The 229,233-nt window shown below is 68.2% G+C and carries 203 protein-coding genes, 2 tRNA genes and 2 pseudogenes (2 of these 207 running past the window's edge); 125 read left to right on the top strand and 82 right to left on the bottom strand.

Annotated features, from left to right (window positions below; translation table 11 throughout):
* The 5 genes and pseudogenes from E2F48_RS17680 to E2F48_RS15770 form a co-directional block, all read left to right on the top strand.
* Positions 1 to 904, top strand: a pseudogene (locus tag E2F48_RS17680) (pseudouridine synthase) (its annotated part extends 257 nt beyond the left edge of the window); the annotation flags it as partial.
* A gap of 3 nt (positions 905 to 907) precedes the next feature.
* Positions 908 to 2,023 (top strand): prephenate dehydrogenase, encoded by a 1,116-nt coding sequence (locus tag E2F48_RS15785; RefSeq protein WP_133404885.1) that lies wholly within the window; start codon positions 908 to 910, stop codon positions 2,021 to 2,023.
* Positions 2,020 to 2,721, top strand: coding sequence for a (d)CMP kinase (gene cmk / locus E2F48_RS15780; RefSeq protein WP_133404884.1), 702 nt, complete (start codon positions 2,020 to 2,022; stop codon positions 2,719 to 2,721). The genes E2F48_RS15785 and cmk overlap by 4 nt, the downstream gene beginning before the upstream one ends.
* A gap of 29 nt (positions 2,722 to 2,750) precedes the next feature.
* Positions 2,751 to 4,298 (top strand): ribosome biogenesis GTPase Der, encoded by a 1,548-nt coding sequence (gene der / locus E2F48_RS15775; RefSeq protein WP_133404883.1) that lies wholly within the window; start codon positions 2,751 to 2,753, stop codon positions 4,296 to 4,298.
* Positions 4,299 to 4,368: 70 nt separating this feature from the next.
* Positions 4,369 to 4,442 (top strand) — tRNA-Pro (locus tag E2F48_RS15770).
* A 141-nt stretch (positions 4,443 to 4,583) separates the two neighbouring features.
* Here E2F48_RS15770 and E2F48_RS15765 read toward each other — a convergent pair.
* Positions 4,584 to 5,183, bottom strand: a complete 600-nt coding sequence (locus E2F48_RS15765) for a hypothetical protein (protein ID WP_133404882.1) — start codon at positions 5,181 to 5,183, stop codon at positions 4,584 to 4,586.
* Between the two features lie 234 nt (positions 5,184 to 5,417).
* Between E2F48_RS15765 and gcvH the strand changes: the two genes are divergently transcribed.
* The 5 genes from gcvH (at position 5,418) to E2F48_RS15740 (ending at position 8,408) form a co-directional block, all read left to right on the top strand.
* Positions 5,418 to 5,804, top strand: a complete 387-nt coding sequence (gcvH, locus tag E2F48_RS15760; RefSeq protein ID WP_120169741.1) for a glycine cleavage system protein GcvH — start codon at positions 5,418 to 5,420, stop codon at positions 5,802 to 5,804.
* A 75-nt stretch (positions 5,805 to 5,879) separates the two neighbouring features.
* Positions 5,880 to 6,374: an FHA domain-containing protein gene (locus tag E2F48_RS15755; protein ID WP_133404881.1), complete on the top strand. Its 495-nt coding sequence runs from the start codon at positions 5,880 to 5,882 to the stop codon at positions 6,372 to 6,374.
* A gap of 8 nt (positions 6,375 to 6,382) precedes the next feature.
* Positions 6,383 to 7,132, top strand: a complete 750-nt coding sequence (gene ftsR, locus E2F48_RS15750) for a transcriptional regulator FtsR (protein WP_133404880.1) — start codon at positions 6,383 to 6,385, stop codon at positions 7,130 to 7,132.
* Between the two features lie 7 nt (positions 7,133 to 7,139).
* Positions 7,140 to 7,640, top strand: coding sequence for a bifunctional nuclease family protein (locus E2F48_RS15745; protein ID WP_133404879.1), 501 nt, complete (start codon positions 7,140 to 7,142; stop codon positions 7,638 to 7,640).
* 174 nt (positions 7,641 to 7,814) lie between these two features.
* On the top strand, positions 7,815 to 8,408 hold the full coding sequence (locus tag E2F48_RS15740) for a MerR family transcriptional regulator (RefSeq protein WP_120169733.1): 594 nt from the start codon (positions 7,815 to 7,817) through the stop codon (positions 8,406 to 8,408).
* A gap of 328 nt (positions 8,409 to 8,736) precedes the next feature.
* On the opposite strand, the gene E2F48_RS15735 is transcribed toward E2F48_RS15740, so the two are convergent.
* Entirely contained in the window at positions 8,737 to 9,570 is an 834-nt protein-coding gene (locus E2F48_RS15735) for a ParA family protein (protein WP_133404878.1), read from the bottom strand.
* Between the two features lie 266 nt (positions 9,571 to 9,836).
* Here E2F48_RS15735 and E2F48_RS15730 point away from each other — a divergent pair, with 266 nt between their 5' ends.
* Both E2F48_RS15730 and E2F48_RS15725 read left to right on the top strand, forming a co-directional pair.
* A complete protein-coding gene (locus E2F48_RS15730; protein ID WP_133404877.1) occupies positions 9,837 to 13,244 on the top strand; it encodes a pyruvate carboxylase in 3,408 nt (1,135 codons plus the stop codon).
* 121 nt (positions 13,245 to 13,365) lie between these two features.
* A complete protein-coding gene (locus E2F48_RS15725; protein ID WP_246019126.1) occupies positions 13,366 to 15,051 on the top strand; it encodes a nucleotide-binding protein in 1,686 nt (561 codons plus the stop codon).
* Positions 15,052 to 15,146: 95 nt separating this feature from the next.
* On the opposite strand, the gene E2F48_RS15720 is transcribed toward E2F48_RS15725, so the two are convergent.
* Entirely contained in the window at positions 15,147 to 17,009 is a 1,863-nt protein-coding gene (locus E2F48_RS15720; protein WP_246019125.1) for an AMP-dependent synthetase/ligase, read from the bottom strand.
* Positions 17,010 to 17,122: 113 nt separating this feature from the next.
* Here E2F48_RS15720 and E2F48_RS15715 point away from each other — a divergent pair, with 113 nt between their 5' ends.
* Positions 17,123 to 18,217 carry an ROK family glucokinase gene (locus E2F48_RS15715; protein ID WP_133404876.1) on the top strand — a complete coding sequence of 365 codons (1,095 nt, stop codon included), beginning with the start codon at positions 17,123 to 17,125 and terminating at the stop codon, positions 18,215 to 18,217.
* 28 nt (positions 18,218 to 18,245) lie between these two features.
* On the opposite strand, the gene E2F48_RS15710 is transcribed toward E2F48_RS15715, so the two are convergent.
* Both E2F48_RS15710 and E2F48_RS15705 read right to left on the bottom strand, forming a co-directional pair.
* A complete protein-coding gene (locus E2F48_RS15710) occupies positions 18,246 to 18,704 on the bottom strand; it encodes a hypothetical protein (protein ID WP_133404875.1) in 459 nt (152 codons plus the stop codon).
* Positions 18,701 to 19,465, bottom strand: a complete 765-nt coding sequence (locus E2F48_RS15705; RefSeq protein WP_133404874.1) for an alpha/beta hydrolase — start codon at positions 19,463 to 19,465, stop codon at positions 18,701 to 18,703. The genes E2F48_RS15710 and E2F48_RS15705 overlap by 4 nt, the downstream gene beginning before the upstream one ends.
* Before the next feature lie 125 nt (positions 19,466 to 19,590).
* Here E2F48_RS15705 and E2F48_RS15700 point away from each other — a divergent pair, with 125 nt between their 5' ends.
* On the top strand, positions 19,591 to 20,430 hold the full coding sequence (locus E2F48_RS15700; RefSeq protein WP_133404873.1) for a lysophospholipid acyltransferase family protein: 840 nt from the start codon (positions 19,591 to 19,593) through the stop codon (positions 20,428 to 20,430).
* 117 nt (positions 20,431 to 20,547) lie between these two features.
* Positions 20,548 to 21,930: a class II 3-deoxy-7-phosphoheptulonate synthase gene (locus E2F48_RS15695; RefSeq protein WP_425455794.1), complete on the top strand. Its 1,383-nt coding sequence runs from the start codon at positions 20,548 to 20,550 to the stop codon at positions 21,928 to 21,930.
* On the opposite strand, the gene E2F48_RS17500 is transcribed toward E2F48_RS15695, so the two are convergent.
* Positions 21,873 to 23,591: a protein kinase domain-containing protein gene (locus E2F48_RS17500; RefSeq protein ID WP_221411698.1), complete on the bottom strand. Its 1,719-nt coding sequence runs from the start codon at positions 23,589 to 23,591 to the stop codon at positions 21,873 to 21,875. The two genes, E2F48_RS15695 and E2F48_RS17500, sit on opposite strands and share 58 nt — an antisense overlap.
* Before the next feature lie 67 nt (positions 23,592 to 23,658).
* The gene (locus E2F48_RS15685; RefSeq protein ID WP_133404872.1) at positions 23,659 to 25,197 is read right to left on the bottom strand and encodes a lytic transglycosylase domain-containing protein; all 1,539 of its coding nucleotides are present in this window, start codon (positions 25,195 to 25,197) and stop codon (positions 23,659 to 23,661) included.
* Between the two features lie 265 nt (positions 25,198 to 25,462).
* Here E2F48_RS15685 and E2F48_RS15680 point away from each other — a divergent pair, with 265 nt between their 5' ends.
* Positions 25,463 to 25,816 (top strand): Rv2175c family DNA-binding protein, encoded by a 354-nt coding sequence (locus E2F48_RS15680; protein WP_133404871.1) that lies wholly within the window; start codon positions 25,463 to 25,465, stop codon positions 25,814 to 25,816.
* A 139-nt stretch (positions 25,817 to 25,955) separates the two neighbouring features.
* On the opposite strand, the gene E2F48_RS15675 is transcribed toward E2F48_RS15680, so the two are convergent.
* Complete coding sequence (locus E2F48_RS15675) at positions 25,956 to 27,080, bottom strand: polyprenyl synthetase family protein (protein WP_133404870.1); 1,125 nt, start codon at positions 27,078 to 27,080, stop codon at positions 25,956 to 25,958.
* A 120-nt stretch (positions 27,081 to 27,200) separates the two neighbouring features.
* On the opposite strand from E2F48_RS15675, the gene dinB reads away from it, so the two are divergent.
* The 23 genes from dinB to dnaE all read left to right on the top strand — a co-directional run bounded on the left by dinB (position 27,201) and on the right by dnaE (position 54,227).
* The gene (gene dinB, locus E2F48_RS15670; RefSeq protein ID WP_281274825.1) at positions 27,201 to 28,448 is read left to right on the top strand and encodes a DNA polymerase IV; all 1,248 of its coding nucleotides are present in this window, start codon (positions 27,201 to 27,203) and stop codon (positions 28,446 to 28,448) included.
* Between the two features lie 182 nt (positions 28,449 to 28,630).
* A complete protein-coding gene (locus tag E2F48_RS15665; RefSeq protein ID WP_133404869.1) occupies positions 28,631 to 29,008 on the top strand; it encodes a DUF3040 domain-containing protein in 378 nt (125 codons plus the stop codon).
* Between the two features lie 336 nt (positions 29,009 to 29,344).
* A complete protein-coding gene (gene mraZ / locus E2F48_RS15660) occupies positions 29,345 to 29,776 on the top strand; it encodes a division/cell wall cluster transcriptional repressor MraZ (protein ID WP_133404868.1) in 432 nt (143 codons plus the stop codon).
* 285 nt (positions 29,777 to 30,061) lie between these two features.
* Positions 30,062 to 31,063 carry a 16S rRNA (cytosine(1402)-N(4))-methyltransferase RsmH gene (gene rsmH, locus E2F48_RS15655; RefSeq protein WP_133404867.1) on the top strand — a complete coding sequence of 334 codons (1,002 nt, stop codon included), beginning with the start codon at positions 30,062 to 30,064 and terminating at the stop codon, positions 31,061 to 31,063.
* Complete coding sequence (gene ftsL, locus E2F48_RS15650) at positions 31,060 to 31,827, top strand: cell division protein FtsL (protein ID WP_133404866.1); 768 nt, start codon at positions 31,060 to 31,062, stop codon at positions 31,825 to 31,827. The genes rsmH and ftsL overlap by 4 nt, the downstream gene beginning before the upstream one ends.
* Before the next feature lie 65 nt (positions 31,828 to 31,892).
* Positions 31,893 to 33,683 carry a peptidoglycan D,D-transpeptidase FtsI family protein gene (locus E2F48_RS15645; protein ID WP_133404865.1) on the top strand — a complete coding sequence of 597 codons (1,791 nt, stop codon included), beginning with the start codon at positions 31,893 to 31,895 and terminating at the stop codon, positions 33,681 to 33,683.
* A gap of 57 nt (positions 33,684 to 33,740) precedes the next feature.
* Positions 33,741 to 35,363, top strand: a complete 1,623-nt coding sequence (locus E2F48_RS15640) for a UDP-N-acetylmuramoyl-L-alanyl-D-glutamate--2,6-diaminopimelate ligase (RefSeq protein WP_133404939.1) — start codon at positions 33,741 to 33,743, stop codon at positions 35,361 to 35,363.
* A 6-nt stretch (positions 35,364 to 35,369) separates the two neighbouring features.
* Positions 35,370 to 36,905, top strand: coding sequence for a UDP-N-acetylmuramoyl-tripeptide--D-alanyl-D-alanine ligase (locus E2F48_RS15635; protein ID WP_133404864.1), 1,536 nt, complete (start codon positions 35,370 to 35,372; stop codon positions 36,903 to 36,905).
* Complete coding sequence (gene mraY, locus E2F48_RS15630) at positions 36,902 to 38,002, top strand: phospho-N-acetylmuramoyl-pentapeptide-transferase (protein WP_120169699.1); 1,101 nt, start codon at positions 36,902 to 36,904, stop codon at positions 38,000 to 38,002. Before E2F48_RS15635 ends, mraY begins: the two co-directional genes overlap by 4 nt.
* Positions 38,003 to 38,007: 5 nt before the next feature.
* Positions 38,008 to 39,555: a UDP-N-acetylmuramoyl-L-alanine--D-glutamate ligase gene (gene murD / locus E2F48_RS15625; protein WP_133404938.1), complete on the top strand. Its 1,548-nt coding sequence runs from the start codon at positions 38,008 to 38,010 to the stop codon at positions 39,553 to 39,555.
* Positions 39,556 to 40,872, top strand: coding sequence for a putative lipid II flippase FtsW (gene ftsW, locus E2F48_RS15620; RefSeq protein ID WP_133404863.1), 1,317 nt, complete (start codon positions 39,556 to 39,558; stop codon positions 40,870 to 40,872). It abuts the gene before it with no gap.
* Positions 40,869 to 41,978, top strand: coding sequence for an undecaprenyldiphospho-muramoylpentapeptide beta-N-acetylglucosaminyltransferase (gene murG, locus E2F48_RS15615; protein WP_133404862.1), 1,110 nt, complete (start codon positions 40,869 to 40,871; stop codon positions 41,976 to 41,978). Before ftsW ends, murG begins: the two co-directional genes overlap by 4 nt.
* Positions 41,975 to 43,426, top strand: a complete 1,452-nt coding sequence (gene murC / locus E2F48_RS15610) for a UDP-N-acetylmuramate--L-alanine ligase (protein WP_133404861.1) — start codon at positions 41,975 to 41,977, stop codon at positions 43,424 to 43,426. Before murG ends, murC begins: the two co-directional genes overlap by 4 nt.
* Complete coding sequence (locus E2F48_RS15605) at positions 43,416 to 44,252, top strand: cell division protein FtsQ/DivIB (RefSeq protein WP_133404860.1); 837 nt, start codon at positions 43,416 to 43,418, stop codon at positions 44,250 to 44,252. The genes murC and E2F48_RS15605 overlap by 11 nt, the downstream gene beginning before the upstream one ends.
* A gap of 206 nt (positions 44,253 to 44,458) precedes the next feature.
* On the top strand, positions 44,459 to 45,649 hold the full coding sequence (gene ftsZ / locus E2F48_RS15600) for a cell division protein FtsZ (protein WP_133404859.1): 1,191 nt from the start codon (positions 44,459 to 44,461) through the stop codon (positions 45,647 to 45,649).
* A 16-nt stretch (positions 45,650 to 45,665) separates the two neighbouring features.
* On the top strand, positions 45,666 to 46,370 hold the full coding sequence (gene pgeF / locus E2F48_RS15595) for a peptidoglycan editing factor PgeF (RefSeq protein WP_133404858.1): 705 nt from the start codon (positions 45,666 to 45,668) through the stop codon (positions 46,368 to 46,370).
* Positions 46,358 to 47,128, top strand: coding sequence for a YggS family pyridoxal phosphate-dependent enzyme (locus E2F48_RS15590; protein ID WP_133404937.1), 771 nt, complete (start codon positions 46,358 to 46,360; stop codon positions 47,126 to 47,128). Before pgeF ends, E2F48_RS15590 begins: the two co-directional genes overlap by 13 nt.
* 92 nt (positions 47,129 to 47,220) lie before the next feature.
* Complete coding sequence (locus tag E2F48_RS15585; RefSeq protein ID WP_120169685.1) at positions 47,221 to 47,736, top strand: cell division protein SepF; 516 nt, start codon at positions 47,221 to 47,223, stop codon at positions 47,734 to 47,736.
* A 60-nt stretch (positions 47,737 to 47,796) separates the two neighbouring features.
* A complete protein-coding gene (locus tag E2F48_RS15580) occupies positions 47,797 to 48,090 on the top strand; it encodes a YggT family protein (protein WP_133404857.1) in 294 nt (97 codons plus the stop codon).
* 140 nt (positions 48,091 to 48,230) lie between these two features.
* The gene (locus tag E2F48_RS15575) at positions 48,231 to 48,866 is read left to right on the top strand and encodes a DivIVA domain-containing protein (RefSeq protein WP_133404856.1); all 636 of its coding nucleotides are present in this window, start codon (positions 48,231 to 48,233) and stop codon (positions 48,864 to 48,866) included.
* 185 nt (positions 48,867 to 49,051) lie between these two features.
* Positions 49,052 to 49,681, top strand: coding sequence for a signal peptidase II (lspA, locus tag E2F48_RS15570; RefSeq protein WP_133404855.1), 630 nt, complete (start codon positions 49,052 to 49,054; stop codon positions 49,679 to 49,681).
* Entirely contained in the window at positions 49,678 to 50,628 is a 951-nt protein-coding gene (locus tag E2F48_RS15565; protein WP_246019108.1) for an RluA family pseudouridine synthase, read from the top strand. The genes lspA and E2F48_RS15565 overlap by 4 nt, the downstream gene beginning before the upstream one ends.
* A 59-nt stretch (positions 50,629 to 50,687) precedes the next feature.
* A complete protein-coding gene (dnaE, locus tag E2F48_RS15560) occupies positions 50,688 to 54,227 on the top strand; it encodes a DNA polymerase III subunit alpha (RefSeq protein ID WP_281274824.1) in 3,540 nt (1,179 codons plus the stop codon).
* Positions 54,228 to 54,298: 71 nt separating this feature from the next.
* Here dnaE and E2F48_RS15555 read toward each other — a convergent pair whose 3' ends face one another.
* A complete protein-coding gene (locus E2F48_RS15555; RefSeq protein WP_133404854.1) occupies positions 54,299 to 54,820 on the bottom strand; it encodes a flavin reductase family protein in 522 nt (173 codons plus the stop codon).
* Between the two features lie 121 nt (positions 54,821 to 54,941).
* Between E2F48_RS15555 and E2F48_RS15550 the strand changes: the two genes are divergently transcribed.
* From E2F48_RS15550 to nrdR, 3 genes are all read left to right on the top strand, one after another.
* Positions 54,942 to 55,466: a hypothetical protein gene (locus E2F48_RS15550; protein WP_133404853.1), complete on the top strand. Its 525-nt coding sequence runs from the start codon at positions 54,942 to 54,944 to the stop codon at positions 55,464 to 55,466.
* Positions 55,467 to 55,504: 38 nt separating this feature from the next.
* Entirely contained in the window at positions 55,505 to 56,866 is a 1,362-nt protein-coding gene (gene hisD / locus E2F48_RS15545; protein WP_133404852.1) for a histidinol dehydrogenase, read from the top strand.
* A gap of 115 nt (positions 56,867 to 56,981) precedes the next feature.
* Positions 56,982 to 57,479: a transcriptional regulator NrdR gene (nrdR, locus tag E2F48_RS15540; protein WP_133404851.1), complete on the top strand. Its 498-nt coding sequence runs from the start codon at positions 56,982 to 56,984 to the stop codon at positions 57,477 to 57,479.
* Positions 57,480 to 57,699: 220 nt separating this feature from the next.
* On the opposite strand, the gene ppgK is transcribed toward nrdR, so the two are convergent.
* Together ppgK and map are read right to left on the bottom strand one after the other, a co-directional pair.
* Positions 57,700 to 58,521, bottom strand: a complete 822-nt coding sequence (gene ppgK, locus E2F48_RS15535; RefSeq protein ID WP_120169670.1) for a polyphosphate--glucose phosphotransferase — start codon at positions 58,519 to 58,521, stop codon at positions 57,700 to 57,702.
* 95 nt (positions 58,522 to 58,616) lie between these two features.
* Positions 58,617 to 59,495, bottom strand: a complete 879-nt coding sequence (gene map / locus E2F48_RS15530) for a type I methionyl aminopeptidase (protein WP_133404850.1) — start codon at positions 59,493 to 59,495, stop codon at positions 58,617 to 58,619.
* A 120-nt stretch (positions 59,496 to 59,615) separates the two neighbouring features.
* On the opposite strand from map, the gene E2F48_RS15525 reads away from it, so the two are divergent.
* Positions 59,616 to 59,780 (top strand): SPOR domain-containing protein, encoded by a 165-nt coding sequence (locus E2F48_RS15525; protein ID WP_133404849.1) that lies wholly within the window; start codon positions 59,616 to 59,618, stop codon positions 59,778 to 59,780.
* A 15-nt stretch (positions 59,781 to 59,795) separates the two neighbouring features.
* Here E2F48_RS15525 and panB read toward each other — a convergent pair whose 3' ends face one another.
* A complete protein-coding gene (gene panB, locus E2F48_RS15520; RefSeq protein WP_133404848.1) occupies positions 59,796 to 60,665 on the bottom strand; it encodes a 3-methyl-2-oxobutanoate hydroxymethyltransferase in 870 nt (289 codons plus the stop codon).
* 221 nt (positions 60,666 to 60,886) lie between these two features.
* Between panB and glnA (E2F48_RS15515) the strand changes: the two genes are divergently transcribed.
* On the top strand, positions 60,887 to 62,227 hold the full coding sequence (gene glnA / locus E2F48_RS15515) for a type I glutamate--ammonia ligase (RefSeq protein ID WP_133404847.1): 1,341 nt from the start codon (positions 60,887 to 60,889) through the stop codon (positions 62,225 to 62,227).
* Between the two features lie 27 nt (positions 62,228 to 62,254).
* Complete coding sequence (locus tag E2F48_RS15510) at positions 62,255 to 65,263, top strand: bifunctional [glutamine synthetase] adenylyltransferase/[glutamine synthetase]-adenylyl-L-tyrosine phosphorylase (RefSeq protein WP_133404846.1); 3,009 nt, start codon at positions 62,255 to 62,257, stop codon at positions 65,261 to 65,263.
* 27 nt (positions 65,264 to 65,290) lie between these two features.
* On the opposite strand, the gene E2F48_RS15505 is transcribed toward E2F48_RS15510, so the two are convergent.
* Positions 65,291 to 67,432 carry an acyltransferase family protein gene (locus tag E2F48_RS15505; protein WP_133404845.1) on the bottom strand — a complete coding sequence of 714 codons (2,142 nt, stop codon included), beginning with the start codon at positions 67,430 to 67,432 and terminating at the stop codon, positions 65,291 to 65,293.
* A 364-nt stretch (positions 67,433 to 67,796) separates the two neighbouring features.
* On the opposite strand from E2F48_RS15505, the gene E2F48_RS17400 reads away from it, so the two are divergent.
* Positions 67,797 to 68,993, top strand: a complete 1,197-nt coding sequence (locus E2F48_RS17400) for a hypothetical protein (RefSeq protein WP_165968797.1) — start codon at positions 67,797 to 67,799, stop codon at positions 68,991 to 68,993.
* 119 nt (positions 68,994 to 69,112) lie between these two features.
* Here E2F48_RS17400 and E2F48_RS15490 read toward each other — a convergent pair whose 3' ends face one another.
* Together E2F48_RS15490 and E2F48_RS15485 are read right to left on the bottom strand one after the other, a co-directional pair.
* Positions 69,113 to 71,242, bottom strand: a complete 2,130-nt coding sequence (locus tag E2F48_RS15490; RefSeq protein WP_133404843.1) for an acyltransferase family protein — start codon at positions 71,240 to 71,242, stop codon at positions 69,113 to 69,115.
* Positions 71,243 to 71,573: 331 nt separating this feature from the next.
* Entirely contained in the window at positions 71,574 to 71,786 is a 213-nt protein-coding gene (locus tag E2F48_RS15485; protein WP_133404842.1) for a hypothetical protein, read from the bottom strand.
* A gap of 1,193 nt (positions 71,787 to 72,979) precedes the next feature.
* Between E2F48_RS15485 and E2F48_RS15480 the strand changes: the two genes are divergently transcribed.
* Positions 72,980 to 73,381 carry a hypothetical protein gene (locus E2F48_RS15480; RefSeq protein ID WP_133404841.1) on the top strand — a complete coding sequence of 134 codons (402 nt, stop codon included), beginning with the start codon at positions 72,980 to 72,982 and terminating at the stop codon, positions 73,379 to 73,381.
* A 642-nt stretch (positions 73,382 to 74,023) separates the two neighbouring features.
* Here E2F48_RS15480 and glnA (E2F48_RS15470) read toward each other — a convergent pair.
* Positions 74,024 to 75,448: a type I glutamate--ammonia ligase gene (glnA, locus tag E2F48_RS15470; protein ID WP_120169652.1), complete on the bottom strand. Its 1,425-nt coding sequence runs from the start codon at positions 75,446 to 75,448 to the stop codon at positions 74,024 to 74,026.
* Positions 75,449 to 75,740: 292 nt separating this feature from the next.
* Here glnA (E2F48_RS15470) and E2F48_RS15465 point away from each other — a divergent pair, with 292 nt between their 5' ends.
* A complete protein-coding gene (locus E2F48_RS15465; RefSeq protein WP_133404840.1) occupies positions 75,741 to 76,178 on the top strand; it encodes an RDD family protein in 438 nt (145 codons plus the stop codon).
* A gap of 175 nt (positions 76,179 to 76,353) precedes the next feature.
* Here the strand turns inward: E2F48_RS15465 and E2F48_RS15460 are convergent, their stop codons facing one another.
* The 3 genes from E2F48_RS15460 to lipB form a co-directional block, all read right to left on the bottom strand.
* Positions 76,354 to 77,106, bottom strand: a complete 753-nt coding sequence (locus E2F48_RS15460; RefSeq protein WP_133404839.1) for a DUF4191 domain-containing protein — start codon at positions 77,104 to 77,106, stop codon at positions 76,354 to 76,356.
* 89 nt (positions 77,107 to 77,195) lie between these two features.
* Complete coding sequence (gene lipA / locus E2F48_RS15455) at positions 77,196 to 78,197, bottom strand: lipoyl synthase (protein WP_133404838.1); 1,002 nt, start codon at positions 78,195 to 78,197, stop codon at positions 77,196 to 77,198.
* Positions 78,194 to 78,916, bottom strand: coding sequence for a lipoyl(octanoyl) transferase LipB (gene lipB / locus E2F48_RS15450; protein WP_133404837.1), 723 nt, complete (start codon positions 78,914 to 78,916; stop codon positions 78,194 to 78,196). The genes lipA and lipB overlap by 4 nt, the downstream gene beginning before the upstream one ends.
* Positions 78,917 to 79,033: 117 nt before the next feature.
* Here lipB and E2F48_RS15445 point away from each other — a divergent pair, with 117 nt between their 5' ends.
* Positions 79,034 to 80,905 (top strand): serine/threonine-protein kinase, encoded by a 1,872-nt coding sequence (locus E2F48_RS15445; protein WP_165968796.1) that lies wholly within the window; start codon positions 79,034 to 79,036, stop codon positions 80,903 to 80,905.
* 1 nt (position 80,906) lies between these two features.
* Here E2F48_RS15445 and E2F48_RS15440 read toward each other — a convergent pair whose 3' ends face one another.
* Positions 80,907 to 81,800 (bottom strand): TIGR01777 family oxidoreductase, encoded by an 894-nt coding sequence (locus E2F48_RS15440; protein ID WP_133404835.1) that lies wholly within the window; start codon positions 81,798 to 81,800, stop codon positions 80,907 to 80,909.
* Between the two features lie 83 nt (positions 81,801 to 81,883).
* On the opposite strand from E2F48_RS15440, the gene E2F48_RS15435 reads away from it, so the two are divergent.
* A complete protein-coding gene (locus tag E2F48_RS15435; RefSeq protein WP_133404834.1) occupies positions 81,884 to 85,324 on the top strand; it encodes a S41 family peptidase in 3,441 nt (1,146 codons plus the stop codon).
* Positions 85,325 to 85,530: 206 nt separating this feature from the next.
* Here E2F48_RS15435 and sucB read toward each other — a convergent pair whose 3' ends face one another.
* The 3 genes from sucB to E2F48_RS15420 form a co-directional block, all read right to left on the bottom strand.
* On the bottom strand, positions 85,531 to 87,360 hold the full coding sequence (sucB, locus tag E2F48_RS15430; RefSeq protein WP_133404833.1) for a 2-oxoglutarate dehydrogenase, E2 component, dihydrolipoamide succinyltransferase: 1,830 nt from the start codon (positions 87,358 to 87,360) through the stop codon (positions 85,531 to 85,533).
* Positions 87,361 to 87,508: 148 nt separating this feature from the next.
* A complete protein-coding gene (lpdA, locus tag E2F48_RS15425) occupies positions 87,509 to 88,891 on the bottom strand; it encodes a dihydrolipoyl dehydrogenase (RefSeq protein WP_133404832.1) in 1,383 nt (460 codons plus the stop codon).
* A gap of 195 nt (positions 88,892 to 89,086) precedes the next feature.
* A complete protein-coding gene (locus tag E2F48_RS15420; protein WP_133404831.1) occupies positions 89,087 to 90,634 on the bottom strand; it encodes a leucyl aminopeptidase in 1,548 nt (515 codons plus the stop codon).
* Positions 90,635 to 90,971: 337 nt separating this feature from the next.
* Between E2F48_RS15420 and E2F48_RS15415 the strand changes: the two genes are divergently transcribed.
* The 5 genes from E2F48_RS15415 to E2F48_RS15395 all read left to right on the top strand — a co-directional run bounded on the left by E2F48_RS15415 (position 90,972) and on the right by E2F48_RS15395 (position 96,142).
* Entirely contained in the window at positions 90,972 to 91,961 is a 990-nt protein-coding gene (locus tag E2F48_RS15415) for a proteasome assembly chaperone family protein (RefSeq protein ID WP_425455796.1), read from the top strand.
* Positions 91,962 to 92,181: 220 nt separating this feature from the next.
* Positions 92,182 to 92,946 (top strand): SDR family oxidoreductase, encoded by a 765-nt coding sequence (locus E2F48_RS15410; RefSeq protein WP_165968795.1) that lies wholly within the window; start codon positions 92,182 to 92,184, stop codon positions 92,944 to 92,946.
* 87 nt (positions 92,947 to 93,033) lie between these two features.
* Positions 93,034 to 93,273, top strand: coding sequence for a hypothetical protein (locus E2F48_RS15405; RefSeq protein WP_120169628.1), 240 nt, complete (start codon positions 93,034 to 93,036; stop codon positions 93,271 to 93,273).
* Complete coding sequence (locus tag E2F48_RS15400; protein WP_133404829.1) at positions 93,270 to 95,024, top strand: ABC transporter ATP-binding protein; 1,755 nt, start codon at positions 93,270 to 93,272, stop codon at positions 95,022 to 95,024. The genes E2F48_RS15405 and E2F48_RS15400 overlap by 4 nt, the downstream gene beginning before the upstream one ends.
* Positions 95,025 to 95,035: 11 nt before the next feature.
* Entirely contained in the window at positions 95,036 to 96,142 is a 1,107-nt protein-coding gene (locus E2F48_RS15395; protein ID WP_133404828.1) for a winged helix DNA-binding domain-containing protein, read from the top strand.
* A 40-nt stretch (positions 96,143 to 96,182) separates the two neighbouring features.
* Here E2F48_RS15395 and E2F48_RS15390 read toward each other — a convergent pair whose 3' ends face one another.
* A complete protein-coding gene (locus E2F48_RS15390; protein WP_425455792.1) occupies positions 96,183 to 97,565 on the bottom strand; it encodes an MFS transporter in 1,383 nt (460 codons plus the stop codon).
* 175 nt (positions 97,566 to 97,740) lie between these two features.
* Between E2F48_RS15390 and E2F48_RS15385 the strand changes: the two genes are divergently transcribed.
* Together E2F48_RS15385 and E2F48_RS15380 are read left to right on the top strand one after the other, a co-directional pair.
* Complete coding sequence (locus E2F48_RS15385; protein WP_133404826.1) at positions 97,741 to 99,084, top strand: DUF4192 domain-containing protein; 1,344 nt, start codon at positions 97,741 to 97,743, stop codon at positions 99,082 to 99,084.
* Positions 99,085 to 99,323: 239 nt separating this feature from the next.
* The gene (locus tag E2F48_RS15380) at positions 99,324 to 100,580 is read left to right on the top strand and encodes an RNA polymerase sigma factor (RefSeq protein WP_425455791.1); all 1,257 of its coding nucleotides are present in this window, start codon (positions 99,324 to 99,326) and stop codon (positions 100,578 to 100,580) included.
* Positions 100,581 to 100,753: 173 nt separating this feature from the next.
* On the opposite strand, the gene E2F48_RS15375 is transcribed toward E2F48_RS15380, so the two are convergent.
* Positions 100,754 to 100,975 carry a DUF7455 domain-containing protein gene (locus tag E2F48_RS15375; protein WP_120169620.1) on the bottom strand — a complete coding sequence of 74 codons (222 nt, stop codon included), beginning with the start codon at positions 100,973 to 100,975 and terminating at the stop codon, positions 100,754 to 100,756.
* Positions 100,976 to 101,241: 266 nt separating this feature from the next.
* On the opposite strand from E2F48_RS15375, the gene E2F48_RS15370 reads away from it, so the two are divergent.
* Positions 101,242 to 103,350 carry a DNA gyrase/topoisomerase IV subunit B gene (locus tag E2F48_RS15370; protein WP_120169618.1) on the top strand — a complete coding sequence of 703 codons (2,109 nt, stop codon included), beginning with the start codon at positions 101,242 to 101,244 and terminating at the stop codon, positions 103,348 to 103,350.
* 129 nt (positions 103,351 to 103,479) lie between these two features.
* On the opposite strand, the gene E2F48_RS15365 is transcribed toward E2F48_RS15370, so the two are convergent.
* Both E2F48_RS15365 and E2F48_RS15360 read right to left on the bottom strand, forming a co-directional pair.
* Positions 103,480 to 104,457: a M56 family metallopeptidase gene (locus E2F48_RS15365; protein ID WP_133404824.1), complete on the bottom strand. Its 978-nt coding sequence runs from the start codon at positions 104,455 to 104,457 to the stop codon at positions 103,480 to 103,482.
* A gap of 6 nt (positions 104,458 to 104,463) precedes the next feature.
* The gene (locus tag E2F48_RS15360) at positions 104,464 to 104,832 is read right to left on the bottom strand and encodes a BlaI/MecI/CopY family transcriptional regulator (RefSeq protein ID WP_133404823.1); all 369 of its coding nucleotides are present in this window, start codon (positions 104,830 to 104,832) and stop codon (positions 104,464 to 104,466) included.
* Between the two features lie 218 nt (positions 104,833 to 105,050).
* On the opposite strand from E2F48_RS15360, the gene E2F48_RS15355 reads away from it, so the two are divergent.
* The 4 genes from E2F48_RS15355 (at position 105,051) to E2F48_RS15340 (ending at position 112,410) form a co-directional block, all read left to right on the top strand.
* Entirely contained in the window at positions 105,051 to 106,631 is a 1,581-nt protein-coding gene (locus E2F48_RS15355) for a cytochrome ubiquinol oxidase subunit I (protein WP_133404822.1), read from the top strand.
* Positions 106,632 to 106,671: 40 nt separating this feature from the next.
* Complete coding sequence (gene cydB, locus E2F48_RS15350) at positions 106,672 to 107,694, top strand: cytochrome d ubiquinol oxidase subunit II (RefSeq protein ID WP_133404821.1); 1,023 nt, start codon at positions 106,672 to 106,674, stop codon at positions 107,692 to 107,694.
* Between the two features lie 80 nt (positions 107,695 to 107,774).
* Positions 107,775 to 111,440, top strand: coding sequence for a thiol reductant ABC exporter subunit CydC (cydC, locus tag E2F48_RS15345; protein ID WP_165968794.1), 3,666 nt, complete (start codon positions 107,775 to 107,777; stop codon positions 111,438 to 111,440).
* Complete coding sequence (locus E2F48_RS15340) at positions 111,427 to 112,410, top strand: GNAT family N-acetyltransferase (protein ID WP_246019106.1); 984 nt, start codon at positions 111,427 to 111,429, stop codon at positions 112,408 to 112,410. The genes cydC and E2F48_RS15340 overlap by 14 nt, the downstream gene beginning before the upstream one ends.
* Before the next feature lie 371 nt (positions 112,411 to 112,781).
* Here the strand turns inward: E2F48_RS15340 and E2F48_RS15335 are convergent, their stop codons facing one another.
* Positions 112,782 to 115,295: a DNA gyrase/topoisomerase IV subunit A gene (locus E2F48_RS15335; protein ID WP_133404819.1), complete on the bottom strand. Its 2,514-nt coding sequence runs from the start codon at positions 115,293 to 115,295 to the stop codon at positions 112,782 to 112,784.
* 97 nt (positions 115,296 to 115,392) lie between these two features.
* On the opposite strand from E2F48_RS15335, the gene E2F48_RS15330 reads away from it, so the two are divergent.
* The 4 genes from E2F48_RS15330 to E2F48_RS15315 all read left to right on the top strand — a co-directional run bounded on the left by E2F48_RS15330 (position 115,393) and on the right by E2F48_RS15315 (position 120,837).
* On the top strand, positions 115,393 to 118,140 hold the full coding sequence (locus tag E2F48_RS15330; RefSeq protein WP_133404818.1) for a bifunctional acetate--CoA ligase family protein/GNAT family N-acetyltransferase: 2,748 nt from the start codon (positions 115,393 to 115,395) through the stop codon (positions 118,138 to 118,140).
* 64 nt (positions 118,141 to 118,204) lie between these two features.
* Complete coding sequence (locus tag E2F48_RS15325; RefSeq protein WP_133404817.1) at positions 118,205 to 118,882, top strand: DUF5998 family protein; 678 nt, start codon at positions 118,205 to 118,207, stop codon at positions 118,880 to 118,882.
* A 7-nt stretch (positions 118,883 to 118,889) separates the two neighbouring features.
* Positions 118,890 to 120,122 (top strand): alkaline phosphatase family protein, encoded by a 1,233-nt coding sequence (locus E2F48_RS15320; protein WP_133404816.1) that lies wholly within the window; start codon positions 118,890 to 118,892, stop codon positions 120,120 to 120,122.
* Positions 120,115 to 120,837 carry a thymidine kinase gene (locus E2F48_RS15315; RefSeq protein ID WP_133404815.1) on the top strand — a complete coding sequence of 241 codons (723 nt, stop codon included), beginning with the start codon at positions 120,115 to 120,117 and terminating at the stop codon, positions 120,835 to 120,837. The genes E2F48_RS15320 and E2F48_RS15315 overlap by 8 nt, the downstream gene beginning before the upstream one ends.
* A 119-nt stretch (positions 120,838 to 120,956) precedes the next feature.
* Here E2F48_RS15315 and sepH read toward each other — a convergent pair whose 3' ends face one another.
* Positions 120,957 to 122,225, bottom strand: a complete 1,269-nt coding sequence (gene sepH / locus E2F48_RS15310) for a septation protein SepH (protein WP_133404814.1) — start codon at positions 122,223 to 122,225, stop codon at positions 120,957 to 120,959.
* Positions 122,226 to 122,521: 296 nt separating this feature from the next.
* Between sepH and E2F48_RS15305 the strand changes: the two genes are divergently transcribed.
* Positions 122,522 to 122,821, top strand: a complete 300-nt coding sequence (locus E2F48_RS15305; protein WP_133404813.1) for a DUF4193 domain-containing protein — start codon at positions 122,522 to 122,524, stop codon at positions 122,819 to 122,821.
* A gap of 6 nt (positions 122,822 to 122,827) precedes the next feature.
* Here E2F48_RS15305 and E2F48_RS15300 read toward each other — a convergent pair whose 3' ends face one another.
* A complete protein-coding gene (locus tag E2F48_RS15300; RefSeq protein ID WP_133404812.1) occupies positions 122,828 to 123,292 on the bottom strand; it encodes a DUF3093 domain-containing protein in 465 nt (154 codons plus the stop codon).
* 307 nt (positions 123,293 to 123,599) lie between these two features.
* Between E2F48_RS15300 and dut the strand changes: the two genes are divergently transcribed.
* The 4 genes from dut to E2F48_RS15280 all read left to right on the top strand — a co-directional run bounded on the left by dut (position 123,600) and on the right by E2F48_RS15280 (position 125,974).
* Positions 123,600 to 124,094, top strand: a complete 495-nt coding sequence (gene dut / locus E2F48_RS15295; RefSeq protein WP_281274823.1) for a dUTP diphosphatase — start codon at positions 123,600 to 123,602, stop codon at positions 124,092 to 124,094.
* A gap of 79 nt (positions 124,095 to 124,173) precedes the next feature.
* Positions 124,174 to 124,932 carry a DUF3710 domain-containing protein gene (locus tag E2F48_RS15290; protein ID WP_133404811.1) on the top strand — a complete coding sequence of 253 codons (759 nt, stop codon included), beginning with the start codon at positions 124,174 to 124,176 and terminating at the stop codon, positions 124,930 to 124,932.
* The gene (locus tag E2F48_RS15285; protein WP_133404810.1) at positions 124,925 to 125,245 is read left to right on the top strand and encodes a single stranded DNA-binding domain-containing protein; all 321 of its coding nucleotides are present in this window, start codon (positions 124,925 to 124,927) and stop codon (positions 125,243 to 125,245) included. The genes E2F48_RS15290 and E2F48_RS15285 overlap by 8 nt, the downstream gene beginning before the upstream one ends.
* On the top strand, positions 125,246 to 125,974 hold the full coding sequence (locus tag E2F48_RS15280; RefSeq protein WP_133404809.1) for a DUF3159 domain-containing protein: 729 nt from the start codon (positions 125,246 to 125,248) through the stop codon (positions 125,972 to 125,974).
* 74 nt (positions 125,975 to 126,048) lie between these two features.
* Here the strand turns inward: E2F48_RS15280 and E2F48_RS15275 are convergent, their stop codons facing one another.
* Together E2F48_RS15275 and E2F48_RS15270 are read right to left on the bottom strand one after the other, a co-directional pair.
* A complete protein-coding gene (locus E2F48_RS15275; RefSeq protein ID WP_133404808.1) occupies positions 126,049 to 126,738 on the bottom strand; it encodes a potassium channel family protein in 690 nt (229 codons plus the stop codon).
* Positions 126,735 to 127,409, bottom strand: coding sequence for a potassium channel family protein (locus tag E2F48_RS15270; RefSeq protein WP_133404807.1), 675 nt, complete (start codon positions 127,407 to 127,409; stop codon positions 126,735 to 126,737). The genes E2F48_RS15275 and E2F48_RS15270 overlap by 4 nt, the downstream gene beginning before the upstream one ends.
* A gap of 205 nt (positions 127,410 to 127,614) precedes the next feature.
* Between E2F48_RS15270 and E2F48_RS15265 the strand changes: the two genes are divergently transcribed.
* From E2F48_RS15265 to dxs, 4 genes are all read left to right on the top strand, one after another.
* On the top strand, positions 127,615 to 129,585 hold the full coding sequence (locus E2F48_RS15265) for an APC family permease (protein ID WP_246019097.1): 1,971 nt from the start codon (positions 127,615 to 127,617) through the stop codon (positions 129,583 to 129,585).
* Positions 129,586 to 129,594: 9 nt separating this feature from the next.
* Positions 129,595 to 130,911 carry a class I SAM-dependent RNA methyltransferase gene (locus tag E2F48_RS15260; RefSeq protein WP_133404805.1) on the top strand — a complete coding sequence of 439 codons (1,317 nt, stop codon included), beginning with the start codon at positions 129,595 to 129,597 and terminating at the stop codon, positions 130,909 to 130,911.
* Between the two features lie 81 nt (positions 130,912 to 130,992).
* Positions 130,993 to 133,797, top strand: a complete 2,805-nt coding sequence (gene acnA / locus E2F48_RS15255; RefSeq protein ID WP_133404804.1) for an aconitate hydratase AcnA — start codon at positions 130,993 to 130,995, stop codon at positions 133,795 to 133,797.
* A 212-nt stretch (positions 133,798 to 134,009) separates the two neighbouring features.
* Positions 134,010 to 136,016 carry a 1-deoxy-D-xylulose-5-phosphate synthase gene (gene dxs / locus E2F48_RS15250; protein ID WP_133404803.1) on the top strand — a complete coding sequence of 669 codons (2,007 nt, stop codon included), beginning with the start codon at positions 134,010 to 134,012 and terminating at the stop codon, positions 136,014 to 136,016.
* 98 nt (positions 136,017 to 136,114) lie between these two features.
* Here the strand turns inward: dxs and E2F48_RS15245 are convergent, their stop codons facing one another.
* Entirely contained in the window at positions 136,115 to 136,699 is a 585-nt protein-coding gene (locus E2F48_RS15245; protein ID WP_246019095.1) for a vitamin K epoxide reductase family protein, read from the bottom strand.
* Between the two features lie 479 nt (positions 136,700 to 137,178).
* Between E2F48_RS15245 and E2F48_RS15240 the strand changes: the two genes are divergently transcribed.
* From E2F48_RS15240 to E2F48_RS15180, 13 genes are all read left to right on the top strand, one after another.
* Complete coding sequence (locus tag E2F48_RS15240) at positions 137,179 to 140,514, top strand: Rne/Rng family ribonuclease (protein WP_133404801.1); 3,336 nt, start codon at positions 137,179 to 137,181, stop codon at positions 140,512 to 140,514.
* A 452-nt stretch (positions 140,515 to 140,966) separates the two neighbouring features.
* A complete protein-coding gene (gene rplU / locus E2F48_RS15235; protein WP_133404930.1) occupies positions 140,967 to 141,275 on the top strand; it encodes a 50S ribosomal protein L21 in 309 nt (102 codons plus the stop codon).
* 57 nt (positions 141,276 to 141,332) lie between these two features.
* Complete coding sequence (rpmA, locus tag E2F48_RS15230; protein ID WP_026545518.1) at positions 141,333 to 141,593, top strand: 50S ribosomal protein L27; 261 nt, start codon at positions 141,333 to 141,335, stop codon at positions 141,591 to 141,593.
* A 121-nt stretch (positions 141,594 to 141,714) separates the two neighbouring features.
* The gene (gene obgE, locus E2F48_RS15225) at positions 141,715 to 143,295 is read left to right on the top strand and encodes a GTPase ObgE (RefSeq protein ID WP_133404800.1); all 1,581 of its coding nucleotides are present in this window, start codon (positions 141,715 to 141,717) and stop codon (positions 143,293 to 143,295) included.
* A gap of 7 nt (positions 143,296 to 143,302) precedes the next feature.
* Positions 143,303 to 144,433 carry a glutamate 5-kinase gene (gene proB / locus E2F48_RS15220; RefSeq protein ID WP_133404799.1) on the top strand — a complete coding sequence of 377 codons (1,131 nt, stop codon included), beginning with the start codon at positions 143,303 to 143,305 and terminating at the stop codon, positions 144,431 to 144,433.
* A gap of 70 nt (positions 144,434 to 144,503) precedes the next feature.
* Positions 144,504 to 145,889, top strand: a complete 1,386-nt coding sequence (locus tag E2F48_RS15215) for a glutamate-5-semialdehyde dehydrogenase (protein ID WP_133404798.1) — start codon at positions 144,504 to 144,506, stop codon at positions 145,887 to 145,889.
* Between the two features lie 103 nt (positions 145,890 to 145,992).
* The gene (locus E2F48_RS15210) at positions 145,993 to 146,229 is read left to right on the top strand and encodes a hypothetical protein (protein WP_133404797.1); all 237 of its coding nucleotides are present in this window, start codon (positions 145,993 to 145,995) and stop codon (positions 146,227 to 146,229) included.
* Between the two features lie 95 nt (positions 146,230 to 146,324).
* Positions 146,325 to 146,975 (top strand): nicotinate-nucleotide adenylyltransferase, encoded by a 651-nt coding sequence (nadD, locus tag E2F48_RS15205; RefSeq protein WP_133404929.1) that lies wholly within the window; start codon positions 146,325 to 146,327, stop codon positions 146,973 to 146,975.
* 7 nt (positions 146,976 to 146,982) lie between these two features.
* Entirely contained in the window at positions 146,983 to 148,290 is a 1,308-nt protein-coding gene (locus E2F48_RS15200; RefSeq protein ID WP_133404796.1) for a hypothetical protein, read from the top strand.
* A gap of 18 nt (positions 148,291 to 148,308) precedes the next feature.
* Entirely contained in the window at positions 148,309 to 148,731 is a 423-nt protein-coding gene (gene rsfS, locus E2F48_RS15195; protein WP_133404795.1) for a ribosome silencing factor, read from the top strand.
* Complete coding sequence (locus E2F48_RS15190; protein WP_246019093.1) at positions 148,728 to 149,408, top strand: histidine phosphatase family protein; 681 nt, start codon at positions 148,728 to 148,730, stop codon at positions 149,406 to 149,408. The genes rsfS and E2F48_RS15190 overlap by 4 nt, the downstream gene beginning before the upstream one ends.
* Before the next feature lie 94 nt (positions 149,409 to 149,502).
* Positions 149,503 to 149,578: transfer RNA gene (locus tag E2F48_RS15185), tRNA-Ala, on the top strand.
* A 177-nt stretch (positions 149,579 to 149,755) separates the two neighbouring features.
* Complete coding sequence (locus E2F48_RS15180) at positions 149,756 to 150,532, top strand: hypothetical protein (RefSeq protein ID WP_133404794.1); 777 nt, start codon at positions 149,756 to 149,758, stop codon at positions 150,530 to 150,532.
* Between the two features lie 45 nt (positions 150,533 to 150,577).
* On the opposite strand, the gene E2F48_RS15175 is transcribed toward E2F48_RS15180, so the two are convergent.
* On the bottom strand, positions 150,578 to 150,838 hold the full coding sequence (locus tag E2F48_RS15175) for a hypothetical protein (RefSeq protein ID WP_133404793.1): 261 nt from the start codon (positions 150,836 to 150,838) through the stop codon (positions 150,578 to 150,580).
* Between the two features lie 130 nt (positions 150,839 to 150,968).
* Here E2F48_RS15175 and E2F48_RS15170 point away from each other — a divergent pair, with 130 nt between their 5' ends.
* Positions 150,969 to 151,151: a PspC domain-containing protein gene (locus E2F48_RS15170; protein ID WP_133404792.1), complete on the top strand. Its 183-nt coding sequence runs from the start codon at positions 150,969 to 150,971 to the stop codon at positions 151,149 to 151,151.
* Between the two features lie 61 nt (positions 151,152 to 151,212).
* Here E2F48_RS15170 and E2F48_RS15165 read toward each other — a convergent pair whose 3' ends face one another.
* The gene (locus tag E2F48_RS15165) at positions 151,213 to 151,662 is read right to left on the bottom strand and encodes a GNAT family N-acetyltransferase (RefSeq protein WP_165968793.1); all 450 of its coding nucleotides are present in this window, start codon (positions 151,660 to 151,662) and stop codon (positions 151,213 to 151,215) included.
* A 65-nt stretch (positions 151,663 to 151,727) separates the two neighbouring features.
* The gene (locus E2F48_RS15160; RefSeq protein ID WP_165968792.1) at positions 151,728 to 152,609 is read right to left on the bottom strand and encodes a DUF2382 domain-containing protein; all 882 of its coding nucleotides are present in this window, start codon (positions 152,607 to 152,609) and stop codon (positions 151,728 to 151,730) included.
* A gap of 179 nt (positions 152,610 to 152,788) precedes the next feature.
* Here E2F48_RS15160 and E2F48_RS15155 point away from each other — a divergent pair, with 179 nt between their 5' ends.
* Positions 152,789 to 153,559, top strand: a complete 771-nt coding sequence (locus tag E2F48_RS15155) for a TM2 domain-containing protein (protein WP_133404789.1) — start codon at positions 152,789 to 152,791, stop codon at positions 153,557 to 153,559.
* Positions 153,560 to 153,567: 8 nt separating this feature from the next.
* On the opposite strand, the gene E2F48_RS15150 is transcribed toward E2F48_RS15155, so the two are convergent.
* Positions 153,568 to 155,121, bottom strand: a complete 1,554-nt coding sequence (locus E2F48_RS15150; protein ID WP_133404788.1) for a CYTH and CHAD domain-containing protein — start codon at positions 155,119 to 155,121, stop codon at positions 153,568 to 153,570.
* A 129-nt stretch (positions 155,122 to 155,250) separates the two neighbouring features.
* On the opposite strand from E2F48_RS15150, the gene E2F48_RS15145 reads away from it, so the two are divergent.
* On the top strand, positions 155,251 to 156,447 hold the full coding sequence (locus E2F48_RS15145; protein WP_185149830.1) for an App1 family protein phosphatidate phosphatase: 1,197 nt from the start codon (positions 155,251 to 155,253) through the stop codon (positions 156,445 to 156,447).
* Here the strand turns inward: E2F48_RS15145 and E2F48_RS15140 are convergent.
* The 4 genes from E2F48_RS15140 to E2F48_RS15125 form a co-directional block, all read right to left on the bottom strand.
* A complete protein-coding gene (locus tag E2F48_RS15140; protein ID WP_246019085.1) occupies positions 156,444 to 157,526 on the bottom strand; it encodes an FUSC family protein in 1,083 nt (360 codons plus the stop codon). The genes E2F48_RS15145 and E2F48_RS15140 overlap by 4 nt on opposite strands.
* A gap of 73 nt (positions 157,527 to 157,599) precedes the next feature.
* Entirely contained in the window at positions 157,600 to 158,334 is a 735-nt protein-coding gene (locus E2F48_RS15135) for a GAF and ANTAR domain-containing protein (protein ID WP_246019083.1), read from the bottom strand.
* Positions 158,335 to 158,368: 34 nt separating this feature from the next.
* The gene (locus E2F48_RS15130; RefSeq protein ID WP_133404787.1) at positions 158,369 to 159,346 is read right to left on the bottom strand and encodes an SDR family oxidoreductase; all 978 of its coding nucleotides are present in this window, start codon (positions 159,344 to 159,346) and stop codon (positions 158,369 to 158,371) included.
* 167 nt (positions 159,347 to 159,513) lie between these two features.
* Positions 159,514 to 160,440, bottom strand: a complete 927-nt coding sequence (locus E2F48_RS15125) for a LysR family transcriptional regulator (RefSeq protein WP_133404786.1) — start codon at positions 160,438 to 160,440, stop codon at positions 159,514 to 159,516.
* Positions 160,441 to 160,678: 238 nt separating this feature from the next.
* Between E2F48_RS15125 and E2F48_RS15120 the strand changes: the two genes are divergently transcribed.
* The 8 genes from E2F48_RS15120 to E2F48_RS15080 all read left to right on the top strand — a co-directional run bounded on the left by E2F48_RS15120 (position 160,679) and on the right by E2F48_RS15080 (position 168,403).
* Positions 160,679 to 161,959: a class I SAM-dependent methyltransferase gene (locus tag E2F48_RS15120; protein ID WP_133404785.1), complete on the top strand. Its 1,281-nt coding sequence runs from the start codon at positions 160,679 to 160,681 to the stop codon at positions 161,957 to 161,959.
* A 397-nt stretch (positions 161,960 to 162,356) separates the two neighbouring features.
* Positions 162,357 to 162,602, top strand: a complete 246-nt coding sequence (gene nrdH, locus E2F48_RS15115) for a glutaredoxin-like protein NrdH (RefSeq protein ID WP_120168950.1) — start codon at positions 162,357 to 162,359, stop codon at positions 162,600 to 162,602.
* A 43-nt stretch (positions 162,603 to 162,645) separates the two neighbouring features.
* On the top strand, positions 162,646 to 163,104 hold the full coding sequence (gene nrdI, locus E2F48_RS15110; RefSeq protein ID WP_133404784.1) for a class Ib ribonucleoside-diphosphate reductase assembly flavoprotein NrdI: 459 nt from the start codon (positions 162,646 to 162,648) through the stop codon (positions 163,102 to 163,104).
* Positions 163,101 to 165,266, top strand: coding sequence for a class 1b ribonucleoside-diphosphate reductase subunit alpha (nrdE, locus tag E2F48_RS15105; RefSeq protein WP_185149829.1), 2,166 nt, complete (start codon positions 163,101 to 163,103; stop codon positions 165,264 to 165,266). Before nrdI ends, nrdE begins: the two co-directional genes overlap by 4 nt.
* Positions 165,267 to 165,409: 143 nt before the next feature.
* Positions 165,410 to 166,384 (top strand): class 1b ribonucleoside-diphosphate reductase subunit beta, encoded by a 975-nt coding sequence (nrdF, locus tag E2F48_RS15095; RefSeq protein ID WP_120168956.1) that lies wholly within the window; start codon positions 165,410 to 165,412, stop codon positions 166,382 to 166,384.
* A 644-nt stretch (positions 166,385 to 167,028) separates the two neighbouring features.
* Complete coding sequence (locus E2F48_RS17675) at positions 167,029 to 167,286, top strand: RNA polymerase sigma factor (protein WP_246019081.1); 258 nt, start codon at positions 167,029 to 167,031, stop codon at positions 167,284 to 167,286.
* Entirely contained in the window at positions 167,232 to 167,624 is a 393-nt protein-coding gene (locus E2F48_RS15085; protein ID WP_246019079.1) for an RNA polymerase sigma factor, read from the top strand. Before E2F48_RS17675 ends, E2F48_RS15085 begins: the two co-directional genes overlap by 55 nt.
* Positions 167,621 to 168,403: a peptidase M56 family protein gene (locus E2F48_RS15080; protein ID WP_133404782.1), complete on the top strand. Its 783-nt coding sequence runs from the start codon at positions 167,621 to 167,623 to the stop codon at positions 168,401 to 168,403. The genes E2F48_RS15085 and E2F48_RS15080 overlap by 4 nt, the downstream gene beginning before the upstream one ends.
* Before the next feature lie 287 nt (positions 168,404 to 168,690).
* Here the strand turns inward: E2F48_RS15080 and E2F48_RS17745 are convergent, their stop codons facing one another.
* Both E2F48_RS17745 and E2F48_RS15075 read right to left on the bottom strand, forming a co-directional pair.
* The gene (locus E2F48_RS17745) at positions 168,691 to 168,816 is read right to left on the bottom strand and encodes a hypothetical protein (protein ID WP_281274822.1); all 126 of its coding nucleotides are present in this window, start codon (positions 168,814 to 168,816) and stop codon (positions 168,691 to 168,693) included.
* Between the two features lie 385 nt (positions 168,817 to 169,201).
* Complete coding sequence (locus E2F48_RS15075) at positions 169,202 to 169,453, bottom strand: hypothetical protein (RefSeq protein WP_133404781.1); 252 nt, start codon at positions 169,451 to 169,453, stop codon at positions 169,202 to 169,204.
* Positions 169,454 to 170,144: 691 nt separating this feature from the next.
* Between E2F48_RS15075 and E2F48_RS15070 the strand changes: the two are divergent.
* A pseudogene (locus E2F48_RS15070) lies at positions 170,145 to 170,743 on the top strand (recombinase family protein).
* A gap of 21 nt (positions 170,744 to 170,764) precedes the next feature.
* On the top strand, positions 170,765 to 171,091 hold the full coding sequence (locus E2F48_RS15065) for a hypothetical protein (protein WP_133404780.1): 327 nt from the start codon (positions 170,765 to 170,767) through the stop codon (positions 171,089 to 171,091).
* A 660-nt stretch (positions 171,092 to 171,751) separates the two neighbouring features.
* On the opposite strand, the gene E2F48_RS17395 is transcribed toward E2F48_RS15065, so the two are convergent.
* The 5 genes from E2F48_RS17395 to E2F48_RS15045 form a co-directional block, all read right to left on the bottom strand.
* A complete protein-coding gene (locus tag E2F48_RS17395; RefSeq protein ID WP_165968791.1) occupies positions 171,752 to 171,907 on the bottom strand; it encodes a hypothetical protein in 156 nt (51 codons plus the stop codon).
* 38 nt (positions 171,908 to 171,945) lie between these two features.
* Positions 171,946 to 172,536, bottom strand: a complete 591-nt coding sequence (locus tag E2F48_RS15060; protein WP_133404779.1) for a hypothetical protein — start codon at positions 172,534 to 172,536, stop codon at positions 171,946 to 171,948.
* Between the two features lie 628 nt (positions 172,537 to 173,164).
* The gene (locus tag E2F48_RS15055) at positions 173,165 to 173,383 is read right to left on the bottom strand and encodes a hypothetical protein (protein WP_165968790.1); all 219 of its coding nucleotides are present in this window, start codon (positions 173,381 to 173,383) and stop codon (positions 173,165 to 173,167) included.
* Between the two features lie 1,242 nt (positions 173,384 to 174,625).
* Positions 174,626 to 174,874, bottom strand: coding sequence for a hypothetical protein (locus tag E2F48_RS15050; protein WP_133404777.1), 249 nt, complete (start codon positions 174,872 to 174,874; stop codon positions 174,626 to 174,628).
* A gap of 166 nt (positions 174,875 to 175,040) precedes the next feature.
* Positions 175,041 to 175,451: a hypothetical protein gene (locus E2F48_RS15045; protein WP_133404776.1), complete on the bottom strand. Its 411-nt coding sequence runs from the start codon at positions 175,449 to 175,451 to the stop codon at positions 175,041 to 175,043.
* Between the two features lie 365 nt (positions 175,452 to 175,816).
* On the opposite strand from E2F48_RS15045, the gene ppk2 reads away from it, so the two are divergent.
* The 3 genes from ppk2 (at position 175,817) to E2F48_RS15030 (ending at position 179,383) form a co-directional block, all read left to right on the top strand.
* Positions 175,817 to 176,677 carry a polyphosphate kinase 2 gene (gene ppk2 / locus E2F48_RS15040; RefSeq protein ID WP_185149833.1) on the top strand — a complete coding sequence of 287 codons (861 nt, stop codon included), beginning with the start codon at positions 175,817 to 175,819 and terminating at the stop codon, positions 176,675 to 176,677.
* 180 nt (positions 176,678 to 176,857) lie between these two features.
* Positions 176,858 to 177,811 (top strand): hypothetical protein, encoded by a 954-nt coding sequence (locus E2F48_RS15035; RefSeq protein ID WP_133404774.1) that lies wholly within the window; start codon positions 176,858 to 176,860, stop codon positions 177,809 to 177,811.
* Positions 177,812 to 177,979: 168 nt separating this feature from the next.
* The gene (locus E2F48_RS15030) at positions 177,980 to 179,383 is read left to right on the top strand and encodes an oligosaccharide flippase family protein (RefSeq protein WP_165968789.1); all 1,404 of its coding nucleotides are present in this window, start codon (positions 177,980 to 177,982) and stop codon (positions 179,381 to 179,383) included.
* On the opposite strand, the gene E2F48_RS15025 is transcribed toward E2F48_RS15030, so the two are convergent.
* The 3 genes from E2F48_RS15025 to E2F48_RS15015 form a co-directional block, all read right to left on the bottom strand.
* Positions 179,321 to 179,806, bottom strand: coding sequence for a hypothetical protein (locus tag E2F48_RS15025; protein WP_133404772.1), 486 nt, complete (start codon positions 179,804 to 179,806; stop codon positions 179,321 to 179,323). The genes E2F48_RS15030 and E2F48_RS15025 overlap by 63 nt on opposite strands.
* A gap of 54 nt (positions 179,807 to 179,860) precedes the next feature.
* Positions 179,861 to 180,088, bottom strand: coding sequence for a hypothetical protein (locus E2F48_RS15020; RefSeq protein ID WP_133404771.1), 228 nt, complete (start codon positions 180,086 to 180,088; stop codon positions 179,861 to 179,863).
* A 770-nt stretch (positions 180,089 to 180,858) separates the two neighbouring features.
* Positions 180,859 to 182,181 (bottom strand): glycosyltransferase family 2 protein, encoded by a 1,323-nt coding sequence (locus E2F48_RS15015; RefSeq protein WP_133404770.1) that lies wholly within the window; start codon positions 182,179 to 182,181, stop codon positions 180,859 to 180,861.
* A gap of 941 nt (positions 182,182 to 183,122) precedes the next feature.
* On the opposite strand from E2F48_RS15015, the gene E2F48_RS15010 reads away from it, so the two are divergent.
* Entirely contained in the window at positions 183,123 to 184,451 is a 1,329-nt protein-coding gene (locus E2F48_RS15010) for a lipopolysaccharide biosynthesis protein (RefSeq protein ID WP_133404769.1), read from the top strand.
* Between the two features lie 35 nt (positions 184,452 to 184,486).
* Here the strand turns inward: E2F48_RS15010 and E2F48_RS15005 are convergent, their stop codons facing one another.
* Positions 184,487 to 185,473, bottom strand: coding sequence for a glycoside hydrolase family 16 protein (locus tag E2F48_RS15005; protein WP_246019077.1), 987 nt, complete (start codon positions 185,471 to 185,473; stop codon positions 184,487 to 184,489).
* Positions 185,474 to 185,822: 349 nt separating this feature from the next.
* Here E2F48_RS15005 and E2F48_RS15000 point away from each other — a divergent pair, with 349 nt between their 5' ends.
* The 4 genes from E2F48_RS15000 (at position 185,823) to E2F48_RS14985 (ending at position 189,547) form a co-directional block, all read left to right on the top strand.
* Positions 185,823 to 186,428: a helix-turn-helix domain-containing protein gene (locus tag E2F48_RS15000; RefSeq protein ID WP_133404768.1), complete on the top strand. Its 606-nt coding sequence runs from the start codon at positions 185,823 to 185,825 to the stop codon at positions 186,426 to 186,428.
* Positions 186,421 to 187,329, top strand: coding sequence for an EamA family transporter (locus E2F48_RS14995; RefSeq protein WP_425455790.1), 909 nt, complete (start codon positions 186,421 to 186,423; stop codon positions 187,327 to 187,329). Before E2F48_RS15000 ends, E2F48_RS14995 begins: the two co-directional genes overlap by 8 nt.
* Positions 187,330 to 187,407: 78 nt before the next feature.
* Positions 187,408 to 188,304 (top strand): dihydrodipicolinate synthase family protein, encoded by an 897-nt coding sequence (locus E2F48_RS14990; RefSeq protein ID WP_133404767.1) that lies wholly within the window; start codon positions 187,408 to 187,410, stop codon positions 188,302 to 188,304.
* A complete protein-coding gene (locus E2F48_RS14985; protein ID WP_246019076.1) occupies positions 188,282 to 189,547 on the top strand; it encodes an MFS transporter in 1,266 nt (421 codons plus the stop codon). The genes E2F48_RS14990 and E2F48_RS14985 overlap by 23 nt, the downstream gene beginning before the upstream one ends.
* A 68-nt stretch (positions 189,548 to 189,615) precedes the next feature.
* On the opposite strand, the gene E2F48_RS14980 is transcribed toward E2F48_RS14985, so the two are convergent.
* Entirely contained in the window at positions 189,616 to 190,659 is a 1,044-nt protein-coding gene (locus E2F48_RS14980) for an NAD(P)-dependent alcohol dehydrogenase (RefSeq protein WP_133404766.1), read from the bottom strand.
* A 173-nt stretch (positions 190,660 to 190,832) separates the two neighbouring features.
* On the opposite strand from E2F48_RS14980, the gene E2F48_RS14975 reads away from it, so the two are divergent.
* Positions 190,833 to 191,726 (top strand): helix-turn-helix domain-containing protein, encoded by an 894-nt coding sequence (locus tag E2F48_RS14975; RefSeq protein WP_133404765.1) that lies wholly within the window; start codon positions 190,833 to 190,835, stop codon positions 191,724 to 191,726.
* On the opposite strand, the gene E2F48_RS14970 is transcribed toward E2F48_RS14975, so the two are convergent.
* The 4 genes from E2F48_RS14970 to E2F48_RS14955 form a co-directional block, all read right to left on the bottom strand.
* The gene (locus E2F48_RS14970) at positions 191,723 to 192,490 is read right to left on the bottom strand and encodes an SCO1664 family protein (protein ID WP_133404764.1); all 768 of its coding nucleotides are present in this window, start codon (positions 192,488 to 192,490) and stop codon (positions 191,723 to 191,725) included. The genes E2F48_RS14975 and E2F48_RS14970 overlap by 4 nt on opposite strands.
* Positions 192,490 to 193,041: a DUF3090 domain-containing protein gene (locus E2F48_RS14965; protein WP_133404763.1), complete on the bottom strand. Its 552-nt coding sequence runs from the start codon at positions 193,039 to 193,041 to the stop codon at positions 192,490 to 192,492. Before E2F48_RS14965 ends, E2F48_RS14970 begins: the two co-directional genes overlap by 1 nt.
* A 15-nt stretch (positions 193,042 to 193,056) precedes the next feature.
* The gene (locus E2F48_RS14960; protein ID WP_133404762.1) at positions 193,057 to 193,770 is read right to left on the bottom strand and encodes an MSMEG_4193 family putative phosphomutase; all 714 of its coding nucleotides are present in this window, start codon (positions 193,768 to 193,770) and stop codon (positions 193,057 to 193,059) included.
* A gap of 157 nt (positions 193,771 to 193,927) precedes the next feature.
* Positions 193,928 to 195,142, bottom strand: coding sequence for a glycoside hydrolase family 26 protein (locus tag E2F48_RS14955; RefSeq protein ID WP_246019074.1), 1,215 nt, complete (start codon positions 195,140 to 195,142; stop codon positions 193,928 to 193,930).
* 306 nt (positions 195,143 to 195,448) lie between these two features.
* Between E2F48_RS14955 and E2F48_RS14950 the strand changes: the two genes are divergently transcribed.
* Positions 195,449 to 195,988 carry a PH domain-containing protein gene (locus tag E2F48_RS14950; protein ID WP_133404760.1) on the top strand — a complete coding sequence of 180 codons (540 nt, stop codon included), beginning with the start codon at positions 195,449 to 195,451 and terminating at the stop codon, positions 195,986 to 195,988.
* A 132-nt stretch (positions 195,989 to 196,120) separates the two neighbouring features.
* Here the strand turns inward: E2F48_RS14950 and E2F48_RS14945 are convergent, their stop codons facing one another.
* Both E2F48_RS14945 and E2F48_RS17765 read right to left on the bottom strand, forming a co-directional pair.
* A complete protein-coding gene (locus tag E2F48_RS14945) occupies positions 196,121 to 196,573 on the bottom strand; it encodes an isochorismatase family protein (protein ID WP_342772603.1) in 453 nt (150 codons plus the stop codon).
* On the bottom strand, positions 196,527 to 196,760 hold the full coding sequence (locus E2F48_RS17765) for a cysteine hydrolase family protein (RefSeq protein WP_342772602.1): 234 nt from the start codon (positions 196,758 to 196,760) through the stop codon (positions 196,527 to 196,529). The genes E2F48_RS14945 and E2F48_RS17765 overlap by 47 nt, the downstream gene beginning before the upstream one ends.
* A 129-nt stretch (positions 196,761 to 196,889) precedes the next feature.
* On the opposite strand from E2F48_RS17765, the gene E2F48_RS17670 reads away from it, so the two are divergent.
* Together E2F48_RS17670 and E2F48_RS17665 are read left to right on the top strand one after the other, a co-directional pair.
* Positions 196,890 to 197,357 (top strand): DJ-1/PfpI family protein, encoded by a 468-nt coding sequence (locus E2F48_RS17670; protein ID WP_246019072.1) that lies wholly within the window; start codon positions 196,890 to 196,892, stop codon positions 197,355 to 197,357.
* A 74-nt stretch (positions 197,358 to 197,431) separates the two neighbouring features.
* Positions 197,432 to 197,689: a helix-turn-helix domain-containing protein gene (locus E2F48_RS17665; RefSeq protein ID WP_246019061.1), complete on the top strand. Its 258-nt coding sequence runs from the start codon at positions 197,432 to 197,434 to the stop codon at positions 197,687 to 197,689.
* Positions 197,690 to 197,697: 8 nt separating this feature from the next.
* Here the strand turns inward: E2F48_RS17665 and E2F48_RS14935 are convergent, their stop codons facing one another.
* The 6 genes from E2F48_RS14935 to E2F48_RS14910 all read right to left on the bottom strand — a co-directional run bounded on the left by E2F48_RS14935 (position 197,698) and on the right by E2F48_RS14910 (position 201,844).
* Positions 197,698 to 198,252: a hypothetical protein gene (locus E2F48_RS14935; RefSeq protein ID WP_133404759.1), complete on the bottom strand. Its 555-nt coding sequence runs from the start codon at positions 198,250 to 198,252 to the stop codon at positions 197,698 to 197,700.
* 145 nt (positions 198,253 to 198,397) lie between these two features.
* Positions 198,398 to 198,595 carry a hypothetical protein gene (locus E2F48_RS14930; protein ID WP_133404758.1) on the bottom strand — a complete coding sequence of 66 codons (198 nt, stop codon included), beginning with the start codon at positions 198,593 to 198,595 and terminating at the stop codon, positions 198,398 to 198,400.
* A 6-nt stretch (positions 198,596 to 198,601) separates the two neighbouring features.
* A complete protein-coding gene (locus E2F48_RS14925) occupies positions 198,602 to 199,111 on the bottom strand; it encodes an MOSC N-terminal beta barrel domain-containing protein (RefSeq protein ID WP_165968788.1) in 510 nt (169 codons plus the stop codon).
* 81 nt (positions 199,112 to 199,192) lie between these two features.
* Positions 199,193 to 200,227, bottom strand: a complete 1,035-nt coding sequence (locus E2F48_RS14920) for a DUF695 domain-containing protein (protein ID WP_133404756.1) — start codon at positions 200,225 to 200,227, stop codon at positions 199,193 to 199,195.
* A gap of 284 nt (positions 200,228 to 200,511) precedes the next feature.
* Entirely contained in the window at positions 200,512 to 200,733 is a 222-nt protein-coding gene (locus E2F48_RS14915) for a cold-shock protein (protein ID WP_133404755.1), read from the bottom strand.
* 328 nt (positions 200,734 to 201,061) lie between these two features.
* On the bottom strand, positions 201,062 to 201,844 hold the full coding sequence (locus E2F48_RS14910; RefSeq protein ID WP_221411697.1) for an isocitrate lyase/PEP mutase family protein: 783 nt from the start codon (positions 201,842 to 201,844) through the stop codon (positions 201,062 to 201,064).
* Between the two features lie 368 nt (positions 201,845 to 202,212).
* Between E2F48_RS14910 and E2F48_RS14905 the strand changes: the two genes are divergently transcribed.
* On the top strand, positions 202,213 to 203,754 hold the full coding sequence (locus tag E2F48_RS14905) for an LTA synthase family protein (protein WP_133404753.1): 1,542 nt from the start codon (positions 202,213 to 202,215) through the stop codon (positions 203,752 to 203,754).
* Between the two features lie 73 nt (positions 203,755 to 203,827).
* On the opposite strand, the gene E2F48_RS14900 is transcribed toward E2F48_RS14905, so the two are convergent.
* Positions 203,828 to 204,427: a hypothetical protein gene (locus tag E2F48_RS14900; protein WP_133404752.1), complete on the bottom strand. Its 600-nt coding sequence runs from the start codon at positions 204,425 to 204,427 to the stop codon at positions 203,828 to 203,830.
* A gap of 214 nt (positions 204,428 to 204,641) precedes the next feature.
* Here E2F48_RS14900 and E2F48_RS14895 point away from each other — a divergent pair, with 214 nt between their 5' ends.
* From E2F48_RS14895 to E2F48_RS17760, 3 genes are all read left to right on the top strand, one after another.
* Positions 204,642 to 205,388 carry an SDR family oxidoreductase gene (locus tag E2F48_RS14895; protein WP_165968787.1) on the top strand — a complete coding sequence of 249 codons (747 nt, stop codon included), beginning with the start codon at positions 204,642 to 204,644 and terminating at the stop codon, positions 205,386 to 205,388.
* A 101-nt stretch (positions 205,389 to 205,489) separates the two neighbouring features.
* A complete protein-coding gene (locus E2F48_RS14890) occupies positions 205,490 to 205,999 on the top strand; it encodes a hypothetical protein (protein ID WP_133404750.1) in 510 nt (169 codons plus the stop codon).
* A gap of 197 nt (positions 206,000 to 206,196) precedes the next feature.
* A complete protein-coding gene (locus E2F48_RS17760; RefSeq protein WP_342772601.1) occupies positions 206,197 to 206,865 on the top strand; it encodes a VOC family protein in 669 nt (222 codons plus the stop codon).
* Between the two features lie 20 nt (positions 206,866 to 206,885).
* On the opposite strand, the gene E2F48_RS14880 is transcribed toward E2F48_RS17760, so the two are convergent.
* The 4 genes from E2F48_RS14880 to E2F48_RS14865 all read right to left on the bottom strand — a co-directional run bounded on the left by E2F48_RS14880 (position 206,886) and on the right by E2F48_RS14865 (position 210,249).
* Positions 206,886 to 207,071: a bleomycin resistance protein gene (locus tag E2F48_RS14880; protein WP_133404749.1), complete on the bottom strand. Its 186-nt coding sequence runs from the start codon at positions 207,069 to 207,071 to the stop codon at positions 206,886 to 206,888.
* Between the two features lie 163 nt (positions 207,072 to 207,234).
* Entirely contained in the window at positions 207,235 to 207,927 is a 693-nt protein-coding gene (locus E2F48_RS14875) for an LmeA family phospholipid-binding protein (RefSeq protein WP_133404748.1), read from the bottom strand.
* Positions 207,928 to 208,032: 105 nt separating this feature from the next.
* Positions 208,033 to 208,773 carry an alpha/beta fold hydrolase gene (locus E2F48_RS14870; RefSeq protein WP_133404747.1) on the bottom strand — a complete coding sequence of 247 codons (741 nt, stop codon included), beginning with the start codon at positions 208,771 to 208,773 and terminating at the stop codon, positions 208,033 to 208,035.
* Between the two features lie 192 nt (positions 208,774 to 208,965).
* Complete coding sequence (locus tag E2F48_RS14865) at positions 208,966 to 210,249, bottom strand: SAM-dependent methyltransferase (protein WP_133404746.1); 1,284 nt, start codon at positions 210,247 to 210,249, stop codon at positions 208,966 to 208,968.
* 112 nt (positions 210,250 to 210,361) lie between these two features.
* On the opposite strand from E2F48_RS14865, the gene E2F48_RS14860 reads away from it, so the two are divergent.
* On the top strand, positions 210,362 to 210,760 hold the full coding sequence (locus E2F48_RS14860) for an MmcQ/YjbR family DNA-binding protein (RefSeq protein WP_133404745.1): 399 nt from the start codon (positions 210,362 to 210,364) through the stop codon (positions 210,758 to 210,760).
* 54 nt (positions 210,761 to 210,814) lie between these two features.
* Here the strand turns inward: E2F48_RS14860 and E2F48_RS14855 are convergent, their stop codons facing one another.
* Together E2F48_RS14855 and E2F48_RS14850 are read right to left on the bottom strand one after the other, a co-directional pair.
* Positions 210,815 to 211,288 (bottom strand): cupin domain-containing protein, encoded by a 474-nt coding sequence (locus tag E2F48_RS14855; RefSeq protein WP_133404744.1) that lies wholly within the window; start codon positions 211,286 to 211,288, stop codon positions 210,815 to 210,817.
* Positions 211,289 to 211,426: 138 nt separating this feature from the next.
* On the bottom strand, positions 211,427 to 212,389 hold the full coding sequence (locus tag E2F48_RS14850; protein WP_133404743.1) for a GlxA family transcriptional regulator: 963 nt from the start codon (positions 212,387 to 212,389) through the stop codon (positions 211,427 to 211,429).
* Positions 212,390 to 212,500: 111 nt separating this feature from the next.
* Here E2F48_RS14850 and E2F48_RS14845 point away from each other — a divergent pair, with 111 nt between their 5' ends.
* Positions 212,501 to 213,820 carry an alpha/beta fold hydrolase gene (locus E2F48_RS14845; RefSeq protein WP_133404742.1) on the top strand — a complete coding sequence of 440 codons (1,320 nt, stop codon included), beginning with the start codon at positions 212,501 to 212,503 and terminating at the stop codon, positions 213,818 to 213,820.
* 78 nt (positions 213,821 to 213,898) lie between these two features.
* Here E2F48_RS14845 and E2F48_RS14840 read toward each other — a convergent pair whose 3' ends face one another.
* From E2F48_RS14840 to E2F48_RS14825, 4 genes are all read right to left on the bottom strand, one after another.
* Positions 213,899 to 214,927, bottom strand: coding sequence for an ion channel (locus E2F48_RS14840; protein WP_133404741.1), 1,029 nt, complete (start codon positions 214,925 to 214,927; stop codon positions 213,899 to 213,901).
* Positions 214,928 to 215,054: 127 nt separating this feature from the next.
* Positions 215,055 to 215,774 (bottom strand): VldE C-terminal domain-containing protein, encoded by a 720-nt coding sequence (locus E2F48_RS14835; protein ID WP_133404740.1) that lies wholly within the window; start codon positions 215,772 to 215,774, stop codon positions 215,055 to 215,057.
* Between the two features lie 72 nt (positions 215,775 to 215,846).
* Complete coding sequence (locus E2F48_RS14830) at positions 215,847 to 217,007, bottom strand: GDSL-type esterase/lipase family protein (protein ID WP_133404739.1); 1,161 nt, start codon at positions 217,005 to 217,007, stop codon at positions 215,847 to 215,849.
* The gene (locus tag E2F48_RS14825; protein WP_133404738.1) at positions 217,004 to 217,600 is read right to left on the bottom strand and encodes a TetR/AcrR family transcriptional regulator; all 597 of its coding nucleotides are present in this window, start codon (positions 217,598 to 217,600) and stop codon (positions 217,004 to 217,006) included. The genes E2F48_RS14830 and E2F48_RS14825 overlap by 4 nt, the downstream gene beginning before the upstream one ends.
* 163 nt (positions 217,601 to 217,763) lie before the next feature.
* Between E2F48_RS14825 and E2F48_RS14820 the strand changes: the two genes are divergently transcribed.
* From E2F48_RS14820 to E2F48_RS14805, 4 genes are all read left to right on the top strand, one after another.
* On the top strand, positions 217,764 to 219,110 hold the full coding sequence (locus tag E2F48_RS14820) for an MFS transporter (protein ID WP_133404737.1): 1,347 nt from the start codon (positions 217,764 to 217,766) through the stop codon (positions 219,108 to 219,110).
* Between the two features lie 102 nt (positions 219,111 to 219,212).
* On the top strand, positions 219,213 to 220,058 hold the full coding sequence (locus E2F48_RS14815; RefSeq protein ID WP_133404736.1) for an aldo/keto reductase: 846 nt from the start codon (positions 219,213 to 219,215) through the stop codon (positions 220,056 to 220,058).
* A gap of 259 nt (positions 220,059 to 220,317) precedes the next feature.
* Complete coding sequence (locus E2F48_RS14810) at positions 220,318 to 220,608, top strand: DUF4287 domain-containing protein (RefSeq protein ID WP_133404735.1); 291 nt, start codon at positions 220,318 to 220,320, stop codon at positions 220,606 to 220,608.
* Positions 220,605 to 220,961: a cupin domain-containing protein gene (locus tag E2F48_RS14805; protein ID WP_133404734.1), complete on the top strand. Its 357-nt coding sequence runs from the start codon at positions 220,605 to 220,607 to the stop codon at positions 220,959 to 220,961. The genes E2F48_RS14810 and E2F48_RS14805 overlap by 4 nt, the downstream gene beginning before the upstream one ends.
* 923 nt (positions 220,962 to 221,884) lie before the next feature.
* Here E2F48_RS14805 and E2F48_RS14800 read toward each other — a convergent pair.
* Together E2F48_RS14800 and E2F48_RS14795 are read right to left on the bottom strand one after the other, a co-directional pair.
* Entirely contained in the window at positions 221,885 to 222,799 is a 915-nt protein-coding gene (locus E2F48_RS14800; protein ID WP_246019059.1) for a glycoside hydrolase family 16 protein, read from the bottom strand.
* A gap of 396 nt (positions 222,800 to 223,195) precedes the next feature.
* On the bottom strand, positions 223,196 to 224,113 hold the full coding sequence (locus E2F48_RS14795) for a ribonuclease Z (protein ID WP_133404733.1): 918 nt from the start codon (positions 224,111 to 224,113) through the stop codon (positions 223,196 to 223,198).
* Positions 224,114 to 224,462: 349 nt separating this feature from the next.
* Here E2F48_RS14795 and E2F48_RS14790 point away from each other — a divergent pair, with 349 nt between their 5' ends.
* Positions 224,463 to 226,064 carry an HNH endonuclease signature motif containing protein gene (locus tag E2F48_RS14790; RefSeq protein WP_133404732.1) on the top strand — a complete coding sequence of 534 codons (1,602 nt, stop codon included), beginning with the start codon at positions 224,463 to 224,465 and terminating at the stop codon, positions 226,062 to 226,064.
* 400 nt (positions 226,065 to 226,464) lie between these two features.
* Positions 226,465 to 227,076, top strand: a complete 612-nt coding sequence (locus E2F48_RS14785) for a DNA alkylation repair protein (RefSeq protein ID WP_133404731.1) — start codon at positions 226,465 to 226,467, stop codon at positions 227,074 to 227,076.
* Between the two features lie 132 nt (positions 227,077 to 227,208).
* Here the strand turns inward: E2F48_RS14785 and E2F48_RS14780 are convergent, their stop codons facing one another.
* From E2F48_RS14780 to E2F48_RS14765, 4 genes are all read right to left on the bottom strand, one after another.
* Positions 227,209 to 228,081, bottom strand: coding sequence for a DUF4097 family beta strand repeat-containing protein (locus E2F48_RS14780; RefSeq protein ID WP_133404730.1), 873 nt, complete (start codon positions 228,079 to 228,081; stop codon positions 227,209 to 227,211).
* Entirely contained in the window at positions 228,078 to 228,575 is a 498-nt protein-coding gene (locus E2F48_RS14775) for a hypothetical protein (RefSeq protein WP_133404729.1), read from the bottom strand. The genes E2F48_RS14780 and E2F48_RS14775 overlap by 4 nt, the downstream gene beginning before the upstream one ends.
* Before the next feature lie 76 nt (positions 228,576 to 228,651).
* Positions 228,652 to 229,002 carry an META domain-containing protein gene (locus tag E2F48_RS14770; protein WP_133404728.1) on the bottom strand — a complete coding sequence of 117 codons (351 nt, stop codon included), beginning with the start codon at positions 229,000 to 229,002 and terminating at the stop codon, positions 228,652 to 228,654.
* A 138-nt stretch (positions 229,003 to 229,140) separates the two neighbouring features.
* Positions 229,141 to 229,233 carry the 3' portion of a S8 family peptidase gene (locus E2F48_RS14765; protein ID WP_133404727.1) on the bottom strand. The gene runs 1,173 nt beyond the window's last position, so the window shows 93 of its 1,266 coding nt (coding positions 1,174-1,266); the start codon falls outside the window, past its right edge; its stop codon occupies positions 229,141 to 229,143.

Genomic DNA, 229,233 nt, shown 5'->3' with positions numbered 1-229,233 from the left:
CCCCGCCGCCGACCGGTACGCGGCCAAGAAGTCAGCGGCCGGAAAGCCTCGGCAGAAGCCATCGGGCCCCCGCGCCTTCGGTGGAGAGCGCTTCGGCAAAGACCTGGGTCCGGTGCGCCGTCCCAAGGCCGCCCGCACCACCCGTCCCGCCGACGAACTCGACATGCACAACCCCGACGGCGTGCGGCTCCAGAAGGTCATGGCCTCGGCCGGGGTGGCCTCGCGCCGCGTCTGCGAGGAAATGATCCTCGACGGCAGGGTCGAGGTGGACGGCACCATCGTGCGCGAACTCGGTGTCCGGGTGGTCCCGTCCGAGGTGTCAATCCATGTCGACGGCATGCGCCTGCAGCTCAACGAGGACCTGAAGTACTACGTCTTCAACAAGCCGCGCGGCGTCATTTCCACGATGGAGGACCCCGAGGGCCGTCCGAGCATCGGGAACTTCCTCAAGAACAAGAACAAGAACGAGCGGTTGTTCCACGTCGGCCGGCTCGATGCCGAAACCGAGGGACTCCTGCTCCTTACCAACGACGGCGAACTCACCAACCGGCTCACCCACCCGTCCTACGAAGTGCCCAAAACGTACTACGTGCAGGTCCGCGGCCCGATGGGCCCGGGCATCGGCGCCCAGATGAAGGAAGGCATCGAGCTCGAGGACGGCATCTCCAAGGTCGACTCCTTCAAGCTCATCGACTCCACGCCCGGACACATCCTCGTCGAGGTGGTGCTGCACTCGGGGAAGAACCGCGTGGTACGCCGCCTGTTCGACGCCGTCGGGCACCCCGTGGAGCGTCTGGTCCGTACCCAGATCGGCCCGATCCGCCTGAACGACCAGCGGCAGGGAAGCATCCGCGTCCTGGGCCGCCAGGAGGTCGGCCACCTCCTCGCATCGGTAGGCCTCTAGCGGATGGAACCTGCAAGGGACAACGGAACGCATCTTGCCGGTCCGGTGCTGGTGATCGGCACGGGGCTGCTCGGGGCGAGCATCGGCCTGGGACTCCGCGCACGCGGAGTCGAGGTCGCACTCTCGGACATCTCGCCATCGACACAGGCGGTCGCCGTTGATATCGGCGCCGGGCGTCCCCTCGGGGATGCCTCCGGGTTCGCGCCCGAACTTGTCGTCGTGGCCGCCCCGCCCGACGTGGCCGCGGTGCTCGCCGCCTCGGCCCTCGCCGACTATCCCGGCGCCGTCGTGGTCGACATTGCGAGCGTCAAGTCGGCCGTCCTGCAGGGGGTCGAGGCAGCGGTGAGCGAACCGGTGTTCCTTGAGCGCTACGTCGGCACCCATCCCATGGCCGGCCGGGAACGGTCCGGCCCCGTGGCTGCCACCGCCGAGCTGTTCACCGGAATGCCCTGGGTCCTGTGCCCGGGTCCAACCAGTTCGCCCGCCGCGGTGCGCTGCGCGGAAGCCCTCGCCGTGGACCTCGGAGCCGTGCCGGCGCGCATGTCCCCGGAGGAGCACGACGAGACGGTCGCACTGATCTCCCACCTTCCGCAGGTGCTCTCCTCCCTCGTCGCCAGCCGGCTCGCTGACACCCCCGCACACTCCCTCGCCCTCGCCGGCAACGGGCTCCGCGACGTGACGCGCATCGCCGCCAGCGACCCCCGCCTGTGGGTGCAGATCCTCTCGGCGAACGCCGAGAAGCTTGTGCGGATCCTGTATGGCGTGCGGGAGGACCTCAACCGGTTGATCGGCACCCTCGAAAATCCGGTCGCCGCCGGCGCGCGCCTCGACATGGCGCAGCTGATGGCCGAGGGCAACGCCGGCCAGGCACGCATCCCGGGCAAGCACGGCACGCCGCCGGGCTCCTTCGCCCGGCTCACGGTGCTCGTCGAGGACGTGCCGGGCCAGATCGCCCGCCTCCTCACCGAAATCGGCGACATCGGCGTCAACGTCGAGGACCTGCGCCTTGAACACTCACCCGGCCGCCAGGTCGGCATGGCAGAGGTCTGGGTTGTCCCCGGCCGTCGAAACGAGCTGGCGGAGTCACTGACCGGCCGCGGCTGGAAGGTCGTCCAATGAGCGAATCCACGATCCACTCCCACTTCCGGCTGGGGAAGTCGCTGGTGGTGGCCATCGACGGACCGTCCGGTTCCGGCAAGTCAAGCGTCAGCCGTGAGGCAGCACGCCGGCTCCACGCCGCCTACCTCGACACCGGAGCCATGTACCGCGCGGTGACGCTCCACTGCCTGTCCACCGGGATCGACCTCAAGGACGCCGCCGCCGTCGAGCACGCCGCACGGGCCATCGAGCTGTACATCAGCACCAGCCCGGACCGCGAGCTGGTCACCCTGGCCGGCGTCGATGTCACCACGGCGATCCGTGAACCCCGGGTCTCCGAGGCCGTCAGCGCCGTGGCGACGACCCTCGGCGCCCGGGCCGAACTGATCCGGCGCCAGCGGGCGCTGATCGCCGGTGCCGGGCACCGGATCGTCGCCGAGGGCAGGGACATCACCACCGTCGTCGCTCCCGACGCCGAGGTCCGGATCCTGCTCACCGCCAGCGAATCGGCGCGCCTGCGGCGGCGCGGTGACCAGCTCGGCGGAACCCAGTCCTCGTCGCAGCTGCAGCAGCAGGTGCTCGAACGGGACGCCAAGGATTCGACGGTCGTCAATTTCCAGCAGGCCGCCGACGGGGTCGTTACCGTCGACTCGTCCGAGCTCGACTTCGAGCAGACGGTCGAAGCCGTCCTGGACGTCGTCCACACCGTCGCCCACTAGCAGTTTCGACTGAATTAAGGAAAACACTCATGAGCGGGAACCTCTCGCCCCAGGACCCCACCGGGCCCGACACCGATTTCGAACCGACCGGCGACGACCAGATCGCCGAACACCTCGAGGCGCTCGATGACGCCGAAGCCGAGGTGCGCGCGGCCTCGCTGCGCGCCGGGCTGGCCGACTATGAGCTCGACGACGAGGACGCCGCGCTGCTCGCCCAGGGGGACGAGGAGTACGACGACGACGCCGAACAGCGCCTCAACCCGGTGCTCGCGATCGTCGGCCGGCCCAACGTCGGCAAGTCCACGCTGGTCAACCGCATCCTCGGCCGCCGGGAGGCGGTCGTTGAGGACACCCCCGGGGTGACCCGCGACCGGGTGTCCTACCCGGCCCAGTGGAACGGGCGGAACTTCACCCTCGTCGACACCGGCGGGTGGGAGGTCGACGCCAAGGGCATCGCGGCGCGCGTCGCCGACCAGGCCGAGATTGCCGTCGACATGGCCGACGCCGTGCTGCTGGTCGTTGACGCCACCGTGGGTGCCACAGCCACCGACGAGGCGGTCGTGAAGATGCTCCGCCGGAAGAAGAAGCCGGTCATCCTCGTCGCCAACAAGGTCGACGACATCCAGAACGAGGCGGACGCCTCCTTCCTGTGGGGGCTCGGCTTCGGCCAGCCGTGGCCGGTCTCGGCCCTGCACGGCAGGGGCACGGCCGACATGCTCGACCAGGTCATCGAGATCCTGCCCGAATTCTCCGAACACGGCGGCATCGAACGCACCGGCGGCCCCCGCAGGGTGGCCCTGATCGGCCGGCCCAATGTCGGCAAGTCATCCCTCCTGAACAAGCTCGCCGGCTCGGACCGCGTCGTCGTCGACCCGCTGGCCGGCACCACCCGCGACCCGGTCGATGAGATGATCGAACTCGGCGGGCGCACCTGGCGCTTCGTCGACACCGCCGGTATCCGGCGCCGCGTGCACATGCAGCAGGGCGCTGACTTTTACGCCTCCCTGCGCACGCAGTCGGCGCTGGAGAAGGCCGAGGTCGCCGTCGTGCTGCTGGCCGTCGACGAGGTCCTCAGCGAGCAGGACGTCCGCGTCCTGAACATGGCGATCGAATCCGGCCGGGCCCTGGTGCTCGCGTTCAACAAGTGGGACCTGCTCGACGACGAGCGCCGCCGGTACCTCGAGCGCGAGATCGAGCAGGACCTCGCGCACGTCGACTGGGCTCCGCGGGTGAACATCTCCGCACTGACCGGCTGGCACAAGGACCGTCTTGTACCGGCACTCGACACCGCCCTGGAGTCCTGGGACCGCCGCATCCCCACAGGACGGCTCAACGCGTTCCTCGGCGAGCTCGTGGCCGCCCACCCGCACCCGGTGCGCGGAGGCAAGCAGCCGCGCATCCTCTTCGGCACGCAGGCCTCGAGCCGTCCGCCCAAGTTCGTGCTCTTCACCACAGGGTTCCTGGACCCGGGGTACCGCCGCTTCATCACCCGCCGCCTGCGGGAAACCTTTGGTTTCGAGGGGACACCCATCGAGGTCAGCATGCGCGTGAGGGAAAAGCGGGGACGCAAACGCTGAGCGTTGTCCGGAGCCACCCGGAAAATGCTGTACAGTAATTGAGGTGGTTTGACCGGCTGGTTGAACCGATCGGGATGTGGCGCAGCTTGGTAGCGCACTTGACTGGGGGTCAAGGGGTCGCAGGTTCAAATCCTGTCATCCCGACAGAGAAAACACAGGCCAGGGGCCGTTTCCGGAACAACCGGAAACGGCCCCTGCTGCGTTAGACGGCGCGTTCAGTGGCGTGCTGACGCCTCGCCGCCCCTTACGAGCGGCACTGACCTCCGCCGGGAATCCGCGCCGCGGCTAACCGCCGCCGGTGCCTTCCTCCTCGCCATCGGGTCCCGCGGTTTCCGGCCCGGTCCCTTCGCCTTCGGTTCCGGTGCCCCCGCCGCCGGTGTTGTCGGTCCCGGTTGCGCCGGCGTCCGTCGCCCCGGCCGTCGGCTCACAGTCGTCGGTACCCCGGCCCGTGCCGGTTCCACCGGCCGCCTCGGTTTCGGTGCCGGTACCGCCGGTGTCCGTGCCCCCGGTTTCGGTGCCATCGGTGCCCGTGGCCGCAGTGCCGGTGGCTCCGGTGCCGGTAGCTCCGGTCTCACCGCCGCCGGCTGCGTCGGTCTCAGTTCCACCGGGGCCGGTGGCTCCGATCGACGGTTGAACGCTCTCGGAATCCGTGGCCCCGGTACCTTCGGTTTCTGTCCCGGTTCCACCGGTCCCTCCTCCTTCGCCGCCGCGCGGCTCGCAGGACGCCTCAGCCGTCGCGGATTCAGCGGCCGGCACAGTGGGGTCCTGCGTCACCTCCTCGACGGGGTTCTCCGGACCGGGACCGCCGGTCCCACCACAACCGACAAGAAGCAGCGCACTCATGCCGAGCGCCGCCGGGAGAGTCTTCAATTTTGTGGAGATCATTTTGATCACCTCCCGCCCTGATCGCGCGATTAACCCTAGGCAGGGAGAAATCGCACGGGCAATAAATCCGGTGATGCACGGATAACTTCCACAGGTCCGCCGGGGGGCGTATAAGGCCTTCATAAGAACCGGCCGGCACGCTACCCGCCGATGATTTATGCCTATACTCGATCAGGATCGGCTCGGGCAGTGCTGTCCCTCGCCTCCCCCTGGAAAGAACGACGAAAGGCAATCATGAGCAACGTCCCCGAAGGGCTCTACTACACCGCCGAGCACGAGTGGGTGACCGAGCCCAATGCCGCCGGAATCGTCCGGGTGGGCATTACCGACTTCGCCCAGGACGCCCTGGGCGACGTGGTGTACGTCCAGATGCCCGAGGTCGGTACTTCGGTGACCGGTGCGGACGTTGTGGGAGAGGTCGAGTCGACGAAGAGTGTCAGCGACATCTACGCTCCCGTCACCGGCGAGGTTGTTTCACGCAATGAGGGGCTCGATGACGATCCCGCGCTGATCAACTCCGATCCCTACGGCGAGGGCTGGCTGATGGAGATCAAGGTCGAGAGCGCATCGGTTGTCGAAGACCTGCTGAGTTCAACGGAATACTCACAGCAGGTAGGCTAGACACACCGGCTCTGGCAGTACTTCACGGCCAACCGGCATTGTCCGGTTGGCCGCCTAATGTGGGAGGAAACACCAATGGTTGGCGACGAAAGCGCAGCCGTAAACGAAGGAGGGCACCACGTGGAGTCTCCGGAAACTACGACGATCGGCCTGCCTCCGCAGGCAGCCTTTGCGGAGGTCGAGCGGCACCTCACCAAGGAGGAACAGGCCTCGGTGGCAGCGCTGCCCGCAGGCTCCGCCCTCCTTGTGGCCCATTCCGGGCCCAATGCCGGAGCGCGGTTCCTCCTGGACGAGGACGTCACCAAGGCCGGACGCCACCCCAACGCCGACATCTTCCTCGACGACGTCACCGTCTCCCGGCAGCACGCGGAGTTCCGCCGCACCCCCAACGGGTTCATGATTGTCGACACCCGGAGCCTCAACGGCACCTACGTAAACAACGACCGCGTCGACAGTGTGGTGCTGCGCAGCGGCAACGAGGTCCAGATCGGCAAGTTCCGGCTCACCTTCTACGCCGCCCGCGCCACCACGGCCGGCCAGACCCCCTCCCAGCCCGCGGCACAGGCCTGATCCGCTTCATGCCGACACCCCAGCCCAGCCGGCGCAGCGTCGGCCTCGCCCCGGCCCATCCCAGCCCCGGAGTCCTCAATATCGGGGAAGTGCTGCGGGAGCTGGCGGCGGAGTTTCCGCAGGTCACGGCGTCGAAGATCCGGTTCCTTGAGGAAAAGGGGCTGATCAGCCCGCAGCGCACCCGCGCGGGGTACCGCAAGTACGCTCCGACCGACGTCGAGCGCCTGCGGTTCGTCCTTGCCCTTCAGCGCGATCAGTACCTGCCGCTGAAGGTGATCAAGGACTACGTTGACGCCATCGACCGCGGCGAGCGGCCCGAGTCGCTGCCCGGCGGGATGAGCCTGTCACCGCGGATGGTCTCCGACCAGCTGGCCCGCGAGCTCAGCTCCCATGCCCGCAGGCTCACCGCGGAGACCCTCGCGGCCGAGGCCAAAGCCCCCCGCCGCCTGGTCGACGACCTGATCAGCTTCGGGCTGATCGCCCCGGTGGAGGGCCGGTTCGACGAGCATGCCCTGAAGGTCACCCAAGCCTGCGTCCAGCTTGAGAGCCACGGCATCGAACCCCGCCACCTGCGCCCCTTCCGCGCCGCCGCCGACCGCGAGCTCGGGCTGGTGGAACGCGTCGTGGCCCCGGTGGCCTCCCGCCGCGACGTGGCCTCGAAGGCCCGGGCAGCAGAGACCGCCCGCGAGATCAGTGAATTGTGCCTTAACCTTCACAGCGCCCTGGTTTACTCTCAGATAGCCAGAATGGACAGTTAGGCCGGCCATGATCGAAGTCGAAGTTGTCGGGGTTCGAATTGAGCTGCCCTCCAACCAGCCCCTTGTGCTGTTGAAGGAACTGGCGGGGGAGCGGCACATTCCCATCTGGATCGGGGCACCGGAGGCCAGTGCCATTGCGTTCGTCCAGCAGGGCATCGTCCCGCCCCGCCCGATGACCCACGACCTGCTCGTCAGCGTTGTCGCCGCAGCGGGGCGCGCCATCACCGAGGTCCGGATTGTCGCGGTGCAGGACACCGTCTTCCACGCGGAACTCGTGCTCGACGACGGTACGCGGGTCAGCTCCCGTGCCTCCGACGCCCTGGCCGTGGCCCTGCGCGTCCCCTGCAGCATCTACTGCGCGGAGCAGGTCCTCGACGCCGCCGGCGTCGAGATCGCCGACCCCGAGGCCGACGACGAGGAAGCCGGCGACCAGGAAACGGCCGAAAAGGAACTCAAGCAGTTCCGCGAATTCCTCGCCGACGTCGAGCCCGAGGATTTCGAGCCCTGACGGCCGACACGCAAATCTTCGAGGCCCGCATCTTTGACCTTGTGTCCGGGGCGATCTAACGTCAAAGCATACGGTTCCCATTGCAACGGAGAGGAACTCGGGGCACACTGTAACAGAGCCCTGAGATCCGGCCTCCAGAGGCTACTTCCCCGGGAACCCAATGAGGAGGCACGCGTGAGTCCGAAGGGTGACGCCGGCAAGCTGAAAAGCCCGGCAGCGGCGGGCACTGGCATACCCTCCAGCGCCCAGGGCCTCCTGTTCACCGAGGACCTCCCCGTGCTCGACGAAGACGCCGGTTACCGCGGCCCCACCGCGTGCAAAGCCGCCGGAATCACCTACCGCCAGCTCGACTACTGGGCCCGCACCGGGCTCGTCGAACCGGCCGTGCGAGGAGCCTCAGGATCGGGCACGCAGCGGCTCTACGGTTTCCGCGACATCCTCGTCCTCAAGGTCGTCAAGCGGCTCCTCGACACCGGCGTTTCGCTCCAGCAGATCCGCACCGCCGTCGAACACCTGCGCGAACGCGGCGTTGAGGACCTCGCCCAGATCACGCTCATGAGCGACGGCGCCAGCGTCTACGAGTGCACCTCCGCGGACGAGGTCATCGACCTGGTCCAGGGCGGGCAGGGCGTCTTCGGCATCGCCGTCGGCCGGGTCTGGCGGGAGGTCGAAGGCAGCCTCGCCGCGCTCCCCAGCGAGCACGCGGCCGACCAGGACTTCCCCGACGACGAGCTCAGCAAGCGTCGAACGGCCCGCCGGATCGGCTAGGTCCACGCTCCGGCCCTCTCGGGGCCTTGCACGAACCTCCCGGCCCTCGCCGGATTGCATCCTCATTAGGCTTTCGGCCCGCGCGTCGGTGGGCCCGCATCGGCGGCGCCCTTTGCCCGTTCCGCCCACATTAGGCGCCAGGCGTCGCCTTGTTCAGCGGAGTTATGTGGGATCGGCCGTTACAAGCAGAGCTGCTCCGCACAATGTCCGGCGCATCGCCAGGCATCGCTATCCGCCGGCGTTAACCCATTGCCGGCCGCACTCGTTGCGGCGGCTAGGACGTGCCCGACCCACCGGCACCGCGGCCCGGGCTGCTCAGCGGGGTTGGTCAGCGGCGGGCGACGCGGCTGCGCAGCCGGCCCGCGCCCACCAGGGAGCGCAGCAGTTCGTCGAAGTATTCGGAGGCCTGCCGGGCCGATTCACCGGGCCAGTGATGGACCGCGTGCGCGGCGCCCTGGATCTGCTGCCAGTTGGCCTGTTCGGCAATGGTGGGGCTCAGCAGCAGTTCGTTGAACATCTGCTTCATCTCCGCCAGGCGGAAGGTGTGCTCGTTCGAGGAGGAACGCACCCGGTTCGCCACGATCCCGGCGGTCTGCAGGCCCGGTGCGTATTCGGCCTTGAACAGTTCGATCGCGCGCATGGTGCGTTCGGTGCCCGCCACCGAGAACAGCCCCGGCTCTGCCACCAGCAGCACCCTGTTGCTCGCCGTCCAGGCCATCCGGGTGAGTCCGTTGAGCGAGGGCGGGCAGTCGATGAGGACCAGGCCGTACCCGGTCACCCGGGAGAGCAGCATGGAGAGGCGGCGCAGGTCGCGGCGCCCAAGATCCGGGCGGTCGTAGATGCCCGAAAAGGCCGAGCCCATGGCGACGTCGAGGACCGGCTTCGCGCCGGAGCCTGCAAGGTTCTGCTCGATCGCCGTCTCGACCCATCCACTGGGCACGGTGTTGGCCGCGAGATCGGCGCGGCGGGCGTTCTTCAGCAGCCGGCCGATGTCCAGCTGTCCGCCGGCCCGGACGCCAAGGCCCGTGGTCGCGTCGGCATGCGGGTCGAGGTCGACCACGAGCGTCGGGATTCCAGCTGCGAGTGCCGCCGATGCCAGCCCCAGGGTCACGGAGGTTTTCCCCACGCCGCCTTTGAGGCTGCTGATACTCACTACTTGCACTGGTTGGACCTCTACCTTAAATCGCGGGAATTCCGGCTGCGGGCACGGCGGCACTGATGCGCTTCCCCATTGTATGGTCCCGCGGGAGGTAATTCCGTCCGGCATGCCGCACGGCGTCCCCCGGCCAGTATTCGGACGTAATTTGAGCAGGCGTGGTCAACCGACTGTAGGCTCGTGCTGAAACCACGCAATCCTTCGCCGCACGGCGTACCACCGAATTATCGGCACATTCCCCAGCATATTCACCGTAAATAAGCAGGAGCGGCATGTTCTCCAAGATTCTTGTAGCAAACCGCGGCGAAATCGCCATCAGGGCCTTCCGTGCAGGGCACGAGGCGGGAGCCAAGACCGTGGCTGTGTTCCCATATGAGGACCGCAACTCCATCCACCGGCAGAAGGCCGATGAGGCCTACCTGATCGGGGAGCAGGGTCATCCGGTGCGCGCCTACCTCGACGTCGCGGAGGTGGTCCGCGTCGCAAAGGAATCCGGATGCGACGCGATCTACCCCGGGTACGGCTTCCTCTCCGAGAACCCGGACCTGGCGCGGGCCGCGGCCGAGGCGGGCATCACGTTCGTCGGGCCGCCCGCCGATGTGCTCGAACTCGCGGGCAACAAGGTCAAGGCCCTTGACGCCGCCCGGCAGGCCGGCATCCCGGTACTGAAGTCCTCGAGGCCGAGCTCGGACCTGGACGAGCTGATCGCGGCGGCGGAGGAGATCGGTTTCCCGGTGTTCGCCAAGGCCGTCGCCGGCGGCGGGGGACGCGGGATGCGCCGGGTCGACACCCGCGAGGCGCTTCCGGGGGCGCTTGAGGCGGCCATGCGCGAGGCTGAATCGGCCTTCGGCGACCCGACAATGTTCCTCGAGCAGGCGGTGCTGCGCCCCCGCCACATCGAGGTGCAGATCCTGGCCGACGCCGAGGGCAATGTGATGCACCTCTTCGAGCGCGACTGTTCGCTGCAGCGCCGCCACCAGAAGGTCATTGAGATCGCACCGGCGCCGAACCTCGACGACTCCATCCGCCAGGCGCTGTACCGCGACGCCGTCGCCTTCGCCAAGGCCCTGAAGTACGTCAACGCCGGCACCGTCGAGTTCCTCGTCGACACCGTGGGCGAGCGCGCCGGCCAGCACGTGTTCATCGAAATGAATCCGCGCATCCAGGTCGAACACACGGTGACCGAGGAGGTCACCGACGTCGACCTTGTCCAGTCCCAGCTGCGGATCGCGGCAGGGGAGACCCTGGCCGACCTCGGCCTGAGCCAGGAGACGGTCCAGCTGCGCGGGGCTGCCCTGCAGAGCCGGATCACCACCGAGGACCCGGCCAACGGGTTCCGCCCCGACGTCGGAAAAATCACCGCCTACCGTTCGGCCGGCGGCGCCGGGGTGCGCCTCGACGGCGGCACCGTGTACGCGGGCGCCGAGATCAGCCCGCACTTCGACTCCATGCTCGTGAAGCTGACCTGCCGGGGCAGGGACTACCCCATGGCTGTCACGCGTGCCCGGCGGGCCCTCGCGGAGTTCCGGGTGCGCGGGGTCTCAACGAACATCTCCTTCCTGCAGGCCGTGCTCGACGACCCCGACTTCATCGCCGGGAACGTTGCCACCTCCTTCATCGACGAGCGCCCCGAGCTGCTCACCGCGAGGGTCCCGGCGGACCGGGGGACCAAGCTGCTGACCTGGCTGGCCGATGTCACCGTCAACAAGCCCAACGGGGACCGCCCGGCCCACCTTGACCCGCGGGAGAAGCTCCCCGCGGCGCCGCAGGGCGGGCAGGACCTGCCGTCCGGGTCCCGTCAGCTGCTGCAGGAGCTCGGGCCTGAGGGCTTCGCCGCCCGGCTGCGCGCCCAGGAGGCCGTCGCCGTCACCGACACCACCTTCCGGGACGCCCACCAGTCCCTGCTCGCCACCCGGGTGCGCACACGCGACCTCGCGGCCGCCGGCGGGTCCGTCTCACGCCTGACCCCGCAGCTGCTGTCGGTCGAGGCCTGGGGCGGAGCCACCTACGACGTCGGCCTGCGCTTCCTCGGCGAAGACCCGTGGGACCGGCTCGATACGCTGCGGCGCGAAATCCCCAATATCTGCCTGCAGATGCTCCTGCGCGGGCGCAACACCGTCGGCTACACCCCGTACCCGGAGGCCGTGACCGAGGCCTTCGTGAAGGAGGCCGCCGCTTCGGGCATCGACATCTTTCGAATCTTCGACGCGCTCAACGACGTGTCCCAGATGGAACCGGCAATCCGTGCCGTCCGCGCCACCGGCACGGCCGTGGCCGAGGTGGCCCTGTGCTACACCGCGGACATGCTCGACCCGAAGGAAACCCTCTACACCCTCGAGTACTATCTGGGGCTGGCCGAGCGGATGGTCGCCGCGGGTGCCCACATCCTTGCCATCAAGGACATGGCAGGGCTGCTCCGTCCCGCCGCGGCGGCCCGGCTCGTCACCGCGCTCCGCGAGCGTTTCGACCTGCCGGTCCACCTCCACACCCACGACACCGCCGGCGGACAGCTCGCGACGCTCCTTGCCGCCGTTGACGCCGGGGTGGACGCCGTCGACACCGCCAGCGCCCCGTTGGCCGGCACCACCAGCCAGCCCTCGGCGTCAGCCCTCGTGGCAGCGCTCGCCCACACCCCGAGGGATACGGGGATCGACCTTGACGCGGTCAGCTCCCTCGAACCCTACTGGGAGGCCGTACGGCGGACGTACTCGCCGTTTGAGTCCGGGCTGCCGGGCCCGACCGGACGGGTGTATCGGCACGAGATCCCGGGCGGACAGCTGTCGAACCTCAAGCAGCAGGCCATTGCCCTGGGCCTCGGCGAGCGCTTCGAGGCGATCGAGGACATGTACACCGCGGCGGACCGGATCCTCGGCCGGCTGGTCAAGGTCACCCCGTCCTCCAAGGTGGTCGGCGACCTGGCGCTCCAGCTCGTCGGCGCAAACGCCGACCCGGCCGACTTCCAGGAGAATCCGCAGAACTACGACATCCCCGACTCCGTGATCGGGTTCCTCAACGGCGAACTCGGCGACCCGCCGGGGGGCTGGCCGGAACCTTTCCGCTCCAAGGCGCTGCAGGGCCGGGCCGTGAAACCGCGCATTGTTGACCTCGAGCCAGCCGACGAGCAGGCCCTGGCCGGGGATTCCGCCCAGCGGCGGACCACCCTGAACCGCCTGCTGTTCCCCGGGCCGGCCACGGACTTCACCCGCACGCGGGAGACCTACGGCGACGTCTCCGTGCTGAACACCTCCGACTACCTGTACGGACTGCAGCAGGGCGGGGAGCACGTCATCGAACTCGAGAAGGGCGTGAGGCTGATCGCGACCCTCGAGGCCGTCTCGGACGCCGATGAGAAGGGACTGCGCACGGTGATGTGCACCCTCAACGGCCAGATGAGGCCTGTGTCGGTGCGCGACCGCAGCATCCAAAGCGACGTCAAGGCCGCGGAAAAAGCCGACCCGTCCAATGCCGGCCACATTGCGGCACCCTTCGCGGGCGCGGTCACGGTGACCGTTGCGGAGGGCGCCACGGTGAGCGCCGGCGACACCGTCGCCACCATCGAGGCGATGAAGATGGAAGCGAACATCACCACCCCGACGGCCGGCACCGTGCAGCGCATCCCTGCGGACGGCGCCCAGCAGGTCCAGGGCGGCGACCTGCTCGTCGTCATCAGCCCCGCCTGAGCCTGCGGCCTCCGGACCGGCAAGCGGCCCGTCCCGGTCCTCCGGAGGCGCTGCGCTAGAGTTCATCGTTGATGCCCCGCGCCGTCCGGCGCCCGGCCCGTACCCAACCCCGTGAGGAACCATGGTCTCGAAATCCCCCTCCAACTCCGCACAACCCGAGCCGGCACAACCGGGCGCGGCCGCAGAACCCGGGCCGGTACCGGCCGGCGGTCCGGCAGGGGAGGGCGCAGGGGAGGCAGCGGAATCCGGGACCGCTGCCCGGGCGGCCACCGGTCCGGCCCCGGCCGGCAAGACTTCGGGCAAGGCGAAGGCCTCGGACGCGGCGAAGGGACCGCACACGGTGTCGACTTCCGGCGCGGTGTCCGCTGCCGGCGGGGACGCCACTTCCGCCACGGTACCCGCAGCGGGCGCGGCACCGGCGCCGGTCGGGATGCCCTCCCATGACAACGCCTCTGCCTCGAGCCAGACCTCGGCCGCCGTCGGAGCGTCCTCCCCGGGCGGCACCGCGGCCGCGCCGCCGCAGTCCTCGGCCCTCCCGGTCGAGTCCGGGCAGGACATCGGCCCCGGCGCCGGGCCCGGAAGTGGAACGGACGCGCCGTCGGCCGTTCCGGAGCCGTCGACCGCAGGCCTGTGGAACGGCGGGGTGCAGGTCGGGCCGGTCCCGGTCATCCAGGCGCCCCTGCCGCCCACGCTCATCCCGGACATCGGCGCCACCCCCGCACCCAACCTCCTCTCCATCCCGGTGGCCGCCGAGCCCACGGGGTGGCGCCCGAGCGGGTCCGCCGTGCCCTCCGCGGGGGAACCGGCCGGCAGTACCGCGCCCGGGGCCGGAGATGCCGCCGTCGAGGAGCCGCCCAGCGCCCGCCGCGTGCGCGAGACCGGACCGGAACCGGCGTCTGCCCTGACCGCCGACCGCCTCCTGACCGGGACCGAGCGGCCGCCCTCCGGCGGCTGGCGGCGCTGGCTCTACGCGGCGACGCTGGGCTACGTGAACCTCGGCGACTCGGATGCAGTGCGGATCCGCAGGGCGACCGAACACCGGATCGCCGTCCGCCTCGGCGGGCACACCCGCTATGTGCCGGTCCTCTCCCGGAAAGGCGGCGTCGGCAAGACCACTGTCACCACGCTCCTCGGCATGGCGCTCGCCGACATGCGCGAGGACCGCATCATCGCCATGGACGCCAACCCCGACCGTGGAACGCTGTCCGACCGGTCCCCGGGGCGCGCCGACTTCACCGCCCGCCAGCTGGTGCAGAACCGGTTCATGGTCGACTCCTTCGCCCAGCTGGCCCACTACGTCACCCGCGACGGCTCCCGGCTGCACGTCCTGGCCTCGGACACCGATCCGGCGGTGGCGCAGGCCTTCGACGATGCCGACTACCGGGCCGTCACCGACATCCTCGGCCGGTACTACTCCATCGTGCTCACCGATTCCGGCACGGGCATGGTGCACTCGGTGATGAAGGGAACCCTTGAGAAGGCGGACACCGTGGTGCTCGTCTCCGGCGGCAGCGTCGACGAGGCGAGGCTTGCCTCGGAGACCCTGTCCTGGCTCGAGGCCCACGGCCGGCATGACCTGGTGGCCAAGGCCATCGTCGTCATCAACCTGTCCTCGGGCAATGGAACCCAAGTCAGGGTCGGGGAGATCGAGGAGCACTTCCTTTCCCGGGTCGGCACCGTGGTGCGCATCCCGTACGACCGGCACCTGGCCGAAGGCTCACGCATCGACCTGGCGAAACTGCAGCCGGCCACCCGCAACGCGGTGATCGAGCTGGCCGCGCTCGTCGTGGACGAACTGCACGACTGAGGCCGCCGCACCGGATAACGACGCACGCACCCGAAAACGACGAACGCACCCGGTAATCCGGGTGCGTTCGTCGTTTTGAGGTGCGCCGGTCGCTTTCAGGCGCGCCCGGCTCCCTCCACGCGGGGGGTGGCGTAAATCCCCTCGACAATGTCGGAGTAGTCGGTGAGGACCTGGGCACGCTTGATCTTCAGGGACGGCGTGAGGTGGCCGCTGGTCTCCGTGAAGTCGGAGGGGACGATGCGGAACACCTTGATGGCTTCGGCCTGGGAGACCGTCTTGTTCGCTTCGTCGACGATGGTCTGGATCTCCGCCAGCACGGCCGGGTGGCTGACGGCCTCCGCCATGGTGGTGCCGGCCGGCAGCTGGTGGCGCTCGAGCCAGCCCGGCAGGGCCTCCTCGTCGAGGGTGATCAGGGCCGAGATGAACGGACGCTGGTCGCCGACCACCACGCACTGCGACACGATGGCGTTGGCGCGGATGGTGTCCTCAAGCATCGCGGGCACCACGTTCTTGCCGCCGGCCGTGACGATGATTTCCTTCTTCCGGCCCGTGATGCGCAGGTACCCGTCGGCGTCGAGCTCGCCGATGTCACCGGTGCGGAACCAGCCGTCGATGAAGTTTTCCGCCGTGAGGTCCGGCCGGTTGAAGTAGCCACGCAGCACCGCGACTCCCTTCGCGAGGATCTCGCCGTCGTCGGCGATCTTGACGGCGTTGCCCGGCAGCGGGGCGCCGACCGTGCCGATCTTGACCTTGCGCGGGGTGTTCACCGTGAGCGGCGCCGTGGTCTCGGTGAGCCCGTAGCCCTCGAGGACCAGCAGGCCGATGCCGTGGAAGAAGTGGCCCAGCCGGTCGCCCAGCGGCGCCCCGCCCGAGACCGCGTACTCGACCTTCCCGCCCATGGCGGCGCGGATCTTGCGGTAGAGCAGCCGGTCGAACAGGGCGTGCTTGGCGCGCAGGGCCAAGGGGACCTTCCCGGCCTGGTCGGCCTTCGACCAGGCGATGGCGACGTCGGCGCCGGCGTGGAAGATCTTGCCCTTGCCGCCGTCCTCGGCCTTGAGCATCGAGTTGTTGTACACCTTCTCGAACACCCGGGGCACGGCCAGGATGAAGCTTGGCGAATAGCTCTGCAGGTCCGGCAGCAGGTTCTTGACGTCCGCCGTGTGGGCGACCGTCGCTCCGGATGCGACGCACAGCACCGAGATGAACCGGGCGAAAACGTGCGCCAGCGGCAGGAACATGATGGTGCGCGCACCCTCGTGGGCGACCTCGGACAGTGCCGCGGCGGCGTTTTCGGAGAGCTCCACAAAGTTCGCGTGGGTGAGCTCGCACCCCTTGGGGCGCCCCGTGGTGCCGGAGGTGTAAATGATGGTCGCGATGTCGTCGAGGTTCGCCAGCGACCGGCGGTCGGCGAGGGTCGAGTCGTCGACGAGGGTCCCCGCGGTCCGGAGGGTTTCGAGTCCGTTGCCGTCGAACTGCCACACGTGGGTCAGGGCGGACGTGCTCTCGGAGGCGGCGGCTTCACGGACGACGTTCTCGTGCCGGGCTGACTCGACGAAGGCGGCCACGGCGCCGGAGTCGGCGAGGATCCACGCGACCTGCGCCGGCGAGGAGGTCTCGTAGACCGGAACCGGAACGGCGCCGGCGAACCAGATGGCGAAATCGGCAAGGGCCCACTCGTAGCGGGTGCGGGCCATGATGGCCACCCGGTCGCCCGGGTTGACGTTCGAGGCGATCAGGCCCTTGGCGACGGCCTCGACCTGCTTGCGGAACTCGGTGGCGCGGATGTCCCGCCACTGGCCTGCTGCGTCCTGGACGGAGAACAGGGCCGGGTTTGACGCCTTTTCCGCCTGCCGTACCACGAGGTCGGTAGTGTTGCTGTTGCGGGGGACGTCCACTAGGACGGGAACGCTGATTTCGCGCACAATAGCTCCTTTGGTATCGCCGACGACTACAGGCATTTTCATAGACTATAGGGTGCCGCGGCCCTCGTTACTGTCCAGTAATGTACGAATTGATAACGGTGAAGGAAAATGCGCACCGGCTCCCGCCGCGGGATCCTGAAGGAGGACGAATGGCAGCTGGAGCGGAGTCGGCTTCGGCGTACCCGCGTCGCCGCGCCGCACCGGTCTGGGCAGCAGGGCAGCCCCGGACGGCCCGGCGGGCCGCGCTGCCCGGCCGTGCCGGACGCGCCGGACTTCCCGCGGCCCGGCGCGGACTGGCCATCGGCATTGACGTCGGCGGAACCAAGGTCGCCGCGGGCGTCGTCGACGGTTCCGGCCGCCTCCTCGCGCAGGCCCGCCGGTCCACCCCGGGCAGCGATGCCCGCGGGGTCGAGGCCGTCATCGTCGACCTCGTCGCTGAACTGGGCCGGGGGCGCCGGATCCGCTCCATCGGCATCGGCGCCGCCGGCTGGATGGACCTCTCGAACGGGACCGTGCTTTTCAGCCCCCACCTGGCATGGCGGAACGAGCCGCTGCGCAGCAACCTCGAGAAGCTGCTCCGGCGGCGCGTGACCGTCGTCAACGACGCCGACGCCGCCGCCTGGGCCGAGTGGCGGTTCGGCGCCGGCCGAGGCGAGCCCCGGCTGGTGTGCGTGACCCTGGGGACCGGCATCGGTGGGGCCATGATCCGGGACGGGCAGGTGGAGCGCGGCCGCCACGGCGTGGCCGGGGAGTTCGGGCACCAGGTTCTTGTGCCGGGCGGCCACCGCTGCGAGTGCGGCAACCGGGGCTGCTGGGAGCAGTACGCCTCGGGCAACGCGCTGGGCCGGGAGGCACGGGAACTGGCGGCGGCGAACTCGCCCGTGGCGCAGTCGCTCCTGGCAGCCGCCGACGGGGATGTCCAGATGATCACCGGGGCGCTGGTGACGCGGCTTGCCCTCGACGGGGATCCTGCCTGCCAGGAGCTGGTCGAGGAGGTGGGGCAGTGGCTGGGGCTGGGACTTGCCAATCTCGCGGCGGCCCTGGACCCGGGCACCTTCGTCATCGGCGGCGGACTCAGCGATGCCGGTGGGCTCCTCCTTGAACCGGCCCGCCGTGCCTTCGCCCGTAACCTCACCGGGCGGGGTTTTCGGCCCGCTGCCGCGATCGAGGCCGCCGCGCTGGGCCCATCGGCCGGCCTGATCGGGGCCGCGGACCTCTCACGCTCAATGCCGCGCGGCCGCTAGGAAGCCTCCCGCGCCGGGCGGAGCAGGATCAGACTTCCGCGCCGTCGTCGTCGTAGTCGCGCTGGCGCGGCAGCCGCAGCACCAGGAACACCACGCCGGCCAGGAACCCTGCGAGCACGCCCAGGGTCACCGCCGTCGGCGCGTCCCGCCAGAACATGGCAAAGAGCAGCAGCAGGACCGGACCGCCCGCGGCGCCGAGCCAGGCCAGCACCACCAGGGGGTCTCCCATGCCGAGCGGAGGAGGCTCCGGGGGCTCGTATCCAGCCCCGCCGTCGGAGCCCTCGTCGTCCTCGGGTTCCTCGTAGTCCCTCGGGCCGGCAGGCCGCAGCGGCTGGTTCCTGAAAATCGCCTCGACGCGGTCGCGGTCGCTGGGCTCCGGGTCGTCGAATTCTTCGGTCTCCGGGTTACCGGGGGTGCTTTCCAACCGTGCCACGAGGTCCCGCCAGACGGCGTCGTCGGTGGACTCATTCGGCTCTCGGGGGGTCATACGCTGGTACCTGCGCTCACGTGCCTGATGAAGTCCGCGGACCGGTCAAAGATGAAGGGTGCATCATGGTCCATCGTGGCCACATGGTAGCTGTTCGTCAACCGGATAATCTCAAGGTCGGCGCTGCCCAGGTGCTGCCGCAGCACCTCGATGCTGGTTTCGGGAACCACCGGGTCGATGTTCGACCGGAAGACGAGGGTCGGTGCCGTGACCCGCGGCAGCAGGGCCGTCGTATCGCGGAACAGCCCGGCCAGCTGGTGCACGGCGGCGACCGGGGTCCGCAGGTAGGCGCCCTCGTCCTGGCCTTCGAGCCGGATGCTGTTGCCGATCGCCGGAACCGACCGCATCACGTACTTGAGGAGCCCGGCGTACCGGGCGCGCGGATCCGCGAAGGTCAGCCCGGGATTGACGACGACCACCCCCGCGACGTCGTGCTGGGCGGCCAGGCGAAGCGCCAGCGCACCTCCCATGGAGAGCCCTGCGGCGACAATCCTGTCAGTGCGTCGAGCCAGGTCCTCATAGGCCTGTTCGTACTCGCCGTACCAGGCCCGCCAGGGCGTGCGTGCCAGTTCCTCCCAGGAGGTGCCGTGCCCGGGCAGCAGCGGCAGCCGGACCGAAAAGCCCTGCCCCGCAAGGTGTTCCGCCCACGCCCGGACGCTCACCGGCGAACCGGTGAATCCATGGCTGAGCAGCACTCCGGTCCGGCCCGCCGTGCCGATGCCGTCCTGGGAATAGGCAACCGCCGCGGGAATCGATGTCATGGGTCAATGGTCGCACCCGTTCACCGCGCCGTACCAGCCGGCGGGATCCTTAGAGTAATGTCACAAAAGGAAAAAGCGTGCCGTCCGGCGGGAGCCGGACGGTCCCTGCAGGGAAGGCTGGCAGCGTGTTCTATTGGGTCATGAAGAGGATCATCGTCGGTCCGATTCTGAGAGTGCTCTTCCGGCCCTGGGTCAAGGGCCTTGACAACATTCCCGCGGAAGGGCCGGCCGTCCTCGTCAGCAACCACCTTTCCTTTTCGGACTCCATCTTCCTCCCCGTGGCGGTGCCCCGGCCCGTGGTGTTCCTGGCGAAATCGGAGTACTTCAACGGCAAGGGCCTCAAGGGCCGGCTGACCGCCATGTTCTTCCGGCTCTCGAACCAGCTGCCGATGGACCGCTCCGGCGGCGCAGCCTCCTCCTCCTCGCTGACCGCCGGCATGGACATCCTCAACGACGGAGGCCTCCTGGGCATCTACCCCGAGGGCACCCGCAGCCCCGACGGCCGCCTCTACCGCGGCAAGACCGGCGTCGCCAAGCTGGTGCTGGCCACCGGGGTTCCCGTCATTCCCGTCGCCATGATCGGCACCGACAAGGTCCAGCCCATCGGGCGGCGGATCCCAAACATCCGCAGGGTCGGCATCATCGTGGGGGAGCCCCTCGACTTCAGCCGGTACCAGGGCATGGCCGATGACCGGTTTATCCAGCGCTCGGTCACCGACGAGATCATGTACGAACTGATGCGCCTCTCGGGTCAGGAGTACGTCGACGCCTACGCGAGCAGCGTCAAGGAAAAGCTGGCCGCGGAGAAGGCGGCAGGCAGGAAGCACCACCGACCTGGCGCCGACACCCGCCGGGCCGCAGTGCGGATGCCGCCGCCGGAGGCTCCGCAGGCACCGGCGCCCGGCGCCGTGACCCAAGTGGGCAAGACCCAGCCGCCCAAGGGGCGGAAGAAGGACACCGCCTGAGGTGCTTTTCCCGCCCGTCGGCGGGGCAGTGGGCCGCGAGTGGCCTATGTGACACGGCCGGGCGGCAACGTGACGGGCGGCGACGAACCGCGGCGTCGAAGCCATTAGGCTTGAGGGGTGACCGATACTGCAGCCTCAGCGTTATTGCCTCCCTTTCCGCTCCCCGCCGCCGGTACAGCAGGGCTCGACCACTGGCGGAGCCTTCCCATCTCGCAGCAGCCACAGTGGCAGGACCCTGCGGTCCACACCTCCTCCATCAAGGAACTTTCGTCGCTGCCCCCGCTGGTGTTCGCCGGTGAAGTGGATGTCCTGAGGGAACGGCTGGCCGCGGCGGCCCAGGGCAAGGCATTCCTGCTCCAGGGCGGCGACTGCGCCGAAACCTTCGAGGGCGCGACCGCCGACCGGATCAGCGCCCGGGTCAAGACGATCCTCCAGATGGCCGTGGTCCTCACCTATGGTGCGTCCCTGCCGGTGATCAAGATGGGCCGGATGGCAGGCCAGTTCGCCAAGCCCCGTTCCTCGAACGACGAGACCCGCGACGGCGTCACCCTGCCCGCGTACCGCGGCGACATGGTCAACGGCTACGACTTCACCCCCGAAAGCCGCGGCCACGACGCCTCCCGCATGGTCAGGGCGTACCACACCTCCGCCTCCACCCTGAACCTGATCCGGGCGTTCACCCAGGGCGGGTTCGCCGACCTGCGCCTGGTGCACCACTGGAACAAGGGCTTCACCGCCAATCCGGCGCACTCGCGCTATGAGTCACTCGCCCGCGAGATCGACAGGGCGGTGCGCTTCATGGACGCCTGCGGTGCCGACTTCGAAGCGCTGAAGCGCGTCGAGTTCTTCGCCAGCCACGAGGCGCTGCTGCTGGACTACGAGCGGGCGCTCACCCGCATCGACTCACGCACCAACCTGCCCTACGACACCTCGGCGCACTTCCTCTGGATCGGGGAGCGCACGCGCGACCTCGACGGCGCCCATGTCGACTTCCTCTCCCGGGTCCGCAATCCCATCGGGGTGAAGCTTGGCCCCACCACCTCCGGTGACGACGCGCTCGCCCTCATCGACAAGCTCGATCCCAACCGCGAGCCCGGCCGCCTGACATTCATCACCCGGATGGGTGCCCGCAACATCCGCGAGAAGCTGCCCCAGCTCGTTGAGAAGGTCACGGCCTCCGGCGCGCAGGTTCTGTGGGTGACCGACCCGATGCACGGGAACACGGTGACCTCGCCGAACGGGTACAAGACCCGGAACTTCGACGACGTCATGGACGAGGTCCGCGGATTCTTCGAGGTCCACAAGGCCCTCGGGACGTTCCCCGGTGGGCTGCATGTCGAGATGACCGGCGACGACGTCGCCGAGTGCCTCGGCGGGGCCGACCCGGTGGACCAGGAATCCTTCCTCGAGCGCTACGAATCCGTGTGTGACCCGCGGCTGAATCACATGCAGTCGCTCGAGATGGCCTTCCTCGTCGCCGGAGCACTCTCCAAGAACTGACCCGCTTCGCAGCCGGACGCCGCGGGGCTGGACAGCCCCACGGGAACGCCGCCACCGGGCTGGCTGATCCCCAGCAGCCAGCCCGCGGCCGCGGCCAGGAAGGCCAGCAGGACCAGCAGCAGAACCAGCACGGCCTGCCACTGGGCCGCGCGCCGGGTGCGCAGCCGCTTCACCGGCCGCTGCGCGGCGCGCGCCTGACTGCGCTGCTGGGATCGGCCCACCTTGGAGGCGGGCTGCGGCCGACGGACCTGCTCGGGATGCCGCTGAGGAGGCTGGGACTGCGGCGGATGGACCTGCGCGGGATGAGGGTGGGCGCGCGGCTGGACGGCAGGAGGCGGAGCGGCGCTCGGCCGGTGCACCCCACCGAGGACGCGGGTGGCGTTGTCGCCGCCGCCCGGGCCGGCCGGCCGCACCTGGGGCTCCGGCGGAAAAATCCGGGTGGTGGCGTTCCGGTTGCCCGGAGAGGTGGGCAGGACCACCGTTGGAGAGTTCGCCGGTCCGGGCGGAACCGCAGTCGCCCCGGAGCGCCCCTCACCGATTACTTCGGTGGGACTGCCGGCGTGGGTGCCCGTGCTGATCACTTCGGTGGGGCTGCCGACGCCGATTCCACCGGTGGGGCTGCCTGTGCCGATTACTTCGGTGGGGTTGCCTGTGCCTATTCCACTGGTGGGGCTTCCTGCGGGGGCGCCAAGCACAACGGTCGTTCCGCCGCCATCCGGCATCCCGCCGGTCGCCGGTGAGCCGGCGTATCCGGCTCCGCGGTCGACGCGCCGAACCGGCGACGGTGGGCAGTAGTCGAGGTCGGCGCCCGTGAGCGTCGTGCGGACATGGCGGAGCTCGCCGAGCAGGGCGGTGCCGTCGACGGGCCGGTCCTCGGGATCCCGGGAGGTACACCACTGCACCAGCTCGTCGATGTCCTCGGCCAGCCCCGGCAGGAACTCCGATGCCGCCGGTACGTGCTCGTAGGCGTGCTGGAAGGCGATCTGGACCGGAGCGTCGCCGGTGAAGGGCTGCCGTCCCGTCAGGAGTTCAAAGAGCATGATGCCCGCGGAGTAGACGTCGCTGCGGGCGTCGGCCGGCGAGCCGGTGACAAGTTCGGGCGGGAGGTAGGCCGCGGTGCCGACGAGCGTCGCGGTGCCGGTGCTCGCGCTGACGGCGCGCGCGAGCCCGAAGTCGGCGATCTTGATCTGCCCGCTGCTGGAGAGGAGAACATTTTCCGGCTTGACGTCACGGTGCACCAGCCCCGCCTCGTGGGCGGCGGCGAGGCCCTCGATGACTGGGTCGATCAGGGCAAGGGCCAGCCTCGGGGTGAGCCGTCCGCGTTCGCGGATCAGATCCCGCAGCGTGCGTCCGGGAACGTACTCCATCACGAGATAGGCGGTGCTGCGTTCGGCTGTCTCGTCGACGCCCTGGTCAAGGACTCCCACAACGTGCGGGTGGGAGAGACGGGCGGCCGACTTCGCTTCCTGCTCGAACCGGTCCAGGAAGGTGCGGTCTTCGGCGAGGTGCGTGAACAGGACCTTCAACGCAACCCTGCGGTCAAGCCTGCGGTCGAGGGCGAGGTAGACCGTGGACATTCCGCCGCGCGCGATGCGCGACTCCACGAGGTAGCGCCCATCGACAAGTTCGCCGATCAGGGGGTCGTTCAGCCGTTGGTGCACCTATTGATACTAAGTCCTGGCTGCGGTGGAGGGCAGGATCAACACCCGACCCCGCCCTCCACCGTTCCTACCGGAAGTTCTTCTGGTGGGCCTTGATGGCGGCGACGTAGTTCTTGGTGTCGCTGAACATTCCGTGGGTCTTCACGGAGTACTGGCCCTGGTAGTAGGACGCGATCGCGATGTCCTGGGACGGGCTCGTGGCGAGCAGCGAGCGGATGATCGCCACGCCGGCCGTCACGTTGTCCTGCGGATTGAGGAGGTTGAGCTTGCGCCCGACGAGGTCGCTGGCCCACTGCCCGGACATCGGGATGACCTGCATGGTGCCGATGGCGTTGGCGGGGGAGACCGCGCGCTGGTTGAAGCCCGATTCCTGGAAGGCGAAGGCCATGGCGAGGCTGGGGTCGACGCCCATTGACCGGGCGGTGTTCGCTACGATCGTGCGCATCTGGGCGGGGCTCGGGGCCGGCAGCGAGTTGAGGATCTGCTTGTTGCGGTTCGCGTCCGCGACCACGGCCTGCGGGTAGGTGACCCCGAGGAAGGTCGAGGGGACGAGGTTCGTTGGGGGCGGCGCCGTGGGGGAGCCGCCGTTGCCGGTGGGGATCGTGAGCTTCTTGCCCGGGTAGATCACCGTTGACGCCTGCAGGTTGTTCGCCTGCAGCAGCGCGGCGAGGCTCACCCCGTGGCGGGCCGCGATGGCGCCCAGGGTGTCTCCGGCCTTGATGGTGTAGCTGCCCGCCGGGGCCGTGGGCGCGGTGGGCGCGGCCGGGGCCGGGGCGGCGGGCTTTCCACTGAGAACCAGTTTCTGGCCCGGGTGGATGACCGAGGTCATGGAGAGGTTGTTGGCCTTGAGCAGGCTGTCGAGGCTCACGCCGTGGCGTGAGGCGATCGCCCCGAGGGTGTCACCGGGCTTGACGACGTAGCTGGCGGCCGGGGCGGCGGGAGCGGGCTTGGCCGGAGCCGGGGCCGACGGCTTGACGGCCGTTTTTCCGCCCACGACGATCTTCTGGCCCGGGTGGATGATCGAGGTCATGGAGAGGTTGTTGGCCTTGAGCAGGCTGTCGAGGCTCACGCCGTGGCGTGAGGCGATGGCGCCAAGGGTGTCACCGGGCTTGACGACGTAGCTGCCGGTGGTCTGGGCGCGGACCGCCGCAGGAGCCGCGGGCGCAGGGGTGGATCCAGTCACCAGCCGGATCTTCTGTCCCGGGTAGATCACCGTGGTGGGGCTCATCCGGTTGAGCTTGAGCAGGGCGCCGAGCTCGATTCCGTGTTTGCGGGCGATGGCGCCCATGGTGTCGCCGGCCTTGATCGTATACGCCGCCGGCGTTGTCACGGCAGGAACCTTCAGGGCGGGAACCCGGGCGGCAACCTCGGCCGCCGGAATGAGGGCGCGGGCCGGGGAGGCCTGCACGGTGGGGACCTGTAGCCGCACCGAGGTGGCGGGGGCGGGCTGGTGGGCCGCTGCGGATTCCGCCAGCGCCACCGAGGAAAGGATGACGGCCGGGATGGCGGCCGTGGACACGGCCAGGTTCCGCCGCCGGGAGGAGGAGGTGCCTGCGGCGCGCCGGGAGGCTCCGCTCAGGGGTGTAGACGGTGGCTGGGCAGTCATGGGCATTTCCTCATCTAGAGGCGGCCGGAGCCGCACGGTCGTCGGACCGCCGGGAGCAATCGTTCTCCTGTCCCGGCAAGCCAAGGTGCAAATGTTAGGCAATGGGTCTTCTGTGACTCCAGTTACATATGTGACTGTAGTGAATGTACACGATGACGGGCGTATCACAACAGGTGGGAAGTCCACATCAGGAGCCCGTACGGCGTGTCGGTTCCCTGCGGGCCGTGAGTAGAGGGTGCGTGCCGGGTCGTGGCACCCTTAGAAGGTGACTGAAATCGAAGAACTTGTGCCCCACTGGAGAAATCTCCCGGAGGTCGCCGAACTGCTTGGCGTCCCCATCACGAAGGTCCATGCGCTGCTCGACGAGCGCGCCCTGGTCGCCCTGAGGATCACCGACCGGAAGATCCGGAGCGTCCCCGAGGAATTCTTTGTCGACGGGGCCGTCCTCGACAGCCTCAAAGGCACCGTTGTGGTGCTCTCGGACTCCGGGTTCGAGGATGAGGAGATCATCCGCTGGCTCTATACCGAGGACGACTCGCTGCCGGGCCGTCCCATCGACGCCCTCCGCGAAGGCCGCAAGACCGAGATTCGGCGCCGGGCCCAGGCCGCGGCCTGGTAGACGGAGCCCCCTACGCAGCTCCGGGTAGACGGCGCGGGACGGACGGCGTCGGGTAGACAGCCGTCCTCCGGGCGCCGGCCGGTGCGTCCCCCGTGCGCCTGAGGGTCCGCCCGGCGCACGGTCCGGCGGTGCCGGACGGTTAGAAGGTCCGGGTCACTGCCGCTTCCGCAAGGAGCCCCAGGGCTGCCGCCGAGACCTCATCGGTCTCAAGGACGCCAAGGGCGGCAAAGGCCTCGGCCGAACGGTCCTGGATCAGCTGCTCGGTATCCCGCAGCGCCCCACTGGCTGTGATGAGCCCGCGCAGCCGGGAGACCCCTTCGTCGTCCAGGGCCGGATCGCCCAGCAGCGAGTTGAGCACGCCCTGATCACGCGGGCCGCTCCCGGCCAGGGCGCGGGCCACGAGGTAGGTCCGCTTGCCTTCCCGGAGGTCGTCTCCGGCAGGCTTCCCGGTCACCGCCGGGTCGCCGAAGACCCCGAGGACGTCGTCGCGCAGCTGGAAGGCCTCGCCGAGCGGCAGCGCAAACGCGGAAAACCGCGCCAGGGTGGCGGCGTCCGCCCCGGCCAGCGCCCCGCCGAGCATCACCGGGCGCTCGATCGAATACTTCGCCGACTTGTACCGAAGGATGTTGAGGGCCCGATCGGCCGCGGTGGCCGGCGGCAGGTCCGGGCCCACTGCCTCCTCGAGGAGGTCGAGGTACTGGCCGGCCATCACCTCGGTGCGCATCCGGTTGAAGATGGCCCGCGCGGAGGTCGCCCCGGCCCCGACGCACGCCCCGGTGAACAGCTCTTCGCTGAAGGCAAGGCACAGATCTCCGGCGAGGATGGCCGACGACGTACCGAAACGGTCGGCGTCGAGGTGCCACCCGGCGCCCAGGTGCTGCTGCCGGAACTGCCGGTGGATGCTGGGTGCCCCGCGGCGCGTCTCCGACCGGTCGATGACGTCATCGTGCATCAGGGCCGCGGCCTGGAAAAACTCGAGCGCTGCTCCCGCCCGTGCCACCGGCTGCAGGTCACCCGTCCCGCCGGCGGCACGCCAGCCCCAGAAGCAGAGAAGGGCGCGGATCCGTTTTCCCCCGGAGGTCAGCCCGCGGATGGCGGACAGCAGCGACAGTGACTCGGGGGAGATCTCGGTGAGGAGTTCCTCCTGCGCTGCGAGGAACGCGCCGGTTTCCTCGGACATGGACGAGAGGAAGGCGCCCTGGTGACGGCGGACCGAGTCCGTGAGGCGGTTGTCCGGGTCGGCGGGTCGGGTGGCGGACTGCATGGATTCCCCGTACGGCTAGGCAGGCGTGAACGGATCCAACTCTAAACCCCCTCGGCCGGGGCCCCCAGCCGGGCCCGGGCCCCGGCCGCCGGTGTCGGGGACCTCGGATACGATGGCTCCGTGGTGAACGGGACTCGGGACCAGCTGCCGGCCGGCGCAGAGTGCACCATCCTGCACATCGACATGGACGCTTTCTATGTCTCGGTCGAACTGATGAGCCGGCCCGAACTCCGGGGCGTTCCGGTTATTGTCGGCAGCCCGTCGGGCCGCTCGGTCGTCCTGTCCGCCTCCTACGAAGCCCGCCGGTTCGGCGTCCGCTCCGCCATGCCGATGGCCGTGGCGATGCGGCGCTGCCCGTCGGCCGTGGTCCTCGAGCCCCATCACGACCGCTATGCGGAGGTGTCGGCGGCGGTGATGGAGATCTTCCGATCGGTCACCCCGCTGGTCGAACAGCTCAGCGTCGATGAGGCCTTCCTCGACGTCGCCGGAGCCACGCGCCGGCTGGGACACCCCCGGGAGATCGGGGAGCAGATCCGCGCGGAAATCAGCAGGAGCCTCGGCATCACGGCCAGCGTGGGCGCTGCCACCACCAAATTCGTCGCGAAGATCGCCTCGACCCAGGCCAAACCCAATGGACTCCTGCTGGTGCCCGGAAGCGACACGGTCTCCTTCCTCCACGCCCAGCCGGTCTCCGTGCTGTGGGGAGTGGGCGCCAAGACCCAGGAGACCCTCGCCCGTCTGGGCATCCGGACCGTGGAGGACCTCGCCTCCACCCCGGTCTCGGCGCTCACCAAGCTCCTGGGCACCTCCGGCCGGCACGTCCACGAACTGGCCTGGGGCAGGGACCCACGCAAGGTCGTCGTCTCCCGTGCCGAGAAGAGCATCGGGGCGGAGGAGACTTTCGCGCAGGATGTGACCGATACCGCCGTCCTGCACCGGGAACTCCTGCGGCTCGCCCACCGGACCGCCACCCGGCTGCGCGCCGCGGGCCTCTCGGCGCAGGGCGTCTCCCTCAAGCTCCGCTATGCCGACTTCTCCACCCTGACCCGTTCGAAGAAGCTTGCCGAGCCCGTCGACAGCGCCCACGCGCTCTACGGCGCAGCGACGGCCCTGCTGAGTGCGCTCGGGGAGCGTCCCCTGGCCGTGCGGCTGATCGGGCTGCGGGCCGAACAGCTTGGATCCGGGGGAGCGGGGGCCCACCAGATGACGATCGACAGGCAGGATGACAACTGGCGGACGGCGGAGGTTGCCCTCGATGCGGTGAACCGGAAATTCGGCGCCGCCGGGGTGCGGCCGGCGGGTCTGCTGGGCCCTCCGGCGCCGCGCGCGGCCCGGCGCGGAAATCCGCCCGGTAACGCTACATTGTGACTTTCAAGTTACCGTGGTGAGAACTACTCTTGGTGTAGGTCAATCGATCTCCGGCATCCGCGCTGCGCAGCCCCACGGCCGCGCGGCGCGGACCGGAACGGCGGGCCCCGCCGGGAACCATCCCGGGGCCGGACTCGTTGGTTGGATGAAGGAACGTTGGCACTTACATCAAGGAGGCCGTGATGGCACTCTCGGAACACGAGCAGAGGTTGCTCGATCAGCTCGAACAGCAGCTTCACGCCGACGATCCGAAATTCGCACACTCGATGGCGTCAAGTACACGGCGGTCGATGTCGACCCGAAGGCTCGTCATCGGCTCGCTTGTCACCATTGCGGGAATCCTGGTCCTCCTTGCGGGCATCGGATCCCAGCTCATCGTGGTGGGGGTGGCCGGCTTCATCGTGATGGGCGCCGGCGTCTACTTCGCGACGACGAAAGCCAAGACCGTCGAGACAGGGCACACCGCGGGGCTCCCGTCCAAGCCTGCCTCCGCCGGCAGGAGCGGCTTCATGAGCAGCCTCGAAGACAAGTGGGAGGAGCGGAAGCGGGATCAACCCTGATCCCGCCCTTGACGGCCCGTCACCGGTAAGCAAACCGGCCCCGGACTGACCTTTCCGAAAGACCCGCACCCGCGGGTCTTTCGTCATTTAAGGCCCCTGCCGGCGCGCGCCTTCCGGGCGCATCCCGGGAGCTTTCCGACCTTCCGCACGTCTCCGCCAGGGTGCTGCGGCGCTTTCACATGCGTACCAAAAGTGCTTCCAACGCGCCCGAAACAAAAGTGGAGGGACCGGTGGTGTCGGTGGATTGACTGTGGAGCGTTGTGGAGTAAAGTGGGGAATATAAGAGCGAATCGGTAACGAACCGGCCTTCGCCCGAGTCAGAACAGGCGGTGGGGGATGTTCCTCGGGACCCATACCCCCCGTCTCGATGAGAAGGGCAGGTTGATCCTGCCGGCGAAGTTCCGGGAGGAACTCTCGTCCGGTTTGGTGCTGACCAGAGGGCAGGAACGTTGCATTTACGTTTTTAGCCAGAGCGAATTCGAAAAGGTTCACGAGCAAATGAGGTCGGCTCCGATTTCTTCCCGTCAGGCACGGGATTACATTCGGGTTTTCCTCTCCGGGGCTTCGGATGAAGTGCCGGATAAGCAGGGCCGGATAACTATTCCGCCCGCGCTTCGCTCGTATGCCGGATTGGATCGGGAGCTCGCAGTGATCGGCGCGGGAAGCCGGGCCGAGATCTGGGATGCGGAAGCCTGGAACAGCTATCTGGAGGAGAAGGAAACAGCGTTCTCCGAAACGGATGATGAGGGACTGCCGGGAATCTTCTAGGCGGCACCGGCTCCCCGGCCGGAACCACCGAAAAGACCAGACCGCCCGGTCCGGAACAACTGCACAAAAACGACGCGGCGTGAATTTCTTGGATGAGATCTCCAGCCGCCGGACGCCCTGATTCACCTGGCTTCACTTCCCCGGAGCCAGGCGGACGGACGGCCGGCCGGATGGGGATCTGATTCAAGGACACCTCCCGACGCGTGGACCATTCGTACCAACCGACCGCACCAACACCGCTTAGGTGGTGCGGGTGGACAGCCACACTCAGGAAGGAGTCAGTGCATGAGCGATGAGCGCCCGACCGGCGATCGGCACATCCCGGTTCTGCGCGAACGCTCCGTCATGCTCCTGGCTCCCGCCGTCGAGGCCGCCGCCGCGGCAGACCGCCGTCCCGTCATTGTCGATGCGACCCTCGGGATGGGCGGACACTCCGAAACCATGCTCGAGGCCTTCCCCACGGCGCACCTCGTGGGGATCGACCGCGACCCCCAGGCCCTGAGCCTCGCCGGTGCCCGTCTCAGCCGGTTCGATGACCGGCTTGACCTCGTCCACGCCGTCTACGACGAGATCGGCGAGGCCCTCGCCGATCTCGGGATTCCCGGCGTCGACGCCGTCCTCTTCGACCTTGGGGTCTCCTCGCTGCAGCTCGACGAACGCGAGCGGGGATTCGCCTACTCCTACGACGCGCCGCTCGACATGCGGATGGACACCAGCCGCGGGGCCACCGCCGCCACGATCGTCAACACCTACTCCCGCGAGGACCTCCTGCGGATCATCCGCTCCTGGGGCGAGGAGAAGTTCGCCGGACGGATCTCCTCCGCCATCGTCGAGGCACGCGCCGCCGCTCCCATCACGACCACGGGCCGGCTCGTCGAAGTCATCCGCTCGGTCGTGCCAGCCTCGGCCGCCCGCACCGGCGGCCACCCCGCCAAGCGCACCTTCCAGGCGCTGCGGATCGAGGTCAACGAAGAGCTGACCGTGCTCCAGCGGGCCGTGCCGGCCGCCATCGACGCCCTGAGTGTCGGTGGCCGGATCGTCGCGCTGTCCTACCACTCCCTCGAGGACCGGATCGTGAAGAGCGCCTTCGCGGCCGGAAGCAAGTCTTCGGCTCCGGTCGGGTTCCCGGTGGAACTCGAGGAGCACAAGCCATATCTGCGGCTTCTCACCCGGGGCACCGAGGCTCCGACGGAGCAGGAGATACAGGAAAACCCCAGGGCGGCGTCGGCGAAGCTCAGGGCTGTCGAAAAAATCACACGAGGTCCCAAGGACAGGAAAACAACATGAGCCAGGCATTGAGTGCGCACACCCGGCCACCCGCGACTTCCGGCAGCAGCGCCCTTGCCTCTCATCCCGTCCGCCGCGGAAGGCCCTCGCCCGGAACGCCCCAACGCCCCCGGACACCGCTCTCGGTGGTTCCGGCGCGCCCCTCGCGCCGCCGGGTGCCCTTCGCGGTGTTCAGCTGCGCGCTGCTGGTCGCCGCGCTCGTGGCCGTGCTGATCCTTAACATCTCCGTCTCGAGCACCCAGTACGAACTGGTCCAGCTCCGCGGCCAGCAGGTGGCGCTGAGCCAGGAGAACGAAGCCCTCGTCCAGCGGCTCGAAGACCGCGGCGCGCCCCAGAACCTGGCAGCCGCCGCAACCAAGCTCGGCATGGTGTCCTCCCCGACGTTCGGCTCCATTGACCTTGAGATTGGAAAGGTCACAGGCACCCCCGAGCCCGCCAAGGAAGGCAGCACCCCCGAAGCGCTCATTGCCGCGCCCGAGGTCGTCACGGCCCAGGGCGCACCCGTTCCCGCCCCGCCCGCGGCACCGGAGGCCGCCGCGGAACCGGAGCCCGCTCCGGCGCCCGCCGAGGCCGCGCCCGTCCCGGCGCCGGCCGACGCCGCCGAAGGGCAGGCCGCGGAGGCTCCCGCGGCTGAGGCTCCCGCGGTCGAACTGCCGGAGCAGGCACGCAGCGCGGTACCCGGGCAGGGCGCTGCCCCCGAGCACCCCACCGGCGCGGCCGGCGGCACCATCCCCGGTCCCGCCCAGTTCCCCAGCTCCCGCTAGGAACCCGGCCCGCCGGGCCGCCCGTTCCCCGCCAAGAAACTCCCCGCGATCATCAAGGACCCCACGTGGCACACCCCAAAGCCGGCAGCCAGGACGCCCTACGCGTAGCGCTCGGATCTCGGCGCTTGCGCATAGGGCTTGCCTTCGTCCTGGTCCTGCTGCTGGTACTCGGCGTCCGCTTGTTCCAGCTGCAGGCCCTCGACCTGAACGGGCTGGCCCAGGCCGGTCTGTCGAAGCGGCTCACCACCACCGCGGTGCAGCCGGTGCGCGGATCCATCGTCGACACCAACGGGAAGTACTTCGCCCGCAGCGTCGAACGCTTCGACATCGTCGTCGACCAGCGGCTCAGCGGCGGTGAAACCTTTGACCGGTACAACGAGGAGCTGGGCGAACGGGAACTCGACCTGCCGATCGAGCAGGGTTTCGATGAGCTTTCAGCAGTGCTCGGCATCGACGCCGAAACCCTGCGCGCCTCCATCCAGGGGGACAAGAGCTTCAACTACGTGGCCCGCACCGTCACCCCCGAGGTCAAGAACCGCGCCCTGGCCGTCGGCCTGCCGGGCGTGTACGCGGACAAGACGAGTGTGCGCACCTACCCGGCGGGTTCGGTGGCCGGGTCGATCATTGGCTACGTCGGCCCGGACGGGGAGCCCCGCGAGGGCCTTGAGCTGTCCCTGACCGACAAGCTCACCGGCAAGGCGGGCAGTAAGACCTATGAGATCGGCGGCGACGGGATCCGCATCCCCTACGCCACCAACGAGGACGTGCCCGCCAAGGACGGCCAGTCCGTGAAGCTCACCATTGACCAGGACCTCCAGTGGTTCGCGCAGCAGACCATCGCCTCGCAGGTAAAGGACTACAACGCCGAGTGGGGCAATATCGTCGTCGTCGAAGCCAAGACCGGAGCCATTCGGGCTCTCGCCGAATCGACGACGCCGGACCCCAACAACCCGGGGGCCACCCCGCCCGAGTTCCGCAGCCCGCTGTCGGTGACCGCGGCCTTCGAGCCCGGCTCGACCACCAAGCTGATCACCCTTGCCGCCGGGCTTGAGGAAGGGATCATCGAGCCGACCACCCGGTTCGAGATCCCCCCGCTCTACACCGTGGGGAACCAGACGTTCAAGGACGCCTACGCGCACGGCGAGGAGCGCCGCACCGTGGCCGGCATCTTCGCCAAGTCGCTCAACACGGGCACCGTCAAGATTGGCGAGCAGCTCACCAAGCAGCAGCGCTACGACTGGTTGAAGAAGTTCGGAATCGGCGAGGAGCTGAACACGGGGCTCAACGGCGAAACCCGCGGCCTCCTGCCAAAGCCCGAAACCTGGGACGACCGCCAGCAGTACACGGTCCTCTTCGGGCAGGGCCTGGCCCAGACCGCCCTCCACACCGCCATGGTGTTCCAGACGGTCGCCAATGACGGCGTCCGGCTCCCGCCCCGGCTGATCGACGCCTACATCGATCCGGACGGCACCGAACACAAGGTGCCCCAGGGCGAGGGCACCGAGGTCGTCTCGGAACCGACGGCCAAGAAGCTGCAGAAGCTCCTCGAGACGGTCACCGTCGAAGGCTCAGGCAAGTCCGGCGCGCTCGAACAGTACCGGGTCGGTTCGAAGACCGGCACCGCCGAAGCGCCCGGGCCCAACGGCGGATACGACGGCTACACTCTGTCCTATGCCGGGATCGCCCCGATCGAGGACCCTGAATACGTTGTGGTGGTGACCCTGCAGCGTCCGCAGGGCGACCTCTATTACCTTGTGCCGGGCGAATCGTTCCAAAAGGTGATGAAGCAGGTCCTCAACGCATCGAACGTTCCACCGTCGGCGGGTAAGCCCGAGGCCTACCCCGTCGAATACTGATCCGAAAGTAAAAGCTCCGTGTCAATCAACACCCCTCCAAGCGCCGCAGGCCTTGGAATGAGGCCCCGGCATGTCCAACCGGTGTCCCTTGCCGCTGCCCTGGGCGGGCTCGACGCCGCCCTGCCCACCATCACCGTGGACGGGGCGCCGGTGCGGGATTCGCCGGTGGGCTCCCTGCAGCTGACCGGGGTGGCCGTTGACTCCCGGGCCGCCGCTCCCGGCGACCTCTACATCGCCGTGCCCGGCGCGCAGCGCCACGGGGCCGAGTTCACCGCGCAGGCAGTTGCCGGCGGGGCCGTCGCCGTGCTGACTGACGCCGAAGGGGCCGCCCTGGTCGGGGCGGGGCCCGCCGCCTCCGCGCTCCCGGTCCTCGTGGCGGAGCGGCCCCGGCTGCTCGTCGGCCCGCTGTCAGCCGCCGTGTTCGCCAGCCAGCCCGCCGACGCCGCGCGGCCGGTGCTTTTCGGGGTCACGGGCACCAACGGCAAAACCACCACCACCTACTTCATCAACGCCCTCCTGCGGGCCCTGGGCCGCACCACCGGGCTCATCGGCACCATCGAGATCCTCGCCGGAGCCGAGGCCATCCCAAGCACCCTCACCACTCCCGAATCACCGCAGGTCCACTCCCTCCTTGCCCTGATGCGCGAACGCGGACTCGGCGCGGCCGCCATGGAGGTCTCCTCCCACGCCCTCGAATACGGCCGGGTGGACGGCGTGGTGTTCGACGTCGCCGGCTTCACCAACCTCACCCAGGACCACCTCGACCTGCACGGCGACATGGAGTCCTACTTCGCCGTCAAGGCCTCCCTCTTCGGCGCCGGACGCTCCCGCGTCGGCGTGGTCACCGTCGACGACGAATGGGGCGCGCGGATGGCCGCGGCCGCCACCGGGCCGGTGGTGACCCTGCGCACCGACCCGGACGCGCCGGCCGGTGCGTCCGCGGACTGGACGGTCGAGGCGATCGAACCGGCTGGCCTGGGCCACCGGTTCACCCTGCGCGGGCCCGGCGGGACGGCCCTGGCGCTGTCGACGGGCCTTCCGGGCACGTTCAACGTCTCCAACGCGGCCCTTGCCGCGGTGATGGTGCTCGCCTCCGGGGTGGACCCGGAGGATCTGCAGCGCGCCGCCGCCGCACACGATCCCTTCACCGTGCAGGTGCCCGGGCGGATGCAGCTCATCAGCGACGCTCCGACGGGCATCGTGGACTTCGCCCACAACCCCGACGCCCTGGTGCGCACCCTCGCCGCGGTGCGCCGCCCCGATCCCGGCTCCCGGGTCATCATCGTGTTCGGCGCCACCGGACAGCGCGATGAGACCAAGCGGCCCATCATGGGAGCGGCCGCGGCGCGCCTCGCCGACGTGGTCATCGTCACCGACGACGACCCGCACGACGAGGACGAGGAACAGATCCGGCGCGGTGTCCTCGCCGGCGCACGGGAGGCGGTGCGGGCCGAAAACCTTGCCTGCGAGGTGCTCGAGGTGTTCCCCCGGGCGGAGGCCATCGAGGCGGCCGTGGCGATGGCGGGGGAGCGGGACACCGTCCTGGTCGCGGGCCGGGGCCACGAGGTCTGGCAGGAGATCAAGGGCGTCAACCACGCCCTCGACGACCGCGTGGAGCTCGCCGCCTCGTTGACAAGGCACGGATTCTCTGTGCGCACGCCTGTGGCGATAGAGTCCTAGACCGTCATGATTGAATTCAGCGCAGCCGACATCGCGGCACTCACCGGCGGCCACCTTTCACAGGGTGCCAGCCGAAACCCCACCCTCACCGTCACCTCCGCGGCCACCGACTCGCGCGAGGTCCTCCCGGGGGGCCTGTTCATCGCCAAACCCGGCGAGGTGACCGACGGCCACGACTACGCCGTCCAGGCCTTCGCCGCGGGCGCCGTCCTGGCCCTCGCCGAGCGCCCGGTCAGCGGAGCCGATGGATCCGACCTGCCCGCCGTGATCGTGCCCGACGCCGTGCTCGCCATGGGGGTCCTCGCCGCCGAGTCCGTGCGCCGGCTCCGCGCCAGCGGACCGCTGACCGTCGTGGGCATCACCGGGTCGGCCGGGAAGACCACCACCAAGGACCTCCTGGCCGGCCTGTTGGACGCCGAAGGCCCCACCGTGGCACCCACCGGTTCCTATAACGGCGAGGTCGGGGTCCCGCTGACGGTGTTCCGCGCCGACTACGGAACGCGCTACCTCATCATCGAGATGGGTGCCACGAAGGCCGGCAACATCACCTACCTTGCGGACATGGTCCAGCCGGACATCGGCGTCGTGCTCGGCGTCGGCTCCGCCCACGTGGGGGAGTTCGGCGGGGTGGAGGCCATTGCCCGCGCCAAGGGCGAGCTGTTCGCCGCCCTGGGCCCCGGAGCGACGGCCGTGATCAACGCCGACGACGAGCGGGTGCTGGCCATGCGTTCGCGCACCAGCGCCCGGCGCGTCTACTTCACCTCCTCCGGGGACTTCGAGGCCGCCGACGGTGACATCCTCGCCGCGGCCGGGAGCACCACGACGCCCGAGGGCCACCCCGCCTTCGACCTCGTGCTCCCCGACGGCACCTCCCACCCGGTGGTGTCCCCGCTGCTGGGCCTCCACCATACGGCCAACCTGCTCGCGGCCGCCTCCGTGGGCTGGGCCCTCGGCGTGCCCGGGGAGCGCATCGCCTCCGCGCTCCGCACCCAGGCCGCGAAGAGCCGCTGGCGGATGGAACTCACCGAACGGGCCGACGGGGTCACCGTCATCAACGATGCCTACAACGCCAACCCGGAGTCGATGCGGGCGGCCCTGCGCACCCTTGCCGAACTCGGAGCCGGCCGGCGCCGCACCTGGGCCGTACTGGGCGAAATGCTTGAACTGGGGGAGTCCTCCATCGAGGAGCACGATCTCCTCGGCCGGGTCGTCGTGCGGCTGAACATCTCCAAGCTCGTCGTCGTCGGCGGCGACAACGTCCGCGCCCTGTTCAACGGCGCCCTGCTCGAAGGCTCCTGGGGCGACGAGATCCAGCAGGTGCCCGATGCGGAGGCGGCCGAGGCGCTGCTGCGGGCCGAGCTGCGGCCCGGTGACATCGTGCTGTTCAAGTCCTCCAACGGGGCGGGCCTGAGGTTCCTGGGGGATCGGATAGCATTGCTCCCTGATGCTGCCGGCTCGCCGGATCCAGTGCCACCGCACCCCATCCAGCCTCCAGCCGCCAGCCCGGACGGCACTGCCCCCCGAAGGAGCCCCCAGCCGTGATCGCCCTCCTGATCGGTTCGGCGTCGGCGCTGTTCTTCGCACTTGTCGGCACTCCACTTTTCATAAAACTCCTGGTCCGGAAGAGCTACGGCCAGTTCATCCGCGACGACGGCCCGACGGCGCACCACACCAAGCGCGGCACCCCCACCATGGGCGGCGCGGTGATCGTCGGCTCGGTGCTGCTCGCCTACTTCCTCACCCACGGCGTGATGGCGCTGCTCGGCGCCTCGACCGGGCCGAGTGTCTCGGGACTGCTCCTGCTGCTGGTGACGGCCGGGATGGGCGCCGTCGGTTTCTTCGACGACTACATCAAGATCTCCAAGCAGCGCAGCCTCGGGCTCAGCGCCGGCGCGAAAATCGCCGGGCAGAGTTTCGTCGGCATCCTCTTCGCGGTGCTGGCCCTCCAGTTCCCGGACGAGCAGGGCCGCACGCCGGCTTCGACGGCCATCTCCTTCCTGCGGGACACGTCGGTGGACCTTGCCTTCGCGGGCACGCTGGTCGGGGCGATCCTGTTCGTCCTGTGGTCGAACCTGATCATGACCGCCGCCACCAACGGGGTGAACCTTGCCGACGGGCTCGACGGGCTCGCCGCGGGCGCTTCCATCCTCGTCTTCGCCGCGTACATGCTGATGGGCATCTGGCAGTCCAACCAGAGCTGCGGCTCCCTGCAGGTCCCGGTGAACGTCTGCTACGAGGTGCGCGACCCGCTGGACCTGGCGCTCATCGCCGGATCGATGGCCGGCGCGCTGGTGGGCTTCCTATGGTGGAACACCTCGCCGGCGAAGATCTTCATGGGTGACACCGGCTCCCTGGCGATCGGCGGCGCGATCGCCGGCTTCGCGATCCTCTCCCGGACCCAGCTCCTGCTGGTGGTCATGGCGGGCCTGTTCGTGATGATCACCCTCTCGGTGATCATCCAGGTCGGCTACTTCAAGGCGACCGGCGGAAAGCGCGTCTTCAAGATGGCGCCGCTGCAGCACCACTTCGAGCTGAAGGGCTGGCAGGAGGTCACAGTCGTGGTCCGGTTCTGGATCCTCGGCGGCCTCTTCGTGGCCGTGGCGCTCGGTATTTTCTACGCGGATTGGGTAGTGGGTTGACGGACATTTCAGAATCGGGCACGGCCGGACGGCTGGCGGGGCTGACGAGCTGGGACGCCGACTGGCGGGGGCTGCGGGTCGTCGTCGCCGGCATCGGCGCCTCGGGTTTCTCCGCCGCCGACACCCTCGTGGAGCTCGGCGCGGCCGTCGTCGTCGTCGACGGCTCCGACTCGGAGGACAACCGGGCCAAGGCCGACACGCTGCGGATCGTCGGCGTCCGCGAGGTCCTCCTCGGCGCCGACTCCACCACCGGCATCCCGCCGGTCGACGGGCAGGCGCCCGAGCTGATCATCGCCTCGCCCGGATGGAGCCCGGCCCAGCCCCTGCTGGCCGCCGCGGCCGACGCCGGTATCCCCATCTGGGGCGACGTCGAGCTGGCCTGGCGGGTGCGCATCCGCGAGGGCCGGCCAACGGCCGAATGGCTCACCATCACCGGCACGAACGGCAAGACGACCACGGTCGGGCTGACCGAGTCAATGCTGCTGGCCGCCGGCAAGCGCGCCGTGGCCGCCGGGAACGTGGGCACACCCATCCTCGATGTGATCCGCGACCCGCAGGGGTTCGACTTCCTCGCCGTGGAGCTCTCCAGCTTTCAGCTCCACTGGAGCGAGTCGATCTCGGCGCTGGCCAGCGTGTGCCTCAATATCGCCGAGGACCACGTCGACTGGCACGGCAGCTACGAGGCCTACGCCGCGGCGAAGGCCAAGATCTACGATCGCACCCGGATCGCCTGCATTTACAACGCCGAACAGCACGAGACCGAGGTGATGGTCGAGGAAGCCGAGGTGATCGAAGGCTGCCGGGCGGTCGGCTTCACCACCGGCACGCCCGCGGTGAGCATGATGGGCGTCGTCGAGGACCTCCTCGTTGACCGGGCCTTCATCGAACAGCGCAGGGACTCGGCCGCCGAACTGGCGTCGGTCCGTGAACTCGGGGACGTCGTGCCGCGCCACCTTGTGGCGAACGCGCTGGCGGCCGCCGCCCTGGTGCGGGCCGCGGGCATCTCTCCGGCAGCCGTCCGGGAGGGGATCCGCACCTACTCCCCGGGTGCGCACCGCATCGAGGCCATCGCCTCCGCCGGGGGCGTGCTCTGGATCAACGACTCCAAGGCCACCAATCCGCACGCAGCCTCGGCCTCCCTGGCCGCCTTCACCTCGGTGGTCTGGATCGCCGGGGGCCTCTCCAAGGGCGTCGCCTACGACGACCTCGTCCGCACCCACGCCGCCCGCCTGCGGGCCGTGGTCCTGATCGGGACCGGCAGCACGGCACTGCAGGAGGCACTGCACCGACACGCTCCCGATGTGCCCATCATCAGCTGGCACACCAGTCACACTGGAAACGGACACCCTGAGGGCGGGGGAGAGGGTGCACAGGTGATGGAATGGGCGGTCTCCGAGGCGGCCCGCCTCGCCGGGGAGGGCGACACCGTTCTGCTCGCACCGGCCGCCGCCTCAATGGATCAGTTCTCCTCATACGCCCACCGGGGTGATGCCTTTGCCACGGCGGTTCGAGCGCTGGTGGAGGGGCAGGCACCAACCGCGAAGGAGCTCTAGATGGTTACCACCCCCACCCGGCACCCCGGGCGCAGGCCTGCGGCTGCCCGCACCGCCGGCGCAGCGGCCGGGCGTGCCGCCGGTGCGCCCAGGGCCACCACCCCCGCCGTCCCCGCGCCTCCGGCACCGCGCCGCGGCATCAGGGCAGCAGCGGCACGGGGCTGGCGCTTCCTCGAGGGAACCGACCGCAGGCCCAGCGGCTCCAGCTACTACCTGATTCTCGGCGCTGCCCTCGCCCTGACGGCCATCGGCTTGCTCATGGTGCTCTCGGCGTCCTCTGTCGAGGCGATCTCCGAGGGCAAGGAGGAATTCGACCTCTTCCTGAAGCAGGCGGTGTGGGCCGGTGCCGGCGTGGTGCTGATGTTCATCCTCTCCCGCGTCGGACCGCGGCTCTACAAGGCCCTGGCCTGGCCCGGGCTGGGCGTGGCGGTGGTGCTGCTGATCCTCGTGCTGGTCATCGGGGTCAGCATCAACGGCAATAAGAACTGGATCATGATCGGCAACCAGTCCTTCCAGCCCTCCGAGCCGGCCAAACTTGCGCTGGCCCTGTGGTTCGCCACGGTCCTCGAGCGCAAGAAGGGACTGATCCGGGACTGGAAGCACGCCCTGATTCCCGCCCTGCCCCTGGGCGGGCTGCCCATCGGCCTGGTGCTGCTAGGCGGCGACCTCGGCACCGGGATGATCCTCATGATGATCGCCGCCGCGGCCCTGTTCTTCGCCGGGGCACCGCTGAAGATGTTCCTCCTCGCCGGCGTCGGCGCAGCGCTCGTCGGAACTCTCATGGTGGCCACCAGTGCCAACCGCGGCGGGCGCATCAGCGCCTGGCTGCGGCTGAACTGCGAGGACGGCGCGGACCTGTGCCTGCAGTCCGACAACGGCCTGTTCGCCATGGCCTCGGGCGGATGGTTCGGGGTGGGCATCGGCCAGAGCCGCCAGAAATGGAACTGGATCCCCGAGGCGCACAACGACTTCATCTTCGCCATCATCGGTGAGGAGTTCGGCCTCGTCGGCGCCATCGTCGTCGTGGCCCTGTTCGGAATCCTCGCGGTGGCCACCATCCAGGTCGCCATGCGCTACAGCGACCCGTTCGTGCGTATCCTGATGGGGTCCATCCTGGTGTGGCTGATCGGCCAGGCCTTCGTCAACGTCGGCATGGTGACCGGCCTGCTGCCGGTGATCGGCGTCCCCCTGCCCTTCATCTCCTACGGCGGGTCGGCGCTGACCTTCACCCTCGCCGCGGTGGGCGTCCTGCTCTCCTTCGCCCGGCGGATGCCCGCGACCTTCATCAAGACCGAAAGCGAAACCGCAGCGTCATGACCCCCCCGACACCCGTGTCCGTCGTCCTGGCCGGCGGCGGCACCGCCGGCCACATCAGCCCCCTGCTGGCCATCGCCGACGCCATCACCGACCTCGCCCCCGGTACCCGGATCACCGCCGTCGGGACCGAGTCCGGCATGGAGACCCGGCTCGTGCCGGCCGCCGGCTACGACCTGGAGACCATCGATCGGGTGCCGCTGCCAAGACGGCCCTCCACCGACCTGCTCAAGCTGCCCTACCGCCTGGCCGGGGCCATCCGGCAGGCGCTGCGCATCCTCGACACGGTCCGGCCCTCGGTGGTCGTCGGGGTTGGCGGCTACGTCGCCGCGCCGCTGTACCTGGCGGCATTCCTGCGGCGCGTGCCGCTGGTGATCCACGAGGCCAATGCCCGCCCGGGCATCGCCAACCGGCTGGGCGCCCGCATCGCCGGGACCGTCGCCGTGGCGTTCCGGGACACCCGGCTGCCCAAGGCCCAGTGGGTGGGCATGCCCATGCGCCGCGCCATCGCCGGACTGGACCGGGCAACCGCACGCGAGTCCGCCCGGCGGGCACTGGGGCTCGACCCGGCACGCCCGACGCTCATCATCACCGGCGGCTCCTCCGGGGCCCTGAGCATCAACCGCGCCGCCGCCGCGGCCGCCCCCGGCCTGTGCGCCGAGGGGATCCAGATCCTCCACATCACTGGCCGCGGCAAGACGATCACCGCCTCAGACGGCTCCCCGCTCACGCTGCCGGGCTACCACCAGCTCGAGTACGTCGACGACATGGAGGCCGTGTACGCCGCCGCCGACCTGCTCGTGGCCCGGGCAGGTGCCGCCACCGTCTGCGAGATCAGCGCCGTGGGGCTGCCCTCGATCCTCGTTCCCCTCGCCCACGGCAACGGCGAGCAGGCCCTGAACGCCGCAGCCCTCACCGCCGACGGGGGAGCGGTGCTGATTTCCGATGCCGACCTCACACCGGCGCGGCTGAGCTCGGAGGTCCTCACCCTCCTGAAGGAACCCGCGGCCCTTGACCGGATGGCCCGTGCCGCCGCGGCGCAGGGTATTCGCGATGCTGACCGGACCATGGCCCGGCTCGTCCTCGACGCGGCAGGAGCCTCATCATGACCGGCATCACCCAGGAATCCGTCCCGGAGCGGCGGCCGGCCGGCCCCACCGCCGGGCGTGTCCACTTCATCGGCCTCGGCGGCGCCGGCATGTCGGCCGTCGCCCGGGTCCTGCTCGGCCAGGGCATCCCCGTCTCCGGCTCGGACGCAGCGGACTCCAAGTCCCTGAGGTCCCTGGCCGCCCTCGGCGCCGAGGTCCACGTCGGCCACCGGGCCGAGAACGTCGCCGGCGCCAGCCAGGTGGTCATCTCCTCGGCCATCCGGCCCGACAACCCCGAACTGCTCGAGGCCCGCCACCGCGGCATCACCATCCAGCACCGCTCCGAGGCCCTCGCTGCGGCCATGGCCGGCCAGCGGGTCATCGCCGTCGCCGGAACCCACGGAAAGACCACGACGACGGCGATGATCACCGTCCTGCTGCAGGCGGCCGGGCGCGAGCCCTCCTTCGCCATCGGCGGCGACGTCGCGGCCCTGGGCGTCAACGCCCGCTGGTCCGGCGGGGACGTGTTCGTTGCGGAAGCCGACGAATCGGATGGCTCGTTCCTGAACTACAGCCCGCAGATCGCCGTGGTGACCAACGTCGAAGCGGACCACCTCGACCACTACGGCACGGCGGCCGCCGTCACGGCGGTCTTCGAACAGTTCGTCGGCCTCCTGCCCGAGGACGGCGTGCTCATTGCCTGCGCCGACGATCCCGGAGCGGCCGCCCTGGCCGCCGCTGCCGCCGCGACCCGCCGGGTGCGCACGTACGGGTACTCGCCGACCGCCGACATTCAGTTGGGCTCCACCCGTGCGCTGGGCAGCACCTCCAACAGTGTGCTCTCCTTCGCCGTCGACGGCCTCGACGCCCAGCAGGAGCTCCAGCTGAGCGTGCCGGGGACCCACAACATCCTCAACGCCGCGGCGGCGTTCGCCGTCGGCCTCGAGCTCGGCGTGGACCCCGCGGTCGCCGCGGAGGGCCTCGCCTCGTTCTCCGGGGCGGCCCGGCGCTTCGAGGCCCGCGGCGGGGGCGCGGGGGTGAGGGTCTTCGACGACTACGCCCACCACCCCACGGAGGTTGCCGCGGCCCTGGCCGCCGCCCGTACCGTCGCCGCCGGGCATGCGGTGCACGTGCTGTTCCAGCCCCACCTTTTCTCCCGCACGCGCGAGTTCGCCGACGGGTTCGCCGCCGCCCTGGACACGGCGGACTCGGCGACGCTGCTGCCCATCTACCCCGCCCGCGAGGACCCGATCCCGGGGATCACCAGCGACCTGATCGCCGGGAAGCTCACCCGGCCCGGGGGATACATCCAGGATCAGCAGGCCGCCGTCCGCGAGGTGGCCGCCCGCGCCTCCGCCGGCGACATCATCCTCACCGTCGGCGCCGGAGACGTCACGCACCTGGCCTCCGGGCTGGTCGAGGCCCTCCGCGCCCGGGAAGGCACCGGAACGGCGGACGATGACGCCTAAGAAGCCAACAGGTCCGGCCGTCGCTGGAACCGGTGCCGCCGGCGGTGCGCGGGCCAACTCGGGCAAGGTCTCCGTGCTGCCCCGGGAGGACGCGGAGCCGGTCGGAGCGACAGTCCTTGAATTTCCGGAACCCCCGGCCCGGCGCCGGCGGCGGGTGCTGCTGTGGAGCCTCCTGGCCGGAGTCCTGGTGGTGGGCGGCCTGCTCGCGTATCTGATCTTCTCTCCGGCCCTGGCGCTGAAGCACCTGCGGGTCGAGGGCAACACGCTGGTCTCCACCGAGGAGGTGACCGCGGCGCTCGAGCCGCTCAAGGGCACCTCGCTCACCCGGCTCCCGGACGGGAAGGTCGAAGGCCTCCTGCGGGACAAGGCGCCCATCGAGGAGGTGCGCGTGGCGGCCGAGCCGCCATCAACCCTCGTGGTCACCATCCGCGAACGGGTGCCGGTGGCCATCGTGCAGAAGGACAAGCAGTTCATCCTGATCGACTCGGAGGGCCGGCAGCTGAAGACCGTGGCGGACCGGGCGGCGGTGAAGCTTCCGCTGATCGACGGCGGCACGGAGGCGGTCAATTCGGAGGTCTTCCGCTCGATCACCGCGGTGCTGGCCGACCTGCCCCCCGACATCCTGTCCCGCCTCAACCACGCCTCCGCCCGAAGCGTGGACTCGGTTTCGCTTTCGCTGACCGGCAACCAGAAGATCTTTTGGGGGAGCGCGGAACGCAACACCGCGAAGGCGAAGGTCCTCTCGGCCCTGCTGAAGGTCCCGGCATCGGATCCACCGGTGAAGGAATTCGACGTCAGCACCCCCGACCGTCCGGTGACCCGGTGAGCGGGATTTGAAAGAAACAAGGCGACACGCGGCACCGGTCATTGCAGAACACTCCCGGTGCCCATAGCGTCTCAGATAGAAGTTACTTGACATAACATTAACCCTCAACCTGAGAGTTAACGTTATGCCGAGTGAAGGTTGAAGCCGGTTCCGGCCGGGTGTAACCCCAGACAACAGCGCACAGATTCGAACAAGGGACACAGGACGTGGCAGCACCGCAGAATTACTTGGCCGTCATCAAGGTCGTCGGCATCGGCGGGGGCGGCGTAAACGCCATCAACCGGATGATCGAGGTGGGACTCCGTGGGGTGGAGTTCATCGCCATCAACACCGACGCGCAGGCGCTGCTGATGAGCGACGCCGACGTGAAGCTCGACGTCGGACGGGAACTGACGCGCGGGCTCGGCGCCGGCGCGGACCCGGAGGTCGGCCGCAGGGCGGCCGAGGACCACTCCGAGGAGATCGAAGAGGTGCTGCGCGGGGCCGACATGGTCTTCGTCACCGCCGGTGAGGGCGGTGGCACGGGCACCGGCGGTGCGCCCGTCGTGGCCCGCATCGCCCGGTCGCTCGGCGCGCTGACCATCGGCGTCGTCACCCGGCCGTTCACCTTCGAGGGCCGCCGCCGGTCCAACCAGGCCGAGTCGGGTATCGACACCCTGCGCGACGAGGTCGACACCCTCATCGTCATTCCGAACGACCGCCTGCTCTCGATCAGCGACCGCAATGTGTCGATGCTCGATGCGTTCCGTTCCGCCGACCAGGTGCTCCTTTCCGGTGTGCAGGGCATCACCGACCTGATCACCACCCCCGGCCTGATCAACCTCGACTTCGCCGACGTCAAGTCGGTCATGCAGGGTGCGGGCTCGGCCCTCATGGGCATCGGCTCCGCGCGCGGCGAGGACCGTGCCGTGAAGGCCGCCGAACTCGCGATCGCCTCGCCGCTGCTTGAGGCCTCGATCGACGGCGCGCACGGCGTGCTGCTGTCCATCCAGGGCGGCTCCGACCTCGGCCTCTTCGAGATCAACGAGGCGGCCCGGCTGGTGCAGGAGGTCGCCCACCCGGAGGCCAATATCATCTTCGGTGCGGTGATCGACGACGCCCTCGGCGACGAGGCCCGCGTCACCGTGATCGCCGCCGGCTTCGACCAGGTCGATGCGACCTCGCAGCCTGCAGTACCTGCGGTCAAGCCCGCTGCGGCCCCCACGGTCGGCGGCGACACCGCCCGTGCCGCCGCGCCGGCCTCCGCGGGCCTGGGCGCGTGGTCCCAGCAGCGCTTCGCCCAGTCCAACGCGGTGCCCGCCGATGCCGGCTTCGACGTCGACCTGCCCGCCGTGGTGGAGCCTGACCTCTCCTCGGGCCGCTCGGACGACCTCGACGTGCCCGACTTCCTGAAGTAACCGGGATCTCCTGCGGATGTTCTTCTGGCAAGGCGGCGTGCAGCCCGGGCTGCACGCCGCCTTCACCGATTCCGCTGCCGGCAACCTCGCACTCAACCTCGGGCGGCCCTCGGCGGCGGCCGGTAACCGGGCACGGGTGGAGGCGGCGATGGGCGTGGCACCCGGTTCCCTGCGGTTCATGACCCAGGTGCACTCGAGTACTGTGGCCGAGGTGCCGGCCGGCTCCGCCGATTGGAGCCCGCCGGAGGCCGACGCCCTGCTCAGTCCGGACGGGAGCCAGGCGCTGGCAGTCCTCGTGGCGGACTGCGTTCCCATTGTCCTGGCCGACCGCTCCGGCCCGGCGACCGCCGTCGTCCATGCCGGACGCAGGGGCGTGCTGACCGGCATCGTGCCCAACGCCGTGGCGGGCCTGCGCGCCCACGGTGCCCGGGAGCTCACCGCCTGGATCGGTCCGTCGGTGTGCGGGCGGTGCTACGAGGTGCCGGCCGAGATGAGGGACGAAGTTGCCGCCGCCGTCCCGGCCTCCTACGCCCAGACGCGGCAGGGCACCCCGGCGCTCGACCTGCCGGCCGCGGTGCGGCAGCAGCTGCGCGAGGCGGGCGTCGACGTGGCGGCGGTGCCGTCGGGATCCTCGGCGTGCACGCTCGAGAACCCCCGGCTGTTCTCCCACCGCAGGGAACCCGGTGCCGGCCGGCTCGCCGGCCTGGTCTGGCGCACGTGAGCGGCACGGACGGGGCGGCGGACGCGGGCGCGCGCCGGCAGGAACTTGCCGTGCGGCTGGGCGCGGTACGGGCGCGGATCTCGGCGGCCTGCGCCGCCGCGGGACGGACCGACGCGCCGGGGCTGATTGTGGTGACGAAGTTCTTCCCGGCCGCGGACGTGCGGCTGCTCTCCGGCCTCGGTGTGCGGGACGTGGGCGAGAACCGGGACCAGGAGGCCGCCGCAAAGGCCGCCGAGACCGCCGACCTTGACCTGCGCTGGCACTTCATCGGTCAGCTGCAAAGCAACAAGGCCCGCTCGGTGCTCCGCTATGCCGCCGCGGTGCACTCCGTGGACCGGCCCTCGGTGGCGGAGGCCCTGGCGAAGGCCGCGGGCACCGAGGCCGAACGCCGCTCCGGCGCCGGCCTTCCCCAGAGGTCCGCGCTGCTCTGCTTCATCCAGGTCAGCCTCGACCCTGATGCCCGCGCCGGCGGACGGGGAGGGGCCGCGCCATCGGAGGTCCCCGAGATCGCCGCCCGGCTCGCAGGGGTGCAGGGGCTGCACCTCGAGGGCGTCATGGCGGTGGCACCGCTGGGCGCCGACCCGCTGCCGGCCTTCCAGCGCCTGGCCGGCATCTCCGCGGACCTGCGGGCGGACCACCCCGGCGCCTCGGCCATCTCGGCCGGCATGAGCGGGGACCTGGAGGCCGCCATCCAGGCGGGCGCGACACACCTCCGGGTTGGCTCAGATGTGCTCGGTCCCCGCCCGCCGGTGCGGTAGCGTCTGCACCGGGACGGCAGTGAGACCCGCAGGGCGCGGTTTCGGCACCGGGACGAAGCGAAGTATCCACTCTCTCAATGACAGGAGTTACCATGGCTGGCGCACTGCGCAAGACAATGATTTACCTTGGGCTCGCCGATGGTGACGAGCACTACGAGCCCGAGGCGAAGAGCGCCCACAGCAGGAACGAGGATTACGCAGTGGATTATGACCGTGACGAACGCCGTCCCGAACCCGCACCCGTCCCACGAAGCGTCCCCAGCGAGGAGTACCGGGCCCCGGTGACACCGATCAAGCGCGTGCAGTCGACCCGTGACGACTCCGCCCTGCGGCAGATCACCACCGTCCACCCCCGCTCCTACAACGATGCGAAGCTGATCGGCGAGAGTTTCCGCGACGGCATCCCCGTCATCATGAACGTCACCGACATGGGCGAATCCGATGCCAAGCGCCTCGTCGACTTCTCCGCGGGACTGGTCTTCGGACTGCACGGAAGCATCGAAAGGGTCACCAATAAGGTGTTCCTGCTCTCGCCGTCGTATATTGAAGTTCTGGGTGAGGACCAGAAGGCCAGCGAAGCTCAGACCAGCTTCTTCAACCAGAGCTGAAGCCGGCCGGCTGTCCGTGCCTGCCGACCCCGATAAGGCCCTAAGGACTGGAACCGCTCCGTGAGTTTGGTATTTGCCCTGATTTACCTCGTTCTGATGTTGTTCCAGCTTGCGCTGATCATCAGGATTATTTACGACGCCGTCCAGATTTTCGCCCGAAGCTGGCGTCCCCAGAAAATCGCGCTGGTCGTTGCCTCCGGTATTTATGCAGTGACCGATCCGCCGATCAAAGCTTTGCGTCGCGTGATTCCGCCGCTGCGAATTGGGGGAGTTTCCCTTGACCTGGCTTTTCTTGTGTTGTTTTTCGCCGTGGTGATCCTGATGGGTGTGTCCCAGGGTTTCGCCACGGCATAGACCCGGTTTAGTTTTCGAGTCCCAATAGATATAAGCTGAATTCCACTCTGATGTGAATTCAGTTATTCACGTCCACAATTCGGTACCGCAGGCAGGTCCGCCCCCGGGCAGGCAGGTCTTTAACACTACGAGGTGACCAGATGGCCCTGACGCCAGAAGATGTTGTCAATAAGAGGTTCCAGCCGACGAAGTTCCGCGAGGGCTACGACCAGGACGAGGTGGATGACTTCCTCGACGAGATCGTCGTCGAACTGCGCCGTCTGAACCAGGAGAACGAGGAGCTGCGCCGCCGGCTCTCCGACGCTCCCGCCGGCACCGCCTCGACCGGGACGGTCCCCGCCCCGGTTGCCGCCAGCACCAAGACCGAAGAGGTCCGCGAGGAGGAGAAGCGGCCCGAGCCAGCAAAGCCGGAGCCCCGCGTCGAGACCGCCTCGCCCGCCGCCGTTCCCGCGGCTGCCAGCGCCGAGTCCGCCGCCGGCGTCCTCGCCATGGCCCAGAAGCTTCACGACGAGTACGTCAACGCAGGCGTCGAGCAGCGCGACAAGATCATCGCCGAAGCCCAGATCGAGGCCAGCAGCCTCGTCAACGACGCCCAGGACAAGAGCCGCAAGGTCCTCGGCGCCCTCGAGCAGCAGAAGAGCGTGCTGGAACGCAAGGTCGAGCAGCTCCGCAGCTTCGAGCGCGACTACCGTTCACGCCTCAAGGCCTACATCGAGGGCCAGCTGCGCGACCTCGACTCCCGCGGATCGGTGGCCTCGGAGACGGCCGACGCCTAAGCCCTTCGGGCGCGCCGCGCGGAGGTGCCGGCAGGGCACCGCAGCGCAGTACCGGATTGAGGCCGGCCCCGGAAAAGGGGCCGGCCTTTGCCGTACCCTTGAGGAGTCGTCCCACGACAGTCCGATCCACCAGTTCCATACCTCTGCCGTTGTGCGGAAGCGTATGCACCCGGCACGAAAGCGTTATGAGCGAGAATCCACCGGCAGAGCGAACCCCCGCGGAAACGAAACGGACCGACGGCCCCGGCCACAGCAAGCGCGTCCGGGCCCGGTACGCCGTCCTGCTTCTGGTCTGCACGCTCGCCGCCTACGTTTTTGACCAGGTCACCAAGGCCTGGGTGGTCTCCACCATGACCGAAGGCTCGATCACACCGGTGCTGCCCCCGCTGCTGAACTGGCACTTCATCCGGAACCCCGGCGCGGCCTTCTCGATCGGCACCAACGTCACCTGGATCTTCACCATCGTCCAGGCCCTTGTCTCCCTGGCCATCCTGACCCAGATCCGCAAGGTCGCCTCGTGGGGCTGGGCCGCCGCCCTGGGGCTCGTGCTCGGCGGGGCGCTGGGCAACCTCACCGACCGTCTCTTCCGTGAACCGTCCTTCGGGCAGGGGCACGTCGTCGACTTCATCGCCCTGCCCAACTTCGCGATCTTCAACATCGCCGACTCCGCCGTCGTCAGCGGCGTCATCCTGGTGTGCCTGATGACCCTGCGCGGCATCGGCATGGATGGGCGGCGCAGCAGCGACGGCGGTGCCGGGGAAAGCGCCGCCGGAACCGGCCCTGACACGCCCCGGCCGGACGGCAACCCCTCGTGAGCGGGACCTCCGACGTGGGCACCCCCACCGCCTTCACCGTGCCCGAGGACCTCGGCGGGTCCCGCACCGACGCCGCCCTGGCGCAGCTGGCCGGGGTCTCCCGGTCGGTGGCCGCCGCCTGGTGCGCCGACGGCAGGGTCAGCCGCGGCGGCACGGTCCTGGCCAAGGCCGACCGCGTGCAGGCCGGCACCGACCTGCTCGTGGTGGTCCCCGATGCCGCCGACCCGCTGCGGGTGATCCCCGAGGCCGTCGAAGGCATGGGCATCCTCATCGACGACGAGGACTTCGTGGTCATCGACAAGCCCGTCGGCGTCGCCGCCCACCCCTCCCCGGGCTGGGTGGGCCCCACCGTGGTGGGCGCCCTGGCCGCGGCCGGCTACCGGATCTCCACCTCCGGAGCCCCCGAACGGGCCGGCATCGTGCACCGGCTCGACGTCGGCACCTCCGGGGCCATGGTCGTCGCCAAGACGGAACGGGCCTACACGGCCCTGAAGCGGGCCTTCAAGGAGCGCACGGTCGATAAGGTGTACCACGCCGTCGTGCAGGGCCTGCCCGACCCGCTCGAGGGAACCATCGACGCGCCCATCGGGCGCCACCCGGCCCACGACTGGCGGTTCGCCGTGCTTGAGGACGGGCGGCCCTCGGTCACCCACTACGAGGTCCTCGAGGCCTTCGGCCGGGCCAGCCTCGTCGAGGTGCACCTCGAGACCGGCCGCACCCACCAGATCCGCGTCCACTTCTCGGCGCTGCGCCACCCTTGCGTGGGCGATCTCACCTACGGCGCCGACCCGCGGCTCGCGGCGGAGCTGGGCCTGACCCGGCAGTGGCTGCACGCCCACCGCCTGGGCTTCGAGAATCCGCGCACCGGCGAGCCGGTTCGAGCCGTGAGTCCCTATCCGCTGGACCTCGAGTACGCCCTGGGCGCCCTGTCCGGGGACCGCGCCTAACACGCCTGCGGGTGCGGGGGTGGGGCCCGGGGACGCAGGGGCGGGCCTAGAATGGTCGAGTGGTTTCAACAGCAGCGTCCCGCGAGTCCTTCGTCCACCTTCACAATCACACCGAGTACTCCATGCTCGACGGGGCCGCGAAGCTGACCGACCTCTTCAGCCACACCGAAGAGCTCGGCATGAACGCGCTGGCCACCACCGACCACGGGTTCGTGTTCGGGGCCTTCGACTTCTGGAGCAAGGCCCGCAGCGCCGGCATCAAACCGATCATCGGGGTGGAGGCGTACCTGACCCCCGGCACCGCCCGCTCGGACCGCACCCGCGTCCAGTGGGGCGGGGGAGGCCGCGACGACGTCTCCGGCGCCGGCGCCTACACCCACATGACCCTCTGGTCGGAGTCCACCGAGGGCATGCACAACCTGTTCCGGATGTCCTCGCTGGCCTCCCTCGAGGGCTACCTCTACAAGCCCCGCATGGACCGGGACCTGCTGCAGACCTACGGCAAGGGCCTGATCGCCAGCACCGGCTGCCCCTCGGGCGAGGTGCAGACCAAGCTGCGGCTGGGGCTCTACCAGGAGGCAAAGCAGGCGGCCTCGGACTTCCGCGACATCTTCGGCGCCGAAAACTACTTTTGCGAGCTGATGGACCACGGGCTCGACATCGAACGCAACGTCCAGGCCGACCTGATCAAGCTGGCCCGCGAACTGGGCCTGCCGCTGGTCGCCACCAACGACCTTCACTACACCCACGCCGAGGACTCCAAGGCCCACGCGGCCCTGCTGTGCGTCCAGTCGGGCTCGACCCTGGCCGACCCCAAGCGCTTCAAGTTCGACGCCGACGAGTTCTACCTCAAATCGCCCGCCGAGATGCGCGCCATCTTCCGCGACTACCCCGAGGCCTGCGACAACACGCTGCTCATTGCCGAGCGCTGCGACGTCGAATTCAACACCAAGGCCAACTACATGCCCCGGTTCCCGGTGCCCGAAGGGGAGAACGAGCAGTCCTGGTTCGTCAAGGAGGTCGAGACCGGCCTGGCCTACCGCTACCCCGACGGCGTACCCGACGACGTACGCAAGCAGGCCGAGTTCGAGGTCGGCGTCATCACCCAGATGGGCTTCCCCGGGTACTTCCTCGTGGTGGCCGACTTCATCAACTGGGCCAAGAACAACGGCATCCGGGTGGGCCCGGGCCGCGGCTCCGGCGCCGGCTCCATGGTGGCCTACGCCATGCGCATCACCGACCTCGACCCGCTCAAGCACGGGCTGATCTTCGAGCGCTTCCTGAATCCCGAGCGCGTCTCCATGCCCGACTTCGACGTCGACTTCGATGATCGGCGCCGCTCCGAGGTGATCCGCTACGTCACCGAGAAGTACGGCGACGAGCGCGTCGCCATGATCGTCACCTACGGCACCATCAAGGCCAAGCAGGCACTGAAGGACTCCTCGCGCGTCATGGGCTACCCGTTCTCCACGGGGGAGCGGCTCACCAAGGCCATGCCGCCGGACGTCATGGGCAAGGGCCTGGCCCTGGCCGACGTGCACAACAAGGACGCCAAGCGCTACTCCGAGGCCGACGAGCTGCGCGAACTGCTCAAGACCGACCCCGACTCGGCCAAGGTGTTCGAGACGGCGCTGGGCCTCGAGGGGCTGAAGCGCCAGTGGGGCGTCCACGCCGCCGGCGTCATCATGTCCTCGGACCCGCTGATCGACATCATCCCGATTATGCGCCGGGACCAGGACGGCCAGATCATCACCCAGTTCGACTACCCCACCTGCGAGGGGCTCGGACTGATCAAGATGGACTTCCTGGGGCTGCGCAACCTCACGATCATCACCGACGCCGTGGAGAACATCACGGCGAACAAGGGCACCGACCTGGTGCTCGAGGACCTCGAGCTCGACGACAAGGCCTCCTACGAGCTGCTGGCCCGGGGCGACACCCTGGGCGTGTTCCAGCTCGACGGCGGGCCCATGCGTTCGCTGCTCAAGCTCATGCGCCCCGACAACTTCGAAGACATCTCCGCGGTGCTCGCGCTCTACCGCCCAGGACCGATGGGCGTGAACTCCCACACGAACTACGCCCTGCGCAAGAACGGGCTTCAGGAGATCGAGCCGATCCACCCCGAGCTCGAAGGCCCGCTCGAGGAGATCCTGGGCGGCACCTACGGCCTGATCGTCTACCAGGAGCAGGTGATGTCCGCGGCCCAGAAGCTCGCGAACTTCACCCTCGGCCAGGCGGACATGCTCCGGCGCGCCATGGGCAAGAAGAAGAAGTCGGAGCTGGACAAGCAGCAGGCCGACTTCTTCGCCGGCATGAAGGAAAACGGCTACTCCCAGGCCGCCATGGACAAGCTGTGGACCGTCCTCGAATCCTTCTCGGACTACGCGTTCAACAAGGCCCACACCGCCGCGTACGGGCTGATCTCCTACTGGACGGCCTACCTCAAGGCGCACTACCCGGCCGAATACATGGCCGCCCTGCTCACCAGCGTCGGCGACGACAAGGACAAGCTGGCCATCTACCTCAACGAGTGCCGCAGGATGGGCATCACGGTCCTCCCGCCGGACGTCAACGAGTCGAGCGTTAACTTCACCCCGGTCGGCAACGACATCCGCTTCGGCATGGGCGCCATCCGCAACGTCGGCGCGAACGTCGTCGGGGCGATGGTCACCGCCCGCGAGGAGAAGGGCGACTTCACCTCCTTCAGCGACTTCCTGCAGAAGGTCCCCGCCGTCGTCTGCAATAAACGCACCATCGAATCCCTCATCAAGGCCGGGGCCTTCGACTCGCTCAAACACCCCCGCCGGGCGCTGGCGATGATCCACGAGGAGGCCGTCGACTCGGTCATCGTGCTCAAGCGCAACGAGGCCGCGAACCAGTTCGACCTGTTCAGCGCCTTCGACGACCCCGGCGCCGGCAGCAGCCTGTCCGTTGAGGTGCCGGACCTGCCTGAATGGGAGAAGAAGGACAAGCTCTCCTTCGAACGCGACATGCTCGGCCTCTACGTCTCGGACCACCCGCTGCAGGGCCTCGAGGGGATCCTCAGCCAGCACGCCGACCTGACGATTCCCTCGGTGATCAGCGACGAGGGCCCGGCCGACGGCGCCATTGTCACCATCGCGGGCATGATCACCTCCCTGCAGCGGCGGATCGCCAAGAACAGCGGCAACGCCTACGCGCGGGCGGAGATCGAGGACCTCGCCGGGTCGATGGAGGTCATGTTCTTCGGCCAGGTGTACGGGCCGATCTCGGGCGTGCTCGCCGAGGACCTCATCGTCGTGGTGCGCGGCCGGCTGCAGCGGCGGGACGACGGCGCGGTGATGCTGAACGCACAGGAACTCACTGTGCCCGACCTCAGCGAGGGCCACTCCGGGCCCGTCGTCATCTCGATGGCCCAGCACAAGGCCACCGAGGCGGCGGTGACGGCCCTCGGCGAGGTGCTGCGCACCCATCCGGGCACCAGCGAGGTGCAGATCCGGCTTAACGGCAACCGCAAGGTCGAGGTGATGAAGCTCGGAGTGGACCTGCGGGTGAACCCCACCCCGTCACTGTTCGGGGACCTGAAGGTGCTGCTCGGCCCCGCCTGCCTCGACGCTTGAGCCTGCCGGCCGCTTGAGGCTGCCGGCTGCCTGATCCGGCCGCCGGGCCGCACGCCGGGGCCGATTCCGCCTCAGATGATGTAGTCGGTGGGCGCGGCATAGCCGCCCCCGTGGTACAGCAGCGGCGCACCGTCGGCCCCGGTGCCTCCCTCGATCACCTCGGCGACGACCACCGCGTTGTTCTCGAAGGACAGCCTCATGGTGATGCACCCGATCAGCCAGCCGGCCACCCCGTGCAGCAGCGGGACCCCATGGGAGCCCGGGCTCCAGTGGTCCCCGCCGAAGCGGTCCGAGGTGCGGGCGAACCGGTCCGCGAGGGCCTGGTTGTCGAGGCCCAGCATATGGACGCCGACAAAGCTGGTGTTGGCGACCGCCGGCCAGGACGAGGACCCCCGCGCCATATTGAATGTGAATCGGGCAGGGTCGGCCGACAGGGACGCCACGGAGGTGGCGGTGAACCCGAAGGGCTGTCCGTGGTAGGACGCGGTAATGATGGCGACCCCGGCCGCATGGCGGCGGAAAACCCCGCGGAATGCCGACCCCGGGCCCGGATCGGCGGCGGCAGGACTGTCCTTCACCAGGTTTCCTTCCATGGCTCCTCCTTCAACAATCGCGATCCGCACCCGCGTGCGGGGCGGCCGCCGGCGGCTCCGGCAATCCCTCAACCCTAGGCGAGCCGGGCGGCGGGGGCGTGCTTTTGTTAATGTAGAAGTCATGCACCCCTCCCGCCCGCTCGACGCCGGCTCCTACCCGCCCCCGGTGTACGCTCCGGCCCCGAACCGCGCCGCTGCCCCTCCCGTGGGACTGCTGTGGTGGGCCGGTTCGACGGCGGTGCTCGGCATCGTCCTGGGCGTGGTCTGGTGGCTCGGCGCCCCCGGCGGGATCCTTTACGGCGATGGACGGCTCCCGGGCACCTGGCTGCTGCGCGACCTGACCCTTGCGGGGCTTGAAGTTGTTGCGGGCGTAGCCGTGGGAACGGTGCTGGCCCGGCGCCTCGGGCGGCCCGGCGGGCTGCGGCGTCTTCTTGCCGCTGTCGGCGGCTCAGTGCTGGGGTCCGTGCTCGCCGTCCTGATCGGCACCGCGCTCGGGGCCTGGATCGGTCCGCACGGCAGCCCGGAGATCCCAGGGTCGGGCTTCGGGCTCCACTCACCGGGTGCCGCCGCCATCTGGCCGGCGGCCGCCGCCCTCATCGTGTTCCTTGCCGCCCTGTTCGACTGGCTGCAGCGCGACCGCCCCTGACATCCGGCCGGCGTCCCGGGCGCCGGTAGACTGGCCGAGTGGAAAATGCAGCAGCCGCCCCGGCCCGCGAGGGCTTCCGAACCATCGACCTGCGAGGTCTCTCCCTCAGCCGGCGTGAGTTGAAGCGCGCGCTGCCACGACCGCTGGTGGGGGACCATCCCCCCGAAGAGGCGGTCGGCCGAATCCTCGAGGACGTCCGGAGCCGTGGCCTGCCGGCCCTGAGGGAGCTCGCCCGCCGCTTCGACGGCGTGGAGCAGGACCACCCGCGGGTGCCCGCCGATGTCCTGCGCAGCGCCCTGGAAAACCTCGATCCGCAGGTCCGTGCGGCCCTGGATGAGGCGATCACCCGCGCCCGCCTGTTCGCCGCGGCGCAGGTGCCGGCCGAGGTGGAGGTCAGCCCGGCCCCGGGGGCACGGCTCGTGTCCCGGTGGGTTCCTGTTGACCGGGTGGGCCTCTACGTGCCCGGCGGCCTGGCGGTCTACCCCTCGTCGGTGGTGATGAACGTCGTTCCCGCGCAGGCGGCCGGCGTGCCCTCGATCGCCCTCGCCTCCCCGCCGCAGAAGGAATGGGGCGGCTGGCCGCACCCGGTCATCCTGGCGGCGGCGGCCCTGCTCGGAATCACCGAGGTGTATGCGATCGGCGGTGCCCAAGCGGTGGCTGCCTTCGCGTACGGCCTCGAGGAGGCCGACGGCCACCCTCCCCTCGAGCCGGTCGACGTCGTCACCGGGCCCGGCAACGTCTTCGTGGCCACGGCCAAGCGGCTCGTCCGCGGCGTCGTCGGCATCGACTCGGAGGCGGGTACCACCGAGATCGCGGTGCTGGCCGACGCCGGCGCCGACCCCGTCCTCGTCGCGGCGGACCTCGTCAGCCAGGCCGAACACGACCCGCAGGCAGCCTCGGTGCTCGTCACGGATTCGCCGGCCCTCGCCGATGCGGTGCGCATCGAGCTCGGCCGCCAGGCGGACGCCACCCGGCACCGCGAACGGGTGCTCACGGCCTTGTCCGGTCCGCAGTCGGGGGTGATCCTGGTCGACCACCTCGACGCCGGCCTTGAAGTCTGCAACGCCTACGCCGCCGAGCACCTCGAAATCCACACCGCCGACGCCGCGGCCGCCGCAGCCCGGGTCCGCAACGCGGGCGCGGTCTTCGTCGGACCGTACAGCCCCGTCAGCCTCGGCGACTACTGCGCCGGCTCCAACCACGTCCTGCCCACCGGGGGGACCGCCTCCTTCGCCTCCGGGCTCAACACGACGACCTTCCTGCGGGCGCAGCAGGTGGTGGAGTACTCACGGAGTGCGCTTCAGGACGTCAGCGCCCCCATCCTGGCGCTGTCCGAGGCCGAGAACCTGCCCGCCCACGGCGACGCCGTGCGGGCGCGCTTCCCCGGCAATAACCACTAGATGTGGTAATTGCACGCTTGTAGTTTCCCCACATCTGGTTCTACACTTGAACCATCCGGAGCGCCCAGCGGTCCGGCACCCGCCCATCCGGCCCGAGCGGAGACAGGAGTACGCAGTGCACTGCCCTTACTGCCGCAACTCCGACTCCCGGGTCGTTGACAGCCGGCTGGCCGACGACGGTTCGGCGATCCGCCGGCGCCGGCAGTGCCACGCCTGCGGGCGCAGATTCACCACGGTGGAGACGACAAGCCTCAGCGTCATCAAGCGCTCGGGTGCCGGCGAGCCCTTCAGCCGCGGCAAGGTGATCAACGGCGTGCGGAAGGCCTGTCAGGGCCGGCCGGTCACCGAGGACGACCTCGCTCTCCTGGCCCAGGAAGTCGAAGAATCCGTGCGTGCCAGCGGCGTCGCCGAGATCGATGCCCACGAGGTGGGACTGGCGATCCTGGGCCCCCTGCGGAAGCTCGACCAGATCGCCTACCTGCGTTTCGCCAGCGTGTACCAGGGCTTTGAATCCCTTGAGGATTTCGAAGAGGCCATAGCCACCCTGCGGCTCCAGTCCTCCGAAAACGCGAAGGTTCCCTCGGGGGCGCAGCGGCCCCTGACCGCGCACTAGGTGCGCCTTGAGACCCCGGTGGTGGCGGCGGAGGGGAAGCCGGCGCCACCACCGGCACCACGTCCCGCCTGACCGGACGTCCCGACCGGGGCCCGCCCTCGTCCGACGCACAAAAGACCCGTGCCTTCCGGTGATGCCGGTCGGCACGGGTCTTTTCGTGCGGGTCTTTTCGTCCGGGCCTTTTCGTACACTGCTGCCCCGTGCTGGGTCGGCGCGCGGGCTACTTGGTGCTTGAGGGGGACAGCAGAAGCGCCGCCTGCAGCGCCCCGCCGACGATGCCCGCCTGGTTCTTCAGCTGGGCCGGAACGATGCGGGTGCGCAGGTCCAGCGAGGGAAGGTATTCGGCGCTGCGCTTGGAGATCCCGCCGCCGACGATGAACAGCTCGGGGGAGAAGAGGAACTCGACGTGGGAGAAGTACCGCTGGAGCCGCACCGCGTACTCGTCCCAGTCGATCCCGTCCCGCTCCCGGGCCACGGCTGACGCCTTGGACTCGGCGTCGTGCCCGTCGATCTCGAGGTGCCCCAGTTCGGCGTTGGGCACCAGCTGCCCGTTGAAGATGAACGCGGAACCGATGCCGGTGCCCAGGGTGATCACCAGGACTGTCCCGGCCACGCCCTTGCCGGCGCCGTAGCGCACCTCGGCAAGGCCGGCGGCGTCGGCGTCGTTGATGACGTGGACGCTCCGGCCGAGGACCCGCGTGAAGAGGGCGTCGACGTCGGTGTCGACCCAGCTCTTATCGACATTCGCCGCCGAGCGGGCGACGCCGTGCTGGATGATGGCCGGGAAGGTCACACCCACCGGGACATCGGCGGCCGGACCGCCCGGACGAGAGGAGAGCTCGGTCACGATCTCGGCCACGACGCCGGCAACAGCCTCCGGGGTGGCCGGCTGGGGGGTCGGAATCCGGTAGCGCTCACCGACGATTTCGCCCTTGGCGAGGTCGACAATGCCGCCCTTGATCCCGGTGCCGCCGATATCGACACCGATGACGGTGGCGGGCAGCTTCCGGCCGGGCTTCTTCTTGTCGATGTCCTTGGGCATGATTCTCCAGGTGATATTCGTGGCCGGGCGGGCGGTTCGCCCGTCCCGGGCCGTTTCGTGGATTGGTCGGTGTGCTCGAACCGCCGGGCGGCGGGTCAGGGCAGGGTGAGGATCTCAGCGCCGGTGTCGGTGACGACCAGGGTGTGTTCGAACTGCGCGGTGCGTTTGGCGTCGCGGGTCACCACGGTCCAGTCGTCAGCCCACATGTCCCACTCGATGGTGCCAAGGGTCAGCATCGGTTCGATGGTGAAGACCATTCCGGTTTCAATCACCCGGTTGTAGGCCGGTGCGGCGTCGTAGTGCGGGATGATCAGGCCGGTGTGGAACGCCTCGCCCACGCCGTGGCCGGTGAAGTCGCGCACCACGCCGTAGCCGAAACGGCGTGCGTATGACTCGATGGCGCGGCCGATCACATTGATCTCCCGGCCCGGGGCGACGGCCCGGATCGCACGGTTCAGCGCCTCCTTCGTCCGTTCCACGAGCAGCCGGGATTCCTCGTCGACGTCGCCGATGAGGAAGGTGGAGTTCGTGTCGCCGTGGACGCCGTCGAGGTAGGCGGTGATGTCGATGTTGAGGATGTCCCCGTCCTGGAGGACGGTGCTGTCCGGGATGCCGTGGCAGATCACCTCATTGATCGAGGAGCAGATCGATTTGGGGAAGCCGCGGTAGCCGAGCGTCGACGGGTAGGCGCCGTGGTCGATGATGAACTCGTGGCCGATCCGGTCGAGGGCGTCGGTCGTGACGCCGGGCTGGGCGTGGCGCCCCACCTCCTCGACGGCCTGGGCGGCGAGCCTGCCGGCCTTGCGGATCTTCTCGATGGTTTCGGCGGTCTTCACCTCCGAGCCGGTGAAGGGCGCCGGGGCCTTGCGGCCGACGTACTCTGGGCGGACGATTCCGGACGGGACGGGGAGCCGGGGACTGACCATGCCGCGCTGGAGCGTTCCAACGGGTGCGGTGCCAGGATTGTGGGGCATACCCTTGATCTTATAGGCGGCGGGGTTCAGAGCTGAAAGCGCCGCCGAGAAGGCCGCGGGCGGCTGCCGGAAGGCCGGCACCGGCGGCGGCCGCCATCGACGACGCAGGAGGAGAAGACGATGCCGCAGTACTGGTTCAATGTCCGGACCCATGAGGTCGAGGTGGATGCGCAGTCCGACTGGAAGCAGCTCATCGGTCCCTACGAGACCCGCGCGGAGGCCGAGCGGGCCCTTGAAAAGGTTCAGCAGCGCAATAAGGCGTGGGACGCCGAGGACGAGGACTGAACGCCGGCAACCCGGCTAGAAGGAGTGCTCCGGGCCGGGGAAGCTTCCGCTGCGCACCTCCTCGGCGTAGCGGGTGGCGGCATCGGCCAGCACGGAGCGGACCTCGGCAAACTGCTTGACGAACTTCGGCTGCTTCCCGCCGCGCAGGCCCGCCATGTCCTGCCAGACGAGCACCTGGCCCGTCGTCGAGGCGCCTGCGCCGATGCCGATGGTCGGCACCTGCACCGCGGCATCCACCTTGGCCGCGACCTCGGCCGGCACCATCTCCATGAGGACGCAGAACGCACCGGCCGCCTCGAGGGCAAGGGCGTCGTCGATGACCCTCCGGCCGGTGTCTCCACGGCCCTGGACCCGGTAGCCGCCGAGGGCGTGTTCGCTCTGGGGGGTGAAGCCGACATGCGCCATCACCGGGATGCCTGCCCGCACGAGCGCGCGCACCGTGTCGGCGAACTGTGCGCCGCCTTCGAGCTTCACCGCATGCGCCCCGCCCTCCTTCAGCAGGCGCACCGAGGACTCAACGGCCCGGGCGGTCGAAACCTCGTAGCTGCCGAAGGGCAGATCGGCCACAATGAGCGGACGGCGCGCCGCGCTGCTCACGGCACGGGTGAACAGCACCATCTCATTGAGCGTGATCGGCAGGGTGGTGGCGTGTCCGAGCACGTTGTTGGCGGCGGAGTCGCCGACCAGGAGCACCTCGATGCCTGCCTCGTCGAAGATCTGCGCAGTGTACTGGTCGTAGGCCGTCAGCATGGCGAAGCGCCGGCCCTCCGCCTTGGCCTGCTGCAGGTGGTGGGTCCGGATTCGAGCCGGGCGCGGGACCTGACGGGGCTCTTCGGGGGTGGAAGCTCCGGTGCCGTACGGGGCGGGCATTTCGGCGGAAGTCATGGATCCGAGCCTACTTCACGGCCACGGGCTTCCCGGAGCCGCGCCCCCGCCGCCCGGTAACCGGCCTGTAACATCGCCGCGCCATACTGACCCGGACACCGGCGGACGCGGTTCGGGCGTCCGGGTCAGTAGAGTATGGAGAGATTCCGGCTCGGCCGGCCAACCGGCGCCGGCAGGGAACGGCTCGGCGCAGCGCAGACGCGGCAGGAAAGAGGGTAGGAATGAACCGGCAGCAGGAATTCGTACTGCGGACGATCGAGGAGCGTGACGTCCGCTTCGTCCGGCTGTGGTTCACCGACGTCGTCGGCTCGCTTAAGTCCGTCGCCCTGGCCCCGGCCGAGGTCGAGGGGGCCTTCGAGGAGGGCCTCGGGTTCGACGGCTCCTCCATCGAGGGCCTGGCCCGGGTCTTCGAATCCGACATGCTCGCCCAGCCCGACCCGTCCACGTTCCAGATCCTGCCCTGGCGCGGGGACAAGGAGCAGACCTCGCGGATGTTCTGCGACATCCTCACCCCCGACGGCCAGCCCTCCGCCGCCGATCCGCGCAGCGTGCTGAAGCGGACCCTCGCCAAGGCCGCCGACATGGGCTTCACCTGCTACACGCACCCCGAAATCGAGTTCTACCTGCTGAAGTCCGCCGAGCTCGGCGCCGACGGCCGCCCCATCCCCGTGGACCAGGCCGGCTATTTCGACCACGTGCCCGGCGGCGTCGCCCAGGACTTCCGGCGGACCGCCGTCGCCATGCTCGAGTCGGTGGGCATCAGCGTCGAGTTCAGCCACCACGAGGGCGGGCCCGGGCAGAACGAGATCGACCTTCGCTACGCCGACGCGCTGCAGACCGCCGACAACATCATGACCTTCCGGACGGTCATCAAGGAGGTGGCGCTCACCCAGGACAGCTACGCGACCTTCATGCCCAAGCCGTTCTCCGACCACCCCGGCTCCGGCATGCACACCCACTTCTCGCTTTTCGAGGGTGACTCGAATGCGTTCTTCGAGGCGGGCGCCGAATTCCAGCTCTCCAAGACCGCCCGCCAGTTCATCGCCGGCATCCTGCGGCACGCCCCCGAGTTCACCGCGGTGACCAACCAGTTCGTGAACTCCTACAAGCGGCTCTGGGGCGGGGGTGAGGCGCCCAGTTACATCTCCTGGGGTCACAACAACCGCTCCGCGCTGGTGCGCATCCCCCTGTACAAGCCGAACAAGGGCCAGTCCGCCCGGATCGAGTACCGGGGCATCGACTCCGCCGCAAACCCCTACCTCGCCTACGCCGTCCTGCTCGGCGCCGGGCTGAAGGGCATCGAGGAGGGCTACGAACTGCCCCTGGGCGCCGAGGACGACGTCTGGAGCCTCACCGCCGCCGAGCGGCGTGCGATGGGCCACGATCCGCTCCCGGCGAGCCTGCACGATGCGGTGCGCGCCATGGAGGACTCCGAACTCGTGGCCGAGATCCTCGGCGAGCAGGTCTTTGAGAACTTCCTGCGCAACAAGCGCGCCGAATGGCACGACTACCGTATCGAGGTCACCCCCTATGAGCTGCGCCGCAACCTGGGCATCCTGTAACGGCACCCGCCGGGCCGCTGGTGCCCGATGAGCCTGGCCGGAAGGCTCATCAGCGCCGGTTTCACCGACCTTGAGAAGAGCACCCGGTTCCTTGAGGCTCCGGAACTGGCGGGCATCGACGCGGAGCTGCTCTTCGCCGCGCTGGGCCACGCCGCCAGCCCGGACCTCGCCCTCCAGTCCTACGTGCGCCTGCTGGCCGTCGAACCCGCGGTGGCGGACCTGTTTACCCGGGAGCCGGACCGGGCCACGGCGCTCTTCCGGCTGCTGGGGGCCTCCGAGGCCCTGGGGGAGTTCCTCATGCGCCACCCCGGGCACCTCGAGGCGGTCCGGCCCCCGGCGCGGGCGGAACCCGCGGTGGCACCCGAGCAGCTCCGGGCCTCCCTGCTGGCCGCGGTGGACGCCGATCCGGCGGTGGAGAACCCCGTCGCCGGGAAGACCGGGACGGGCGCCCACCAGTGCCTGCGCGCGGCCTACCGCCGCCACCTGACCGAGCTGGCGGTGCGCGACCTCTCCCATCCCTCTCCCGTCGACTACCTGCCCACCGCGGCCCGCGAGCTGGCCGACCTGGCCGCCGCCGCACTCGAGGCCTCCCTCGCCGTGGCCCGTGCGGACCTCGCCGGAAGCTACCCCGCCGACGACATCGCCGCCGTCCGGCTCGCCGTCATCGGGATGGGCAAGTGCGGGGCAAGGGAACTGAACTACATCTCAGACGTCGACGTGATCTACGTGATCGACGCCCCGAGCCTCGACGAGGCCCTCGCCAGCCGCATCGGCACCGCCCTGGCCACCGGCATCTCCCGCGGGGTCTACTCCCCGGGGCCTGAACCGGCGCTCTGGGAGGTCGACGCCAACCTCCGGCCGGAGGGCCGCGACGGTCCGCTGGTGCGGACCCTCGAATCGCACCTGACCTACTACTCCCGGTGGGCCTCCACCTGGGAGTTCCAGGCGCTGCTCAAGGCGCGGGCGGTGGCCGGAGACCCGGAGCTGGGGCGCCGCTACGAGGAAGCGGTGGCGCCGCTGGTGTGGACCTCGTCGGAGCGGGAGGGCTTCGTGGAGTCCGTCCGGGCGATGCGCCGGCGGGTCACCGAGAACATCCCCCGGCACGAGGGGCCAAAACAGCTCAAGCTCGGCAGCGGCGGCCTGCGCGACGTCGAATTCACCGTTCAGCTGCTGCAGCTGGTGCACGGCCGGGCCGACGAAAGCCTGAGGGTCAGGGACACCGTCACTGCGATCACAGCCCTCAGCGCCGCCGGGTACATCGGGCGGGCCGACGCAGCGGACCTCGACAACGCCTACCGATACCTGCGCCTCCTTGAGCACCGCATCCAGCTCACGCAGCTGCGCCGCACCCACCTGATGCCCGACGGCGACGCGGCCCGGCACGCGCTGGCGCGCTCCACCGAAGGCGCGCTGGTCAGCGTGCGCCCCACCGCGCGGAGCATGGTCGAGAAATGGCAGCGGACCCGCCGGCTGGTGGAGCGCCTCCACGAGACCATCTTCTACCGGCCGCTGCTCAACACCGCGGCGAACCTCAGCCTCGAAGACGCCAAGCTCACCCCGGAGGCCGCCCAGGCGCGGCTGGCCGCCCTTGGCTACTCCGACCCCAAAGGGGCAATGCGCCACATCGAAGCCCTTACCGGCGGGATCCGGCGCCGGGCCGTGCTGCAGCGCCAGCTCCTTCCGATCCTGCTGGCGTGGTTCGCCGATGGAGTGGATCCCGACGCCGGGCTGCTGGGCTTCCGCCGCCTCAGCGAATCGCTGGGGGAGAGCCACTGGTACCTCGGGATGCTGCGGGACTCGAAGGCCGCGGCGGAGCGGCTGTGCAATGTGCTGTCCTCGAGCAGGTTCATCACCGATCTGCTCGAGGTGTCCCCGGAGTCGACGAAGTGGCTGGGCTCGGACCCCGAGCTGGTCCCCGACACCTTCGAGTCGCAGTGGCAGGAAATCCGGTCGAAAATGTCGCGCCACCCGCAGCCGCAGGACGCGATGCGGCTGATCCGCCTTATCCGCCGTCGGGAACTGCTCCGTATCGCCATCGCCGACAGCGCCGGGCTCCTCACGCAGGCCGCGGTGGGCAACGCGCTCGCGGACGCCGACCGGGCCGCCGTGCTTGGAGCCCTCCACGTCGCGGAAAATACCATCCACACGTCCGAGCCGCGCATCACCGACGTCGTCGTCATCGCGATGGGACGCCAGGGCGGCCGGGAGATCACCTACGGCTCCGACGCCGATGTACTCTACGTCCACCGGCCGCTGCCGGGAGCCGATTCGGCCGCCGCCCAGCGGCAGGCGGAGAAGGTGGTGGCGCAGCTCGCCGCCAACCTCACCCAGCCGTCCAAGCCGCCGGTCCTGGCGGAGCGGGTCCTCGAAATCGACGCAGCCCTGCGTCCGGAGGGCCGGCAGGGGCCAATGGTGCGCTCCCTCGACTCATTCCGTGAGTACTACAAGCGGTGGTCGCTGATCTGGGAGGCCCAGGCGCTGCTGAGGGCGCGGCCGATGGCGGGCAGCGATGCGCTGGCGGCCGACTTCCTCGAGCTCATCGACCCGATCCGCTACCCGTCGTCCCTGTTGGAGACCGACGAGCGGGAAATTCGGCGGATCAAGGCGCGGATGGAGGCCGAACGCCTTCCGCGCGGAGCCGACCCCTCCCGGCACCTCAAGCTGGGCCGGGGCGCCCTCAGCGACGTCGAATGGCTGATCCAGCTGCTGCAGCTCCGCCACGCCGCCCGGGTGCCCGAACTCCGGACCGCCTCCACGCTCGAGGCGATGGACGCCGTGGAGGCTGCCGGGCTGCTGCCGGCACGCGAAGTGGAGACCCTGCGGCGCAGCTGGCTGCTCACCAGCAGGCTGCGTGCGGCCAACGTGATCTGGAGCGGGCGCAGCTCCGACGTTTTGCCCTCCTCCCGCCGCGACCTTGAGGCGGTGGCCCGCTGGTGCGGCTACGGGCCTGGAAAGGGTGCCGAGCTGGAGGAGGACTACCTGCGCCTGACCCGTCGGAGCCGGGCCATCTTCGAACGCAACTTCTACGGGACCTGACGTGTGTAGTCGCGAGACAGGGCGGTTTCAGCCCGAACGGCTCGCGTTGAAGCGTTTGGCAAATTCAGGGATGAGCGAACGCATATAGGTGCCGGTCACGTGGTCATCATCAAAGTAAACATGGACGCCCCCAATTGCCGCATAGCAGCGCCCTCCGGGGCAGAACTGGTCGGAGAAGTCGAGCACCTTGATTCTGCTCGATTGCTCAGCCTGCGCCGCCTCGGCGAGGGGGTCCACGGCAAGGGCCTCCGAACCATCGGTCGAACACTCCACTGGTGCATCCCGGTTCTTGGTGAGGCAGTCGGCCGTGGTCCGGCCGAGCGTGAGGGGGGTATCGCGCAGGACGTACACCTCGGCGCCATGGTTTGCCCAAGGGGTGATCCGCTCCGCGAAGCCGTCACGGTACTGCTCAAGCTGAGGACGGCCGGTGCCATCCTCGATTGTTTCGCCGGCGCCGAAGGAGGAGACGAAGATGATATCTGGCCTCTCCTCGTTGATGCGTTGCGACACCGAGCTGCTCCACCCCCGGCACGAGGAGTCGAAACCCGGGTCTCTCACGGGCTTACCCTTGAAGGCGACCCTTTCCACGTCAACGATGGGGCAACCGGGGAAGAGGCTCTTTCTTAGCACCCAGTTGTTCTGGCGGGCAAGCTCGGTGACGGCTGACTGCCAGTGCTCAGCGTGCGAATCCCCAACCAGCCAGACGGTCACCGCTGCTGCCGTGCCATTCGCGAAGTTGCACTCGGTGAGGCGCACTTTGCCGTCGACAACAATTGGGTTGTCGGCCTTCGTGCACTCCTTGGCGGATTTCCACGGCGCATCGTCCGCGCTGACTTCCGCAACCGCGGGCGGTCCGAACGGATCTGCGCAATGGCGACCGGCGGTGAGGCTCTTGGCCCCGAAACACGGCCCCCCGGAGGCTGCGTCCAAGGCGGCACTCTGCTCGCGTTGCAGACTACTGGCGGTGAACACCATGGCTCCGGCAGTCACGGTGACCACAGCCATGGCCACGAGGGTGAGCGTGAAGATGCGGCGGGGCGAAAAACCCTTGAACAGCCGGGTCCGGCCCGGATCTTCGATGAGGTACTTGGTGAGCACAGCAAGCACCACGGAGGCCCCAAGCAGCGCCGCTCTGTCCCAGTTCGAAAGGTCCCTGTCGAGGACGCCCGGGGCGATGACAATCAGCGGCCAATGCCAAAGGTAGAGGGAGTAGGAGATATCACCGATGAACTGAACGGGTTTGACCGCTAGCAGCACGTTGGGGGACCATCGCGGATGATGCGGGCCGGACCAGAGAACCAGCATCGTCCCGGCCACCGGCACCAGGGCAGCACTGCCGGGGAAGAACGTCGACTCGTCGAAAGTCAATGCCGAGAGGAGAATCAGGGCGCATCCAAGCCACTGAGCCATCCCACTCAGGCGCAGCCTGCCACCGAGACGGTAGGAGGGTATGTTGGCTGCTGCGAGCGTGCCCAACAGTCCGCCGGCGGCGAATTCCCACACCCGGGCGGGTGTCACAAAATAGGCTTCGCTGCGGCTGGTATAGGTGATGAAAATACAGAAAACCAGGGAGAGAATCCCGACCGCGGCGAGTCCGAGCCTGACGGTCGGCTGACGCCTCAGCCGCAATCGGGCGGCCAGGAGGAAGAGACCGAGCAGGAACACCGGCCACACGAGGTAGAACTGTTCCTCGACGGAAAGCGACCAGTAATGCTGGGCCGTCGAGGCGGCCGCATTCGCCGCCGAGTAATCGACCGATCTGGCAGCGAGGAACCAATTCTCCACGTAGAGGGTGGCGGCGACGGTTTCCTGCGCAATTGACTCCCATCGCGGAAACGGCAGAAACACCCAGGCCGCGGTAAGAGATACGACCGAGACGGTAAGCGCCGCGGGCAGCAGCCGCTTGATGCGGCGGGCGTAGAAGGCGCCAAGGCGCACTGTTCCCGTGCGGTCGAGCTCGCCCAGCAGATGCTTGGATATAAGGAACCCCGAGATCACGAAGAACACGTCGACGCCGACATACCCGCCCGGCAGCGAGGAGGGCCAGAGGTGGTTGAGGACCACAAGACCAACGGCGACGGCCCTTAGCGCCTGGATGTCCCGCCGGGCTCCCTTGGTCGAGCCGGACCTGCGCGGACGCCTCTGCGTCTGCATGGCGTTGTCGATCATCCAGTAGCTCCATCATCCGGCGGGTTCGCACGACGCAAAAGAAACCGGCGGAAATTCCGGGTGGATGTCGGGCATCGCGTCAAGGCGAATCCCCACCACCGCCCTCAATGGAAGGACGGGCACAAGCCCTCTTGCGACTGAACGAGTCTAGGCGATCCTCCTGTGAAAGAAGGGATTCCTGAGACGTGTCGCACCAGATCAGTTGGCGTCAACAGCACTCGATGCTCTGGGCAATTACCTGTTTATCGCCCGTATGCTACCCGACCCCTCCAAATGGGGTCCGGTTTCGTTGCCGCGGATTGATCAGCAGCCTTACGGTCAGGGCATCCCGCTCGCGGGTTCACCCCTGAACAGAGAGTTAATTATGCGTTTTTCTTCATTGGTAGCCGCGACGACGCTCGGGCTCGTCGTCGCACTGGCACCAGCCGTCCCGGGCTTCGCCGGTCCCGCCGAACGGCGGGCCAACTGCACCGCGGTCGGCGGCACGACCAGCACGAACAGCCAGACCTGCACCATCACGACCACCGTTGTCGGTCCCGCCCTCCCCTCCGGCGCAGCGACGACCACGTTCGGCCCGGACCGCCCCGTCGGTCCGCCGGTCACGGTCGACACATCGGAGCCGGTCCGCCAGCCCAACCCCGCGGTAACGACCGAGGAACGCAATGCGGGCGAGGCGGCCGTCGTCGAAACCGAGCGCCGCGGCACCCCCGTCGTCACCGAGGAGGACCGTGACGCCGGCGAGGCCACCAGTGAGGACGTCATCGTCGCCGGCACACCGACCTCCACCACCCGCACCGAGCGGGGCACACCGACCAGCACCGACCAGGCGACAACGACCAACTGCCGCAGGGTCAACAACGACCGGGCGGCCAAGCCTGTCGAAAAGTGCGACCGGGCCGTCCTCACCACCACGACGACGCCGACAACCGTTGTCACCACGACGACCACTCCGCAGGAGCGGGTCACCACGACGACCCAGCCCCGCGAGACGCTGATCACCACGACAACGCCGGTCACCGAGGTATTCACCACCACGCAGCCGCGGGAGTCGTGCACCACAACGACCTTCCAGACAGTAATCGCGACCGCGAGCACACAGCAGACGACGCGGACCGCGACGACCTCGCAGCCGACGACACGCACCACGACCTCGACGACCTCGACGTTCCGATTCGACGAAATGGACCGACCCACCATTCTCACCGGCACGCCGACCGTCGCGACTTCCCCAGCTGCCGGTGATCCAATCGTTACCACGGCGGAGGTCGCGGGTACCCCGGTTGTCACGGCAGGAACCCGGCCCGGGCCCGAGCAATCGGACGTTGTCTGCACGCCGGCCGCTCCGGTGATCACCACGAGCGACGGGGACACGAGGCAGGATGTCACAACGGCGACTGCGCCCGCCGCGTCCGTCATCAAGCTGACCCGCGAGGACATCGCCCCGCTCGTCGTCGAGACCGAGGCTCCCGGAGCGCCGATCGTCACCACGAACACCCGCACCACCGGTGAATCCTGCTTCAAGAATCCATCGACCGCCGAACAGCGCCGCAACCGCTGCTAAATCCGGCCGGGATATCCAAGGCTGCCGCCCACCCCCTCGGTGGGCGGCAGCTTTTTCGTGCGGGCAGCGGGCTCCTCCCAGCGGCGAGCTCATGTCCGCCGCATCCCGGCGTGGGAATCTCAGCCGGCGCGGCTGGCCTCGAGGTCGGCGGCCAGAGCGGGGGCAAGTGATCGCATGAAAGTGGAGGTCACATGGTTGTCGTCGTAGTAGACGTGGGCTCCACCGATGGAGGCGTAGCACCGCCCGTCGGGGCAGAACTGATCCGACAGGTCAAGGACCTTGATCCGGTCCGAACCTGCGGCTTTCGCGGCTTCGGCGAGGGGATCGGCGGGAAGCGCGTCGGCGCCGTCGTTGGAGCAGGCACGCGGAGCGGTGGGGTTCTGCGCCAAGCACTCGGCCGTGGCGCGGTTCCGGGTCAACGGGGTGTCGCGAAGGACGAACACCTCGCTGCCTGCCTCGGCCCAGGGCAGGGCCCGGCGCGCGAATCCGTCACGGTACTGCTCGGGCTGCGGGCGGCCGCTTCCGTCGTCGATCTTCTCCACCACGCCGAAGGACGATACGAAAACGAGTTCGGGCTTTTCAGCGGTGATTCGCTCTGAGACGGCGCCGCTCCACTTCAGGCACTTCTTCCGGTACGCCTCGCTGGTGGTCGGCTTGCCCTTGAATGCCACCCGGGGCACATCGACGACCGGACAGCCGTCCACGACGCTCTTCTTGACCATCCAGCGGTTCTGCCGGGCAAGTTCGAAGATTGCCGCCTGCCACTGCTCGGCGTGGGAATCTCCCACCAGCCATACGGTGGCAGCCGGATCGGCGCCGCCGCCGAAGTCGCATTCAATCAGCCGGTTCGCCTTCTTGATCCAGAGGGGATCGGCGGCCCGCCCGCATTCGGGAGGAGTCGCCTCATAGGATTCGGCGGCGGTCACCACCTCGGTGGCGGGCGGCCCGAGGGGATCCGGGCAGAGCCGGTCGGGCTGGAGGCTGCCGGCCCCGAAGCAGGCGCTCCGCGAGGCATCCTTGAGGACGGCGCGGTGGTCACGCTCGGCGCTGTCGACGCTGACGACCATTGCCGCGGCCACCACGGAGACCACGGCCATTGAGGCGGCCGTTGCGCCGAGGACCCGGCCCAGGGGCGCACCGGCAAGCAGCACGGTGCGGCCGGGATCCTCAACCAGGGACTTGGTGAGTGCGGCCAGGGCCACCGCGACAGCGAGCAGCAGCACCTCGTCGCCGAGAGCAGGGTCGCGGTCAAGGATGCTGGGAGCCAGGACGATCAGCGGCCAGTGCCACAGGTAGAGGGAGTACGAGATGTCCCCGATGAACTGGGCCGGCGGCGCCGCCAGGAGAGCATTCGGGGACCACCCGGGGTGGAGCGGACCCGACGCCAGGACGAGCAGGGTGCCGGCCACGGGCACGAGCGCGGCGGCGCCGGGGAAAAGCGTTTCGTCATTGAAGCTGACCGCGGCGAACAGGATCAGGCCGAGTCCGGCCCACTGTGCGGCTCCGCGCACCAGCAGCCCTGCCCCTGTGCGGGGGAGCGTGAGGACGGTCGCCACGAGTCCGCCGGCGGCAAATTCCCAGACCCTGGTGTGCGTCACGAAGTACGCTTCGCTGGGACTGGTGTAGGTCAGGTGGATGCAGGCGATCAGGGAGAGCACGCCGGCGGCGGCCAGACCCCCGCGGACCACCTGGACGGAGGGGAGCCTCGACCGGCCGGCGAACAGGAACAGGCCCAGCAGGAACAGCGGCCAGACGAGGTAGAACTGTTCCTCCACCGACAGCGACCAGTAGTGCTGGACCGTCGACGGTGCCGCGTTGTCCGCCGAGTAGTCAAGGGACTTATCCGCAAGGACCCAGTTTTCGATATAGACGGTGGCGGCGATGGTCTCCCAGGCGAGGGCGGCCCATCTCGGGAACGGCAGGAAAACCCACGCCGCCGCCAGAGAGACAAGTGCAACCGTGAGCGCGGCGGGCAGCAGCCGCCTGATGCGGCGGAGGTAGAAGGCGCCAAGCCGGACGCCACCGGTGCGCCCGAGTTCTGAGAGCAGGTGCTTGGTCATCAGGAAGCCGGAGATGACGAAGAACACGTCGACTCCGACATACCCGCCGGGCAGAAGTGCCGGCCAGAGGTGGGCGATCACCACCAGCAGCACTGCAATGGCCCGGAGGCCCTGCACATCCTTGCGGACCTCTTTGGCCGGCGTAGTGGCGCGGCGTGGGGGCGCCATCGTGCGCACGGCGTTGCTCATTAACCGACCCCTCCATCCGTCGAACGGTTTTGCGGCGTTCGGAAAATTCTAAGGGTGCTGTGCTTTTCAGCCAATTCGGCGGCGCCGGACCCGCTGCCGTCCAGCCGCCATCGCGTGGGTCAATCCTTTCATTGGCGGCCCGCGCGGTGTCGCAGCAGTTTTCAGTGGAAATCCCGGCTGTGCTGTGTCAGAGTGCCACGTCGCATCTGACGGTCCGCACGCCTCTTTGAGCGTGCCGGGGGGGCCTGGCGCCCCCGTTTTCGGGGTGGGCGGCGGCATCGATCCCACAGCCGCCTTCCATTTCATGAGGGGCGGCGGCGGGGCTACGGGGTCAGAACTGGATGGTCTTGGAGACCCGGCATTTATTGCTGCCGGGTGCGACGCGCTCCGCATGGAGGCCCTGCAAGACCTCCTCGTCGGTCAGCGTGTGGCCGTCGGCAGCGGCAAGGGTCTGGATCTGCGCCGCGCCCACCGCGAAGACCTTACTGTCTTCAACCTCAGCGCCGGCATCCAGCTCAACTTCGACCTCGTATGTTTTCTCCATGGTCGATTGTTGCGCCGAACCGCCGGTTTGAACAGGTTCGGCTATACCTTCATGCACCCGGTCGGCTCCATCCGCCCAATCTCCTCCGTCCAAACTGCAGCTCACCACCCTTTGCACGCAGTGAAGCGTGGTGATGTGCAGTTTCGGCGGGGCGAACGTGCCTTCCGGACATCAGCACGACTGCAGTCAGTTTTCTCACCTCGGCGGCCTAAAATGGCCTCCAATACTCGGTCGGGACCTGCGCCCGAGCTTCTTGAAGTGGTGATTACGGATATGAGTGAACCGCGAAGGTCCGATCGGGCGAGACGAAGGGGACGAAGGAGAGGTCGCTTCAGTACTTGGTCGGTCACGATGGCGGCCCTGAGCGGTCTCGCGACACTCCTCGTGGCTTTCCAGATCGGCAGAGGCGCCGGGTACTGGTGATCTTTCGCCGGCCTCTGGGCGTCCACAAGGGGACGCAAAATTGCTCTTTTGGCGACCTCGTTGGCCGAACGTGTGTACTACTTCAATCCTAGGGGGATGCCGGGATGAGGTGCGGCGTGCTGTGGGGCAGAACGAAAGCCGTCCAACCTGGAGCACATGCCCTTGCTTGCACAGCAAAGCCGTGAGGATCCGGTTCCTCAAGCCCGCTATTCAGACCGGGAAAGAGGGCTGGGCTGGGCGGAACGCGGTGACGCCGCATGGGCACTGAACCACACAGCGGCCTCCTTCATGATTCTGGCGTCGTCAGAGCGATGCCTGACGTTTACGCACCTTCTCACGTCCAGCGCCCGTCTTCGAATGCACAGTCTTGCGGGATGTGACGTGGGCGCCTACGCTGCCGTCATGCGGCCCGCGAAGGGCCTGTGATGCATCGTGTAGTTCGTTCTGCACACCGCAAGTGCGAATAGACGTCGGTGATGATGTCAGCGGTAGCCACACCATCCGGATCGACACCGTGCCGGGATTCACCCAGGTAGTCGCTTTCTTCCGTTCTGAGGTGCGAGCCCTTCCTTCGGAAGGCAAGTGACCACTAGCACGTAGAAGAGGGATCCATTACGGATCCCCAACCTCAGCTAGTTGGAAAGTTCACGACTATGAACGCTTTCTTGAGGGGAGTGCTCGCCGCCGCTGCGATTGCACTCGCCTTTACTGCTTCAATGTTCTCTCCGTCCAGCGCCTTGGCGGCCCCACCATATGACAGGCCGAATGCCATGACGTGTGTTGCGGGTTCGGTCATCATCGATGCACCGACCAGCGTGCCCGTCGTTGGTGCCGTCCTGTGGCAAGCCGAGATCCAGACTTACAACACGGCCACGAGCCAATGGGAGATCCGCTTCAGAAGCCCCTACTACACCAACACAGCAGACCGGGTCTATGTCACCGCCGGCCCGTGGACCGATGCCAACGGGGACAACACTCACTACTCGATCGTGGCGGGAATCTCCCCCGGGGAGGGGCCGGTCACGATCCGGGTTTACAACCATTTCTGGCGGGCGGAGCAAGGGCAGTGGGTTTATGTCGACGCGGGATGGTTTTCCACCCTCGACGGCACCGCCACAGGCGGGCACACCTGTGTCCTTGATAATCGCGGGATAGTGGTGCGGAACCCGTAGCCTGTCTTTCGGTGGCGAGTCGTCCGTCTTGTATTTGAAGCGGAGACCTTATTTCCCCGGTGCCCGCTCAGTCGTCCGGGGCATGCCCGACGTGGGCGGGTGAAACCTCATCGGGCGGGACAAATTCATCCGCAGACGGAGGAATCCCCGGTCAGGAACGGTGCGGGCCGCTCATGCTTCCCACCACCTTTCGCTCGCGGTGTCCCTTCGCGGGATGCGTGCCGGGCGCCGGCGGCGACGCAGTTAGTGGGGATTGGCCCCTTCACGAGGTTCCCGTACCCAGTCACTGATCCGGAGCCGAGGGTGGACCCGCCCATGATGATCGCTCTGCGTCCAATCCACACAGGATCACCGACCGTAATCCGCCCACTTCCGCCGGGCCCGCGCCACGGTCGACGGTCTGCGTGAGGGCTTCCGGTTCCATGATCTTCGGCGCTACTTCGAGCCGCTCCTGATCGCATCAGGGCGTGACCTGAAGGTGGTGCGGACGCGCCTCCGGCACTCCTCCGCCAGGACGACGCTGGATACATACGGGCACATCTGGCTGGATAAAGATGAGTCCGCACGAGCAGCCGTTGCGGTAGTGCTGGCTGCTCGTGCGGACTCTCGGCGGACTAAACCCCGTTTAGCCCTGCCATCTAGCTAGACGCCGTAGTAGAGCTCGAACTCGTAGGGGTTCGGGCGCAGCGACAGCGGGAAGATCTCCACCTCGCGCTTGTACGCGATCCAGGTCTCGATAAGGTCCTGGGTGAAGACCCCGCCGGCCTGCAGGAACTCGTTGTCCGCCTCGAGGGCCAGCAGCGCCTCTTCAAGGGAGCCGGGGGCCTTCTGGATGTCCTTGGCCTCTTCGGCGGGCAGCTCGTAGAGGTCCTTGTCGATCGGGTCGGCCGGTTCGATCCGGTTCTTGATCCCGTCGAGGCCCGCCATCAGCTGTGCGGCAAACGCCAGGTAGGGGTTGGACGAGGGGTCCGGCGCGCGGAACTCGATGCGCTTGGCCTTGGGGTTGGAACCCGTGATGGGGATCCGGATGCCGGCCGAGCGGTTGCCCTGCGAGTAGACCATGTTGACCGGGGCCTCGAAGCCCTTCACCAGGCGGCGGTAGGAGTTCACCGTCGGGTTGGTGAACGCCAGGACGGCGGAGGCGTGCTTGAGCAGGCCGCCGATGTACCAGCGGGCGGTGTCGGACAACCCGGCGTAGCCGCGCTCGTCGTAGAACAGCGGCTCGCTGCCGTTCCACAGCGACTGGTGGCAGTGCATGCCCGAGCCGTTGTCATTGAAGACCGGCTTGGGCATGAAGGTTGCCGACTTGCCCCAGGCGTTGGCGACGTTCTTCACGATGTACTTGAACTTCTGCAGGTCGTCCGCGGCGTGGGTCATCGTCGTGAACTTGTAGTTGATTTCCGCCTGGCCGGCGCCGCCGACCTCGTGGTGGGACCGCTCGACCTCGAGGCCGGCCCGGTCCAGCTCGACGCAGATGGCGTCGCGGAGATCGGCCTGCTTGTCGACAGGAGAGACGGGGAAATAGCCGCCCTTGAAGGGGGTCTTGTTGCCGAGGTTGCCCCCGACCTCTTCGCGGCCGCTGTTCCACGGGGCCTCGATGGAGTCGACCTTGTAGAAGCTTCCCTGCGGGGAAGATTCGTACTGCACGTTGTCGAAGATGAAGAACTCGGCCTCGGGGGCGAAAAACGCAGTGTCGGCGATGCCGGTGGAGGCAAGGTAGGCCTCGGCGCGCTCGGCGACGCCGCGCGGGTCGCGGTGGTACGGGTCACCCGTGCGGGGGTTCACGATCGAGAAGTTCAGCGCCAGCGTCTTTTCGACCCGGAAGGGGTCGATGAAGGCGGTGGTGACGTCGGGGATCAGCTGCATGTCCGATTCCGCGATGCCCTGGAAGCCGCGGATGGACGAGCCGTCGAACAGCTGGCCGTGGATGAAGAAGTCGGCGTCCACCGATTTCGCCGGCACATTGAAGTGCTGCTGCACTCCGGGCAGGTCGGTAAACCGGACGTCGACGAACTTCACCCCTTCGTCAGCAATGTACTTGAGGACTTCGTCCGCATTCTTGAACATGGATTGATGCTCCTTACGCATAGCTTGGGTAACGGCCCGGCGTCATCGGGTGTCCGCGTCAACAGAAAGCGGACACACGGGCAGTGCCTTGCTGCAGCCGACAAGTTACAACTGTAGAAGCGCGCAGTTTCCCTCGGGTGTCACCATTGTTTCCGGCACGTTACTTAATGGGCAGTGCTTTCAGCCTAGCGTGCCTGCGGGGGACCGACGGGCCGTGCCGGCGTCGTCAGCCGGGGCGGCGGCCCCCGCCGGGCGGGAAAAACCGGCGGGCGTCCGCCGGTAAACTGGGCCTGTGGTGAATCGAAACGACGTCGGATCCTGGCTCAACGGACCTCCTCCCTCCGGAGCGCAGGACTGGCCCGGACAGCGGCTGGGACGTCCGAAGAGCGGCCCCGGTTCCATCGCGCGGGTTGGGCCCCGGGTGGTGGCGTTGTTGATCGACTGGGGGCTGTGCACCCTCATCTCGCAGGCCTTCTTCGGCTGGGACGGGTTCGCCACGACGTACCTGTTCCTGCTGGAACAGATCCTCTTCGTCGGCTTCTTCGGCTACAGCATCGGCCACCGGGTGCTGAGGATGCAGGTGCAGACCCTCGACGGACGTCCGGCCGGGTTCCTCACCGCCGCCATCCGCTCCGTGCTGATCTGCCTGGTGATCCCGGCACTCATCTTCGACCCCGACCAGCGCGGCCTCCACGACCGTGCCCGCGGCACCGTCCTCGTCCGGATCTAGTCCGGCCGCCGAAGCCCAGACCCGGGGCGCTCAGACCCGGGCGCTCAGACCCGGGGCCCCGGACCCGCGACACCGGTCCCCAACGCACTGGCCCTCCAACGCACTGGCCCTTAACGAACTGTGGCAGGAAACTCCGGAACACCGGGAGCTTCCTGCCACAGAGGAGTCTGCAGGCCTAGCGGCCCTTCATGGCCTTGCGGTCCGGGCGGGCCTTGTACGGATCGACACCCTTGGGGATCGGCAGGCGGGTACCAAGTGCGCGCAGCCGCTTGTCGACGGCGTGCACCTCCTGCTTGGTCAGGGACTTCTTGAGCTTCTGGGCGGTCTTGGCCACCTTGGCCAGGGGCACCTGGCCCTCGCCGCGGCCGGCCTGGATCACGTGGACGGGCACGTTCGGTACGATGCGGGCCATCTTCCGTCGCTCGTCGTCGACGAGGCGCTTCACGCGCCCGGACGGGCCTTCGGTGACGAGCACGATGCCGGGGCGGCCGATGGCGCGGAAGACGGCGTCCTGGGAGCGCGGGTTCATGGCCACAGGCTGCTCCTCGAGGATCCAGCCCCTGCGCAGCACACTCAGCGCGGCGCCGGCGGCGCCCGGCTTGCCCTCGATCTGCGAGAAGGCAGCACGTTCGGCACGGCGCGACAGGATGAATACCGCAGCCAGGAAGGCCAGCGGCACCGAGATCAGCATCAGCGTCACGACGTTCTGGATGAGCAGGCCGATAATCAGCCCCACAGCAATGATGCCCAGGAAGGCAAGGAGCATCAGCCAGACCACGTTCGGGTCGTTGCGCCTCGTCATCTTGAAGACTTCGAGGATCTGCTTGGTCCTGCCGGTCTTCTTCGCCGGCTTGGCAGCCTTGGGCTTGCGGGAGAAAAGGCGCCGTTTGGGCGTGGGGGATCCCTCAGGATTGATGCTGTGCGACATAGTGGCTCAATTCTACGTGATGGCGGCCGCGCTCAGGCCGCGCCGAAGCGGCCGATTGAAGCCGGAAGTGCTGAGGTGCCTGCGGGCCGTTAACCGGCCTTCAGATCGGAGGCTTCCCGGAGTGAGGGGCCGGAGTCATCCAGGTGTGCAAGCTCCGGCGGAAGCTCGAGCCCCTTCCGCCGCATGGCCCGCGCCCACAGCCGGCCGGCCCGATAGGAGGAGCGCACCAGCGGTCCGCTCATGACCCCGAGGAACCCGATGTCCTCGGCCTCCTCGCGGAGCTCGACGAACTCGCCGGGCTTGACCCATCGGTCCACCGGCAGGTGCCGTTCACTCGGCCGGAGGTACTGGGTGATGGTGATCAGGTCGCACCCGGCGGAGTGAAGGTCCCGGAGCGCTTCGGAGATTTCCTCCCGCGTCTCGCCCATCCCGAGGATCAGGTTTGACTTGGTCACCATGCCGCGCGCCCGGCCCTGGGAGATCACGTCGAGGGACCGCTCATACCGGAAGGCGGGCCGGATCCGCTTGAAGATCCGCGGGACGGTTTCGACGTTATGGGCGAACACCTCGGGAGCCGCGTCGCAGATGGCCGCGATGTGTTCGGGCCGCCCGGAAAAGTCGGGGATGAGTATTTCGACGCCGGTGCCCGGGTTCATGCTGTGGATCTGGCGGATCGTTTCGGCGTATAGCCAGACACCCTCATCGGGCAGGTCATCGCGGGCGACGCCGGTCACGGTGGCGTAGCGGAGGTTCATTGACTTGACCGACTGGGCCACCTTGAAGGGCTCGCTGCGGTCCAGGGGCTGGGGCTTGCCGGTGTCGATCTGGCAGAAGTCGCAGCGGCGGGTGCATTCGGATCCGCCGATGAGGAAGGTGGCCTCGCGGTCCTCCCAGCATTCGAAGATATTGGGGCAGCCCGCCTCCTCGCAGACCGTGTGAAGGCCTTCCTTCTTGACCAGGTTCTTCATGGAGACGAACTCGGGGCCGATATTGACCTTGGCCTTCATCCAATCCGGCTTGCGCTCCACGGGCGTCTCGGCGTTGCGCGCTTCGATGCGCAGCATGCGGCGTCCTTCGGGGGCCAGGCTCACAGTAAAGCTCCTTTGGGCTGGTCGGCGCCAGCGTCGTCGGTCGGTCCGTCGGGAAGCGTTGGAGCCGCGTCGTCGAGTACCAATGCTGACTCATTCTTGCGCAGTTCTTCCTCGATGCGCGACACGATGTCCGATGGTGGAACCGTGCGGCCGGTCTCGGTGGAGATGCTGGTGACGCCCGCGTCGGTGATGCCGCAGGGAACGATCTGCTCGAAGGGTGCGAGGCTGTTGCTGCAGTTCACCGCGAATCCGTGCATGGTCACCCGCCGGTTGATGCGGATTCCGATGGCGGCGATCTTCCGGTCCGGCAGTCCTCCTCCGGCGGCAATCCACACCCCCGACCGCCCGTCGATGCGGATGCCCTGGAGGTCGTAGTCCTTCAGCACGGCGATGATGACGTCCTCAAGGATCCCTACGTAGTCGGTCACCCGAGTGGGTTCGGGCAGGGCGAGGATCGGGTACCCGACGAGTTGGCCGGGGCCGTGCCAGGTGAGTTTCCCGCCGCGGTCCACCGCCACCACCGGCGTGCCGTCGAAGGGCCGCTCGTGGTCCTCGGTGCGTTTTCCTGCCGTATAGACGGCCTCGTGCTCAAGCAGGAGCACGGTGCTCGGCGAGCGTCCCTCGGCGACTGCGTCATGCAGGCTGCGCTGGAGGTCCCAGGCCCTCGTGTAGTCGACGTAGTCGGGATGGAGGCCGATCCTGGCGAACTCGAGAGTCATGGGTTAAGGGTAATGCCCGCCACCTGCAAAAAGGCCCGGAAAATCTGCACCGGAAAGAGGTACCTCTGTCCTGTGGATAAGGGTCTCGGGTGGTATTTCGGAGACTACAACTTAAGGATGGACATCTCCGCCAGCGATGGACACGGTTTCACCGACCCCGGCGCTGCCCCTGTGCCGGACGGTGGATATGGTGATGCCGGGCCTCCGCCCTCGGTTCAGGGGTTCGAGACGGGACGCCTGCTCGGAAGGGGTGGCAGTTCCTCCGTCTGGCTCGTCACGGCGCACGACGGCGGCGGTGTGTTCGCGCTGAAGGTCGGCTTCGGGGGACTTTCCGGCGCGGATTCGGACGGAACGGATCCGGGCTTGGCGGAAGGATTGGTCCACCGGGAGGCGGACGTGATGGGCGGGCTGTGCCACGAACACCTCGTGACCATCCTCGGGATTGTGGCGACGGACCGCGGCCCCGGTGCGCTCATGGACTACGCCCCCGGAGGTTCCCTCCAGAACCTGGTGGCGGTGCGGGGCCCGCTGCCGATCTGCGAGGCGGTCACGGTCCTGGTGCCCGTTGCACAGGCTCTGGCCTACCTCCACGGGCAGGGTGTGTCCCACGGTGACGTCACTCCCTCGAACATCCTCTTCACCGAGGAAGGCAAGCCGCTGTTGAGCGACTTCGAACTGGGGCGGCGTCTCGGCGAGGGGCTGCGGCGCACGGCCGGAACGCCTGGCTTCAGGGATCCCCGCCCATCCGAGCCGGGGTGCCTCGGCACCGAGGCCGACGTCTTCGCCCTCGGCGCGGTGGCGTGGTTCACCCTGACCGGCCGGGTCCCCGGGCAGTCCGCGCAGCGCCCACCCCTGTCGATGCTGGTACCCGAGATTCCGCCCCGGTTCCTTGCCCTGATCGAGGAGGCGTTGTCCGAGGACCCGATGCAGCGCCCCGATGCCGTCTCCTTCGCGCGGGGGAGCCTGAGGGCGGGTACGGCGGTGCCGGTCGGGCTCGTCGAGGCGGTGGAGGAGGATGTCCGCCCGCGCCTCCTTACGCGGCGCGACGCGGCACCGAACGCCAGGCCTTGGGGTCCCCTGGGCCGTATCGGTTCGGGCGGGCGCAGGTCCGGCAGGTCCGGTGCGAGAACAGCGTTCGGGAGCAGGAAGGGGAGATCGCGATCGCGGGCCCGGGCCCCGGGCAGCAGGACGGATTCCCGGCCCGCGGAACCGCGCCGCCGCGCTGCTGCAGCCGGGACGGGCCGACGGTCGGCCGCACGGACGGGACCCGGCCCGGTACCAAGCTCAATTCCACGCTCGATTCCACGGTGGATCGCGGCGGGAGTTCTCGCGGTACTGCTTGCGGTCGGCGCGGTCTGGGCGCAGGGGGAGGGCGGGCGCCTCCGGCTGCCCGAGCGGCCACCGGAGGCCCTCGAGTCCCTTGGCGCACCAGACCGGGCGGAGGCACATCGTCCATCGGTCACCCCGGCCACTCCGAAAACACAACCGGCGCCGGACAACCCGAAGCCGTCGAGGCCTCCGGCGCCCGAGCCGGACCCAGCGGTTGACCCGCTCAAGGCACTGCCTCAGCTCTCGCAACAGCGCGCCGCCGCTTTTGCCCGGGCGGACCCGGCCGTGCTCGACGAGGTCAACACGCGGGGGTCGCCGGCGATGGCATCGGACCTTCGGGAAGTCACTGCTCTTGCGGAAGCCGGCCGGCGCCTGACCGGGCTGCGGCTGACCGTGATCGAGGCGCAGATCGTCGAATCCCCGGCCGCAAAACCCCCGGCCGCGATACCCCGGGGGTCGAACGCGCCCGCCGACGGCGGCGCGTCCCGGACCGCAGTGGTCACCGCCACCATGGAGGTCTCGGCCCACACCGAACTCGACAGCGCGGGAGCCGCCGTCTCGGCAGAGGTCCCCCCGCGCCGGCAGGAACTCGTCTTCGTCCTACGGGAGGAGGACGGCTGGAAGATCCACTCGGTCTATGCGGCCGTGCCGGGCCCCTGAGTCAGACCCGCCGGTCCCGGACCTGCTCGGCGAGATCGGCGGCGGTCATGGCGTCGAACCGGAAGCCCGAGGCGGTGAGGACCTTCGGGTCCATCCGTGCGCTCACCAGCAGGAGCTCGTCCGCGAGCTGGCCCATCGCCACGGTCAGGACCTTCTGCGGGACGCGGAAGCGGGTGGGGCGGTGCAGCGCCCTGCCCAGCTCCGTCAGGAGTGTCTGCAGCCTCTCCGGCTGCGGCGCGTTGAGGTTCACCGGCCCTTCCACCTCCGCGGTGAGCAGGTGTTCCATGGCACGGACCTCGTCGGTCATGGTGATCCACGGCCACCACTGCTGTCCGCTTCCCAGGGGGCCGCCGGCGTAAAGACGCATCGGTAGGAGCAGCTTCGGCAGGGCGCCCCCCTTCCGGCTCATGACGATGCCCGTGCGGGTTAGCACGGTGCGCACGCCCTCGGGGGCCCTCACCGCCTCGGCCTCCCACCGGCGGCACACATCGGACAGGAAGAGGTTCCCGGAGCCTGAGGCCTCGGTGAGCACCTCATCGCCCCGATTCCCGTAGTAGCCGGAGGCGGACTGGCTGAGGAACACGGCCGGCGGGCTGCCGGCCCGCCGCATCGCCTCGACCAGGGTGCGGGTGGAGCGGATGCGCGAGGAGTAGAGGGATTCCTTGTGGCTGCGGGTCCACAGGCCGCCGGCGATGGACGTGCCCGAAAGGTTGATGACGGCGTCGGCCCGGTCCATCACCGACGGCTCGAGGTCGCCCCGGGCCGGATCCCACGCCACCTCGTCCGGGCCTGCGGGAGCTCGCCGGACTAGCCGGGTGATCGTGTGGTTGTCCCGCAGCCGGTTCTGGAGAGCCTTGCCGATCAGGCCGGAAGCGCCGGCGATGAGAATATGCATGCCCCCATCGAACCATCCACGACGTCCGGGGGGAACACGGCGGCCTCAGCGGCTGCGGCGGAGGCTGTGGCTAGAATCGGGCAATGGGATCCTCAGACTACTTACGCTATCCGCATCTCTCCGGAGATTCCGTCACGTTCGTCGCCGAAAACGACGTCTGGGTGGCGCCGGTTTCGGGAGGAAGGGCGTGGCGCATTTCGGCGATGCAGCTGCCCGCCCGCAACCCCCGGTTCTCCCCGGACGGAAAGGTAATCGCCTGGACCGTTGTGCAGGCGGGTGCGCCCGAGGTGGTGGCGGCGAACGCCGACGGCGGCGGCTACCGGCGCCTGACCTTCTGGGGGCACCAGAACACCCGGGTCAAGGGGTTCACCGAAGAGGGCGACGTCATCGCCACCAGCGCCTACCGGCATGAGGACCCCCGGCTGGCCTGGGCCTACCGGGTGCCACTGGACGGTTCCGCCCAGACGGTGCTCCCGTACGGGCCGGTTGACACCATTGTGCACGGGGAAGCGCTCGGCGACGAGCGCCCGGTGATCATCGGCAGCGTGATGACGCGCGAGCAGGCGTGGTGGAAGCGCTACCGCGGCGGAACGGCCGGAAAGCTGTGGATCGACGCCGACGGCGGCGGAAGCTTCTCCCGGTTCGTGCCCGAGCTCGACGGAAACCTCACGGATCCCATGTGGGTGGGAGGGCGCGTGGCGTTCCTTTCGGACCACGAGGGCTACGGCAACCTGTACTCCGTGGACCGGCAGGGCTCGGACCTGCGCCGGCACACCGACAATGAAGACTTCTACGTGCGCCACGCCTCCACCGACGGGGAGCGGATCGTCTATGAATCGGCCGGACAGTTATGGCTGCTGGGCTCGCTCGAACCGGAGACGGCGCCGGAACGGCTGGACATCGAGCTCGGGTCGGCCTCAACCTCGCGGCGGCCGATTCTGCTCGACGCGGCCCGCCACCTCGCCGCCGCCGTCCCGGTTCCGGCAGGCGATGCCAGCGTCGTCGAAACCCACGGAACCCTCCACTGGCTGACCCACCGGGACGGCCCCTCGCGTGTGATCGAGGGCACCGCCGGCGTGCGGGCCCGGCTGGGACGGCCCCTAGGGGCCGACGGCGTCGTCTACGTCGCCGACCACGGCGGCGAGGAATCCCTCTACATCCGCGATGTCTTCGGTGCCGCCCGTCCGGCCGGCACCGCACTGCAGCCGGGCACCGCCCAAGTCCCGGAGCGGAACAGCGCTGGCCCCGCCCTGCCGGCCCCCGTGCCGGCGGTTCAGGGAGCACCTGCGGTACAGGCGCCGGCCGGAGACGACGGAGGGTCCGGCGACCCGGGCTCCACCGCGCTCGCCGCCCAGGACGCACCGGAGGCCCGGCTGCTGCGCACCTTCGCCTTCGACGGCCCGTTCCGCGCAAGCGAACTCGCGGTGAGCCCGGATGGGGCACGTGTTGCCGTCTCCGGTGAACTCGGCGGGCTGCTGGTGCTCGAGGTGGCCTCGGGGACGTTCTTCCCGCTTGCCGCGCCCGAGCACGGCGCCATCAACGATGTCGCCTTCTCGGGCGACTCGCGCTGGGTCACCTGGGCGGAGCCGGTGACGACCGAGGGTGCCCGGACCCGGATCCGCATCGCCCGGGCGGAGAAAGGGGCCGAGGTCCACGACCTCACCGACGGGCGTTTCCGCGACTCAACGCCCGTCTTCACCCGCGACGGCAGGTACCTGGCCTTCCTTTCGGACCGCAGCTTCGATCCGGTGTACGACACCCACCGCTTCGACCTCAGCTTCCCCGCCTCGACCAAGCCCTTCCTGGTGGCGCTCGCCGCCGATACACCCTCGCCCTTCGGCCCGGCCGCGCATTCCGCCCGCCCGGACGGCGCGGGGAAGGACGACGGCGGCGCTGAAGACGCGCCCGATGCGGTCAGCGTTGACGCCGACCGCATCGGGGAACGGATCATCGCCGTACCCGTCGCCCAGGGCCGCTACGAATCCCTCTCCGCGGTCGAGGGCGCTCTGTTGTGGACGGCGGGGGAGGCCGGGGGACTGACCGGTGACGGCAGGGCCACTCCCTCCGACCAGGAGCCGGCGCGCCGGCTGGAACGGTTCGACCTGCAGCGGCGCACCGTCGAGGTCCTCGTCGCCGAGGCGGACTCGTACCGGGTCAGCGGGGACGGTTCGACCGCCGTGGTCGTCCGCCAGGGCACCGTCACCGCGGTCCCCACCTCAGGCAAGGTCGAGCCGGAGTCACCCGAGCGGATCGAGGTGGGGCTCGAGCGCGTTCGGGTACTGCTCGACCCGGTCGCCGTCTGGAAGCAGGCCTACCAGGAGACCTGGCGGCTCCAGCGCGACTTCTTCTGGACCCCCGACCTCGGCGGCATTGACTGGGAGGCGGTCGGCGCGAAGTACCGTCCGCTCCTCGACCGGATCGGCTCGCACGATGACCTGATCGACGTCCTTTGGGAGCTCCACGGCGAGCTGGGAACCTCCCACGCCTACGTCACTCCGGCCCTGAATGCGGAGCCGAGCGGGGCGCAGGGCTTCCTGGGCGCCGAGCTTGAGCCGACGGAGGCCGGCTGGACGGTGAAGCGGATCTTCGCCGGCGAATCCTCCGACCCGCAGGCCTCCTCCCCGCTGAGCGCCCCCGGGGTGGCCGTCGCCGAGGGGGACACCATCGACGCCGTCGACGGCGTGCCCGTCCCGGCCGGCTTCGGGCCGCCGGTCCTGCTCACCGGTTCGGCCGGCCGGACCGTCGAGCTGACCGTGACCCGCCGGGACGGCGACGGCGCGGCCACCACCCGGCGTGTGGCCGTCGTGCCCCTGCGCAGTGAGGAACGGCTGCGCTACCAGAACTGGGTGAACGCCAACCGTTCGATCGTGCACGCGGCCTCCGCCGGGCGCTTCGGCTACCTTCACATCCCGGACATGGTGGCGAACGGCTGGGCCCAGCTGCACCGCGACCTCGACCGCGAAACCGGCCGCGACGCCCTGATCGTCGACGTGCGGCGCAACCGCGGCGGTCACACCTCGCAGCTGGTGGCGGAGCTGATCGGGCGGAAGGTTACGGCCTGGGCCTTCCCCCGCGGCGAGCAGCCCGGAACCTACCCGGCGCACGCACCGCGCGGGCCCGTGGTCATCCTCGCCGACGAGTTCGCCGGCTCGGACGGCGACATCATCACGCAGGTCGCGAAGCTGCGCGGGATCGGCCCGGTCATCGGGTCGCGGACCTGGGGCGGCGTGGTGGGAATTGACGGAAGGTTCCGCCTTGCCGACGGGACGGGCGTCACCCAGCCGAGGTATTCCTTCTGGATGACCGGCGGGCCCGGCTGGGGCGTTGAGAACTACGGCGTCGATCCCGACATCGACGTGCCCTTCCCGCCGCACGCCTACGCCGCAGGGGAGGACCCGCAGCTCGAGCACGGGGTGGCCACCCTCAAGGAAATGCTCACCGAGCTGCCCACCGACCTCCCGCCGGCGCGGGAGGGTTACCGTTCGCTGCGCCCCGCGCCGTTGCCGGCACGCCCGGGCAGCTGACCGGCCCCAGCTGACCGGTCCGGGCTGATCGGTCGCGGCGGGCCGGCATCCGGGCCGACCCGCCGCGCTCCGTGCCCGCCCTGTCCCTGTTCGTGCGGCGCAGGCGGCCGCCGGCGGGGGCGTCGAGGACCGACGGGACCGGCAGCCCATAGCAAAGGGCGGCGTTCCCCGTGGGGAACGCCGCCCTTTGCTGGAAAGCGGAGAGCCTAGAGGCCGAGCTCGGCTTCGAAGGCTCCATCCTCAAGGCGTGCCTTGAGGGTCTGCAGGAACCGTCCGGCATCCGCGCCGTCGACCAGGCGGTGATCGTAGGTCAGGCTCAGGTACATCATCGAACGGATGGCGATAGTGTCTTCGCCGTCGGCGTCTGTGACGACGATCGGGCGCTTGACGATCGTCCCGGTGCCGAGGATGGCCACCTGGGGCTGGTTGATGATCGGGGTGTCGAACAGGGCCCCGACCGAGCCGAAGTTCGTGATCGTGAACGTTCCGCCGGCGAGCTCGTCCGGTCCGATCTTGTTGTTCTTCGTCCGCGATCCGACGTCGGCGATCTTCTTCGCCAGGCCGCCCAGGTTCAGGTTGCCCGCATCACGGATGACCGGTACCAGCAGGCCCTTCTCGGTGTCCACCGCGATCGCCAGGTGCTCGGCGTCGTGGTAGGTGATTTCCTTCTTTTCCTCGTCAAAGGACGCGTTGAGCTTCGGGTGCTGCTTCAGCGCTTCGATCACGGCCTTCGAGATGAAGGGCAGGAAGGTCAGCTTGGCGCCGTTCTGGGCCTGGAAGCTGTTCTTCGCCGTGTTCCGCAGCCGCGCGATGCGGCTCATGTCCACCTCGATGACCTGGGTGAGCTGGGCGGAGACCTGGAGGGACTCACGCATCCGCTTCGCGATGGTCTGGCGGATCCGAGGGGCCTTCTCGACCGTGCCGCGCAGTTTCGAGGGCTCCACGGCGGGAGCGGCGGCGCGGGCCGGCGTGGACGCCGGTGCCGCGGCGGGAGCCGGAGCGGCGGCCGCGGCCTTGGCCGCCTCCGCTGCCTCAAGGACGTCCTGCTTGCGGATCCGGCCACCGACGCCGGTGCCCCGGAGGGAGGCGAGGTCGACGCCGTTCTGGTTGGCCAGGCGGCGCACCAGCGGGGTCACGTAGGCGTCCCCGGCCGGCTGGGATTCCGCCGGGGCGTCCGCCTTGGCGGCGGGCGCTTCCTGCGGAGCAGCGGGTGCCGCCTGCGGGGCGGGCGCTGCTTCCTGCTCGGGCTCCGAGGTTTTCTCGGCGGGCTTCGGAGCCTCTTCGGCCTTGGGTGCCGCGACCGGGGCTTCGCGGGTCTCCGCTTCGCCGGCGGCGAGCGGTTCACCCTGCGGTGCTTCGGCCTTGGCCGGTGCACCTGCGCCGGTTCCAATGACAGCAAGGACGGAGCCGACCTCGGCCGTTTCGTCCTCGTTGACGCGGATCTCCTGGAGGGTTCCGGCCACGGGGGAGGGGATTTCGGTATCGACCTTGTCGGTGGAGACCTCGAGGAGCGGTTCGTCGACGGCGACCTCGTCACCGACGGCCTTGAGCCAGCGGGTGACGGTGCCTTCGGTGACGCTCTCGCCGAGGGCGGGCAGGGTCACCTCCGTGCCTTCGCCGGACCCACTGTCCGAACCACTGTCCGATCCGGCGGATGCGGCCGGCGCGGCAGCCTCCTCGGGAGCGGGCTCGGGGGCGGCTTCCTGGGCCGGTTCGGGTGCTTCTTCGGCTGCGGCTTCCGGGGCGGCTTCGGTGGCGGGAGCCGCGCTGCCGTTGGAGTCGGCCGAGCCGCCTCCCGAGCCGTCGCCGATGCGCACCAGGGGGGCGCCGACGTCGGCCGTCTCGTCCTCGGCGACGAGGATCTCTTCGATTACGCCCGCGATCGGCGAGGGAATCTCGGTGTCGACCTTATCGGTCGAGACCTCAAGGAGCGGCTCGTCAACTTCGACACGGTCGCCTACCTGCTTCAGCCAGCGGGTGACGGTGCCCTCGGTGACGCTTTCACCGAGAGCGGGTAAGTTCACGGATTCAGACATAGTGTCCCCGTTTCTCCTTGTTGGTTCGTTCCTGGCGGCTGGGCCCCCGGTGGTGCGGGGTTAGCCGGAAATGCTTGGATGGCTTATTGCGAGCTTAGTGCACCCCGTTTGGGGTGCACCGGGCCCGCAGTGGGGGTGCGGGCGGAGCTCAGCTGTGCAGGGGCTTGCCCGCGAAAGCCAGGGCTGCCTCGCCGAGGGCTTCGTTCTGCGTCGGGTGGGCGTGAACCAGCTGGGCGACGTCCTCGGGGTACGCCTCCCAGTTGACGATCAGCTGCGCCTCACCGATCTGCTCGCCCATGCGGCTGCCGATCATGTGGACACCGATGATGGGGCCGTCCTTCTCCCGGACGAGCTTCACCAGCCCGCCGGTGCCGATGATGGAGCTCTTGCCGTTGCCCGCCAGGTTGTACTCCTGGGTCAGGACCTTGTCCTCGCCCAGCTTCTCCTTGGCGGCCTTCTCGGTGTAGCCGACCGAGGCGATCTCGGGCTCGCTGTAGGTGACCTTTGGGATGTTGAGGTCCTCGACGACGACGGGCTTGAGGCCGGCGATCTCCTCGGCGACGAAGATGCCCTGCTGGAAGCCGCGGTGGGCCAGCTGCAGGCCGGGGACGATGTCGCCGACGGCGTAGATATTGCCGACGCCGGTGTGGAGGCGCTCGTTGGTGATGACGAAGCCGCGGTCCATGGTGACGCCCGCCTCTTCGAAGCCGAGGTCCGCGGTGGCCGGTCCGCGACCCACGGCCACGAGCATGAGGTCGGCCTTGAAGGTCTTGCCGTCCTCGAGGGTGGCGGTGACGCCGTCGTCGTTCTGCTCGACGCTCTGGAAGCGGGTGCCGGTGTTGAACTTGATGCCGCGCTTCTTGAACGCACGCTCGAAGGCTTTCACGATGGTGGCGTCCTCGTTGGGCACCAGCGAAGGGAGGGCTTCGATGATGGTGACGTCGACGCCGAAGGACTCCCAGACGGAGGCGAACTCGCAGCCGATGACGCCGCCGCCGAGGATGATGGCGCTCTTGGGGACGCTGTCCATCTGCAGGGCCTGGTCGGAGGTGATGACCTTGCCGCCGATTTCAAGGCCGGGCAGGGTCCGCGAGTAGGAACCGGTGGCCAGGACGATGTTCTTGCCGGTGTAGCTGGTCCCGTCGACCTCGACGGTGTTCGAGGAGGTCAGCCGGCCGGCGCCTTCGATCACGGTGATGCCGCGGGACTTGATCAGGCCCGTCAGCCCCTTGAACTTGCTGGCGACGATGCCTTCCTTGTAGGCGTTGACCGCGCCCATGTCGATCGACTCGAAGGTGGCGTTCACGCCGTACTTGCCTGCCGAGCGGGCGCTGTCCGCGACCTCCGCGGTGTGCAGGAGCGCCTTGGTGGGGATGCAGCCGTTGTGGAGGCAGGTGCCGCCCAGCTTGCCCTTCTCCACGAGACCTACGGTCAAACCCAGCTGAACGGCCCGGAGGGCGGCAGCATAGCCACCGCTTCCCGCGCCGAGGATCAGGATGTCGAATTCTTGCGCAGCTGCCGTATCGGCCACTTTGACGCTCCCTCGCGTAAGCAATGACGCGCCGGGACGCGTCGGTGATTGATTGTGCCAAATTGCTTGGTGATCAGGCTTTACCCTATCGCCAGATGCTGCCCGCGGCCACATGGGAACCGCCCATTCAGGGCACGTGTGGGCAGTCTCACGAAGGCCCGCCGGGCGGTATGCCGGGCGGGCCTTCATGCTGGCCTAGGAGGCCCGCTCGAGCACGTCCTCGACGTAGGCCAGGAGCGTGCGGAGGCCGACGCCGGTGCCCGCCTTGGGCGTGTACCCGTAGGCGGAGCCTTCGTTGAAGGCCGGTCCGGCGATGTCGAGGTGCGCCCACGGGATCTTCTCTCCGTCGGTCGAGCCGACGAACTCCCGCAGGAAGACGGCCGCCGTCATCATGCCGCCGAACCGCTCGCCGATGTTGGCGATGTCGGCCACCTGGGAGTCTAGGCTCGGGCGCAGTTCCTCGGGCAGGGGCATGGGCCAGAACGACTCGCCGGCGCGGTCGGCTGCGGCCTTGACCGCGTCCCGCACGCCGTCGTCGCCCATCACGCCGGAGGTGCGGTTGCCCAGGGCGATCATCTGGGCGCCGGTGAGGGTGGCGATGTCGATGATGGCGTCGGGGTTTTCCTCGCTGGCGGCGGCGAGGCCGTCGGCGAGGACCAGGCGGCCCTCGGCGTCGGTGTTGAGGACCTCGACGGTGCGTCCGCCGTAGGTGGTCAGGACGTCCTCGGGGCGCTGGGCGGTGCCCGAGGGCATGTTCTCGGCGAGGCACAGCCAGGCGGTCACCTTGGCGGCCAGGCCCAGTTCGGCCACGGCCAGGACCGTGTTGAGCACGACGGCGGCACCGGCCATGTCCAGCTTCATCGTCTGCATGCCAGCGGCGGGCTTCAGGGACAGTCCGCCTGAATCGAAGGTGATGCCCTTGCCGACGAGGGCAAGGTGGACCTTCGACCGGGCGGGGGCGTACTCGACCTTCACCAGGCGCGGCGGCCGGGAGGAGCCCTTGCCGACCCCGAGGATGCCGCCGTAGCCGTCGCGTTCGAGCTTCTTCTCATCCATCACCGTCACCTTGACGGGCAGGCCCTTCGAGAGGTCCCGCGCTGCCTGCGCGAAGCTCTCGGGGTAGAGGTGGCTCGGCGGCTGGTTGACCAGGGTGCGGGTGGCGTTCACGTTCTTCGCCAGGACGGCGGCGCGGGCCAGCCCGGCCGTCAGCGCGGCGTTCTGTGCGGCGTCGGTGTGCACGAGGATGGTGCGCACCGGTCCGTCATCCTTGCGCGGGGCGGGCCTGCCGTCGGCGCCGAGCCCCGAACGGTATCCGTCGTAGGCGTAGGCACCCAGGGCGGCCCCCTCGGCGACCGCCGTGGCTTCGGCTATGCCCGGTGCCGGCAGGGCGAGCACCACGGTCTCGAGGCCCTTGAGCTGGCGGACCGCTGCTCCGGCGGCGCGCCGCAGGGTCTCGGCCGGCAGCGCGTTTCCGGGGGTGACCGGGCCCACGCCGACCAGCACGAGGGACTCCGAGCCGGTGTCCGGCAGTGCTGCCAGCCGGCGGACGTCGTCGGCGGCGCCGGTCACGCCGAGGACCTGGAGCGAATCGCCCAGGGCGCGGGCGGCCTTCGCCGGCAGGGGACTGTCGAGCAGGACCGGGCCGTCCTGGCCCTTGCCCACCCCAATGACCAGGGCGTCACTTGGGATTCTCTTGAGATCTTTGGCAACCGCTGTCAGAGTGGGCTCGCTTGGCTTCATCACTAAGGTGTTTCCTCTTTCCGAAATGGGGAATCGGGCTCCGGGCCGCCTGTGCAGCACCCGGCGCCGGGCCGCGGGCAGGCCGGTGTCCGTTGTTCGATCGTATCTCCTTGGCACCCGCCCACCCGGACCGGGCTGGCCGCTGCCCGCCGTCGCGCCGGCCGCGCCGCCGGACCTCCCGCCGGCCGGGGCCCCGGGTCTTCACCAGGGCCCGCCGGATTTCCCGGTGTCGGCGGTGCGGAATGTTGGATGCGCCCACGGTGTTGAGAGAATCAGCAGAGTAGTTGGAACCCCGATGGCGCGCCCGCGCCGGCTGCCTCGGGAAATGCAGGAGGAAATGATGCTTGATCCACGGACACTGTTCAGCCTCAGTACCACCGTCGACCCCGAGCGGCTGCACGGGCTGCCCCTGCTGGCGGGCCTGAGCGGCTTCCTCGACGCCGGCCAGGTCATCTCGCAGGTCAGCGAGGAGCTGCTGGAGACCCTCGATTCGGAGCTCGTCGCCGTGTTCGACACAGACCAGCTCATCGACTACCGCAGCCGGCGTCCCCGGATCCTCTTCGAGGAGGACCACTTCACCGACTACCAGGCGCCGCGGCTTGAGCTGCACCTGCTTCATGACGGGCTCGGCGAGCCGTTCCTGCTGCTGGCGGGACTCGAGCCGGACCTGCAGTGGGAACGCTTCGTCAGCGCCGTGCGGCTCCTGATCGAGGACTTTGATGTCTCGCTCGTTGCCTGGATCCACTCCGCACCCATGGCGGTGCCCCACACCCGGCCCATCGGCGTGACCGCCCACGGAAACCGTCCGGACCTGACCGCGGGGATGAATGCCTGGCGCCCCACGGTGCAGGTCGATGCCTCGGTGGGCTCCCTGATGGAAATGCGGCTGATGGAAGCCGGCGTCGACGTCGTCGGGCTCGTGGTGCACGTGCCGCACTACCTTGCCGAGGCCGAATACCCGCCCGCTGCCGTCGCCGCCCTCGAACACCTGGGCGCCACGGCCGAGCTCATGCTCCCGACCGACCGGCTGCGGGAGACGGGCCGGGTCGTTGAGCGGCAGATCGCCCGCCAGGTGAGCGGGTCGGCCGAGGTCCAGTCGGTGGTGAGCTCCCTCGAGGAGAATTACGACGAGCGCACCGCCAGCGTCGAGCGGCGCTCACTGCTGGTGAAGGAGAACAGCGAGCTGGCAAGTGCCGACGAGCTCGGCGCTGAGGTCGAGGCCTACCTGGCCAGCCCGCAGGCCGAAGAGGAGTCAAGCCTGCTGCTCGGCGGCACGCTGGACCGCGACGAGGATCAGGGGGATGCCTCCGATCCCTTCGGTAAGCGCTGACCGGCCGGGCAGGACATCGACCACAGCGTCGCCCATCAAGTACAGAATCGAGGGCGCCGGGTCCGGAAAGGACCCGGCGCCCTCTGGGTTAACTCTCCGCTGAGGCAACGCTGTGCCCGGGTCCTGTGTTCTGACCGCGCCGGCGTCTAGAGTGGCGTCATCCGGCCGCAGGGCCAGGATTTCCAAGCGGCAAGGGGGCGCGGTGCGCAGGGTAGCGGTTGTGGGTGGAACGGGAGCCGTCGGGTCCCTGGTGGCGCGGCACCTGCTCGAGGAAGGGCACGAGGTGGTGGTGCTCTCCCGCTCGGGCAGGCGGCCGGACTCTCCGGAGGGGCCGCAGTACCGCCGGGCCGATGTGTCGACGGGGGAGGGCCTGCGGGAGGCGCTGCGCGGGTCCGAGGCGCTGATCGACGTGACGAACGCGAAGCTCCGCGCCGCCCAGCAGGGAACCTTCGTCGGCGGCGCGGCGAGACTGCTTGAGGCCGCCGCCGCCGAAGGGGTGGGCCGGGCGGTCCTGCTGTCGATCGTCGGGATCGAGAAGTCGCCCCTGGCCTACTATCAGGCCAAGCTCGCCCAGGAAAAGGCCTACCTCGGCGCGGGACTGGACACCTGCATTTTGCGGGCTACCCAGTTCCACACCTTCGTCGAGGCCCTCCACTCCTCCCTGCGGCGGGTGGGGCTCTGTCCGTACTTCTCCGGTGCCCGCTTCCAGACCATCGATCCCGACGCCGTCGCCCGCCGGCTCGTTGAACTCGTCCCGGCGGATACCACCGGACACGCGCGTGAGGTGGCCGGGCCCGAGGTCCGCACGGCCCGCGAGTATGCCGGGGACTATCTGCGGGTTCCCGGCCGCCGGGGCCTGGCGCTCCCGCTGCCGCTGCCCGGGGCCGCGGGCAAGGCCTTCCGGCAGGGGATCAACATTCCGTCCGACCCGCTGGTGCTCGGCTCCACCTACGCCTCGTGGACCGCGGCCGCCGGACGATCCTGATCCCTGCGGCTCCGCTCTCCCTTCGGCTCTTCCTTCGCGTGTCAACATCTCTTGACACGATGCTCTGAGTCAATTTATGTTGACACCATGAGAGTGGAGGACATGATGGACCTTGTAAGGACCGCCGCGGCGGATGATGATCCGCGATCGGGCCTCGCGGCCGCGGCAAGGCTTCGGCAGGAACTTGAACGCGTCGAGGCGGTCCAGGTCCGGCGCGCCCGGGCCCGCGGGCTGACCTGGGAACAGATCGCCGGCCCCCTCGGCGTGACCCGGCAGGCCGTGCACCGCAAGTACGGCGGGCGGGGGCTGCTGGGACGCCGGCAGTGAGTACCGAAGTCCCGGAGCGGCGGGCCTCCTTCGCCGAGTTCCTGCCCTACCTGCGCGGACACGTGGGCCTGCTCGTGACCGCCGGAGCGGTTTCCCTGGTCGCCACCGCCCTTGCCCTGCTGCAGCCGCTCATGGTCCAGCAGCTCATCAACGCCGTCGGCGCCGGTACCGACTGGACTCCCTTCCTGTGGCTGCTCGTGGCGATCACCCTCGGGCAGGCGGTCTTCAGCGCCGGCCAGTCCTACCTCCTGCAGCGAACCGCCGAATCCGTCGTGCTCGGCGTCCGCCGCTCCCTCGTCGGCCAGCTGCTGCGCCTGCCGGTGCGTGAGTTCGACGCACGGCGCGTGGGGGACCTGATGTCCCGGGTCGGGTCGGACACAACGCTCCTGCGCAGCGTTATCACCTCCGGCCTCTTCGAGATCGTCTCCTCGGTGCTCATGTTCGCCGCCGCGGTGGTGCTGATGATCCTTCTCGACCCTCTGCTCTTTAGCATCACCGTCAGCGCAGTGCTCGGCGGCGCTGCCTGCGTCGTGCTGCTGGGATCGCTGATCCGCAGGCGGAGCCGTCAGGTGCAGGAAGCGGTCGGCGCCATGGCGGCCGCCGTGGAGCGCGGGCTCTCCGGCATCCGCACCATCAAGGCGGCGGTGGCCGAGGACCGCGAAGCGGCCCTGATCGACCGGGAGGCCGTAGGCGCCTACCGTGCCGGGGTGGCGGCGGCAAAACTGCAGGCCGTCGTCGAGCCCATCATGTCGATCTGCATCCAGGGCGCGTTCATCGTGGTCCTCACGGTAGGCGGGGTCCGGGTGGCCGACGGGTCCCTGGCGCTCGGTGATCTCCTGGCGTTCATCCTCTACCTGTTCCTGCTGGTGCTGCCCATCGGGTCCGCCCTGGGGGCCTTCGTCCAGATCCAGGCGGGCCTGGCGGCGCTCGACCGGATCCAGGAGGTGGCCCGGCTGGAGCCCGAAGCCGGTGATGAGGACGGCCTCACGCCCGGACGCACCGCATCCGCGGCGCCGGAGGTTCGGTTCGACGGGGTGTCCTTCGGGTACGACGATGGCGGCGAACCGGTGCTCGCGGACCTCAGCTTCTCGGTCCCCGCCGGCAGCCGGACCGCGATCGTCGGACCCTCGGGCGCCGGAAAATCGACGGTGCTCGGGCTCCTCGAGCGCTTCTACGAGCCCGCCGGGGGGACGATCACCTATGACGGCGTGCCCCTGACTGCCATCCCGCGCAGGGAGCTGCGCTCCCGCCTCGGCCTCGTCGAACAGGAGGCGCCCGTGCTCAGCGGGACGCTCGCCGACAACCTGCGGATCAGTGCCCCCGACGCCACCCCGGCCCGGATGGTTTCCGCGCTGGAGTCGGTGGGGCTGGGCGACCTGGTGGAGCGCTCGGAGACGGGCCTGGGGCTCAACCTCGGCGAGGACGGCGTCCGGCTCTCCGGCGGACAGCGCCAGCGCCTGGCCTGGGCGAGGGTGCTCCTGGCGGACCGGCCGGTGCTGCTGATGGATGAACCCACCTCCGCCGTCGACTCACGCACGGAGCAGCTGCTGCAGCGGACCCTCAGCGAGGCCGCGCGGAGCCGGACCGTCGTCGTCGTCGCCCACCGCCTCTCGACCATCGCCGACTTCGACCGGATTCTGGTGATGGACCGCGGGCGGGTGGTGGCCTCGGGCACCCACGCGACGCTCGTGCAGAGCAGCGCGCTGTACCGGGACATGGCCGTGCGCCAGCGCCTGGTCCAGCACGCCTGACGGGAACGTCCGTGGCGGCCCTGGCGGTGCATGACCTGCGGCAGCTCCGGTTGCGCTCGCACCGGCTCGGGGAAAGCCCTTCGCGGGGTCCTGCCGAGACGGTGCGCCGGATGCTCGCCGTCCAGGCACAGAACCTCGCTGGGGCCCGGTGGAGCCTGGGCCTGCGCACCCCGGGCCTTACCGACGCGGCGCTCGCCGACGCCCTCCGCGCGGGGACGATCGTGCAGACCTGGACGATGCGCGGGACCCTCCACCTCACCGCACCGGCGGACGCGCCCTGGCTGTTGTCCCTGCTCGGTCCGCGCGCCTGGAGCGGCCGGGGGAAGCTCTGGCGGGACGCAGGCCTCACCGGGGCGGTGTTCGAGAAGGCCGCGGACGTGCTCGGTACGGCGCTCGAGGGAACGGCGCTGCCGCGTAACACCGTCCTGCGCCTGCTCGAGGATGCCGGCATTCCGACCGGCGGCCAGCGCGGTTCGCACATCCTGCGCTACCTTGCCGAGACGCAGGTGGTCATCATCGGTCCGCCGCAGGGCCGCACCCAGACCTTCGCGTCGTTCCGGGACCGGATCCCGGCGGTGGAGCCGCCCGGGCGGGAGGAGGCGCTGGCCCGGCTGGCGTTCCGCTACATTTCCGGCCACGGGCCCGCCACGGCGCGCGACCTCGCCTGGTGGAGCGGACTGACCCTTGCTGACTCCCGGCTCGCCCTCCACCTCGCCGCACCGGCCCTGGCGGTCCTGCCTGCCGATGGGGAGCCGTCCTATGCCGACCCGGAGGTGCTCGACGCCCGGTCCGGAGGGCCGGCGACGGCGCACCTGCTTCCCGGCTTTGATGAGTACACCATCGGGTACGCAGACCGGACGCTCGTGCTTGAGGAGCGCCACCGCAGCGCGGTCGGCCCGGCGGTGAACGGGCTGTTCCGCCCGGCGCTGGCGGTGTCGGGCAGGATCCGCGGAACCTGGGAGCAGGAGAACCGCGGCGGCTCCGTGCGCCTCAGGGTTGCGACATTCCCTGGGGAAGCCCTCCCCGGCGCGCACGGGGCAGCGGCCCTGCGGGCTGCGGCGGACCGCTACTCGCGGTTCCTCGAGCTGCCCGTGGTGCTCGATGGTGCCGACGGATGATTGTTCGGCTGATTGTTGGGCGCGGGGCGACTCCGCCGCGTCAGGACCCGCCGGCCCGCGGCGCGTCGGCCGATTCGAGGGCGCTCCCCGCCGGCGTCCGCCCCGTCAGGGTTCTCCCCTTCAATGCCCGGACGCCGGTCCAGACGACCACCACGCCCACCAGCCCGGTCACGGTCAGCCCGAGGCCGGAATAGCCGAGCGCGGTCAGGAGGGGGCCCGCGAGCGCCCCGCCCAGCGCGCCGGCCGCATTCATCGAAAGATCCGAGACCCCCTGGACGGCGGGCCGGTCCGGGACGATCACCGACTCGGCAACAAGGGCCGACCCCGAGACCACGGCGGCCGACCAGCCCAGGCCGAGCAGGATGAGGCTCACAGTGACCGCTGCCGCGGACTCGGCGCCGGTCCAGGCGAGGATCAGGGCTCCGAGCAGCAGGGCCTGGCCCACAAGGATTCCGGCGATCCTGCCGGCGCGGTCGGCCAGCCAGCCGAACGCTGGAGAGAAGGCAAACATCCCCGCGACATGGAGGCTGATGGTCAGCCCCACGACGGCAAGGCTCGCACCGTGGTCGCGCAGGTGCACCGGGGTCATTGACATCAGGGCCACCATTGCGGCGTGGCTGCAGGCGATGGCGAGGACGGCGTAGCGGGCCAGGGGGTTGCCGCGGAGGGCGGCAACGCCACCCCTGCGGCGCACGGGACCCGGCGTCGTGCGGCGCAGGGCGAGGGAGCTCAGCAGCGGGTCCGGGCGGAGGCAGACCGCGTAGACTGCGGCGGCGGCCGCTTGGGCGACCGCCGAGAACACGAAGGCTCCGGAGAGCGGAGGCAGGCCGAGGAGGGCGCCGAGCGCTTCGCCGGGTTCGAACAGGTTGGGGCCCAGCACCGCGCCGATGGTGGTGAACCAGACGACGAGGGAGAGGTCGCGGCCGCGGGTGGCATCGGAGGCGAGGTCCGTCGCGGCGAACCGCGCCTGGAGGTTCGTTGCGGATCCAGCGCCGAGCAACAGCAGGGCGAGCAAGAGCAGGGGGAACTGGGATACCGCCGCTGCGGTGATGGCCAGTACCGCTCCGGCCCCCGCGATCAGGGCACCGGTCGACAGGGAGATCCTGCGGCCGGACCGCTGGGCCAGCCGGGCCAGGGGAACGGCGAGGACCGCCGCGCCGAGGGTGCTCATGGTCGCTGCCATCCCGGACCAGGAGCTCGACCCGGAGAGCTCGGCGGCCAGCAGCGCACCGAGGGACAGGGTGGCGCCCATGCCGATGCCGCCGAGAACCTGGGCGCCGGCCAGCACCTGCACCACCCGGCGCTGGTCGCGGGCATCCTTGCCGCCTGCCTGCTCCGTGTTGGTGGTGCCGCCTGCCGTCTTCGCCGCGGTGCCGGCGGACCCCGGACGACGTGGTCCCCGCTGGGGGAGCTTCCTGTTCACCCACCCAGTAATACCACCGGACCACCCCTTTCCCTCAGGTGAATAGGCCACGGTTTTTCCCACCGGGACATGAAGGGGCCCGGGCCGCGCAGGGCCGGGCGGAAACCGCTCAAAAGTTGTCCACTTAACCACACCGGCGCGGACCGTCAGCAAGGGGGCGGCGCAGGCTGGCACCATGACCAGTGACCCGGAACGGCTGCACCTCGGCACCGCAGCCGACCTCCTGTCCTACATCCCGCATGCCCTTGGATTCCTTCCGGCGGAGAGCCTGGTGGTGCTGATGCTGTCAGGTGGCCGGGTCGGTGCCACACTGAGGGTCGGCCTGCCGGTCGCCGGCGCCGAAGCCGACAGCTATGCCCGGGAGGTGGGTGCCATCCTGGCGTCCGACACAGCGGCCGACGGTGCGGTGGTGATCCTCTACACGGATGCCCGGTGGTCCGAACCGGGGCGGCCGCCGTACCGCCGGACGGTGCGCGCGCTCGAACGGACGCTGCGCGCGGCGGGAACCCCGCTGCGGGACGGCTGGCTGGTTTCTGGAAGCGCGTGGCGTGAATATTTCTGTGCCGACACCCGATGCTGCCCCTGGCCGGGGCGGCCGCTTGCGGAGATCAGCGACAGCACAGCCAGCGCCGAACTGGTGCTGCGGGGAAGTTCCTTCTTGCCATCGGTGGAGACGGCCGCGGCGCTGCCGCCGGGATCGGCGGTGGCGGGGGAGCCGTCCGTCGAGGCGATTGCGGCCTCCTACCGCCGCCGGTGTGCACGCACCTGGACCACCGCCTCCCAGTTCCGTGCCACCCTGCTCGTCTGGGATCATCTGCTGAGCGGCCGGAGGCCACCACTGGGCCGGCAGGAGCACGAGACGGCGGCCTTCCTGCTGGCGGGCCTCTCGTGCAAGGCCATCCGCGATTCGGTGCTGGTGCTTGCGGGATGCGGCCTGGAGGCAGCCGAACAGGGAGCACGCGCCTGCGGGGTGGTGGCCGATCCGGGCCTTCCGGAGATGGCGCCGGTGGTGCCCCGTGCCGCCGCCGAACGAAGCCTGGCGCTGGAGGCACCCCGGGGACGCGAGCCGGGTGGCAGCCCGGGCGGCGCCCGGCGCGCTCGTCGGGGCGACGGCCCGTACGCTGCCCCGAACCGTGAATCGATCGGTTTCATCAGCGGTGGTCCGCCTCCGGTCGGGGAGCGGGTCGGAACCTGCCGACGCTACACCGACTTCCTGGTGGGGCGCTCATCCGAGGCGCCGCGGTGGGACACCCTTGACGCCGCGTATGATCTCCTCCTCCGCCTCGCAGCCGTCTCCGCGGGCGAGTCCCAGGCGGCGGTGCATTCAATGCTTGGATGGATCGAGTTCGCCCGCGGCCGTGGATCCCTCGCCTGTGCGTATTTTGAGCGCGCCGAACGCGCCTGCCCCGGCTACCGGCTGGCAGGGCTCCTCAAGGAACTCATCCTCCGCGGCGGACTCCCAGAATGGGCGTGCAGCGCGGGTACGGCGTGGAGTGGCTGGCGCGGGCGGCTGGGGTGATCGGACACCGCCCGCAGGGCCCTAAAATTCACGCCTACCCCAAAGCGTGAGACAATAAACGATGAGACCCGGTGGGGTCCGCGCATCACATGGAGGCCTGCGGCGCTCCGGTGCCTGCCGAACAGGGCAGGTCCGGAATAGTCCCGCACCCGGAGGAAGTTCCTGTTAGGAACTGATCCTCGGTCTTCGTCTGAACCAAGGCGCGGACTTGACAGGGTCATAGTGGTGTTGTCCCCTTGATGGCACCGCAAACCGCGTATGAAAGGTTCTCTGTGTCGGTTAAGAAGACAGCAGCCCCGGTTTCAGCGGAAGCCGGTACCACCACCACCAAGCGCAGAGCCGCACCCAAAAAGGCTGCCTCAAAGGCTGCAGCAGCCAAGACTCCGGCGAAAGCTTCAACGGATGCCGCGGTGGCCGTCGACCCGATCGACGAGCCCGTGGAGTCCATCGTGGATGCCGCGGTGGAACCGGACGCCGACGAAATCAAGCCCGACCCCGCCGAGGCGGAGGTCGGAACGAGCACCGGTTTCGTCTACTCCGACGCCGACGACGACGACGCACCTGCCCAGCAGGTCGTGTCCGCCGGCGCGACTGCGGACCCGGTCAAGGACTACCTCAAGCAGATCGGCAAGGTCGCCCTGCTCAATGCCGAGCAGGAAGTTGACCTCGCGCTGCGGATCGAGGCCGGACTGTTCGCCGAAGAGAAGATCGCCGCGGACCCGGACATGGATCCGAAGCTGCGCCGTGAACTCGAATGGGTCATTCACGACGGAAAGCGCGCCAAGAACCACCTGCTCGAGGCCAACCTCCGGCTCGTCGTCTCCCTGGCCAAGCGCTACACGGGCCGCGGAATGCTCTTCCTCGACCTCATCCAGGAAGGAAACCTGGGCCTGATCCGTGCCGTCGAGAAGTTCGACTACACCAAGGGCTTCAAGTTCTCCACCTACGCCACCTGGTGGATCCGCCAGGCGATCACCCGCGCCATGGCCGACCAGGCCCGCACCATCCGTATTCCGGTCCACATGGTCGAGGTCATCAACAAGCTCGCCCGCGTGCAGCGCCAGATGCTCCAGGACCTGGGCCGCGAGCCGACCCCCGAGGAGCTGGCACTCGAGCTCGATATGACCCCTGAGAAGGTCGTCGAGGTCCAGAAGTACGGCCGCGAGCCCATCTCGCTTCACACCCCGCTGGGCGAGGATGGTGACTCGGAGTTCGGCGACCTCATCGAGGACTCCGAGGCCGTGGTCCCCGCCGACGCCGTCAGCTTCACGCTGCTCCAGGAGCAGCTCCACTCCGTACTCGATACGCTCTCCGAGCGCGAGGCCGGCGTTGTCGCCATGCGGTTCGGCCTCACCGACGGGCAGCCGAAGACTTTAGACGAAATCGGCAAGGTCTACGGTGTGACCCGCGAGCGGATCCGTCAGATCGAATCGAAGACGATGTCCAAGCTGCGCCACCCGTCGCGCTCACAGGTGCTGCGGGACTACCTCGACTAGCACCCAGGCGGCGGGCCGTCTCCGGCCCGCCGCCTGCCAGACGTAAGAGCAGACATAGGAAAGGCCCCCTCCGGAGAGGGGGCCTTTCCTATGTGTTTTTCGAGACTGTACTTATTGAGACGGGTGACCGGCGTACCGGCCACGCTGCACGCGGCGGACGGGCCGCGGGCACCTCAGTCTTCGGAAACGACCGGCTTCTCGCGGAGCCGCTCGGTCTCGTCCTGCCACTCGGAAGTGAGCGGCCGCAGGTTCGCTTCGACGGACCGTGCATGGTGGCCGCAGAAGAGAAGCTCTCCACCGGAGGTTGAAAGGACTGCGCGCACGTAGGCCTGGGCTCCGCAGCGGTCGCAGCGGTGCTGGGCGGTAAGTTCTCGGGTTGCTACTGCAGTACTCATGAATGCCTCCTCATGTGGATCGTGTATTCATATAACCATTATTCGTTGCCGTTTCTTCGCAGGGTGGGTTTTCTTTCGCTCCCGGCGTACGAAGGGCCCGTCTTGACACTGCTGGAGGTGCCCGGGATCACAGCCGGAGCCGCAGGCCCGGCCGGGCCTGCACAGCGATGTCGGTGCCGGGTAATAAGCTTGACCCTGGTGTCCAGCGGCCGATTCCGGGCGTTGGGTTCCTCACTCCAGCCACGCGTCAAGGAGATCACCCCAACGTGACCCCACTCAGTTCCGACTACACCGCACGCCATCTCTCGGTCCTCGAGGGCCTTGAGGCCGTCCGCAAGCGGCCGGGGATGTACATCGGCTCGACGGACTCCCGCGGGCTGATGCACTGCCTGTGGGAAATCATCGACAACTCGGTCGACGAGGCCCTGGCCGGGTTCGGCCAGAGCATCACCGTGATCCTCCACGCCGACGGGTCGGTCGAGATCCACGACGACGGCCGCGGCATCCCGGTGGACGCCGAACCGAAGACCGGGCTCAGCGGCGTCGAGGTGGTCTTCACCAAGCTCCACGCCGGCGGAAAGTTCGGCGGCGGCTCCTACACCGCCTCCGGCGGCCTCCACGGCGTCGGCGCCAGCGTGGTCAACGCGCTGTCGGCCCGGCTCGACGTGTACGTTGACCGCGGCAGCAAGACCTACAAGATGTCCTTCCGCCGCGGCGAGCCCGGCCGCTTCCTCGATGGGAAGACGATCTCGCCCACCGCCGAGTTCGAGCCTTTCCTCGACAGCTCCCGGCTCGACGTCGTCGGCACCACCAAGCGCGGTGTCACCGGCACCCGGATCCGCTACTGGGCCGACCGGCAGATCTTCACCCCGGACGCGAAGTTCTCCTACGAGGAGCTCGAGACCCGCGCCCGGCAGACCTCCTTCCTGGTCCCGGGCCTGCGGATCACCCTGCGCGACGAGCGCCGCATCCCCGGCACCCCCGGCGAGGCCGGCCCGGTCGAACAGGTCTTCCAGCACGACGGCGGCATCTCCGAGTTCGCCGAGTTCCTCGCCGTCGACGCCGCCGTGACCGACGTCTGGCGCATCCACGGTTCGGGCCGGTTCAAGGAATCCGTTCCCGTCCTGGACGAGCGCGGCCACAGCCAGATGGCGGAGGTCGAACGGGACTGCGAGGTCGACATCGCGCTGCGCTGGGGCATCGGCTACGAGACCACCATGCGCAGCTACGTCAACATCATTGCCACCCCCAAGGGCGGCACGCACCAGAGCGGGTTTGAGCAGGCCCTGCTGAAGACCTTCCGCAAGGTGATCGAGGCCAACGCCCGCAAGCTCAAGGCCGGCAACGACAAGATCGAGAAGGACGATGTGTTCGCCGGCCTCACCGCCGTCCTCACCGTCCGCCTGGCCGAACCGCAGTTCGAGGGCCAGACCAAGGAGATCCTCGGCACCTCCGCGGTGAAGGCCATCGTGGCGAAGGTCGTGGAGAAGGAGATCACCGCCCGGCTGAACTCCACCGCACGCGCCGACAAGGCCCAGTCCGCGCTGCTGCTGGAGAAGGTCGTCGCGGAGATGAAGTCGCGCATCTCGGCCCGCGTGCACAAGGAGACCCAGCGCCGCAAGAACGCCCTCGAGACCTCCTCCATGCCGAGCAAGCTCGCCGACTGCCGCATCGACGACCCCGAACGGTCCGAACTGTTCATCGTCGAGGGTGACAGCGCGCTCGGCACGGCCAAGCTCGCCCGGTCCTCGGACTACCAGGCGCTGCTGCCCATCCGGGGCAAGATCCTCAACGTGCAGAAGGCCTCGGTGGGCGACATGCTCTCCAACGCCGAATGCGCGGCGCTGATCCAGGTGGTCGGGGCCGGCTCCGGGCGCAGTTTCCAGCTCGATGCCCGGCGCTACGGCAAGGTGATCCTCATGACGGACGCCGACGTCGACGGCGCCCACATCCGCACCCTGCTGCTGACCCTGTTCTTCAGGTACATGCGCCCGCTCGTGGAGGCCGGCCGGGTGTACGCCGCGGTGCCGCCGCTGCACCGGGTGGAGGTCATCAATCCCGGGTCCAAGCCGAACGAGATGGTGTACACGTACTCGGAGAACGAGCTGCACCGGCTGCTGGCCGCAATGGAGAAGTCCGGCAAGCGCTTTAAAGAACCGATCCAGCGCTACAAGGGCCTGGGGGAGATGGACGCCGCCCAGCTCGCCGAGACGACCATGGATCCGCGTCACCGGACGCTGCGCCGGGTGCGGATCTCCGAGGCCGAGTCCGCCGAGCGGGTCTTCGACCTGCTGATGGGCAGCGATGTCGCACCCCGGAAGGACTTCATCGTCGCCGGCGCTGCGACTCTGGACCGGGACCGAATCGACGCCTAGCGCCCAATCGACGCGCCCGAAAGCGACGCCCGCGCCCGAAAGCGACAACTGAGCCGCATATTTCCGGTACGGGTGTCGCTTTCGGACAAGTGTGTCGTGACGGGCACGTCCAGGATGCCCAGGGCGGCCTCACCCGGGCAGTGCGGGGGCGATCAGCAGCAGGGGAGGGAAGACCAGCAGCAGGCCGGCCGAGCCCAGGGCGACGGCGCGCTGTAGGGCCGTCAGGGGCCGCAGGGGGGTCAGCAGCCGGCGCAGGCGCTGGACCGAGGTGCTCCAGTCCTCGGCCATGGTCCCGCGGTCCGGTGCAGGCAGCTCCAGCCGGGTCTCCGCCGACGGGGCGGTGTCCGCCACGGCCGGCGACCCGGCGGCGACGATCGCGATGGCCCGCACGAGGGTGCCTTCGTCGACGTGCTTGAGGGCCTGGTCATCGGCCAGCATCTCGATCAGCTCCGTCACGGCGACCTGCGCCAGCTGCGAGGTGGGCAGCCATGGCAGCGCGGAACGCCAGGCGGCGAACGCCCACAGGAGCAGGTGGTGGCGCTGCTGGAGGTGGGCGTTTTCGTGGGTCAGGACGGCGTTGAGTTCCTCCTGGCTGAGCATCTCAAGGAGTCCGTCGGACAGAACGGTCACCGAGCGTGCCCCGCCGGGAAGGCAGTAGGCCACGGGCGTGGGGTGATTGATCACCAGGGTCGCGGGGGAGTCCTTCACCGGCGAACTGAGCAGCCGCAGCATGCTGCGGTGGCGTCGGCGCTGGCGCTGGATGCGGATGAAGGTCAGCATCAGCGTGAAGACGAGGTGGACGCCCAGCAGGCTCGCCGCGCTCAGGGCAAAGACGTGGATGATTCCGAGGGTCTCTGCCGGCTTCTGCTCCATCAGCACGTTCCACAGCCCGATGGAAGCCGACACGAGGTTATCGCCCAGCGGGGCCAGCCCCCAGACGAGCATGGCTCCGATCATCGAGAGCCCGCCGGCGAGGGCGATCGACTGCCACAGGACCATGGCCGTGAAGGGGGAGCGCGCCGGCCAGCGGGCGCGGGAGAGCGCAATGGGCGCCGGCCACGCGAGGAACACCGCGAGGGCCGCCAGAAAGTATGACGCCCAGACCACTGGGGCCTAGGCGCCGAGCAGCCTGCGCAGGGTCTGCGCCTCTGACTCGGAGACGCTGCCGATGAAACGCGCAAGCACCGCCTCCCGGTCGGGCGCCTTGGCGAACACTTCGTGCATCAGCTCGGCGGTGTGGTCGGCGCGGCTGGTGACCGCCTTATACCGGTGCGGCCGGCTGTCGCGCTCGCGCTGGACCAGGCCCTTCTTCTCCAGGCGGGACAGAACGGTCAGCACAGTGGTCACGGCGAGCTCGCGCCCGGTCTCGGCGCCGGCCGGGACGACGGCGATCGAATCGCGCAGCTCGTTGGCCGTAAGTGCCCCGGATGTTGACCACAGCAGGTCCATCACTGTGCGTTCGAGGTCTCCGAGGGTTGCCATGATCTTCCTTCTGCGAAATCCGATGGTGCTTGTGGTGCGTACTCGCCAGTGAGGCAGGTACAGGATACAGCTCTACAGATTAAAGGATACCGCTTTTGGCCGCCGGTTTCTACGCCATGTAGAAGCCTGCCGAAATTTGTTCTACGCTATGTAGAAGAACTTTTCTACACGACGTAGAACAACGGCCGCGCAGCCCGCGGTGTACGCGAAAGGGTTTCATGGAAGCCTTGGAAATTGCCCGGTGGCAGTTTGGAATCACCACCGTCTACCACTTCCTGATGGTCCCGCTGACCATCGGCCTCGGCCTGCTGGTCGCGGTGATGCAAACCCTTTGGTACCGCACGGGCGAGGCGTCGTATCTGCGGATGACGCGCTTCTGGGGCAAGCTCTTCCTGATCAACTTTATTATGGGCGTGGCCACCGGGCTGGTGCAGGAGTTCCAGTTCGGCCTGGCCTGGAGCGAATACAGCCGGTTCGTCGGTGACATCTTCGGCGCACCTCTGGCGCTTGAGGCCCTGCTGGCGTTCTTCGTGGAGTCGACCTTCCTTGGCCTGTGGATCTTCGGCTGGCAGCGCCTGCCCAGGCTGGTCCACCTGCTCTCCCTGTGGGCCGCGGTCCTCGCCTCGGTCCTCTCCGCCTACTTCATCCTCGTGGCCAACTCCTGGATGCAGCACCCGGTCGGGTACGAACTCGTCGACGGCCGACCCGTCCTGAACGACATCTGGGCGGTGCTGACCAACAACACCGCGCTGGTGGCCTTCCCCCACACGGTCTTCGGTGCCCTGGCCGTCGCCGGGGCGTTCCTGCTCGGCATCAGCTGGTACCACCTCTGGAAGCGCCGCCACGACGGGATCGACACCGTCGACGCGTCCGGCCGGGTCCAGATCGGCACTGCGGCCGCTCCGTCACGGGACGCCACCGACCACCGGGTCTGGCTGCGCTCGGCCCGGCTCGGCGCCGTCGTCGCCATGATCGCGTTCGCCGGCACCGCCGTCTCCGGCGACCTCCAGGGCAAGCTCATGTTCGAGCAGCAGCCCATCAAGATGGCGGCTGCGGAGGCCGCCTGCCACGACGGCACCGGATTCTCCGTGCTCTCCGTCGGCAACCTCGGCTCCCAGAGCTGCGACGACATCGTGGCCCTCATCGAGGTCCCCGGCGTCCTCTCCTTCCTGGCCAACGGCGACTTCACCACCGAGGTCAAGGGCGTGAACACCCTGGTCCCCGAATACCAGGAGAAGTACGGGACCCACCTGCCCGACAACCCCATCTACGGCGACCGCGCCGGCGCCGAGATCGACTACCTGCCCGTCCTCGAGGTCACCTACTGGGGCTTCCGCATCATGATCGGCTTCGGCGCCATCGCCGCCCTCGCCGCCGGCATCGCCTTCTGGGTGCTGCGCAGGGGCACCGTCCCCGAGTCGCGCTGGCTCATGCGCCTTGCGGTCTTCGGCATTCTCGCCCCCTTCGGTGCGAACGCCGCAGGCTGGATCTTCACTGAGATGGGCCGCCAGCCCTTCGTCGTCGCACCGAACCCCGACTTCGCCGGCGTCGACAGCGTGTTCATGTTCACCGCCGCCGCCGTCTCCCCGGGGGTCACCGTGGCCGAATTGCTCACCTCCCTGGTGGCCCTCGCCTCGGTGTACGCGGTGCTGCTGGTCATCGAGGTCCGCCTGCTCTTCACGTACGTCCGCGGCGGAGTGGCCTCGGCCATGCCCGAGCTTGCTCACACCCCGGCTGACCCCGACGGCGGGTCCGGTCACCGGGCCGACGACGCCGACGTCCTCTCCTTCGCGTACTAAGCGCCGCTCTCCGCGGCCGAGACAGAAAAAGGTACCCTGCATGTCCGAGGCTCTTCCCACCCTCTGGTTCGTCCTCATCGCCGTCCTCTGGGTCGGCTACCTCTTTCTCGAGGGCTTCGACCTTGGAGTGGGCATGCTGATGAAGCTCGTCTACCGCACCGACTCCCAGCGCCGGGTGCTGCTGAACACCGTGGGGCCGGTCTGGGACGGCAACGAGGTGTGGCTGATCACCGCCATCGGCGCCACCTTCGCCGCGTTCCCCGCGTGGTATGCGTCCCTGCTGTCATCGCTCTACCTGCCCTTCACCGCCGTCCTGCTCGGCCTGATCTTCCGGGCCGTGGCCTTCGAGTGGCGCGGCAAGGTCGACAGCCCCGCGTGGCGGAACCGCTGGGACTGGGCCATCGCCCTGGGGTCCCTGACGGCCGCCGCCGGCATCGGCGCGGCGCTGGCCCTGACCACCACCGGCCTGCCGATCAACGCCAACGGCGACCGTGAAGGCGGCCCCTTCGCGTGGTTCAACGGCTACGCGCTGCTCGGCGCCGCGGCCGTGGTGCTCTTCTGCCTGGTCCATGCCGCCGCGTTCCTGGCGCTGAAGACGGAGGGCGGCGTGCGCGGCACGGCGCTGCGGGTGGTGCGGCGGTTCCTGCCCTTCGCGCTGCTGCCGATGCTCGCCTGGGCACTCACCGTGCAAATCCGCGGCGGAACGATGCTCACGGCCCTTGCGCTGGTCCTTGCCGCCGGCTGTGCCGCCGCGTCCTGGCGCTCGGCACGCGGGAACCGCGACGGCCGCGCCTTCGCAGCGCTGGGGGCGGCGATGGTGCTGATGGTGGGCGCGATCTTCGCCGCCGCCTTCCCCGTGGTGCTTCCGTCGACCCTGGACCCGCTGTTCGACCTGACGTTGGACAGCGCGTCCTCCTCCCCGTACACGCTGGGCCTGATGAGCATTGTGGCGGCGTTCGGGCTGCCGCTCATCCTGGCCTACCAGGGCTGGACCTACTGGGTCTTCCGGCGCCGGATCTCCGAGCGGAGCATCCCTGCGGCCCATGCCGTGACCCCGCTGTGAGCGCCGCCGGAGGGCACGCCACGGAACGACGCCGCCGGGGTCCGGAGTCGCCGGCCGGTCCGGTTGGCTCCACGCCCGCCGTGTACCTGCTTGGGATCCTGGCCGCCGCGAAGGCCGCCGGCCTGGTGCTCGTGGCCTCGGCCCTTGCCGCGGGGATCGCCTCCCTCGCGGACGGAGGGCTCGAGCCGGGGCCGCTGCTGGCCCAGGGTGCCGCCGGCGTCGTGCTGCGCACCCTGGCGGCCTGGGGCCAGGACGTCACCGCCGCGCGGCTTGTCGTCGGAGTGAAGGAACGGGTGCGCTCCGCCGCCCTGGCACGCGTCGTCGGGGACGGCGGCAGCGCCGTCCTGCCGGCGGGTGCGGGCGGGGACACCGGTCCCGGCACCCCGGTGGCCGCCGGGACCGGGGCGCTGAGCGTGCTGCTGACCCGCGGCCTCGACGGGCTCGACAAGTACTACACCCAGTACCTGCCCGCGCTGGTCACCTGCGCCGTCGTGCCGCTGCTTGTCGGGGTGAGGATCCTCGCAGCGGATTGGATCAGTGCCGTGGTGATCCTGCTGACCGTCCCGCTGGTGCCGGTGTTCATGATCCTGATCGGACTCCACACCGAGGAGCGCACCCGGGACGCCGCGACTGCCCTCGCGCGGCTTTCCGACCACCTGGTGGAACTGGCCCGGGGCCTGCCGGTGCTCGTGGGCCTGGGCCGGGCGGCGCAGCAGACCCGGGCCCTGGCGGACATCGCCGACCGCTCCTCTGCGCGCACCATGGCCACCCTCCGCACCGCGTTCCTGTCCTCCCTGGCCCTCGAACTCATCAGCACCATCTCGGTCGCCGTCGTGGCCGTCTTCGCCGGGGTGCGCCTGATCCACGGCGACCTCGGGCTGGAAACCGCTCTCCTCGCCCTGATGCTGGCCCCCGAGTGCTACACGCCCCTGCGCGAGGTGGGGGCCGCCCACCACGCCAGCGAGGACGGCAGGGAGGCCGGCGGGCGCGTCCGCGCCATCCTTGAGGCTCCGCGGCCCATCCTTGAGGCTCCACAGTCCGTCCGAGGGACGCGGACGGACCGGGCCGCCGTCGCTGTCTCCGACCTCACCGCGCGGTTCGCGGGGGCCGGCCGCCCGCTGTTCACCGGGCTCACCTTCAGCCTCGCCGAGGGACGCATCACGGCCCTGACCGGGCCGAGCGGCAGCGGCAAGTCCACCCTGATGGCCATGCTTGCGGGCACGCCGGCCGTGCCCGGGCTTGAGATAACGGGCACCGTGTCCGGTGCGGCGCCCGGCTCGGTGGCCTGGGTGCCCCAACACCCGGAGTTCCTCTCCGACACCGTCAGGGAGGAACTCGCCCTGTACGCCGGGCTGCCCGCCGGCGATCCGGCGCTCGCCGACGGGCTCGCAGCGGTCGGCGGGCGGGAACTGCTCGGCCGTCGGACCGGCGAATTGAGCCCCGGCGAGGCGCGCCGGGTCGCCGTCGCCCGCGCCCTGCTGCGCGCCCGCCACCAGCCCGGGGTGCGCCTGCTGCTGCTCGATGAACCGACGGCGCACGTCGATGCGGCCTCCACCGAAGCCATCCGCGGCGTCCTGCGCCGGCTCCGCGGAAGCCTCACGGTGCTGCTGATCGCCCACGACGGGCAGACCGCCGCGCTCGCCGATGCCACGATCGTCCTCGGCGGGCCCGCCTCCGTCGCGGGCAGCGTCCCCTCCACTGCACTGGTCCACGCCGTGGCCGGGCCCGGTGCAGTGGCCGCTGCTGCGGAACCGGCCGCCTCCATGCAGCCGTTCGCCGTTGTGCAACCGGGCGGTACCCACCCGGGCGGCACAGGGGCGGTCGCCCACCCGGGCGGCACAGCGACGGACACGACGGTCGACGACGCCGGTTCCTCCGGCGCCGGCCGTTCCGGTGTCGGGCGTCGCGTCTCGGGCACCACTGCCGGGCAGGCCACCGCCCCGGAGGTTCCCGCCGTGGGCCTGCGGGCGGTGCTGACCCTGGTCCGGCCGTGGGAGCCGCGGTTCCTCGGCGCCGCCGGCCTCGGCCTGGGTTCCTCCCTCTTCGCCGTCGCCCTGACCGCCGTCTCCGGATGGCTGATTGTGCGGGCGGCCGAGCAGCCCCCCATCCTGTACCTGCTCACGGCCATTGTGGGGGTGAGGTTCTTCGGCATCGGACGCTCCCTGCTGCGCTACTGCGAGCGCCTCGCCCTGCACCGCGCCGTCTTCGCCCGGGCCGACCGGGTGCGCCTGCGGGTATGGGAGGGGCTGCTGGGCCGGTCCGAATCCTGGCGGACGCTCGCCCGCGGCTCCGGCGGCATCGAAACCCTGGTCGGGGATGTTGACGAATTGCGCGACCTGACCCCCCGGGCGGTCCTTCCACCTTTGACGGCGCTCCTGACCGGGGCCGCGGCCATCCTGACGACGGCCCTGCTGCTCCCCGCGGCGCTCGGCTGGCAGCTGGCGGTCACCGCCGCGGCGCTGGTGGCGGCACCGGCGGCGGCGGTCCTGGCCGACCGGGCCGCCGGTGCAGCCAATGTGGTGCGCCGGGCCGAGTCGCTGGCGCACACGGCGCGCCTGCTGCGTGCGGCCCCTGACCTCGCGGTGAATGATGTCGCCGGCAGGGCGCTGAACCGCTGGAAGGCGCTGGACCGCGGTGCCGCCCGGGGGCTGCGCCGCGTGGCGTGGGCGGCCGGCACCGGGCAGGGCCTCGTCGTGCTCGCATGCACCGCCGGCGCGATCGGCGTGTTGACGGTGTCCGCCGGCATTCCGGCCGAAACCACGGCCGTCATCGCCCTGATGCAGCTGGCGCTGATCGAACCCTTCGGGGCCGGTGCCGCCGCCGTGCAACACTGGGGGCCGCTGCGCGCCGTCGCCGCTCGGCTCCATCCGGTCCTCGCACCGGACCCCGCAGGGCAGGACGGCCCCGCATTCTCCGGAACCCGGCCGGGCCGCGCCGGAAGGAACGCTGCGGTCCGGGGCCGGCGGGGTTCCACCGGAGCCCGCCGCGCTGCCGGCGCGCCCGACCCCGGGCAGACCGCCGCCGCGGGACCCGCGGGACCCATCCGGTCCCTGGCGTTGCAGGACGCGGCGGTCGCTTACGGTCAGGGCGAACCGGTGGTCTCCGGCGTCTCACTCACCCTGGAGCCGGGCCGCTGGACGGCGCTGACGGGGCCCTCGGGCAGCGGCAAGTCGACCCTGATCGGCGCCCTGCTCGGATTCCTGCCGCTGAGGTCCGGAAGCCTCCTGGTGAACGGCAGCGGAGCGGCCGCCGGCGATCCCTCACTGCGCAGGATCGCCTGGTGCCCCCAGGAGAGCCACCTGTTCAACTCGACACTCCGGGCCAACCTTCAGCTCGCCCGCAACGACGGCACGCCCATCCCCGAAGCGGAACTCACCCGGGTCCTGCACGCCGTCGGCCTCGGCCCCTTCCTCGACGGGCTCGAGGAGGGTCTGGACGCTCGCGTCGGCGCGGGCGGTACCCGACTCAGTGGAGGCCAGCGGCAGCGGCTCGCCGTCGCACGGGCCCTGCTGACCGAGGCCGACGTCCTGCTGCTCGATGAACCCACCGCACACCTCGACCAGGCCGGCGCCCATGACCTCCTGCGCGATCTGCGCCGGGGACTGACGGACAAGGCCGTGCTGCTGGTTACCCACGACGCCCAGGAGGCGGAGCTTTGTGAGGAGGAGGTGCTGATCGGGCGGCACGCCGGCCGGGATGTTCTCCCCGGCGGGGGTGACCTACGCTGGGCCTATGAGCCCGTTTGAGCGTTCCGCCCTGCCCGATTCCCTCACCTGGCGTCCCATCACGATGGAGGACATCGCTCAGTGGCACGAGCTGATCCTGAGGATGGCGGCCGAGGACAAACCCGACTGGATCGAGGACCGGGCCGACCTTGAGCAGGCGCTGGCGTCGTCGAAGAACGATCCGCGCAAAGACACCCTGCTCGGCCTCGACGCCGACGGTACCGCCCGTGCCTTCGGCCGGATCATGATGAACCCTGGATCGGTGAAGGCCCACAGCGCCGGCGGCGTCGACCCGGCCTGGCGGCGGCGCGGAATCGGGCGGGCGGTCTTCGCCTGGCAGGAGCGCCGGGCACGGGAGCGCCTGGCCGGTGCCGGCGTCGAGGGCGGGGTGCTGCGGACGTACGTCGAGGAGCGGAACCCCTCCCATGTGGCGCTGCTCGAACTCACCGGGAGCACTGTCGTGCGCTACTTCACCGAAATGACCCGCCCGCTCACGGAGCCGATCCCCGAGCTCGCCTTCCCGGCGGAGCTGGACCTCGTGACCTTCGATGAGGCGATTTCGGACGAAGTCCGGCTCGCGCACAACGACGCCTTCGCGGACCACTGGGGCAGCGAGCCGCGCGACGAGGAGTCCTGGGGCTTTGTCACCGCCCATCCCGAGTTCCGGGCCGACTGGAGCCTGGCGCTCGTGGAGAGGCAGACCCGATCGGTGGCCGCCTACCAGATGGCCAGCTTCGATCCCGGCTCCCGGGAACTCCTCGGCCGGGCCGAAGGCTACACCGACCTTCTGGGGGTCCGCCGCGCCTGGCGGGGCCGCGGTCTGGCCCCGGCGCTGCTGGCGGAGGCCATGCGGCGCTTCCGTGCGGGCGGCATGGACAGCGCCGGGCTGGGCGTCGATACGGAAAACCCCTCGGGCGCCCTGGGCCTGTACGAGCGGATGGGGTATGTGCCGACGCAGCGCTCGCTGGCGTTCGACCTCACCGTGACCTGACGGGCGGCGGGGCAGAGGCCGCGCCCGATAGCGCCCCGCGCGCCCGAAAACGACAGCCGCGCCCGAAAACGACGGGTGTACCCGTTATTTCCCGTTCGGAGGTCGCTTTCGGGTGCGCTGGTCGCATTCCGGTTCGCTCGCAGCCGATGCTGGCCGCGTCCACGCCACCGAAGGCTCCGTTATGGTGCCGGACCCGGAAGAGGTCTACGCAGCCGAATACGACCGACGCCCCCGAATACGACGGTCGCGCCTGATATTTCGGGCCCGGATGTCGCTTTCGGACGCAGCGGACGTCTTGACGGGGGATCATCGCCATCGGGTGCGCCGGCCGCTTCAGGAGCAGCCCGGCCGCTGGCCGGCGCCGGGAAGGGCTACGCCGGAGCCGCCGGCCCGCCGTCCTCCGCCGCCGGCCAGGACAGTGCCGGACCGATGACGTCGATCTGCTGGGTCAGGGCGATCCCGGACCCGTCGCGCCGGCCGTGTTCGGTCGGCAGGGCCCGCGCCACACCCGTGGAAGACGCCGCCTTCGCCGGTCCGTGCCCGGCCCACGCCAGCGCCAGGCCGTCCTCGCCGCTGAGGAAGCGGTGGGCCCGCACGCCGCCGGTCGACCGGCCCTTCGCGGGGTACTCGGCGAAGTCGGTGACCTTCACCGACCCCGGGGAGGTGCCGGGGAGGGCACCACTGGAGGTGGCGACGGTGACGACGACGGCGGTCGGGTCCGCCGCAGCGACCACGCTGAAGGACAGCACCGAGTCACCCGCGGCGAGCTTGATGCCGCTCATGCCTCCGGCCGTCCTGCCCTGCGGGCGCACCGCCGAGCCCGCGAAGCGCAGCAGCTGGGCCTGCCGGGTGATGAAGACCAGGGCGTCGTCCTCGCCGGCGGGGGCAACGCCTACCACGGTGTCCTTCGGCTTCAGTGCGATGATTTCCCAGTCGTCCCGGTTCAGCGGGTACTCGGGGGTCACCCGCTTCACGACACCCTGGGCCGTGCCGAGCGCCAGCACAGTGTTCAGCGGCGCCAGGCCGACGAGTGTCTCCCCGCGCTCCAGGGTGATGAATTCCTTCGCGGGCACCCCACCGGCAAGGTTGGGCACCCCGGCGCTGGGTGGAAGGGCCGGCATGTCCATGACCTGCAGGCGGATCATGCGTCCGCTGGAGGTCACCGCGGCGATCTCGGCCCGTGCCGTGGTGGGCACGATGGAGCGGAAGGCGTCGTGCTTGATCCGCTGCCCGTCCATGAGCGGTTCACGGTCGGCGGTCCGCGCGATCTGGCCCGAGGCCGAGAGCACCGCCCAGACCGGGTCGTCGGAGATTTCCAGCGGCAGCACCGCCTTGGCACCCTTGCCGGTGGCCTGGGGCAGGGCCGAGCCCTTCAGCGGTGCCGCGGCCTCCGACTCCAGCAGCACGGTGCGGCGCGGCGTGGCGAACTTTTCGGAGATGGCGCCGAGCTCGTCCGACACGAGGGTGCGCAGGAGCTCCTCGGAGGCAAGGATCCGCTCGAGCTCCTCGATCTCGCGGCGCAGCTGGTCCTGCTCCTTCTCCAGCTCGATGCGCGAGTACTTGGTGAGCTGGCGCAGCCGCAGCTCGAGGATGTGGTTGGCCTGGATCTCGGAGAGGTCGTAGATCGACATCAGCCGCTCCCGCGCGGCGGCCGCCTCGTCGGAGGAACGGATGATCTGGATGACCTCGTCGATGTCGACGATCGCGATCAGCAGGCCCTCGACCAGGTGCAGGCGGTCCTTCTTGCGGCCCAGCCGGTAGGCGGTGCGCCGGCGCACCACGAGGATGCGGTGGTCGACGTACACCTGGAGGAGCTCAAGCAGCCCGAGGGTGCGGGGCTGGCCGTCCACCAGGGCGACATTGTTGATGCCGAAGGAATCCTCCATCGGGGTGTGCCGGTAGAGCTGGGCGAGGACGGCGTTGGGGTTGAAGCCGTTCTTGAGCTCGATGACCAGGCGCAGCCCGTGCATGCGGTCGGTCAGGTCGACGATGTCCGAGATGCCCTGGAGCTTCTTGGAGGTCACCGCGTCCTTGATCCGCTCGATGACCTTCTCCGGGCCCACGGTGTAGGGCAGCTCGGTGACAACCAGCCCGGTGCGGCGGGCCGAAAGCTGCTCGATTTCCACCTTCGCCCGCGTCTTGAAGGACCCGCGTCCGGTGGCGTACGCATCGCGGACCCCGGCCAGGCCCACGATCTTGCCCCCGCTGGGCAGGTCGGGCCCGGGGATGAAGCGCATCAGGTCCTCGAGCCCGGCGTCGGGGTGGGCGATCAGATGCCGGGCGGCGGCAATGACCTCGCCGAGGTTGTGCGGGGCCATGTTGGTGGCCATGCCGACGGCGATGCCGCTGGCGCCGTTGACGAGCAGGTTCGGGAACGCCGCCGGCAGGACTTCGGGCTGCATCAGCTGGTTGTCGTAGTTCGGCACGAAGTCGACGACGTCCTCGTCGAGGTGGTCCGTGAGGCTCAGGGCCGGAGCGGCGAGCCGGGCCTCGGTGTACCGGGGGGCGGCCGGGCCGTCGTCGAGGGAGCCGAAGTTGCCGTGACCGTCGATCAGGGGCAGGCGCAGGGAGAAGTCCTGGGCCATGCGGACCATCGCGTCGTAGATGGCGGCGTCACCGTGCGGGTGCAGCTTGCCCATGACCTCCCCGACGACGCGGGCGGACTTCACATGGCCGCGGTCGGGTCGCAGGCCCATGTCGGTCATCATGTACAGGATGCGCCGCTGCACAGGCTTCAGGCCGTCGCGGGCGTCGGGGAGCGCGCGCGAGTAGATCACCGAATAGGCGTACTCGAGGAACGAGTCCTGCATTTCGGACTCGACATCGATGTCGATGATGTTTTCGGTGAAGTCTTCGGGCGGAGCTGTTTTTTGGCGCCTGGCCATAGCGGTGGGGGTTCCTCAACTTGGATCTGCGGGCATTTCGTTGGCGGGCCCGGACGCGCTACAGACGCGCGCCGACGTTGCCCACTACGCTGAGTCTATGGTGGCCGACGGACATTACCCCGAATATTGGGAAGCCGATGTCGTGCTGCGCGACGGCGGGACGGGCCATCTGCGGCCGATCGCGCCCTCGGATGCGGACGCCGTCCAGGCCTTCCACGGCCGGCAGTCGGAGAACTCGATCTACCTGAGGTTCTTCACCTACAAGGCCACGCTGAGCGCCAAGGAGCTCAAGCGCTTCACCGAGGTCGACCACCACGACCGGGTGGCGTTCGTCATCACCCGGGGCGAGGACATCATCGGGATCGGCCGCTACGACCGGCTGGACGACCCCACCGAGGCGGAGGTCGCGTTCAACGTTTCAGACGCCTACCAGGGCCGCGGGGTCGGCTCGATCCTGCTCGAGCACCTCGCCGCGGCCGCCCGGGAGAACGGCATCCGGCGCTTCTCCGCCGAGGTGCTCCCGGAGAACCGCAAGATGATCACCGTTTTCGCCGAGGCCGGCTACGAGGTCGAGCGCCACTTCGACGACGGCGTCGTCGAGCTCCGCTTCGACATCGACGCGACGCGGAAGTCCCGCGCGGTGATGGAGGCCCGTGAACACCGGGCGGAGGCCCGCAGCGTGGCGGGGCTGATGAGCCCCGCTTCGGTCGCGGTGATCGGCGCCAGCCGCCGGTGGGGGAGCGTCGGCCACGCCCTCCTTGAGCACATCACCGACGGTGGGTTCGCCGGCACGGTGTACGCGGTCAACCCCGAGGCCTTCGAGCTCGGCGGCGGAGTCTCCTATGCCTCGGTGCGCGAGGTCCCCGGCCCGGTGGACCTGGCCGTCATCGCCGTGCCGAAGGACCAGGTGGATCGAGTGGTGGATGAATGTGCCGCCGCCGGCGTCCGCGGCCTGCTGGTGGTCACCTCCGGGTACGCCGAGGACGGCGCGGAGGGCCTGGCCCGGCAGCGTGCCCTCGTGGCCCGGGCCCGGGCACAGGGCATGCGGGTGGTGGGCCCGGCCTCGCTTGGGATCGTCAACACCGACCCCGAGGTGCGCCTGAACGCCTCGATGGCCCCGGCCCTGCCCCGGCGCGGGGGCCTCGCCCTGTTCAGCCAGTCCGCCGGGCTCGGGGTGCTGCTGTACTCGGCCGCGGCCCGCCGGGGGCTCGGGGTGTCCTCGATCATCTCCGCAGGCAACCGGGCCGACGTCTCCGGCAATGACGCCATGCAGTACTGGGAGGACGACGGCGCCACCTCGGCCGTGGCGCTCTACCTTGAGACGATCGGCAATCCGCGCAAGTTCTCCCGCATCGCCCGGCGGCTCGCGCAGACCAAGCCGGTGATCGTGGCAAAGTCACCCGTGACGGGCCTGCAGCTGCCGCCCGGGCACGCGGTGCGCACCACGCAGGCCCCGCCGGCCGCCCTCGACGCGATGCTGCGCCAGTCGGGGGTGATCCGGGTGGAAACCACCGAGCAGCTGATGGACGTCGCCTCGATCGTCGCCTCCCAGCCGCTGCCGGCCGGGCCCGGCATCGCCGTCTTCTCGAATTCCGCCGCCCTGGGCAAGGTGCTCGCCGACGCCGTGGCCGCCCAGGGGATGGCGGTGGCCGCCGTCGTGGCGGACCTCGACCTCGACGCGGGCCAGTCGGCCGCCCTGCTGGCCCTTGAGGCCGCGGTGGCCGGGGCGCTGGCGCGTGAGGACGTGCACGCGGCGATCGTCACCACGCTTCCGGCCCTGGGCCTGCCCGCTGAAACCATCGCCGCGGTCCTTCAGGCCTGCGGGGAGGCCGCGGGCAAGCCCGTGGTCGCCTCCTTCGCCGGCGTGCTCGACCCGCAGCAGCAGCTCGACGGCCTCGTGGGGGCCTCCCCGGCGGACCCGGCGGACCCGGCGGTTGCGGCGTTTCCGGCGGCGGATGAGGCACGGGCGGGAGCAGGGCTGCAGCGCGGGCTTCCGGCCTTCGCCAGCCCGGGGGCAGCGGTGGCGGCCCTGGGCGCCGTCGTCGCCTACACCCGCTGGCGCGCCCGGGATCACGGTGAGTTCGCCGAGCTTCCCGGGACGGACGATGACGCGGCCGCCGAGCAGCTCGAGGGAATCCTCGGTCGGGTCAGCGGCGTCGGCCTGACGCGGCTGAGCGCCGAGGAGAGTGCGGCCCTCCTCGGCCACTACGGGATCGCGGTGCTGCCCTCGGCTTCGTTCGACTCCGCCGACGAGGCCGTGAAGGCCGCCGACCGGCTCGGCTGGCCGGTGGCGTTGAAGACCACCGACGAGCACCTGAGGCACCGCCTCGACCTCGGCGGGGTGCGCCTGGGTATCGAGGACGCGGAGGCACTGCGGGCCAACATCGTCTCGATGGAGAAGGCGCTCGCCCCGTTCGGCAGCTTCGGCATGGAGGTGCAGCCGATGGCGCCCTCGGGGCAGGCGTGCACCCTGCGCGCAATCGAGGATCCGCTCCTGGGCCCGGTGCTGTCCTTCGGGCTGGCCGGGGACGCCGTGAACGTGCTCGACGACTGGGCGCACGGTGTTCCGCCCCTGACCACCGTCGATGTGGCCGACCTGGTCCGTGCGCCGCGGGCGTCGCGGAGGCTCTTCGGCTACCAGGGCCTGCCGCCGGCGGACACCGCAGCCGTCGAGGACCTCCTGGCGAGGGTGGCCCTGCTCAAGGACAACCATCCCGAGATCGCCCTGCTCGAATTCAACCCCGTGCTGGTGGCCACCTCGGGCCTGGCGATCCTCAGCGCCACCATCGACGTCGGCAACCCGCGGCAGCGCACCGACAGCGCCCGCCGGGCGATGCGGGACTGACCGGACTCATCCGCCGACCTCCGGCGGTTAGGCAGAGCGGAGGCGGGTAGGGGAAACTGGGAGCATGACCCTTTCGCTCTCCCCGCAGCGTCGGAACCTCGATTCGTCCCTTGAGCGCGCCGGCTTCTACCCGCGGCTGGTCGCCGACGTGGTGCACGATGCCCTCGACGGACGGGAGCCGCTCTCCCATGTGGTGCACCTTGAGACCCACTTCGAGCGCACCGAGGTGCACCGCCACATCACCGTGCTGGTCCTCACCGAGGACATGCTGGTCATCACGCACGTCGACGATCAGCAGCTCGACGACGCCGGTGAGCAGGTCACCGCCCAGATCTCCACCGAATCGGTTCCCGTGAGCCAGATCCGCTCCGTCGTCCTCAGCTACCTCTACGCCCAGCCCCAGGACTACAAGCCCTCCGACCCGGCACGGGAGATGACCCTGGCAATCGCCTGGTCCGGCGGGCAGCGCCTCGACATGGGCCCGGCCTCCTGCGGGGACCCGCAGTGCGACGCCGACCACGGCTACACCGGCACGATCGCCCAGGAGGACATCGTGCTGCGCGTCAGCGCCGAGGCCGACGGCGTGCAGGCGGTCCAGAACGCGAAGTCCTTCGCCCGCGCGCTGCGCAAGGTGAACACCGCCAGCTCCGTGGGAAGCGGCGCCGTCCTGACCTCCGACGGCACCGGACGCCGCCAGTCCGGCTTCGCCGGACGGTTCACGCGGGCACCCCACGGGCGGTAGAGGGTCCGTGACGAGCCTTTCGACGCACCTCGAACCTCTCCCTGCGCCGCCGGCCTACGGCGCCGGCACCGTAGGGGAAGTCCTGACCAGCGCCGCCGCGTGCCTCGGGCTCGGGGGGTTCGGCAACGCCCTCGGACTGCCGCCCTCCCGGCGGGTCTGCGTGGTGATGGTCGACGGACTCGGGCTGTCGCAGCTGAAAAAACGCGGAGGACACGCCCCGTTCCTCCGGTCGCACCTTGAGGGCGCGCGCACCCTCGGGTCGGCGTTCCCCTCGACCACCGCTGCCTCCCTGGCGAGCCTGGGCACCGGCCTGCCGCCGGGGCTGCACGGCATGGTCGGGTACGACGTGCTCGACCCCGCGCAGGACAAGGTGGTCAACATGCTCGGCAACTGGGACGACGGCGTCGACCCGGTCACCTGGCAGCCCCACCCCACGGTGTTCGAACGCGCCGCCCGCGACGTCCCGGTCGTTACGGTCAGCCAGCCCCGCTTCGCCGATTCCGCCATGACCCGCGCGGCGCTGCGGGGCGGGAGCTTCCTCGGCGCCGGCACGCTGCAGGCGCGGGTGCGTGGCGCCGCCGAGCAGCTCGCCGGCGCCGACACCATGCTCATGTACTTCTACCTCAACGACCTGGACAAGGCCGGACACCGCCACGGCTGCGCCTCAACGGACTGGACGGACCGGCTTGAGGACCTCGACTCGGCCATGAAGTCCCTGGCCCGGCAGATGCCGGCGGACACCCTGCTGCTGCTGACCGCCGACCACGGGATGGTCGACGTCGCCGAGGGCCAGCGCTTCGACTACTCCGCCCGGCCCGCCCTCGTCGACGGCATTGCCCACACCGCCGGCGAGCCGCGGATGGTCCACCTCTACTTCGAACCGGGCCTGGACGCCGCCGGCCCGGAGCGGCTGCGGGCGGCCTGGCAGGAGGCCTTCGGGCGCCAGGCCTGGATCCTGACCCGCGGGGAGGCGGTGGCGGCCGGCCTGTTCGGGCCCACGGTCGACGCCTCGGTGCTGCCACGGATCGGAGATCTGCTGGTGGCCGCCCGCGAGCCGATCGCCCTCTTCGACACCCGGCGCACCTCCGCCTCCGCCCTCGAAGTGATCGGCCAGCACGGGTCAATGACCCGCGCCGAGCGCGAGGTGCCGCTGCTCACGCTGCGCCGGCCTGAACCCGTCCGGAAGGCCCCCGCCCGGCGCGGGGCGAAGCCCACCCCCGAAAGGCCGAACCATGGCTGAACTTCTGTTTTTCTGCGGCACGATGGACTCCGGAAAGTCGACCCTTGCCCTGCAGATGGAGCACAATCACCGCGCCCGCGGCCGGAAGGGCGTGCTGTTCAGCTCCCATGACCGGGCCGGCGAGTCGATGATCTCCAGCCGCCTCGGGCTGAGGACGCGCGCCGTCGAGGTGCACCCCGACACCGACTTCTGGAGCGAGGTGACCGGCCGGCTCACGCAGGGTGGGCGGGTGGACTACCTCATCTGCGACGAAGCCCAGTTCTACACCGCGGGCCAGATCGACCAGCTGGCGCGCATCGCCGACGACATGGACATCGACGTCTTCGCCTTCGGCATCACCTCGGATTTCAAGACGAGGCTCTTCCCTGGTTCCCAGCGGCTCGTGGAGCTCGCGGACCGCATCCAGGTACTCCAGGTCGAGGCCCTGTGCTGGTGCGGGAAGCGAGCAACCCATAACGCGCGCATCGTGGACGGCACCATGGTCGTCGAGGGGGACCAGATGGTCGTCGGCGACGTCGAGGCGGCGGCCGATCCCGATACCGCGGTGGAAATGCCCCGGTCCGCCGGTGCGGCGGAGCCGGTCACCGAGTACGAGACGTTGTGCCGCAGGCACCACATGCGCCGGCAGACCTCACGCGCCTCGAACGCCTTGGTGGGCAACGAACTGCCGCTGCCGTTCGAACCGGCCCCGGAGACGGAGCCGGCGACGCTCTAAGGCATCGGAGCGGTGTCGGGGATTGCCGGGCGCTCCGGAGCCGGAGGGGTTCGGGTGGGAACCCGGTCCTGGAACCCTTAAGCCCCTGCCGCCCGCCGGTACGCGCGGGTCGGGTCCGGTCAGTCGCCCTTGGTGCCGAAGACGATCTGGTCCCAGCTGGGCACGCTTGATCGCTTGGGCTTGATGCGCCGGTCCGCCGGTTCCTCGGCCTTGGCCGCGGCACCGCCGTCCCTGCCTTTATCGCCGGACTGCTCCCGGCGGTCGCCCGGGCCTGCCTCGGCGGGCGTCCCGGACGCGCCGGAGGTGTCCCTGCCCCGGGGAGCGTCTGCGGGTGCTGCGCCCTCCTCGTCGGCGGCGCGGACCGGCACGGCAAAAATGCTGATTTCCCGGGTCTCGGTGCTGACCCCGTGGTAGAGCCGGGGCGAGCCGTCGGCGTGGAGATCGGGGTCCTCTTCTCCCTCCCGCGGCGGGGGAGCAAGGCTCAGCCCCGGGGGCAGCGAGCCGTCCTCGGCTTCGAAGCTGTCGCGGGGATGCGCCGCGGGAATGCTTCCCTTGGTCAACAGCTCGGCAAGGTTGTCATCGCTGTCCTCGTCGGCACCGAGCCGCTGGCCGCGGCGCGAGCGCAGGACATCGAGCAGGCCGTCGGCATCGTCGTGCGCCTCGGCGGGGGGCTCGTCGGCCTTCTCGGCCTCGAAGTCGAACACGCGGTCCGCGACGGCGCTGAGCCGGCGGTTGGGGAGCGGCCCGTCGAGCGGCTCCAGTTCGCTCAGCAGCTGCGCCCACCGGTTGGCGTTCACCACCGTCTTGCGGGAGGGGTTGAACGTCCACTGCGCGGGCGGTTCCTCTCCGACGTTCACTGCGGAGCTTTCGGGGAGCTCGAACCGGGCCACGACGGTCCAGGCGCCGTCGGTTCGCCGCCAGGAGTCCCATTCGATGTTTGCGGCTTCGACCCCGTAGGCCTCGAGCCGGAACGCGACCATCTCTCCGAGCTGGGCCGGGTTGTCGCCGAAGGCGGAACGGTAGCCGTCGTGGGAGGGAAGGGGCGCTGCCACCTCGACGCGCTGGGCGAGGTACGCCATGTAGTCGCGCTCGGCGCGCACGGGACCCTCGTACCGCAGGATGTGGGAGAGCTCGAGCCCCGACTCATCGGCGATCCCCTGGGCCGTCGCACCGCTGCGGATGCGGGCCTGGATGTCCCGCGGCGTCAGGTGGGTCGATGGGCCGGTCCGGCCGGTCGGTGAGGGCGGGGCGGCAGGAGCGACCCGCGTCGACTGACGGGACGCTGCCGCTCGAAGGGCTTCGTCGATCGGCAGACGAAACGTGGCTCCTCCGTCGCCGCTTAACAGCAGATGATCGCCATCCACACCAACCAGGCGCAGCTCCTGCATTAAAATCCTCCAGCCGACAGTAATTACTAGTCGAAACTCTGCCACTGAATGCCCGTCATTCCTACTACACCCCGTGGTGTGGCGCAGTTTCTTGGCCTGCGGCAGGCAGGATGCGGACGCCGGCGCCCCACCCGCCGGTTCGCCCCGTCCGACACGGCGGGCGCCGGGCAGCGGCCCCGGAACCGCCCCCATGAGGCAGAATGCACTGTGAAAAGTCCCACACACCGGGTCCGGGCCGGGACTTTCCGGCCCGGCCCGGCTGCTGTCCCCTATGACCGGAGCGCAAAGGAACCACCATGGCGACCGACTACGACGCGTCGAGCACCACCGATGATGTAACAGCCGCCGAGCCGATCGAGGAGCTGCGCACCACGGCCGCCGCTGTGCAGTCGCCGGTAGTCGACGAGGACGAGACCGAAGCCGCCGATTCCTTCGAGCTTCCCGGGGCCGACCTCTCCGGGGAAGAGCTCACCGTCCAGATCCTGCCCGCGCAGGCCGACGAATTCACCTGTTCCTCATGCTTCCTGGTCCGCCACCGCTCCCAGATCGCGCGCGAGAAGAACGGTCTGCTGTTCTGCAGCGAGTGCGAAGGCTGAGCCGGCTCAGTGGGCGAGGGCCGCGGCGAACTGCTCGGGCCTGCGGGTGGACGCGAGCCAGTACGGGGTGCGGTCCTCTGGGTCGGTGACTTCAATCCGGACCACGGGGGAGATCCATCCCCGGATGCACAGGTACGCCAGGCCGTTGAGGGCGGTTCCCCGCTGCTCGGTGGCCTCGTCGCCGGTGTAGGCCGACACCGCGCCCAGGTAGCGGCGCTCGATCGTCGCCCGGCCCACCGTGAGGGTCGTGGGCGTCACCACGATCCGCGGGGTCGACAGGACAAGCAGGACCACGAGCACAACGGCGATCACCGCAGCCGCCGCGAACCCGACGAGCACATCGATGGGGGCGAAAGTCACGATCGACGCCGCGGCGGCGCCGAGCACCAGCAGCCAGACCCAGGGTGAGGGCCACAGCCGCTCGGAATAGATGACGGTGTCCTGCACGGACCCTTCTGCGGCTTTCGACATGCTCTAACACTTACACCTTTTGCATAGAGGTTTCATCCCGGCGGCGGGCCTTCACCGCGTGCCCGAGGCGCTAAAGTGGTGTGCTGGGGCAGCAGCAGCGGCGGAGGATCAGCCCGACGGTGGCGGCCAGCCCCGCCCGCCGCGGAGTCCACCCGCGGCGCCCCCGTCAGGACCACCGCAGCGCCAGAAACACCATTCAGTCAAGAATCACCCTTAGTCCAGAATCAGTGAACGCCGAGGATCACCGAACGTCCCCACCGCTGCCGGCGCTGCCGGCACCGGTGCACACCAGAGGTTGGAGAAGCCCGTGCCAGACCCGCAGCAGGACCTGCAGGTGCAGATCGTGATGCTCGACGACGCCCTCGAACCGCCCGCCTACGCCCGGCCGGGGGACGCCGGCGCCGACCTGCGCAGCCGCATCGACGTATCGCTCGCGCCGGGGGAGCGCCGGCTGGTGCCCACCGGGGTGTCCATCGCCCTGCCCGCCGGCTACGCCGGCTTCGTCCACCCCCGCTCCGGCCTGGCGGCCCGGCACGGGCTGTCCGTCGTCAACGCACCCGGCACCATCGATGCCGGTTACCGTGGCGAGGTCCAGGTAATCCTGCTGAATACCGACCGGTCCGAAACGGTGCACCTGGCGCGCGGCGACCGGGTGGCGCAGCTCGTAATCCAGCGGGTCGAGCAGGCGTCCTTCGTGCAGGTCCGGGAACTGCCCGAATCGGTGCGCGGCGCCGGCGGCTTCGGCTCGACCGGCGGCTTCACCCCGGTGCCGGAGGCACACAACCCCGCCACCGGCGGCTGAGCCGCCCCACCAGCAGACCGGGCGCTTCGCCGTCCGGAACCGAACACCACGTCGACAGATCGAGGAGAGGAACCCACAAATGGTTTTTGGGCGCCTGAAGAAGAAGAAGCAGGACGATGGCTCGACGGAGCCCCAGGGCACCGACGCCGCGGACACCGGCGGCACCGAGACCGAAGCCGCCGAAACCCAGGAGCCGGCAGAAACGACCCCGGAGGCACAGCGGCGTGAATCCGGTCCCTTCGATTCGGCCGAAAAGGACTCAACCGAGGGCTACATCGATCTCGGGGCGCTCAAGATCGGTGCCGCCGAAGGACTGCAGCTGCGCCTCGAGGTGGAGGAGCGCACCAAGCGGGTCATCGCCGTCACCCTCGACCTCGGCGGCTCAACCCTGCAGCTCCAAGCCTTCGCCGCACCCCGTTCCGAGGGCGTCTGGGACGAAATCCGCCAGCAGATCGGCCTCTCGGTGGGCTCCCAGGGCGGCACGGTACAGGAACGACAGGGCACCTTCGGCACCGAACTGATCGCCCAGCTGCCCGCCCCGCTGCCCGACGGAACCTCCGGCGTGCGCGTGGCCCGGTTCGTGGGCGTCGACGGGCCGCGCTGGTTCCTGCGCGGCGTCTTCGGCGGACCGGCGGCGCTCAACGCGGCCGCGGCCGCACCGGTGGAGGCCCTCTTCCGCAACGTCGTCGTCGTCCGCGGGGACCACCCGCTTCCCCCGCGCGAACTCCTGCCGCTGCGCCTGCCCAAGGACGCGTCGCCCACCCCCAACCCCCCGACGCCGGCCCGGCCCGGGCTCACCGCGCCCGAGCGCGGCCCCGAGATCACCGAGATTGGCTGACACCGGCCGCTCCCTGCCCCCCTCGGGCGGGCACGCCCGCGGATCCCGCGGGCGGTTGCACGGGCGCGGGCTGATCGATTCCGTCACCTACCAGCCGAAGAACGCGCCGCCGCGTTTTTCCGCCATCGTGAGGGTCGACGCCGGGCCCCTGCCCGGAACCCGGGTGCGCCTCGTGTGGATGGGCCAGCGGGAAGTGCGCGGCATCGAAGCCGGTGTCGAACTGGCCTTCGAGGGCATGGCGAGCCAGGTCGAGGGCATGCTGACCGTGTACAACCCGCGCTATGAAATCATTGGACGGCCCGAGGAGCCCTGAGTGAACCAGAACCCAAAGCAGAACCCGCACGGCGACGCCCAAGACCGGCCCCGGCCCGAGGACCTTGCCTCCCAGTACGCGGCACGCGCCGGCGTGAAGCGTACGGCCCACGGCAGCATCGACGTTCTGTCCTCCGTCGGCGGGGTGCAGGGACTCTCCGAGAGCATCGTGCCGGGGCTGGTGTTCACCGTGCTGTTCACGGTCACGCGGGACCTGATGGTGTCCCTGGTGGCAGCCCTCGCCGCCGCCGCGGTCTTCTCGGTGGTCCGGCTCGTCTCCCGCCGGCCCCTCACCCAGGCCCTCTCGGGGCTCATCGGGGTGGCGTTCTGCGCCCTCGTCGCACTGCGGACCGGCAACGCCGAAGACTTCTTCCTGCCCGGCTTCTACATCAACGCCGCGTACATCGCCGCCATGGCCCTCTCCATCGCCGTGCGCTGGCCGATCGCGGGCGTCCTGTTCGGCTTTATCCGCTCCGAGGGCACCGAATGGCGGAAGGACCCGCTGCGCGTGAGGGCCTACTCGCTGGCGACCTGGATCATCATCTCAGTGCTGGCGCTGCGCCTGGCCGTCCAGCTGCCGCTCTACCTGGCCGGCAATGTGGCCGCCCTCGGCACGCTGCGCGTCGCGATGGGGCTGCCGCTGTACGCGCTGGGGCTGTGGCTGGCGTGGCTGGTGTCCCGGCCGGCCGCACCGAACACCCCCGCCCCGCAGCCCGGCCCCGCCCGCTAGGCGGACCCGGCCCGCGGCCGGTCGACCGCCGCCGGGAGGCCCGGACGCCCCACGTCGCGAGCCGGTGCCGCCCGTCAGGCCGAGGCCTGATCCGCCTCCGGCCGGCTGCGCGCCGCCAGGGCGCTCCGCAGGTCGTTCTCCGCCGCCACCGCCGCCAGGAAGAACAGTTCGTCGCCCTCCTCAACGGTGTCGTCGGGGCTCGGGGTGACGGGCACGTCGTCGCGCAGGATCGCCACCACCGCGCAGTCGAGCGGGAGCTCGACCGAGCTCAGGGGCTGCCCGATCAGGGGGGAATCCTGGGGCACCGTGAACTCGAGGATCGAGGAGACCCCGGTCTGCAGCGTGAGCAGGCGCACCAGGTCGCCGATCTCCACCGCCTCCTCGACGAGCGCGGTCATCAGGCGCGGCGTGTTCACTGCGACGTCAACGCCCCAGGAATCGTCGAACATCCAGTCGTTCTTCGGGTTGTTCACCCGGCCCACGGTGCGGCCCACCCCGAATTCGCTCTTGGCCAGCAGCGACACCACGAGGTTGACCTTGTCGTCCCCGGTGGCGGAGACGACGACGTCGGCCTCGTCGAGTCGCGCGTCCTTGAGGGTCGTCAGCTCGCAGGCGTCCCCGATGAGCCATTTGGCGCCCTTGAGTCCGCTGCGCCCGATCACCTCGGGCTTTTCGTCGATGAGGAGGATCTCATGGTTGTTTGACAGCAGTTCGCGCGCGATCGAGGACCCGACGCTCCCTGCTCCGGCAATGACAACTCTCATTCGGCATTCTCCTTGGGTGGACTCGCGAGAATCCGCCCTATTTCATCGGTCGCGGTTGTCTTCATCATGGCGTGCACGATGTCGCCCTGCTGGTAGCTGGTCTCATCCGTGGGCAGCACTCCCTCGCCGAACCGCGTCAGGTAGGCGATGCGCACCCCGCCGGCGGCCTCGATGTCTTTGAGCGGACGGCCCAGCCAGGCGTCGTTGAGGGAGAGTTCGCCCAGGATCAGGCGCCCCGAGGTTTCCCGGTAATCCCCGTCGATGCTCTGCTCCGGCAGGATCCGGCGCAGCACCTGGTCGGCGCTCCAGCGCACGGCCGCCACCGTGGGGATGCCCAGCCGCTGGTAGATCTCGGCCCGTCCCGGGTCGTAGATCCGGGCCACCACATGGCGGACGTGGAAGGTTTCGCGGGCCACCCGGGTCGCCAGGATGTTCGAGTTGTCTCCGCTGGAGACCGCCGCGAAGGCGTAGGCGTTCTCGATGTCGGCGTGCTTGAGGGTGTCCCGGTCGAACCCGACCCCGGTGACCTTCCGGCCGCCGAAGGAGGACCGCAGGCGCCGGAACGCCCGGTCGTCCTGGTCGATGATGGCCACGCTGTGGCCCGATTCGTCGAGGGTGTGGGCGAGGCTGACCCCCACTCGGCCGCATCCCATGATCACAAAATGAGCCATCGAGGGCACCCCTGTCTCCTGCTGCGCCCGGTGGCATTCCGGGCTGCTTACCGGCTCAATCCGGTCGTTGTCCGGATCTCGTCCGGAGGCGCTCGGCGGCCGGTGCTGAGGCGGCGGCTTGCACAGCCGCAGACCGCAGCGCCGGCTGCCGTAGGTCTCCAGCCTAATGGCTTCGGCGGGGCATAAACGCGCTAGTCTGGGGGCCGTGCTGACTTTTTTCGGGGCCGCCAAGCGGGTGCTGGTGGGCAAGCCTTTCCGCAGTGACAGGCGCAGGCGCCAGACCCTGCCTCAGCGGTGGGCCATGCCCACCTTTTCAGCCAACGCGTTGTCCTCGGTGGCCTACGCTCCCGATGAGATCATCCTGACGCTGGCCCTCGCCGGAGTGGCCGCCGTCGTGCTCGCCCCCTGGGTGGGCCTTGCCGTGATCGCCGTCCTGCTTGTGGTCATCGCCTCGTACCGCCAGGCCCTGCGAGCCTATCCGACCGGTGGCGGCGACTATGAGATCGCCCGCCGGAACTTCGGCGGGCAGGCCGGTGCCCTGGTCGCCTCGGCCCTGATGATCGATTATGTGCTGACCGTGGCGGTGTCGGTGTCCGCGGCGGCCCAGTACGCCGTCGAACTGGCACCCGGCGCGGCGCCGATGCGCACCGGCATCGCCGTCGCCGGGGTGGCGGGGCTCGTCCTGCTGAACCTGCGCGGCGTCACCCGCGGGGCACGCCTCACCGGCATTCCCACCTACCTGTTCACGGCGGTGGTGCTCGGGATGTGCGCTGTTGGAGTCATCCAGAGCGCCGCCGGGACCCTCCGCGAGGCCCCGAGCGCGGGCTTCGGAATCGTGCCCGATGCAGCCTTCGACGCCGGGCTGGTGGGGCTTGGGGGCGCGCTGCTGATCCTGCGGGCGTTCTCCGCCGGCGCGGCGGCGCTGACCGGCATCGAGGCCCCGGCCGCCAACGTGCCCAGCTTCGAGGCGCCCCGGGCGCGCAATGCCGCCGCCACCCTGGGGGTCCTGGCGGCCGTGGCGTCCCTGATGATGGCCGGAGTGATCTACCTGGCCAACGCCGCCAAGGTCCGCGTGGTGCTTGACCCCGAAAACCAGCTGCTCATCGACGGCCGCCCGGTGGGGGAGGATTACCTCCAGAGTCCGGTGCTCAGCCAGCTAGCGGCGGTGGTCTTCAATGATGCGACCCTCCCGTTCTTCCTTGTCGTGGGCGCGACCGTCCTGGTGCTCCTGCTGGCCGGGCATGCCGCCTTCAACGGGTTCCCCCTGCTCGCCTCCCGGCTGGCCGGCGACGGGTACCTGCCGCGCCAGCTGAGGACCCGCGGGGACCGGCTGACCTACAGCAACGGCATCCTCGCGCTGGGCCTCGGGGCGGCCGCGCTGATCCTGCTCTTCGGCGCCGACGTCACCCAGCTCGTCCAGCTCTACATCGTCGGGGTGTTCGTCTCCTTCACCGCCAGCCAGCTCGGGCTGATTACGCACTGGACCCGGCAGCTGCGCAGCACCGCCGACCGGCAGGCCCGGTGGCGGATGCGCAAGTCCCGGGCGATCAACACCGCCGGGTTCATCCTGACCGCGGCGGTGCTCGTGGTGATCCTGGTGACCAAGTTCGAGTACGGCGCCTGGATCGCTGTCCTCGCTATGGCGGTGCTCTTCGCGATCATGCGCAGCATCAAGAGCCACTACGACAGCGTGGCGTCCGAGCTGGCCATCGACGACGCCGACAACCTGCGCGCCCTGCCGGCGCGGGTCCACGCCGTCCTGCTCGTCTCGCACGTGCGCAAGCCGGCGCTGCGGGCGCTGGCCTTCGCCCGCGCGTCGCGGCCCTCACGGCTCGAGGCCGTCATCGTCGATGTGGACGCCGAGCAGACCCGGCGTACGCTTGAGGACTGGGAAAGACTCGAGCTGCCCGTTCCAATCACCGTCCTCGCCGCGCCGTACCGGGACACCATCACGCCGATCCTTGACTACATCGCCACCATCCGCAGCGAATCGCCCCGTGACCTGATCGTGGTGTACATCCCTGAATATGTGGTGGGGAAGTGGTGGGAGCAGCTCGTGCACAACCAGACAGCCCTGCGCATCAAGGCCCGCCTCCACTTCGTTCCCGGAGTGATGGTGGCCAGCGTCCCCTGGCAGCTGGCATCCGCCAAGGCCGACCAAGAAACCAAGATCTGAAGTGAGCAAGTGATCAACGAACCGGCAGTCGTCGAGCTGACCATCGAGCGCCCGGCCCACGGCGGGCATACCGTCGCCCGGCACGAAGGGCGGGTCGTGTTCGTGCGGCACGCCCTGCAGGGGGAGAGGGTGCGGGTCCGCCTCACCGAGCAGGAGCAGGACGCGAGCTTCTGGCGCGGCGACACAGTGGAGGTCCTCGAGGCCTCACCCCACCGGGTGACCCACCCGTGGCCGCAGGCCGACGCGCTGACCGCCGCCGCACAGGGCGCCGCGCCGGTCGGCGGCGCCGAATTCGGCCACATCGCGCTCGAGGAGCAGCGCCGGGTCAAGGCGCAGATCTTCGCCGAACAGCTGACCCGGATCGCCCGCACCGAGCGGGACGTCACCGTCGAGGCCGCGCCCGGGGAAACCCCCGACGGGCTGGGCTGGCGCACCCGGGCGGCCTTCGCCGTCACCGGCAACGGACGCCTGGCCATGCACGTGCACCGCTCGGACGCGCTCGTTCCGGTCACGGACATGCCGCTGGCCGTCGACGCGGTGAACGCCCTGCGGCTGTGGGACCTGGACTTTTCGGGCATGCAGCGGGTCGACGTCGCCGTCGGGTCCGGAGGCGGGGATCCCCTCGTGCTGCTCATCCCCGCCGAAGGCACCGCACCGCGCCGGGCCGGGGCCATCGCGGCCCAGATCGCCGGGGCCTCCGTGGCGGTCCTCGACGCCGCAGCCGGCGACGTGCACCGGCTCAAGGGCCGGACCTGGCTGCAGGAGCAGGTCGGTCCGCACGCCTACCGCGTCACCGGGGCCGGATTCTGGCAGATCCACCGCCGGGGGCCCGAGGTGCTGACCGGCGCCGTGCTTGAGGGGCTGCAGGTCGCCGAGGGCGAGCACGCCGCCGACCTCTACGCCGGAGCCGGGCTCTTCACCGTGCCGCTCGCCTCCGCCGTCGGCGCCAAGGGGTCGGTGCTGTCCGTCGAAGGTTCGGCCGGCACCAGCCGGGACGCCCGCCGCAACCTCCACGGCCAGGACCAGGTGAGCATCGTCCAGGGCCGGGTGGACAAGGTGCTCGCCTCCCACGACCGGCCGCTCGACGTCGTCCTCCTCGACCCGCCGCGGGCCGGAGCCGGCAAGAAGGTCGTCGGCCAGATCATCGACGCCGCGCCGCGGCGGATCGGCTACGTTTCCTGCGACCCCGCCTCATTCGCCCGCGACCTCGGCCTCTTCCAGGCCCGTGGATGGACCCTCGACACGCTGCGGGTCTTCGACCTGTACCCGCATACGCACCACATGGAATCCTTCGCACTGCTTTCCCCGCCACGGGGTGCGGCGTGAGCACCCGCGGCTAGAATCTGAGGCATCGGTTCCGGACGCGGACCCCGCCCCGGACTCCTCCAGCGGTGGAAGGACTCGGCCATGGTCACTGCCAACAGCTTCGGTTCAAGGGGTGTGCTGGATGTCGCCGGTACGTCGTATGAGATTTTCCGGTTGGGGGCGGTGGAGGGGGCCCAGAAGCTGCCGTTCAGCCTGAAGGTGTTGTTGGAGAATCTTCTGCGGACCGAGGACGGGGCCAATATCACCGCCGATCATGTCCGGGCCCTGGCCGGGTGGAATCCGGAGGCCGAGCCGGATACGGAGATCCAGTTCACTCCGGCGAGGGTGATCATGCAGGACTTCACCGGGGTTCCGTGCGTGGTGGACCTGGCGACGATGCGTGAGGCGGTGGCCGAGCTGGGCGGGGATCCGAAGCGGGTGAATCCGCTGGCGCCGGCGGAGATGGTGATCGATCATTCGGTGCAGATCGATGTGTTCGGCAATGCCGGGGCGCTGGAGCGGAACATGGAGATCGAGTACCAGCGCAATGGGGAGCGGTATCAGTTCCTGCGCTGGGGCCAGACGGCGTTCGATGATTTCAAGGTGGTGCCCCCGGGGATGGGCATTGTGCACCAGGTGAACCTTGAGTACCTGGCCCGCACGGTGATGACCCGGGAGGTGACCGGGGCCGACGGGCAGAAGGTGGTGCGGGCGTATCCGGATACCTGTGTGGGCACCGATTCGCACACCACCATGGTCAACGGGCTCGGGGTGCTGGGCTGGGGGGTCGGCGGGATCGAGGCCGAGGCGGCGATGCTGGGCCAGCCGGTGTCGATGCTGATCCCGCGGGTGGTGGGGTTCCGGCTGTCGGGCTCGATTCCGGCCGGGGCCACGGCCACCGATGTGGTGCTGACCATCACCGAGATGCTGCGCCGGCACGGGGTGGTGGGGAAGTTCGTGGAGTTCTACGGTGAGGGTGTGGCCGAGGTGCCGTTGGCGAACCGGGCCACGATCGGGAATATGAGCCCGGAGTTCGGTTCGACCGCGGCGATGTTCCCCATCGATGAGGTGACCCTTGAGTATCTGCGCCTGACCGGGCGCCCGGCGGAGAACGTGGCCCTGGTGGAGGCCTACGCCAAGGAACAGGGCCTGTGGCACGACCCGTCCACGGAGATCCGCTTCTCCGAATACCTCGAGCTGGACCTGTCCACCGTGGTGCCCTCCATCGCCGGACCCAAACGCCCCCAGGACCGCGTCGCCCTGACGCATGCGAAGGAGCAGTTCCGGAAGGACCTGGCGAACTATGTGCACGCGGTCGACGACGATGCCCTCGATGAGGCCCTCGACGAGACTTTCCCCGCCTCCGACGTCCCGGCGATGACCGCGCCCCTGGTCGCCTCCGCCGCCTCCCCGGGCCGCGGGCGTCCCTCCCGGGCCGTGCCCGTCTCAATGACCGACGGGCGGGAGTTCGAGCTCGACCACGGGGCGGTGACGATCGCCTCCATCACCTCGTGCACGAACACCTCCAACCCCTCGGTCATGCTCGCCGCCGCACTGCTGGCACGCAACGCCGTGGAGCAGGGCCTGAGCTCCAAGCCGTGGGTGAAGACCTCCGTCGCCCCGGGCTCCAAGGTCGTCACCGACTACTACGACCGCTCCGGTCTCACCCCGTATCTCGAGAAGCTCGGCTTCTTCATCGTCGGCTACGGCTGCGCCACCTGCATCGGCAACTCCGGGCCGCTCGAGGACGAGATCTCGTCGGCCATCTCGGCGCATGACCTCACGGTCGCCGCCGTCCTCTCCGGCAACCGGAACTTCGAGGGCCGGATCAACCCGGACGTGAAGATGAACTACCTGGCCTCCCCGCCGCTGGTCGTCGCCTACGCCCTGGCCGGCACTCTGGACTTCGACTTCGAGCACGACCCGCTGGGGCTCGATGCCGAAGGTAACGGCATCTTCCTCCGCGATATCTGGCCGAGTCCGGCCGAGGTGCAGGCAGTGATCGATTCCTCGATCGATCAGGAGATGTTCACCTCGAGCTATGGGTCGATCTTCGAGGGCGACGAGCGCTGGCGGGCCCTGCCGACGCCCGCCGGCGACACCTTCGCCTGGGACCCCGCCTCGACCTATGTGCGCAGACCCCCGTATTTCGAGGGCATCACCGCGGTGCCGGAACCCGTGGGAGACATTGCCGGGGCCCGGGTGCTCGTGATGCTCGGAGACTCGGTCACCACCGACCACATCAGCCCGGCGGGCTCCTTCAAGTCCGACACCCCGGCCGGACGCTACCTGCTCGAGCACGGCGTGCAGCGCAGGGACTTCAACTCCTACGGCTCGCGCCGCGGCAACCACGAGGTGATGATCCGCGGCACCTTCGCCAACATCCGGCTGCGCAACCGCCTGCTCGACGGCGTCGAGGGCGGCTTCACCCGGGATTTCACCCAGACCGGCGGCCCCCAGACCTACATCTACGACGCGGCGAGGAACTACGCCATCGCAGGCACGCCGCTGGTGGTCCTCGCCGGCAGGGAGTACGGTTCGGGGTCCTCCCGCGACTGGGCGGCCAAGGGCACCGCGCTGCTGGGCGTTCGGGCGGTCATCGCCGAGAGCTACGAGCGGATCCACCGCTCCAACCTCATCGGCATGGGGGTGCTCCCGCTCCAGTTCCGCCAGGGCGAGAACGCCGCAGCTCTTGGATTGAGCGGCACCGAAACGTTCTCGGTGGAGGGCATCACGGCGCTCAACGGGGGCAGCATCCCCGACACCGTCCGTGTCACGGCCGTCCCGGAGGAGGACGGCGAGCCGGTTTCCTTCGACGCGGTCCTGCGCATCGACACCCCGGGCGAGGCCGACTACTACCGCAACGGGGGCATCCTGCAGTACGTCCTCCGGCAGCTGGTGGGCTGACCCGGCCCCGTGACCGAGTCCACGGACATGTCAGCGAAAGTTGACGGCGAGGCGATCTTCCGGGTCCTCCGGGGGGAGATCCTCGCCGGGGTCCACCCGCCGGGCGTCGGGCGCAGGGAGATCGGGCACCTCCGGGGCAGCTGTGACGTTAGAGTTAACGGAAATTGCCCTGGCGAAGTCTTCGCCGCAGCAAACGACCTGAGGAGGCGCCGATGGGACTTCTTGAGACAATTCGCAGCCCGCAGGACCTGAGCCGGCTTACCGAATCCCAACTCGACGCCCTCGCCCGGGAGATCCGCGCCTTCCTCGTCACCAACGTCTCCCGCACCGGCGGGCACCTCGGACCGAACCTCGGCGTTGTGGAACTGACCCTGGGCGTCCACCGCGTGTTCGACTCCCCGCGCGACAGCGTCATCTTCGACACCGGGCACCAGTCCTACGTCCACAAGCTCGTCACCGGCCGGCAGAACTTCGACACCCTGCGCCAGCAGGGCGGCCTCTCCGGATACCCCTCCCGCGCCGAGTCCGTCCACGACATCGTCGAAAGCTCCCACGCGTCGTCGTCGCTGTCCTGGGCCGACGGAATCTCCCGCGCCCGCGTCCTGAACGGGGAGGGCGACCGGTACACCGTCGTCCTCGTCGGCGACGGCGCCCTCACCGGCGGCATGGCCTGGGAGGCGATCAACAATATCGCCGCCGACAAGCGACGCCGCGTGGTGATCGTGGTGAACGACAATGGACGCTCCTATGCTCCGACGATCGGCGGCGTCGCGGACTACCTCGCCTCCCTCCGCCCGGCGCTCGACTCGGTCCGCACCCATAAGGTGTATGAGCGGACCCTTGAGTGGTTCACCGGCCGGCTGCAGGCCGGCGGGCCCGCGGGCCGCTTCGCCTACAAGAGCCTCCACGCCACCAAGAAGGGCGTGAAGGACTGGTGGGCGCCGCAGGGCCTCTTCGAAGACCTCGGCATGAAGTACGTCGGCCCGGTCGACGGCCACGACCTCGGCGCCGTCGAGCAGGCTCTCCACCTGGCCCGCAACTACGAAGGCCCGGTGATCGTCCACGCGATCACGGAGAAGGGGCACGGCTACGCCCCGGCACGCGCCCACGAGGCCGACCAGTTCCACGCTGTGGGCATCATCGACCCGGGCACGGGGGAGCCGGTCGAGTCCGGCGCCTCCCAGTCGTGGACCTCGGTCTTCGCCAATGAGATCGCCGATATCGCCGACGAGCGCCCCGACATCGTCGGCATCACCGGCGCCATGCTCATCCCGGTCGGGCTGCACCGCTTCGCCGCCCGCCACCCCGACCGCGTGTTCGACGTCGGCATCGCCGAACAGCACGCGCTCACCAGCGCGGCGGGCATGGCCTACGGGGGGCTGCACCCCGTCGTCGCGCTGTACGCCACCTTCCTGAACCGGGCCTTCGACCAGCTCCTGATGGACGTGGCGCTGCACAAGGCCGGGGTCACCATCGTCCTTGACCGCTCGGGGGTCACCGGGCCCGACGGCGCCAGCCACCACGGCATGTGGGACCTCTCCATGCTGCAGACAGTGCCCGGGCTGCACCTTGCCGCCCCCCGCGATGCCACCCGGCTGCGCGAGGAACTGCGTGAGGCCGTCTCCATTCCCGACGCCCCGAGCGTCGTGCGCTACTCCAAGGGCTCGGTCGGTGCGGAGGTCGAGGCCATCGAGCGCCTGGGCGACGGCGTCGACGTGCTCGCCCGGCGCCCCTCCGGGTCGACGACCAATGACGTGCTGATCGTCAGCGTCGGCGCCATGAGCGAACTCGCGCTCGATGTCTCAAACCGCCTCGGTGCCCAGGGCATCAGCTCGACGGTCATCGACCCCCGCTGGGTGCTGCCCGTCTGTCCGTCGGTGATCGACCTGGCCGCGGAGCACCGCATCGTCATTGTGATCGAGGACGGCGTGCGTGCCGGCGGCGTCGGGTCGAGGATCCGGCAGGAGATGCGGGCTGCGGGCGTCGACACCGCACTGAACGAGGTCGGCCTCCCCGTGGAGTTCCTCGACCACGGCTCGCGCAGCGAGGTGCTCGCGCGCGTGGGCCTGACCGCGCAGAAGGTCACCCACGACATCGTGGCGCAGGTCCTGGGAACGAAGGTCCCGGTGGCCCGGCCCCTGCCCGGCCATGACTCCACTTCAGGCCGGGAGTCCACTTCCGGCCAGGATGCGACCACGGGGCAGTTTCCGACCCTTTAGACTCCCGTCCTGCGTCGAGGATGCAGGAATGACCGGTGGACCGCAGTGTCCCCGGAACTACTGCGTCCTGGATGGTGTAGGCGGCGGTGTGGGGTGCCTCAGCCCAGCAGGGCCCCGGCGAAGCGCAGGAACACCGACGCCGCGCCCGCCACGACCAGCAGCGCCACCAGGACCCATGACCAATCGGTCAGCAGCCGTGCGGTCCGTGGAGGAACCGGCAGCACCCCGGAGGCGGCATTACGCGCTGTGAGCTGCACCGTGAGGACGATCATCACGACCCACACCACCATGCAGTAGATGCAGAGGATGGAGATTACGAACAGCGCCTGGAACCACAACCAGAGCGTGAATGCCGCGCCGAGGACCGTCCCGGCCTGCAGGCCAAGCCAGTACCAGCGGCGCAACTGCGCCCCCGCGAGCAGCGCCATACCTGTGGTGATCACGACGGCGAAGGCCACGAGGCCGATCAGTGGGTTGGGGAAGCCGAACACCGCGGCCTGCTCAGTCCGGAACACCTCGCCGCAGGAGATCCACGGGTTCACGTCGCAGCTGGTGACGTAGTCCGGGTCCGCATAGAGGGCGAGCCGTTCAAGGACCAGCTGTCCGGAGGCCAGCCAGCCGATGCCGCCGACGGCGACCAGGAGTGAAGCGAACCGCCGTGACGGCCCGGTTCCGGCTCCCACCTCCGCATTCGTACCGGAGGGAGCAGCGTGCGCGGGGTGTGCCATGGGGTTGTCGTCGTCCTCGGGTGGGCGGTGGGCGCCGGCATCCCGTGCGCCGATGGTTCCGCCACTCTAGCCGCCGGAACGGCTGATTCGCATGCTGGTGTGAGACAATTGCCGTGGCTGGTTCGGGAACCACATTTCCGTTCCGGTCCAGCGACAGGCTTCCGCTCTGCGGGCGATGCTTCCGGCACACCGAGCCCATCAATCCTGGTGGGCGGTTCCGGAATCCGCCTCGCAGGCCACCGTGATAACGACGGATGAGTTGGAAAAGCGCCGCTGGTCTTTGAGTGATGCCGCACCCTCCAGCCGGTGCGACCTCAAACGACACAATGACGACTTCCGGTCGCCGCTAGGGCGTAGGGTCCGCGGACGGCCGACATACTGCCCTGAAGGGCGCTGGAATGTGGCCGGCGCCGCAGGGGCTGGAGCCTATACATATGGATCAGTTCGAAACGCAGAACAACGAGCAGGGCGCAGCAGCAGGGGCGCAGCCTCCCGCAGCGCCTGCAAAGAAGGCCCCGCGGGCCCGCAGGGCGGCAAGCTCGCCCGCCGGAGCGCCGACTAAGGTCCCGGCAGGCGACACCGCCGGGGAGACCCCCGCACCGGTAGCGTCCTCCGCCGCGCCGGATGCCGCGACCGGGTCGGCCGACACGGCCACCGAAGCACCCCGCCGCCGCGCCACCCGGGCCCGCAAGGCCGCCGCGCCGGAGTCCCCGGCAGATGCGCCGCTGGATGCAGTCACCGACCCGGCCGGCACCGACACGAGCGGCACTGACACGGCAGACGCCGACGTGCCCGCCGCCGGGCCGGCACCCAAGGCGAAGGCCACCCGCACCCGCCGCAGGGCGGCCACGGCCGAAGCGGGACCGGCAGCACCCGCAGCGCCCGCACCCGAGGTTCCTGCAGGAGAGCCCGCCGCAGCAGAGGCCGCCGTAGCCGCGGCCGCCGTCGCCGGTGACTCCGCCGAGGCCGCGCCGGCTGCGTCCGGGGAGGACGCGCCGGCCGCCGAGAACCCGGTCCGGGCCCGCCGGACCGTACGCACCCGCCGCACGAAGAGCGACGCCGTTGAGGCCGCGGGCGTCCCCGTGGACGGCGAAGAAGCAGGGCAGGTGTCCGCCGGCTCGGCCGACGGCCCCGGAACCAAGGCCCCCGCGCCAGCCGCACAGCAGCCCGCCGCCACCCAGGGCGCGCAGACCGACGCCTCCACCGCGGAGACCGCCGCCGAGCCGGCACCGAAGAGCGCCGAACCCTCGTACGTCGACCCCTTCGCCATCCCGGATTCACCCCTGTCGCTGCTCTTCCACGCCCCCGACCTCAGTGCCGCGGTCCAGACCGTCAAGGTCACCGAACCGGCGCTTGAGGACGACGAGGACGACGACTCCGACGACGCCGGACCGCGCCGTCGGCGCAGCCGCCGCCGGGGCAGGAACCGCAGCGACAGCGGCACCGGCGACGCCCAGGACGACGAGAACGGTGACTCCGGGGAGGGACAGTCCAACGGACCCTCCTCCGAGACCGGGGATGCCGTCACCTCCCGCCGCCGCCGCCGTCGCCGCCGCGGCGACCAGGATCTCGAACTGACCGGCGGGGAGGACGACGATCCGCCCAACACCGTGACCCGGGTCCGCGCCCCCCGACAGAGCAGCGAGGCACCCTCCGACCGGGTGACCAGCGTCAAGGGCTCCACCCGCCTCGAAGCGAAGAAGCAGCGCCGCCGGGAGTCCCGCGATTCCGGCCGCCGCCGCCAGGTCATCACCGAGGCCGAGTTCCTTGCGCGCCGCGAATCCGTCGACCGCCAGATGGTGGTGCGCCAGCGCGACGACAGGATCCAGATCGGCGTGCTCGAGGACGGGATCCTCGCCGAGCACTTCGTCTCCAAGACCCAGCAGGACTCGCTGATCGGCAACGTGTACCTCGGGAAGGTCCAGAACGTCCTGCCGAGCATGGAGGCCGCCTTCGTCGACATTGGACGCGGCCGCAACGCCGTGCTCTACGCCGGCGAGGTCAACTGGGACGCCGCGGGCCTCGACGGGCAGCCGCGCCGCATCGAGCTGGCGCTGAAGTCCGGCGACCCGGTGCTCGTGCAGGTCACCAAGGACCCCGTGGGCCACAAGGGCGCCCGCCTGACCAGCCAGATCTCCCTGCCGGGCCGGTACCTCGTGTACGTGCCGGGCGGCTCCATGACCGGCATCTCCCGCAAGCTGCCCGACGTCGAGCGCAACCGGCTCAAGCGCATCCTCAAGGACCGCCTGCCCGAGAACGCCGGCGTCATCGTGCGCACCGCGGCCGAAGGCGCCAGTGAGGAAGAGCTGACCCACGACATCAACCGCTTGCGCGCCCAGTGGGAGGAGATCGAACGCAAGTCCTCCTCGACCAAGACGCTCGCCCCGGAGCTGCTCTACGGTGAGCCGGACCTCACCATCAAGGTGGTCCGCGACGTCTTCAACGAGGACTTCTCCAAGCTCCTCGTCTCCGGCGAGGAGGCCTGGGACACCATCGAGGCCTACGTCATGTACGTGGCGCCGGACCTGGTGGGCCGCCTGGAAAAGTGGACCTCGGAGGAGGACATCTTCACCGCGAGCCGCATTGACGAGCAGATTCAGAAGGCCCTGGATCGGAAGGTCTACCTTCCCTCCGGCGGTTCGCTGGTGATCGACCGCACCGAGGCGATGACCGTCGTCGACGTCAACACCGGCAAGTTCACCGGCAGCGGCGGCAACCTCGAGGAAACGGTCACCAAGAACAACCTCGAGGCGGCCGAGGAGGTGGTGCGCCAGCTGCGCCTGCGCGACATCGGCGGCATCATCGTCATCGACTTCATCGACATGGTCCTCGAGGCCAACCGCGACCTCGTCCTGCGCCGGCTCGTTGAGTGCCTCGGCCGGGACCGCACCAAGCACCAGGTGGCGGAGGTGACCTCCCTCGGGCTCGTCCAGATGACCCGGAAGCGCATGGGCACCGGGCTGCTCGAAGTCTTCGGCGAGGTCTGCGAGCATTGCGCCGGCCGCGGCGTGGTGACCCATGACGAGCCGGTCGAACACCGCCGCCACGCCGTTTCCACCGAGAACCACCAGCAGCACCTCCGCCAGGAGAAGATGTCCCGCAGTGAGCGCAAGCGGAGCCGCGGACGCACCTCCGAGCCAATCGAGGAGCAGCAGGCGGCTCCCGAGCCCCGCGCCGAGAACCCGGAGCGGGCAGCGAAGGCGGAGGCTGCACGCGCCGCCCTCGCCAGCATCGCCGCGGCCACCCACCATGCCGCCCACGGGGAGGACGCACCGGCTGGAACGGCGGAGAAGGCACCCGCCCCGGAGAAGGCACCCGCCCCCGAGAGGTCCCGGGACGAGGCAGCCGCGGCGGTCCTCACCATCAACGGTGAGACCGTCACGCTGCCCCGGGCGGACGCGGCTGCGGCCGCCGCCGCTCCCGAGGGCCCGCGGCTGACGCTCGACAGCCTCGCCGAGGCTTTCGACAAGAAGCCGGCCGATGCACGGGGTGCGGGGGCCCCGGCGCGGGACACGGCCCAGCAGGCGGAAACCCAGGCGCCCGCCCAGTCGGCACCGGCCACCCAGGGAACCCGCCGCCGCCCGCGGCGCCGGGCCGCCAGCGCCCAGGGTTCCAACGCCTCCATCGAGACGGTGACGGCCTCGGGCGCCGGCGAAGCTCAGCCCGGTGCGCAGCATGTCGCCCGGGCCGGGAAGCCCGCACCGCGGGAGGAGACCGGGGGAGACGAGCCGATGATCCTCGGCGTCGGCGTGCCCGCCTCCGACCTGTAGGCACGACCGCAGCTTCCCTGCGCGCACAGGAGCCGGATCCCGCACCGCGGGGTCCGGCTCCTTCGCTGTCCGGAGAAGTTTTCGGCGGGCCGAACACCCGGGGGCTCCGAGGATGCGAAACGTCGATATGGCAGAACGACGTCGAGGATGCGGAACCGACGCCCAGCCGGCCCATTGGGCCGCCATTACTGCACTGTCGATGGGAACCGGGCGTTGGGAACCGGGTCCGGCGCCGCACCGGGCAGCACCGGGGAGGCGGCGTAATTTGCGGGAAGCTGCCCCACTGACGTAACCTTGATCTTCGGTGCGTTCGCCTTCTAACCGGTGTATCCGGGGCGTAGACGCACGGCGCAGATATGGCTCTTTGAAGTGTCCTTCCCGGATGCCAGCCGCAGTGCGCAACCAGTTTTTCACATCAGAAGTCAAGATTGTCGAGAGAAGTGAGTTCCCAAGTGGTGTACGCGATTGTCCGCGCAGGCGGCCGCCAAGAAAAGGTTTCCGTTGGAGACCTCGTTACCCTTGACCGCGTCACCGGTCAGGCAGGAAGCACCTTTGCGCTGCCTGCCCTCCTTCTGGTAGACGGCGACAAGGTCACCTCAGCAGCGAAGGACCTCGCGAAGGTCACCGTCACTGCCGAGATCGTTGAGAATCTTCGCGGCCCGAAGATTGTCATCCAGAAGTTCAAGAACAAGACCGGCTACAAGAAGCGCCAGGGTCACCGTTCAGAGCTGACCCGCGTCAAAATCACAGGTATCAAGTAACCCTCTGCGGTTGCTCGGTCGGTCAAACAGTATCTTCAGCGAAGGCAGGCATAACTCATGGCACATAAGAAGGGCGCGAGCTCCACTCGCAACGGTCGCGACTCCAACGCGCAGTACCTCGGCGTAAAGCGCTTCGGCGGCCAGGTCGTCAAGGCCGGCGAAATCATCGTCCGCCAGCGCGGCACCCACTTCCACCCCGGTGCCAACGTTGGCCGCGGCGGGGATGACACGCTGTTCGCCCTCGAAGCAGGTGCCGTTGAGTTCGGTACCCGCCGTGGGCGCCGCGTCGTGAACATCGTTGGAGCAGCCGCGGAGTAATCTGCCGCTTTCAACGCACGATGCTCCAAGCATTGAGGTGGGGTGGGCCGACACGGCTCACCCCGCCTTCTTTTAAGCCGGTTCAACCCGGCACAGTGAAGCATTTCAGAAGGAGATCAACGTGGCCAGCTTCGTTGACCGAGTAGTCCTGCACGTTTCCGGCGGCACAGGCGGCCACGGCTGCGTGTCCGTCAAGCGCGAGAAGTTCAAGCCCCTGGGCGGGCCCGACGGCGGCAACGGCGGCGACGGCGGCGACGTGATCCTGCGCGTCGACCCGCAGACCACCACGCTGCTCGACTATCACCACGCCCCGCACCGGCACGCCACCAATGGCGGCAACGGCATGGGCGACTGGCGCGGCGGAAAGAACGGCGAGACGCTCATCCTTCCGGTGCCCGACGGCACCGTCGTCAAGGCCAAGGACGGCACCGTGCTGGCCGATCTCGTGGGTGAGGGCGCCGAGTTCGTCGCCGCCGCCGGCGGCCAGGGCGGGCTGGGCAACTCCTCGCTGTCCTCCCAGAAGCGCAAGGCCCCCGGCTTCGCCCTGCTGGGCATCCCCGGCGACGAGCGCGACGTCGTCCTGGAGCTCAAGTCGATCGCCGACATCGCCCTGGTCGGCTTCCCCTCGGCGGGCAAGTCGAGCCTGATCGCCGCGATGTCAGCCGCACGGCCCAAGATTGCCGACTACCCCTTCACCACGCTGGTGCCCAACCTCGGCGTCGTCGAGGCGGGCAGCACCCGCTTCACCATCGCCGACGTCCCGGGACTGATCGAGGGCGCCAGCGAAGGCAAGGGCCTGGGCCACCACTTCCTGCGCCACGTCGAACGCTGCGCCGCCCTGGTGCACGTGCTTGACACTGCGGCCCTCGAGACCGACCGCGACCCGCTGGGCGACCTCGCCGTGATCGAACGCGAACTCGACAAGTACGCCGTCGACATGAGCTTCGCCGGCTCCGACGGTGAGGTCGTTCCCCTGAACGAGCGTCCGCGCCTGGTGGTGCTGAACAAGGTGGACGTGCCCGACGGCCGCGACATGGCCGCCATGGTACGCCCCGAGCTCGAGGCGCGCGGCTACCGCGTGTTCGAGGTCTCCGCCTCAAGCCACGAGGGCCTGCGCCAGCTTGGCTTCGCCATGGCCGAGATCGTCCAGGCCGCCCGCGACGCCGTGAAGGCCGCCCCGCCGAAGGTCGCGCCTCCCGTGCTGCGCCCCCGCGCCGTCAACTCCGCCGGGTTCCGCATCCGCAACGAGGAAAAGGACGCCCTGCCCCTGTTCCGCGTGCTCGGCGAGAAGCCCGAGCGCTGGGTCAAGCAGACCGACTTCACCAATGACGAGGCCGTCGGCTACCTCGCCGACCGCCTGGCGAAGCTCGGCGTCGAAGAGCAGCTGTTCAAGGCCGGAGCCAAGCCGGGCGACACCGTCGTCATCGGCGAGGGCGACGGCGTCGTGTTCGACTGGGAGCCCACCATGATGGGCGGTGCGGAACTGCTGGCCGGACCGCGCGGCACCGACCTGCGCCTGGCCGAATACGTGCGCCCCACCCGCGAGCAGAAGCGTGAGGAATACCAGGAGCGCAAGGACGCCAAGGCCGCCGCGCGCGCCGAGCTCGAGGCCGACCGCAAGGCGGGCATCTGGACCGAGTCTGTGAACAACAAGGCCAAGCGCGCCGCCGCCCCCGCAGACAACGCGGGCGACCAGGCGTAGGGACGCGATGGCAGCACACTCTCCCCTGACGGACCGCTCCGGGCTGCCCGGGGCCCGGAGGGTCGTCGTCAAGGTGGGGTCCTCCTCCCTGACCTCGGTCTCGGGCGGGATCTCCACCGAGGCCCTCGTGGGCCTCGTCGACATCCTCGCCGCGCGGCGCCTTGCCGGCACCGAGCTGATCCTGGTGTCCTCCGGGGCGATCGCTGCGGGCCTGGCCCCGCTGGGGCTCGCGCGCCGTCCGTCGCAGCTTTCCTCCCAGCAGGCCGCGGCGAGCGTGGGGCAGGGACTGCTGATGGCCCGCTACACGCAGGCCTTCGGCGCCCACGGGGTGACGGTGAGCCAGGTGCTGCTCACCGCAGACGACCTGATCCGGCGCTCCCACTACGCCAATGCGCACCGGGCCATGGAGCGGCTGCTGAACTTCGGTGTCGTGCCGATCGTCAACGAGAACGACACCGTGGCAAGCCATGAGATCCGCTTCGGCGACAATGACCGCCTCGCGGCGTTGGTGGCCCACCTGGTGAAGGCCGACGCCCTGGTGCTGCTCTCCGACGTCGACGCCCTGTACGACGGCCCCCCGAAGGACGGCGCGCGGCGGATTACCGACGTGCACTCCGCGGCCGACCTCGAGGGCGTCACCGTCGGGCGCGCCGGCGCGGCCGGCGTCGGCACCGGCGGCATGGCCACGAAGGTGGAGGCAGCCGGAATCGCGGCGGCCTCGGGCATCCCCGCGCTCGTGACCTCCACGGCGAACGCCGCAGCGGCCCTCAACGGGGCCGACGTCGGCACCTGGTTCTCCGCCGGCGGCCGCCGCCAGCCCATCCGGCTGCTGTGGCTGGCCCACCTGGCACGCATCCAGGGCACCCTCGTTCTCGACGACGGCGCCGTGAAGGCCGTGGGGGAGCGGCGGCGCTCCCTGCTCCCGGCGGGCATCCTCGCGGTGAATGGGGACTTCGAGCCCGGCGATCCGGTGGAGATGGTCGACACCTCCGGCCGCGCCGTGGCGCGCGGCCTCGTTAACTACAGTTCCGCCGAACTGCCGCCCATGCTCGGTCGCTCCACGCGGGACCTCGCCGAGGAACTCGGGCACGAATACGAACGCTCGGTGGTCCACGTCAACGACCTGGTGGTGCTCTGAGCCAAACCGCCCCGCTCCGGCCAGGGGAGCCGGAACCACGGCACCCGGCGCCTCTCGGTAGACTGTGCTCATGATTCCACCCCAGACGCTGCAGGACGGGCGCACCCCCGCCGAGTCCGAGGACGCCGCCGTCCAGGCCGCGTCCGGTGAACCGACCGCCGCGGAACCGACCGCCGGTGAACCGACCACCGGTGAACCGGACGTGACGCAGGCCGTATACGCCCTCACCGACCGTTCCCGCGCCGCCTCCCGCCTTCTTGCCTCGGCCACCCGCGCCGTGAAGGACCGGGCGCTGCGCGCCGTGGCCGCCGCGCTCACCGAACGACAGGACGCCGTCCTCGCCGCCAATGCGCTGGACGTCGAGGTGGGCCGCGTCAACGGCACGTCGGCCTACCTCCTTGACCGGCTCAACCTCGACCCCACCCGGGTCGCCGGCCTGGCCCGGGCCCTTGAGGAGCTCGCCGCGCTTCCCGACCCGGTCGGGTCGACGGTGCGCGGGCAGACCCTGCCCAACGGGATCCGGCTGCGCCAGGTGCGGGTGCCCCTCGGCGTGGTCGCCGCCATCTACGAGGCCCGGCCCAATGTCACCATCGACATCGCGGGCCTGGCCCTGAAAAGTGGCAATGCGGTGCTCCTGCGCGGCGGATCCGCCGCGGCGCACACCAACGCCGCGCTCGTGGAGATCATCGGCGCGGCGCTCGAAGAGAGCGGACTGCCGGCCGACGCCGTGCTCAGCGTTGACCAGTACGGCCGGGCCGGGGCGGCCGCCCTGATGGGCGCACGCGGCCGGGTCGACGTCCTGATCCCGCGCGGCGGGCGGGATCTGATCCAGACGGTCGTCCGTGAATCCTCGGTGCCGGTGATCGAGACCGGCGAGGGCAACGTCCACATCTTCCTCGACGAAAGCGCCGATGCGGAGATGGCCACCGACATCCTGCTCAACGCCAAGATCCAGCGGCCCAGCGTCTGCAACACCGTCGAGACCCTGCTGATCCACAGCGGTGCCGCCGCCGCACCCGCGGTGCTCGACCGCCTCGCCGGGGCCGGCGTCCGCCTCCACGTCGACGAACGCGCCAAGGCCCTGCTGCCCGAGGGGACGGCGTCCGAGCCGGCCACCGACGACGACTGGGCACGCGAGTACATGGCCCTCGACCTCGCCGTCGGCGTTGTCGATTCGGTGGACGAGGCGCTGGACCACATCCGCCGCTGGAGCACCGGGCACAGCGAAGCCATCATCACCAACGACCTGGCCAACTCGGAGCGGTTCATCGCCGGCGTCGATTCGGCGGCGGTCTTGGTGAACGCCTCCACCCGGTTCGTTGACGGCGGGGAGCTGGGCCTTGGGGCCGAGGTCGGAATCTCCACCCAGAAGATGCACGCCCGCGGACCCATGGGCCTTGCGGAACTGACAACCACGAAGTGGATCATCCAGGGCGAAGGGCAGGTGCGGCAGTGACGGACGTGTGCGGCTCCGAACGAGCAGCGCGTAATATGGTATCGAACCTGCACGCCGGCCCGGGCGCTCCGGCGGTCCGCCAATACATTCCAAGGGGAACTACATGCTGAATTTCTACGCCGACGCAGCGGTGCTCGCAGGCGAGGCGGCGGTGCACAACGAGCTGCCGCTTCCGGCGATCGTGTACCCGCTGATCGTCGGGGGCTTCCTGCTCCTGCTCATGATCGTCACCGTCTCGTTCTCCAACCTCGGCCACCGGCACCAGGCCACGCGCGAGCACCTCGACCCGCACAAGCAGCACCCCAACAAGCACGACCACGGCGAAGCCACCCGGCGCTAATTCCCTTGGGCGATTCGACGAAGGCCGGCGGGCCGGGCGCCGGGGACACCGCACCGCACCGGCGCCGCGACGGCGGGCCCTGGCGGCTCGGCGTCATGGGCGGCACCTTCGACCCGATCCACCACGGGCACCTCGTGGCGGCGAGCGAAGTCGCCGCCGTGTTCGGCCTTGACGAGGTGGTCTTTGTCCCCACCGGTCAGCCGTGGCAGAAGGCCGACACCCGCGTGACGTCGGCCGAGCACCGGTACCTGATGACGGTGATCGCCACGGCCTCGAACCCGGACTTCACGGTGAGCAGGGTCGACATCGACCGGCCGGGCCCGACCTTCACCATCGACACGCTGCGCGACCTCAAGGCCGCCCGGCCCGAGGCCGAGCTGTTCTTCATCACCGGGGCCGATGCGATGGCGCAGATCCTCTCGTGGAAGAATGTCGACGAACTGTGGACCCTGGCACACTTCATCGGTGTGACCCGCCCCGGGCACGAGCTCGACGGCGGCGGGCACGACGTGAGCCTGCTTGAGGTCCCGGCCATGGCCATTTCCTCGACCGACTGCCGCCGCCGGGTCGAATCGGGTAACCCGGTGTGGTACCTGGTGCCGGACGGGGTGGTGCAGTACATCGCCAAGTACGGGCTCTACGCAAGGACCGACGCTCCCGCCGCGCAGGGGGCAGACGACGGCGCCGGGGCCGGGACGCCGCCCCGCGGCGTCAACCCCACCGCGCTTCCGCAGACGACCGGATGAGAAAGCAATGAGCAAGGCTAACGACGAGCATGACCCACGACCCGCCGCTTCCGGCCGCGGGTCTTCCGCTGTAATCGGAACCGGAACCGCGGGCGGGGAGCCGCGGCGGAGCCGACGCGCCGCCGACGCGCCGGTCGACGCGGAGGCCCGCACCCCGGAGAGGGTGTCCCTGGCGCGGGCGAGGGACCGCGAAGCTCTGCGCACCTACCGTGCCCTGGCCGAACACTCGGTGCCCACGGTCGCCATGTCGTACGACGCGATGCCGACCCGGCGTCAGCTGCGCCTGCAGCAGCAGGAAGCGCAGGCGGCCCGGGCGGAGGCTCCTGCGGCCCCTCCGGCCGGCACAGGTCCGGACAGTTCCACCCCGGCTCCGTCGGCCTCCGCTGCTTCGACCCCCGGCGATTCAAGCGCCGCCAGCCCGGCGCAGGGCTCCGCCAGCGTGGCCGCCGCCCGCGGGGGGACGGCACCGGATACGTCCGCGCGGCAGGCGGAAGGCCGCCCCCTGGATCCCGATGGAACCCCCATCGAGCGGCGGGTCGCCCAGGTGCCGCTCGAAGGCCGCCGCGACCGCCGCCGCCGCACCGGCCGCGAGGGAGAGGGCGCGGCTGGTGAGCCGCAGGCTACCGGCGCCGCTCCCACTGCCGCTCAGGGTGCCGCCGGGGGAGACCTCAGCGTCGAGCAGGCCCTCGCGGCCCGCGAGGTCATCGCGGCGCAGGCACGGGACCAGGTCGCCATGATCGAGGCGGCGCAGGGCACCGACCCGTTCGCCGTCGACCCCGCCATCCTGGCGAAGCAGAAGGCCCTGGCCGAACGCGCCGCCGTCCTGAACAGCCGGGCGCAGAAAATCCAGCAGCTCTCTGAGGAGAACTCTCAGAGGCGTCCGCAGTCAAGCGATCCGACCACCGCTCACAACCTCTCGATCGTCGCGCCGCCCGAATACGTTCAGGTGCCCGGGGTGGGCGGACCGGTCCTGAAGGCCCCGACAACCTCTCACGTTCCGGTCGTCCGCCGCACGCCTCCGTCGAAGCCTTCGGTCCAGGTTCCGGCTCCGGCACCCGCGGGCAAGGATCCCGAGCGGCGGTCCCAGGTGCTGGCGCAGGCCGAAACCCTCGCCCGCAGCCACGGCCGGACCACGGACGACGGTGCCACACCCGTGCGCGCCCAGAGCGCCCACGGGCTCGACCCCCTCGACGCGATGACCGCGGGCCTGGCCCGGGTCCGGCGGATGAGGTACCTGCAGTTTTCAATACTCGGGTTGGGCGTGCTTGCACTCCTGGCCGGAATTCTAATGATTGTCAGCGGCTTCGGCGGCTGACCACACACAAGGAGATCAGTGAGCGCTACCGAATCGTCCATCGGGATTGCCCGCACCGCGGCACACGCCGCAGTGGACAAGATTGCCCAGGACATTGTTGCCATCGATGTAAGCGAGCGCCTGGCGATCACCGATGTTTTCCTCATCGCATCGGCGCCGAGCGAACGCCAGGTCAATGCCATCGTCGACGGCATCGAGGAGGAACTGTCAAAGCAGGGCCTGAAGCCCGTCCGGCGTGAGGGCCGCAGCGAAGGCCGCTGGGTGCTGCTCGACTATGCCGAGGTGGTCATCCACGTCCAGCATGAGGAAGACCGAGTCTTCTACGCCCTGGAGCGGCTGTGGAACGACTGCCCGTCGGTGGACCTGCAGCTTGAGGGCTCCCTGCAGAGCTCACCGCAGAACCCCGATGCGCCCAGCGCCGTCGGCACCGAAGCGGAGTGACGGGACACCGGCACAATGACCCTGCCGCCCGCAGGGTGATCTTCTGGCGGCACGGGAGAACGGCCTGGAACCACGGCGGAATGTTCCAGGGCCAGGAGGACATACCGCTCGATGCCACCGGCCGCCGCCAGGCCTCCCGGTCCGCCGGGCTCCTCGCCCAGCGCCACCCGGTGCGCATCGTGTCCTCCGACCTCAGCCGGGCCGCCGACACCGCCCACGCCCTGGCCGCGATCACCGGGCTGAAGGTGCGGCTGGACAAGCGCTTCCGCGAGACGGCAGCCGGTGCGTGGCAGGGGCTCACCTTCGCCGAAATCGATGAGCGGTTCCCCGAGGACAACGCCGCCTGGCGCGGGGGCGACCCCTTGGTCCGGGCCGGCGGGGCGGAGAACCGCGAGGAGGTCGGCCGCCGGATGAGCGAGGCCACCCTCGAAGCGGTGGAAGACCTCATCCCCGGACAGACCCTTGTGGTGGTCAGTCACGGCGGAGCGATCCGCGCCGGACTGGCAGCCCTGATGGGCCTGCCCTCAACCACCTGGGGTGCGCTGGCCGGAGTGTCCAACTGCCACTGGTCACTTTTAGACGAGCAGGTTCACACCCCGGAGGCACTCTTTTCCTGGCAGCTGCGGGAGCACAACGTGGGTCTCGGTTCCTTCCCGGCGGAGCCGATCGAGGGCTAGCGGGGCCCGGTTCCGGCCGATTTTGCAGGAGCGGAAAACTTTACTAAACTGAACGAGTTGCTTCAGCCGGTTAGCCGGAGGGGAACAACGGATTGGGGCTGTGGCGCAGCTGGTAGCGCACCTGCATGGCATGCAGGGGGTCAGGGGTTCGAGTCCCCTCAGCTCCACCAATCTGCCGCCAGGTTCCGGGAATCGCTCCCGGATCCTGGCGGCTTTTTTGTGCCCGTGGGGCGGCGGGGGTGCGAAGCGGAACCTGCAACAGTTCGGTGACGATTCCTGCGTCCCTCTCCACGGACGCGCAGGGGGGCCGCACAATGGACCGATCAGCGGCCGTCCGGGAGGTCCACATGAACACGAGGCGCACATCCGTTCTGTCCTTCGGTGGGGCCATCGGCCTCGCAGTCCTGCTCGGGGCCTGCGCTCCGGCCGCCTCGGAGCCGGTCCCCGGGACGACTCCGTCGACCTCGAACAGCACCACTGCGTCTTCAGCGCCACCCCTGACGCCGGCGGGAACCACGGCGCCAAGCCCGCCACCAGGCGCCACGGCCCCCGCCGACACCGCACCGCCGGCCGAACCGCCCACATCACCCGGCTGGAACACCTACACGACCCTCGACGGCGACCTCGCCTTCGACTATCCCGAAAACTGGACGATCCGCGCCGCCGACGGCGCAGTGCACGGCGGGGTCTCCGTCGAGGTGGTCAGCGACACCGGAAAGCCGATCGCGACGCTGCGCACCAACCTTGTCACGGGTGCCGAGTGCGAACAGAAGAGTCCCTACGGGGTCATCGAGTCACGGCCGCTGCCCGCCCTGGCTCAGGCCGACAGCACGCCCCGCTTCGTCTTTGAGATCCGCAGCGACCCGTCGCAGGCGGACCCGCAGAAGGGTTTCAGCGGCGCCTATGGCATCACCTCGGGGCCTGAGCCGACGGGTCCTACGGCGTGCCCCATTGCGCACTTCTTCACCTGGCCTCCCAGCGGTGCGGCCTTTGGGGGCGTCTACGACCCCTTCGATACAACCCACGGCAACCCGCCGCATGCCGATACGCCGCAGGTGTACGCCGAGACGGAGGAGTTCGGGATGATCCGCACCATGATCACCTCCCTGCGCCCGGCGGGGTAGGCCGTCGCCCGGATCGGCGGGGCCGTCCGGCGGGGCGGAGAAGCGCTACCGGGCGGGTCCCGGCTGGCCCGGTCCGTCTCGGTTTTCGGACAGCCAGCGCCGCGACCAGATCACCACCACGTACACCACGAGGCAGTTGGTGATGACACGCATCAGGGTCAGTTCGGTGCTGTAGGCGCCGAAGATCAACACCGTGACGAGGACGACGAACGCGCTCCTCCTCAGGAGGGAAAAATGCCGGGACGTCAGGCCGCTGGGCCAGGGGTGGAAGTGAACCTGCGGCGGTTTGTCCGCGTTTCCGAACACATCAGCTCCTCGGGTGGTTTCAGCTGATGCAGCAATGGTGCGCGCTCGGTCCACCGCACACAAGGCCTTTCCCGGAGCCCGTGGTTTTTGGTCCTGTCCACCCGTGCGCCCGCATTGGTAGGGTACGGGCATGGCATCTCAACTTGTACGTCCGCGCAACGGCAAGGTGATCGCGGGGGTATGCGCGGCCCTCGCCGCCCGCTTCGGCATTTCGAAGACCCTCGTGCGGCTGCTGTTCGTGATCTTCGGATTGGTCGGGGCCGGGGAGATCGCCTACATCATCCTGTGGATCGTCATCCCCAAGTCGTACTGACGCCACGGCAGGGCCCGGCCTGGGCAGACGCTGCCGGTTCAGCTGGTGGTTTCCCGCCCGGTCAGGAGCCCGACCAGGCATACCGGACGTCCGGTGCCCGCTCCTCATTCCCCGCGCCGTCCGTGCGTTCGACGGCGACAAACCTGTGCCTCTCGTAGAACCGCCGGGCGCCGAGGTTTGACTCGAAGGTCCACAGCTGAAGCCCCGAGGGCTGCAGCGCCTTGGCGTGGCCGAGGAGAAGCGTGCCCACCCCGCGCCCCCAATATTCAGGGGCGACGTAGAGCTGGTCAATCCACCCCGGGCTCAGGCTCAGCAGGCCAGCGGCCGGGCCGTCGCCGTCCACGGCAAGCCAGGTCTGCCGTTCGGCGATCAGCACCCCGCGGACGAACTCTTCGTCCTCCGCCGCAGTGTGGGCGGCCGAGGGCAGGTAGGCGGCGGCGGCCGTGCGGGAGCTCCGGAAGACTCGGATCGCCTCGGGAGCGTCCGCCGGTTCGGCGCGGCGTATCAACACTGTGTTTTCCTGTCCTCCCACACCGCCAAGGCGGTGCCCCCCGCGGTCACCCGGTGGGGACGGGGTCAGCCGCCGGCCCTGCGCGGTGCCGCTTCGGCCCTGCCGGGAGCATCGTACGATTCGGCCTCGATGACCTCCTTGCGGACTACTCCGCTAAGGGTTTCCTCGTGCGTAATGATTTCCTTGAGCACGTGGATCCGCTCGACGGCGACGATCTCGGTGTGCACCACGGGGCGCTCCTGGTAGAGCACGATGGTGACCTCATCCCCGCTGAAGGCGGACCCGACGGCGGCATACAGGTCGTCCCGGTCCACCGCGGTATCCTCGTCGCGTTCCACGTAGGTGTACGACCCGCCGGAGGCCGCCCCGTTGGTGTGCCCGTTGCCGTTGCCGTTGCGGTGGCCCGGCACGTCGTCGAGGGGCACGCGCTCAATGGAAAGTTCTTCACGCCGAACCGGCACCGTGATGGTGACCTCCTCGGTGACAATCCTTTTCACCAGGCGCACCCGCTCGGTCTCCCGGATTTCGGTGCCCGCGCGGAGCTGCTCCTCGGAGCGGATCATCACGTGGTCGCTCTCCAGCCGGGACGTGGAGTGCTCATTGGACCGGTCATCGGAGACCTCGTCGACGCCGGGGAGGAGCCCGTAGTGGCGCAGCAGGTGCTTCTCCTCCGCCTGGCTGAGGTGTCCGTCCTGGGACATGCCCGGGGCCGCCAACACCGTTTCGCGGGGGTAGGCGACCTGGACATCGCCGCCCAAGGCGGTGGCACCGTCAAGCGGCACGAAGGACTCGGCGGCGGAGACCCCCGTGTCTACGGTGACCCAGGTGGGGCGGCCCGTCGCGTCGTCGACATACAGGCGCCCCAGCGGACCGAGGACCTGCCCGTCCGTGCTCAGGACGTTGCCGCCGCCGCTGATGAGCTCCTTCATCTGTTCCTGGGTGATCATGATGTCTCTTTTCCGCAGTGGAGATGTTCCGGGGTGCCTAATGCACTTATGTTCTGAGGCTCCCCACCATATACCAAGCATGCTTAGTACACGGTGGGCCACGCCGCATCGATGCCGGCGTATTACGCAAGGCGGCGTCCGCCCTACCCCGGCCGCCACCGCAGGCATAGTGTTCAGCCATGGACGCGGAGGGCGGTCCTGCAGAGAAGCGGTGGTCCGACCGTTTGACCGCCGCCGCCCGGGCGCGCTCTGCCGGAAACGCCTGGACCGACCCGGTTCCCGAGCTGCGCCTGATCGACTTCCGCAGACCCTGGGTGCTGTCCCTGCTGGGAGGGTTCCTGGGCGCAGACCGGTTCTACCTTCGGCGCCCGGTGTCGGGGCTCGTCAAGCTGCTCACCCTGGGCGGCGCCGGCATTTGGTGGGCCGCCGATGTACTGGCGATGGCGCTGGGATCGGCTGTCGACGGCGGCGGCCACCCCCTGGCGGGGCGCCGCGGCCACCGTGCCGCGGCCCTTGGGGTTTCGCTGATGGTGATCCTGGCCGCCTTCACCCTCGCCTCAGGTCCGGCGCTGACCCTTTTGCGAGCCGGTGCCGGGTCGGCGATGACCGCCCTCAGCTCCGTGCTCCCGACCCGGGAGCCCACGCCGCGGTGGACTGAGGTGGCTGCGCTCGCCGGTGGGCCGGGACGGCCGGTGCCCGAACCGTTCACCCTCGCCGGAGGCGCGGCGCGGATCAAGTACACCCTCGACGGGCCGGGTTTCATCTACCTGCTGGAGGAGGGGGCTCACGGGGTGCCCGAGGACGAGGAACCGCTGATCTCCAGGCTCGAGGCGGGCTCGGGAACGCATACCCAGCGGGTGGATCCGGGGGAGTGGACGCTGGTGGTCCTGCCTGCCGAGACCCGCTGGTCCGCCATCATCGAGAGATTCACCGGCGGCAGCATCGAATAGTTCACGTCTCAGCCCTGCCGCAGGCGCTCCGCCGCCTCCCGGTACGCCGCAGCCGCTGCCTCCTGACGGGCGGCCTCGGCCTGGTGGAGCGCGCCGTAGGCGAAGGTGTTCGCCCCGGAACGGTGGGCCTCGCGGGCGGTGGTGGCCACAAATTCCTGGAACATGTTGCTGTCGCGGTGGACGCCGAGGGCGTCCTGGATGTCCTCGGCGGTCGCCAGGACGGCATCGAGTTTGCTGCCGAAGTCGAATCCGGTAACGGCGGAGACCGATCGGATGGCGTATCGAAGCCGCTTGGACCGCTTCCGCACCTCGTGAAGGAGATGCATCCGCGCCGCGGTGTCCTCCTCCCCGGCGGCAGCGTCAACGAGCTCGAGCATCTTGCGCTGTTGACGCTTGACGGCCCGCCGGATGGCCTTCCGTGCGTTCCGGCCGTCCGGGTCGGCCCGCAGCGGCGGCCGGGCGGCAAATCCGTCGAGCACGGCAAGGAGCCGGAAATAGTCGGGGGAGTTCAGTTCCTCGAGCAGTTCCCCGTAGGCCTCCCGGTACTGCGCCGCGGCCGTCCTCTGAAGCCGGCGGACAACGTGGGCGGGAAGTGATCCGTCCGGAAGGGCCTTCACGCTCCCAGGCACCCAGCCGCGGATCACGTCGGCATCGCGGGCGGCGGCAAGGGCCCGCCCCAGCCGCTGCAGCCGGTCCCCGAGGTCCCGGGCGGCAGCTTCGTCGAGCAGCTTCCCATACGTCTTGAGCACGCTCCGCAGGGTGCGGGAGCGTACCCGCAGCTGGTGGACGGCGTCCTCCTCGTCGACCCGTGTGCGGAGGTCCCAGGTTTTGAGTTCGGCCGCAAGTGCCCGAAACACCGGGGTGAGGACCGCGCCGATCGGCGTGCCGGCGTCCGCTGCAGCCTCCAGGCCGGTGATGCGGCCCTCCACGAGCGGCGCAAGCCGCTCCGCGGGCGCGCCGGGGGAGGCGCCCGCCGCGACCAGCAGAGCGTCGATGGTGTCAAGCAGTTCTCCGGCCCTATTGCCGTTGCCCTCGCCGTCGTCCCCAGACCCGCCGTCCGCCGCCGGGTCAAGGCGCACCTCCACCGTCCACTCACGCCAGCCGCCGCCGGCGGTAGATTCACCGGAATCACCGGATTCAACGGGCTCAACCGCGTCGTCCACCACCCGCAGCCCCATGCCGTCGGGTCCCGGGAGGGTGACCTCCCGGCGCCGGAGGGCCAGGTGCGCCACCGGCCGCAGGTCCCTGTCCCGGACATGGACCCGGACCCGCTCGAGAACCTCCGGCGGGACGAGGGTCTCCGGGGACGTAACCGAGAAATCCAGCTGGCTCAGCGCCGCGGGAAAGGTCAGGTCCCAGCGGGCCGCCGTCCCCTCACCGGTGACGGCCACGGTGATCCCGGCATGCGCCAGCTCAGAGTCGTCCAGATCCCAGTGCACCCGCCGAAGATCTGCCGTTCCGCCCGGAGGTGGTGCACCCGGGCCGCCTGGCAGTTCCGGCAGGACGGCGTCGGCGTCGACGACATACCGGCGGGCCGCGGGCGCTTCTTTCCTCTGGGTCATGAGCCATTATGGTGCTGCCCGGCGCCGGAGGGCCACGGGCTTCCCGCTGTGCGGCGGCTCTTGCGCCTGCGGTGCTCCGGAGGGCAAGAAGGGAGGGTTTCCGGAGCGTACTCGTGGCACACTGAACCCATGACGACTCCTGCTGAACAGCCAACAGACCGTCCGGCCGAATCGGCCGAAATCATCGAGAGCACCCCGGCCACGGAGGTGCCGGCGGCGAAGGTGCCGGGCGTGGAGGTGAAGGAACGCACCCATCTGGGCATGAAAATCGACGACGCCTGGCTGGGGTTCCAGCGCCGGCTCGCCCTCCGCCGCGGGCACGTGCAGACCGTCATTCCCTACACCGGTTACGGGACGACCAAATGGGTTCGGGTGCTGGCCCGGGTGGTGCTGACCGATCCCCGCGACAGCGGTCCGGTGGAGGACAGCGGCCCGCTCAAGCCCCTCAAGGAGGGAATCCGCGGATGGCGGAACTTCACCAGCGCCCCCGTGCGCGACGCCGTCGTGCAGGTTCAGATCAATGGAAGCACGCACACCGTCAAGGCCGACCACGGCGGAGTGATCGATGCCCGGATCGACGTGGAACTGACCCCCGGCTGGCACACGGTCCGGCTGAAGTCCGGCGACTCGCGGCTCGCCGACGCGCCCATGCGGGTGGTTGACGACTCAGTGGACTTCGGGGTGGTCTCCGACATCGACGACACGGTCATGGTCACCGCCCTTCCGCGGCCCTTCCTGGCCGCCTGGAACACGTTCGTGGTGGACGAACACGCCCGGACGCCGACCCCCGGCATGGCCGTGCTGTACGAACGGATCACCCGCAGCATGCCGTCCGCGCCGGTGCTGTACCTCTCGACGGGGGCGTGGAACGTCGCGCCGGCCCTGACCCGGTTCCTCTCACGCAACCTCTACCCGGCCGGCCCGAAACTGCTCACCGACTGGGGCCCGACCCGGGACCGCTGGTTCCGCAGCGGCCAGGACCACAAGCGCACCTCCCTCGAGCGCCTGGCCGAGGAGTTCCCCTCGGTGAAGTGGCTCCTGGTGGGCGATGACGGGCAGCACGACGAGGCCATCTACGCCGAGTTTGCCCAGCGGCATCCCGACCGGGTGCGTGCCATCGCCATCCGGCAGCTCTCGGCCAGCGAGGCGGTGCTGGCCGGTGGGCGGTCCAAGACGAATGCCGCCGCGCTGACGCCGGGCATCGACTGGGTATACGCCCCGGATGGTGCCGGGATGTCCAAGCAGTTGGAGAAGCTTGGCATCATCGCTCCGGATCCCGACCCGGACCCGGTGCCGGAGCCCTACCCGCACCGCGAGGACAGTTAGCGGGCGGGGACCGGGTCGAGGCGGATCGTCAGCAGGATCCGCCGGAGCCCCATGCCGAAGGTCGCCGCGGCATCGATCCGTTCGGTGACGGCGCTGGTGTGAACCTCGCGCATGAGGGCCTCCACCGCGTCCTCCGCGGCGGCTTGGGCTGGGGCCTCAGGATCCCAGGCGCCGATGGCCTCCGAGGTCAGCCGGCTCGCCTCGGCCAGGGGGACGCCCAGGCCGGCGGGCAGCGGTGCTGCGGTCTCCGAGCGCCAGATGGCCCCGGAGAGCACCTCGGTGATGTCCTCGACGTAGAAAGCGATCCGTTCAAGGGACCGCAGGGCGTGGTAGTCGGCCTCGAAGTCCCGGCCGTTGCGGTAGCGGCGGAGGTTTCCCCGGCGGCTCGTATCGGCCAGCTGCACCGCGGCGCGTGCGTCCCGGCTAAGGCGGCCGAGCCGGTCCTGCCGGGAGGCCCAGTCCTCGTGCTCGGGAGGCCAGCGTTCCTCGAGGGCCGCCCCCATGTCGCTGAGCTGGAGCGCCAGGGCGGAGCGTAGTTCCTCGAGGCTTTGGATGACGCCGTTGAGGTGCAGCGGCGGGAAGACCAGGGCATTGACCGTAAGTCCCACGGCGACCCCGACGAGCATCTGGATCGAGTATCCCAGCGAGTAGGTGTCGGCGTGGTCGCCGCCCAGCAGCAGCACGAAGAGCGCCGCCATCGGTATCCAGTCCCGTCCTGCACCAAGGCGGGGCAGCCCGGCCAGCAGCACGCCGAGCCCGACGACCAGTCCGACCGCCAGGCTGGTGGGATTGCCCAGCAGGATCACCGGGAAGGCCAGCAGGATTCCGGCCCCGAGCCCGATGAGGGTCTGCAGGGCCGTCCGCGCCGAGCCGGCCACCGTGGGATACATGCATACGAGGGCTCCGAGCGGCGCATAATACGGGTAGTTCGAGGCGACTCCGGGAACCAGCAGGGCCACCCACCAGGCGATGCCGGCGGCGATGGCCGCCTTCAGGGCCAGCAGGACGCGCCCGTGCCGGAGGTAGGCGCCGAGGCGTCGTGGCAGCGGGCGGGGGATGGGGGGATTGGGTGAAGCCATCTCTCCAGTATTGCAATGCGGGTCGCGCCGGGGCCGGGCCGCGGCTCGGCCGGGGGAGCGGTGGCGGTGCCGCTCAGGCCTCCCCGGCGCCTTGTCCGGCCGAGGCGACGACCCTCGCGGCGCTGTCGCGGAGTTTGATGTTCCGGGCGCTCGACGCGGCCTTCAGGATGATCATGGCGGCCTCCTGGCTGCACCCGTTCCGGGCCATGATGATCCCGACCGCGAGGTCGATCGTGGTACGCGATGCCATGGCGGCGCGCAGGTTCTCGCCGGCGTCCGTCAGGCGCGCAATCCGGACCGCGAGGCGCAGCGACCGAGAGGCTTCCCGGGCGAAGACCTCCGCGGTGTGGACGGCGTCCGGGTCGAAGGCCGACGGCCCCAGCGAGTACAGGTTGAGCCCGCACTGGGCCTCCCCGTCGATGGGAATGGGCACGGCCAGGATGGACCGCACCTTCTGGGTCCGGGCCGCCTCCTGATACTCCGGCCAGCGGCCGTCATACCGGGTGTCCTCCACCAGGACGGTGGAGGAGGTGCGGGCGGCGGTCAGGCAGGGGCCGTCGCGGAAGGCGTACTGGATCTCGTCGAGATTCCGTGCGTGCCTGCTGCTGCTGACCACCGTCGCGGCGGTCCGCGGCCGCAGCAGGGTGATTCCACAGAAGACCTCGCGGTCGGGGGTGGAGAGCCGGTGGACCGCAAGGTTGGCGAGGTCGTAGAGATAGTCCTTCACATCGGTGCTGTTCAGGACCAGATCCCTCAGCACCGAGGGTGGCCCCGTGGGATCCATGTTCACTGCCCGCTCGGCGTTCACGCGTCGCCCCTGTCCTGAATCCTGCGCCCGGTGGTCAGCCGCGCAGGCGCCGGAGGACGACGCCGCCTGCCGTCGCCAGCGCGGCGGTGCCGAGCAGGGAACGCTGCACCGACCGGCGCCTGCCGCTCCACCCGCCGGTCACGGCGGTGTCGCGCCGGTCCGCCGAGGGCTCGTACAGGTTGCCGCTGGTGGCCTCGGCAGACTGCTTCTTTGACAGGTGGGTCTTGTCCACCTGGTGGGCCATCGCGGCCTCCACCTTGGCGGGGGCGAACCGGTGCTGGCGCACCATCGAGCGGCCGATCCGGCCGACGACCACTTCGCCGCGCGGCGAGTCGACGAGTTTGTAGATGGTGGCGGCCACCTTCTGCGGGCTGTACACCGGCGGCATCGCCTGCGCCCGGCGGCCGGTGTAATTGGCGGCCTGGTTGAAGAAGGGAGTGTCGATGGTGGCCGGCAGCACCGTGCAGACATGGACCTTGCGGGCCTTGGCGAGCAGCAGTTCCGAGCGCAGGCTCACCCCGAGGGCGCGGACCGCGGCCTTGGACATCGAATAGGCGGAGGTGTACGGCTGGGGGACGACGCCCACGATCGAGGCCACATTGATGAGCACTCCCGAGCCCTGGCTCCGCATGTGCTGCAGCGCCACCCGGGCGCCGTACACGTAGCCCATGACATTGACGTCGATCACCCGGTTGAAGTCCTTTAGCGGGACCTCGAGGAAGGGTGCGAAGAAGGAGACAGCGGCGTTGTTGACCCACACGTCGATGCGGTCGTAGGCCTCCACGGCCCGCGCGGCCACTTCCTGGACGGCCTCCGGGTCACTGGTGTCGGTGGGAACCGAAAAGGCCCGGGACCCATAGGCCTCACACTCCTCGATCAGCCCCTCGAGGGCTTCCTCCCGACGGGCGGCCAGGACGAGGTCGGCACCCCTGCGTGCGAAGTGGAGGGCCGTCGCGCGGCCGATCCCGCTCGATGCACCCGTGATCACGACGACTGGCTGCTTCTTGCCCACTGGATTCTCCCTACCTTCGGCATGATTGCGGCATCAATAGCGGTATGAACCCCGTCGCCGCCGGTGGAGCGGGTGGGCGGCTGGGGGCCGCCCACCCGCTCCGAGGCTACCGAGGCCCGGAGTGCCCGACAACGCTTTTCCGGCGGTCGGGGAGGGAGTGCGGATCGTCAGGAAATGTGTTTCGGTTCGATGCTCCGCTGACGAAGAATGTCGGCGAGCTGGTCCATGAACAGGCGCACCCTAACGTTCTGGCGGTCCCCGGTCTGCAGGGCGAAGATGCTCCGGGCGAGCCGGATCTCCGGGACGTCCAGGGCAACGATGCCCGGGGGGCGGTTCAGCATCGCCAGATCCGGAACCAGTGCGGCGCCGAGCCCGGCGGCGGCCATTTCGAGGCTGGCGTTGAAGTCGTCGCAGTACGCCACCACCCGGGGGTGGAGGTTGCACCCGGCGAACAGGCGCTCGATCACCGTGGCGTCGGCCGTGCCGGGATGGTGGAGGATCCAGGGCATGTCGGCCAGCTGGTCGGCGCTCACCGTTGAGCCGGCCCGGATGCCCCAGGCCTCGGGCAGGACCACCCGGAAGTCGTCGTCGCCGATCCACTGCCGGCTGACGCTTGAGGGCCAGGCCAGGCCCGCCTGGCCCACCTGGTACACGAGGGCGAGGTCGAGCTCCCCGCCGGTGCGCAGGCCCTGGATGGTCTGGGCGGGTTCGGCGACGTACACCTTCAGATGGATTCCAAGGGCCTTCCACTGCTGGGTGCTGAGCAGCCGGGGCAGCGCATAGGTCGCCAGGGAGGGGAACAGGCCCAGCCTGAGCTCCTGGGACGTCTCGGCCTGGGCGCGGGCGGTGGAGGCGAGCAGCGCGTCGATGTCGGTGAGCACCTTCGCAGCGTGCCGGGACATGACGACGGCGGCCTCCGTGGGCACGGCGCTGCGGGCACTGCGTTGGAAAAGGGTGGCCCCGGTGTCCTTCTCCAGCGCCGACATCTGCTGGGACACCGCGGAGGCGGTGTAACCGAGGGTGGTGGCGGCTCCGGCGAAGGATCCGTGGCGGATCACCTCGAGCAGCGTCCTCAGGTGGACGGGATTGACCATGGGCGGTCCTTTCCGGCAAACGGTGGCGCGATGCTCCGGTGCGCGGGGCCGCGGAGCGATCTCCAGGTGGGGGGACTCCGAACTTTAGCCGAGCCGGTACCCGCGGCGTCGAGCCCGCGGTGCTCCTCGCGGAATGTGTCGTGGCCTGCGCGGCCGGGCCGGTCGGGACTCGAACGGGGTGCGGGTTGCCGGTCCGGGGGTAAGACTGGGACTAGGATCCTGCACAGGAGGAGGCACAATGAGCACACCGGTTGTTCCCTCGGAGGCCCGCGTCGACGCGGCCGCCTGGCCCGACGTCGCCGTCGTTCCGGCCGGCATGCGCACCCGGGCCGCCGCCGCGGTGGCCGAGCGGATCTTCACCTCGGCGGTGAGGGGCCTGCCCCTGCGGGTGGTGTACGACGACGGCACCGTCCATGGCGCCCCGGGGGCCGCCGGTGCACCCGAGATGCGCATCCACCGCCCCGCCGACTTCCACGCCCGGCTCGGTCGCGGGTGGCTGATCGGCTTCGGCGAGTCCTACCTGGCCGAGGACTGGACGGCGGAGGACCTCACCGCCGTGCTGCAGGTCTTCGCCGAACACGCCGCCCACCTCGGCTCCGGGCCGCTCGGGAAATTCAGCGGCCTGCACCTGCCGCGGCGCCCGGGGCGCGAACGCAACGACCGGACCAACGCCCGCGCCAATGTCTCCCACCACTACGACCTCTCCAACGACCTGTTCGCCCTGTTCCTCGACGAGACGATGTCCTACTCCAGCGCCCTCTTCGACGCCCCGGCGGCCGGGCTGCCGGCGGTGGGCTGGGACGACCTCGCGGCCGCGCAGCGGCGCAAGATCGACCGGCTGCTGGACCGGGCGCAGGTGGGGGAGGGAACCCGGCTGCTGGAGATCGGCACCGGCTGGGGCGAGCTGGCCCTGCGGGCGGCCGCCCGGGGAGCGGACGTGGTGTCGGTGACGCTCTCCACCGAGCAGAAGCGGCTCGCGGAGGAGCGGGTGGCCGCGGCCGGATTCGCCGATAGGGTGCGGGTGGAGCTGAAGGACTACCGCGCGGTGAAGGGGGAGTATGACGCCGTCGTCTCGGTGGAGATGATCGAGGCAGTCGGCTACGAATACTGGCCGGTGTACTTCCAGACGATCGACAGACTGCTCGCCCCCGGCGGCCGGGCAGCCATTCAGGCCATTACCCTTCCGCACGAACGCATGCTCGCCTCCCGGCGCTCCTACACCTGGATCCACAAGTACATCTTCCCGGGCGGGTTCATCCCCTCGGTCCGGGCAATCGAGGACATCACCGCGCGGGACACGGGCCTGCGGGTCCGGGAACGGTTCGCCCTGGGCGACAGCTACGCCTCCACGCTGCGGCTGTGGGAGGAACGGTTCTCTTCCCGGCATGACGAGGTGGCTGCGCTCGGTTTCGATGAGACGTTTGAACGCATGTGGCGCTTCTACCTCTGCTACTCAAGGGCAGGCTTCCAGGCCGGGTACCTCGACGTGCAGCAGTTCCTCTTCGACCGCCGGCGGTAGGGGCCCGCAGCGCCCGCGGTGTGTGCCCCCGGACACTCCGCGGAAGGCCACCGCGACACGCCGAGAAAAGGACGACACAGGCAATTTTTTGCTGTGTGCAAGTACTCCACAGGGTGTGCATCCGAGGGTGCAAATCGGCGCAAATCCGCGGGTCCGAGAGGGCCCCGCCTGTGGATTTCATGTGGACTCAGGACCGGGTGAATGACATACTTGTAATACATCATGTTGGGGTCTGTATCGGCAGCCCGCACTAGATGTAGTATCTAGATATCGAATCAACCGCTGGCCGGGCAGAGACCGCAGGGCCGGAAATTCCCAGGAATTTCCCCCTTCTCGGGACGCTCCACCACCACCCACGGACACGGCAATACAGCAGCATCAAGAAGGGGACAGGGACATGACCGTAACGGTTTACACCAAGCCAGCATGCGTACAGTGCAACGCCACCTACCGGGCTCTGGACAAGAAGGGAATCACCTACCAGAGCGTCGATATTTCACAGGATCCGGCCGCACTGGAGCGCCTCCGTTCGATGGGCTACATGCAGGCCCCGGTCGTCATCACGGACAAGGACCACTGGTCCGGTTTCCGCCCCGACAAGATCAACGAGCTGGCCGAGCTGTCCGTCACCTCCGTCGCCTGATTTTCCTGCCTTCGCAGGACCGGGCCGGCTGTTACCGCCGATCATGACAACCACCGTGGATACCGAGACACCCCGCCTGGAGCAGACCGCTTCGGGCGGGGTTACCGATGCGCCGCTGATCTACTTCTCGTCGGTCTCGGACAACACGCACCGGTTCGTCACCAAGCTGGGCATGCACTCGGCCCGGCTCCCGCTGCTCACGAAGGATCCCACCCTCAAGGCGCTCCGGCCGTACGTGCTGGTCCTGCCAACCTACGGGGGAGAGTCCGGCAGGGGAGCGGTGCCGCGGCAGGTCATCAAGTTTTTGAACAATGAAGGAAACCGCTCGCTCCTCCGGGGAGTCATTGGAGCGGGCAATACGAATTTCGGGGAAACCTACTGCCTGGCGGCCGACATCGTCGCCGCCAAGTGCAGGGTCCCCGTCCTATATCGGTTTGAACTTATGGGGACGTCCGAGGACGTAGACCGGGTACATCAAGGATTGGAAGAGTTTTGGACATGAGTGTTGCTGAGACGGACACGGCTGGGGCGACAAAGCCCAGCATTCCCGCACGGTACAAGGATCTGGGCTACCACGAGCTCAACGCGATGCTTAACCTCTACGGGCCGGACGGAGAGATCCAGTTCGAGGCCGACAAGGAAGCCGCGCACCAGTACTTCCTGCAGCACGTCAACAACAACACCGTCTTCTTCCACGACCTCGAGGAGAAACTCGACTACCTGGTGAAGAACGAGTACTACGAGCGGGAGACCCTCGACCAGTACACGATGAACTTCATCCGGGACCTCTACAAGCGCGCCTACAGCAAGAAGTTCCGCTTCGAGACCTTCCTCGGCGCCTTCAAGTTCTACACCTCCTACACGCTCAAGACGTTCGACGGAAAGCGCTTCCTGGAGCGCTACGAGGACCGCGTCTGCATGGTGGCCCTGCACCTGGCCGCCGGCGACGAGACCCTCGCGACCCAGCTCGTCGACGAGATCATCGAGGGCCGCTTCCAGCCGGCCACCCCCACCTTCCTCAACGCCGGCAAGGCCCAGCGTGGCGAGCTCGTCTCCTGCTTCCTGCTGCGCATCGAGGACAATATGGAGTCGATCGGGCGCTCCATCAACTCCGCCCTGCAGCTGTCCAAGCGCGGCGGCGGCGTGGCCTTCGCCCTGACGAACATCCGTGAGGTCGGCGCTCCGATCAAGCAGATCGAAAACCAGTCCTCCGGCGTCATCCCCGTGATGAAGCTCCTCGAAGACAGCTTCTCCTACGCCAACCAGCTCGGTGCGCGCCAGGGAGCCGGCGCGGTGTACCTTCACGCCCACCACCCGGACATCAACCGGTTCCTCGACACCAAGCGCGAGAACGCCGACGAGAAGATCCGCATCAAGACCCTGTCGCTCGGCGTCGTCGTTCCCGACATCACCTTCGAGCTCGCCAAGCGCGACGAGGACATGTACCTGTTCTCCCCGTACGACGTCGAGAAGGTCTATGGCATGCCGTTCTCCGATGTGAACGTCACCGAGAAGTACTACGAGATGGTCGACGACGCGCGGATCAAGAAGACCAAGATCAAGGCGCGCGAGTTCTTCCAGACCCTCGCGGAGATCCAGTTCGAGTCCGGCTACCCGTACATCATGTTCGAGGACACGGTGAACCGGGCGAACCCGATCGAGGGCAAGATCATCATGAGCAACCTGTGCTCGGAGATCCTGCAGGTTTCGGAGCCCACCACGTACCACGACGACCTGTCCTACGCCGAGACCGGCAAGGACATCTCGTGCAACCTGGGCTCGCTGAACATCGCCAAGACGATGGACTCGCCGGACTTCGGGCGGACCATCGAGACGGCCATCCGCGCCCTCTCGGCTGTCTCCGTGATGTCCAACATCACCTCGGTTCCCTCGATCGCCAAGGGCAACGAGCAGTCACACGCCATCGGCCTGGGCCAGATGAACCTGCACGGCTACCTGGCCCGCGAGCGGGTCCACTACGGTTCCGAAGAGGGCCTGGACTTCACGAACATCTACTTCTACACCGTGGTCTACCACGCCATCCGGGCCTCGAACCTGCTGGCGATCGAGACCGGCCGGACCTTCGGCGGTTTCGAGAAGTCCAAGTACGCCTCGGGCGAGTTCTTCGACAAGTACACCGACCAGACGTGGGTTCCGCAGACCCCGCGCGTGGCGGAGCTGTTCAAGGACGTGCACATCCCCACGCAGGAGGACTGGCGTGCGCTGAAGGCCTCGGTCATGGAGCACGGCATCTTCAACCAGAACCTGCAGGCCGTGCCGCCGACCGGTTCGATCAGCTACATCAACAACTCGACCTCCTCGATCCACCCGGTGGCCTCGAAGATCGAGATCCGCAAGGAAGGCAAGCTGGGCCGTGTGTACTACCCGGCTCCGTACCTGACGAACGACAACCTCGAGTACTACGAGGACGCGTACGAGATCGGTTACGAGAAGATCATCGACACGTACGCCGCGGCGACGCAGCACGTGGACCAGGGCCTGTCCCTGACGCTGTTCTTCAAGGACACCGCTACCACCCGCGACATCAACAAGGCGCAGATCTACGCATGGCGCAAGGGCATCAAGACCATCTACTACATCCGTCTCCGCCAGCTCGCGCTGGAAGGGACTGAGGTGGACGGCTGCGTCAGCTGCATGCTCTAGGCATCTAAAATGGGTGGGTCGTTCCGCAAGGGATGACCCACCCACCAGACATCCCACAACGAAGGCATTGAGAAAGCCGACTGCAGGTATTGCATCGAAGACTCAGCCGAACCAAGTTTGACCTCAGAAAGCGAGTCGGAGTCATGACCGAAAAACTGAAGCTTCTCAGCCATGTTGAGGCGATCAACTGGAACCGCATCCGGGACGAAAAGGACGTGGAGGTCTGGAACCGCCTCGTCAACAACTTCTGGCTGCCGGAGAAGGTGCCCCTGTCCAACGACGTCCAGTCCTGGGCCACGCTGACCCCGGACGAGCAGCAGCTGACCATGCGCGTGTTCACCGGCCTGACCCTGCTCGACACGGTGCAGGCCACCGTCGGCGCCGTCAGCCTGATCCCCGACGCCATCACGCAGCAGGAAGAGGCGGTGTACACCAACATCGCGTTCATGGAGTCTGTGCATGCCAAGAGCTACTCCTCGATCTTCTCCACGCTGGCCTCCACCAAGGAGATCGACGAGGCCTTCCGCTGGTCCACCGAGAATGTGAACCTTCAGAAGAAGGCGCAGATCGTCATGGACTATTACCAGGGCGACGATCCGCTGAAGCGCAAGGTGGCCTCCACCCTGCTGGAGAGCTTCCTGTTCTACTCCGGGTTCTACCTGCCCATGTACTGGTCCTCACGGGCGAAGCTGACGAACACGGCCGACCTGATCCGCCTGATCATCCGCGACGAGGCCGTGCACGGCTACTACATCGGGTACAAGTTCCAGAAGGGCCTCGAGGGCCAGTCGGAGGAGCGCAAGCAGGAGATCAAGGACTACACCTACGAGCTGCTGTTCGAGCTGTACGAGAACGAGGTCCAGTACACGCATGACCTCTACGACTCCGTCGGCCTGGCCGAGGACGTCAAGAAGTTCCTTCACTACAACGCCAACAAGGCGCTGATGAACCTGGGCTACGAGGCGATGTTCCCGTCCACCGTGACCGATGTGAACCCGGCGATCCTGTCGGCGCTCTCACCGAACGCGGACGAGAACCACGACTTCTTCTCCGGTTCGGGTTCGTCCTACGTGATCGGCAAGGCAGTCAACACCGAGGACGACGACTGGGACTTCTAGTCTGGTGTGAGATCCCGACCTAACTGAGCAATCTCGCGGTATCTGAGCAAAAGGACCTTCCTATCCGAGCAATGCTCAGTTGTGAGTTGACTGTGAGTTGACAAGTTAGTTGGCCAATTGACGAGTTAGTTGGCCAACTGACAATCATCTTGGCCAACAGACAACTTAGTTGGCCAAGATGAGCGGCAGGCGCCGGGATCCGGTCGAAGGGCGAAGCTGTTGGAGTTGCCAGTGGGTTCTGGGGTCCGCTCCGGTAGGCAGCGGCGCCGTCCTTAGCTTCGATCGAACGGTCGGGGCCCCTCCGACGTGCCTAAAACTTCTCGGCGGAGGTGGGCTTCTACTATCGATTCGGCGGACAGCACGAGCCGGGCTTCACCAGGGCGTTCCGAGGTCCGGTGAGAGCGTCGATGAGCGCCTCGCGGTCCAGCTCAGACACCGTCGCGACCCTCGGCGGCCGCCCGATCGACGCTCGAACTTCATCTGCTCTCTTGTCTGCTCCATGCCCAAGCGCTGCGGTCTTGGCCACAAGTCATTCGAAGGTTCCCTGCTCAAGCGCGTGCACGGCTTCGTGGGTTGAACTTGTCGTCACGAAAAGATTATTGGGGTGGGTGTAACTTTCCGGGGCTTGGCGGACACTACAGGGTATGGGGGAAAACAATCCTGACGACGGCGGCCTGTGGTCGCGCAGCCTGGCCGGCGATGGTGATGCCTTTGGTGTGCTGTTCGACCGGCATCGGGACCGGGTGTACCGGCACGCCTACCGGCTGGCACCGAACCGGGCCGACGCCGAGGATGTGAGCGCCGCAGCGTTCTTGAGCTGTGGCGCCTGCGGACGAAGGTCAGGCTGGTGGAGTGCTCGGTGCTGCCGTGGCTGTTGGTCGCGACAACGAACTGCGCATTGAACCTCCGCCGCTCCACCCGGCGGTACGAGAGTCTGCTGAAATCTCTCCCGCGCGGCCCGTTGGCCGCGGACCCGGAGGAGACCTACCTGCAGCAGAATCCCCTGCACGGGGTGGACGCTTATCTCGCCGTGGCATTGCGGGGGCTCAAACCCGTGGACCTGCAGCTGATCACTCTGGCGCTCGAGGGCTACGACATTGCCGCGGCCGCTGCGGTCCTGCAGCTGACACCGGAGGCGGCGAAAACCAGGCTGCATCGGGCCCGGCACCGACTGCGTCAGGACCTGCCCGAGCCTGCCGCCACACGACCGACCACGCTACTGGAGGAGGGTCAATCATGAACCTCGAACGAATGGACGACACCTTCGGCAAGGGACTGCGAAGCGTCCTGGTTAGCCAGGTGAATGAAGCCTCACCGGCCCGTCGGCGGCGGCACCGCTGGTGGGTCGGAACCGGAATCTTCGCCGGCGTGGGGTTGATCGGGGGAGTGGGTGCGGCGGCAGCCGGGTTCTTCACGGAGCCCGGAGCGGACATTGTTACCCAGGTCGCCGCTGCGTCCGAGGGAGTCCATACCGGAACGCAGACCATCGACCTGGGACCGGCACCGGAGGGGGCGACCCATATCTCCACCGAGTTGACGTGCCTGAGTGCCGGCACCCTGTACTGGGAGGACGGCGCCTCCATGGGATGCGGCGCGGATCACATCGAGTCGTGGCCGGCCCTGTACACGATGCCGCTGAAGCCCGGGCAGCACTCGACCGAGATCCGCACCAGCGCCCCAGAGGTCCGCTTCCGGCTGAAGGCCACGTATGTGAACCAGACTCCCACCAAATGGGCGGTCAATGAGAACGGGGATACCTACGGGGTCGAAAACGAGCAGGGTGCCCCGGACCTGATGTCCGTCTTCGCCACCAAGGGGAAGGTCGGTTACGCCTATACCGAAGAGCTGAACAAGGCGAACGGTACGAGCGCTGAGTTCACCAGCCCGGCCGAGGCTCTCGCCTGGCAGGATGCGCGGCGGGGCAAGAGCTTCTCCGTGCCGGTTTACGAATCCGACGGCGAAACAGTCATCGGGGAGTTCGTCATCGAAAGTCTGCCCGAGCTGAGCGAAGGAGGATAGGAAGGAGCGGGCATCGAGAATCCCTTCCGCATCTCAATAGTCGATCCATGACCGTGCAGGTGCGCGTTCCCTCCAGGGCTACGTTCGGCGGGCCTAGCGATTCTGTCTGGAGATCATGGCACCCAACAGGAGACTGAAAATGCCCACGAGCAGTAGAACCATCTCGAAGACGATGCCATCATCTGACCCAGCAATGAAAACGAAGATGGCTCCGCCGATGCACAAAACGCCCAGTATCAGCGACAGGATGAGCCACGGGGCTTTCGGCAGCATCACGGCTCCGGGCCCTAACCGAGGAATCCGAGAACGACGAGGATGAGGCCGACGATGCCGAGGACCAGAGATGTGGTGTTGGCTTCTCTGGCCTCGGGTGAGACTCCGTCAGGGGCGTGGTTGGTCGGCTGGTAAGTCATGGTGCTCTCCCTTTTGTCATCGGTCTTGCTCGTATCAAAAGATTTGGGCTGACCGAAAATGAGTACGGATTGTCGAGTCTCATTTGAATCCATTTGCACCCGAAGATGCAATAAGCGGCTCGGCATCGATGGCGGGAGCTTCGGCATAAGTACGCATTCACAAATCGGCGCCCGTAAGGTAATCCCTCAGCGGGCGCTAGCTTGGGCGGATCCACCGCGGCAGATCCGCTTTAAGTGGTCTCGCTGCCAGGCTCTGAGTTACGTAGCTCCTAGAAATCATCGAGTAGCCATTGACGCGTGATTCCCTCCCGCACCAGCTAGTGGCTGGGCCAGCGGCGATCACCTCAAGAGGCGAAGAACCGCAACTGTCAGGTTCAGGTCCCACCTACATGCCGGTCAGCCTGAAAATTAGAACAATCAGCTGAACGACACCAAGTATCGTGCTTATCCAGCCGAGAATTTTCCCGGCTCGAGCTGATCTTCCCAGCCGTTCGGCTTTCCGCGCCTGAAATATGGCAATCGGACCAGCAATAATTCCAGCGATGAACAAGCCGAAGACACCACTGAAGAGTGCTGTGTTTCGGGCTTTCTCCGCCTCCTCGGCAGGGTCAGTTAAATAGTTATTGACCGAACTCACCTCCTGCCGCGTTCCTCGAGGAGGCGGTACACGTGGCTGACTTCATCACGGCAATCCTCATTGCTCTTTCTCCCGCTTTTTTGCCGCTCTCCATCGAAAGAGACCGTAGATTAACACCCCAGTCATAAGAACAGGGCCTACGGGAAATCTGGAGGAGCCGTCGATGGCGTTGAAGATCCACAGCGCCCAGAGACCCGCAGCGAAGACCGCCGTTACCGCGATGCCCTGCACCATCTGGGTTGAGGAAAAACCGTGCCCCCGTTGATTCCGGCCTGGAGTAGTCATGATGTTCCCGAGGTCCTTTCCGTTTCCTTCGCTTGATTGCACCACAGCTGCCCACCCGCGGCTATAGCCGGAGAGGAAAACGCCCCCGAGCCAGCGTTTAGAGGTGGGATTCCCTCAAATCATCCAGGACAAGCGGAAAGGCAAATCACTCGCGTATTGCGCTGACGAGACAACCAGTTCATTGAACTGACGATGTCCTAGATTCCGTTGATAGATCCACGGCAGGTCATAGCATTACGTGACAGACTCCCGCTGGCCGATGACCAGGTCACCGGAGATCTTAGAAAGCGTGTCTTTTCACGTTCCCTCACCGTGCGCACCAGTCCATAGCGGAGGTGCAATACATTTACTGAACGAACACATGTACGTAAGACCCGTACGATGATATGCACGGCGATCCTCCCTCATGTGCAACACTGCTCGGGTGAAGATCGGTTATGCGCGGGTCTCGACCATTGAGCAGAACCTCACCGCTCAGCTGGACGGCATTGCGGCCCTCGGGGTCGAGGCCGAAAACATGTACGTCGACCACGGCCTCACCGGAACAAACCGCTCTCGACCAGGACTGCGGGAAGCAATGGCGGCCGTTCGATCCGGTGACACTCTGGTGGTCACGAAACTTGATCGCCTCGCCCGCTCCCTCCCTGATGCACGTGACATAGCCGACGAGCTGACGCGCAAGGGCGTCGCTCTCAACCATGGCGCGAGTGTCTACGATCCAGCCGATCCCATCGGACGGCTGTTGTTCAACGTCCTGGGCATGGTCGCTGAATTCGAAGCCGGCCTCATCCGCATGAGAACCCGTGAGGGTATGGCTGTCGCAAAGGCCAAGGGCCGCCTCTGCGGGGTAAGGCGCCGAAACTCTCCGGTTCCCAGCGCCGGCACCTGCTCGAGTTCCACGATAAAGGCGAGCACACCCAAGCCGAACTGGCAGAGCTCTTCAGCATCTCGCGTACGACCGTCTACCGTGAGCTCCAGCGGCGATCGGGCAAGACCACGCACTGATGCATCAGTGAGGAGAACACAATGATGAGGATCTACCTCTACGTCTCCGCCGGTCTGCTCGCCGCGGCAGCCATCACCAGTGCACTGCTGGACAATTGGGACATCCTGGTCGGCATCGGATTAGGGCTAGCGTCCGTTCTCGCTGTCGACCTCCTTGGGAACCGGCTCAGCGACTGGAGTTACCGCTACTCCGAGGAGACAGAGCGTCACCGGGAAGCACTGGTCGGCAAGCAACCCGTTCAGACGACCTACTACTACGACGATGAAGACGACATCGGCACCTCGCCCTCACCTGAGGAGCCGGCGGCAGAAGCCGCAGAAAGCGATCGAGATGAGCAGACAAGGTGATCGCGGTGCGTCGACTGGCTGGGGCCACCATTGTCCGCATGTCGAGCGCTGGCATGGGTTGCCGGGCGCACGTCATATCCGGGTTCAAGACCGAGGGCAGTGCGAGTACGCTAGCGGCTTCGCGAGGCAGCGCGCGGAAGATCAGCCGTACGGCATCGTGAGGTGCGCAGTGCGCTTCGGCGAGTGATCGGGCCGGTTACCGAGCGCGATCACAACTGGTGTGCGACTGTCAGCCGTCCGACCCACAGGGCGCACTGTTGGCGGCGCCATTAGGCTCGGAGCATGGGTGTCAAGCGTAGGAGATGGCCGACCAAAGGCCAGGCTTTGACTGGTGGCGTTTGGCGTTGTTCTGGATGGCCAGCAATGCGTATTCCGTACTGGCCGAGGGGCGCACCGCCACTGGGTGCTACTGGATCACGCAGGCCATGAACCTGGCTTTCTTCGTGCTGTGTGTGTGGTTGTTCATCCGAGCTGTGAAGCGGCCAGAAGACACACGATAATGTCGGTTATGTTGTGGGCGTTGGATTCAATCATCGGTTCTCTAAACCGTTGTTCGTCGCTTTGAATCCGGCCCGGGCGCCGCCCGACTAGCTTCGTGATGGAGCGCATCCTTGGTAAGGACGAGGTCGCCAGACCGAACGCCTCCGGGCCGCCCTGGCTTCAGCTGAGTCGGACCATCCCTGCGCCGGCCTGCACACCCGCATCGACGAGCTGCGCCGCCGGATCGGAGAAGAGCACGGCTTCGTCCTCATCGCGTGCGTCCGGTGCGGCCGCGACATGATCGCCGTCGACGATGACAACGACGAGACCAACCACGCCATGGACGCCTGCTCGGCCTGCACCGCGGATCTCTTTCAAGGCGCCGACAGCGGCACTGCCAGCTCATCTCCTGGATGCTCCAAGAGGGAGCCGGCGAAGGAGCGCTCCAGGCAGTGGATCTCCCTCTCGATGCGGGCGTCAGCCCAGATCGTGCCAGTGTATTTCACATGCGTGGACCCGGCTGCGTCCCGTGAGACGGACACCTCTGCCTCGCGCGATCGCACCCTCCAAAGCGACCTGATCACGCCGCCGTCGATCCGGGTGTTGAAATACCGCCCCGACCTTGCTGCCAGGCGCAGCACTGCGTCCGGGTCCCGACCGCCTGGGCCGGGAGGAAACCATGCCTCGGTCGTCGATACCGTCTTGACGATGACGAGGCGCCCGCGTCTGACCAGCTGCAGGGTCCGGATGCGGGTCACGGTGCGCCAGGCAAAGTCGAGCACAGTCCAGAGCAGGAGCAAGATCATGGGTAGAGCCAAGGGTAGGGCCGACCGCCCGAGGTAGATGAGCCCCACTAACAGCGTGGAGAAGATGATGGTCAGGAGGATCAGGCTGAAGAACCCCGGCAGGATCCCGTGCGACCGGTGCTGGCCCGGTATTGCGCCGTCATCACTGGTGGCGTTCACCGGAGCGTCTCCATCGAAGAAGTGCGACTAGGGCAGCGATGAGAAGCGCCGTTGCGACGCCGATTTGAAGAACAAACAGCTCGGCTGAAGGGCCATTGGCGAACGCGATCACCAGCCAAAGAACACTCAGGCATGCGTAGATCACGAAGTTAGGGGACTTCCGCGATTGAGCAGACACGCGTGGACCTCCTAAGAGTCGGTTTCCGGCTCTGGGTTAGCGACGTCTGAGTCAAGCCACAGGTAGCACAGAGAAAATGTGACGAGGGTAAGGACGGATCCTATCCATTCGACGGAGAACCCAGTAAACAGAAGAATGCCGAGGGCCAGGACCGGCAGGCCCCAGGTGGCAATCCTTTTCCACTTCTTCTCAGTCCGTGTGAATATCAGCGATCGCCTGGAAGCGATCAAATAGGCGAAGACGAAGCACATCGTGAGCATGCCCAAAGATCCAAAGCGAGGTCGGGCTTCACGGCCCTGCGCTCCTGTTATCAGGTCGGGCAGCACGACCATGGCGAGGGCAGCCAGGGACAGTAGAGCGATAACCAGTGCTACTCGACGCCGGTACCTCATCACAACACCTCCCCATGCTGAATCCACACCGAAGTTGTGCACCGCGCAGTCCGGAGGCTCACACCAAAGTCCAGGCGAAGAAGCACGCGAGGATTAGTACCAGGATCGCCACGATCCCGAGAAGCTCGTTCCGAGATAGAAGGGCCCCCGTGCGGACCCTCCTTCGTAATGCGAAGCAGAGCACCAGCAGGAAGCACATTGCCAGCCCGTAGCCGCACCACAGAAAGAAATCCTCCATCAATCCTCCTGGTGGTTCTTGTGGTGAGGAGTCGCTCATTCAAAGCACCTCCTCACCGGTGAAGGTGTCCTCAAGCTACCAATCGGTTGACCAGAACAAGCTTGCTATCCGACAAGTGCGAGGACCATCATGAGACCGTACTGTCGACTGGACGGTTCGGTAGGCTGGTTTGCGTGGATGGCCTTTGAACGTTGAAGGAACATGCGCACGGCCACGCCAATGGCGAGGAGCCCGCACAGGCAGCCAATAGCAATCAGCACGGTAGACAACGGGTGAACCCCCTTTTCGCTCCACGACTATGAACTCGGTTTTGTGTGGGCATCCTTGTGCAATTGTGTCGCCCGCCCCCAGAGATACGAGTTGGCCATCGCTAAGAGAAGGCATGCCGACACAAGCCGCTCGGCGTCCCCGTCGAAGAGGAAGAGGATTGCGGCCACTGCGAAGGCGCCGGCCGCGAACATGTAGCTTTTCCTTCGAGTTAGGTCCATGGCGGCTATCCTAACGGCCGTGGTAGTAAGCCATGGTGCCTCTTTCGTCAGCACCTTTAAGGCACAAGAAGAGTGGCCCGAATCGCGTTCCGGAGCCAGACACCTCCGTGTCGATGTCGGTCAGGACAGCGCCGGCAAGGTTGGGAAGGCGCCGCGAGTCCCGGATGGCGACAGCGAGCGGGGCGAGGAACTCTAGGGTGACGACGCCACGCCGAGCCCGATCCGATCGACCCTGGCACGCTGGCGCAAGTTCATCACCCTAAACAGGAGTAATAGCTAGGGTGAGCGTCCTCAGCGTTTGGCGGGAGTAAGTGGCTTGGCTCCGGAAGCGACACATCACCCATAGGGTGGGCCCGCCGGAGGCGCTGCATGTCCATCGCGGCCGAGAAGCCGTGTATAGGCGGCGAACGGGCGAGCCTGGTGAAAAAGGACCAACTAGTTTGACCACGGTAAGACCCGGCCGGAATCATGCCGCGGCGTCAGCGCGGGGGAGGGGAACGGCCCTCGGGCCCAAGTAGCCCGTCCATCTACACTGGTCGGGTATGCAGGCCCGATTGAAAGAATGAGGGCCTAGTTGAAAGATGTGGCGCACCTGGTTGGAAGTCATCCAACCAGGTGCGCTTTTTCGTCCACCGAGGCGCCGCAATTTCGGGCGGTCTCCGTGACATCAGGCGGCCGTATTGCACTGAGATACGCGACTCGACGGGACGAGCTTTCGATTGGCGCAAGAACAACGCGGTGGAGCAGTTGCAGCGGATGCGCTGCCGCGGAGAACTGGATTCCCGGCCGTTGTTCAGGGGTATTGCCCGGGGCCGATAGCGAAATTGAATGCCACCACTGCGACAGTCATCAGGACGGGGACGCAGGACACCGTGACGGGCCACCATTTCCGCCGGGTGGAAAGGTTGTACCCGTACGCCTCGGTGATTATCGAGGAGAACGTCGCATGCATAAGGAAAAAGGCTCCGAACAGGACCGAGACGATCATCAGTTCGCCCTCGTAGCAGCCGGAGCCGTACCCGGTTTCCGAGGTACAGACCATGCGGTACCGGTGCACTCCCAAATACATTCCCAACCCCGAGGCGGGTAGCAGGCACACCACCGCGCCGAGGAGGATGACAATCGCACTGACGATGTGTGCACGGATGCATGGTGGCCGGGAGCCGGGGCCCGCTCTGGGACCTGCGCCGATGTGCGCACGCCGCTTTCTAGCGAAGGGGTGTGCCGGATGCATCGACCCGGAAGCTCTCAATGACTTCATCGGTCTCGGTGTCGATGATGACCACCGACTGTTCGGGCCATGCAGGGTTCACCACCACCGAGTACTCGACGTCATCCGGATCGACGGCCGCGGCCTGCCCGTTCTCGTCCCGGGCTGAGGCATCCACGATTTCGCCGGTGTCGGTGCGGACGGCCACCGTTTCCTTGGGCAGGCCGGAGATATCGCCCGAGACGGGGGTGCTGTTCCACCACCCTTCGTAGCCTCCAACGGCCGGCTCCTGCGAGACGGCCGGCCCTGCGGCGGCGCCCATGGAGGCTCCAACTCCAACACTGCAGGCGCTCATCAACAGCGCCGCCGCTACCAGGAACCCTGCGGTTACAGCCCGGTCAGCCTTCATCGTTCATCCCCCATGCGTCACATTCCATGAACCAACCCCACGAGCTTTCACGCCTGCTGAGTAGAAGGCCGCCGGGAAGCGATGGGGAAGGACAGAACTTGGATCCTATCCTCGAACATTAGCGGGTGTGGAACCGGTGGAAACTCTGCCCATAAGCCGATCCCTTCGGCCCTCGAACTCAGATGAGGAAACGCTGGCTTCCGTCAGCGCCTGGCCGGTTTCTGCAAAGGCGTCATATGAAGCTTCGAGAATCTGCGCGGAGGGTTCTCGGAGAATGTCAATTCTCGTGGTTCTGCGGTCCGAACAATGGAAGCACCTCCCTAAACTCTCGGGTCTGGGGCAGGATACGAGGTGTGATCAAGAAGATGCCCGAAGAGGCACGCTCCCAGGTCCTGTCCAAGAAGGACTACGAAAAGGAACTGCTGCGGTTGCAGGAGGAACTGGTCGCCTTCCAGGAGTGGGTGCGCAAGACCGGGACGCGGCTGGTCGTTATTTTCGAAGGACGCGACACGGCCGGTAAGGGTGGAACGATCCAACGCATCAGCGGTGCGCTCAACCCGCGCTCCTGCCGAGTTGTTGCACTCCCGGCGCCGACGGAGCGCGAACGGTCGCAGTGGTACTTTCAGCGCTACATTGCCCATCTGCCGGCGGCCGGGGAAATGGTGCTGTTCGACCGGTCCTGGTACAACCGGGCCGGGGTGGAGCGCGTGATGGGCTTCTGCACCGACGAACAGTATGCCCAATTCGCCGACACGGTGCCCATGCTCGAGGAAGCACTGATTTCCGACGGGATCGTCCTGGTGAAGTACTGGCTGAGTCTTTCCGATTCCGAGCAGCGCCGTCGATTTCAGAGCCGCATCGATAACCCGGCCAAGCGTTGGAAGCTGAGCCCCATGGACCTGGAGGCGCAGGCCCGCTGGGTCGACTACGCCGAGGCCAAGGACAAGATGTTCGAGTTCAGTGACACCGAGCGCAGTCCGTGGTGGGTGGTGGACGCCGACAACAAGAAAGAAGCCCGGCTCAACCTGATGGCCCACCTGCTGTCGATGTTGCCGTACGAGCAGCCGGAGTTGCCGGACATCGAGTTGCCCGAGCGCCAGAACCGGGCCTACGAGCGGCCGCCGTTGGACCGCCAGCGCTTCGTGCCCCAGCGCTACGAGATCGAAAAGTCGGAAAAAGCGCCGAAGGGCAAGAAAAAGGATTCCGTGCAGCATAAGTCCGGGTGAGTGGATCAATCACCCGCTGCTGCGACGAGAACTCATTTTCCCGGCGGAGGGTATCCGCGGGTGGGGGAGGGGAAATTCGCTTGTCATTTCAACGAGACGCCACATTCCCCCAGGTGCCGAAACTTCTTCCGGAAGACCGCAGGCCTATCTGCCGGCCGGGCGGAGCCCTACACTCGTGCAATGAGGCTTCTGTACGTGACGGAGAGCGTACCCACGTGGAATCCTGAACACGGTGACGGCAGTTCGATAATTTCATGGGAAGTGATCCGAATCCTGCATGCTGAAGTTTCAGTGACGCTCCTTACATTCGGGGGCCCGGTCGATGTGACTGATGAATTGCGGCAGCGGTGTGAAGCCGTGCACGTCCTGCCCACCCGGCGGCATCTGCTGGCGGTGATCTTATCGGTGCTCAGCCTGTACGACGTCGGGACGCTTGAACGGTCCACCCGGGCCGCGGCTGCCACCGCTGCCCAACTCTTCTCGCAGAGCAAAGTGTCGCTCGTCCACGGGCCCCACGCGATGTTCCTCGCCCGGCATTTGCAGGGGCCGGTGGCTCTCGAGACCGTCGACCCGTGGTCGGTTCGGGTAGGGATGGAAAGCGTCATGACCCGGGGCTGGAGGACCTGGTATCGAGCGGTGAAAAGCCGCTTGCTGTTGGTGGCGGAGCGCCGGATCCCCCCGCGGGCCCGGCTCCTCAGCGTGGCACCGCAGGATGCGGCGCAATGGGCGGAGCGCCTTGATCGGGAGGTGTGTAGCATCCCCAATGGCGTCGTAGCCCACACCAGGACCGTCCAGCAGCGGGAGCGTCCAGTCGTCTGTTTCATCGGCAGCCTCAACTACGGCCTCAACATCTCCAGCGTGGAGATTCTGATTCAAAGGTTTGCACCTATGGTCTGGAGGGAGGTTCCGGAGGCCAAGTTGGCCCACCCCCTGCTCACGGTCGAGGGGGACATAAAACGTTTCGTTGCGGAGGTGGTGAACCGACTGACAGTGGACCGGAGGGCGGCCGGACTTGAGGGGAATGGCGCTCCGCTCCGGCGCTGGGGCGATGTTGCCCAAGACCATCTTCGGGAACGGAATTACGCGCTCCACGAAACCTCCGGCAAGCTGCAACAGGAGGGACGGTACGCATGATCGCGGGAACGTTGTGGGATGTCCGCGCCAATGACATCGCTGGACCGGCCAACAAGCGCGGCCACGACCGCATGCCAGGGAATTGTTCCGACTGCCTCGAGCCCCGAAGCCGCTTCTTTGTCGCAGGATAGCCCCGGAACGCTGGCACGGGCCGGTGCGAAGGGGGCCATGTGGCAGGCGTTGGCCCACTCCATTGGGAGAGCGATCGTGCTTGTCACGATCGTCGTATTGGCGAGACTGCTGTCCCCGGAAGAGTACGGCCTTGTGGCGTTGGCCCTGGTGCTGATGGCATATGCGGAGATGATCGCCGATGCCGGTGTCAACCAGGCGTTGGTCTACCTGAAGCCTTCACCGGAGAACTCACGGGCGGCTCTGCTGATCGCCGCCGTGGTGGGGGGCTCGCTCACAGTCGGCGCTGTCGTCGCCGCTCCGGTGATCGCCGCCGTCTTCGATCGGCCGGAAGTGGAGGTCCTTGTGCAGGTGCTGGCCATTTCCCTTCTGGGTTCCGCTCTGGCTGCGGTCCCCGAGGCGCTCCTTCGCCGGGACCTGCTGTTCCCCCGCCTGACGGTGGCGGCGATCATCCGTTCGGTGGTCACGGGGTCGCTCGCGCTGGGCCTTGCCTTCGCTGACTACGGGGCGCTCTCCCTTGCTGTGGGAACAGTCGCCGGGACCATTGCGTACGCCGTCAGCTGCTGGCTCCTGCTGCCGGGCGGTGTCCCTTGGAAGATCTGGCGGGCACGCAGGGCAGCCCTCCGCGCAAACCTCGCGTTCGGCGCCCCGGCCGCCGGAAGCAACTTGCTGGTCCGGCTGATCTTCGACGTCGACTACGTCATCATCGCTTTGCTGCTGGGCGCCCAGGCGCTTGGCCACTACACCCTCGCCTTCCGCCTGCCCGAGCAGCTGATCATGAATGTGTTCTATCTGCTGTCGACGGTGGTCTTCCCGCTCTATTCGCGGGCGCGCAGCGACCTCGAGCGGCTTCGGGGCGGTTACCTCAAGATTGTCCAGATCCAGTCCCTTTACGGTGTCACCGCTGGCGTCGGCCTGGCGGTCGTCGCTCACATGCTGGTTCCAGTGGTGTTCGGGGATCGATGGGGGCAGGCAGTGCTGCCGCTCGTCTTCCTCTCGATGTACGCCGCGGTCCGTGCCCTGGGTGCCGGTGCGACCGATATCTACAAGGCGCTCGGGCGGCCAGGACTGTCGGTCGGCATTTCCCTTGTCCGGCTTGTCCTGCTGGTGCCGCTCCTGATATATGCCGCCCGGTGGGGAATCGCGGGTGTGGCCGTCGCGCAGTGTGCCTCCGCACTCGTGTTCGCCCTCGGGATGCAGGTAGTGGCGGCGCGGGTGCTGCGGATGAGGGCGATGCTGCTGCTCCGGGCCGTTATCCCCGGCCTGGTCTGCGGCCTGGCGGTGTCCGTGGTGGGCATCTCGGTGTCTGCGCTGCCGCTCGGAGACGGCATACCCCACCTGGCTGTCGTCATCGCGGCCGGTCTGGGGACGGTCTACCTGCTACTCCGAATGATCTTCACCTCCCTGCACGACGAGCTCGTACGGCTCGTCCTGCGGCGCTGACCGGGACCGGCACGGCCGGGTCGTCCCGCTGAGGCCAGCTGGAATCGACCAGGTGGCGCCACAACCAAAAACCCGGTTTCCGGTAAGCGCGGCCCGAAGGGAGTCCGCTCCCTGGCGCCGCTCGCCATCGCCTTCCAACCGGTACGCAAAGGTGGCGGGAAGGTCAGCTTCGGCCAGGGGTTTCAGCAGCGCGTGGGTGCGCTCAACGAGCAGGGCCAATCCATCGTCTTTGGGCAGCAGGCCCGCCAGGCGGCACATCGGGCTCCCGATCGTCCGCTCGTTCCAGCCGGCGTTTTCCGCTGCCGGACGGGTGAGGGGCAGCCGGGCGATGAAGCGCTCTCCGGCGCGCACCGCCCGGGCCGGATCAGCAACCACACGTTCGGGGTCAAGCGGCGCCCCGGTCATAACCGTCTCAATGAGCACGGCGTAAGAACCTACATCAAATGCTGCGATGACCCCGGAAAATCCCGTGGCCGCTTACGCCCCCGCTGCGCCCAGCCGGCGCAGCATGTCCGTTTCGCGGCGCACCCCCTCATTGTCGCCGGGACACCGCGGAACCTTCATCACCAGCACGGGCCGGGTTGACCCGACGGCGAAAACCAATGCCACCACATGCCTGGAAAGGACGAATTGAGGGGTGAGCAGCACCGTAGCACCTGCGCCCAATGCCATAACGCTCCCGATCACTGACGTCGAGGTGTTCACGCAGGATCGTATCCATGAACGTCATGGCGTGTCTCCGGTCTCCGGGCGGAAGCCAGTGACGGTGCCTTCGGGAATCACGGCACCGAACAAACCCAGGGACAGGGCGAGCCCGCCGATGAGTGCCTTTACCCGGCCGAAGCGGACCGTGGAGTGGCGGGAAAGGGTGTTTCGGACCGCGGTTGGTGAGGCAACACCGACAATGCGGGACGGCCGCGTGAGGCTGGATGCGTGCCAATGGATCTTCACCTCACGGAATCCCTCGCGGACCAAGGCGCGGCCGATACCTTCCAGTGTTGCGGGGCGGGAGCGGGTGGGAAGGGACCGCCGGGCCTGCACACAGATCCACCCCTCATGTTCCACGGCTGCAGCCGCCGCCTTGAGCAACTGCCGGTCCGGGGAGGAAACCAGGACAACGTGGAAACTCCTCGCCGGGGCGCCTTCCCCGCGCGTCAGAAGGTGTGAAGCCTGGGCATTGAGCAGCTGGAGCGCCGCCTCGGTGTCCTCCTCTATGGCACCGCATAGCCAATGCTGCGCGGCTCAAGGACCGGCAGCAGGAACCGCCAGTCAAGCAGCCTCCAGAGCTGAAGGTCCAGCGGCAACAGGCGTTCCTGATCATCCTTCCAGTCGCCCGCGCGTTCGTGGGGCGGGCCGGCATACCGGTTACGGCCAGGCTCGATGCGCTGACGCGGGGTATCAGCCGGTGATCGGTCCACAGGGTCCGTTCCAGGGATGGGACAGTTGCTTGGGGTATGTCGGACTTTTCAGAAGGCTCACGGGGTGCGCCTCCGGTCCGACCAGCACTGAACCAGGTAGTTGAAGGGACCCCGGGCCACCGAAAACAGTTCCAAGCGGCCCATCTTTGCCATCTCCACATCCCACTGGTCGGCGATCCTTCCGCCCGGAGCACCTGCGCCGTGGGGGAGTGGCCGTGAATTTTTCAGGAGATTCCGGACGGCCCGTGGGCTCTTGATGAGGGCCCGCCAGGCCGTGCGGGGGTTCAGGAAGATTTTCAGTATCCATGCGCCGAGGCCGATGCCGTAGCCGCGTGCCTGCGCCTGCAGGTCCTCAAGACCGTCGCGGTGGCGGTGCCAGACGATCGCCGAAGGCTGCACTACAAGTGAATAGCCTCCAAAGATAACCCTGGTGAACATGTCGACATCCTCGCCACCGCACGTTCGCGTGCCGGCACCCAACGCAGTGTCGAACTCCCCGAGGGCCACGGCGTGCCGTCGATCGAGGGCGAAGTTTGCCCCTGTGCCAAATCGCCCGATGCAGAAAGGGAACGTCGGAAGGTCCTCGGGTGGTTCAGCAAGGGAAAACACCCTCGGAACGACGTTTTTGGACCAGCTGACCCGGTTCTCGAAATATGCCTGGGTCGGGGAACGGGCCTCACCGGAAGCAACCAGTCCGGTCACACAGGCGACACGCGGCGACCGTTCAAAGCCCTCGGCAATTTCCGACAACCAATGCCGATCTACGACGACGTCATCATCCGTGAACGCGACGATGTCCCCTTTGGCGTGGCGAAGCCCCGTATTACGGGCATGTGAGAGACCCGGCACCGGTTCGGAGACCAGACGCAGGCGCGGGTCGTCGAACTCCGAGCGCACCAGTTCGCGGGTCTCATCGGTCCTTGCGGCATTGTCGACGACGATCACGTCAAAGTTTGGATAATCAAGCGCAAGGATCGCACGAAGGGCAGGACGCAGCATGGAAGCCCGGTCTCGCGTGCAGACAATGACAGTAATGGATCGAGCGGACGATCCGGGCGCGGACGGCTCCGCGGTCGGTAGGGAGTCGAGTGCCTCGTCGAGCACGTTTCGATCGAGGACACCGCCCAAGGTCTCCACGTCTACGAACCCGCGCACCGAACGCCCCTGCCGTATGAGCAACCGCGCCCGTTGGTATCCATCGGCGTTCTTCAGCCTGAGGCTGCCGACGCCGGCAAGTACGGTCAGGTCGACCAGGCCGATCCATCGCGCGCCTGACCAGTCCGGAGGGACGGTGCTCTCCATGGCGGGCGCCAGATCGAGGACGATCTTCCCGCTGCCCGATTCCGGCAGGTTCATCGTCTCGGTCAGGGTGGGGATCACAACGCTTACCGAGGCGAGCGGGGACGGGGCGTTGCGATTGTACAGCGGATTGGAGCGTGCGTACGGGATGGACAAAATTTCACCACTTCGAATGCGAACGATTGTGGCTGGTCCGTGTCAGGGACAATTCCCATCACAACCGGAGGTACTAACACTTAAGCCCACACTAGGGCTTGATCTTCGCAGTTTCGTCAAAACCGGCTACCTAAATTGTTTTGGAGGCGCTACCCGATATTTTTTATCGATACTTGGACAAAGCGGATTCTGGCTCAAACGCTTCACCAAGCGACCGTGGCCGGGCGCGTCACTGCATACGACCGCATCTCCAGGAATGACGCGGAATTCACCATCCAACCCGACGGCCTTGAATCGCCCATTCCGAATAGTCGGAAGAATCATTGACCCCCCCCGGTGTTTAAACGCATCCCGTTGAGGGCCTGACCGGTCAAGGGTCGAAGGGAGACGCTGCCAATCCGAACACGGAAGAGGGCAGCTCCTGCCGCCGGAACGTACGGAACCCCAGGGGTGGCACGTCTTGAGGCTCCCGGATGTAAGGGTTCTCTCCGCTGCTTCGAGTAGTGTGCCCCCTAGACCAGTTATGGCGGCAGGCCGTACCCTTCGAAGTACGCCGTAGTGGTAGCTCCTGTCTTGCTGGGCGAGGTGCCCGCTACCCGGCTGCTGGGGAGCAGGATTTATGGCTGAAGACTGGGGGTTTTTAGGCACCGATGAGACTGGGCGTTGCGGCGCCGCACCGGTGTTGATCGAGCCCCGCCATCGGGCGGTTTACCCGCATCTGTTCCGCACCAAGCGAGTTCTCGGGGACAGGACGGCGTCGGGGGCGCCGGCCCGGCCAGCCATGTTCCTGAAGGACGTGCCGTGCGCTTGGAGCTCCCCGCTACCTGCCCTATTGGGCCGGGCTTCTCTTCTATAACTCCCACGGCATGTTCAAGGAACTTTTCAATCCTGCGGCCGGTGGACTTTCCCTCGGGACCAATGCACTGTGGTTGACCGCGGCGAGAATCGCGCCCATGGCTGCGGGTTTCCTGTTCTGGATTCTGGCGGCACTACTGTTGGTTCCAGCACAGCTTGGTTTGAGTTCCGCGATCGTCGCGGCGGCGTTGCTGACGGTCCAAATCGGGATGCTGGGCGTGGGCCAGGCCACGCTATCGCTGTTGCCTGCGCAGGACGATGGGCGCCGCCGGCTGATAGCCACTAGCCTGCTCACAGTAGGGCTCTCCTCGCTGGTCGCGGCTATTGTGGTGCTCAACATCACGCGGGCCGTCGGCCCCGGGGTTGGTCAGGCCTGGGATGACCCCGCGGTTACGCTGGCGTTCCTGGCTGCCGCCTTCTTTGCCAGTACCGCTTATCAGCTCGACCACGTCAACGTGGCTTTGTCACGGGCCGATCTGGCCCTGGCACGCAGCGTCCTCCAGTCATTCATTCAGCTGGCGGTCCTGATCGTTTGCCTCACCGCCGGGTACCGGAGTGTGATCGCGGTTGTCGGCGCCGTCGCCCTCGGCGCGGTGGCGAGCGTTGGGCTCGGGGTGCGCCAGATCCACCGAGCCGGTCTCGGTGCCCCGTGGAAGGAAGGCATCCAGTTTCGGGAAGTGTCCGGGTTGCTGCGTCCGGCACTCCGCAACTACCCGCTCATGCTCGCCGATCGGGCACCGGGCTATCTCCTGCCTCTTATCGTCGCCGCGACGCTGAGCACCTCCGCAACGGCCGCCTGGTATATGGTCTGGATGCTGGGAACGGCAGTCTCTTTCGTTCCACAATCGGCCGGTTTCTCTCTCCAGGCGAAGCTCGCTGCGCCCGGCCCGTGTCATTCGATCATTGGGCAGGCACTGAAGATGAGTCTGCTAGTCACTGTCGCGGCCGGGGGGACACTGCTGGGAGTGGGGCCGTTTGTCCTGCGGGCGCTCGGCCCGCAGTACGCGCCCTACTGGGTGCTTTTGCCGCTCCTGATCCCGGCACTGATCCTGACCTGCGTGACCCAGATCTACTACGCCGTCTGCCGGGCCGATGGCCACTCGGCTGCCGCCACTGGGGTCGCAGTCCTCGCGGCCGCCATAGCGGTGGTGCCCGCAGCAGCTGTGATCCAAAATTTCGCACTGCCCGGATTGACCGTGCTGTGGCTCGGTGCTCAGGTGACGGCCGCACTAATTGCGGGGTGGCGTCTGCGGGCGATGGTGGCCCGAACGGGAGGCGAGCGCACGGACCAACGGCCCGACGACGAGATCCGGGGAGTGGACGAGTTGAACGCCCCCTGATGGGTCAGCGCTTGAGGAGCCGGAGGCGCCTGGTGTCATCCGACGGGAAGGCTGCTCGCCGGGCTCCGTTCCCAGATGGCCACCCAGTCGACGTAGACGTGGGCGCTCGCCCCGGGCGCCGGACACACCTTCACGCAGGACTCGGTTTGGAGGATGTAGTGCATTGGCTTGTTGGGCGTATCCGACATACTGACGCCGATCGACTGCCCATCGAGGAAATACTCCACGCGGCCGGGGCTCCACTCCATCACGGCTGTATGCCACCCGGTGAACGGCGTCTCGGTGCGGAACAGGTCCACCCTATTGTCCTTCGCGCCAGTTCCATGCATGGCTGCGTAAATGTAGGTCGATAGGTCCCCCTCGGGGAAGTTGAGCTCTCCGTCCTGCGGCCACTGCTTGCTGTCGGGCCACAACAGCCACGCCAACTTAAATCCCTTCAGGGCGTCGGACTTGAAACGCACGGCGTACCGACCGTAGGTCTGGCTGTTGAAGGGCCGCTCACTGGATGGCGCGAACTTGGGGGACGGGGCGGCACCCATGGAAACGCCGTTTTCGGTGTGAAGATAGAAGTCCAGGAGACCATCGTGGACGCTCAGGACCTTTGATGGGTAATATCCGGAATTTTTTCCACGCTTGCCGGCCGTGTCTGGTGTGCCGTCGAAATAGTTCTCGCTCCATTTCGCGCTGTAGATCTGGCCTGGGAAACCACCGATGGCGACGTCTCCGTCGGTGAAGTCCTCGGTGAAGACCTGTTTCCAACCAGGGAGGTCACCGACCGGCATGGCCTCTGGAGAGGGAGCATTGGCTTCCTTGGTTTCCGACGGGAGAGCATTCACTTCCTTGGTCTCCGGCGGCGGTGTCGCGGAAACGGAAGCCGGGTGGTGGGAGTTTGTTGGCTCCGCTGCAGAACCTTTACTCGGATCCGAACCGGCAACAACATACAGCAGGCTGTACGCCAAAGATGACAAAACAATGCTCACGACGAGGATGCTGGCCGGTACATTATGCCGATTCTCCGCCATGGTTTCCCTCCGAATAAGAGGCTACTTTTTAATTGGAATTTGCAGACTCAATAGGAGCAATCTACAGAAGCGGACTGGAGCGCGATAGTGGTGCCCGGTACTCGGAGAATCCGGGAACTACTCGGACAATTCTGGAACTACTTGGAAGCGGCGCTCCCGAAGGCCTCCGCCGGCGAGTAAGGAGAGCAGGCTAACGGGACCACCCCTACCACCCGCGAGCAGCTGCGCCGGTGCCGGCGACATCGTGACGGTCCATGCAGGCGCACAGCACCTGCTCCGAAACAGCGCGACCGAGAACCTAGGGGAAAGAACCCTTCTCAATGCACTCAAGGTGCATTATCGTGCACTTATGGATGAAAGTACGACGTCGCTGGCATCTGCGATCGGTGAGCGCGTTCGAAGCGAGCGGCAGACACGGCGCCTGACACTTGACCAGCTCGCGGAGGCGGCCGGAGTAAGCCGCCGGATGGTGGTCAACGTGGAGCAGGGGCTCGTTAACCCCAGCGTGGGCACCCTGCTGCGGATCAGCGATGCGCTCGGCGTCGGGCTGCCGGCGCTGGTGGAGCCGCCCCGGGCGAAACCGGTGAAAATAACCCGCAACGGGGACGGCGCCGCCCTCTGGACAGGTGCCTCAGGTGGTCGCGGGGTGCTTGTAGCGGGGACCGAAAAACCCGATGTGGTCGAACTGTGGGATTGGACGCTGGAGCCCGGAGAGTCTCACCGTAGCGAGGCGCACTCGTCCGGCACGAAGGAGCTCCTCCAGGTCCGGCAGGGGGCAGTTACTATTTCGGTCGCCGACCAGACAGTCGTCCTCGCCGATGGTGACGCCATGACGTTCCCCGGAGACGTCGACCATTCCTACACCAACCCCGGCGGGCAGGCGGCCCGATTCACCCTGGCGGTCTTCGAGCCAGGCGTCGGGTCGGGGCACATGCCGGAAGCCCCGAATGGCTGAGCAGGTGGTCATGAGCTCCCGCGCACGGGGCCCCGTTCCACCGTGGGGGCTGGCCGTGGCGGCGATGATGTCGGTCCAGCTCGGGTCGGCGCTGTCGGTTGGCCTGATCGGGTCCATCGGGCCAGCCGGCACCGCGTGGCTCAGGCTCAGCATGGGGGCCTTGATCTTTATGCTCCTTGCCCGTCCGCCCCTGCGCCGGGTGCGCCGCCGAGATGTCCCGGTACTGCTCGGGCTGGGCATCATGACGGGGCTCATGACGGTCGGATTCCTCGCCGCGCTCGAATACATTCCCCTGGGCACCGCGGTTGCCATCGAGTTCCTCGGCCCATTGACCGTCGCCGCCGTGCGCAGCCGCTCCTCCCGGGCCCTGATCTGGCCGATCGTCGCCCTGGGCGGCGTCGTGCTGTTGACCGAACCCTGGCGAGGTGAGGTGAATCCCGTGGGCATCCTCTTCGCAGGACTCGCCGCCATCGGATGGGCGCTCTACATCGTGCTCAGCCAACGCGTCGGAGACCGTTTCAGCGGCATTTCGTCCCTCTCACTCACCATCCCCATCGCCGCCGTGACTGCTGCCGTCGTCGGGATTCCACAGGCGGCAGGGCACCTGAGCCTCGAGGTTATCGCCGCGGCCGCGGGACTGGCCCTCCTGCTCCCTGTGCTGCCGTTCGCACTCGAAATGCTCGCGCTTCGGCGCATGACGGCGACCGCCTTCGGTACGCTGATGGCGCTTGAACCTGCGATCGGGCTGTTCCTCGGGTTGATCGTCCTCCGCCAGCAGCCCTCGCCTGTCCAGCTGCTGGGCATCCTTCTCGTCGTCGTCGCCGGTGCCGCGGCGCAGCGGGGAAGCCGCCGCTCCACCCAGCACTCACCAACCGCCCGCCCCGCCGACTTCCCCGGCTGACCGGCACGCACTCCAGGCAGCCACCGCGTTCCCGGCAGGCGCAGGCAGCCCGGCCCTCCCAGAAACGGAGCACCGAAAATGTTCACAGGCCTCAGTGCCTTTCCGCTCACCCCGCTCGCCCATGGCGCCGTGGACGAAGCCGCCTTTGTCCACCTCGTGGCACGGCTTCGGGAAGCACGGGCCGACTCCATCACTGCGCTCGGTTCCACCGGGTCCTACGCCTACCTCACCACCGACGAGCGCGCCCGCGTCGCCCGCCTGGCGGTGGAGCATGCCGGGCCGGTCCCGGTCTTTGTCGGGATCGGGGCGCTGCGGACCTCGCAGGTTCTTGAGCACGCCGACCGGGCCGAACAGGCCGGAGCATCCGCCCTCCTGCTGGCGCCTATGACCTACCAGCCCCTCACCGAGGACGAGGTGTTCGGCCTCTACCGGGCGGTGACCGAGCACTCGCCGCTGCCCGTCATCGTCTACGACAACCCCGGCACCACCCGCTTCACCTTCTCAACCGGACTCTATGGACGCATTGCCCAGCTGCCGGGGATTGCCTCGATCAAGATCCCGGCCCTACCATCGGATCCGGAGTCTGCCCGGGCGCGCGTTCGGGAGATCCGGTCGGCCATCCCTGCCCAGGTGACGATCGGGGTGTCAGGGGACGCCGCAGCGGCTGTGGGGCTGGCCGCCGGATGCGATGCCTGGTACTCGGTCATCGGCGGCACGCTGCCCGCCCCGGCCCTGCGCCTGACCCGGGCCGCCCAGGAAGGACGGAGCGACGACGCCGCCGCCGAATCCGAGCGCCTGGCCCCGCTGTGGCAGCTCTTCGGCGAATACGGCGGAAGCATCCGCGTTGTGGCCGCCATCGCGGAAGAGCTGGGGCTGACGTCGGAGAACTGCCTTCCGCTGCCTCTCCAAGGGCTGAACGACCAGCAGCGGGCGCGCGTGGCCGGGGTGATCCGTGACCTCCGACTCGACGGCTGAACCCGGCACCGCCTCCGGCCCCGGCGGCCACCACGGAGGACGAATCGGCACCGGATCCGGGCGCCTCAGGGATCGCCGGGCCGCGGCGTTGGCCCGCTACGTCGTCGCCGCGACCCTCGTGCGCAGCGCCGACGGCGGTGCCGTCGTCGCCATCGTGCTCCTCGCTCTCGACTGCGGGCTGCCGGGCTGGCTGGCAGGCGTCCTCGGTGCGTCGATCACCGCACCGCACCTGCTCGGTCCATTCATCGCCAGGCGCCTCGACACCGCTGACGACGGCAGGAAGCTCATCGCGCTGTCCGCGGTCCTCCACGGGGTGCTGCTCGGCGCAGCAGCCCTGCTCCTTCCGGTGACCTGGCCGCTCTGGCCGGCCCTGTTGCTTTTCGCCTCGGGCCTCTTCGGACCAATGCTCACCGGTGGAATCAGCAGCCGCCTGCCCGCCATCGCAGGTCCCGCGCAGAGGAGCCAACGCAGGGCGCAGAGCTGGGACGTGGCAAGTTATGGGCTGGCAGGAACCCTCGGCCCCGCCGCCGTCGCCTGGATCGCAGCAGCGGCCGACCCGCTTACCGCCACCCTCCTCCTCGCCTCGGCCGCAGTCCTCGGAGCGGGAGGCATCCTCGCCCTGCCAAGGCAGGAGCCACCCGTACGGGGGGTCGACGTACCGGGACCCGTGCGGACCCTCCGCCTGATGGTGCGTTCCGGTCCGCTGCGCCGTACCCTCCTGCTCACCGTCACCGTAGCCTTCTCCGTGGCGGCGCTGCCCATCAGCGCGGCCGCTGCCACGCTCGACACGCCCCCGGCCGCCGGCGCCCTGGTCGCGGCATACGGAATAGGGAACCTCCTGGGATCTGCGGCCCTCATGATCCGCCCGCTTCGCAGGGATGCGGACCGCCTCATGAGCTCCCTGGCCCTCCTCGTGGCGGTGATGCTCACCCTCACTCTGCTCACCCCCGGTTTCAGCGCCTCCCTCGCGGCGTTCGGTCTCACCGGGACCGCGAATGCGCTGTTCTTCGCCGCAACGCTCGCCGGCCGCAGCGAATACGCCCCGCAGGCCGCCCGCGGCCAGGTTTTCATCTGGGTCGGCGCACTCAAGATCGCTGCGGGCTCGGCCGGGACCGCAGCCGCAGGTGCCGTCGTCACCTTCGGTTCCTGGGTCCCGCTGGGCCTTGCCTCGGCGGCGACCGTCGGGGCCGCAGCCATCAGTGTGCTCGATCGGTCCCGGTCGGGGGACCGGCCACCCCGTTAGCGCTGCGAAGAAGCCGGAGCCGGCCCGCGATGGCGGGGCGGGGCACGCGTCGCCGCCGCGTGTTCCTGCTAGCCCAGGGTCGATGTGTCGATGACGAACCGGTACCGCACGTCGGAGGCCAGGACGCGTTCGTAGGCGTCATTGATCCTGCTCGCCGGGATGACCTCGATCTCCGCACCGAGTCCGTGCTCGGCACAGAAGTCGAGCATTTCCTGGGTCTCACGGATACCACCGATCATCGAGCCGGCGAAGGAACGGCGGCCCATGATGAGGGAGAACGCGTTGACGGGGAGTGGTTCGGCCGGGGCTCCGACGTTCACCAGGGCGCCGTCGAGGGCCAGCAACTGGAGGTAGGCACTGATATCGAGGGGGGCGCTGACCGTATTGATGATCAGGTCGAAGGAGCCGGCCAGCTCCGTGAAGGTGTTCTCATCGCTGGTCGCGTAGTAGTGGTCGGCGCCCAGTTTCAGACCATCCTCCTGCTTCTTCAGCGACTGGGAAAGCACGGTGACCTCCGCCCCCATGGCGGAGGCAAGCTTCACCGCCATGTGGCCGAGGCCGCCGAGCCCGACGACGGCGACCTTCCGGCCGGGGCCGGCGCCCCAGTGCCGCAGCGGCGAGTAGGTGGTGATTCCCGCACACAGCAGCGGGGCGGCAGCGTCAAGGCTGATCCCTTCGGGGATGCTGACGACGAAGTCCTCGGTCACCACGACGTGCGTGGAGTAGCCGCCCTGGGTGATGGTCCCGTCGCGGTCCACCGTGCCGTAGGTGCCGATGGACCCGGCAAGGCAGTACTGTTCCTCGCCCTTCCGGCAGTTCACGCAGTCCCGGCACGAGTTCACCATGCAGCCGACACCCACCCGGTCGCCGACGGCGTGCTTGGTGACCTCCGGGCCCACTTCGGTGACGATTCCGGCGATCTCGTGACCGGGGGCCAGCGGGTACTGCTGCGGACCCCACTCGCCGCGGACGGTGTGGATGTCGGAGTGGCAGATACCGGCAAACTTGATCTCGATGAGCACGTCGTGCGGGCCGACGTCGCGGCGCTCGATGGTGGTGGGGATCAGGCCCTCGGTCGCTGAGGGCGCAGCATAAGCAGTAACGGAAAGCATGGTTTCTCCTAAGGAAGCTGGGCGTGAACGGCGCCGTCCCGAGGGCGCATCGGCGTTCCCTCGATGCCGTTCCCATCAATTCGACCCTGTTTCCTCCGCGCGAAGAAGGTTGCCTTTATCGGGGGGACAGGTTCTGCCCCTCACCCTGCAGAACGCAGGGTTATCGTGGATTCATGGACAAGCAGCCCGACAACCGCGCCGACATCCGGGACTTCCTGGCCAGCCGCCGCGCGAAACTCCGCCCCGAGCAGGTCGGCCTGCCGGCCGGCAGCCGGCGGCGCGTTCCGGGACTGCGCCGCGAGGAGGTCGCGGTTCTCGCCGGTGTGAGCACCGAGTGGTACGCGCGGCTGGAGAAGGGCAACACCAGCGGCGTGTCCGACGACGTCCTCAAGGCCGTCTCCCGCGCGCTGCAGTTGGGTGAAGAGGAGTGCCTTTACCTCTTCGAGCTGGCGCGGGCCGCCCGGCCCACGCGCCGGGCACCCCGCCGGGCGGAAGTCGGGGTGGCGCCCTCGGTGCAATGGCTGCTGGACTCGATGACGCTCTCGGCCGCATTTGTCTCCAACGGCCGGCTCGACGTCGTCGCCAGCAACCCCCTGGGCCGGGCGCTTCACTCCCCGATGTTCGCCAGCGCATCCACCACCCTCAACGGGCAGGCGAACTTCGCGCGTTTCCACTTTTTGGAGCCGGCGGCCCGGGAGTTCGTCGTCGACTGGGAGGCCGGGGCCGCGGCCACCGCAGCACTGCTTCGCGCCGAAGCCGGCCGGGACCCCAACAACAGGTCCCTGCGCGAGCTGGTGGGAGAACTGTCCACCCTCAGCCCCGAGTTCCGCACCCTGTGGGCCTCGCACGATATCCGCTTCCGCCACGAGGGGGTTAAGCGGCTGCGGCACCCCATGGCAGGGGAGCTGGAACTGACCTATCAGTCCCTGACCCTGCCCACCCTTCCGCGGGCGGTCCACAGCCTCAGCGTCTACACCGCGGAACCGGGCACAACCCACGAAGAGCGACTGCAGCTCCTCGCCAGCTGGGCGGCCCCGGTCCAGCAGACAGTGGAAACGAAGAACTAGAACAGCGGCCAGGGAACCGCCGGCATGCCTCCGGTCGGAGCCGGAAACCGCGCTGCCCGGAGCAGCCGGGCGCAGCGCGCGGCGAGTGCAGCAATTTCTTCTGCGGCGAGAAGGTCTGCCAGGCTGCGGCCCAGGTCACCGTTCAGTCCTTCGCCGACCCGATTGATGCCGTCCAGCTCTTCGGCGGTCAGCGCATCTCCCAGCCACCCCCACAGCACGGTGCGCAGCTTGTGGTCGCTGTGAAAGGTGAGTCCGTGGTCCACGCCGTGCCGGTGCCCGTCGGGCATGGCGAGGATGTGGGCGCCCTTGCGGTCGGCGTTGTTGACGACGACGTCGAACACGGCCATGCGTCGCAACGCCGGCGAGTCTTCGTGAACGAGGGTGACCATCCGTCCGTCTTCATCCTGGCCCTCGAGAACGGGTTTCCAGCCGGTCTCGGGCACCTTGTCCGTCGCGACCAGGTCGACGGCGTTTTGGGCGGGGTCCTGTTCCTGCCAGAGCTGCACCATTCCTTCGCCCAGCGGACCGTCGCGCAGCCAGGTCTGTGGCACGACGTTCCAGCCGAGCACCTGGGAGACGAGGTAGGCGGCCACCTCCCGCTGAGCCAGGGTGCCGTCGGGGAAATCCCACAACGGGCTCTCGCCTGCTATCGGCTTATAGACGACCGCTACGCCGCCGATGCTGGCCAGAAAGGTGGCATTGGACGCCGTCGTGATGCGACCGGTGAGCGTCAGCTCGGCGGTCACCAGGTCGGGTGCCGGCATCAGTCCTCGGGGAATGTGCAGGTATGCCCGTCGGCGTCCATCGGGTAGCCGCAGAGCGGGCAGATCGGACGTCCGGCGCCCACGACCTCGCGGGTGCGCTTGGCGAACGCGCGGGCCGTGCCGACCGGCATCCGCACCCGCAGCACTTCGGAGCCGTCAGCGTCGTCGTCAAGGATTTCGGCATCGTCATCGGCTTCGAAATCGGCAAGAGGGTAGGCCTCAATGACGATCTGCGCCGTCGTCGGGTCCCACCCCAGGCTCATCGCACCAGTCCGGAACTGCTCCTCAACGGTGTCGAGCTGGTCATTGTCGACAAGTTCGATGGGGGTGCTTGTGGGAACGCTGAACGGGTTGCCCTCAAGGGTGATGAGTTGATCCAGGATTTCGTCGATTTTCTCGGCGAGCTGTGCGGACTGCTGCTTCTCCAGGGCGATACTCACCATCTGCTTCCCGGTGCGCGCCTGCAGGTAGAACGTTCGTTCCCCCGGAGCGCCGATGGTGCCGATGACTACCCGGTCAGGCCAGGGGAACTCGTGAACGATTGTAGGCATAGAACTATTTTAGGCTCAGGAAGCCGGCGGCGCCCTGTGCCCTGCGCCACCGCCCACCGGCGCATCGCCGGCGGGGACGCTGTTCGCCAGCCACGACAGATCTCCGGCGTCGGTATTGGTGGCGTAGACGTTCGGCCGGCTCGTGCCGTAGCGCACGATCGAGACCGAGGCCGGGCCCACGGTGATGCGCTGGAACAGGTCGAGGTGCATGCCGAGCGCGTCCGCGAGGACCGACTTGATGATGTCGCCGTGACTCACCGCCACCCATACAGCCCCTGGCCCGTGCTCGGCCTCGAAGGCTGCATCGCGGCGTCGAATCGCAGCCACCGACCGGGCCTGCATCGCGGCCATGGATTCGCCGCCGGGGAAGGTGACGGCGGACGGTTGCGACTGCACCACGGACCACAGGTCCTCGGTTGCCAGTTCACTGAGCAAGCGGCCCTGCCACTGGCCGTAGTCGCATTCGGTGAGGTCGGAATCCAGTCGGATATTGCCCGGCGCGTGCGGAGTGCCGGCCTGGCGGTCGAGGATGAACCGGGCGGTCTGCTGGCATCGCTCAAGCGGGCTTGACACCACTCCCACAACGGGCACGGCCGCGAGGCGGTCAGCGGTGCTGGCCGCCTGCTCGCGCCCCATTTGATCAAGCCCGACGCCGAGTGCCCGGCCGGCCAGCAGGCCGGTGGCATTGGCGGTGGTGCGGCCGTGCCGCACGAGAATAACTGTTGCCATCCACCCAGCCTAGCCATCCGCTCGACGGCGGCGCCCACCAACGCCGGTGAGATGGCTGCCCTCGGCGAAGAACCGCAAGAACGGTGACCACAATCTCACCCGAACCGGATGAGCAGCACCGGGCAGGGGAGCACCCGATCATCCTCCGGCAGGTGTATTACGAGCTCCGAGATGCGCAGGCGCCGGAAGAAGCGAAGTGGATCCAATCCGGCAGCGCGGCGGTGAAGGCTTCGCGTACCTGTGGGGTGTCAGTGACGGTCCAGTTGACCCTTCCACCGACTTCGGTCTCGTTTTTGTCCCATTCAAACCAGTTGATCATCTTCACCTGCGGGAATTGCGCCGCGGTCTCCGGGCTGAAAAGCTGTTCCCACCAGGCCTGCTTGATCGCCAATTCCGTCTCCCCGCCGGTCGCCGGCGCGAAAAAAGCGGCAGTCTCCGGGATCGCGATCGGTTTGCCGTGCCGGCCGCCGTAGACCTGGTAGAAGTCCGGCAGCCGGCTCTCGTCCCCGTTGGCCCCGGAATAATTGCCCGTGAGCTGGTCCGCGAACTTACCGGCCTCGGGCAACTCGTTCTCACCCCAGGGGTGCGCCGATCCCCAGTGGTAGAGGGACATCCCCACCCAGTCCACGGCAGTATCGCCGGGATAGTAGGGTGCGTACGGGTCATCGCTCAGGGTCAGGGCGCCGTCGGCATCGGTGTCCAGCGCAGTGAAGTCCACCGATCCGGGCTCGGCTTCGAATCGGCCCCCGGCGAAGGGGTAGCCGCCGCCGTAGTTCGGCGCCCACATCATGGCCGACCCCGGTGCGTGGGCGTGGACCGCCGCCGCGACGGTTTGGAACGCAGTGATGTAGCGGGCCGGCTGCTGGGACCACGGGTACCAGGAGCCGTTCATTTCGTGGGCGAACCTCACTATGACCGGCACCCCGTCGGCGTTGAACGCCGCCAGGTCCTCCGCGAGGGCTTCGGCGGCCTCAGAGGTAACAGCGTCCAGACCCTTCATGGGCTCCAGAGTCAGCAGCATCATCTGCCCATCGACGCGAATCTGCGAAACTGCCCGCTGCAGGTCGGTCTTCTCCTGGGCGGTGTAGGGGAAACCGGTGAATGAGACGCTCACGGCGGGCCCGCGGCCCAGGTCCCGGGCGTACTCCCCGAGCGCCTTGCTGTCGAGATCCAGGTTCACACCGAACAGCGCCCCCTGATCCGGAACCAGCTGCGCTCCGTCCGGAACCGCGCAGGCCGTCGTAACCGGGGTTCCCTTCCCGGCCGATTCGTTCTGCTTTTGCGCCCGGGCATCGAGTTCCTTGACGATGTCCACTGCGCTCAGTCCCACCGCGGCCAGAACAACTATCAGCGGAAGGGCAAAGCTCCTCACCCACCGGGCGTTTGCTCCCTGTTGGGATTGTCGGCCTCTGCGTGGGCGTTCCCCAGCCATAAACAAAATAACCTCTCCTGACCCGTAAATAACACCATCATAAATGGAGCATTTCCAATGGTCGGACGGGCACACGGTGCTGACCCGACTGCTGCCGGAATATCGGGCAAACACCACCCTAATCAGCGGGCAGGGTCACGGCGGAGAAAGATGTTCTCATCCAATTGTTCACCGCGGCGGGTCGTCGCTGGATGACTGAATATAAGTGCCCCGACTCGAGTTGGATTTCATGTAAGAATTCGTGGCATGAATGATGCGTGGAACCGGCTTCGTCCAATACTTCGCCCCGGAGAGCAGATTTACTGGGTTGGACAACCAGACCCGAGGATCCATTTCACTTCGGCTGATGCCCTTCTGGTGCCGTTCAGCCTTATGTGGGGAGGGTTCGCGCTGGTCTGGGAAACCCAGGCAATCCTGAAGGGCGCACCTATCTTCTTCATCCTGTGGGGTGTCCCGTTCGTCTTGATTGGCCTTTACCTCATTGCTGGACGCTTCTACGTCAAGAGAAGGCGCAAACTGAGGACCGTTTACGGTCTTACTAATTCACGGGCGATCGTTTCATCTAGTGAACGGTCTTTTGACGAAACACCGATCAAGGATGCATCGATGCGGGTCAACCGGTCCCGGAACGGCCGCCACGTCAATGTTGTCTTCGGTACTCCGCGCCAGGCCTCCTACCAGAACACGGGTCTGGATCTGTTCAGTCTTGGCCAGGGCCAGGTCGTCGCGTTCTACGACGTGGATGACGCTGATGCGTTGGTCAGTGCGTTGGACAGGGCGAAGTAGCCCCCGTCGCTGCTGACTGAGGGGTTCACTGTTTCTTAGTGCGGTCCTTCGCGGGCCTGCTGCTTGACCTGCGAAGGAGTCCCCGCGGTTGATTCGGGCGGAGCGTCCGGCAGCCCGAGGGAACGGGAGAGGTCAGACCAGGGTGGCGCGCTCCGCTCCTGTGGGCGCGGAAGTGCCCAAGTCGCTGCCGGGAAGTGCCTCGTGCGAGTTCAGGGCGGCGGCCCAGGCATCGGTGGTGCCGACGGCGGCCCAGTTGGAGTTCAACAGTGCGAGCAGGGTCGTGTGCACGGTCCTGGCGTCGGCGAAGCCGGCCTTATTCGCAATGTTGATCGCACCGGTGGCGTCGGAGAGAACTTCCGTGGCGAAACCGAGGGCTTCGGCCTCGACGGCTGAGCCAAGGATGCAGTTGTTTGTCATGTAGCCCACGAGGGTGACGGTGTCGACCACCTGACCGCGCAGCCACTCGGTGAGGTCGGTGCCGGCGTAGATCGAGCCGTATTGCTTCACGATGCGCTTCCACGCTTCGGTGCGGCGCCGCTCAATCTCCGGGTGGAGGTCGTATTCGGGCGTGCCAGGGGAAAACACAGGAGCACCCTTCTCCGGCGGAGTGTTGAACGACCACGATCGGGACGCCGGCGTCAGTGGCTGCGTCGATGGCTGCCGTGGTCTGCGGGAGGGACTGCTCGTGCGGCGGGTACTGGACCTCGAGAAGACCGCTGAAGTACTGCTGCTGCACATCGACAAGGACGAGGGCGCGACGGGGGGTGCTCATGGGGGATTGTCCGGGGTAGGGGAGGATGGTGACCGCCTGGTGGCGTGATTCCATCCTTCACGGTGCGGCGGCGGCATAACAGTGGCACGCATGCCTATGTCCGATGGAATCGGGCCAAACAGGAGAGTCATGCGTATTGCGGTGTACGCGTTCGACGGTGTGACGATGTTCCATCTCGCTGTGCCGCGAATGGTCTTCGACGAGGTAGCCCGGCAAGGGCTCGGGGACTGGACGACGGTCCTGTTCTCCGACCGCCCCGGGGCGATCCGGACGGCCGAGGGCTACCAGCTGGCCGACGTTGAAGGCCCCGACGCGGCGGCGGCGGCCGACGTCGTGGTGGTGCCCTCCTGGTTCGACGACGGACGCGTTCCAAGTGACGCTCTGCGGACCGTACTGCAGGAGGCGCACTGGCAGGACGTGACTGTCCTGGGCCTGTGCCTCGGTGCGATCCCGGTGGCGGACGCGGGCCTGCTTGCCGGTCGTCAGGCCGTCACGCACTGGCAGGCCTTCTCCACCCTCAGCGACCGGCACCCGGACATCCTCCTCGACCGCTCGGTCCTGTATATCGACCACGGGGACGTACCGATGACCCGATAACGCGGGTTCTCGAGTGGGCGCTGGGCAACCTCCGCGAGCCGCTGAGCGTCGACCGTCTGGCGGAGCAGGCGCACATGAGCCGCCGTACTTTCATCCGCGCCTTCCGCTCGGCCACCGGAACCACTCCGTCGGCCTGGATTCGGTCCCGCCGGCTCGATGCGGCCCGGCGCCTGCTGGAAACCACGGACCTGACGATCGAGCAGGTTGCTGCGGACTGCGGGTTCGGTAACGCTGCCACACTCCGTCAAAATTTCGCGGCCGCGTTCTCGACCTCACCGACGGATTACAGGAGCCGTTTCGACACCCGACCCGCTACATCGACCGGGCACTGACGCATTGATCAGGATCGAGTTGAGTTCAGGAAGGTACCCGTTCGCAGGAATTGGCGGGCGACAAAGCCAATGAGGACCACCATGGCCAACAGGAGCAGGATCATCACCACATCAACGGCGGAGGTGATTCCGCGGGACACTGCTTGCCCGCTCAGTAACGCGAGTAAACCGGGCGCCGTGAGCAGTTGTCTGGCCAGACCCTCCCGGATTTGGACAGCGGCGCCACGGAGCACCGACAGCTTCTCAAGATCTGAGGGCTTACCAGCCAGGACCTGACGGCGGACGTACTTCGCCTCATCAGTCGACAGACCTACTGTGACGCCCATTCGCCGCGGCTGGACTGAAGGGCCGACCTTCTTGATCCCGTAGAGGACGCCGATGATCAGCGTGGCGATTCCGGCCAGCAGCAGGCCGAGGTACATCCCGGACCGAAGGAAATCTTGCTCCGGCTCCGGCCAAACGGCCGCAAGTGCGAAGCCAAGTACTAATGCAACCCCAACCGTCGAAGGGAAAACTACCAGGAAGTAGTGTTGCACGGCAGCTCCGATGCCCAGGTCGGTCACGCCCTCTGCTCTTGCCGCAGCCTTCGTCCAACGGGCCTCTGCCCCCGCACCCCCGTCCCGCATGTGGACCCCCACCCGTCGTTGTGTTGGTGCAATAGTAAACACGCCATTCGCCGAGCGGATCCTGCCTCCTGTCCTCGGCAGGCTAGAGGGTAGGGCGGTGCAGGGTGACGAGGTCTCCCACCTGAAGTCTTCCCGGGCGACGGGCGTGGGCCTGCAGGCCGAAGATCGTTCCATGGTGGGTGCCAAGGGTCTTGAGTACCTTCGAGCCGACCGCCACACCAGCCTGGTCCTGGTCGACCATGGTGCAGCGCGGCATGCCGGCCCCAAGGTGGAGGATCACGTCGCTTCAAAGGGTCAGTTCCGCGTCCAACCATCCGGTTTCAAGGAATTCCGGCTCGGCACCGGTGTCCAGGATGATGTTGGCACGGAAGCGGCGGTGATCGACCGCGGCACCGGCCAGATCGGATAGGGCCGCGAGTGAGGACGTGGTGAGCACATGAAGCGGTGACTCATCATGATGTTGAACGGTGCTTTCCGGGCGCACGCTCAGCTCCTGGCCGAAGGCCGCACTGAGTGCCTCGGACGCAGCGGGATCGTCCGCACGGTACAGAACACCCTCCGGGCTGCTGAGGACCGGTATGCCGCCGTCATCCTCGGCGGTGGAGGACCAGTTCATCAGCCCGGCCACGGGGCGGAAGCGGTAGGTCCGTTTTCCACTGGCGATACCACCATCGCGGGTGTAAACCGCCCACCGGCGATCATTCCGAAGGCCCTGCTCCGTGACATCAGCGCCGCGCAGGGACTGGCCCGACGTTGACTTCACCGGATACCGGTACAACGCCTGGATCCTTCCCACTGGTGTTCCTTCATGCGGCATCCGGCCATTCTCGCACTGCGGTGGTCGCAGCTGACAGCGATCCTTGACACCTCCTTGGTGTTACTTCAGCGGGTCGGCCCGTCGCAGGGTCCGGAGGTTCTCCCAGAATGGATCGGATGCGGTCCTGAGGTCGGCGTCGGGATGGGCTTCGGCGTAGCGTTCGAGCGCTGCCAGGCTGGTGTTGTCGGCGGGGTTCGCATAGTAATGAAGGACGCGCCGGCCCTGGCCGGACTCGATCGCAACCAGCACCCTGTTCTGCTCGGATGTGTCCTCCAGGCTCTCCTCAATGGCATCCAACCGGGGCAGCTCGTCAGGGGCCGGAAGGCCCCGGGCGTCACCGCTTTGATAGGGGAGTGCCAGGGTGCAGTGAAGTTCGAGGGCGGGCCGGTCCAGCCACTGCGCTGCACGGATGCGCAGGATGCGCGGGCTGTGGTCGGGAACCTCCTGTTGAAGCACCTGCCACGACTCAAAGGTGCGGCGAGCGAAGGCGCCGGCAATCGATTGGAGCTGGCTTGGCTCCACGGAGTCGGGGACCGCTTCCGCGGCGGTCTCGACGACGCCGATCCAGCGCATCACGGAATCCTCGCCGAGCAGGGAATCGAGTGCCATGAAGGCCAACTGCATGGCTGAGTCGGTATCGACCTGTGCGAAGATCGCGTGGCGTACCGTCACATCGAGTTTGGCGTCGCGGACGCCCACGGAGAACCGCAGCTGACCTAGCGCGATCTCCTCTCCGCCTACGCCTCCGAAGGTGAGGTCGGCGGCGTCAGGCGTCGGTATGACGGGCGAAAACTCCCAGACGCGGCCACGCTCGGGGGAGGCGCGGTACCAGCGCTCACTGTGTTCCCTGGCTGCAGGAATACCACCGGCGGTGACACAGAGCAGGTGCTGGGCGGTCGAACCCTGGCGGGCTTCCCACACAAGGTCGGGGTGGATGGCCTTGACCCGCTGCGTCATCGGCTCCATCAGCGGCCCGAAGTTTCCGGTACCGACGGCCTTGGTGAAGTCGTTCTCACCCCGGGCCTGCCACCACGCCCAGAAATCGTTGACCGGATCGCCGGAACGAGCCGGCGCGAACCGCTGGAAAAACTTCATACATCCCCCTGAGACCTGCAGCCGGGCACCATTGCCGGACTGTCGACCTCGAATGTACAGCGTGGCTCCGGCAAAACGGAGGCACCTTCCACCGGCGTCCGCGCGGTGTGTCGTGGCCACAAAACTCACACCGTAGATGCTTCGCAGCGCCCGAGGCTGTTGATGGCCCTACGTCGCCTCGGTGTACCGGGCCCCCGCGAAACGCACTGCTCTGTCCGTCACGCGTCGTGCGAGACAGATGAGAGGAGCGTGTCTCCATCGCACAGCGCGACCTCAGCGGAGGGTCAGGTGATTGTCAGCCGGACTTCCGCTGCACTGTAGGAGTAGCCATCCTGCTCGCCCTGTTCCCAGTCAAAATCGACCGCTTGACCGGCGGTGAGGGTTCGGTAGCCGTCCATCGAGATGACGCTGAAGTGAGCCCAGCATCCGCCCGGGGTCTCACTCGAGTCGATCACTCCCCAGCCTTCTTCGTCGTCCCAGAATTGGACTTTCCCCGTGGTGCCCATCGGGCCAGTCTAGGCCGCAGGAAGGCAGGCACCGGGGCGTAGCATCACGTCGTGAAATGCCTATTTGAGGACCCTGACTGTCGCCCCGACGGCGTTCGAACTTCTTCTAGTCGGACGAGTCCTTATTCCGGGACACCTCAGCGTAGTAGGACCGCAGTCCATGCTTCACGCCAAAGCGGATAATTCCGTACGCCATGAGTCCCACGACCAGCCACACAACTGGAACGATAAGAACCCCAAACCCGTTCAAAGCCATTGCTTCCCCCTGGTGCTCGGCTGCTGTCGACTGAGAGTATATAGCCGGGTGGGTTGCTGGACGCATCATCGGCTACCGCGGTGTCTCGCCGGTCGTCCGCTCAAACCCCTCGAGCATCCTCTGAACAGCGTCATAGGGTGTCGCCCGCGTTGCCGGTCTTCCGTCCCTCGCGTCCGTGGCGACGCGCAAAGCCGCATCCAGGGCCGCCCGGTACGGCAGGGAGCCCGTACTGATCCGCCGCACACCCATCCCGCCCAGCTCAGTCGAGGTGTGGACGGTACTTGCCAATACATTCAGTGGGGCAGGGATCGCCGTGGTGAACGCCCGAATCTCAGCGGGCTCGAGAACGCCCGGAATGAAGATGCCATCCGCGCCTGCCTCAACGTACCGGTGCGCCCGTTCCAGGGTGAACTCGACTGTCGCTTGTTCACCGAGCCAGTAGGTGTCTACCCGTGCATTGACGAAAACACCCGGGTTTGTCTCCTTAATCGACGAGATTTTCGCTCCGTGCAGGTCGGGATCGATGAGGCTTCCCCCGGTGCTGTCCTCGATATTGATCCCGTGCGCCTTCAGTCTGTGGACGTATTCGGCGACGTCGGCTGGCGAATCGGAGAATCCATCCTCAATATCCGCCGAAACGTAGCAGCCCAGGCCCAGAAGCTGATGGACCAGACGTTCAGTGCTGTGCTGGACGGAACGCCGGGCATCGGCGTGCCCGTCGCGCGCCGCGAGTCCGAGGCTCGTGGTGCCGACCGCGGGGAAACCCTCCTCCCGGAACACAAGGGCGGAGCCGACATCCCAGGCGTTGGGAAGAATGAGCGGTGAGGGGCCGTGGTGGAGATCGACGAAGCTCAAAGAATCACCAAGCCACATTCAAGCTGCTCTGCGCGGGCAGGGCATGACGGCCCGACCCAACATCCGGACCAGACAAATCCCCCACAACCTCACGACCTTCCGGATCTATCTCACGGCGACAGCCAGCTGAATTCAGCTCGACCCATTATGCACCGCGGCAATCCCACTGCTGGCCCGCACTGCCGCCGAACGATTCCCGGCACCCGGGCGTTGAAGCACACGTGCTGCGGTGTACGCCTCGTTGCCGACGGGTGAACTCCTGTTGAACGGGTAGGGTAGCGGCACGAGGCTTCGATCGGCCCGAGACAGGGGTCGATGTCGGAGTTATTTTCATGAACGCCAGGGCAGCAGGAGAGCGAGGTGGAGCGATGTCGAAGCGGATTTTTCACGTGACCCGACGGGTCGGCGTGGTCGCGGGACGCATCGTGGTCTACGTCCTGATCTGGGCCGGGCTCGCGCTGCTCATCGCCTCCGCCGGCATCCGGATGTACTGGGGCGAAATCTCCGTCGGTCAGATGCTTCTGAACCTCGTCTCCGTGGAAACCGACGGTGGGGGCGGACCCATCGTATGGACCGGCATCCTAGGAATCGGCGTCGTGCCCCTGCTCATCACCGTCGGGGTCGCGATGTGGCAGTCCCTCCGCCGCCGCAGGCGCCGCCGCAGCGGCGAAGGCGTGCTCCCTCGCCGCCGCCAGTGGATCATGCACACGGTCTCCACCGCTCTGGTGGCCGCGGTCGTGGTCGGCGGCAGCACCGCCTTCGCCACCACGGTGGGCCTGGGGGACTACATCCGGGCGGCGAACTCCAAATACGACATCGGCGACTATTACGTGAAGCCCACCGTCACAAGCGACGCCGCCAAGCGCAACCTGGTGGTGATCTACCTCGAGTCCGGCGAGGCCACGCTCGCCAACGACCGACTGTTCGAGAAGGACGCGTTCGCGCCTCTGAAGGAGGCGACCAAGGCCTCCGACGGCTGGCAGAGCGTTGACGATTTCCAGCAGTACACGGGCGGAGGCTGGACCATGTCCGGTCTGGTCTCGACGCAGTGCGGCGTTCCGTTGAAGGGCGTCGGTTCCGCCGCGGGCAACGACCTCGGCGGCGGTCTCGAGACCTACTTGGGAGGGCTCACCTGCATGGGGGATGTCCTTCAGGACCACGGCTACACCAACGTGTTCCTGGGCGGCGCCAACGCCGCGTTCGCCGCGAAGGGCACCTTCCTGAGGAGCCATGGCTACTCCGAGTACAAGGATCTCTCCGACTGGCGCGCCGCCGGCGAACCGGAGAAGAACTTCCGCAGCGACTGGGGCCTGAGCGATGAACGCCTGATGGCCTACGCCAAGGACGAGATCGACGGGCTGCACGCCGAAGCGGAAAGGACCGGTGAGCCGTTCAACCTCACGGTGCTGACGCTGGACACCCACGAGCCGGCGTACATCTTCGACTACTGCGACGTGGATACCCAGGAAGTGGTCACCTCCGTGTTCTCCTGCTCCATGACCCAGGTGGCCGGATTCGTTGAGCATATGAAGGAGAAGGGCTACCTCGACGACACCGCCGTGGTGATCATGGGGGACCACCTCAAGCACATGGGCGCCAACGATGCCTTCCACGAGCAGCTGGACAACCACCCAAACCGCACCATCTTCAACCGGGTCTGGATTCCGGGCGGGAGCAGGGACGGCGCGCTGCGCCCCCGCATCGACCAGTTGAATATGTACCCCACGATCCTCGAAGCCGCCGGGCTGACCCTGAAGGATCAGGAGGCCGGGCTGGGCGTCTCCGCCTTCGCCTCGGCGGTTCCGGAAGGTTCGGCCCAGGTGATGCAGCCGGACGCCTATGGTGAGTTGCTTGAGTCGCGTTCCCCGCTGTTCTATACGGAGGCCTGGGCCGGCGGGGACGCCCGGTAGCGCCCTTCCTGCCCGTCGGCGCGGCCAAGGCCGCGCGGTCCGCAAAGTCCCGGTCAGCCGCCCACCTGAATGCTCAGCTCCGCGTGCGTCTGGGCAGTACCTCGCTGTCCGCGTGCCCCGAAGGCAGTGCGGTGGAGCCGGAATGACCCGACGCGATCTGCCGCTTGAGCTGCTCGAGCTCTTCCTTGAGCAGGTCGACGTCGGCACGGTATTTATCGAAGGCCGCCGTTCGACGCCGGGCCATGGTGAAACCGACGCCGGCGGCGAGAATGGCAAGCGGGAACGACGCCAGCAGGGCCCAGCCGGACGCCGCAAGGAACTCCAGCGCGACGGGAAGCGCCTGCTTGAACGCGAGGAACTCGTTCACCCCGCCGACCACGTCATCCAGAGCGGAATCCAGGGGGCCCAGATACTCACCAACGATGGGCGTGTCGGATAAAGAGGGGGCGCTCAGCGACGGATCCTCCCCGGAAGACCAGCGCGGATCGTCGAAATGGTTGAGGACGTAGATCGCGGCACCCGCATTGAGGGCCGCGAAGAGCAGGACAGCGGCAAGCGCCGTCCAGTGGAATTTGCGCGGACGCCACAGGCCGGCCAGGAGCCCGAAGACAATGGCTGCAACCCACGGCAGGATGCGGAGTACGTCGTGGCTTACGCCACCCAATAGATCCAAGGTATTTTCCCTGCCCTTACCGTAGGGATCGATGCACGATCCGGTCCAGATCGAGCCTATCCCAGTCGCGCCCGGGCATGCCCCAGATCCTGCCGCACGGTGGTCGGGGTTCCCCCCTCGGGTGGCACAATGGCCTGGGACGTGGAGTGGCACACGAAATTGGGCTCTACCGGGTCAAAGATCATCATCGTCCGCGGGACAGAACGGATTCCTCATGGAGCTCCAGGGACTCAAGGTACTTCTCACGGGCGGCGGCTCGGGCGTGGGGCTGGAACTGGCCCGCCAGCTAGTCGCCGCAGGCAGTGATGTGCTCATCACCGGCCGGGACGAGGGACGCCTCGATGCGGCTGCGACGCAGATTCCCGGGCTCCGGACGCTGGCGGCTGACCTTGCCCGCGCGGAGGATCTGCCGCGGATGGTCGACGCCGCGCTCTCGCAGCTGGGCGGACTCTCGCTGCTGGTGAACAATGCCGGAATTCAACTCAATTATCACCTTGCCACCCGGCCGGTGGCCCAGGTGCTCGCCGACGTCGACCTCGAGCTGCGCACCGACCTGATCGCTCCGATTCAGCTCACCGCACTAAGCCTGCCCCACCTGATGAGGGAACCGCATGCCGCCGTCGTGAACATCGGTTCAGGCCTCGCCGTTTCCCCCAAGCGCAGCGCAGCGGTGTACGGAGCAGCCAAGGCCGGGCTGCGCACCTTTACGAAGGCGCTGCGCTACCAGCTCGCCGTGGACGCTCCCGGCATCAGCGCCGTCGACGTCGTCCTGCCCCTGGTCGATACCCCCATGACTGCCGGCCGCGGCGCCGGCAAGATCAGCGTCGAGCAGGCCGCCCACGAAATCCTCGCCGGCCTGCGCGCTGACCGGTCGGAAATCCACGTGGGAAAGGCCAGGGCTTTCCTTCTCCTTCACCGTCTTGCGCCCCGCCGGGCCGACGCCCTCCTCGCCGACGGTTGACTCCGGTGCCGGACACCTGAGGCCACACGCCGCGGCCGAATCCGGAAACAGTGACGGCAGTCTTCGGTGCGGCTAGGATGCGCACCAAGGAGGTCGGTGCCGTGAACGGATACCCTGGCACACCAGGATCGGAGCTGACAATCTCCTGGGCTGCCGTGGTTCTCTTCGGTGCGCTGTTGGCCGGGTGTGGTGCAGCCGGCGCCCGGGAACCGGGGGCACAAGATCCCGAGGCGCAAATGCGCCCCGAACTGCTTGTAGTCTCGGCTTCCCCGGTAACCCCGGGACAGACCGTCCACGTACGTTTCCCGGAGGGAACTGAGCGTGGCATCGGCTGGGTCCTGGAAGAACAGGACGGCGAGACGTGGCAGGTCCGCTACTACCTGAGTGCCACCAATGCCGGCTACGCCGGCTCCCGTTCCCCAACGTGGTGGTCCGCCGATGACGCCGAGAACAAGGCTTGGCCGGCCGTTGCAATCGCCGGACCCGGCCCGGACAACCTCACCATCCCGGACAGCATCCGACCCGGACCATATCGGCTCTGCACGGTAAACGACCTCCCGAACATCTGCACCACGCTCGACATTGCCGAACAGGACCAGAGCGTCAGTTAGCGTCCCAGGTGGGCCCTCACCGGTGCCCACGCGGCCGGGCAACTTCCCGCCGACCAGGAGCGACCGCATCCACGCGGTACTTCACGCCTACTGGGAGACCCGGCTCGGCACGTAACACCAGCAGCGCAACCTTGCGCCGGGTACATCACGGTGCCACCCTGAACCTGACCTGAGAGGGTACGACAAGGGAGGCCAACGTGAACCCGACAGAGCCCGAGACCAGCGCCGGGACCGCGGCGCCGAGCGCCCCGGTAGACATGAAGCTGGAGGTGATCGTCCTACCGGTGTCCGACGTCGATCGCGCCAAACAGTTTTACGACAGCCTGGGCTGGAGGCTCGACGGCGAACGCGTCGACGGGAACTTCCGCAGCATGCAATACACGCCCCCCGGCTCCGGCTGCTCGGTCCAGTTCGGCAGGCAGGTCACCCAAGCCGAGCCGGGGTCGGCCCAGGGTACGCACCTGATCGTCACCGATATCGAAGCAGCGCGCCGCGACCTCGTCTCCCGCGGTGTCGATGCCAGCGAGGTCTTCCACTGCCGGTCCGGCTACGCGTGCAGGTTCCCCGGCAATGACGAGCCTGTTCCCGGCCCCCACCCCGACCGCGGTACGTACGGGTCATTCGTCTCGTTCAGTGATCCGGACGGAAACAGCTGGATCCTGCAGGAGATCACCCAGCGGTTCCCGGGCCGCGTCCAAGGCGGCACCGCGTATGGCTCGCCCGCCGACCTCGCACAGGCACTCGAGCGAGCCGCCGCCGCGTATCAGGACCTGGAGAAGCGCAATACCCAGGAGGATCCGGACTGGGCGCAGTGGTACGCCTTGTACCTCGCACGGGAGCAGAGCGGCGAAGCACAGACCTCATGACATCAGGGAGGCCGGGGTAGTTACTTCCCTCCCTCGAGGTGCTGGACGGCGTCGTCGTACGCCTGTTCCGGGGTGCGGCCCTGCTCACGCGCGACGATGAACGCGGCATACCAGTCCGGCCATGCATGCGGAGCCGAGTTCGCTTCATACTTGCCGTGGTGTTCCTCGGCCTCATGGAGAAGTGAGGTCAGTGTCGACACGTCCATTGGTGGTCCTTCCCAAACGCTGGTCGCTGATGGTTTCCGGGAGCCGGGCGGGAGCCGCCCTGCAGGGTGGCCCGGGCGACCATTGTCCCGAATCGCGAAGGATCTTGGAAGAATATTTCAGGACAAGGCACTCCCTTCATCCGGCAGGACAGGGCGCGTTCCCTCAGGAGTTGAGCTCAACTCCCTCGCCCCGGAAGGTGGCGCGGAACCCGTCGCCCCGGACGGCGACGTCCCGGAGGACGAGGCCCTCCGGCAGGCCCTCAATGTCGTGCTCGATGGTCACGAACCTGCGCACGACGGCGGCGGTGGCATCGGAGAGGAAGTCCGGCCCGCCGACGTCGATCGACCGCGGTTCGACGACCAGCCGGCCGTCCTCAACCTTGACGGTGCCGGTCGCGGTGACTCGCAGTTCGCGGCCCAGGGTCTCGACTGTGCGGACCACCGAGGCCTGGCCGCCGTCGGCAGCGCGGACCACCGACCCGCCGCCGAGCTCCCGGGCAACGACCTCGAACGGCACCGTCGCGTCCACGGCGAGCCGGCCCGCAACGAGTCCGTCGGGACCCGTGACCACGTCCTGGCCAACGGCGCGGACGTCGTGGAGCAGCGAGCCCGCCGTCACCACCGTCCCGGCGTCGAGGTCAAAGTCGGCGAGCCACACCTCGTCCTCGCCCAACCCGTCCGGTGGCACGGCGCCCGTTTGACTCCCGGCGCCCTGTGTAGGCGACGGCACAGGCTCCGCCTCGTCCCCGGTGGCCGGGCCGCTTGCCGCCCACCAGAGGATGACGAGCGCAATACCGAGGGCGAAAATCATCCCCACAGCACCGATCAGCCAGTCCTTCGCACGCTTCCACTCCATGAGGACAGTCTGATGGCTCACCGCCTGAGGAGCGATACCCCCGCAGTACGGACACGCCGGAGGCCCCATTGCGTCTGGATTTCGCGGTGCCCCGCTGGGCCTGGATTATCGGACGCCCTCCAGCGCCTGCAGGATGACATCGGTGACGATCTGGGGCTGGGACACCATGATGACGTGCGAGCCCTCGGTCTCGGTGATCGCCGCTTGAGCTCGTTGCGCCATGGAGCGCAGCACGTCGCTGCCGGCGGCCTTGTCTCCGGTCGGCACGACGGCCCACGACGGCAGGGTCTTCCAGGCGGGCGTTCCAGTCGGTTCGCCGAAGGCAGCGGCGGCGACGGGGCGCTGCGTGGCGGCCATCACCGCTGCCTCCTTCACGGACACATCGGAGGCAAAGGCGTCATGGAACTTGGCGGGGTCAACCGTAAGCTCGACGGCCGTCTCGGAGTCCTGCCCTACGGGATACTGAGTGGGGATCAGTGCCGTGTTGAGGACGCTGTCGGTGGAGCCGTTCTCAATTCCTTCTAGGGTCTCACCCTCGTCGGGCGCGAAGGCCGCGACGAAGACCAGCCCAACAACGTTGTCGGTCTGGGGGGACGCATTGGTGATCACCGCCCCGCCATAGGAGTGCCCGACGGCGAGCACAGGTCCGGGGATCTGCTGGATGGCGCTGGCGGCGTACGCCGAGTCGTGTGCGATGCCGCGCAGCGGATTGCTGACGGCCTGCACGGGTACTCCGGCGTCCTGGAGCCGTTCGACGACGCCGTTCCAGCTGGAACTGTCGGCGAAGGCGCCGTGGATCAGGACCACTGTGGGGCCGGCGGCCGAATCGGGGGTGGACTGCGTCATGTTGTCTCCTTTGAGTGAGGACGGCTGCCCTCGCCTGTGCCAAGGGCGCAACCGGTCCAGGGATTAATGAGCCCCCGCGTTCAATGGTGGCCGGGGAATGTGAAGATGCGCTCAAGCAGGCGTCAATGTTTGCGGACAGCAGATGAACTTCAGGGGGGGGGCGGCTCGTGACGGTGGTGTCCTAACGGACGCCTAGATCCATTCGCGCAGCCGCAGCGGGGGGTTTCCCCCGCCCGGGCGCTGCGCCAGCACCTGGTTGACGCCGTTCAGTCCCCGCTCGAAGCCGAGCGCGCTCGCCGCCATGTACAACCGCCACACCCGGGCCCGCCCCTCGCTCGTGAGCCGTACCGCCTCGTCCCAGTTCTCTTCGAGGTTGCGCACCCAGGCGCGCAGCGTCAGCCCGTAGTGCAGGCGCAGCGCTTCGACGTCGAGCACTTCAAGGCCGGCCGACTCCAACGCCCCGAGCATGACGGTGAGGCTGAGCATTTCGCCGTCGGGAAAAACGTAGCGGGGGATGAAGGAGTCGGGGTCGGGCGGCATGTCGCCGGCGTTCCACGAAATCGCGTGGTTGAGCAGCCGCCCGCCGGGACGCAGGAGGCCGAAGAGGTGGGACGCGTAGTTCGCGATCTGCTCCCGGCCGACGTGTTCGGCCATGCCGATCGAGCTTATTGCGTCGAATGGACCATCGGTGACATCGCGGTAATCCTGGACCCGGATCTCGACGCGGTCGGCGAGCCCGGCGTCGGCGGCCCGCTTCCGCCCGAGGACCGCCTGCTCTTTGGAGAGCGTGACGCCCACGACGTCGACTCCATAGCTCCGTGCGGCGTGCAGCGCAAAGCTGCCCCAGCCGCAGCCCACGTCGAGCACGCGCATGTCGGGTCGAAGGTCGAGTTTTCGGCAAACCAGGTCGAGCTTCGCCACCTGTGCCGCGTCCAGGCCGGTGTTCTCGTCCTCCCAGACCGCGCAGGAGTAGACCATTGAGGTGCCGAGCACGAGCGCATAGAAGTCATTGCCGACGTCGTAGTGGGAGGAGATCGCCGCGGCGTCACGCTTCCTGGAGTGTTTCCTTCCGAACCGGGTGACGTTCATTTCCTCCGGCGGCGGTGCCGGCGGAAGTCCAAGCGCACCCATACGGACCGCGGTGCGGAGCAGTCTGGAACGCTCGCCCAGGGTAGGAGGGCGGAAGGCCTTCAGTTCAGCGAATTTGCCCACGGAGCTGAGCGCGGAGAAGCTCTCGAAGAGGTCGCCGGGTCCATCGATATCGCCGGCGACATAGGCACGGCTCAGCCCGAGCTGGTTCGGCGACCACAGCATCCGCCGCAGGCCCCGCCGGGAACGGAACTCAATCACCGGCGCGCCGGCGGGTCCGGCTTCCGAACCGTCCCAGGCCCGGAGCCTCAGCGGGATTTCCTGGGTGCCGAGCACGATCCCCAGGGCTTCGGCCAGACGGTGTGCCACTCCGGTCCTCTTCGTCATGGCCTCCTGTCTACTACGACTTGTCCGGGGGAGCCAGAAGCAGTTCGGCGGCGGACATCCCGCACCCGGCCGGTGCTGGTCCGGCCGAAGGAGTCACGGTTAGGGTGGTCGCATGGACTTCGACTGGCTCTGCGCCACGTGCCTGTCCTTCCCCGGTGCCTACGAGGACTACCCCTTCGGTCCGGAGACCGCGGTGTTCCGTGTCAGGGTCCGGCAGCAGGACAGGAGGCCTGTCCCTGGGAAGATCTTCGCCTTGGTCGGCGTCGACGCCGACCCGCTGTCCATCTCCTTGAAGTGCGATCCGGCCCTTGCCGTCCAGCTCCGCGCGGCCCACCCGGAGATCACCGGCGCCTGGCACCTCAACAAAAGGCACTGGAACGGAGTGAGGCTCGACGGAAGCCTGTCCGCCGGAACCGTGCACGACATGATCGAGGACTCCTACGACCTGATCGTCGCGTCACTGCCAGCCGCGGACCGGGAGGGACTGGGCTGGTCGACCGGCGCGCCCTGACAAAACGCCATGAGCCGTCCAGCGAACGTTCGCGGACGGCTCATGGAGCAGGAATCAGGCGGTCTCTTCGCCCTTGTCATCCACTTCCTCGACCCACGACGGCGGCTCGTCGCGGCCCTGCTCCTCGTCCTTCTCGGCGTCCTCCGGCGTCGCCTGCACGATGCCCTGCGCGTGGTGCGTGGGCGCGTAGATGGTGTAGAGGCGGAGTGGTTCATCCCCGGTGTTCTCGACGTCGTGCCAGGTGCCGGCGGGCACCTGGATGCTCCAGCCGTCCCCGACGTCCTGCTGGAACGACAGGTCGTCCTTCGAGGGCCCCATCTTCACCCGCCCCTTTCCGGCATCGATGCGCAGGAACTGGTCGGTTCCGTGATGCACCTCGAGGCCGATCGCGCCACCGGGCTCGATCGACATGAGGGTCACCTGCAGGTGCTTGCCGGTCCAGGCGACGCGGCGGTAATCGGAGTTCGCCGTCGTCGCGCTCTCGATGTCAAAGGCGTTGGGCTTCGGGCCGTTGTCTGTGATGTCCATGACCGCATTCTGTCCCATTCGTCCCGGGATCGCCAAGGCGCCCGGGCCGGTCACCGCCGATTCAGGAGCAGCGCGGAGGCGTGGCAGGCGCCCCTAGTGCGTCAACTGGAAGGACCAGAACCTGCGGAAGCGAGCCCGTCAGGAGGACCGTGGCGCAAGCGCCGACCGGTTCCGTCCCTGATAGAGGCGGCGGTAGCTGGAGGGCGTGGTGTTGAGTTCGCGCGTGAAGTGCAGGCGGAAATTGGCCGGCGTTCCCAGGCCGGTCCTGACGGCAACTGCCTGCACGGTCAGGTCGGTCGTTTCGAGCAGGCGGCATGCCTCGGCGATCCGCTGGCTGGTCAGCCAGCGCAGGGGAGTAGTTCCGGTCTCCTTCAGGAACTTGCGCGCGAAGCTGCTGGGCGCCCAACCGGCGTGGGCGGCCAGGTCGACGACGGTCAGCGGCTCGGCCAGATGCTGGATGGCCCAGCCGCACGTTTCGGCGAAATGGGTCAGGGGCGCAGCGACGGGGCGTTCGATGAACTGGGTCTGTCCGCCCTCGCGGTGAGGGGCCACAACCATCCGCCGGGCGATACGGTTCGCTGCCTCGGTCCCGTGGTCGGTTCGGACCAGGTGCAGGCACAGGTCGATTCCGGCCGCGACGCCGGCGCTGGTGCTGACATCGCCCTCGTCCATGTACAGGACGCCTGCGTCGACGGCGACGGCCGGATAGAGGGTCTGCAGACGCTCTGCGTTCCGCCAGTGGGTGGTGGCCCGCCGTCCGTCAAGCAGCCCGGCGGCCGCCAACGCGAAAGCCCCGGTGCAGACGGACACCACCCGGGCCCCGCTCGCCGCGGCGTCGCGCAGCGCCTGGGACACCTCGGGGCGAGGGCCGGTGAGCGGGCTGAATCCGGGCACCACAATGGTGTCGGCCGATCGAAGTGCGTCGAGCCCTTCCGCGGCGTGGATGGCGTAGCCGGTCGTCGTCTGGACCAGGCCGGGTTCGGCTGCGCACACCGCGAAGGAGTAAAGCTGCCGCTCATCCTCGTGCCCGAATACCTGCGCGGGAATGGCCAGGTCAAACGCCACGACATCAGCCAAGGCCAAGGCAACGACACTGTGCATGGGCCCACTGTACCCACGGAGGGGCGCCCGCAATCCAAGGTTGCAGGATCCTTTTCATAGTGGTCATTTTTACCCCTCTCATCGGCTGCCCCCGCTTGGCAGTCTTGTCCGATGTACGACGCTCCCGATCCGAAATTCCCGCCCAGGCAACACCTTGGAGCGATTGCTGCCGGCTCGGTGGGTACCGGGATCCTCGCTGCGCTGCTGCTGGCCGCCGCGCCGTTCGTGCCGGCAACCGAGGCCGGGGTGACCGGAGCCATCCTGGTCGGGCTTGCGCTGGGCTGGGCGATGCTGGCTGTGCTCGCGGTGAGGTTCACCGATCATCCACAGGCCTGGGCGTTCGCGCCGGCTCTCTTCCTGGGAACGGGCGGATTCCTCCTGCTGGCATTCGGTTCCCCGCTGCACGAGGCGCTCGCCTGGGTGTGGCCTCCCGCCCTCGTGGTGTTGGCACTCTGGATGACCGTACAGATCAGCCGGCGGCTTCGGAGCCGCGGCGCCCGGCTGCTGCTCTACCCGGGCATCGCGGTACTCGTGCTGGCTTCCCTGGGCGCTGGCTCCGAGACCGTGCGTGGAGCGGTTGATGCGCAGGCTCCTCCGGCGCCGGGTGAACTGATCGACGTCGGCGGACACCGCCTGTACCTGAACTGCACCGGCTCGGGCAGCCCGACCGTGGTCCTTGAACCGGGTGCCGGCCTGAAGTCCTCAGACCTTCGATGGATCACGCCGGTCGTCGCCGCGAACACCCGGGTGTGCGTCTACGACCGGGCCGGCCGCGGACGGAGCGAGCCGGCGACCACACCGCAAGACGGCGCGCACGTCGCCGCCGACCTTCACACCTTGCTGGAGCGGGGGAACGAGCCCGGACCGTACGTCCTGGCCGGGCATTCATTCGGCGGCCTCTACGCACTCACCTTCGCCGCCCGTTATCCCGGGGAGGTGGCCGGACTGGTCCTGGTGGACTCGACGGCACCGGCACCGGCAGCGGAACAGGAAGCCGAACCGGCACAGCCCGCAGCGGCGGACCCGGATGACACGATGAGCCGGGTCTCCGCGCTGGTGGCGGCCGCGGCGCGGCTTGGCTTCGGCCGGGTGGTTGGGGTGTCCGACCCCAGCCACCTGCAGAGCACTGTGGAGGAGTATCTCCACGCCGGATCCTCGGTGCGGCAGGCCGCGGCTCTGAGGACCTTCACCGACAAACCGCTGGCGGTCCTGAGCGCAGGCACCGGGAGCCGGCCCGGCTGGATCGCTTCGCAGGAAGCCCTCGCAGCACTGTCGACCAACAACCTGCACCACGTCGTCGACGGATCCACCCATGCGTCGTTGATCTTCGACCGGGAGGACGCGGCAGCGACCGCCCGGGGGATCCTCGGCGTCGTCTCCGCTGTGCGGACCGGAAGCCCGATGGATCCAGGGCTTGGGACGGGGGCATGAGCGAAACGTTCAGGGAGACCGGGAGGCCCGCAGTCCGTCGGGCGCGGGCGAGTAATCGGTGAAGGCGGCGTCCGCGGGCTACGGTGCGATGGCGCCGAGGATCTCCTCGTCGGAGAGCCTGCGCTCGCCGACGTAGAACAGGACAGCGCTCTCGGGCAGCCGCGTCTCCCAGCCGGGGTTGATGATGGTGCCCTCGTGCTGCACGGCGAGCACAGTGGCGGTGAAGCTGCGTCCCAGGGCTTCCTGAATCTGTCCGAAGTTGACCGGCGGCAGCGCATCGGGCAGCCGCGTGCTGTAGGTGTTGCGGCCGCCGTGGCTCATCAGGTCGGCGTACACGACGGCGATCCCGGGATCTTCGAGCTCCTCGGTGGCAAGGCGGGGTGAGTGCCACTGGACGCAGCGGACGTTGTCGTCGACATAGGAGAAGTTGCGGGCCCGGCCCATATCGCGCAGGGTCACCACCGTGTGCGCGGTGGGGTTCACATGCGTGACGGCGACGGTGACGGCGAGTGCCTCATTGTCGTCGCGGGCGTCAATGAGCACGCGGGCGGCCCGGTGCACCCCGGCACGCCGCAGCACGCTCTCGTCGGCGAGGTCACCGCGGACGAAATCCAGACCGTGCTGCTCGGGCATCGGGTTTTCCCGCACGTCCTCCGCGGCGCACAGGACAACCTGACGGGCATCGTCCGCCGTGATTTCCCGAATCAGCCGTTCGGTCCGTCCTGGGGTGTAGCCCACGATCACGAGGTGATCCGACAGCTCCACATGCCGGTGGCCTTTCATGCGTTGTCCCTTCGCATTGTCGATCGCGGTTGCGATTCTGGTAAACAAGGTGGTCAGCGTCACGATGCCGCCGACGATGACATACACCCCGACGAGGCGGCCGCCGACCGTGGTGGGGAAAAAATCGCCGTATCCCACAGTGGCGGCGGTGACCAGAAACCACCACCAGTACGTCTTCACCGACGTGATCGAGTTGCTGGAGGGCTCGGCCCACGCCATGAGAGGCCAGCTGGTAACGAATACAGCGGTGATGATGAAAGCCGGCAGTACCCAGAAGCGCGCACGTCCAAGCTGCCGGATCAGACGGGATAGTACAAATGGCACCCCTGCGTTCCCTTCGTTCCCTGCCAGCACATACCGATTGACCATACCCCCATGACCGGGCGGGAACGCCGTCCGGGCGTGTCGCGGCGGGAGCTGGGCGGGCTCTGCCGGGCCCGGGGACCAATCCTTAGCCGGCACCTCCACGGAGTACGTCCACGTGGACGTGGTCGAGGTGGCGCAGGATCTCGTTGGCGGGATCGGGTGCCTCGTAGTCGTGCCACCGGCCCCGGGGAAGATGTGCGCTCCAGAACTGGTCGTCGAAGATGACGTACTGGATATCGAGGTCCTCGGCATGGGCGACAAGCCAGTGGGCGAGCATCCACCCCTGGCGCCGGTTCTCCTCACTCACCGGACGGAAAAAGATGTCGATGGCCCGACCGTCGTAGTGCGTCGAGTCCGCTCCGTGCCCCTGGTCGACGCCCCCCGGAACGAAGCCGCCCAGGCTCTGCTCACCGAACACCACGGTCATCGCCGTCCGGACCTGCTCGGCGCGCGGCGTCAGGCCGGCAGCAGTGAGCTGCTGTTCCGGCAGGTCGTCGGCGGCGGAGCCCCGGCAGCTCAGGCTGGGGCCGGCATCCCCCGACGGCCCCTCGGCCAGCCGCTGCAGCACCGCTTCGTCGATCCCTGGGGTGTCCGGGACCTCCGCCCCGCGCGCCCGGAGCGCCACCGCCGTCGTCGCCAGCTGCGCCTCCTCCCGGTCGAGTCCGATCTCTCCGTCCGGGGTTTGCACCATGCACTCCGAGCCCGCCAGCAGCGGGCCGTCCCCGATGCGCAGGGCGCTGAGCAGTCCGGGTCCGAGAAGTACCAGCACGGACAGCAGGATCCCGAGCAGGAGCAGGCCCACCATTGGCCGTGTGGGGCGGCGGAGCGGCTTGCTGTGGTTCACAGCTGTGCGAGGGCGTGGCGGTTCATGCTTCAATCATGAACCGCTCCTGCGGGCGAAGGGCCCTAGGGGGGAGAATGCGTACGCGGCGAACCGTTCGCCGATCATCTCGTGGGTGGCCATATCGGGATGGAGCGCATCCGGCAGCGGATGCTTGGTTGCGTCGTCCTGACCGTAAAGGTGAAGGCCGTCAAGGAAGTGGAGGTTTTCATCTTCCGATCTCCGTTCAACGATCGACGCCAGGCAGGCCCTGATGGTGCGGAGAGTCAGACGGCCTTGGGCTGTATCGGCCTCCTCGCCGGTCGCCATGAACCGGATCTGGTCCGTGCCGAAGCTGGCAGGATCGATGGCTCCCGGGCCGGGTGTGTCCTCGTGGATGCCGCAGAAGATGGGAGAGACGAGCAGGAGTGGTGTTCCGGGGTGGCCGTCGCGGATCGTATCGAGGAACCCGTGAACTGCGGATTCGAACGCCCTCATCCTCATCACGTCCAGATTCACGAGGTTGATGCCGAGCTTGACGCTGATGAAATCAGCCGGGGTGTCACGGATCACCCGGGCGACGAAAGGATCAGCAAGTGCGCTTCCGCCGAAGCCGAGGTTGTGAAGCTGGGCTCCGCCAGCGCGCGCCGCGACCGCCGGCCAGATTCCTGTCGGAGTGCTCGAGTTCGAGCCCTGGCTGATGGAGCTGCCGTGGTGAAGCCAGACCGGCCCTGCCGGAGCCACCGCAGCAACGGGAGCGTCCGCCCGGAGTTCGACCAATTCGACGGACTCATTGTGAGGCAGCCACAGCTCAATCAGCTTGTCGCCCTCAGGCAGGTCAGCGAAGACCGAGACGTGCGCGACGCCTGACCTAAACGTAGATGACCCTGTCTGCGGGTCTACTTCAGTAACATCGCCTCCGGAGAGAACGTCACTTCCAATCAGGATGCCGTTGCTGGTGAGGTCCACTTGACCGCGTGGGCGATCAACCCCGCGATAAGCAAGCCGCGTCGGATGCGTGACAAGTTCCAGATGACCCGCGGACGTTTTCCCCACCACCCTGATTCCCGAAGGCTGTGCCTCCATCATCATGAGCTGCGGGTCCGGGAACTGCGTGCGTACCCACGCCGGCAGGCGGTGCGGACGAAGACCGCGGGACGTGCTTTCCACTTCCTGCGCGCCGCGCAGATGAGCTGGGGTGAGAGGGATGCTGATCAATGAAGCTTCCTTGCAGGGTCAGGGCTATCCATGGATGGCCAACTTGAAAAGAGGGTGTGCATAGCGTCGATCGCGATGTCCCACGACGATTCCGGCCCGGGACTACGGTGACTGAAGCTGCCTGATCCAGCTAGCGCAATAAAGCCGTTGATGAAGCTTCCGAGCATTCGAGTGGCATGCACCTGCCACTCGGGACGCAGCGCGTACCGGTGCAGCACGGATTGGGTCAGGGCAACAAGGCGTCCCACCGCAGCGGAACCGGCCATCCCGCCAGCGGTGAGATGCTGAAGAGATTGCCACCGCCCGGGTGAGCGCGACGCATACACCTGATGTGCTTCGGCGAAGCCGAAAAGGGCTTCCCGCCCGCTTCTGCCAGCTATCCGGGTCGAAATAGCGTCCGACAATTCCTCCAAGGCCAGCGCGGAAACGCCCGCTCTAAGCGCTGGAAGGTCCCGGACGTGGGAGTACAGACTCGGCGCCGCCACTCCGAGGCGGCGGGCAACGGCAGAGATCGACAAGGAATCAAAGCCCAGTTCGTCAGAAAGGTCAGCGGCGCAGCGGATGACGGTGTTGGTGGTGAGACCTGAACGCATAAGGTCAGCCTATACCCTATAGGCAGTCGCCTACTAACCATAGGTTGGTAATCCGGATGGATTATGGGATTCGGACGGGAAGCGACAGATCGCTGGAAAGACGCAACAACAATCACTTGCTTTGCTGGTGCCCGGTTCGGACCCCAGCACCAATAATGGAGGGGTGGGCGGACGCCGGGCATGGGTGGTGTGGGGGACCGGCGTGGTCGCCTACCTCATCGCCGTGACCCAGCGGACGAGCTTCGGCGTCGCGGGGCTTGAAGCGACCGAACGCTACTCGGCCGGCGCCTCCGCGCTTTCCATCTTCACCGTGGTGCAGCTGCTGGTGTACGCGGCGCTGCAGATCCCTGTCGGGGTCCTGGTCGACCGGGTCGGCCCGCGTCTGCTCATCCTCGCCGGGGCCGTGCTGATGGCCTTGGGCCAGGTGCAGCTTGCTCTCTCTGAGACCGTTGGCGCAGGGATCGCGGGAAGGTTGCTCGTCGGCGCCGGCGACGCACTGACCTTCATCTCGGTGCTGCGCCTGCTTCCGGCCTGGTTCGAGTCCCGTCGGATTCCCGTGCTGACCCAGTTGACCGGGATCATCGGACAGCTCGGTCAGGTGGTGTCGGTGGTACCGTTCGCGGCGCTGCTCGGCGCGGCAGGGTGGAGCACAGCGTTCCTGTCGGCCGCCGGTCTGTCGGCGCTCGCCGTCGTCCTCGCGGTGGCCGTCATCAGGGATGCCCCGCAGCGCCAGCCGCGGGCAAAGACCGGGCTGCGCCAGACCGGGATTTCCCTCGCGCAGGCCTGGCGCCAGCCCGGAACCCGCCTCGGGCTGTGGTCCCACTTCACAGTTCAGTTTCCCGGCACGGTGTTCGTGCTGATCTGGGGCTACCCGTATCTCGTGCGGGCCGAAGGGGTGGACCCCGTGGGGGCGTCGGCGCTGATGACGCTGTTCGTCGCCGTGGGCATTGTGTCCGGGCCGATGCTCGGACTCTATGTGTCGCGGCACCCCCTGCGCCGCTCGACCATGGTTTTGGCCATCGCGTCCGGCATAGCAGGCTGCTGGCTCGCCGTCCTGCTTGCGTCCGGGCCGGCACCCCTGTGGCTGCTCACGCTGCTCATCGTGGCGCTGGCCCTCGGGGGTCCCGGGTCGATGATCGCCTTCGACTTCGCACGCACCTTCAACCCGTCATCGCGGATGGGAACGGCCACGGGCATCGTGAACATCGGGGGATTCGTCGCTTCCCTGGTCGCAATGTACGGAATCGGGGTGATACTTGACGTCCTGTACGCGCGGGGCCTGTCCGGGGACGACCTGTATGCCCTTGGTTCGTTCCGGATCGCCATGGCCTTCCAGCTTGTGATCCTTGCGGCAGGAGCTGCGGCGATCCTGATCGTCCGGCGCACAGTGCGGCGGCGGATGGCGGAGCAGGGCGTGGTGGTGCCGCCGCTCCGCGAAGTGCTTGCCCGCGAACGTGCACGACGCCGTGCCGCCCGGTCCGAGGGAACCAACGAGGGCAATTCCGCCTAGTCGACGGCTGGCAAATCGTGATGCACTGGTGAAGAGACACGACGACCATGGACTGTCCGGTTTGGCCGGGGCGCTCAACATGACTCCCGTTAGGGGAACCAGATGCAGACCGTCACCCTCAACAACGGCGTCGAAGTGCCGATCCTCGGTTTCGGCGTGTACCAGATCCCGGAGGACCAGACAGAGAAGGCGGTTGCGGATGCACTGGCGGTCGGGTACCGCCTGATCGACACAGCCGCGGCCTACGGGAACGAGGCGGCCGTCGGGCGCGCCCTCGCTGGGAGCGGGATCCCACGAGAGGAGCTGTTCGTCACCACGAAGCTGTGGGTTCAGGACGCCGGGGAGCAGCACACCGTTGAGGCGTTCAGCAAATCCCTCGAGCGCCTGGGGCTGGACTACGTCGATCTTTACCTGATCCACCAGCCGTACGGTGACTACTACAGTGAATGGCGGGCCATGCAGGGCCTCTACAGGGAGGGCCGCGTCAGGGCTATCGGCGTCTCCAATTTCCATTCGGACCGCCTCATTGACCTCATCACCAATAACGAGGTGACCCCGGCCGTCAACCAGATCGAGACCCACCCCTTTTATCAGCGCACCGAGTATCAACGCCTCATGACGGAACACCGCGTCCAGCTCATGTCCTGGGGCCCCTTCGCCGAGGGCCGGAACGGGTTGTTCACCCACCCCGCCCTCACCGCGGTCGCGGAAGCGCACGGCGTCTCCGTGGCCCAGGTCGTCCTGCGGTGGCTGATCCAGCGCGACGTCGTCGTCATTCCCAAGTCCGTGAACCCGGACCGGATCGCCCAGAACTTCGACGTCTTCGGTTTCACCCTCACGGAGGACGAGATCGCCCACATCGCGGCTCTGGACACCGGGGCGTCCGTGTTCTTCGACCACCGCGACCCTGGCATGACCGTGCGGTTGGGGTCGGTCCGCGTCAGCTGATCACGGGGGACGGGGCACCCATTTGCAGTCCCACCTGCTCAGGATCGGTGAGCTGGTCATCGACCCGGGCCGCGGGGGAGAGAACCGCGTACCGGGCAGCCGCATGTCCCGCGATGGCATTGACAGGTACGTTTCCCGGGCGCACTCTTCGCATACGGGCAGCGCCGGCGGACTGGTTGCCGCCACCAGCAGTTAAAGGAAGGCGCAGACTTCTCGCAGCGGGCCCCATGAGCCAAGAGAAAGAAGTAAGGACCACGGCATGTCATTTCAGGCGTACCTCGACACCATCGAGGACAGAACAGGGCTCACGCCCCGCCAGCTGTTGGACATCGCGAACAGCAAGGGGTTCGACGAGCAGAACGGAAAGGCCGGAGAGATCCTCGAATGGCTCAAGGCCGACTACGGACTCGGGCGGGGCCACGGCATGGCGCTCGTTCACGTCATAAAGAAGGGCGCCCGGATCGATAGGAAGCACGTGGGAACGACCGGGACGCACAGGGACGAGTCCGAGACCCTTTGGCTCGATGGAAAGGAGAGCAAATCCTCATGACCACGGTTACCGACCGCGAGCAGCTACGCCAGAACACCACCGGGACGGCGCTGTTCGTTGGGGCCGACCACAGCGCCGGCGTCTCCTTCTTCTGGGTGGACACCCCGCCCGGCGGAGGGCCGGAAACCCACTGGCACCCCTACACGGAGACGTGGGTGGTGCTGCGGGGTGAGGCGATCATCGAGTCTGACGGTGAAGAGCTCCGCGCGGGCGCCGGCGCGATTGTGACCGTCCACCCGGGCGCACGGCACCGCTTTCGAAGCAGCGGTACCGGAAACCTCGAAATGATCTGCATCCATGCCTCCCCCGAGATCATCCAGGAGTTCGTGACCGCCGGACCCGGTGCTGACTAGGCCGTCCACACTCCGGGCGCCGGCCTGGTGCGAGATTCACATCTTTCGGTGAGTGCTCCGACTACGTGTTCAGCAGGTCCTGGGCCGAGGGCGTTCCCGAGGCGCGGGTCAATCATGTGGTGTGCCACATGCCGGTGCTGGGTCCCGAGCGCCGGTACGTCCGAAGTGTCCTGCTCCCTGCTTTTCTCGCTGGTTCATATGACTGGGTCCGGCAGGGGAAATCCGCTGGGATTGGGCACGCAGGCGCCGCCCTGACGGTATTGGTCACCCCGCCCGCGGGCTATTTCTGGGGGCGTCGGTATTCCCTCCAGGCGAAACTTGCCGCGTTGGGACCTGTTAATTTGCTGGTCGAACGGGCCCTGAGAATCAGCCTGTTGCTTACCTTTGCAGCCGGGGGATACTCCTAGCGGTTGGCTCCTCAGTCCTGAAGGTGCCCGGTCCGCAGTTCGCCGCGCAGTGGGGGCTGTTGCCGTTGCTGGCCCCTGCGGTGGTGCTTAGCTGTGTGGCCCAGATCTATTACGCCGTCTGGCGGGTGTATGGTCATTTCGTGGAAGCCACGGCGGTGCAGTCCTGGCGGCCGTCGTCGGGTTGGTGCCCGCGGCGGCCGTGGCCCAAAGTTCCGCCCTACCCGGATTGGCCGCGCTATGGCTCCTGGCCCAAATGTCGGCTGCGGTTGTTGCCGCGCTGCGCTTATGGCGTCTGAGCAGCGGGACGGCGGGTTACGTTCACCGGGAAGACCTCGACGCAGCCTTCGGAACGCGAACGGGTGGAGAACGCAACGACGTCAAGAGAGCTGAGGGCATCGGGCCGTGGGTCCGCAGTGAATGTCCGTACTCGACACGTATAGCTCCACAGCCCGGCGCAATGTGCAGCCGAAAGGCCTACGAGGCGTCCTGTGGTGCATGCCTGAGGATCGGCGGCTCCTAGTCCTTTGCCCAGATCGCCACCCAATCGACGTAGACATGGCCCCGGGTCTCCGGATGCGGACAGGTCGTCAGGCAGGACTCGGTCTGCAATATGTAGTGCATGGGGGTGTCAGGCGTCGCCGACGTGCTGGTGCCTATCGATTCTCCGTCGAGGAAGAATTCCACGCGGTCAGGGCTCCACTCGATGGTGGCTATGTGCCAGGACGTAAATCTGGATTTGGTACGGAACTGGTCGATCCTGTTGTCCTTTTCACCAGTCCCGTGCATGGCAGCGTAAATGGTCCTCGACAGATCTCCTTCCGGAAAGTCGATCTCCCCGTCCTCGGGCCACTGCTTACTATCCGGCCACAACAGCCACGCTAATTTGAATCCTGGTAAAGCTTCGGCCCTGAAACGCACGGAGTACCGGCCGTAGAGTTGGCTGTTGAAGGGCCGCTTACTGTCCTTCTCAAATCGAGGAGCCGGTGCGGCACCCATTGAAATCCCATTTTCGGTGTGAAGATACATATCCATGAGGCCGTCATGGACACTGATGACCTTCGAGGGGTAGTACCCCGACTTTGTCTTGAGCGTTTGAGCAGCAGTGTCCGGTGTCCCGTCGAAATAATTTGCACTCCATCGCACTCTGTAGGTCTTGTCGGGGAATTCGCCGATCGGGACATCTCCGTCGGTGAAGTCTTCGGTGAAAACCTGTTTCCAACCGGGCAGGTCACCGACCGGCATGGCCTCCGAGACAGCAGAATTGCCGTCCTTGCTGCTTGCGCTTGGCTGGAGGGAATTGCCGGGCTGGCTCCGTCGGTCCCTTGCATCCTCGTCAACGCTCTGGCGCGGCAGTGAATCGGAGACGAAACCGACCAGGGCATAGGTGACTGCAAACAGAACAATTATCAAGACGACAACGCGAGCCCGCACGTGGTGTCCAATCCTCTTTAAGGTGACACTCCGAAAGGGAGGCCATCTCTTTGAATCCGCAACGATTGGTAGTATCCGGTTGCCCGGGAGGAAGTTCCTCATCATCTGGAAGCGGAGCGTCCAACCGGTGCTGTACGCTCTGCGCCACCCGAGCGAGTCGTGCCACGAGGCGTTTAGTCATGCTCCCCGCAGCAGATGCATCCAGGCCGATTCGCATCGGCCCGATGGTAGTAATTTACAGAAGCGGCCCGGAGTGGAACAGTGGAAAATTCGACCCTACTCGGATGAAGGTGCCGCAGCTCGATTGCTCGACGGCGTGGGCGTGGTGCTTCAGCTGGACGAGGCCGGGTTCGGCCGTGGCCGAGCCGCCCCAAAAGGGATTCGACCCCGTGGGGATCAGCCGCGGAAATCGACCGAGCCTCCCGGTCGCGAGCTGCGCCGCGGGGGAAACGGAATCCGGTCAAGGTCATTGGCGGCGATCACCGCTGCGGATCCTGCAGTGTCCTGCGCCTGCGCGGCCAGGACCCCGGTGTCCTCGTAGCGGGACGAGAAGTGGGTCAGCACCAATGTTCCCGCGCCAGCCTTGCTCGCCAGGGCGCCCGCCTGCCCCGCCGTCAGGTGCCGGTACTGGAGCGCCAGCGCGGCATCGTCATCGCTGAAGGTCGACTCCGACACCAGCAGGTCCACTCCCTCCGCAAGTTCCTCGGCACCGCCGCACGGCGCGGTGTCCATCACGAAGGCGAAGCGCCGGCCCGGCCGGTGCACGCTGACCTCCTCCAATTGCACCCCTCGAAGGATTCCCCTGCGCTGTAAGTCCCCGACGTCGGGTCCGGCAATGCCGGCAGCGGCGAGCCTGTCGGGCAGGAAGGTTCGGCCGTCAGGCTGGGTGAGCCGGTAGCCGTAGGCCTCGATTCGGTGCAGTAGGGGCCGTACCTCGAGGCCTTCGGCGATCGAGCCCTGAGCGCCGTGAGGGTGGAGCCGAAGGTCGAGACCTGGGGTGGCCAGAGCGACGAGCGCCCGGACGACGTCCTCTCCGGATGCCGGGTAGTGAAGGTGGACCGGGTGGGCCACGCCGTCGAGCACCATGCGCGAGAGCACGCCCGGCAGGCCGAAGCAGTGGTCGCCGTGGACATGCGTGAGGCAGATTCGAGTGATGCGGCTCGCCGATACGCCCGCCCGGATCATCTGGCGCTGCGTTCCCTCGCCCGGATCGAACAGGATCCCTTCGCGCTCCCAGCGCAGGAAGTAGCCGTTGTGGTTGCGGGCCCGGGTGGGAACCTGGGAGGCGGTGCCGAGGATGACGAGCTCATGCATCGCCTCAGTCTGCCATCGTGCCGGCAGCCAACGCGACGCCCTGCCGTGTGGGCCATTCCCGATGCCGTGCGGCGTGCTTCATTCGCTATCAGCAGCTGGATATACCGACCCTCGAAATGCTTCCGTCTATAGGCCTTCACAGACTGGGTCGGCCCTTACCTGTATTGATGTATTCCGCGCAACTGCGGATATTGGAGGAGTTTGCCGGACTGGTCCTCGCGGAGGTGAATCTCCTTCCCGTCCCGGGCCTGGGGTTGGGCTCGAGGCCTGTGGATATCCCTCATCCACTCTTCCTCCACAACGGCCCTTTTCCGGCTGGAATCGAACACGCGTTCGATAGAATGGGGGTATGGCAACGGCACCGGTCGAGGAGCACACGGGCACCGGGGATCTCCCCTCCGGTACCGGGGAGTTGCTCTCGGGCACGGGGGAGTTGCTCGCCGGGGCGCATGCCGCACTCACGGGATTTGCCGCCGATTTCTCCGGACGGTTCCTGCTGCTGGGGCGCCGGGAGGTCGCCGACACGGTGGCCCGGATCGAGGAGCTCTCCCGGATCGTGGACCATCTGCAGGTCCTGGGCGCCCACGCCGCCGACCAGCACCGCCTCGCCGATCCCGGGGACCGGCCGTGGGCTTCACCCGCTGACGGGCACCGGGCTTCACCCGTGGAGCGGCGGTGGGCTGTTCCCGGCGGCGGGCCGTTGGCTGCTCCCGGGGCGGGGCCGGATCGTGCCGGCGGTGCCCGGGCCGAGGCGGCCCGGCGGCTGCGCCTGGCCGCGGCCACCCTGCCGGCGGTGCCCGCCGGCGGGCTGGAGGCGCCGGCTGCGCTGGCGGTCCTGGGTGCGGCCTGCGGGGCCGGGCAGGTCAGCGGGCGGGCCGCGTCCCTGATCCGCGATGCGGTCGACAGGGTGCGGCCGGTGGCCGGACGGCCGGCCCTGGAGGCGATGGAGCGCCACCTCACCCACCAGGCCGTGGAGGGCGATGAGGACATCCTGCGCGCGGTGGCCCGGCGGTGGGAGAACGCCCTGGACCAGGACGGGCAGGAGCCGACGGAGAAGCTGCTGCGGGCCCGGCAGGGCGTGTTCCTGCGCGGGCGCCGCAACGGGCTGCACCTCCTGGAGATCGGGGCCACGGACGAGCAGTTCGAACACCTGGCCACGGTGATGACCACCGCCACCAACCCCCGCCTGCCCGGCGCCGGTGAGGCCTCGGGCACCGGATCCGCTGACGGGCCCGGCGGTGGAACACCCGGTGACGGAACAACCGGTGACGGCACAACCGGTGACGGCACACCCGGTGAGGACCCAGGTAGTGGATCGCCCGATGCCTCCCGGCTCGACGGAGACGAGCGGCCCACCCGGGCCCAGCAGCTGCTCGAGGCCCTGGTGGGCGCCTGCCGGATCGCCCTGGCCGGGACCGGCCTGCCCGCCGCCGGCGGGCACCGCCCCCAGGTCATGGTCACCATCGACTACCGCACGCTCATCGGTGAACTCGACCGGGCCGGCGATGCGGTCTTCGCCCGGCAGATCCCGGCCCGGAGCATCCGCCGGCTCGCCTGCGACGCGGACCTCATCCCCCTGGTCCTGGGCGGGAAGGGCCAGGTCCTGGACCTCGGCCGCGCCCAGCGGCTGTTCCCTGCGCACCTGCGCCGGGCCCTGGTCGCCCGGGACAAGGGCTGCGCCTTCCCCGGCTGCACCATCCCGGCCACCTGGTGCGAGGCCCACCACATCACCCCCTGGGAAACCGGCGGCACAACGAAGCTAAGCGACGGGGTGCTGCTGTGCTCCCACCACCACCACCGCATCCACGACGGGCCCTGGAGCGTGCACTCCCGGCACGGCATCCCCTGGTTCCTCCCACCCCACCACCTGGACCCCGAGCAAAAACCCCGCCGAAACCGCTACTGGACAGCAGGACCCCCACAAGGAACCACTGAACTCCCGCTCGAGTGAGCAGCTGACCACCGTCTCGATTCCCGGTTTTCACCGATCCGATCCACGCGGCCCGGCCGGCGGACCGATTGAGCACGCGGACCGGCTCAGCACCAGACCGTGCCCCCGGATTGGCTCATCATGGAGCCGCACTCCTCCTTCCGGAGCGCACACCACTCTTCGAAGCGGACACCAACTCTTCGAAGCGCACAGGAGGTGGGCCGTGCCCCACTCCCGCCGCGGACAGCATGACGTGGTGGACGGATCGGTGCTGCCTAACCGCTCGCTGGAAGATCGGCAGATGGGTGACGGCAAGTGGACTCCAGCCCGGGTCGAGCAAACCATGCACTTCCCCGGTTTCGGATGCAATCCACCGACCCCCCTTACACTCCAAGGCAGAACCCGCCCTAGGGTAAAGGGCATGAGTGCCGCCGCCGACTTCATCGACGACTCCCTCCAATACGAAAGCACCGAGGAACGCGCGGAGGACTACGAACGGCGTCTGGGGGACGCTCTCGAGTTCTACGGGGCGTCCGTGGGCGCCATCCGCGGCACCATCCGCAATGCCTCCCGGCGCTACCCGGAACTCCAGCACGACGCCATCACCGCCCTCGCGTCCGAGCTTTGGGCCCGGCCCGTTTTTGAGCGCCGGCTCGCGGCCGTGGTGCTTCTGCAGTCGAACCTCAAGCTGCTCCACATTTCGGACCTCACCCGCGTCGAAGGTTTCCTGCGCTCGGCCGCCGTGCAGGACCTTGCCGATCCGATCGCGGTCGACGTCGTCGGAGCCCTTCTCCTCAGGCTCAACGAGCAGGATGCTCTCAGAGCGCGGGCGGTCCTCGAACGCTGGGCAGTCTCGGAGAGTGTCTGGCTGCGCCGGGCGGCGGTGCTGGTGCACCTCCCCGCTTTCCGGAAAGGCGAGGGTGATGAGGCGGGGTTCCGACGCACGGTCCGGCTGGTAACGGGGGCGCAGGACGGGCGGGTCGAGGAGGTGGAGGAAGCGATCCGGATCCTCCGTGAGGCCAGGGGATCCTGAACGGAAGTGGAGTCTCGATGCCGATGCGCCGCTCGTCCATAGGATACCGCTCGTCCACGCAGCAGCGCGGGGAAATTCGACATCCGGCTGGAAATTCTTCAACACGGTGTTTCCGCCCGTGGCGGACCGGGGTTAGGGCATTCCGGCCCCGAAGTCGGCGCTGCTGTGAACCGTCACATCCCCATAGGAGGAGTCAGCGCGTACCTGGACCGTCGCGCGGCCGTCGTCGGGGGCGTCGGCCCGGTCGAGCCCGCTGCGGACCTGTCCGAACTTCGTGGTCAGTCCCAGCCACACCGCGCTGCCCGGCCGCACGCCGACGTCAATCGACCCGGCGGAGGTGTGCGCGGTGATGACTCCCCGGTGCACCTCCTGAATCCGCACGGCACCGTTGGAGGCCCTGGCGTTCACATTTCCGCCGGCTCTGTGAATCAGGATGTCGCCATTCGCCGCCTTCACCTGCAGGTCTCCGGTGACCTCCCCGACGAAGGTTTCGCCGTTTGAATTTCGAATGCTGCCGGACCCGTCAAGGCTGTCAACGTGAATCCTGCCGGTACCGCTGGCCAGTTCCGCTGGGCCGGCTGCGCGCAGGACCGCTATATCGCCCATGCCGGTCTTGGCCCTGAGAGCGGCGCAGGTGCCGACGCGGATCTCGCCCACGCCGGTGGACAGCGAAACGTCGCCGAACTCCCCGTCCGCGCGGAGGCTCCCCATCCCTGACGACACCTCCAGTGAGGAGCCGATCGGGGCCTCGACGGCGACGACGACGGCGCCTCCGTCGCTGAACCAGCTGTGGCGGCGCCATTGCTTCAACTTCACGCTCAGCCGGCCGTCGACGAACTCCACCGTTGTCTGTTCGGCGGCGTCGACGTCCAGGGACCTTGACGGGTTCCGCGGGCGGACCTCGACGGTCACCTCCGCCCGGTCGGTGGCGCCGACCCAGATGTCACCCCGGGCGCCAATGTCGATGCGCACCCCAACAGGTCCAGGGGTTTCGAATAGCGTCATGAGCGTGCCCATCCTGTAAGGCTTTGGGTGCCGGGAATCGGCCTGGAAACGGGCCGTCCTGCGCCGGAGTCGAGTGACGCGGCGACCGCGCGTACCAGCCAGGTGTTGACCGACAGGCCCTCGCGGCCGGCCGCGGCCTCAACCCTCGCCTTGAGGTGGTCGGGCAGCCGCAGTGTCGTCCGGGTGGAGCCGCCCTCCTCGGATAGGGCCGGGATGCCGGCCTCCACTCCCACTGCTGGACCGGCAGGTACGTCCGGCGGGCTGACGACAAATTCGGGATCGACGCCCCGAAGGCGGACCTCGACCGAACCCGGCGCCAGATCATCGGTGATCTCGCTGGCCGCGTTGGACAGGGCATCGAGAAGCATGAGGCGAGCGGCGGATTCGAGCGGAGTGACCAGGCGTTCTGCGACATCCCGGGCATCCTCGCCCCCCGCCTCCGCTGCGACGAGAAGCTGTTCACGGAGCCGCTCAAGATAGGGGAGAAGGTTCATGACACCAGTATGACACCATGCGGTGTCATTTCAAGGACCGGAGGCGGTCATCCGCCGCGCGGCCGGAGGCCCGACGCTATTCTTCGCGTTCGAATGTCAAGGAGCCGCGGTCATTATTCAGAATGAGGGTCCGTCCGTCCCAGCTGTACCTCAGGGGCCGCTCGATGAGGTGGTGCAGCCACAGGTCGTAGTCGCCGACCGGCGGCCCGCAGTACTGTGCTTCTATCGACATCCTTCGGGTGTCGATGACCACCTTGTCCCCGGTCACTGTGACCGGAGCATGGATCCCGCTGCACGGCGGCCGAATGGAGGCGGTTCCCTCCCCTCCGGCGCTTGTCATCCGCCAATGGATCGGGTAGTCCTCAATCCACTGGAGGTCACCTAGGGGATCGGTGCCGGAGACGCTGCGGAACTGGATATCGTCCAATCCATGCGTAGCCGGGCTGCCACAACCGGACATCGCGCCGGCAGCTAGGGCCAGCATGCCGAGCAGGACCCACCGCCCTGAAGTTACGGTCCGATCGATCCTGGTGCCGGAGCGGCGGTCCGGCGGTCCGGCCTCCACCTAGAACCGCGACACGTTGAGGATGGGCTCCGGGAAGCCATCGAGGTCGTTCAGGAGGGGCCCGGGCTCCCCGGAGCTGACGAGCGCGCCCCG

It is taken from the genome of Arthrobacter crusticola (genome assembly GCF_004357995.1).
Lineage (GTDB): Bacteria > Actinomycetota > Actinomycetes > Actinomycetales > Micrococcaceae > Arthrobacter_D > Arthrobacter_D crusticola.
This window is presented reverse-complemented; position numbering and strand designations above follow the sequence as displayed.

What these genes read in the sequence shown, in the direction of transcription:
- E2F48_RS15305 (WP_133404813.1), top strand. Translation starts at nt 122,522, where the DNA reads ATGGCGACCGACTACGACGCGTCGAGCACCACCGATGATGTAACAGCC.
- E2F48_RS14980 (WP_133404766.1), bottom strand. Translation starts at nt 190,659, where the DNA reads ATGCTTTCCGTTACTGCTTATGCTGCGCCCTCAGCGACCGAGGGCCTG.
- E2F48_RS15275 (WP_133404808.1), bottom strand. Translation starts at nt 126,738, where the DNA reads ATGAGAGTTGTCATTGCCGGAGCAGGGAGCGTCGGGTCCTCGATCGCG.
- E2F48_RS14790 (WP_133404732.1), top strand. Translation starts at nt 224,463, where the DNA reads ATGGCAACGGCACCGGTCGAGGAGCACACGGGCACCGGGGATCTCCCC.
- E2F48_RS14880 (WP_133404749.1), bottom strand. Translation starts at nt 207,071, where the DNA reads ATGGACGTGTCGACACTGACCTCACTTCTCCATGAGGCCGAGGAACAC.
- E2F48_RS15210 (WP_133404797.1), top strand. Translation starts at nt 145,993, where the DNA reads ATGCTGAATTTCTACGCCGACGCAGCGGTGCTCGCAGGCGAGGCGGCG.
- E2F48_RS15460 (WP_133404839.1), bottom strand. Translation starts at nt 77,106, where the DNA reads ATGTCGCACAGCATCAATCCTGAGGGATCCCCCACGCCCAAACGGCGC.
- E2F48_RS14995 (WP_425455790.1), top strand. Translation starts at nt 186,421, where the DNA reads ATGGCTGAGCAGGTGGTCATGAGCTCCCGCGCACGGGGCCCCGTTCCA.
- nadD (WP_133404929.1), top strand. Translation starts at nt 146,325, where the DNA reads ATGGGCGGCACCTTCGACCCGATCCACCACGGGCACCTCGTGGCGGCG.
- E2F48_RS15290 (WP_133404811.1), top strand. Translation starts at nt 124,174, where the DNA reads ATGGTTTTTGGGCGCCTGAAGAAGAAGAAGCAGGACGATGGCTCGACG.
- E2F48_RS15675 (WP_133404870.1), bottom strand. Translation starts at nt 27,080, where the DNA reads ATGCAGTCCGCCACCCGACCCGCCGACCCGGACAACCGCCTCACGGAC.
- E2F48_RS15380 (WP_425455791.1), top strand. Translation starts at nt 99,324, where the DNA reads ATGGCACCGCAAACCGCGTATGAAAGGTTCTCTGTGTCGGTTAAGAAG.
- glnA (WP_133404847.1), top strand. Translation starts at nt 60,887, where the DNA reads ATGAACCGGCAGCAGGAATTCGTACTGCGGACGATCGAGGAGCGTGAC.
- E2F48_RS15480 (WP_133404841.1), top strand. Translation starts at nt 72,980, where the DNA reads ATGACGTGTGTTGCGGGTTCGGTCATCATCGATGCACCGACCAGCGTG.
- E2F48_RS15375 (WP_120169620.1), bottom strand. Translation starts at nt 100,975, where the DNA reads ATGAGTACTGCAGTAGCAACCCGAGAACTTACCGCCCAGCACCGCTGC.
- E2F48_RS15215 (WP_133404798.1), top strand. Translation starts at nt 144,504, where the DNA reads ATGATTCCACCCCAGACGCTGCAGGACGGGCGCACCCCCGCCGAGTCC.
- E2F48_RS15010 (WP_133404769.1), top strand. Translation starts at nt 183,123, where the DNA reads ATGTTCAAGGAACTTTTCAATCCTGCGGCCGGTGGACTTTCCCTCGGG.
- sepH (WP_133404814.1), bottom strand. Translation starts at nt 122,225, where the DNA reads ATGCAGGAGCTGCGCCTGGTTGGTGTGGATGGCGATCATCTGCTGTTA.
- nrdI (WP_133404784.1), top strand. Translation starts at nt 162,646, where the DNA reads ATGACAACCACCGTGGATACCGAGACACCCCGCCTGGAGCAGACCGCT.
- E2F48_RS15000 (WP_133404768.1), top strand. Translation starts at nt 185,823, where the DNA reads ATGGATGAAAGTACGACGTCGCTGGCATCTGCGATCGGTGAGCGCGTT.
- panB (WP_133404848.1), bottom strand. Translation starts at nt 60,665, where the DNA reads ATGACTTCCGCCGAAATGCCCGCCCCGTACGGCACCGGAGCTTCCACC.
- E2F48_RS15720 (WP_246019125.1), bottom strand. Translation starts at nt 17,009, where the DNA reads ATGCCTGTAGTCGTCGGCGATACCAAAGGAGCTATTGTGCGCGAAATC.
- glnA (WP_120169652.1), bottom strand. Translation starts at nt 75,448, where the DNA reads ATGTTCAAGAATGCGGACGAAGTCCTCAAGTACATTGCTGACGAAGGG.
- rsmH (WP_133404867.1), top strand. Translation starts at nt 30,062, where the DNA reads ATGAGCGATGAGCGCCCGACCGGCGATCGGCACATCCCGGTTCTGCGC.
- E2F48_RS15765 (WP_133404882.1), bottom strand. Translation starts at nt 5,183, where the DNA reads ATGATCTCCACAAAATTGAAGACTCTCCCGGCGGCGCTCGGCATGAGT.
- E2F48_RS15125 (WP_133404786.1), bottom strand. Translation starts at nt 160,440, where the DNA reads ATGGTCAATCCCGTCCACCTGAGGACGCTGCTCGAGGTGATCCGCCAC.
- E2F48_RS14835 (WP_133404740.1), bottom strand. Translation starts at nt 215,774, where the DNA reads ATGGTGGGCCTGCTCCTGCTCGGGATCCTGCTGTCCGTGCTGGTACTT.
- E2F48_RS15485 (WP_133404842.1), bottom strand. Translation starts at nt 71,786, where the DNA reads ATGGAGAAAACATACGAGGTCGAAGTTGAGCTGGATGCCGGCGCTGAG.
- E2F48_RS15755 (WP_133404881.1), top strand. Translation starts at nt 5,880, where the DNA reads ATGGTTGGCGACGAAAGCGCAGCCGTAAACGAAGGAGGGCACCACGTG.
- E2F48_RS14805 (WP_133404734.1), top strand. Translation starts at nt 220,605, where the DNA reads ATGACCACGGTTACCGACCGCGAGCAGCTACGCCAGAACACCACCGGG.
- E2F48_RS15050 (WP_133404777.1), bottom strand. Translation starts at nt 174,874, where the DNA reads ATGGTCTGTACCTCGGAAACCGGGTACGGCTCCGGCTGCTACGAGGGC.
- der (WP_133404883.1), top strand. Translation starts at nt 2,751, where the DNA reads ATGAGCGGGAACCTCTCGCCCCAGGACCCCACCGGGCCCGACACCGAT.
- E2F48_RS17665 (WP_246019061.1), top strand. Translation starts at nt 197,432, where the DNA reads ATGAGCCGCCGTACTTTCATCCGCGCCTTCCGCTCGGCCACCGGAACC.
- E2F48_RS14990 (WP_133404767.1), top strand. Translation starts at nt 187,408, where the DNA reads ATGTTCACAGGCCTCAGTGCCTTTCCGCTCACCCCGCTCGCCCATGGC.
- E2F48_RS14810 (WP_133404735.1), top strand. Translation starts at nt 220,318, where the DNA reads ATGTCATTTCAGGCGTACCTCGACACCATCGAGGACAGAACAGGGCTC.
- E2F48_RS15315 (WP_133404815.1), top strand. Translation starts at nt 120,115, where the DNA reads ATGGCTGAACTTCTGTTTTTCTGCGGCACGATGGACTCCGGAAAGTCG.
- E2F48_RS15005 (WP_246019077.1), bottom strand. Translation starts at nt 185,473, where the DNA reads ATGGCGGAGAATCGGCATAATGTACCGGCCAGCATCCTCGTCGTGAGC.
- E2F48_RS15505 (WP_133404845.1), bottom strand. Translation starts at nt 67,432, where the DNA reads ATGATCGACAACGCCATGCAGACGCAGAGGCGTCCGCGCAGGTCCGGC.
- ftsL (WP_133404866.1), top strand. Translation starts at nt 31,060, where the DNA reads ATGAGCCAGGCATTGAGTGCGCACACCCGGCCACCCGCGACTTCCGGC.
- E2F48_RS15685 (WP_133404872.1), bottom strand. Translation starts at nt 25,197, where the DNA reads ATGACTGCCCAGCCACCGTCTACACCCCTGAGCGGAGCCTCCCGGCGC.
- E2F48_RS15585 (WP_120169685.1), top strand. Translation starts at nt 47,221, where the DNA reads ATGGCTGGCGCACTGCGCAAGACAATGATTTACCTTGGGCTCGCCGAT.
- E2F48_RS15525 (WP_133404849.1), top strand. Translation starts at nt 59,616, where the DNA reads ATGCCGCAGTACTGGTTCAATGTCCGGACCCATGAGGTCGAGGTGGAT.
- E2F48_RS15180 (WP_133404794.1), top strand. Translation starts at nt 149,756, where the DNA reads ATGAACACGAGGCGCACATCCGTTCTGTCCTTCGGTGGGGCCATCGGC.
- E2F48_RS15150 (WP_133404788.1), bottom strand. Translation starts at nt 155,121, where the DNA reads ATGACCCAGAGGAAAGAAGCGCCCGCGGCCCGCCGGTATGTCGTCGAC.
- E2F48_RS15665 (WP_133404869.1), top strand. Translation starts at nt 28,631, where the DNA reads ATGGCACTCTCGGAACACGAGCAGAGGTTGCTCGATCAGCTCGAACAG.
- gcvH (WP_120169741.1), top strand. Translation starts at nt 5,418, where the DNA reads ATGAGCAACGTCCCCGAAGGGCTCTACTACACCGCCGAGCACGAGTGG.
- E2F48_RS17745 (WP_281274822.1), bottom strand. Translation starts at nt 168,816, where the DNA reads ATGACTTACCAGCCGACCAACCACGCCCCTGACGGAGTCTCACCCGAG.
- E2F48_RS15145 (WP_185149830.1), top strand. Translation starts at nt 155,251, where the DNA reads ATGACGACTCCTGCTGAACAGCCAACAGACCGTCCGGCCGAATCGGCC.
- E2F48_RS15300 (WP_133404812.1), bottom strand. Translation starts at nt 123,292, where the DNA reads ATGTCGAAAGCCGCAGAAGGGTCCGTGCAGGACACCGTCATCTATTCC.
- E2F48_RS15335 (WP_133404819.1), bottom strand. Translation starts at nt 115,295, where the DNA reads ATGGCCAGGCGCCAAAAAACAGCTCCGCCCGAAGACTTCACCGAAAAC.
- E2F48_RS14775 (WP_133404729.1), bottom strand. Translation starts at nt 228,575, where the DNA reads ATGAACCTTCTCCCCTATCTTGAGCGGCTCCGTGAACAGCTTCTCGTC.
- ftsW (WP_133404863.1), top strand. Translation starts at nt 39,556, where the DNA reads ATGGTTACCACCCCCACCCGGCACCCCGGGCGCAGGCCTGCGGCTGCC.
- E2F48_RS14870 (WP_133404747.1), bottom strand. Translation starts at nt 208,773, where the DNA reads ATGACGCAGTCCACCCCCGATTCGGCCGCCGGCCCCACAGTGGTCCTG.
- E2F48_RS15035 (WP_133404774.1), top strand. Translation starts at nt 176,858, where the DNA reads ATGAGGCTTCTGTACGTGACGGAGAGCGTACCCACGTGGAATCCTGAA.
- E2F48_RS15635 (WP_133404864.1), top strand. Translation starts at nt 35,370, where the DNA reads ATGATTGAATTCAGCGCAGCCGACATCGCGGCACTCACCGGCGGCCAC.
- E2F48_RS14905 (WP_133404753.1), top strand. Translation starts at nt 202,213, where the DNA reads ATGTCGAAGCGGATTTTTCACGTGACCCGACGGGTCGGCGTGGTCGCG.
- E2F48_RS14970 (WP_133404764.1), bottom strand. Translation starts at nt 192,490, where the DNA reads ATGCCGGCACCCGACCTGGTGACCGCCGAGCTGACGCTCACCGGTCGC.
- nrdF (WP_120168956.1), top strand. Translation starts at nt 165,410, where the DNA reads ATGACCGAAAAACTGAAGCTTCTCAGCCATGTTGAGGCGATCAACTGG.
- cmk (WP_133404884.1), top strand. Translation starts at nt 2,020, where the DNA reads ATGAGCGAATCCACGATCCACTCCCACTTCCGGCTGGGGAAGTCGCTG.
- E2F48_RS15170 (WP_133404792.1), top strand. Translation starts at nt 150,969, where the DNA reads ATGGCATCTCAACTTGTACGTCCGCGCAACGGCAAGGTGATCGCGGGG.
- E2F48_RS15065 (WP_133404780.1), top strand. Translation starts at nt 170,765, where the DNA reads ATGATGAGGATCTACCTCTACGTCTCCGCCGGTCTGCTCGCCGCGGCA.
- sucB (WP_133404833.1), bottom strand. Translation starts at nt 87,360, where the DNA reads ATGTCTGAATCCGTGAACTTACCCGCTCTCGGTGAAAGCGTCACCGAG.
- E2F48_RS15055 (WP_165968790.1), bottom strand. Translation starts at nt 173,383, where the DNA reads ATGAGCGACTCCTCACCACAAGAACCACCAGGAGGATTGATGGAGGAT.
- E2F48_RS14815 (WP_133404736.1), top strand. Translation starts at nt 219,213, where the DNA reads ATGCAGACCGTCACCCTCAACAACGGCGTCGAAGTGCCGATCCTCGGT.
- nrdH (WP_120168950.1), top strand. Translation starts at nt 162,357, where the DNA reads ATGACCGTAACGGTTTACACCAAGCCAGCATGCGTACAGTGCAACGCC.
- E2F48_RS15710 (WP_133404875.1), bottom strand. Translation starts at nt 18,704, where the DNA reads ATGACCCCCCGAGAGCCGAATGAGTCCACCGACGACGCCGTCTGGCGG.
- E2F48_RS15340 (WP_246019106.1), top strand. Translation starts at nt 111,427, where the DNA reads ATGAGCCCGTTTGAGCGTTCCGCCCTGCCCGATTCCCTCACCTGGCGT.
- pgeF (WP_133404858.1), top strand. Translation starts at nt 45,666, where the DNA reads ATGTTCTTCTGGCAAGGCGGCGTGCAGCCCGGGCTGCACGCCGCCTTC.
- E2F48_RS15240 (WP_133404801.1), top strand. Translation starts at nt 137,179, where the DNA reads ATGGATCAGTTCGAAACGCAGAACAACGAGCAGGGCGCAGCAGCAGGG.
- map (WP_133404850.1), bottom strand. Translation starts at nt 59,495, where the DNA reads ATGCCCCACAATCCTGGCACCGCACCCGTTGGAACGCTCCAGCGCGGC.
- E2F48_RS14960 (WP_133404762.1), bottom strand. Translation starts at nt 193,770, where the DNA reads ATGGCAACAGTTATTCTCGTGCGGCACGGCCGCACCACCGCCAATGCC.
- dxs (WP_133404803.1), top strand. Translation starts at nt 134,010, where the DNA reads ATGGGACTTCTTGAGACAATTCGCAGCCCGCAGGACCTGAGCCGGCTT.
- murC (WP_133404861.1), top strand. Translation starts at nt 41,975, where the DNA reads ATGACCGGCATCACCCAGGAATCCGTCCCGGAGCGGCGGCCGGCCGGC.
- lipB (WP_133404837.1), bottom strand. Translation starts at nt 78,916, where the DNA reads ATGACTCTCGAGTTCGCCAGGATCGGCCTCCATCCCGACTACGTCGAC.
- E2F48_RS14865 (WP_133404746.1), bottom strand. Translation starts at nt 210,249, where the DNA reads ATGACGAAGAGGACCGGAGTGGCACACCGTCTGGCCGAAGCCCTGGGG.
- E2F48_RS15445 (WP_165968796.1), top strand. Translation starts at nt 79,034, where the DNA reads ATGGACATCTCCGCCAGCGATGGACACGGTTTCACCGACCCCGGCGCT.
- E2F48_RS15140 (WP_246019085.1), bottom strand. Translation starts at nt 157,526, where the DNA reads ATGGCTTCACCCAATCCCCCCATCCCCCGCCCGCTGCCACGACGCCTC.
- E2F48_RS15640 (WP_133404939.1), top strand. Translation starts at nt 33,741, where the DNA reads ATGAGGCCCCGGCATGTCCAACCGGTGTCCCTTGCCGCTGCCCTGGGC.
- E2F48_RS14795 (WP_133404733.1), bottom strand. Translation starts at nt 224,113, where the DNA reads ATGCATGAGCTCGTCATCCTCGGCACCGCCTCCCAGGTTCCCACCCGG.
- E2F48_RS15440 (WP_133404835.1), bottom strand. Translation starts at nt 81,800, where the DNA reads ATGCATATTCTCATCGCCGGCGCTTCCGGCCTGATCGGCAAGGCTCTC.
- E2F48_RS15325 (WP_133404817.1), top strand. Translation starts at nt 118,205, where the DNA reads ATGACCCTTTCGCTCTCCCCGCAGCGTCGGAACCTCGATTCGTCCCTT.
- E2F48_RS15785 (WP_133404885.1), top strand. Translation starts at nt 908, where the DNA reads ATGGAACCTGCAAGGGACAACGGAACGCATCTTGCCGGTCCGGTGCTG.
- E2F48_RS15200 (WP_133404796.1), top strand. Translation starts at nt 146,983, where the DNA reads ATGAGCAAGGCTAACGACGAGCATGACCCACGACCCGCCGCTTCCGGC.
- E2F48_RS17765 (WP_342772602.1), bottom strand. Translation starts at nt 196,760, where the DNA reads ATGAGCACCCCCCGTCGCGCCCTCGTCCTTGTCGATGTGCAGCAGCAG.
- E2F48_RS14975 (WP_133404765.1), top strand. Translation starts at nt 190,833, where the DNA reads ATGGACAAGCAGCCCGACAACCGCGCCGACATCCGGGACTTCCTGGCC.
- E2F48_RS14780 (WP_133404730.1), bottom strand. Translation starts at nt 228,081, where the DNA reads ATGACGCTATTCGAAACCCCTGGACCTGTTGGGGTGCGCATCGACATT.
- E2F48_RS15415 (WP_425455796.1), top strand. Translation starts at nt 90,972, where the DNA reads ATGCTTGATCCACGGACACTGTTCAGCCTCAGTACCACCGTCGACCCC.
- E2F48_RS14920 (WP_133404756.1), bottom strand. Translation starts at nt 200,227, where the DNA reads ATGAAGTTTTTCCAGCGGTTCGCGCCGGCTCGTTCCGGCGATCCGGTC.
- E2F48_RS15030 (WP_165968789.1), top strand. Translation starts at nt 177,980, where the DNA reads ATGTGGCAGGCGTTGGCCCACTCCATTGGGAGAGCGATCGTGCTTGTC.
- ftsR (WP_133404880.1), top strand. Translation starts at nt 6,383, where the DNA reads ATGCCGACACCCCAGCCCAGCCGGCGCAGCGTCGGCCTCGCCCCGGCC.
- E2F48_RS15330 (WP_133404818.1), top strand. Translation starts at nt 115,393, where the DNA reads ATGGTGGCCGACGGACATTACCCCGAATATTGGGAAGCCGATGTCGTG.
- E2F48_RS14785 (WP_133404731.1), top strand. Translation starts at nt 226,465, where the DNA reads ATGAGTGCCGCCGCCGACTTCATCGACGACTCCCTCCAATACGAAAGC.
- E2F48_RS14965 (WP_133404763.1), bottom strand. Translation starts at nt 193,041, where the DNA reads ATGCCTACAATCGTTCACGAGTTCCCCTGGCCTGACCGGGTAGTCATC.
- E2F48_RS15550 (WP_133404853.1), top strand. Translation starts at nt 54,942, where the DNA reads ATGCACCCCTCCCGCCCGCTCGACGCCGGCTCCTACCCGCCCCCGGTG.
- E2F48_RS15745 (WP_133404879.1), top strand. Translation starts at nt 7,140, where the DNA reads ATGATCGAAGTCGAAGTTGTCGGGGTTCGAATTGAGCTGCCCTCCAAC.
- acnA (WP_133404804.1), top strand. Translation starts at nt 130,993, where the DNA reads ATGGTCACTGCCAACAGCTTCGGTTCAAGGGGTGTGCTGGATGTCGCC.
- E2F48_RS15715 (WP_133404876.1), top strand. Translation starts at nt 17,123, where the DNA reads ATGGCAGCTGGAGCGGAGTCGGCTTCGGCGTACCCGCGTCGCCGCGCC.
- E2F48_RS15730 (WP_133404877.1), top strand. Translation starts at nt 9,837, where the DNA reads ATGTTCTCCAAGATTCTTGTAGCAAACCGCGGCGAAATCGCCATCAGG.
- ppk2 (WP_185149833.1), top strand. Translation starts at nt 175,817, where the DNA reads ATGCCCGAAGAGGCACGCTCCCAGGTCCTGTCCAAGAAGGACTACGAA.
- E2F48_RS15605 (WP_133404860.1), top strand. Translation starts at nt 43,416, where the DNA reads ATGACGCCTAAGAAGCCAACAGGTCCGGCCGTCGCTGGAACCGGTGCC.
- E2F48_RS15575 (WP_133404856.1), top strand. Translation starts at nt 48,231, where the DNA reads ATGGCCCTGACGCCAGAAGATGTTGTCAATAAGAGGTTCCAGCCGACG.
- E2F48_RS17670 (WP_246019072.1), top strand. Translation starts at nt 196,890, where the DNA reads ATGCGTATTGCGGTGTACGCGTTCGACGGTGTGACGATGTTCCATCTC.
- lspA (WP_133404855.1), top strand. Translation starts at nt 49,052, where the DNA reads ATGAGCGAGAATCCACCGGCAGAGCGAACCCCCGCGGAAACGAAACGG.
- E2F48_RS15270 (WP_133404807.1), bottom strand. Translation starts at nt 127,409, where the DNA reads ATGGCTCATTTTGTGATCATGGGATGCGGCCGAGTGGGGGTCAGCCTC.
- proB (WP_133404799.1), top strand. Translation starts at nt 143,303, where the DNA reads ATGGCAGCACACTCTCCCCTGACGGACCGCTCCGGGCTGCCCGGGGCC.
- E2F48_RS14915 (WP_133404755.1), bottom strand. Translation starts at nt 200,733, where the DNA reads ATGGGCACCACGGGGAAAGTCCAATTCTGGGACGACGAAGAAGGCTGG.
- E2F48_RS14845 (WP_133404742.1), top strand. Translation starts at nt 212,501, where the DNA reads ATGTACGACGCTCCCGATCCGAAATTCCCGCCCAGGCAACACCTTGGA.
- E2F48_RS14860 (WP_133404745.1), top strand. Translation starts at nt 210,362, where the DNA reads ATGGACTTCGACTGGCTCTGCGCCACGTGCCTGTCCTTCCCCGGTGCC.
- E2F48_RS15555 (WP_133404854.1), bottom strand. Translation starts at nt 54,820, where the DNA reads ATGGAAGGAAACCTGGTGAAGGACAGTCCTGCCGCCGCCGATCCGGGC.
- E2F48_RS15155 (WP_133404789.1), top strand. Translation starts at nt 152,789, where the DNA reads ATGGACGCGGAGGGCGGTCCTGCAGAGAAGCGGTGGTCCGACCGTTTG.
- E2F48_RS15705 (WP_133404874.1), bottom strand. Translation starts at nt 19,465, where the DNA reads ATGACATCGATTCCCGCGGCGGTTGCCTATTCCCAGGACGGCATCGGC.
- E2F48_RS15120 (WP_133404785.1), top strand. Translation starts at nt 160,679, where the DNA reads ATGAGCACACCGGTTGTTCCCTCGGAGGCCCGCGTCGACGCGGCCGCC.
- E2F48_RS17675 (WP_246019081.1), top strand. Translation starts at nt 167,029, where the DNA reads ATGGGGGAAAACAATCCTGACGACGGCGGCCTGTGGTCGCGCAGCCTG.
- E2F48_RS14895 (WP_165968787.1), top strand. Translation starts at nt 204,642, where the DNA reads ATGGAGCTCCAGGGACTCAAGGTACTTCTCACGGGCGGCGGCTCGGGC.
- E2F48_RS15435 (WP_133404834.1), top strand. Translation starts at nt 81,884, where the DNA reads ATGGGATCCTCAGACTACTTACGCTATCCGCATCTCTCCGGAGATTCC.
- E2F48_RS17400 (WP_165968797.1), top strand. Translation starts at nt 67,797, where the DNA reads ATGCGTTTTTCTTCATTGGTAGCCGCGACGACGCTCGGGCTCGTCGTC.
- E2F48_RS15725 (WP_246019126.1), top strand. Translation starts at nt 13,366, where the DNA reads ATGGTCTCGAAATCCCCCTCCAACTCCGCACAACCCGAGCCGGCACAA.
- nrdE (WP_185149829.1), top strand. Translation starts at nt 163,101, where the DNA reads ATGAGTGTTGCTGAGACGGACACGGCTGGGGCGACAAAGCCCAGCATT.
- E2F48_RS14875 (WP_133404748.1), bottom strand. Translation starts at nt 207,927, where the DNA reads ATGGAGTGGAAGCGTGCGAAGGACTGGCTGATCGGTGCTGTGGGGATG.
- E2F48_RS15355 (WP_133404822.1), top strand. Translation starts at nt 105,051, where the DNA reads ATGGAAGCCTTGGAAATTGCCCGGTGGCAGTTTGGAATCACCACCGTC.
- E2F48_RS15360 (WP_133404823.1), bottom strand. Translation starts at nt 104,832, where the DNA reads ATGGCAACCCTCGGAGACCTCGAACGCACAGTGATGGACCTGCTGTGG.
- rpmA (WP_026545518.1), top strand. Translation starts at nt 141,333, where the DNA reads ATGGCACATAAGAAGGGCGCGAGCTCCACTCGCAACGGTCGCGACTCC.
- E2F48_RS15045 (WP_133404776.1), bottom strand. Translation starts at nt 175,451, where the DNA reads ATGAAGGCTGACCGGGCTGTAACCGCAGGGTTCCTGGTAGCGGCGGCG.
- E2F48_RS14950 (WP_133404760.1), top strand. Translation starts at nt 195,449, where the DNA reads ATGAATGATGCGTGGAACCGGCTTCGTCCAATACTTCGCCCCGGAGAG.
- E2F48_RS15510 (WP_133404846.1), top strand. Translation starts at nt 62,255, where the DNA reads ATGAGCCTGGCCGGAAGGCTCATCAGCGCCGGTTTCACCGACCTTGAG.
- E2F48_RS15405 (WP_120169628.1), top strand. Translation starts at nt 93,034, where the DNA reads ATGAGAGTGGAGGACATGATGGACCTTGTAAGGACCGCCGCGGCGGAT.
- E2F48_RS15385 (WP_133404826.1), top strand. Translation starts at nt 97,741, where the DNA reads ATGACCAGTGACCCGGAACGGCTGCACCTCGGCACCGCAGCCGACCTC.
- E2F48_RS14850 (WP_133404743.1), bottom strand. Translation starts at nt 212,389, where the DNA reads ATGCACAGTGTCGTTGCCTTGGCCTTGGCTGATGTCGTGGCGTTTGAC.
- ppgK (WP_120169670.1), bottom strand. Translation starts at nt 58,521, where the DNA reads ATGCCCAAGGACATCGACAAGAAGAAGCCCGGCCGGAAGCTGCCCGCC.
- E2F48_RS15490 (WP_133404843.1), bottom strand. Translation starts at nt 71,242, where the DNA reads ATGAGCAACGCCGTGCGCACGATGGCGCCCCCACGCCGCGCCACTACG.
- E2F48_RS15080 (WP_133404782.1), top strand. Translation starts at nt 167,621, where the DNA reads ATGAACCTCGAACGAATGGACGACACCTTCGGCAAGGGACTGCGAAGC.
- murG (WP_133404862.1), top strand. Translation starts at nt 40,869, where the DNA reads ATGACCCCCCCGACACCCGTGTCCGTCGTCCTGGCCGGCGGCGGCACC.
- E2F48_RS14855 (WP_133404744.1), bottom strand. Translation starts at nt 211,288, where the DNA reads ATGGACATCACAGACAACGGCCCGAAGCCCAACGCCTTTGACATCGAG.
- mraZ (WP_133404868.1), top strand. Translation starts at nt 29,345, where the DNA reads ATGTTCCTCGGGACCCATACCCCCCGTCTCGATGAGAAGGGCAGGTTG.
- E2F48_RS15160 (WP_165968792.1), bottom strand. Translation starts at nt 152,609, where the DNA reads ATGATCACCCAGGAACAGATGAAGGAGCTCATCAGCGGCGGCGGCAAC.
- E2F48_RS14825 (WP_133404738.1), bottom strand. Translation starts at nt 217,600, where the DNA reads ATGCGTTCAGGTCTCACCACCAACACCGTCATCCGCTGCGCCGCTGAC.
- cydB (WP_133404821.1), top strand. Translation starts at nt 106,672, where the DNA reads ATGTCCGAGGCTCTTCCCACCCTCTGGTTCGTCCTCATCGCCGTCCTC.